Annotated in this window: 197 protein-coding genes and 13 pseudogenes (1 of these 210 cut by a window edge); 131 read left to right on the forward strand and 79 right to left on the reverse strand. The window is 70.2% G+C overall.

The annotated features are described in order from the left end of the window. Positions 1-7 precede the first annotated feature (7 nt). A complete protein-coding gene (locus ACFYZZ_RS02825) occupies positions 8-862 on the forward strand; it encodes an NAD(P)H-binding protein (RefSeq protein ID WP_389170659.1) in 855 nt (284 codons plus the stop codon). Here the strand turns inward: ACFYZZ_RS02825 and ACFYZZ_RS02830 are convergent. Beyond that, on the reverse strand, positions 849-2,306 hold the full coding sequence (locus ACFYZZ_RS02830; protein WP_389170661.1) for an MFS transporter: 1,458 nt from the start codon (positions 2,304-2,306) through the stop codon (positions 849-851). The two genes, ACFYZZ_RS02825 and ACFYZZ_RS02830, sit on opposite strands and share 14 nt — an antisense overlap. A 91-nt stretch (positions 2,307-2,397) precedes the next feature. Here ACFYZZ_RS02830 and ACFYZZ_RS02835 point away from each other — a divergent pair, with 91 nt between their 5' ends. Continuing rightward, positions 2,398-2,799: a winged helix-turn-helix transcriptional regulator gene (locus ACFYZZ_RS02835; RefSeq protein ID WP_386576291.1), complete on the forward strand. Its 402-nt coding sequence runs from the start codon at positions 2,398-2,400 to the stop codon at positions 2,797-2,799. Between the two features lie 11 nt (positions 2,800-2,810). On the opposite strand, the gene ACFYZZ_RS02840 is transcribed toward ACFYZZ_RS02835, so the two are convergent. From ACFYZZ_RS02840 to ACFYZZ_RS02870, 7 genes are all read right to left on the reverse strand, one after another. Then, positions 2,811-3,233, reverse strand: a complete 423-nt coding sequence (locus tag ACFYZZ_RS02840; RefSeq protein ID WP_389170664.1) for an acyl-CoA thioesterase — start codon at positions 3,231-3,233, stop codon at positions 2,811-2,813. A 53-nt stretch (positions 3,234-3,286) separates the two neighbouring features. Next, entirely contained in the window at positions 3,287-3,910 is a 624-nt protein-coding gene (locus ACFYZZ_RS02845; protein ID WP_389170667.1) for a hypothetical protein, read from the reverse strand. 287 nt (positions 3,911-4,197) lie between these two features. Next, a complete protein-coding gene (locus tag ACFYZZ_RS02850) occupies positions 4,198-4,797 on the reverse strand; it encodes a histidine phosphatase family protein (protein WP_389170670.1) in 600 nt (199 codons plus the stop codon). An 88-nt stretch (positions 4,798-4,885) separates the two neighbouring features. Beyond that, positions 4,886-5,428 (reverse strand): DUF4232 domain-containing protein, encoded by a 543-nt coding sequence (locus ACFYZZ_RS02855; protein ID WP_389170672.1) that lies wholly within the window; start codon positions 5,426-5,428, stop codon positions 4,886-4,888. A 32-nt stretch (positions 5,429-5,460) separates the two neighbouring features. Next, positions 5,461-7,122, reverse strand: a complete 1,662-nt coding sequence (locus ACFYZZ_RS02860; protein ID WP_389170675.1) for a trypsin-like serine peptidase — start codon at positions 7,120-7,122, stop codon at positions 5,461-5,463. 461 nt (positions 7,123-7,583) lie between these two features. Continuing rightward, positions 7,584-8,015, reverse strand: coding sequence for an SRPBCC family protein (locus tag ACFYZZ_RS02865; protein WP_389170677.1), 432 nt, complete (start codon positions 8,013-8,015; stop codon positions 7,584-7,586). A 74-nt stretch (positions 8,016-8,089) separates the two neighbouring features. Further along, positions 8,090-9,298, reverse strand: a complete 1,209-nt coding sequence (locus ACFYZZ_RS02870) for a pyridoxal phosphate-dependent aminotransferase (RefSeq protein ID WP_389170680.1) — start codon at positions 9,296-9,298, stop codon at positions 8,090-8,092. Positions 9,299-9,379: 81 nt separating this feature from the next. On the opposite strand from ACFYZZ_RS02870, the gene ACFYZZ_RS02875 reads away from it, so the two are divergent. Continuing rightward, positions 9,380-10,009 (forward strand): winged helix-turn-helix transcriptional regulator, encoded by a 630-nt coding sequence (locus ACFYZZ_RS02875; protein ID WP_389170683.1) that lies wholly within the window; start codon positions 9,380-9,382, stop codon positions 10,007-10,009. An 848-nt stretch (positions 10,010-10,857) separates the two neighbouring features. Here ACFYZZ_RS02875 and ACFYZZ_RS02880 read toward each other — a convergent pair. Genes ACFYZZ_RS02880 through ACFYZZ_RS02890 form a run of 3 tightly spaced genes read right to left on the reverse strand, consistent with a single transcriptional unit; the run spans position 10,858 to position 14,459 of the window. After that, positions 10,858-11,667, reverse strand: a complete 810-nt coding sequence (locus ACFYZZ_RS02880) for a hypothetical protein (RefSeq protein ID WP_389170686.1) — start codon at positions 11,665-11,667, stop codon at positions 10,858-10,860. After that, a complete protein-coding gene (locus ACFYZZ_RS02885) occupies positions 11,667-12,935 on the reverse strand; it encodes a VWA domain-containing protein (RefSeq protein ID WP_389170687.1) in 1,269 nt (422 codons plus the stop codon). The genes ACFYZZ_RS02880 and ACFYZZ_RS02885 overlap by 1 nt, the downstream gene beginning before the upstream one ends. Before the next feature lie 9 nt (positions 12,936-12,944). Beyond that, on the reverse strand, positions 12,945-14,459 hold the full coding sequence (locus ACFYZZ_RS02890; RefSeq protein ID WP_389170690.1) for an IucA/IucC family protein: 1,515 nt from the start codon (positions 14,457-14,459) through the stop codon (positions 12,945-12,947). An 86-nt stretch (positions 14,460-14,545) separates the two neighbouring features. Between ACFYZZ_RS02890 and ACFYZZ_RS02895 the strand changes: the two genes are divergently transcribed. Next, positions 14,546-16,072, forward strand: coding sequence for an IucA/IucC family protein (locus ACFYZZ_RS02895; protein ID WP_389170692.1), 1,527 nt, complete (start codon positions 14,546-14,548; stop codon positions 16,070-16,072). 63 nt (positions 16,073-16,135) lie between these two features. On the opposite strand, the gene ACFYZZ_RS02900 is transcribed toward ACFYZZ_RS02895, so the two are convergent. After that, positions 16,136-17,350, reverse strand: coding sequence for an FAD-dependent monooxygenase (locus ACFYZZ_RS02900; protein ID WP_389170695.1), 1,215 nt, complete (start codon positions 17,348-17,350; stop codon positions 16,136-16,138). Between the two features lie 860 nt (positions 17,351-18,210). Here ACFYZZ_RS02900 and ACFYZZ_RS02905 point away from each other — a divergent pair. The 15 genes from ACFYZZ_RS02905 (at position 18,211) to ACFYZZ_RS02975 (ending at position 34,132) form a co-directional block, all read left to right on the forward strand. Further along, positions 18,211-18,588 (forward strand): hypothetical protein, encoded by a 378-nt coding sequence (locus ACFYZZ_RS02905; RefSeq protein WP_389170698.1) that lies wholly within the window; start codon positions 18,211-18,213, stop codon positions 18,586-18,588. Between the two features lie 456 nt (positions 18,589-19,044). Beyond that, the gene (locus ACFYZZ_RS02910; RefSeq protein WP_389170700.1) at positions 19,045-19,503 is read left to right on the forward strand and encodes an acyl carrier protein; all 459 of its coding nucleotides are present in this window, start codon (positions 19,045-19,047) and stop codon (positions 19,501-19,503) included. A 174-nt stretch (positions 19,504-19,677) separates the two neighbouring features. Beyond that, a complete protein-coding gene (locus ACFYZZ_RS02915; RefSeq protein ID WP_389170703.1) occupies positions 19,678-20,199 on the forward strand; it encodes a hypothetical protein in 522 nt (173 codons plus the stop codon). Between the two features lie 150 nt (positions 20,200-20,349). Beyond that, on the forward strand, positions 20,350-21,267 hold the full coding sequence (locus tag ACFYZZ_RS02920) for a 3-oxoacyl-ACP synthase (RefSeq protein WP_389170706.1): 918 nt from the start codon (positions 20,350-20,352) through the stop codon (positions 21,265-21,267). Between the two features lie 457 nt (positions 21,268-21,724). Beyond that, the gene (locus tag ACFYZZ_RS02925; protein WP_389170712.1) at positions 21,725-22,960 is read left to right on the forward strand and encodes an acyl-CoA dehydrogenase family protein; all 1,236 of its coding nucleotides are present in this window, start codon (positions 21,725-21,727) and stop codon (positions 22,958-22,960) included. A 110-nt stretch (positions 22,961-23,070) separates the two neighbouring features. After that, a complete protein-coding gene (locus ACFYZZ_RS02930; RefSeq protein WP_389170715.1) occupies positions 23,071-24,366 on the forward strand; it encodes a lysine N(6)-hydroxylase/L-ornithine N(5)-oxygenase family protein in 1,296 nt (431 codons plus the stop codon). A gap of 3 nt (positions 24,367-24,369) precedes the next feature. After that, positions 24,370-25,446, forward strand: coding sequence for an NAD(P)/FAD-dependent oxidoreductase (locus tag ACFYZZ_RS02935; RefSeq protein WP_389170718.1), 1,077 nt, complete (start codon positions 24,370-24,372; stop codon positions 25,444-25,446). Continuing rightward, on the forward strand, positions 25,443-27,458 hold the full coding sequence (locus ACFYZZ_RS02940) for a class I tRNA ligase family protein (RefSeq protein WP_389170721.1): 2,016 nt from the start codon (positions 25,443-25,445) through the stop codon (positions 27,456-27,458). The genes ACFYZZ_RS02935 and ACFYZZ_RS02940 overlap by 4 nt, the downstream gene beginning before the upstream one ends. Continuing rightward, complete coding sequence (locus ACFYZZ_RS02945; protein ID WP_389170724.1) at positions 27,455-28,993, forward strand: AMP-binding protein; 1,539 nt, start codon at positions 27,455-27,457, stop codon at positions 28,991-28,993. The genes ACFYZZ_RS02940 and ACFYZZ_RS02945 overlap by 4 nt, the downstream gene beginning before the upstream one ends. Then, positions 28,983-29,243 (forward strand): phosphopantetheine-binding protein, encoded by a 261-nt coding sequence (locus ACFYZZ_RS02950; RefSeq protein ID WP_389170727.1) that lies wholly within the window; start codon positions 28,983-28,985, stop codon positions 29,241-29,243. Before ACFYZZ_RS02945 ends, ACFYZZ_RS02950 begins: the two co-directional genes overlap by 11 nt. A 1-nt stretch (position 29,244) precedes the next feature. Further along, complete coding sequence (locus tag ACFYZZ_RS02955; RefSeq protein WP_389170730.1) at positions 29,245-29,859, forward strand: GNAT family N-acetyltransferase; 615 nt, start codon at positions 29,245-29,247, stop codon at positions 29,857-29,859. Beyond that, positions 29,856-30,914 (forward strand): C45 family autoproteolytic acyltransferase/hydolase, encoded by a 1,059-nt coding sequence (locus ACFYZZ_RS02960; protein WP_389170733.1) that lies wholly within the window; start codon positions 29,856-29,858, stop codon positions 30,912-30,914. Before ACFYZZ_RS02955 ends, ACFYZZ_RS02960 begins: the two co-directional genes overlap by 4 nt. A 79-nt stretch (positions 30,915-30,993) precedes the next feature. Then, positions 30,994-31,950: a thiamine pyrophosphate-dependent dehydrogenase E1 component subunit alpha gene (locus ACFYZZ_RS02965; protein WP_389170735.1), complete on the forward strand. Its 957-nt coding sequence runs from the start codon at positions 30,994-30,996 to the stop codon at positions 31,948-31,950. Positions 31,951-31,953: 3 nt separating this feature from the next. Beyond that, positions 31,954-32,961: an alpha-ketoacid dehydrogenase subunit beta gene (locus ACFYZZ_RS02970; RefSeq protein WP_389170738.1), complete on the forward strand. Its 1,008-nt coding sequence runs from the start codon at positions 31,954-31,956 to the stop codon at positions 32,959-32,961. Further along, positions 32,954-34,132 (forward strand): 2-oxo acid dehydrogenase subunit E2, encoded by a 1,179-nt coding sequence (locus ACFYZZ_RS02975; RefSeq protein WP_389170741.1) that lies wholly within the window; start codon positions 32,954-32,956, stop codon positions 34,130-34,132. Before ACFYZZ_RS02970 ends, ACFYZZ_RS02975 begins: the two co-directional genes overlap by 8 nt. A 147-nt stretch (positions 34,133-34,279) precedes the next feature. On the opposite strand, the gene ACFYZZ_RS02980 is transcribed toward ACFYZZ_RS02975, so the two are convergent. Further along, on the reverse strand, positions 34,280-34,411 hold the full coding sequence (locus ACFYZZ_RS02980) for a hypothetical protein (protein ID WP_389170744.1): 132 nt from the start codon (positions 34,409-34,411) through the stop codon (positions 34,280-34,282). A gap of 228 nt (positions 34,412-34,639) precedes the next feature. Here ACFYZZ_RS02980 and ACFYZZ_RS02985 point away from each other — a divergent pair, with 228 nt between their 5' ends. From ACFYZZ_RS02985 to ACFYZZ_RS03025, 9 genes are all read left to right on the forward strand, one after another. Further along, the gene (locus ACFYZZ_RS02985) at positions 34,640-36,439 is read left to right on the forward strand and encodes a flavin-containing monooxygenase (RefSeq protein WP_389170746.1); all 1,800 of its coding nucleotides are present in this window, start codon (positions 34,640-34,642) and stop codon (positions 36,437-36,439) included. Positions 36,440-36,697: 258 nt separating this feature from the next. After that, positions 36,698-43,336 carry an amino acid adenylation domain-containing protein gene (locus ACFYZZ_RS02990; protein ID WP_389170750.1) on the forward strand — a complete coding sequence of 2,213 codons (6,639 nt, stop codon included), beginning with the start codon at positions 36,698-36,700 and terminating at the stop codon, positions 43,334-43,336. Between the two features lie 158 nt (positions 43,337-43,494). Further along, positions 43,495-44,802, forward strand: a complete 1,308-nt coding sequence (locus ACFYZZ_RS02995) for an MFS transporter (protein WP_389170753.1) — start codon at positions 43,495-43,497, stop codon at positions 44,800-44,802. 19 nt (positions 44,803-44,821) lie between these two features. After that, positions 44,822-48,607: an amino acid adenylation domain-containing protein gene (locus ACFYZZ_RS03000; RefSeq protein WP_389170756.1), complete on the forward strand. Its 3,786-nt coding sequence runs from the start codon at positions 44,822-44,824 to the stop codon at positions 48,605-48,607. Between the two features lie 46 nt (positions 48,608-48,653). After that, entirely contained in the window at positions 48,654-49,709 is a 1,056-nt protein-coding gene (locus ACFYZZ_RS03005) for a TauD/TfdA family dioxygenase (RefSeq protein WP_389170759.1), read from the forward strand. Positions 49,710-49,957: 248 nt separating this feature from the next. After that, positions 49,958-50,176, forward strand: coding sequence for an MbtH family protein (locus tag ACFYZZ_RS03010; protein WP_389170762.1), 219 nt, complete (start codon positions 49,958-49,960; stop codon positions 50,174-50,176). Between the two features lie 342 nt (positions 50,177-50,518). Then, positions 50,519-51,478 (forward strand): fatty acid desaturase family protein, encoded by a 960-nt coding sequence (locus ACFYZZ_RS03015; protein WP_389170765.1) that lies wholly within the window; start codon positions 50,519-50,521, stop codon positions 51,476-51,478. 45 nt (positions 51,479-51,523) lie between these two features. Continuing rightward, on the forward strand, positions 51,524-54,856 hold the full coding sequence (locus ACFYZZ_RS03020) for an amino acid adenylation domain-containing protein (RefSeq protein WP_389170768.1): 3,333 nt from the start codon (positions 51,524-51,526) through the stop codon (positions 54,854-54,856). Positions 54,857-54,913: 57 nt separating this feature from the next. Further along, positions 54,914-55,066: an SDR family oxidoreductase gene (locus ACFYZZ_RS03025; protein WP_389171980.1), complete on the forward strand. Its 153-nt coding sequence runs from the start codon at positions 54,914-54,916 to the stop codon at positions 55,064-55,066. A 547-nt stretch (positions 55,067-55,613) separates the two neighbouring features. Here ACFYZZ_RS03025 and ACFYZZ_RS03030 read toward each other — a convergent pair. Beyond that, positions 55,614-55,866 (reverse strand): annotated as a pseudogene (locus ACFYZZ_RS03030) (transposase family protein); the annotation flags it as partial. 5 nt (positions 55,867-55,871) lie between these two features. Continuing rightward, positions 55,872-56,915 carry a MupA/Atu3671 family FMN-dependent luciferase-like monooxygenase gene (locus ACFYZZ_RS03035; RefSeq protein WP_389170771.1) on the reverse strand — a complete coding sequence of 348 codons (1,044 nt, stop codon included), beginning with the start codon at positions 56,913-56,915 and terminating at the stop codon, positions 55,872-55,874. A 222-nt stretch (positions 56,916-57,137) separates the two neighbouring features. Here ACFYZZ_RS03035 and ACFYZZ_RS03040 point away from each other — a divergent pair, with 222 nt between their 5' ends. From ACFYZZ_RS03040 to ACFYZZ_RS03080, 9 genes and pseudogenes are all read left to right on the forward strand, one after another. Beyond that, positions 57,138-57,365 carry an MbtH family protein gene (locus ACFYZZ_RS03040; RefSeq protein ID WP_389170774.1) on the forward strand — a complete coding sequence of 76 codons (228 nt, stop codon included), beginning with the start codon at positions 57,138-57,140 and terminating at the stop codon, positions 57,363-57,365. After that, entirely contained in the window at positions 57,362-57,619 is a 258-nt protein-coding gene (locus tag ACFYZZ_RS03045) for a phosphopantetheine-binding protein (RefSeq protein WP_365847105.1), read from the forward strand. Before ACFYZZ_RS03040 ends, ACFYZZ_RS03045 begins: the two co-directional genes overlap by 4 nt. 494 nt (positions 57,620-58,113) lie before the next feature. Then, on the forward strand, positions 58,114-59,520 hold the full coding sequence (locus tag ACFYZZ_RS03050) for an acyltransferase domain-containing protein (protein ID WP_389170778.1): 1,407 nt from the start codon (positions 58,114-58,116) through the stop codon (positions 59,518-59,520). Between the two features lie 5 nt (positions 59,521-59,525). After that, positions 59,526-62,879, forward strand: a complete 3,354-nt coding sequence (locus ACFYZZ_RS03055) for an amino acid adenylation domain-containing protein (protein WP_389170781.1) — start codon at positions 59,526-59,528, stop codon at positions 62,877-62,879. Beyond that, positions 62,872-65,430: a type I polyketide synthase gene (locus ACFYZZ_RS03060; RefSeq protein WP_389170784.1), complete on the forward strand. Its 2,559-nt coding sequence runs from the start codon at positions 62,872-62,874 to the stop codon at positions 65,428-65,430. Before ACFYZZ_RS03055 ends, ACFYZZ_RS03060 begins: the two co-directional genes overlap by 8 nt. Before the next feature lie 22 nt (positions 65,431-65,452). Then, entirely contained in the window at positions 65,453-68,701 is a 3,249-nt protein-coding gene (locus ACFYZZ_RS03065; protein WP_389170787.1) for an aminotransferase class III-fold pyridoxal phosphate-dependent enzyme, read from the forward strand. 54 nt (positions 68,702-68,755) lie between these two features. After that, positions 68,756-70,468: a carbamoyltransferase N-terminal domain-containing protein gene (locus ACFYZZ_RS03070; protein ID WP_389170790.1), complete on the forward strand. Its 1,713-nt coding sequence runs from the start codon at positions 68,756-68,758 to the stop codon at positions 70,466-70,468. A 288-nt stretch (positions 70,469-70,756) separates the two neighbouring features. Continuing rightward, a pseudogene (locus ACFYZZ_RS03075) lies at positions 70,757-71,120 on the forward strand (transposase family protein); the annotation flags it as partial. Positions 71,121-71,409: 289 nt separating this feature from the next. Continuing rightward, positions 71,410-71,625: pseudogene (locus ACFYZZ_RS03080) on the forward strand (IS5/IS1182 family transposase); the annotation flags it as partial. Between the two features lie 80 nt (positions 71,626-71,705). Here the strand turns inward: ACFYZZ_RS03080 and ACFYZZ_RS03085 are convergent. Next, positions 71,706-74,879 (reverse strand): condensation domain-containing protein, encoded by a 3,174-nt coding sequence (locus ACFYZZ_RS03085; protein WP_389170793.1) that lies wholly within the window; start codon positions 74,877-74,879, stop codon positions 71,706-71,708. Between the two features lie 697 nt (positions 74,880-75,576). Here ACFYZZ_RS03085 and ACFYZZ_RS03090 point away from each other — a divergent pair. The 4 genes from ACFYZZ_RS03090 (at position 75,577) to ACFYZZ_RS03105 (ending at position 81,093) form a co-directional block, all read left to right on the forward strand. Beyond that, positions 75,577-76,245 (forward strand): LmbU family transcriptional regulator, encoded by a 669-nt coding sequence (locus ACFYZZ_RS03090; protein WP_389170796.1) that lies wholly within the window; start codon positions 75,577-75,579, stop codon positions 76,243-76,245. A 337-nt stretch (positions 76,246-76,582) separates the two neighbouring features. Further along, positions 76,583-77,290: a thioesterase II family protein gene (locus ACFYZZ_RS03095; protein ID WP_389170799.1), complete on the forward strand. Its 708-nt coding sequence runs from the start codon at positions 76,583-76,585 to the stop codon at positions 77,288-77,290. Then, a complete protein-coding gene (locus ACFYZZ_RS03100) occupies positions 77,287-78,135 on the forward strand; it encodes a mycofactocin-coupled SDR family oxidoreductase (RefSeq protein ID WP_389170802.1) in 849 nt (282 codons plus the stop codon). The genes ACFYZZ_RS03095 and ACFYZZ_RS03100 overlap by 4 nt, the downstream gene beginning before the upstream one ends. A 60-nt stretch (positions 78,136-78,195) precedes the next feature. Beyond that, positions 78,196-81,093, forward strand: coding sequence for an amino acid adenylation domain-containing protein (locus ACFYZZ_RS03105; RefSeq protein WP_389170805.1), 2,898 nt, complete (start codon positions 78,196-78,198; stop codon positions 81,091-81,093). A gap of 320 nt (positions 81,094-81,413) precedes the next feature. Here the strand turns inward: ACFYZZ_RS03105 and ACFYZZ_RS03110 are convergent, their stop codons facing one another. After that, entirely contained in the window at positions 81,414-81,662 is a 249-nt protein-coding gene (locus ACFYZZ_RS03110; protein ID WP_389170807.1) for an acyl carrier protein, read from the reverse strand. A gap of 396 nt (positions 81,663-82,058) precedes the next feature. On the opposite strand from ACFYZZ_RS03110, the gene ACFYZZ_RS03115 reads away from it, so the two are divergent. Further along, positions 82,059-82,832, forward strand: coding sequence for a thioesterase II family protein (locus ACFYZZ_RS03115; protein ID WP_389170810.1), 774 nt, complete (start codon positions 82,059-82,061; stop codon positions 82,830-82,832). Positions 82,833-82,834: 2 nt separating this feature from the next. On the opposite strand, the gene ACFYZZ_RS03120 is transcribed toward ACFYZZ_RS03115, so the two are convergent. The 13 genes from ACFYZZ_RS03120 to ACFYZZ_RS03180 all read right to left on the reverse strand — a co-directional run bounded on the left by ACFYZZ_RS03120 (position 82,835) and on the right by ACFYZZ_RS03180 (position 95,874). Next, the gene (locus ACFYZZ_RS03120; RefSeq protein ID WP_389170813.1) at positions 82,835-83,563 is read right to left on the reverse strand and encodes a 4'-phosphopantetheinyl transferase family protein; all 729 of its coding nucleotides are present in this window, start codon (positions 83,561-83,563) and stop codon (positions 82,835-82,837) included. 456 nt (positions 83,564-84,019) lie between these two features. Further along, positions 84,020-84,340, reverse strand: coding sequence for a ferredoxin (gene fdxA, locus ACFYZZ_RS03125; RefSeq protein ID WP_389170816.1), 321 nt, complete (start codon positions 84,338-84,340; stop codon positions 84,020-84,022). Between the two features lie 48 nt (positions 84,341-84,388). After that, positions 84,389-85,546, reverse strand: coding sequence for a flavodoxin-dependent (E)-4-hydroxy-3-methylbut-2-enyl-diphosphate synthase (ispG, locus tag ACFYZZ_RS03130; protein ID WP_389170819.1), 1,158 nt, complete (start codon positions 85,544-85,546; stop codon positions 84,389-84,391). A 75-nt stretch (positions 85,547-85,621) separates the two neighbouring features. After that, positions 85,622-87,361, reverse strand: a complete 1,740-nt coding sequence (locus tag ACFYZZ_RS03135) for a 1-deoxy-D-xylulose-5-phosphate synthase (RefSeq protein ID WP_389171983.1) — start codon at positions 87,359-87,361, stop codon at positions 85,622-85,624. 65 nt (positions 87,362-87,426) lie between these two features. Beyond that, the gene (gene ispH, locus ACFYZZ_RS03140) at positions 87,427-88,446 is read right to left on the reverse strand and encodes a 4-hydroxy-3-methylbut-2-enyl diphosphate reductase (protein ID WP_389170822.1); all 1,020 of its coding nucleotides are present in this window, start codon (positions 88,444-88,446) and stop codon (positions 87,427-87,429) included. A 61-nt stretch (positions 88,447-88,507) separates the two neighbouring features. Next, entirely contained in the window at positions 88,508-88,801 is a 294-nt protein-coding gene (locus ACFYZZ_RS03145; RefSeq protein WP_389170825.1) for a DUF6059 family protein, read from the reverse strand. Continuing rightward, on the reverse strand, positions 88,801-90,363 hold the full coding sequence (locus ACFYZZ_RS03150; protein ID WP_389170828.1) for a tryptophan halogenase family protein: 1,563 nt from the start codon (positions 90,361-90,363) through the stop codon (positions 88,801-88,803). Before ACFYZZ_RS03150 ends, ACFYZZ_RS03145 begins: the two co-directional genes overlap by 1 nt. 40 nt (positions 90,364-90,403) lie before the next feature. Continuing rightward, a complete protein-coding gene (locus ACFYZZ_RS03155; RefSeq protein WP_389170831.1) occupies positions 90,404-91,120 on the reverse strand; it encodes a tryptophan 2,3-dioxygenase family protein in 717 nt (238 codons plus the stop codon). A 44-nt stretch (positions 91,121-91,164) separates the two neighbouring features. After that, a complete protein-coding gene (locus ACFYZZ_RS03160) occupies positions 91,165-92,016 on the reverse strand; it encodes an alpha/beta fold hydrolase (protein WP_389170834.1) in 852 nt (283 codons plus the stop codon). Between the two features lie 27 nt (positions 92,017-92,043). Continuing rightward, positions 92,044-93,252, reverse strand: a complete 1,209-nt coding sequence (locus tag ACFYZZ_RS03165; RefSeq protein WP_389170837.1) for a cytochrome P450 — start codon at positions 93,250-93,252, stop codon at positions 92,044-92,046. A 143-nt stretch (positions 93,253-93,395) separates the two neighbouring features. Further along, positions 93,396-93,887 (reverse strand): flavin reductase family protein, encoded by a 492-nt coding sequence (locus tag ACFYZZ_RS03170; RefSeq protein ID WP_389170840.1) that lies wholly within the window; start codon positions 93,885-93,887, stop codon positions 93,396-93,398. 181 nt (positions 93,888-94,068) lie between these two features. Then, complete coding sequence (locus ACFYZZ_RS03175) at positions 94,069-94,344, reverse strand: acyl carrier protein (protein WP_389170843.1); 276 nt, start codon at positions 94,342-94,344, stop codon at positions 94,069-94,071. Positions 94,345-94,347: 3 nt separating this feature from the next. Continuing rightward, positions 94,348-95,874, reverse strand: coding sequence for a class I adenylate-forming enzyme family protein (locus tag ACFYZZ_RS03180; protein WP_389170846.1), 1,527 nt, complete (start codon positions 95,872-95,874; stop codon positions 94,348-94,350). 710 nt (positions 95,875-96,584) lie between these two features. Here ACFYZZ_RS03180 and ACFYZZ_RS03185 point away from each other — a divergent pair. The 8 genes from ACFYZZ_RS03185 to ACFYZZ_RS03220 all read left to right on the forward strand — a co-directional run bounded on the left by ACFYZZ_RS03185 (position 96,585) and on the right by ACFYZZ_RS03220 (position 104,959). Next, entirely contained in the window at positions 96,585-97,775 is a 1,191-nt protein-coding gene (locus ACFYZZ_RS03185) for a cytochrome P450 (RefSeq protein ID WP_389170850.1), read from the forward strand. 121 nt (positions 97,776-97,896) lie between these two features. Next, positions 97,897-98,685, forward strand: a complete 789-nt coding sequence (locus ACFYZZ_RS03190; protein WP_389170853.1) for a fumarylacetoacetate hydrolase family protein — start codon at positions 97,897-97,899, stop codon at positions 98,683-98,685. Positions 98,686-98,699: 14 nt separating this feature from the next. Next, positions 98,700-99,707 (forward strand): polyprenyl synthetase family protein, encoded by a 1,008-nt coding sequence (locus tag ACFYZZ_RS03195; protein ID WP_389170856.1) that lies wholly within the window; start codon positions 98,700-98,702, stop codon positions 99,705-99,707. A 1-nt stretch (position 99,708) separates the two neighbouring features. After that, positions 99,709-100,695 carry a UbiA family prenyltransferase gene (locus ACFYZZ_RS03200; RefSeq protein ID WP_389170859.1) on the forward strand — a complete coding sequence of 329 codons (987 nt, stop codon included), beginning with the start codon at positions 99,709-99,711 and terminating at the stop codon, positions 100,693-100,695. 41 nt (positions 100,696-100,736) lie between these two features. Further along, on the forward strand, positions 100,737-102,449 hold the full coding sequence (locus tag ACFYZZ_RS03205) for a prenyltransferase/squalene oxidase repeat-containing protein (RefSeq protein ID WP_389170862.1): 1,713 nt from the start codon (positions 100,737-100,739) through the stop codon (positions 102,447-102,449). Further along, on the forward strand, positions 102,449-103,735 hold the full coding sequence (locus tag ACFYZZ_RS03210; protein ID WP_389170864.1) for an FAD-dependent oxidoreductase: 1,287 nt from the start codon (positions 102,449-102,451) through the stop codon (positions 103,733-103,735). Before ACFYZZ_RS03205 ends, ACFYZZ_RS03210 begins: the two co-directional genes overlap by 1 nt. Positions 103,736-103,808: 73 nt before the next feature. Further along, positions 103,809-104,675 (forward strand): TauD/TfdA dioxygenase family protein, encoded by an 867-nt coding sequence (locus ACFYZZ_RS03215; protein ID WP_389170867.1) that lies wholly within the window; start codon positions 103,809-103,811, stop codon positions 104,673-104,675. Beyond that, positions 104,672-104,959 carry a response regulator transcription factor gene (locus tag ACFYZZ_RS03220; RefSeq protein WP_389171986.1) on the forward strand — a complete coding sequence of 96 codons (288 nt, stop codon included), beginning with the start codon at positions 104,672-104,674 and terminating at the stop codon, positions 104,957-104,959. Before ACFYZZ_RS03215 ends, ACFYZZ_RS03220 begins: the two co-directional genes overlap by 4 nt. A gap of 92 nt (positions 104,960-105,051) precedes the next feature. Here ACFYZZ_RS03220 and ACFYZZ_RS03225 read toward each other — a convergent pair whose 3' ends face one another. Continuing rightward, positions 105,052-106,311, reverse strand: coding sequence for a cation:proton antiporter (locus ACFYZZ_RS03225; RefSeq protein ID WP_389170869.1), 1,260 nt, complete (start codon positions 106,309-106,311; stop codon positions 105,052-105,054). A gap of 387 nt (positions 106,312-106,698) precedes the next feature. Further along, positions 106,699-107,286, reverse strand: coding sequence for a TetR/AcrR family transcriptional regulator (locus ACFYZZ_RS03230; protein ID WP_389170871.1), 588 nt, complete (start codon positions 107,284-107,286; stop codon positions 106,699-106,701). A 125-nt stretch (positions 107,287-107,411) separates the two neighbouring features. Here ACFYZZ_RS03230 and ACFYZZ_RS03235 point away from each other — a divergent pair, with 125 nt between their 5' ends. The 5 genes from ACFYZZ_RS03235 to ACFYZZ_RS03255 all read left to right on the forward strand — a co-directional run bounded on the left by ACFYZZ_RS03235 (position 107,412) and on the right by ACFYZZ_RS03255 (position 112,458). Then, entirely contained in the window at positions 107,412-108,614 is a 1,203-nt protein-coding gene (locus tag ACFYZZ_RS03235; protein ID WP_389170874.1) for a cytochrome P450, read from the forward strand. Positions 108,615-108,659: 45 nt separating this feature from the next. Next, the gene (locus ACFYZZ_RS03240) at positions 108,660-109,553 is read left to right on the forward strand and encodes an SAM-dependent methyltransferase (protein WP_389170877.1); all 894 of its coding nucleotides are present in this window, start codon (positions 108,660-108,662) and stop codon (positions 109,551-109,553) included. Between the two features lie 84 nt (positions 109,554-109,637). Further along, complete coding sequence (locus ACFYZZ_RS03245; protein WP_389170879.1) at positions 109,638-110,444, forward strand: class I SAM-dependent methyltransferase; 807 nt, start codon at positions 109,638-109,640, stop codon at positions 110,442-110,444. Positions 110,445-110,593: 149 nt separating this feature from the next. Next, complete coding sequence (locus ACFYZZ_RS03250) at positions 110,594-111,583, forward strand: NAD-dependent epimerase/dehydratase family protein (RefSeq protein ID WP_389170882.1); 990 nt, start codon at positions 110,594-110,596, stop codon at positions 111,581-111,583. A gap of 23 nt (positions 111,584-111,606) precedes the next feature. Beyond that, on the forward strand, positions 111,607-112,458 hold the full coding sequence (locus ACFYZZ_RS03255) for an SAM-dependent methyltransferase (protein ID WP_389170884.1): 852 nt from the start codon (positions 111,607-111,609) through the stop codon (positions 112,456-112,458). A 79-nt stretch (positions 112,459-112,537) separates the two neighbouring features. Here ACFYZZ_RS03255 and ACFYZZ_RS03260 read toward each other — a convergent pair whose 3' ends face one another. The 5 genes from ACFYZZ_RS03260 to ACFYZZ_RS03280 form a co-directional block, all read right to left on the reverse strand. Beyond that, positions 112,538-113,611, reverse strand: coding sequence for an alpha/beta hydrolase family protein (locus tag ACFYZZ_RS03260; RefSeq protein WP_389170887.1), 1,074 nt, complete (start codon positions 113,609-113,611; stop codon positions 112,538-112,540). A 142-nt stretch (positions 113,612-113,753) separates the two neighbouring features. Then, positions 113,754-114,446 carry a Clp protease N-terminal domain-containing protein gene (locus tag ACFYZZ_RS03265; RefSeq protein ID WP_389170889.1) on the reverse strand — a complete coding sequence of 231 codons (693 nt, stop codon included), beginning with the start codon at positions 114,444-114,446 and terminating at the stop codon, positions 113,754-113,756. Positions 114,447-114,466: 20 nt separating this feature from the next. Further along, positions 114,467-115,267, reverse strand: a complete 801-nt coding sequence (locus tag ACFYZZ_RS03270; RefSeq protein WP_389170892.1) for a hypothetical protein — start codon at positions 115,265-115,267, stop codon at positions 114,467-114,469. 4 nt (positions 115,268-115,271) lie between these two features. Continuing rightward, positions 115,272-116,564: a VWA-like domain-containing protein gene (locus ACFYZZ_RS03275; RefSeq protein ID WP_389170895.1), complete on the reverse strand. Its 1,293-nt coding sequence runs from the start codon at positions 116,562-116,564 to the stop codon at positions 115,272-115,274. 34 nt (positions 116,565-116,598) lie between these two features. After that, positions 116,599-117,687, reverse strand: coding sequence for a sigma 54-interacting transcriptional regulator (locus ACFYZZ_RS03280; RefSeq protein ID WP_389170898.1), 1,089 nt, complete (start codon positions 117,685-117,687; stop codon positions 116,599-116,601). A gap of 332 nt (positions 117,688-118,019) precedes the next feature. Between ACFYZZ_RS03280 and ACFYZZ_RS03285 the strand changes: the two genes are divergently transcribed. From ACFYZZ_RS03285 to ACFYZZ_RS03295, 3 genes are all read left to right on the forward strand, one after another. After that, a complete protein-coding gene (locus ACFYZZ_RS03285; protein WP_389170901.1) occupies positions 118,020-118,934 on the forward strand; it encodes a HipA family kinase in 915 nt (304 codons plus the stop codon). Further along, positions 118,931-119,209: a SelT/SelW/SelH family protein gene (locus tag ACFYZZ_RS03290; protein ID WP_389170903.1), complete on the forward strand. Its 279-nt coding sequence runs from the start codon at positions 118,931-118,933 to the stop codon at positions 119,207-119,209. The genes ACFYZZ_RS03285 and ACFYZZ_RS03290 overlap by 4 nt, the downstream gene beginning before the upstream one ends. Positions 119,210-119,348: 139 nt before the next feature. Next, the gene (locus ACFYZZ_RS03295; RefSeq protein ID WP_389170905.1) at positions 119,349-122,921 is read left to right on the forward strand and encodes an AAA family ATPase; all 3,573 of its coding nucleotides are present in this window, start codon (positions 119,349-119,351) and stop codon (positions 122,919-122,921) included. A gap of 40 nt (positions 122,922-122,961) precedes the next feature. Here the strand turns inward: ACFYZZ_RS03295 and aceB are convergent, their stop codons facing one another. Together aceB and ACFYZZ_RS03305 are read right to left on the reverse strand one after the other, a co-directional pair. Then, complete coding sequence (gene aceB, locus ACFYZZ_RS03300; RefSeq protein ID WP_389170907.1) at positions 122,962-124,587, reverse strand: malate synthase A; 1,626 nt, start codon at positions 124,585-124,587, stop codon at positions 122,962-122,964. Between the two features lie 184 nt (positions 124,588-124,771). Then, on the reverse strand, positions 124,772-125,380 hold the full coding sequence (locus ACFYZZ_RS03305) for an NTP transferase domain-containing protein (RefSeq protein ID WP_389170910.1): 609 nt from the start codon (positions 125,378-125,380) through the stop codon (positions 124,772-124,774). A 130-nt stretch (positions 125,381-125,510) separates the two neighbouring features. Between ACFYZZ_RS03305 and ACFYZZ_RS03310 the strand changes: the two genes are divergently transcribed. Further along, positions 125,511-125,843, forward strand: a complete 333-nt coding sequence (locus ACFYZZ_RS03310; protein ID WP_389170914.1) for a DUF5955 family protein — start codon at positions 125,511-125,513, stop codon at positions 125,841-125,843. 59 nt (positions 125,844-125,902) lie between these two features. Here the strand turns inward: ACFYZZ_RS03310 and ACFYZZ_RS03315 are convergent, their stop codons facing one another. Then, positions 125,903-126,697, reverse strand: coding sequence for an IclR family transcriptional regulator (locus ACFYZZ_RS03315; RefSeq protein WP_389170917.1), 795 nt, complete (start codon positions 126,695-126,697; stop codon positions 125,903-125,905). 274 nt (positions 126,698-126,971) lie between these two features. Here ACFYZZ_RS03315 and allB point away from each other — a divergent pair, with 274 nt between their 5' ends. From allB to ACFYZZ_RS03340, 5 genes are all read left to right on the forward strand, one after another. After that, complete coding sequence (allB, locus tag ACFYZZ_RS03320) at positions 126,972-128,309, forward strand: allantoinase AllB (protein WP_389170920.1); 1,338 nt, start codon at positions 126,972-126,974, stop codon at positions 128,307-128,309. 53 nt (positions 128,310-128,362) lie between these two features. Next, entirely contained in the window at positions 128,363-129,493 is a 1,131-nt protein-coding gene (gene alc / locus ACFYZZ_RS03325; protein ID WP_389170922.1) for an allantoicase, read from the forward strand. 371 nt (positions 129,494-129,864) lie between these two features. Beyond that, complete coding sequence (locus tag ACFYZZ_RS03330; protein WP_389170925.1) at positions 129,865-130,695, forward strand: AIM24 family protein; 831 nt, start codon at positions 129,865-129,867, stop codon at positions 130,693-130,695. Positions 130,696-130,769: 74 nt separating this feature from the next. After that, positions 130,770-131,402 carry a dihydrofolate reductase family protein gene (locus tag ACFYZZ_RS03335; protein ID WP_389170928.1) on the forward strand — a complete coding sequence of 211 codons (633 nt, stop codon included), beginning with the start codon at positions 130,770-130,772 and terminating at the stop codon, positions 131,400-131,402. A 104-nt stretch (positions 131,403-131,506) separates the two neighbouring features. Then, on the forward strand, positions 131,507-131,899 hold the full coding sequence (locus ACFYZZ_RS03340) for a ribonuclease domain-containing protein (protein WP_386576261.1): 393 nt from the start codon (positions 131,507-131,509) through the stop codon (positions 131,897-131,899). A 55-nt stretch (positions 131,900-131,954) separates the two neighbouring features. Here ACFYZZ_RS03340 and ACFYZZ_RS03345 read toward each other — a convergent pair whose 3' ends face one another. After that, a complete protein-coding gene (locus ACFYZZ_RS03345; protein ID WP_389170932.1) occupies positions 131,955-132,155 on the reverse strand; it encodes a hypothetical protein in 201 nt (66 codons plus the stop codon). A 179-nt stretch (positions 132,156-132,334) separates the two neighbouring features. Between ACFYZZ_RS03345 and ACFYZZ_RS03350 the strand changes: the two genes are divergently transcribed. The 3 genes from ACFYZZ_RS03350 to ACFYZZ_RS03360 all read left to right on the forward strand — a co-directional run bounded on the left by ACFYZZ_RS03350 (position 132,335) and on the right by ACFYZZ_RS03360 (position 135,609). Further along, positions 132,335-133,597: a sensor histidine kinase gene (locus tag ACFYZZ_RS03350; protein WP_389170935.1), complete on the forward strand. Its 1,263-nt coding sequence runs from the start codon at positions 132,335-132,337 to the stop codon at positions 133,595-133,597. Positions 133,598-133,668: 71 nt separating this feature from the next. Continuing rightward, the gene (locus ACFYZZ_RS03355; RefSeq protein WP_389170938.1) at positions 133,669-134,346 is read left to right on the forward strand and encodes a response regulator; all 678 of its coding nucleotides are present in this window, start codon (positions 133,669-133,671) and stop codon (positions 134,344-134,346) included. Positions 134,347-134,418: 72 nt separating this feature from the next. Beyond that, positions 134,419-135,609: a cytochrome P450 gene (locus ACFYZZ_RS03360; RefSeq protein WP_389170941.1), complete on the forward strand. Its 1,191-nt coding sequence runs from the start codon at positions 134,419-134,421 to the stop codon at positions 135,607-135,609. Between the two features lie 11 nt (positions 135,610-135,620). Here the strand turns inward: ACFYZZ_RS03360 and ACFYZZ_RS03365 are convergent, their stop codons facing one another. Continuing rightward, the gene (locus ACFYZZ_RS03365; RefSeq protein ID WP_389170944.1) at positions 135,621-136,643 is read right to left on the reverse strand and encodes a Gfo/Idh/MocA family oxidoreductase; all 1,023 of its coding nucleotides are present in this window, start codon (positions 136,641-136,643) and stop codon (positions 135,621-135,623) included. Between the two features lie 138 nt (positions 136,644-136,781). Between ACFYZZ_RS03365 and ACFYZZ_RS03370 the strand changes: the two genes are divergently transcribed. The 8 genes from ACFYZZ_RS03370 to ACFYZZ_RS03405 all read left to right on the forward strand — a co-directional run bounded on the left by ACFYZZ_RS03370 (position 136,782) and on the right by ACFYZZ_RS03405 (position 147,222). Continuing rightward, positions 136,782-137,519: a GntR family transcriptional regulator gene (locus ACFYZZ_RS03370; RefSeq protein WP_389171989.1), complete on the forward strand. Its 738-nt coding sequence runs from the start codon at positions 136,782-136,784 to the stop codon at positions 137,517-137,519. A 164-nt stretch (positions 137,520-137,683) separates the two neighbouring features. Further along, positions 137,684-138,688, forward strand: a complete 1,005-nt coding sequence (locus ACFYZZ_RS03375; protein ID WP_389170947.1) for a sugar ABC transporter substrate-binding protein — start codon at positions 137,684-137,686, stop codon at positions 138,686-138,688. Continuing rightward, complete coding sequence (locus ACFYZZ_RS03380; protein ID WP_389170950.1) at positions 138,685-139,725, forward strand: ABC transporter permease; 1,041 nt, start codon at positions 138,685-138,687, stop codon at positions 139,723-139,725. Before ACFYZZ_RS03375 ends, ACFYZZ_RS03380 begins: the two co-directional genes overlap by 4 nt. After that, positions 139,722-140,492 carry an ATP-binding cassette domain-containing protein gene (locus ACFYZZ_RS03385; RefSeq protein ID WP_389170953.1) on the forward strand — a complete coding sequence of 257 codons (771 nt, stop codon included), beginning with the start codon at positions 139,722-139,724 and terminating at the stop codon, positions 140,490-140,492. The genes ACFYZZ_RS03380 and ACFYZZ_RS03385 overlap by 4 nt, the downstream gene beginning before the upstream one ends. Before the next feature lie 141 nt (positions 140,493-140,633). Further along, a complete protein-coding gene (locus ACFYZZ_RS03390; RefSeq protein WP_389170956.1) occupies positions 140,634-141,779 on the forward strand; it encodes an ROK family glucokinase in 1,146 nt (381 codons plus the stop codon). Beyond that, entirely contained in the window at positions 141,776-142,357 is a 582-nt protein-coding gene (locus tag ACFYZZ_RS03395) for a sugar kinase (protein ID WP_386576251.1), read from the forward strand. Before ACFYZZ_RS03390 ends, ACFYZZ_RS03395 begins: the two co-directional genes overlap by 4 nt. A gap of 96 nt (positions 142,358-142,453) precedes the next feature. Then, entirely contained in the window at positions 142,454-145,300 is a 2,847-nt protein-coding gene (locus ACFYZZ_RS03400) for a DEAD/DEAH box helicase (protein WP_389170960.1), read from the forward strand. After that, the gene (locus tag ACFYZZ_RS03405; RefSeq protein WP_389170963.1) at positions 145,297-147,222 is read left to right on the forward strand and encodes an SWIM zinc finger family protein; all 1,926 of its coding nucleotides are present in this window, start codon (positions 145,297-145,299) and stop codon (positions 147,220-147,222) included. The genes ACFYZZ_RS03400 and ACFYZZ_RS03405 overlap by 4 nt, the downstream gene beginning before the upstream one ends. Before the next feature lie 118 nt (positions 147,223-147,340). On the opposite strand, the gene ACFYZZ_RS03410 is transcribed toward ACFYZZ_RS03405, so the two are convergent. Beyond that, positions 147,341-148,438: a TauD/TfdA family dioxygenase gene (locus tag ACFYZZ_RS03410; RefSeq protein WP_389170966.1), complete on the reverse strand. Its 1,098-nt coding sequence runs from the start codon at positions 148,436-148,438 to the stop codon at positions 147,341-147,343. A gap of 161 nt (positions 148,439-148,599) precedes the next feature. Between ACFYZZ_RS03410 and ACFYZZ_RS03415 the strand changes: the two genes are divergently transcribed. The 9 genes from ACFYZZ_RS03415 (at position 148,600) to ACFYZZ_RS03455 (ending at position 158,145) form a co-directional block, all read left to right on the forward strand. After that, positions 148,600-149,622 (forward strand): AraC family transcriptional regulator, encoded by a 1,023-nt coding sequence (locus ACFYZZ_RS03415; RefSeq protein ID WP_389170969.1) that lies wholly within the window; start codon positions 148,600-148,602, stop codon positions 149,620-149,622. Positions 149,623-149,926: 304 nt separating this feature from the next. Next, entirely contained in the window at positions 149,927-150,985 is a 1,059-nt protein-coding gene (locus tag ACFYZZ_RS03420; RefSeq protein ID WP_389170971.1) for a 3-keto-5-aminohexanoate cleavage protein, read from the forward strand. Between the two features lie 45 nt (positions 150,986-151,030). Next, positions 151,031-152,005, forward strand: a complete 975-nt coding sequence (locus ACFYZZ_RS03425) for a quinone oxidoreductase family protein (RefSeq protein ID WP_389170974.1) — start codon at positions 151,031-151,033, stop codon at positions 152,003-152,005. 40 nt (positions 152,006-152,045) lie between these two features. After that, on the forward strand, positions 152,046-152,945 hold the full coding sequence (locus tag ACFYZZ_RS03430) for a TauD/TfdA dioxygenase family protein (protein ID WP_389170977.1): 900 nt from the start codon (positions 152,046-152,048) through the stop codon (positions 152,943-152,945). Positions 152,946-153,038: 93 nt separating this feature from the next. Further along, positions 153,039-154,325 (forward strand): MFS transporter, encoded by a 1,287-nt coding sequence (locus tag ACFYZZ_RS03435; protein ID WP_389170980.1) that lies wholly within the window; start codon positions 153,039-153,041, stop codon positions 154,323-154,325. Next, on the forward strand, positions 154,322-154,933 hold the full coding sequence (locus ACFYZZ_RS03440) for an RBBP9/YdeN family alpha/beta hydrolase (RefSeq protein WP_389170983.1): 612 nt from the start codon (positions 154,322-154,324) through the stop codon (positions 154,931-154,933). The genes ACFYZZ_RS03435 and ACFYZZ_RS03440 overlap by 4 nt, the downstream gene beginning before the upstream one ends. Before the next feature lie 84 nt (positions 154,934-155,017). Further along, positions 155,018-155,383, forward strand: a complete 366-nt coding sequence (locus tag ACFYZZ_RS03445) for a hypothetical protein (RefSeq protein ID WP_389170986.1) — start codon at positions 155,018-155,020, stop codon at positions 155,381-155,383. A gap of 181 nt (positions 155,384-155,564) precedes the next feature. After that, on the forward strand, positions 155,565-156,050 hold the full coding sequence (locus ACFYZZ_RS03450) for a GNAT family N-acetyltransferase (protein WP_389170989.1): 486 nt from the start codon (positions 155,565-155,567) through the stop codon (positions 156,048-156,050). Positions 156,051-156,225: 175 nt separating this feature from the next. Beyond that, complete coding sequence (locus ACFYZZ_RS03455) at positions 156,226-158,145, forward strand: ABC transporter ATP-binding protein (protein ID WP_389170992.1); 1,920 nt, start codon at positions 156,226-156,228, stop codon at positions 158,143-158,145. Between the two features lie 262 nt (positions 158,146-158,407). Here ACFYZZ_RS03455 and ACFYZZ_RS03460 read toward each other — a convergent pair whose 3' ends face one another. After that, positions 158,408-159,316, reverse strand: coding sequence for an NADP-dependent oxidoreductase (locus ACFYZZ_RS03460; RefSeq protein ID WP_389170995.1), 909 nt, complete (start codon positions 159,314-159,316; stop codon positions 158,408-158,410). A gap of 156 nt (positions 159,317-159,472) precedes the next feature. Between ACFYZZ_RS03460 and ACFYZZ_RS03465 the strand changes: the two genes are divergently transcribed. Further along, positions 159,473-160,081 (forward strand): TetR/AcrR family transcriptional regulator, encoded by a 609-nt coding sequence (locus tag ACFYZZ_RS03465; protein WP_389170998.1) that lies wholly within the window; start codon positions 159,473-159,475, stop codon positions 160,079-160,081. Between the two features lie 139 nt (positions 160,082-160,220). Here ACFYZZ_RS03465 and ACFYZZ_RS03470 read toward each other — a convergent pair whose 3' ends face one another. Next, positions 160,221-160,604 (reverse strand): winged helix-turn-helix transcriptional regulator, encoded by a 384-nt coding sequence (locus ACFYZZ_RS03470; RefSeq protein WP_389171001.1) that lies wholly within the window; start codon positions 160,602-160,604, stop codon positions 160,221-160,223. 194 nt (positions 160,605-160,798) lie between these two features. Between ACFYZZ_RS03470 and ACFYZZ_RS03475 the strand changes: the two genes are divergently transcribed. After that, on the forward strand, positions 160,799-161,287 hold the full coding sequence (locus ACFYZZ_RS03475; protein WP_389171003.1) for a luciferase family protein: 489 nt from the start codon (positions 160,799-160,801) through the stop codon (positions 161,285-161,287). Here ACFYZZ_RS03475 and ACFYZZ_RS03480 read toward each other — a convergent pair. The 9 genes from ACFYZZ_RS03480 to ACFYZZ_RS03520 form a co-directional block, all read right to left on the reverse strand. After that, the gene (locus tag ACFYZZ_RS03480) at positions 161,223-162,074 is read right to left on the reverse strand and encodes an ABC transporter ATP-binding protein (protein WP_389171992.1); all 852 of its coding nucleotides are present in this window, start codon (positions 162,072-162,074) and stop codon (positions 161,223-161,225) included. The genes ACFYZZ_RS03475 and ACFYZZ_RS03480 overlap by 65 nt on opposite strands. A 57-nt stretch (positions 162,075-162,131) precedes the next feature. Next, positions 162,132-163,238 (reverse strand): ABC transporter substrate-binding protein, encoded by a 1,107-nt coding sequence (locus ACFYZZ_RS03485; protein WP_389171006.1) that lies wholly within the window; start codon positions 163,236-163,238, stop codon positions 162,132-162,134. A 471-nt stretch (positions 163,239-163,709) separates the two neighbouring features. Continuing rightward, positions 163,710-164,168, reverse strand: a complete 459-nt coding sequence (locus tag ACFYZZ_RS03490; RefSeq protein WP_389171009.1) for an RrF2 family transcriptional regulator — start codon at positions 164,166-164,168, stop codon at positions 163,710-163,712. A 91-nt stretch (positions 164,169-164,259) separates the two neighbouring features. After that, positions 164,260-165,159 (reverse strand): TauD/TfdA dioxygenase family protein, encoded by a 900-nt coding sequence (locus tag ACFYZZ_RS03495; RefSeq protein ID WP_389171012.1) that lies wholly within the window; start codon positions 165,157-165,159, stop codon positions 164,260-164,262. Between the two features lie 56 nt (positions 165,160-165,215). After that, on the reverse strand, positions 165,216-165,584 hold the full coding sequence (locus ACFYZZ_RS03500) for a 4Fe-4S dicluster domain-containing protein (protein ID WP_389171014.1): 369 nt from the start codon (positions 165,582-165,584) through the stop codon (positions 165,216-165,218). Then, positions 165,581-165,796, reverse strand: coding sequence for a hypothetical protein (locus ACFYZZ_RS03505; RefSeq protein ID WP_389171016.1), 216 nt, complete (start codon positions 165,794-165,796; stop codon positions 165,581-165,583). Before ACFYZZ_RS03505 ends, ACFYZZ_RS03500 begins: the two co-directional genes overlap by 4 nt. Before the next feature lie 414 nt (positions 165,797-166,210). Then, positions 166,211-167,440 carry an acyl-CoA dehydrogenase family protein gene (locus ACFYZZ_RS03510; RefSeq protein ID WP_389171019.1) on the reverse strand — a complete coding sequence of 410 codons (1,230 nt, stop codon included), beginning with the start codon at positions 167,438-167,440 and terminating at the stop codon, positions 166,211-166,213. Between the two features lie 13 nt (positions 167,441-167,453). Next, complete coding sequence (locus ACFYZZ_RS03515; RefSeq protein WP_389171021.1) at positions 167,454-168,038, reverse strand: winged helix-turn-helix domain-containing protein; 585 nt, start codon at positions 168,036-168,038, stop codon at positions 167,454-167,456. Between the two features lie 289 nt (positions 168,039-168,327). Continuing rightward, the gene (locus tag ACFYZZ_RS03520) at positions 168,328-169,362 is read right to left on the reverse strand and encodes an amino acid ABC transporter permease (RefSeq protein WP_389171024.1); all 1,035 of its coding nucleotides are present in this window, start codon (positions 169,360-169,362) and stop codon (positions 168,328-168,330) included. A 702-nt stretch (positions 169,363-170,064) separates the two neighbouring features. On the opposite strand from ACFYZZ_RS03520, the gene ACFYZZ_RS03525 reads away from it, so the two are divergent. The 7 genes from ACFYZZ_RS03525 (at position 170,065) to ssuE (ending at position 176,200) form a co-directional block, all read left to right on the forward strand. Further along, complete coding sequence (locus tag ACFYZZ_RS03525) at positions 170,065-171,216, forward strand: LLM class flavin-dependent oxidoreductase (RefSeq protein ID WP_389171026.1); 1,152 nt, start codon at positions 170,065-170,067, stop codon at positions 171,214-171,216. Continuing rightward, on the forward strand, positions 171,213-171,728 hold the full coding sequence (locus ACFYZZ_RS03530; protein ID WP_389171028.1) for a GNAT family N-acetyltransferase: 516 nt from the start codon (positions 171,213-171,215) through the stop codon (positions 171,726-171,728). The genes ACFYZZ_RS03525 and ACFYZZ_RS03530 overlap by 4 nt, the downstream gene beginning before the upstream one ends. After that, on the forward strand, positions 171,725-172,681 hold the full coding sequence (locus tag ACFYZZ_RS03535) for an ABC transporter substrate-binding protein (protein ID WP_389171031.1): 957 nt from the start codon (positions 171,725-171,727) through the stop codon (positions 172,679-172,681). The genes ACFYZZ_RS03530 and ACFYZZ_RS03535 overlap by 4 nt, the downstream gene beginning before the upstream one ends. 21 nt (positions 172,682-172,702) lie before the next feature. Continuing rightward, entirely contained in the window at positions 172,703-173,731 is a 1,029-nt protein-coding gene (locus tag ACFYZZ_RS03540) for an amino acid ABC transporter permease (protein ID WP_389171034.1), read from the forward strand. Positions 173,732-173,781: 50 nt separating this feature from the next. Continuing rightward, the gene (locus tag ACFYZZ_RS03545; RefSeq protein WP_389171994.1) at positions 173,782-174,534 is read left to right on the forward strand and encodes an amino acid ABC transporter ATP-binding protein; all 753 of its coding nucleotides are present in this window, start codon (positions 173,782-173,784) and stop codon (positions 174,532-174,534) included. Positions 174,535-174,573: 39 nt separating this feature from the next. After that, positions 174,574-175,557: an ABC transporter substrate-binding protein gene (locus tag ACFYZZ_RS03550; RefSeq protein WP_389171037.1), complete on the forward strand. Its 984-nt coding sequence runs from the start codon at positions 174,574-174,576 to the stop codon at positions 175,555-175,557. 76 nt (positions 175,558-175,633) lie between these two features. Next, entirely contained in the window at positions 175,634-176,200 is a 567-nt protein-coding gene (gene ssuE / locus ACFYZZ_RS03555; protein ID WP_389171038.1) for an NADPH-dependent FMN reductase, read from the forward strand. A gap of 203 nt (positions 176,201-176,403) precedes the next feature. Here ssuE and ACFYZZ_RS03560 read toward each other — a convergent pair whose 3' ends face one another. From ACFYZZ_RS03560 to ACFYZZ_RS03585, 6 genes are read right to left on the reverse strand one after another with little or no spacing between them, the layout of a single operon-like run. Then, positions 176,404-179,151 carry a fumarate reductase/succinate dehydrogenase flavoprotein subunit gene (locus tag ACFYZZ_RS03560; RefSeq protein ID WP_389171041.1) on the reverse strand — a complete coding sequence of 916 codons (2,748 nt, stop codon included), beginning with the start codon at positions 179,149-179,151 and terminating at the stop codon, positions 176,404-176,406. An 11-nt stretch (positions 179,152-179,162) separates the two neighbouring features. After that, on the reverse strand, positions 179,163-179,963 hold the full coding sequence (locus ACFYZZ_RS03565; protein ID WP_389171043.1) for an ABC transporter ATP-binding protein: 801 nt from the start codon (positions 179,961-179,963) through the stop codon (positions 179,163-179,165). Continuing rightward, on the reverse strand, positions 179,947-180,828 hold the full coding sequence (locus ACFYZZ_RS03570; RefSeq protein WP_389171046.1) for an ABC transporter permease: 882 nt from the start codon (positions 180,826-180,828) through the stop codon (positions 179,947-179,949). Before ACFYZZ_RS03570 ends, ACFYZZ_RS03565 begins: the two co-directional genes overlap by 17 nt. Then, positions 180,825-182,171 carry an ABC transporter substrate-binding protein gene (locus tag ACFYZZ_RS03575; RefSeq protein ID WP_389171048.1) on the reverse strand — a complete coding sequence of 449 codons (1,347 nt, stop codon included), beginning with the start codon at positions 182,169-182,171 and terminating at the stop codon, positions 180,825-180,827. Before ACFYZZ_RS03575 ends, ACFYZZ_RS03570 begins: the two co-directional genes overlap by 4 nt. Positions 182,172-182,186: 15 nt before the next feature. After that, complete coding sequence (locus tag ACFYZZ_RS03580; RefSeq protein ID WP_389171051.1) at positions 182,187-182,414, reverse strand: ferredoxin family protein; 228 nt, start codon at positions 182,412-182,414, stop codon at positions 182,187-182,189. A 47-nt stretch (positions 182,415-182,461) separates the two neighbouring features. Then, positions 182,462-183,253, reverse strand: coding sequence for a GntR family transcriptional regulator (locus tag ACFYZZ_RS03585; protein WP_389171052.1), 792 nt, complete (start codon positions 183,251-183,253; stop codon positions 182,462-182,464). A gap of 261 nt (positions 183,254-183,514) precedes the next feature. On the opposite strand from ACFYZZ_RS03585, the pseudogene ACFYZZ_RS03590 reads away from it, so the two are divergent. From ACFYZZ_RS03590 to ACFYZZ_RS03625, 8 genes and pseudogenes are all read left to right on the forward strand, one after another. Beyond that, positions 183,515-184,060: pseudogene (locus ACFYZZ_RS03590) on the forward strand (glutathione S-transferase C-terminal domain-containing protein); the annotation flags it as partial. A gap of 106 nt (positions 184,061-184,166) precedes the next feature. After that, positions 184,167-184,274, forward strand: coding sequence for a putative leader peptide (locus ACFYZZ_RS03595; protein ID WP_389171996.1), 108 nt, complete (start codon positions 184,167-184,169; stop codon positions 184,272-184,274). A 75-nt stretch (positions 184,275-184,349) separates the two neighbouring features. Then, positions 184,350-185,552: an LLM class flavin-dependent oxidoreductase gene (locus ACFYZZ_RS03600; RefSeq protein WP_389171055.1), complete on the forward strand. Its 1,203-nt coding sequence runs from the start codon at positions 184,350-184,352 to the stop codon at positions 185,550-185,552. Between the two features lie 17 nt (positions 185,553-185,569). Then, positions 185,570-186,997 (forward strand): NtaA/DmoA family FMN-dependent monooxygenase, encoded by a 1,428-nt coding sequence (locus ACFYZZ_RS03605; RefSeq protein WP_389171058.1) that lies wholly within the window; start codon positions 185,570-185,572, stop codon positions 186,995-186,997. Further along, positions 186,994-188,127 (forward strand): LLM class flavin-dependent oxidoreductase, encoded by a 1,134-nt coding sequence (locus tag ACFYZZ_RS03610; protein ID WP_389171061.1) that lies wholly within the window; start codon positions 186,994-186,996, stop codon positions 188,125-188,127. The genes ACFYZZ_RS03605 and ACFYZZ_RS03610 overlap by 4 nt, the downstream gene beginning before the upstream one ends. Before the next feature lie 16 nt (positions 188,128-188,143). Next, positions 188,144-189,271 (forward strand): LLM class flavin-dependent oxidoreductase, encoded by a 1,128-nt coding sequence (locus ACFYZZ_RS03615; RefSeq protein WP_389171064.1) that lies wholly within the window; start codon positions 188,144-188,146, stop codon positions 189,269-189,271. A 158-nt stretch (positions 189,272-189,429) separates the two neighbouring features. Beyond that, positions 189,430-189,711, forward strand: a complete 282-nt coding sequence (locus ACFYZZ_RS03620; RefSeq protein WP_389171066.1) for a hypothetical protein — start codon at positions 189,430-189,432, stop codon at positions 189,709-189,711. Positions 189,712-189,860: 149 nt separating this feature from the next. Continuing rightward, positions 189,861-190,088, forward strand: coding sequence for an AIPR family protein (locus tag ACFYZZ_RS03625; protein WP_389171069.1), 228 nt, complete (start codon positions 189,861-189,863; stop codon positions 190,086-190,088). A 183-nt stretch (positions 190,089-190,271) separates the two neighbouring features. Here ACFYZZ_RS03625 and ACFYZZ_RS03630 read toward each other — a convergent pair whose 3' ends face one another. Then, positions 190,272-191,030: an SDR family oxidoreductase gene (locus ACFYZZ_RS03630; RefSeq protein WP_389171072.1), complete on the reverse strand. Its 759-nt coding sequence runs from the start codon at positions 191,028-191,030 to the stop codon at positions 190,272-190,274. A gap of 260 nt (positions 191,031-191,290) precedes the next feature. Here ACFYZZ_RS03630 and ACFYZZ_RS03635 point away from each other — a divergent pair, with 260 nt between their 5' ends. Then, a complete protein-coding gene (locus tag ACFYZZ_RS03635; protein WP_389171075.1) occupies positions 191,291-191,752 on the forward strand; it encodes a hypothetical protein in 462 nt (153 codons plus the stop codon). Here ACFYZZ_RS03635 and ACFYZZ_RS03640 read toward each other — a convergent pair. Together ACFYZZ_RS03640 and ACFYZZ_RS03645 are read right to left on the reverse strand one after the other, a co-directional pair. Further along, complete coding sequence (locus ACFYZZ_RS03640) at positions 191,742-192,569, reverse strand: alpha/beta fold hydrolase (RefSeq protein ID WP_389171078.1); 828 nt, start codon at positions 192,567-192,569, stop codon at positions 191,742-191,744. The genes ACFYZZ_RS03635 and ACFYZZ_RS03640 overlap by 11 nt on opposite strands. Positions 192,570-193,202: 633 nt before the next feature. After that, positions 193,203-193,319 (reverse strand): annotated as a pseudogene (locus ACFYZZ_RS03645) (nitrile hydratase subunit alpha); the annotation flags it as partial. Between the two features lie 70 nt (positions 193,320-193,389). On the opposite strand from ACFYZZ_RS03645, the gene ACFYZZ_RS03650 reads away from it, so the two are divergent. The 3 genes and pseudogenes from ACFYZZ_RS03650 to ACFYZZ_RS03660 form a co-directional block, all read left to right on the forward strand. Beyond that, positions 193,390-194,319: an NAD(P)H-binding protein gene (locus tag ACFYZZ_RS03650; RefSeq protein WP_389171081.1), complete on the forward strand. Its 930-nt coding sequence runs from the start codon at positions 193,390-193,392 to the stop codon at positions 194,317-194,319. Between the two features lie 94 nt (positions 194,320-194,413). Beyond that, on the forward strand, positions 194,414-195,217 hold the full coding sequence (locus tag ACFYZZ_RS03655) for a transposase (RefSeq protein ID WP_389171084.1): 804 nt from the start codon (positions 194,414-194,416) through the stop codon (positions 195,215-195,217). 32 nt (positions 195,218-195,249) lie between these two features. Beyond that, a pseudogene (locus ACFYZZ_RS03660) lies at positions 195,250-195,351 on the forward strand (3-oxoadipate enol-lactone hydrolase); the annotation flags it as partial. Positions 195,352-195,872: 521 nt separating this feature from the next. Here the strand turns inward: ACFYZZ_RS03660 and ACFYZZ_RS03665 are convergent. Continuing rightward, the gene (locus ACFYZZ_RS03665; RefSeq protein ID WP_389171086.1) at positions 195,873-197,252 is read right to left on the reverse strand and encodes a YibE/F family protein; all 1,380 of its coding nucleotides are present in this window, start codon (positions 197,250-197,252) and stop codon (positions 195,873-195,875) included. Between the two features lie 643 nt (positions 197,253-197,895). Between ACFYZZ_RS03665 and ACFYZZ_RS03670 the strand changes: the two are divergent. Continuing rightward, positions 197,896-198,609 (forward strand): annotated as a pseudogene (locus ACFYZZ_RS03670) (putative Ig domain-containing protein); the annotation flags it as partial. 203 nt (positions 198,610-198,812) lie between these two features. Here ACFYZZ_RS03670 and rpsN read toward each other — a convergent pair. Together rpsN and rpmB are read right to left on the reverse strand one after the other, a co-directional pair. Next, positions 198,813-199,118, reverse strand: a complete 306-nt coding sequence (gene rpsN / locus ACFYZZ_RS03675) for a 30S ribosomal protein S14 (RefSeq protein ID WP_389171089.1) — start codon at positions 199,116-199,118, stop codon at positions 198,813-198,815. Beyond that, positions 199,118-199,354 carry a 50S ribosomal protein L28 gene (gene rpmB, locus ACFYZZ_RS03680; protein WP_389171093.1) on the reverse strand — a complete coding sequence of 79 codons (237 nt, stop codon included), beginning with the start codon at positions 199,352-199,354 and terminating at the stop codon, positions 199,118-199,120. The genes rpsN and rpmB overlap by 1 nt, the downstream gene beginning before the upstream one ends. Before the next feature lie 83 nt (positions 199,355-199,437). On the opposite strand from rpmB, the gene rpmG reads away from it, so the two are divergent. The 4 genes from rpmG to rpsR are packed head-to-tail and all read left to right on the forward strand — an operon-like array spanning position 199,438 to position 201,303. Next, complete coding sequence (gene rpmG, locus ACFYZZ_RS03685) at positions 199,438-199,602, forward strand: 50S ribosomal protein L33 (RefSeq protein ID WP_014150502.1); 165 nt, start codon at positions 199,438-199,440, stop codon at positions 199,600-199,602. A gap of 5 nt (positions 199,603-199,607) precedes the next feature. Then, positions 199,608-199,865, forward strand: coding sequence for a type B 50S ribosomal protein L31 (locus ACFYZZ_RS03690; RefSeq protein ID WP_389171098.1), 258 nt, complete (start codon positions 199,608-199,610; stop codon positions 199,863-199,865). Beyond that, on the forward strand, positions 199,862-201,040 hold the full coding sequence (locus tag ACFYZZ_RS03695) for a CobW family GTP-binding protein (protein WP_389171101.1): 1,179 nt from the start codon (positions 199,862-199,864) through the stop codon (positions 201,038-201,040). The genes ACFYZZ_RS03690 and ACFYZZ_RS03695 overlap by 4 nt, the downstream gene beginning before the upstream one ends. 20 nt (positions 201,041-201,060) lie before the next feature. After that, entirely contained in the window at positions 201,061-201,303 is a 243-nt protein-coding gene (gene rpsR, locus ACFYZZ_RS03700) for a 30S ribosomal protein S18 (RefSeq protein WP_389171104.1), read from the forward strand. An 85-nt stretch (positions 201,304-201,388) separates the two neighbouring features. Here the strand turns inward: rpsR and infA are convergent, their stop codons facing one another. Together infA and ACFYZZ_RS03710 are read right to left on the reverse strand one after the other, a co-directional pair. Further along, complete coding sequence (infA, locus tag ACFYZZ_RS03705; RefSeq protein WP_389171106.1) at positions 201,389-201,613, reverse strand: translation initiation factor IF-1; 225 nt, start codon at positions 201,611-201,613, stop codon at positions 201,389-201,391. 257 nt (positions 201,614-201,870) lie between these two features. Further along, positions 201,871-202,002, reverse strand: a pseudogene (locus tag ACFYZZ_RS03710) (peptidase S8); the annotation flags it as partial. Positions 202,003-202,526: 524 nt separating this feature from the next. Here ACFYZZ_RS03710 and ACFYZZ_RS03715 point away from each other — a divergent pair. The 4 genes and pseudogenes from ACFYZZ_RS03715 to ACFYZZ_RS03730 all read left to right on the forward strand — a co-directional run bounded on the left by ACFYZZ_RS03715 (position 202,527) and on the right by ACFYZZ_RS03730 (position 204,973). After that, a complete protein-coding gene (locus ACFYZZ_RS03715; RefSeq protein WP_389171108.1) occupies positions 202,527-203,051 on the forward strand; it encodes a peptidylprolyl isomerase in 525 nt (174 codons plus the stop codon). A 212-nt stretch (positions 203,052-203,263) separates the two neighbouring features. Then, positions 203,264-203,587 (forward strand): annotated as a pseudogene (locus ACFYZZ_RS03720) (transporter); the annotation flags it as partial. 311 nt (positions 203,588-203,898) lie between these two features. Then, positions 203,899-204,303 carry a PaaI family thioesterase gene (locus tag ACFYZZ_RS03725; RefSeq protein ID WP_389171111.1) on the forward strand — a complete coding sequence of 135 codons (405 nt, stop codon included), beginning with the start codon at positions 203,899-203,901 and terminating at the stop codon, positions 204,301-204,303. Beyond that, a complete protein-coding gene (locus ACFYZZ_RS03730; RefSeq protein WP_389171113.1) occupies positions 204,296-204,973 on the forward strand; it encodes a TetR/AcrR family transcriptional regulator in 678 nt (225 codons plus the stop codon). Before ACFYZZ_RS03725 ends, ACFYZZ_RS03730 begins: the two co-directional genes overlap by 8 nt. 25 nt (positions 204,974-204,998) lie before the next feature. Here the strand turns inward: ACFYZZ_RS03730 and ACFYZZ_RS03735 are convergent, their stop codons facing one another. Next, the gene (locus ACFYZZ_RS03735; protein WP_389171116.1) at positions 204,999-205,190 is read right to left on the reverse strand and encodes a Tn3 family transposase; all 192 of its coding nucleotides are present in this window, start codon (positions 205,188-205,190) and stop codon (positions 204,999-205,001) included. 218 nt (positions 205,191-205,408) lie between these two features. Between ACFYZZ_RS03735 and ACFYZZ_RS03740 the strand changes: the two genes are divergently transcribed. Next, on the forward strand, positions 205,409-205,546 hold the full coding sequence (locus tag ACFYZZ_RS03740; RefSeq protein ID WP_389171118.1) for a hypothetical protein: 138 nt from the start codon (positions 205,409-205,411) through the stop codon (positions 205,544-205,546). A gap of 268 nt (positions 205,547-205,814) precedes the next feature. Here ACFYZZ_RS03740 and ACFYZZ_RS03745 read toward each other — a convergent pair whose 3' ends face one another. After that, positions 205,815-206,843 carry an aldo/keto reductase gene (locus ACFYZZ_RS03745; protein ID WP_361233873.1) on the reverse strand — a complete coding sequence of 343 codons (1,029 nt, stop codon included), beginning with the start codon at positions 206,841-206,843 and terminating at the stop codon, positions 205,815-205,817. Positions 206,844-206,949: 106 nt separating this feature from the next. Here ACFYZZ_RS03745 and ACFYZZ_RS03750 point away from each other — a divergent pair, with 106 nt between their 5' ends. Beyond that, positions 206,950-207,888 (forward strand): AraC family transcriptional regulator, encoded by a 939-nt coding sequence (locus tag ACFYZZ_RS03750; protein ID WP_389171121.1) that lies wholly within the window; start codon positions 206,950-206,952, stop codon positions 207,886-207,888. Positions 207,889-208,152: 264 nt separating this feature from the next. Here the strand turns inward: ACFYZZ_RS03750 and ACFYZZ_RS03755 are convergent, their stop codons facing one another. Next, positions 208,153-208,395 carry a hypothetical protein gene (locus ACFYZZ_RS03755; protein WP_389171124.1) on the reverse strand — a complete coding sequence of 81 codons (243 nt, stop codon included), beginning with the start codon at positions 208,393-208,395 and terminating at the stop codon, positions 208,153-208,155. Here ACFYZZ_RS03755 and ACFYZZ_RS03760 point away from each other — a divergent pair. From ACFYZZ_RS03760 to ACFYZZ_RS03775, 4 genes and pseudogenes are all read left to right on the forward strand, one after another. Beyond that, positions 208,386-208,841 (forward strand): GNAT family N-acetyltransferase, encoded by a 456-nt coding sequence (locus tag ACFYZZ_RS03760; RefSeq protein WP_389171127.1) that lies wholly within the window; start codon positions 208,386-208,388, stop codon positions 208,839-208,841. The genes ACFYZZ_RS03755 and ACFYZZ_RS03760 overlap by 10 nt on opposite strands. Before the next feature lie 70 nt (positions 208,842-208,911). After that, positions 208,912-209,046 (forward strand): annotated as a pseudogene (locus ACFYZZ_RS03765) (dihydrofolate reductase); the annotation flags it as partial. A 576-nt stretch (positions 209,047-209,622) separates the two neighbouring features. Next, positions 209,623-211,194, forward strand: coding sequence for a protein kinase (locus tag ACFYZZ_RS03770; protein ID WP_389171130.1), 1,572 nt, complete (start codon positions 209,623-209,625; stop codon positions 211,192-211,194). Positions 211,195-211,375: 181 nt separating this feature from the next. Continuing rightward, positions 211,376-212,560 (forward strand): ROK family protein, encoded by a 1,185-nt coding sequence (locus ACFYZZ_RS03775; RefSeq protein WP_389171132.1) that lies wholly within the window; start codon positions 211,376-211,378, stop codon positions 212,558-212,560. Between the two features lie 52 nt (positions 212,561-212,612). Here the strand turns inward: ACFYZZ_RS03775 and ACFYZZ_RS03780 are convergent, their stop codons facing one another. The 3 genes from ACFYZZ_RS03780 to ACFYZZ_RS03790 are packed head-to-tail and all read right to left on the reverse strand — an operon-like array spanning position 212,613 to position 214,677. Further along, a complete protein-coding gene (locus ACFYZZ_RS03780) occupies positions 212,613-213,047 on the reverse strand; it encodes a septal ring lytic transglycosylase RlpA family protein (RefSeq protein WP_389171134.1) in 435 nt (144 codons plus the stop codon). 45 nt (positions 213,048-213,092) lie between these two features. Further along, entirely contained in the window at positions 213,093-213,947 is an 855-nt protein-coding gene (locus ACFYZZ_RS03785; RefSeq protein WP_389171135.1) for a glycoside hydrolase family protein, read from the reverse strand. Between the two features lie 10 nt (positions 213,948-213,957). Next, the gene (locus ACFYZZ_RS03790; protein WP_389171137.1) at positions 213,958-214,677 is read right to left on the reverse strand and encodes a chitinase; all 720 of its coding nucleotides are present in this window, start codon (positions 214,675-214,677) and stop codon (positions 213,958-213,960) included. Between the two features lie 234 nt (positions 214,678-214,911). On the opposite strand from ACFYZZ_RS03790, the gene ACFYZZ_RS03795 reads away from it, so the two are divergent. Together ACFYZZ_RS03795 and ACFYZZ_RS03800 are read left to right on the forward strand one after the other, a co-directional pair. Further along, positions 214,912-215,364 (forward strand): DUF6924 domain-containing protein, encoded by a 453-nt coding sequence (locus ACFYZZ_RS03795; protein ID WP_389171139.1) that lies wholly within the window; start codon positions 214,912-214,914, stop codon positions 215,362-215,364. A gap of 127 nt (positions 215,365-215,491) precedes the next feature. Then, positions 215,492-215,890 carry a CAP domain-containing protein gene (locus ACFYZZ_RS03800; RefSeq protein ID WP_389171141.1) on the forward strand — a complete coding sequence of 133 codons (399 nt, stop codon included), beginning with the start codon at positions 215,492-215,494 and terminating at the stop codon, positions 215,888-215,890. Positions 215,891-215,970: 80 nt separating this feature from the next. Here ACFYZZ_RS03800 and ACFYZZ_RS03805 read toward each other — a convergent pair whose 3' ends face one another. From ACFYZZ_RS03805 to ACFYZZ_RS03815, 3 genes are all read right to left on the reverse strand, one after another. Next, positions 215,971-216,792, reverse strand: a complete 822-nt coding sequence (locus tag ACFYZZ_RS03805; RefSeq protein WP_389171143.1) for a thaumatin family protein — start codon at positions 216,790-216,792, stop codon at positions 215,971-215,973. Between the two features lie 46 nt (positions 216,793-216,838). After that, positions 216,839-218,041, reverse strand: coding sequence for a beta-1,3-glucanase family protein (locus ACFYZZ_RS03810; protein WP_389171145.1), 1,203 nt, complete (start codon positions 218,039-218,041; stop codon positions 216,839-216,841). Positions 218,042-218,164: 123 nt separating this feature from the next. Then, positions 218,165-219,604, reverse strand: a complete 1,440-nt coding sequence (locus ACFYZZ_RS03815; protein WP_389171148.1) for a sulfatase — start codon at positions 219,602-219,604, stop codon at positions 218,165-218,167. A 453-nt stretch (positions 219,605-220,057) separates the two neighbouring features. On the opposite strand from ACFYZZ_RS03815, the gene ACFYZZ_RS03820 reads away from it, so the two are divergent. The 5 genes from ACFYZZ_RS03820 to ACFYZZ_RS03840 all read left to right on the forward strand — a co-directional run bounded on the left by ACFYZZ_RS03820 (position 220,058) and on the right by ACFYZZ_RS03840 (position 224,470). Then, positions 220,058-220,735, forward strand: a complete 678-nt coding sequence (locus ACFYZZ_RS03820) for a helix-turn-helix domain-containing protein (protein ID WP_389171151.1) — start codon at positions 220,058-220,060, stop codon at positions 220,733-220,735. A 49-nt stretch (positions 220,736-220,784) separates the two neighbouring features. Further along, positions 220,785-221,501 (forward strand): response regulator transcription factor, encoded by a 717-nt coding sequence (locus ACFYZZ_RS03825; RefSeq protein ID WP_389171153.1) that lies wholly within the window; start codon positions 220,785-220,787, stop codon positions 221,499-221,501. Beyond that, positions 221,498-222,997, forward strand: a complete 1,500-nt coding sequence (locus tag ACFYZZ_RS03830) for a sensor histidine kinase (RefSeq protein WP_389171156.1) — start codon at positions 221,498-221,500, stop codon at positions 222,995-222,997. Before ACFYZZ_RS03825 ends, ACFYZZ_RS03830 begins: the two co-directional genes overlap by 4 nt. A gap of 355 nt (positions 222,998-223,352) precedes the next feature. Further along, entirely contained in the window at positions 223,353-223,610 is a 258-nt protein-coding gene (locus tag ACFYZZ_RS03835) for a winged helix-turn-helix domain-containing protein (RefSeq protein WP_389171998.1), read from the forward strand. Next, positions 223,610-224,470, forward strand: a complete 861-nt coding sequence (locus ACFYZZ_RS03840) for a polymorphic toxin-type HINT domain-containing protein (RefSeq protein WP_389172000.1) — start codon at positions 223,610-223,612, stop codon at positions 224,468-224,470. Before ACFYZZ_RS03835 ends, ACFYZZ_RS03840 begins: the two co-directional genes overlap by 1 nt. 89 nt (positions 224,471-224,559) lie before the next feature. Here ACFYZZ_RS03840 and ACFYZZ_RS03845 read toward each other — a convergent pair whose 3' ends face one another. Both ACFYZZ_RS03845 and ACFYZZ_RS03850 read right to left on the reverse strand, forming a co-directional pair. Further along, positions 224,560-224,784 carry a hypothetical protein gene (locus ACFYZZ_RS03845; protein ID WP_389171159.1) on the reverse strand — a complete coding sequence of 75 codons (225 nt, stop codon included), beginning with the start codon at positions 224,782-224,784 and terminating at the stop codon, positions 224,560-224,562. A gap of 396 nt (positions 224,785-225,180) precedes the next feature. Continuing rightward, entirely contained in the window at positions 225,181-225,480 is a 300-nt protein-coding gene (locus ACFYZZ_RS03850) for a hypothetical protein (protein WP_389172063.1), read from the reverse strand. Between ACFYZZ_RS03850 and ACFYZZ_RS03855 the strand changes: the two are divergent. The 4 genes and pseudogenes from ACFYZZ_RS03855 to ACFYZZ_RS03870 form a co-directional block, all read left to right on the forward strand. After that, positions 225,443-225,925: pseudogene (locus ACFYZZ_RS03855) on the forward strand (GNAT family N-acetyltransferase); the annotation flags it as partial. The gene ACFYZZ_RS03850 and the pseudogene ACFYZZ_RS03855 sit on opposite strands and share 38 nt — an antisense overlap. A 178-nt stretch (positions 225,926-226,103) precedes the next feature. Beyond that, a pseudogene (locus ACFYZZ_RS03860) lies at positions 226,104-226,274 on the forward strand (sigma-70 family RNA polymerase sigma factor); the annotation flags it as partial. A gap of 791 nt (positions 226,275-227,065) precedes the next feature. After that, positions 227,066-227,386: a MerR family transcriptional regulator gene (locus tag ACFYZZ_RS03865; protein WP_145880717.1), complete on the forward strand. Its 321-nt coding sequence runs from the start codon at positions 227,066-227,068 to the stop codon at positions 227,384-227,386. A gap of 229 nt (positions 227,387-227,615) precedes the next feature. After that, a pseudogene (locus ACFYZZ_RS03870) lies at positions 227,616-227,840 on the forward strand (PP2C family protein-serine/threonine phosphatase); it runs 950 nt beyond the window's last position.

The raw sequence follows: 227,840 nt of genomic DNA on the forward strand, positions 1-227,840 counted from the left end.
GGACCTCATGATTCTGGTGACGGGTGCCACGGGCACCATCGGAAGTGACGTGGTACGACAGCTCGCGGCGGGCGGCGAGAAGGTGCGTGCGCTGACCCGCGACCCGGCGAGGGCCCGGGTGCCCGCCGGGGTGGAGGTGGTGCGCGGGGACTACCTCGAACCCGGCTCCCTGGACGGTGCGACGGCGGGGGTGACGGCCGTGTTCCTCCTCCGCCCCCCGGGTCCGGAGGAGGGACACGACCTGGCGCTGGTCGCTGCGGCACGGGCGGCGGGGGTGCGCAGGCTGGTGAAGCTCTCCGCCATCGGAACCGGCGATCCCGAGGTCGGCCCGGCCGGGCTGTGGCACGTTGCGGGAGAACGGGCGGTGCGGGAGAGCGGGACCGAGTGGACGGTCCTGCGGCCCTCGTCGTTCGCGTCCAACACGCTCAGCTGGGCGCAGGCGGTCGGGCGGGGCGAGCCGGTGCCGAACATGACCGGCGACGGGGAGTCGGGAGTGATCGACCCGCGGGACGTGGCCGAGGCTGCGGTGCGGGCGTTGCTCGACGACCGGCACGCGGGGCGGACGTACACGCTGACCGGGCCCGAGGCGATCAGCGTTCCCGGCCAGGCCGCCGTACTCGCCTCCGTCCTCGGCCGCCCGGTCGCCACCCGGGACCTCTCGCCGCACGAGACACGCGAACATCTGCTCACCGCCTGGGGTTTCGACGAGGCGCAGGCAGCAGGCGTCCTGACCGGCACTGCCTTCGTCCGCGGCGGGGGCAACGCGGTCGTCACCGAGGATGTGCCGCGGATACTGGGCAGGCCGGCCAGGACGTACCGGGAGTGGGCGCAGGACCACAAGGGGGCGTTCAGCAGGGAGTGACGGGGGAGTCGGCGCTCGGGCGCAGCACCCCCGCCGCCAGTGCCAGCGCCGCCACCGCGAATCCCGTAGCCACGCGGAACGCCAGCCGGTATCCCTCCGCCGTGGCCGGGATCAGCTCCGCGCCCTGGCCGAGCAGGGTGTCGGTGCGGCTCGCGGCCAGCGTGGTCAGGGCCGCCAGACCCAGCGAACCACCCACCACCTGCGTGGTGTTGAACAGCCCGGACGCCAGTCCCGCGTCCTCGTCCCGGGTCCCGGACATCGCAAGACCGGTCAGCGCGGGCATCGCCGCCGCGAACCCGGCGGACAGCAACAGCAGCGGCGGCAGTACGTCGACGGCGTACGAGCCGTCGGCGGGGGCACGGCCCAGCAGGGCCATTCCGGCGGTGATCAGCACCAGCCCGGCCAGCAGCACCCGGTGGCCGCCGAAACGGGCCACGGTCCGGGCCGACAGACCCAGCATCAGCAGGCCGATGGCGACCGGGGCCGGAAGGAAGGAGGTTCCGGTCGCCAACTCGCCGTAGCCGAGGACGCGTTGCAGATACAGCGCGCCGATGAACTGGAAGCCGTACATGGTGCCGATCATCAGCACCTGGACCGCGTTCGCGCCGGTCAGCAGACGGGAGCGGAACAGGCGCAGGCGCAGGAGGGGGCGGGTCGCCCGGGCCTGGCGCACGGTGAACGCCGTGAACAGGGCGAGCGCCAGGACCGCCAGGAGCAGGGTGGCGGTCAGGGAGCGGGTTCCGGCGCCGACGATGACGTACACCGTGAGCATCAGCGCACCCGTGACCAGCCCGGCCCCCGGATAGTCGGCACCCCTGCCGAGTCCGGCGCCGCGGTCGGGGGCGAGGACGCGCACGGCCGCCAGCGAGGCGGCCGCGCCGATCGGCAGGTTGATCAGGAAGATCCAGTGCCAGTTCAGGGCCTGGGTGAGGGCGCCGCCGAGAAAGGTGCCGAGCGCCCCGCCCGCCGCGCCGACCGCGCTGAACACCGCGATGGCACGCGCCTGTTCCCGCGGCTCCGGGAAGAGGGCGACCAGCATGCCCAGGACCACGGCCGAGGCCATCGCCCCGCCGACGCCCTGCAGCGCCCGGGCCACGATCAGCACGCCCTGCCCGGTCGCCGTCCCGCACAGCACCGAGGCCGCGGTGAACACGGCGAGCCCCGAGGTGAACATCCGCTTGCGGCCCACCAGGTCACCCATTCGGCCCACCAGCAGAAGCAGTCCGCCGAAGGCGATCAGGTACGCGTTGACGACCCAGGCGAGGCCCGGACCGCTGAAACCCAGGTCGCTCTGGATGGCGGGCATCGCCACGGTGACGATGTTGCCGTCCAGGATCGTCATCAGCGTGCCCGCGCACAGAACTGCGAGGGACGTCCAGCGGGAGTACGTTCGTGAAGGTGCCACCGTTGCCGGTGACGGGCTGTTCTCGATCGCGGCTGACATGGCTCCCCGTTCTTCATGTGCACCTTGGTGCACGACTTGTAACGGGGTACATCGTGGGTGACCATGGAGGCCGACGTAAGGAGGCAGTCCGATGTCCCAGAGGAACACCGGTGTTACCGTCCAGGCGGTGAACGCGCAGGCGTGCCCCGTCCGCGAAGTTCTTGACAGGGTGGCCGGCAAGTGGAGCGTGCAGATCCTCGTCGCCGCCGCCCAGGGGCCCATCCGCTTCACGGAGTTGGAGCGCGGTATCGAGGGAATCAGCCGCCGCATGCTCACACTGACCCTGCGCAACCTGGAGCGCGACGGCCTGGTGACCCGCACCGTGCATCCGACGGTGCCGCCGAAGGTGGAGTACGAACTCACCCCGGTCGCCCTTGAGCTGCACGAGACGCTGCAGCGGCTGACCGGCTGGGCCGAGGACAACAGGGTGTACATCGCCGAGGCGCGGGCCGCCTACGACGCCGAGCACCAGCCGGAGTTGCTCGACGCGTAGGCCCTGGGCGGCTAGAGACCGAAGAGGCTCAGGTCCGCGGCCAGCTCCTTGAACACCGCGTCGGGGTCGGCGATCAGCCTGCGCTCCTTGAGGTCCAGCAGGCCGCCCACCGCGATGATTTCGGCCGCCACCGTGCCGTCCGTCTTGCGGACCTCCTGCCGGATCCGGAAGGTCTTGCCGCCGCTCCACTCGAACTCGCAGGTCACGTCCACCTCGTCACCGGCGAGCAGCTCGCGTTTGTAGCGAATCGTCGTCTCCAGCGCCACCGGGCCGACGCCCCGGCCGACGAGCCCTGCCTGGGTGATCCCGGCGGCCTGGAGCAGCGACCAGCGGGCGTGCTCCGCGTAGTTGATGTACACCGCCTGGTTGAGGTGCCCCTGCACATCGGTCTCGTAGCCGCGGACGGTCACACGGACGGAAAACGGTTCGGCCACTGGCTTGCCCTTCGCGCGTTCGAATCTACGGTCGACCGATCTTGGCACGCCGCTCACACCCGGCGCGGGGAGGCCAGCAGATAGCGCACCCGCGTACGTGGCTCGGTGTACTCGCCGGCCTGCCAGCCCGTCCGCTCCAGCGTGGCCGCGCACGCCCGCAGCATCTCCTCGTCCGGCGCGTACACGGCGACCGCCTCCGGCTGCGGCGTCGCCCGCACCCGGTAGCCCTCGCCGTCCGGCCCCGCCGGCCGGTGCCCGGCCGCCTCCAGGGCGAGCGCGGCGGCCCGCACCAGATGCGTCCGCTCCCAGCCGCAGGGGCGGTCCGCCGCACCGCCCGGGTTGGTCATCCGACGCAGCTCCAGCAGCCCCTGCCAGGCGCTGTGGACCTCCCGCACCCGGGCCGCACCGGACGCGGGCGCCTCCTCCTCACCGCCGACGCGCGCCGCGAAGACACCAGCGGAGGGTATGGGCTCCTCCGGGGCGGCCTCGGGCACTTCCTCGCGTATGCGGTGGCCCGCGGGGGTGAGGAAGTGATCGTGCGGCGGACGCGGGTGCCGGAAGGCGAGCCCCCGCTTCACCAGCGCCGCCAGCTGCGCCTCCGTCCCGCGCAGCCGCCCGGTGACCGCGTCGGCACCCTCGATCACCCGCCGCTGCGCAGCGGTCGGCGGTCGCGTCACGGTGTCCTCCCTCCGGTGCGTCAGCATCCTGGAACCGCCAGGTGAGCGGCCCATTCGAAGCGTACGACCGGGGTCTGACAATGGGCTGGGGCTGGGGCTGGGGCTGGGGCTGGTCCGGGTCCGCGTGGGTCGGTACGTGGGACCGGGACGGATGAGGGGTGGGGCTGGTCCGGGCCTGTGGGCGGGTCGGTGTGTGCGCCGGGAGCGAGGACGGGTGGGGCCGGTCGGGTCGGTGCGTGCGACCGGGACGGATGACGGGTGGGGCCGGTCCTGGGTCGGCGGGTGGATCAGTCGTGCGGGCGTACGTTCCAGCCCGCCACCACCGGACGCCCGTGTTCCGTGCCGAGGCGGCACAGTGTGCCTGTCGCCAGTTGGAAGAGGGCCCCGTGCTGGGGGCGCAGGCCGAGGCGGCGGGCGGTGAGGACGCGCAGGAAGTGGCCGTGGGCGACCAGGACGACGGCCCCGTCGGTGTCGGCGAGCGCGGCGTCCACCTTGCCCAGCATCCGGTCGGCGCGCTCCCCGACCTGCTCCACACTCTCCCCGGGGTGCTCGGGCGGGCCCGGCGCGACGCCGTCCGTGAACAGGAACCAGCCGGGGCGGGTGCGCTGGATCTCCACGGTGGTGATGCCCTCGTACCCGCCGTAGTCCCATTCGCGCAGGTCGGCGTCGACCCGGGCGTCGTGGATGCCGATCAGTTCGGCGGTCTCCCGGGCCCGCTGCAGGGGGCTGACGAAGGCGGCACCGATGCGCTGCGAGCGGATCAGCGGCACCAACTGCTGCGCCTCCTCGCGCCCGTGCTCGGTGAGGGGTACGTCGGTCCAGCCGGTGTGCCGTCCGGACCGCGACCACTCGGTCTCACCGTGCCGGACGAGAAAGAGGTCACCCACGTCAGCGCCCTTCCCGCTCGCTTCCCAGCACCGTGTCACACGCCCGTGGCGACCCGCAGGACGGACTGGGCCAGACGGGCCGCCGCGCTCAGTTCCCCGGCGGCGCGTGGTGCGGTGGCGCCAGGGACAGGGTCTCGCCGCAGGCGTCGATCACGGTGGTCTTCCGGTGCCGGTCCAGGACCGGGACGACGGTGCGGTCGGAGTCGTGGGGAGCCCAGAGCACCGCCTCGCCCTGCCGCACGCACCAGTCGCCGGCACCCTTCGTGCCGCGGGGCGTGTAGTGCACGTCGACGGTGACCGTCGCCTTCGCGGTCAGCGGGATGGAGGCGGGGTGCCCGTGCCCGGCGCCGTCGATGCTCTCCGCCTTCCCGTTGTGGATCTCGATGCCCGGGTAGCCGTTGAACGCACAGGTGTCCGGGCCCTTGTTGACGGCCGTCAGCCGCGCCTCGCCCCGGCTGCCGCCCTTCTCCTTGCCGAGCAGGACCAGCGTCCACTTCAGGGACGAGGTCCGGCAGTTGCTCAGTTTTGCGTCGTCGTGCGTTTCGATGGTGGTGGTCGTGCCGCAGGCCGTCAGGGCCAGTCCGGCCGTGAGGACGGCCAGGCCGCCGGTCAGACGAGTCGTGGCTCGCATGGTTCCCCCTGAACCTCTGGGTGGGTGAGTGGTCAAGTGCCGGGGTAGACCAGCGTGTTCTCCGTGCCGAGAGCCTTGGCGCCGGTGTCGGCGTACAGGGTCGTCTCGCCGTCGGACCAGCGGACGATCAGGTCGTCACCGGTGCGGTTGGCGGTGTAGTCGCCCGCCGTCATGACCAGGTCGTGCTTCCACAGGGCGTTCGGGCCGCGCAGGCGCGACTCGGGGCCCAGTCCCGCGGCCGAGGTGCCCGCATAGGTGTCGAGTTCACCGTCCGCCCAGCGTACGAGAACGTCCCAGGTGGCCTTGCCGCTGAAGTTCCCGCTGGTGAGCAGAGTGGCGTTCCTCCAGGTGCCGTTCGGTGCCAGCAGGCGCTTCTCGGTGCCGAAGCCGCCGGCGCCGACGGAGGTGTAGAGGGTCAGTTCGCCGTCGGTCCAGCGGACCAGCAGATCGCCTGCGCGCGTGCCGCGGTGGAACCGCCCGGCCGAGATCTGGGCGGCGTTCTTCCAGACCGAGCCGGGCTTCGCCAGCCGGACCTCCCGGCCCAGGCCCGAGGAGCTGACGTCCGGGTAGAGGGTGACCTCCCCGTCGGACCAGCGCACCAGCAGGTCGGACAGAGCGCTGCCCGCGAAGTCCCCGCCGGTGATCGTCCGGGCGTGCGTCCAGGTGGAGTTGGCCGGCCGCAGCCGCTTCTCGGGCCGGAACCCGCCCTTGCCGTCACCGGGATACAGCGTGGTCCCGCCGTCCGACCAGACCACGACCAGGTCGCTGCGGTGATCGCCCGTGTAGTCACCGGAGGCGGTCAGCCTGGCGCGCTGCCACCGGCGCGCTCCGCCCGGGAGCTTGGCCTCGATCCCCTTGTACGGGGGCAGGTCGGACGGCGGGTCCTGCCCCGCGACGGCGTGGGCGAGGAGGTTGGCGGCGTCGGCGCCGAACGCCGGGGCGTAGCTGATGTAGTCGACGTTCGCGTCGTTGCCGCCGCCGTTGTAGCCACCGAGGTTGCCGATGACGTGACCGCTGGTGGCGTCGTCCTTGTAGTCGGTGATCCAGGGGCTGCCGGAGACACCGCCGTAGTAGCCGCCGCAGGTCATGGACATCTGCCGGTACCCGGGGAGTTGCTTCGTCGGCACCGTGCACTTGACGGCGCGTCCGGCGCCGTTGTGCGCGTGCGACGGGTACCCGACCACCGTGACGCCCCGGTGCGTGTAGCCGGACGGCCGGGTGAAGGTCAGCCCGCCGCCCACGGCGTCCTGGAGCTGCTTGCCCTGCTGGTTCGCCGAGACGCGGGCGAATGCGGTGTCCAGGTCGGACCAGGGCTTCTTGGTGGTCGTCGAGCCGTGGTCGGGGACGTAGCGCGGGTCGATGTAGATGTGCTGGATGTGGAAGATGCCGTAGGGCTGCCGGTCGGGGCCCGCTCCCTTGACGAACTTGGGGACGAAGATGTAGTCGCTCTTCATGCTCAGCCCGCAGTGGGCCGCGGTGAGCACGATGTTCTTCGACGCGGTGGCGATCACACTGCCGGTGCAGTGCCAGGCGGTGCCGCTCGGTCCGCCGGAGCCGAAGAACGTGCCCACGAGCCGGGTCCCTCCGAACGTGGTGCCCGTGGGCCGGGCTGCCGCCGCCGCACCGGGCCTGCCGGACGCGGACGGCGCCGACCGGACCGACCGGACCTCGTCCAGCGGCCGGGCGCCCGCCATGCGCCCTGCGGTCCAGAACCGGGCGGCTTCCTGGGCTTCTTTTCCTGAGTCCGTTTTTCCTGTGTCCGCTCCTGTGTCCGCCTTCCCGGGCGGGGTCGGAGACGGCGGGGTCGGAGACGGTGGGGTCGCAGACGGTGAAGGCGATGCGGCCTGCGCGGCGGCCGGAGCCGCGAGTGCGAGTATCGCCACGGACAGGACGCTGACGACCGTCCTGCCCCTTCGGTACGACGACAAGTAGGTTCCCCCTGGTTCACGAAAGCCGGACCAGGGGGACGAGTGGTCGCCGCTGCGACGCTGGTCAGGCGTACGCACGCGGACGGCTTCGCCGCGAACTTCGGTGGATCCCCCCGGTCGTGCCGCCGCCGGATGACGACGGGAACCAGGCGATCTTCGCATACAACAGTGCGAAGCCCCCTGTCGGTGATCACCGACAGGGGGCAGCAGCCTGGGACTGCCTCAGCTCACCGTCTCTGTTCCGCGTACTCCTTGAACTGCTCCAGATCGCTGCGGACGAGCCGCTCGATCGCGGTCGCCTGGGCAAAGCCCTTCGGCCCGCCGAACGTGGCCCGGACGGTGTCGGGGTCGTACTCCAGCCGGGCCTGGACCCGGGTGTGGCCCCGGTCGATCTGCTGCAGCGAGAAGGAACCTCTCAGCTCCGGGGAGCCCGTGGTGCGCCACTCCATCACGCGTTCCCCCTTACGGTCGGACAGCTCGGCGTCGAGCTCCCGGGTCCCGCCGCCCGCCTCGACGTTCAGATGCGTACGGCCTCCTCCCTCCGTATGGGCGTCGCGCACGCCGGCCACGAAGCGTGAGTAGTCCTCCACCCGGTGGAGGCTGTCCCAGGCCCTGTCGATCGTCACCCCGACATCTACGTGCTCTTCCAGGGTGCTCATGGCTCACCTCCAGGGTTGGATCATGCCCCGTACCTTCTGCTTCCAGTGTGCGCCCGGCACGGGATCGCGCACCGTCACTGCCGGTAGCCGCTCAGGAACCGTCCGATCCGCCCGATCGCCGCCTCCAGGTCCTCCGCGTGGGGCAGGGTGAGGATGCGGAAGTGATCGGGGCTCGGCCAGTTGAAGCCGGTGCCCTGGACCACCTGGATCTTCTCCCGCAGCAGCAGGTCCAGGACGAACTTCTCGTCGTCGTGGATCTTGTGGACCTTCGGGTCCAGGCGCGGGAAGGCGTACAGCGCGCCCTTCGGCTTCACGCAGGACACGCCCGGGATCTCGTTGAGCTTCTCCCAGGCCACGTTCCGCTGCTCGTACAACCGCCCGCCCGGAGCGGCGAGTTCGCGGATGGACTGGCGGCCGCCGAGCGCGGCCTGGATGGCGTACTGGGCGGGCGCGTTGGCGCACAGACGCATGGAGGCCAGCATGGTCAGGCCCTCCAGGTAGTCCTTCGCGTGCTGCCTGGGGCCCGTCACCACCAGCCAGCCGGAGCGGAAACCCGCCACCCGGTACGTCTTCGACAGACCGCAGAAGGTGAGGACGACCAGGTCGGGGGCGAGGGCGGCGGCCGAGTGGTGGACGGCGTCGTCGTAGAGGATCTGGTCGTAGATCTCGTCGGCGAAGACCATCAGGCCGTGCCGGCGGGCCAGGTCGAGGATGCCCTCCACGACCTCCTTCGGGTACACCGCGCCCGTCGGGTTGTTCGGGTTGATGATGACCACGGCCTTGGTGCGGTCGGTGATCTTCGACGCCATGTCGGCCAGATCCGGGTTCCAGTCGGCCTGCTCGTCGCACAGGTAGTGGACCGCCTTGCCGCCGGCCAGGGTTGTCACCGCCGTCCAGAGCGGGAAGTCCGGCGCGGGGATGAGGATCTCGTCGCCGTCCTCGACCAGCGCCTGTACAGCCATGGACACCAGCTCCGAGACGCCGTTGCCCAGGAACACGTCGTCGACGCCGACCTCCAGGCCGAGGGTCTGGTAGCGCTGGGCGACCGCCCGGCGGGCCGAGAGGATGCCGCGCGAGTCCGTGTAGCCGTGCGCCTGGGGCAGCATCCGGATCATGTCCTGGAGGATCTCCTCCGGCGCCTCGAACCCGAACGCCGCGGGGTTGCCGGTGTTCAGGCGCAGCACGCTGTGGCCCGCCTTCTCCAGCGCGTTGGCGTGCTCTATCACCGGGCCGCGGATCTCGTAACAGACCTCGCTGAGCTTGTTCGACTGCCGGAACTCCATGCGCCCCTCCGGAAACTCGTGTTGCTTGGTTTTACCAAGTAGGAGCTTGGAAAGTCCAACGACATGTCTAGACTGCGGGTCATGTCACCTCGCCGAAGCTACGACCAGTACTGCTCCGCAGCCCGCGCGCTCGACCTCGTCGGCGACCGCTGGACCCTGCTGATCGTCCGGGAACTGCTCGCCGGCCCCCGCCGCTACACGGACCTGCACGCGGACCTGCCCGGCGTGAGCACGGACGTACTCGCCTCACGGCTGAAGGACATGGAACGCGACGGGCTCACCAGCCGACGGCGACTCCCGCCACCGGGTGCGGCGTACGTGTACGAACTCACCCTCCGTGGAAGACAGTTGCTGCCTGTCCTGCAGGCGCTCGGGGAGTGGGGGCAGGGCGAGCTGGGAGACCGGCGGCCGACGGACGCCGTGCGCGCCCACTGGTTCGCGCTGCCCCTGCTGCGGGCCCTTGAAGGCGAAGAGGCTCTCGTCGAAGTCCGCCTGGACGAGGGAGACTTCCATCTGCGCGTCGGCGCCGAGGAGGGGCCGGTGTACGGCGACGGGCCCGCGCCCCGCGAGGCGGACGCGCGGCTTCAGCTGGACGCCGAGACCTGCGCGGCCGTCGCCGGAGGCGAGTTGAGGCTGCTGGACGCCGTCCGGGCCGGCCGGGTGACGGTGACCGGCGAGGGCACGCTGGCCAAGGCCCTGCGGGAGGCGTGAAACGGGGCTGCCGGCTTGGGCCGAGGGCACGGGTCGGCGGCGCACGGGTCGGCGGCGTGGGGGCCGGCAGCCAGCTGCGCTCCGGCAGTCGGCGGCGCTCCGGCAGCTGGCCGCGCTGTGGCGGCGCGCCTCCCTCGGGTAGTTGGCTGCGTTCTGGCGGCTGGTCATCCTCGGGCAGCTGGCTGCGTTCTGGCGGTTGGTTGCGTTCCGGTGGTCGGTGGCGCTCTGGCAGCTTGCTGCGCTGTGGCGGCTGGCCGTCCTCGGGTAGTTGGCTGCGCTCGGGCGGTTGGTTGCGCTCCGGCAGCGCGCCACCCTCTGCAGCGCGCCACCTTCGAGCAGCTCGCTGCACTCTGGGAGCCGACTGCACTCTGGGAGCCGACTGCGCTCGGGCGGTCGGCCGCGCTCGGGCGGTCGGCCGCGTTCCGGCATTCGGCGCGGTTCCGGCAGGTCGCCACCCGCTGGCAGCGCGCCACCTTCCAGCAGCTCGCTGCGCTCTGGGAGCTGGCCTCGCTCTGGCAGTCCGCCACCCTGCGGCAGTCCGCCACCTTCCGGCAGCCGGCCGTGCTCCGGCAGTCCGCCACCCTCCGGCAGTCCGCCACCCTCCGGCAGTCCGCCACCCTCCGGCAGTCCGCCACCCTCCGGCAGTCGGCCGCCCTCCGGCAGTCAGCCGCCCTCCGGCAGTCCGCCGCCCTCCGGCAGTCCGCCGTGCGACGGCGGGTCGGGCGGCGGGCGCGCGTGCGCCGTGCCGTCGGCTGCCCCCGGGCCGCGGCTCTTCGGCCGACCGAGTCGGGCGGGCGGCTGGGAAAGCTGAAGGCCCGCCGACAGGCGAGCCTTCAGCTACGTCACCGTCAGACGCTCGGCGGCACCCGGGACGGTCGTCCCGAGCCGCGGGTGAGGGCGTATCCGCCGATGCCCGCGAGCGCGGCGAGCAGCCCGCCCACCGCGGTCCACACCCAGCGGTCGGACCACCAGCCGGAGGACCAGCCGTCGTCGGGCTCGAGGCTCGACAGGACGGCTGCCTTCGAGTCGTCCTCCTTCGCCTGGGACTTGACGGCCACGCCCGGCACGAGCGGCTCGGCCAGCGAGCCGTCCACGGCCGCCGCGCCGCCGATGTCCTTGGAGTCGACGCGCACCTCGGCGCTCACCGGCTGACCCAGGTCGGAGGACCCGAGGTTCACCACGGTCAGCCGGACGTAGTACGTGCCCGGCAGCGGGTCGTTGGCCCATGCCTCCGACCAGGCGCGCACCGTGCGCAGCACACAGGCCAGCTCGACCGAGGACGCCCCCTGCGCGGCGGTGCGGGTCGCCGCACCGTACTGGCAGGACTGGCGGCGCCGCAGACCGTCGTACACGTCGATCTGCCAGGTCTGCGCCCCGTGCGTCTCGGGCAGCTTCACGGTCGCCTTGACGGTCGGGCGCTGCCCGGCGTCCGCGGGGAACGACCAGTACAGGTAGTCGCCGGTGGAAGCGGACGCGGTGGCCTGCTGCCCCTGCTCGATCTCGGTCGCCGTACGGAACGACGTACCCGCCTGGGTGGGCGCCTTGCCGTCGTCCGTGGGACTCGACGAAGACGCTGTCGGGGAGGAGTCGGCGGCCGCAGGTCCGGCGGCCAGCCCCAGCGCCAGCAGCGCGGCGCTCAGTACTCGCGTGATACGCATCAGTTCGTCCTCCAGACCGCGACCCGCCAGCGCGACAGCCAGCCCCACAGCAGACCGGCGATGAACCCGGCCAGTACCAGCGCGCCGAGCAGCCACCAGCCGCGCCCGAGGCCGAAGGAGGCCACGTCGCTCGCCTTGCTCGGACCGTCCACGACGTCGACGGTCAGCTCCAGCGGCAGACCCGGGGAGGTCTTGACGCCCGCGGCGGCCGAGAAGGAGTTGGTGACCTGGAGGCACACGGTCTCGGCGGTGTCGGTGGCGGTGTCGTCGTCGCTCTCCGGCTTCGGATAGCGCAGACCGGTCGAGATCACGTCCGTACGGCCGGTGCCCGCGGCCTCACCGCGCACGATCTCCCGGTCGTGTACGGTCACCGCCCGCAGCAGCACCCCGTAGTTCGGGTCGACGGCCCGGTCGTCCGCCACGCTCACCGAGGCGCGCAGCTCCTGGCCGGGGTTGACGTCCACCTTGTACCAGCGCTGCTGACCGAACTCCGCACGGTCGGTGTACAGCCCGGACTTGAGCGACGGCGCCTTCGCGCACTCGTTCGCGCCCTCGGTCGCCACCGGCGTCACCACCGGATCGGCGGCCCGGTCGACCAACTGCCCGACCCGGTCGCTGAGTTCTTCCTTGTGCCGCACATCGGTGTACGTGCCGCCGGTCGCGTCCGCGATGCAGCTGAGCTGGTCGCGGGTCTTGGCGTCCGGCACCAGGCCGAGGGTGTCGATGGTCAGCCCGATGCCCTTGGCGGCGATCTCGCGCGCCACCTCGCACGGGTCGAGCGGCTGGCAGGTGTCCTCGCCGTCGCTGATCAGGACGATACGGCGGGTGCCGTCACCGCCGTCGAGGTCGGCGGCCGCCTTCTGCAGCGCGGGGCCGATCGGCGTCCATCCGGTCGGCGCCAGCGTGGCCACCGCGGTCTTCGCCTCGGTCCGGTCCAGCGGCCCGACCGGGTAGAGCTGCGCGGTGTCCTTGCAGCCGGTTATGCGGTCGTTGCCGCGGTAGTTGGCGCCCAGCGTGCGGATGCCGAGCTGGACCTCCTTCGGCGTCGCGTCGAGCACCTCGTTGAACGCCTGCTTCGCGGCGGACATCCGGGAGCCGCCGTCGATGTCCCGCGTCCGCATGGAACCGCTGACGTCCAGTACGAGTTCGACCTTCGGAGCGGCCTGTTCCGTCTCGTCGGCCACAGCCGTGGACGGGACGGCGAGCCCGGCCGTCAGGGCGGCGAGCAGAGCGCAGACGCCTGCCGCCAGCCGTTGTCTTCTGATCATCGGCGGATCCTATTGATCAGAGGCGCCGGGCTCCAAAACGAGCGGGTTCGGCAGCGAGGTCCACTGGTCGCCCGGGGTGTCCGGGGACAGCCGCATCAGCGTCAACGCCTTCGTGGGCAACGGGCCTTCGCGCAGGGCCGCCAGGTCGGGGGTCCGGGGCAGGTCCGGCAGGGCGGCCGCCAGAGCCGCGCCCAGGGCGGACCCCGAGCCCGCCGTGCCGGCGAGCGCGCCCGCCACCAGCGAGCCGAACAGCTTACGGCGCAGGGTCGTCACGTCGTCCGTGATCAGCCGGCCCGTCAGCGGCGGCGCGGCGATGCCGTGATCGGCCAGACGGGCCGGACTGATCCGGATGTCGGCGAGGTCGCGGTAGATGAGACGGAGCGGCGAGTTGTCGGCGCCGAGGACCACAAGCAGATTCTGCCCGTGGGCCTCCAGCGCCACCCCGAGGTCCAACAGGCGCAGACCCACCGTGAGGGCCAGGCGGGCGAACTCGGCCAGCCAGGCCGGGCAGTCCGGAAGGGCGGTGGTGGGCAGCGCCGCCACCGGTACCACCCGCTCGCCCGGGCCCGCATACATCTCCGGCGACTCCCGCAGCAGCGCGGCCAGATCGGGAGAGTGGGCCGTCGCCGCGCCCAGGGTGCGGGTCATGTGCAGCAGCCCGTCCGTGCGCGCGGCGACATCCGTGGCGAGGGCCGACAGGACCGCGGCCGCCCCGACGGAGTACGTGGAGATGTCCCGCACCGAGGAGGTCAGCCGGGCGCTCAGCGCGGTCTTCACATGCGGGCCGCCGGGCAGCGCGAGCGTGCGCAGGGACATCAGCGGATGCGCGGGACGCCAGCAGTCGTACGACCGCTTGAGCACATGGGCCGCCTGCCAGGGGTGCACCGGCAGCAACAGGCGCTCCCCGTCCCGCAGTTCCTCCGGCCAGTCCCCGGACACCAGGCACTCGGCGGCCGGTACGGCGATCGTGCCGAGACCGACCACCGGCCGGTGCTCCGGACCGTACGCCAGCTGGTCCGCCACCGAGAAACCCGGCCGGGAACGGCAGTTGGGGTGGAACGGATGCCCGTCCACCACCCGCTGCTCCCACTCCCAGTCCCGCTCGGGCCACTCCTTCGGATGATCCGCACCGGCCCGGGACAGCGCCAACGAGGCCACACTGTGCCCGAGCTCCACCGCGAAGCCCGCAGCGTGCGGCACTGCGAGGTCGCTCATCAGGCGCGCCGGATCGTCGTACCGCTCCCGGTCCAGACGGACGGCGGTGACGTACGCGCCGGTCGCGTACGGGTCCGCGTGCGGGCCGTGCAGGGTCCGCCCGTCGGCCAGCCGCAGAGCCAGACTGTGCGCCCCTCGGACCCGCCCGGTGACCCACGGCAGCGGCTCATGCGCGAGCCCCCGCCACAGCCGCGTCAGCACCGCCGCCCGGGCACCCGGCAGCTCGGCCCTGTACCGAGGCAGGACGCCGGGCCGGACGACGGCCAGCTCCTCGGCGACGTCGGCCTCGGCGGTGGGGGAGAGATACACGGGGGCTCCTCGGGTACGGGCAGCTCAGGGCACGATTGTCGTGGACGGCATTCATACTGATCGCTCGGGCCCAGGACGAAGAACGAATGGATCGCGTGGACCTCAAGCCTCCCGCCGACACCGTCGGACACCGCGCCGACGCCTACGCGGCCGCCCCCCTGCTCAACTGCCTGCTGCGAGAGATCGCCGAGCCGTACCCGGCCTCCGGGCCACGTCCGGTCTTCCGGCTGCCCGGCACCGGCCGGCTGCTGCGGGTGCGGCCGGGGCGGCGGCCCGCCGACCCCGAGGTCCAGGCGGCCGGGGACTGGCACCGGCTCGGCCACTCCGAACTGGTCAAACTCGTCGCCGAGGAGCTGCGCCGGCACACCGGGCTGTCCAACGGCGACCTGCCCACCGAGATGATCGACAGCCGGGACGCGGTCGCCGCCCTGCTCACCGCCCGCGCCAGGGCGACGGCGCCCGAGGATCCGTACCTGCGCTCCGAGCAGTCCCTGATCACCGGCCACCCCTACCACCCGGCTCCCAAGGCGCGCGGCGGCGGCCCGGTGGCGGCGTGGCTGCCGTACGCCCCCGAGGCCCACGCGCGCTTCCCGCTGGTGCTGCTCGGTGTCCGCGAGGACCAGGTGGCCGAGGAGGGCGACACCCGCGCCCTGGACGCCCTCGGCACGGCCCCGCCCGGCTACCGGCTGCTGCCCGCCCACCCCTGGCAGCTCGACCTCGTCGCGCGTGACCTCGCCCCGGCCTTCGCCGACGGCCGCCTGGTCCGGCTCGGTACCACCGCCTTCGACGCCTGGCCCACGGCGGCGATCCGTACGGTGTACGAGCCCCGGCGCGACCTGTTCCTGAAGTTCAGCCTCGACGTGCGCATCACCAACGACATCCGTCGGCTCTGGCGCCACGACCTGCTGAAACTGCGCCGCACCGACTCGGCAGCCACCGCCGCCTTCGCCGCCATGGGCCCGCCCGCGGCCTGGCTGAGCGACTGCGGGTACCGCACCGCCGCCTTCGCCTTCGAGGAACTGGCCGTGCTGGTGCGGGACGGGCTGTGCGGCCACCTGCTGCCGGGTACCACCCCGCTGCTCGCGGCCGGGCTCGCCGAGGGCTTCGAGTGCAGCCCGCTGGCCGCCACGGCCGATCCGGACACCTGGTGGGAGGCGTACCTGAGGCAGGTGGTCCCGCCCGCCCTCACGGCGTTCGACGCCCACGGGGTCGTGATCGAGGCGCATCTGCAGAACACCCTGGTCGGCGTGGATGCGGCCGGCACGCCGGTGCAGGCGCTGTTCCGGGACGCCGAGGGTGCCAAGGTCGTGCCGGAAGTGCCCCGGGCCGCGGGCTGGGAGCGGCTCGTCTACTGCCTGGTCGTCAACCACCTCAGCGAGATCGCCGCCGCCCTCGCCGAACACCACCCCGGCCTCGACCCCTGGCCCGCCGCCCGCCGCGAACTCGCCCGCCACGACCTGCCCGAGATCCCGGCCCTGCTCACCTCACCGACCCTGCCAGGCAAGACCAACCTGCTGCTGCGCTGGACAGCCGCGGACGGCGCGGACGCCCGCTACCTGCCGCTGCCGAACCCGCTGGCCGAAAGGGGCTGGGGGCCAGGGGCTAGGGGCTAGGGGCTAGGTAAGTCTGTCCGGCGGGTCCTGTCGGAGACGCGGGACACCGCCTCGGGACACCTCCTAGCCCTTCAGCTCCCGCCCCCCGAACGCCCCCGTCCCGTCCGCCTGCTTCCACCAGGTCTCCAGGCCCGTCTGGTCGAGCGTCCGCCAGCTCGGGGTCTCCTGGACCAGGGCCCGACCGAGCCGTCGCCCCAGGTCGACCATGACCCGGCCGGAGGGCGCGCGTTCGGCGTCGTACGCGGCCAGGGCCTCGGGCCAGGTGGTCGTCGACGTCAGGGCCGACTCCAGGACTGTGGCGTCCTGCAGCGCCTTGACGGCACCCGCGCCGGTGTGCGGTCGTGCCACCGCGGCCGCGTCGCCCATGAGCAGGGCACGGCCCACCGCGTAGCGGGGCGCCGTGAAGTCGTACATGGGCTGCAGGAACAGCTCGTCGTGGGTCGTCTCCCGTACCAGGTCGCCCCAGTAGGGAGGCAGCAAATCGGCGGCGACGTACGCCAGATGGGCGCGCAGTCCGTCGCCCGCCGTGCCCGGAGGCAGGCTCGTGGGGGTCTCCATGCCCTGGTCGAGGCCGGGCGGCGGGGCCGTGTACAGGACCCAGTTGACCCGGTGGCCGCCGGCCGTGCCGTCCGGGATCCGGTACACGATGAGATGGCCGCCCTCGAAGACGACGTACGCGCACTCGTCCTCGGCCCACAGCTCCGGGTCGCGCAGCCGGGCCGACGGGTAGGCGCCGCGCCAGGCGAGGTATCCGGCGTACCCGGGGCGGACGTCGGCGTACACGGCCGCGCGCACCGTGGAGCGGTAGCCGTCCGCGCCGATCACCACGTCGTATCGTTCGGTGCGCCCGCTCGTGTGCACCTCGGCGCCGTCCGGTGTCACCTCGACCGCTTCGACGGCCGAGCCGGGCCGGAAGTCCGCCGTCCCGGGCACCCGGCGGCGCAGCTCGTGCCAGAGCGGGCCCCAGGTGTAGGTGCGGAACGGGAAGGGCATCACGGCGATCACGCGGCCCAGCGGGCCGTTCGCCGCCGCGTCGTCGCGGACGTACCAGCGGCGGCGGACCATTCGCACCCACGGCATCGAGGCGTCGAGATGGCCGGCCGCCTCCAGTTCCGCGTAGCGGGCGTTGTGCACGGCGAGTCCGACCCCGCGGTCGGCCAGGCGACCCGACGCGCGCTCGTACACCGTGACCGTCTCGGTCCCGCCCCGCCCCAGCGCGAGCGCCGCCGCGCAGCCCGCGATGCTCCCGCCCACGACCGCGACCCTGCCACCACGCATACGGCGTCCCCTTCGTCGTCCGCGACGCCGGTCCGGTGCGCCGGTCCGGTGCGCCGCGCGGGACCATGCTGCCAGCCCGGCGATCACACGGCCCTGGAATCCACGCCGACGGCTGGATCCCGCCCTGCCTCACCCTGGCCGGTGTGCTGCGCGATGTGACTGCCGTTCGCTATGTGACCCCCCTGAGGTCCGGCGGCTCCGTGCCCGGAGTCGTCGAGGCCGACGACCTCGGTACGTACGTCGTGAAGTTGGAGCTGAGATGCAAACAGCCCAGCCTGTCATGATCATTCGAGGGCACGGCCATCAGGTCACGATGGCTGGAGCAGGGCTCGAGCAGCTCATGCTGGAGCTGAGCGATCTCCAAGCCTGGGCGCGCGGCATGGACCAGCTGCTTCGGAAGGGCAGAGCCGGCAGCCGAGCCGTACTTCGCTGACGAGTACAAGGTGTGGGCCTGACGCCGTCCGCGTATCAGGCTGCCCCTCGAAGTCGACGTGTTCCCGATGACGCATCATATGGAGTGCGTGGCAATTCTGGAGCCGGTTGGCCAAGGGGGCCTGAGCTGCGGTTTCGTGCGTGCGCATTATGTGCGGTGTGGGCGGCACGGGCGATATCTTGACGCCTAAATGACGCTCGTGACGCTCGTTCTGATGGGGTGTCAGGCGAGTTGGGGGCACTGGTCAGGTCGCGTGCAGCGGTGGGCGCTTGAGCTCCGCGGCCCTCTGCAAGCCGCCGCTCGGCGGGGACCGTCGGCGGTAGCGGCGCGCCCGAACGCCGGCCACCATCCGAGGCCAACCACCTGACGTCACCGATGTCACCGACGGCGGGTGGGACGCCGTACCAGACGTCGGCTGCGTCCCAGCTTGGGCGGCCGCGACGGGTGCGGCGAGGCCAGGATCAGTGCCCGCTCCTGGTATGTCGCCCCGCAGGCCAGCCGGATCAGCGTGGCCTGCCGCACGCTGGTTCGGGTGCGCGTCAGCCGCGCGGACGGGCGTGAGCCGGTGCGGCTGGGCAATGTGTGCTGGCCGGCCGGGTATCGGATGAGCCGATGCTGCAAGCAACCATGGGATGCACGGCGGCCGGCGCAGTTCGCCGAGCCGGGTCCGCTGATCGCGGGCGCGAAGGCGGTGGGCGATCCGATCGCGGTGCTCCCGACGCTCTACCGCCTGGTGTGGACCGGGCGGTTGCACACGGACTTGTCCGTCCGACTGGATGCACTGTCGGTGGTGAGCTGCGGATGAAGGTGCTGCGTGTGGGCGACCGGGTGCGTCGACGGCGGCTGCCGGCAGGGCGCGGGCTCGACGGGGTGCGGGTGCGCCTGGCCGCGTCCGCACCGGTTCCGGCCCGCGTGTCATGGCCGCGCTGCGTAACCTCGCCATCGGGGCGCTTCACCTGCACGGACGCGACGACACCGCCGAAGCCACCCGCCGGGCAGCACGACGGGCAGAACACCCGTTCCCCATCCTCGGACTCACATCATGATGTTGGAACGGCCGTGCTTGCGGACCACTGCATGCGGAGCGGGCCGGGAATGGTCTGCGCGGTGTTGTCTCGCCGGCGAGACAGGCGCAGCCTGGGGAGGGCCTGCGAGGGTATGCGCGTGCCGCGGCGAAGTGGTGTCGGCCGCCGTTCGGATGTCGAGTGTCGGATTGTTTGCACAGGAGAATCATGGCGAACCCAGTTCGAGGATCAGGGAGATGGCCGATGAGTCGCGGCAGAGAGGCGGCGGGCAGGTGACGATCGGCAACGGCGACGGCCTCCTGGCCGTCCGCGGCTATCTCGACGGGCTGATCCGGGCGCGACTGACCAGCCCGTTCAGCTGCGACGTCCCGTTGGTCTCGCTCGGGTTCGACTCGCTCGCGGCCATCGAGCTGTGGAGCCGGCTGCGGACCGACCTCGGTGTGGACGTCCCGGCCGGCGAGCTGCTGGACCTCACCCTGGATGGCCTGACGGCGCGGGTACAGGCGGAAGGTGGGTCTGTCGCCGCGTTCGCTGCCGGACCGGTTGCCGGCGGACCCGCCGGGGCAGACCTCGACGACGCCTCTCCGGAGGCGGCCGCGCAGCTGCTGGCGACCCTCGACGACCTGGACGACGCGGGGATGGAGCGCCTGGCGGCCGGACTCGGACCCGGATCCGAGACAACGCCCGCGGACTGAGCTCGGCCTCCCCGACACGGGCAGTCCATCGTTCGTGCCGGCCGACGACCTGTGCGGTGATCAAGGCTCTACTGGTGAATCTCATGATCGCCGACACGCGCTGCGAGGGGAGTCCGCAAAGCCGAGGACGCGATTCCCGTTCCTGCTCTTCTCCCTCCCGGCCGGTGTCGTCGCTTGCCGCTGCTGGCCTCGATCCCGCTGGCCACGCTGCCCGGATTGCACCTCACCTTCGCGCAGCCTCTGATCGTGAAGCGGGAGATCGCCGACGGTTTCGGATTCGTCGTCAAGCACCCGATTCTGCGCAATGTGGTGTGCTCCATCAGCACGTTCAACTTCTTCGGCTCGATGATCGGCGGGCTGGCGGCCGGACGCCTGTCGAACCGGATCGGCAGCGCGCGGATCATCTGGGTCTTGGGCTCGTCCTCGGCATTCCGACCTTCGCGCTGCCGATGGCGTCGCCGGGCTGGGGCGTGCTGCTGTTCGTGGGCGGCACCTTCTTCTTGCTCAGGGTTCGTCTTCAACGTCGCGCAGGTCACCTGTCGTCAGTCGATCACGCCGCCGGAGCTGCTGGGCCGGGTGAACCACCTGGGGCTGGATGCCGGTCGGCGTGGTCGTCGGCGGCATGCTGGGCACGGCGGTGGGGTCCGTGAGACGCTACGGGTCTCGGTGATCGGTTGCTGGTGTGCGGGGTTGTAGGTGTTCTTCTCGCCGCTGCGCAGGATGCGGGACCTGGACATGATCGCGGAGGCCCGGTCGGTCGAATCGGCGGCTGGTGCCGGGCCCGAGGCCGAGCCAGCCACCGCCGTAACTTGACCGACCAAATACACATCCCGTTGTGGAGCCTCGATGAGTTCCTCCTCTGTCTTCCTGAGCGGACCGCAGTACGTGCTGGGGGAGATCGCGTCGCACCATACCGAGACTCCGGATCTGAAGGCGCGGGCCGGTGAACTAGGGCTGCCGTATGCCCCGGAGGTCTGGGGTTGGGGCCATGTGCACCGGAGCCACAAGTCGCTGGAGGACCTGGCGGTCGAGGCGGGCAGGGCGACTCTCCGAGCCGCCGGCGTCGACCCCTCCTCCGTCGACGCACTGGTGCTGTGCTGCACCAGTTTTCCAGGGGGTCCGGACAGCCACGGCAGTTTCGTGCGGACCATCTCGGAGGGGTTGGGAACCTGTGAGACCGACTTCCTCGGCATCACGCTCGACCGATGCACGAACCTGCTGGCGGGCCTGCGAGTCGCCGAGGCCTTCGTAGCTGCCGGAATCCATCGGCGGGTCCTGGTCATCACCACCGACAGAGTCACTGTCGAGGCGGAAAGACTGGCCAGCTTCGCCCTGTTCAGCGATGGCGCGGCCGGTGTGCTGGTGTCGGACACCGACGGGGAGTACGAGATCGTCGCAAGTGCCGCAGCGCACGAGATGAAGGACCTGGACTGGTCGAACCAGATCAGTCCGGACCTCTCCCGCCGCGTGAACACGCAGCTGATGAAACGTGCATCCATGGGAATCGACCAGGTCGACATCCTCATGCACACCAATATCTTCGAAGCCATCATCGTCATGAAAGAGCTTCAGGCGGGATTTGCCGCAGCGCAGTTGTATACAGACAACATCGCACGGGTAGGCCACTGTTTCGCCGCCGACCCGATCATCAACCTGACGGACCTCGCAGCAGCCGGTCGCCTTCGCGACAACGGCCACTACCTGCTGGCCGCCTCGGTTCCTGGAGTACGGTACGGGGTTCTGCTCCGCAAGCAGACGCGTTAGCACTCGAACCGGCATCATCGGAATGGTCGGCGGGGGCGTTGTCTCGCTGGCGAGACAGGCGTCGGCCGACACACGTCGCAGCAGGCTCATGGCGAAAACGGCTGGCGGAGCGCGAATCCTGCGGTCGTACGGTATCCGACACCAGACGATCATCAGGTTCCGTGCCTTCTTGCCGAATCCCCGCCACGAGGTGATCAACCGACATCGGTGAAGTGAAGATGCGCCTGGTGATCCACGATTTCGCCGTCAGTCATGCCCGTGAGTCCACGACCATCGTCGTTTCCTGATGGGAGGAGGCCCGTCACGGCGCCGACATCGGCGTGGTGCCGCGAGAGGGCGGCGAATCTGGCGGGGCTAAGCCTCGGTCGCGTACGTTTCATCGAGCATCGCCTGATCAATTGCCGCCGGGCTCGCGGCCGTCTCGACCGATGCTGACCTGCGGATCTGAAAGGGCGACATGACTTACGCGCTGCTCAGTGGTCTCGATGAGGACATACTGGCGTTGCCGTTCTACGAGGAGCAGCACCGCACGTTGGCCGTGGGGCTCGCCGACTGGTGCGCCGGCCATTCCGGCCTGTGGTCACGTCCTTTGGAGCAGACCCCGGAGAAGGCCGGCAGGGAGATCCTGAGCGCGCTCGGCTCCGCCGGATGGCTGGGATTCCTCGATCCCGCGAACGGGTCCGCCGCCGGTGACCACCGCTCAATCTGTCTGGCCAGGGAGATCCTTGCGTACGCCGACGATCTGGCGGACTTCGCCTTCTCCATCCAAGCGCTGTCGGCGACCCCGATCGTCCAATACGGAAACAGTGAGCAGCAGCTGGAGTATCTGCCGCGAATGGCGTCGGGCGAGGTGACGGGATCGTTCGCGATCTCGGAGGAGGAGGCCGGCTCCGACATCTCGGCAGTCGGTCTGACTGCCGACCGAGTGTCAGACGGCTATCTGTTGAACGGCCGAAAGGCCTGGATCGCCAATGCCGGCATCGCGGATTTGCACTGCGTGATCGCGCGAACGGGTGGGGGACCCGGTGCGCTGGGGCTCACGGCGTTTCTGGTGCCGGCGCGCACGCCTGGAGTCCGGGTGCTGGAGGAGGTGCGGTTGGTTGCTCCGCGCTCGTTCGGACACCTGGCCTTCGAAGACTGCCTGGTCCCCGAATCGAGCGTACTCGGACGCCCCGGACAGGGGTTCGTGGTCGCGACGGACCTGCTGCAGCGATTCCGGATGACGGTGGGGGCGGCCGCGGTGGGGTTTGCGCGGCGCGCTTTCGACTCGGCAGTCCAGCGGGCCCGTGAGCGGCGGATCCACGGCGGAAAGCTGATGGACCTTCAGCTTGTGAAGGGTGCGCTTGCCGACATGGAAATGAAGCTGAACTACTCTGCGATGTTGGTCGCGCGGGCTGCGTGGGAGCTCGACCACGGGAACCCCGGCTACGCGAAGCACTCGAGTATCGCCAAGTTGGCCGCCACCGAGGCCGCACAGGAGATCGTCGACGCTGCCGTCCAGATCCACGGGGCAGCCGGCCTGGTTGCCGACAGCGTCCCCGAGCGCTTGTACCGGCAGGTCAGGTCCCTGAGGATCTACGAGGGAGCATCCGAGGTCCAGAAGCTGATCATCGCGGACGCGCTGGGACGACGGCCGCACGCGGGCCGATCCCGAGCAGCATCCGGACGCAGTGCAAGTCGAGTGGAGCGCTGACTTGTCCTCCCCTGTCGTAGCAATGACACGGGCAGATCCGTACCCATACATCCTGGCTCACCCTGGCTGCCGGGTACGGAAAGACATTTGATGCATACACGGGGAGAGCCATGAGTGACCAACAGCACTACGAGTGTGTCGGCGTCGGCGTCGGCCCTGCGAACCTGAGTCTTGCATCTCTGTTGCACGGTTGTCCGGGGCTGCCGAACCTCTTCCTTGAGAAGCGTGAGGTGTTCAGTTGGCATGATGGACAGCAGATCCCCGATGCGACCCTCCAGGTGTCCATTTTCAAGGATCTGGTGAGTCTGTCGGACCCGACCAGTCCCTTTTCGTTCCTGTCCTACCTGAAGGACAAAGGGCGGATCTACCACTTCATCAATGCTCAGTTCAGCGCGGTGCCGCGGCAGGAGTTCCGCAACTACCTGGAATGGGCCAGCCGGCGCAATCAGAACGTGGTGTTCGGCGAGGAGGTCGTGTCCGTCGACTTCGACGGCGTATTCGTCCTGCGTACCAACCGGCGCACCGTCACGGCGAACAACGTGTCAATTGGCATCGGCAGCAATGCCTGGGTGCCGGCGGAAGCCCGTGACCACCTCGGCCCCACTCAGTTCCACGTCAGCGAATTCGTGCCTCTCAGCCGCGACTTGGCGGGAAAGAGAGTCTGCGTGGTCGGCGGCGGCCAGTCGGGCGCCGAGGCGTTCCTCGACCTCATCTCGCGTCCGTCCACTGAGCGACCGCGCCGGGTCTCGTGGGTGTCACGCCGCCGCAACTTCTACCCCATCGACGACTCGCCCTTCACCAACGACTTCTACATGCCCGGCTACTCGGACTACTTCGCCAGGCTGGACCAGGGGACGCGCGAATCGTTCAACCGGGAGCACGTCCTCACCAGTGACGGCATCTCCGAGGGCACACTCCGCGAGATCTATCAGCGCATCTATGCCGAGCGGTTCATCCACGGCAACACCGACCTGGTCTCGCTGTACCCGAACCGGAACGTGATCGCGGTCGCCGCCTCCGACAACGCGTGGTCGTTGAAGCTGTCCAACAGCAACCATCCGGCGGTCCTCGGGCAGGTCGACGCCGACGTAGTGGTCTGGGCGACCGGATTCCGCACCACCGCGCCCGACTTCCTCGCGCCGATCGCGGACCGACTTGAGCGCGAGGGCGACGAGTACCGCATCGACAGTGATTTCGCCGTGAGATGGGACGGTCCTTCGAACCGAAGCATCTTCCTCCAGAACGCGGCTCTGCGACAGCGCGGACTGGCGGACAAGAACCTGAGCCTGCTTGCCTGGCGGAGCCAGCGGATCATCGACCGCGTTCGATGTGTGCGCAGCGACGATACGGTCCCTTCGTTCATCGAATGGTCGGCGAAGCTCAGCCCGGACGAGAGCGTGGGATGAGCCATGACGCATGTCGACTTCGCAGTTGTTGGTGGCGGAATCATCGGGTGCACGATCGCACGGGAACTGGTGCTACGGGCTCCGCACGCTTCCGTGTTGGTGCTCGAACAAGATGCCGTCGGGTCCGGAGCCAGTCGCCGGTCGGCCGGTCTGCACTTCCCTCGTGGCGCGACGGAGCGTGTACGCCGCATGACCGGCTACAGCCAGGCCTACTACAGGGCCCTGCTCGGCGCTGATCCGGCGTTGCCCATTCATCCGGTTCCCATGCTGGTGGTGTCCGACCGTGCGACCGTGGACCAGGTGGAGACGGCCTATCTTGACGAGGCCGGACTGTCCCGCGTGGACGCGCTGCCAGAGTGGCTGCCACCACTTTCGGACGAGACGGCGGCTTGGACGGGCGAGGGCTGCCAGTACGCCGATGTCGGGGCGCTGACCCGAGCATTGGCCCGGTCTCTGCGGCCACGGACGAGTTTCAGGGAAGGGGTCATTGTCGATTCCCTGGACCGGGTCGGGAGCGGCTACGAACTCGGGCTCGGCACAGGAGAGCGCGTCACAGCCGACTCGGTCGTGCTCGCACCCGGCCCGTGGCTGGCCGCACCAGCCTGGCGGGAACGGCTCACCCCCTTGGGCGCCAGGGTGAAGAAGGTCGTCGCGCTGCACATCGAACAGCCGCCCGCGGCCGAGGACGGAGTCGTCGTTTTCCACGACGAGGACGCCTTCCTGCTCCCGCTGCACGAGCAGAGGCGCTGGCTCTTCAGCTACACCAGTCAGGTCTGGGACGTCGACCCCGACCGGCTCACCGGCAGCGTCTCCGCGTCGGACCTCGCCGAGGCCCGCGAGGTGCTGATCCGCCGCGCCCCCCGCCTGGCCGACTCCGCCCGCAGCGGACGGGTGTTCTGCGATGCGTACAGCGCAGATCGGGAGCCGCTGGTACGCGCTCTGGACGAGGAGGGCCGACTGGTGTTCGCGGGTGCCGCCAACGGCTCCGGCTACAGGCTCGCACCCGCCATCGCCGCAGAGACAGCGCACCTGCTCCGTAGAGCCGTTGAGAACGTTTCCGACCATGGGGGCCAGCAATGAACGTGAGCGTCTTCTCCGCTGAGGAACTGCACCAGGCATTCGGCATCGAGATGAGCTCCGTGGAGAAGATGAGTGCCGGAGCCGGCTGGGGCCGGGTCCCTCCGGGTGTCACCTCCGATCCACACCAGCACGACGAGATCGAGATGTTCGTCGTCGTCGCCGGAACCGGATGGGTGGCTTTCGACGGTCGGCGTATCCGGGTGGAGCCGGGAACGGTGTGCCAGTTCGAGCCCTTCGAGACACACGTCGTCGAGAACGACGGAGACGTCGACCTGGTCTTCTTCGACCTGTACTGGCGCGACCCGGTGCGCGCCGCCCAGGCCGCAGCGGCAGGCGGTACGCGCCGCCGGTTCCACGAGAGGCCGGTCTTCGTCTTCTCGACCCCGCCCACTCCGAACGGCGACCTCCACCTCGGTCACCTGTCCGGTCCCTACCTGGGAGCTGACGCCTACGTCCGGTTCCAACGCATGCAGGGCACTGAGGTATGGCACCTGACCGGGAGCGACGACTTCCAGAGCTACGTGGTCGACCGCGCCCGCCGTGAGGAGCGCGAACCGGCGCGTACCGCCGAGCACTACAGTGCCGAGATCGCCGCGACGCTCCGTCTGATGGACATCGAGGTCGACCAGTACACAGCGACCAACGAGGACCCCGGCTACCGGGACGGTCTCCGCAGATACTTCTCGAAGCTGGTCGACTCGGGGGCGGTTGCCGTCCAGCAGACGGCTGCCCTGGTGGACGACGAGACGGACGCCTACCTCTACGAGGTGGACGTCTCGGGCGGTTGTCCCGGATGCGGGGGCGGCACCAGCGGCAACATCTGCGAAGAGTGCGGCGAACCGAACGTCTGCGTCGACCTGGTCAACCCGCGCAGCAGCCGGTCGGAGGCGCCGCCGAAGCAGCAACCTGTCTCACGCTTCGTTCTGCCCCTCCACGAGTTCGGCAGCGAGGTCGCCGATCACCACCGTCTCGGTCGGGTCCCGGCCCGACTCCGCGAACTGGCGGACCGGGTGTTCGCGCGTACCAGGCTCGACATACCCATGACCCACCCTTCGGACTGGGGCGTCGCGCCCGCGGATACGACAGTGGACGGGCAGGTGATCTGGGTCTGGCCTGAGATGTCCTACGGCTTTCTCCACGGCATCGAGGCCCTCGGCGGGCGTCTGGGCCGTGACTGGCAAGCCGTGACTCCCGAGCAGGACTGGAAGTTCGTCCACTTCTTCGGCTACGACAACAGCTTCTACCATGCCGTGCTCTACCCGGCTCTCTACCGGTTGGCGTACCCGCAGTGGAATCCCGATATCGATTACCACGTCAATGAGTTCTACCTGTTGGAGGGCGGCAAGTTCTCCACCAGCAGGCGCCATGCCATCTGGGGCAAGCAGATCCTGCGACCGGAGACCGTGGACGCGGTGCGCTACTACCTGTCGCTCACGCGTCCGGAGCGGCGACGGACGAACTTCGAACTCGAGGCATACACGGAGACCGTCCAGCGGGTCCTGGTGGACGGCTGGCAGGGTTGGCTGAACGACCTGGGCGCACGGGTCGCCGGGCAGTACGGCGGTATCGCCCCCGACGCCGGTGTCTGGACTCCTGAGCACACGGCGTTCCTCAACCGCCTGGGAATACGGCTCGCCGCTGTCGCCGACAGCTTCGGGCAGGACGGATTCTCGCTGAACCGTGCGGCCGCTGAATTGGACGGGATCGTCGTCGACACTCGGCGGTTCGCTGAAGCAGAGGCACGGACCGCGCTGATCGCCGGTTGGAAGGACGAGGCCCGAACGGCCATCGCGCTGGAACTGGCCGCGGCACAACTGTTGGCCCGCGCGGCCACGCCGATCATGCCTCGATTCGCCGCCCGACTCGCCAAGGCGCTGGGGACGACCGACCTCTCGTCCTGGCCTTCCCAGGTCGAGCTGGTCGCGCCCGGCACCCTGATCGGCCTCGAACAACAGTCCTACTTCGAGGCCCTGCCGTCGGACTGGTCGCTCGCCGAGGGAGCCACAGCATGACGGACTCTGTGATCAACCGCTTGGTGGCGGGGCCGCCGGCTCCCGGCCACCGGATCTCCTTCGTCCGGCTCGGCAGTATCAGGACGCTGGACCTGACCGAACTGTACGAACAGTCAGGCCATGTCGCCGCCTACCTTCGGAGCCTCGGTGTCGAGTCCGGGGACCGCATCGGAATCCTGGCGGCCAACAGCCTGGAATGGGTTCTGTTGGACCTTGCCGCGCTGCGGCTCAAGGTTGTGGTCGCGGGTTTCGAGCCAGGCAAGTTCACCGATGCCGGAGAGCTGGTGGCACGCTACGGGCTCACGGTTCTGTTCACCGACCAGGACGTGCCGGCGGACGCGCCGGCGGCTGTCCGAACTTTCACTGAAGTCGCCGAGGCTGCGAGGCAGGCATGGCCGGAGCCGCCCGGACCCGTCGTGTACGAGCCCGAGGAGGTGACGACGATCAAGTTCACCTCCGGCAGCACCGGTGCGCCGAAGGGACTCGGGGCCACGGTCGGCAGTATCGACGCGTCGATGCGGGCTGTACAGGAGATCTTCGAACACCGGGGCGGCGACGACCTCTTCGTCTTCCTTCCGCTGTCGCTGCTGCAGCAGCGGTACTGGCTCTACTCCGCCTTCTGCTTCGGCCACGATGCGACTGTCACCACGTACGAGGCGGCCTTCGCCGCACTGGGAACGGCCCGGCCGACTGTGGTGATGGGCGTGCCGGCGTTCTTCGAGGCCGCCAGGCAGCAGATCAGCCAGGATGCCGCTCGCGCGGACGGCGTCGCGCCGGAGGCGGCTCGCCGCGCGGCCGCGCGGCGGCTGTTCGGCGATCGGATCCGCTACCTGTGGACGGGATCGGCGCCGGCGGACAGGGAGGTGCTGCGCTACCTCACCGACGCGGGCCTTCCCATCTATGAGGGCTACGGGCTGAACGAGACGTGCATCGTAAGCAAGAACCATCCCGGTGCCCACAGGGAGGGCAGCGTGGGGAGGGTGCTGCGGGGGAAGGAGGTGCTGTTCGACGAGGACGGCGTGATCCTGGTACGAAGCGAGCATCCGGTGAACCAGCGCTACGAGTTCGCCGAGCCCGGTGACTCCGAGCGGATGTTCGTCGCAGACGGGGTGGTGCGCACCGGCGACCTCGGTTACGTGGACGAGGACGGCTTCCTGTTCATCCGGGGGCGCGCCGACGACGTCATCGTGCTCGGGAACGGCAAGAAGGTGATCGTCCGGCCGATCGAGGAGCACATGCGGACGAGTCCGGCGATCGAGGAGTGTGTGGTGTTCTGCCCCGCGCAGACGTCCCTGGTGGCGGTGGTCTCGCCTTCCTCCGACACGGCCGACCTCGAGGCGATCGCCGAACAACTGGCCCGCACCAACGCCTCGTTCGGCCGTGATGAACAGATCCGCAAGGTCGTGGTCGCGAGCCCGCGGCCCAGTATCGCCAACGGAATGCTCACTTCGCAGTTCAAGCCGAAACGACAGGCCATTTTCGCTGCCTTCCAGTCGCAGATCACGAACAACCAGGACGGTATCCATGCCCAGTGACGTCGAGACCATCGCACGGGAAAACCTGTCGGCCGCGCTCCAGCCGGCCGCGGATCCGCACGAGATCGAACTCAACCTCGAGTTGACCGACTACGGCTTGACCTCGTTGCAGAAGGTCCTGTTCCTGACTCGGCTCTGCGAGGACCTCGCGGTCGACCTCGCGCATCTGACCGAGCGAGACGTCGCAGAGATGCGCACGCTCCACGATGTTGTCGACACACTGTCACGCTACGCCGGAAAGGCTTCTTAGAGTGAGTTGGGCAGAACTGGCCGCGGCCACGCTGGAGAATGACCACGTGAGGCTGCGTCCGATCAGTCCCGAGGACCGCGAGTCGATCCACGACATCGCGATGGACCCGGTGATCTGGCGCTACTTCGTGAGCATGGTCGAGACGGAGGAGGACTTCGACGCCTTTTTCCAGGGCATGGTCGCCGACCACGCGGCAGGCAGGCGTGTGGTCTTCCACATCACCGACAAGACGACGGGGCGATGCGCGGGGAGTATGAGCTTCGGCAACCTCTCCGAGGCGGACTCGCGCCTGGAGATCGGCTGGTCCTGGTTGGGCGTCGACTTCCAGGGCCGCGGCATCAACCGCTGGGCCAAGTACCTCTTGCTTGAGCACGCCTTCGAGAACCTGGGCGCCGAGCGCGTGGAGTTCAAGACGGACCAGCTCAACGCGCAGGCCCGAGCGGGCCTGCGCAACATAGGCGCCCTGGAGGAGGGCGTCCTTCGCAGCTTCAACCCGATGCCGGGCGGCAGGCGCCGGGACGCTGTCTACTACAGCGTGTTGCGCGGTGAGTGGTCGTGGCTCAAGGACGAGCTGGCCACCAACGCGAAGGTGACTCGTCAGGGCATGGCGGTGTGACCGGCGGAGCGGGCGTCGCCCATCTGCATCTCTGCGGCGATCCATATGAGGTCGGCCGACAACACGGGGCAGCTCTCGCCGGTCCGCTGCGCGGCTTCGTCGACGACTCGCTCTGCCGCCTCAACCTGCTGCTGGACGAACCGGTCACGACGGCCGGGCTCGAACCGGTGCTGTCGGCGTTCGACAAGGTGATCACGGCAGAGCTGCCGCGGCTGGCCGAGGAGATCACCGGACTCGCCGACGGGATCGGAATCCACCGCGACCAGGCGCTGCTGCTGCAACTGCGCCGGGAGATCCTGGGCTACCGGAAGATCCCGGCGCGAGGCGACTGCACCACCTACGCCAGGGCCGGTTCCCACCCGGTCCTGGCCCAGACGGTGGACCTCAACGGCGACCTGGACGATCAGATCAGTGTCCTCGACGTCCGACTCACAGGTTCCCCGCGCCGGGCCCTGGTGCTCAGTTTCGCGGGCCTGCTCGGCTATCTCGGGGTCAACAGCGACGGCCTGGCCGTGGGCCTCAACTTGGTCCTCGGCGGCGACTGGAAACCCGGAGTCCCGCCGTACCTGGCCATTCGCCACGTGTTGGACTCCGCTGCCACCGTCGATGAGGCGGTCGAGTGCCTCCGCGGTCTCCCGTTGGCCAGCTCACGGTCGTTCATGCTCTGCGACGCGGGCAAAGCGGTCTGGGTGGAGGCTCTGGACGGCGGGTTCCGGTGCTTCGAAGCCCAACAGGCCGAGCACACCAACCACTTCCTCCACCCCGAGTTCGAACCCTTCGACGAGATCAACGTCTTCGCGCGGAACTCCTCACGCCGAAGGTTGGAGGCGTGCCGCGCCGGTCTCGCCGCGATGGCACCGGCCGCAGGGGTGGAGGAGCATTTCGCTTTGCTCTCGGTCCCTCCCATCCGAGTTGTCGGAACCGGTGACATCCGGTACGAGCGCACCGTCGCTGCTGCCGTCGCATTGCCGGGGAGCGGTCAGTTGTACATCAGGCCGGGTGATCCCGCCACATCTGTCACCAGGGAGTTCACCTTTGCGGACCCGGACTGCTGAATGATCCTCGGCCGTTGTGCGAACGCACCTGACTCATGCGACTTCATCTTGATCTTTTCGAACTCCGACGGGCGGGAACATGAACGTGCTCGATGACGAGAACGGGCGATCCGTCGTCCTTGTGAACCACGATGATCAGCTCACGACAGTGATCGACGTCGACGACCTCTCCAGCCTGCTGATGATCAGGCACTTCGAGCAGACCGTCCTGGACCTGTTCGCCCGCGGGCTGCTGAACGGCACCACGCACACCTGCCTCGGCCAGGAGTACGTACCGGTGGCCCTGGGGCCGCTGCTGGACCCGGACGACTTCGTGTTCAGCAACCACCGCGGCCACGGGCACTACCTGGCCCGCTTCGACGACCCCGAGGGCCTACTGGCCGAGATGACCGGCCGCGAGGGCGCCGTCTGTTCGGGCGTCGGCGGCAGCCAGCACATCTTCCGGGGCACCTACCTGTCCACCGGGGTGCAGGGCGAGAGCCTGCCGGTGGCCGTGGGCACGGCCTTGTGGTTCCAGCGGACCGGCCGGCCCGGGATCGCCGTGGCCTACATCGGCGACGGCACCTGGGGCGAGGGCGCCGTTTACGAGGCGTTGAACCTGGCCGCGCTGTGGCGGCTGCCGCTGCTGGTGGTCGTGGAGAACAACGGCATCGCGCAGACCACGCCGACCGCGCGCGCCATGGCCGGCGACATCGCCGGGCGGGCCGCGGCGTTCGGAATCGCCCATGAGTCCGTGACCGGCAGCGACGTCGCCGCGATCCGTGCGCGCCTGGCACCGGTGGTCGAACGGACGCGCACCGGCGACGGGCCGGCCGTCGTGGAGTTCGCGACCCACCGCCTCGGCCCGCACAGCAAGGGCGACGACACGCGCTCCGCCGCCGAGGTCGCCGCCGAGCGGGAGCACGACTGGCACGACGCCTATCGGCGCCTGGACCCCGACCTGTTCGCCAAGGTCGAGGACGAGCAGCGGACGCGGATCGCCGAGGCCGTGGACCGGGTCCTGGCCCGTCCGGCCTCGGTGTGGGAGAGGGGCTGAGCCGTGGAGCGTGTCGCTGAGAACCTGAACCGGGCTCTGCACGCGGCCTTCGCCGCCGACCCCGACCTGTTCCTGCTGGGGGAGGACGTCGCCGATCCGTACGGCGGCGCCTTCAAGATCACCAAAGGGCTGTCGTCGGGCTACCCCGACCGGGTCCTGAGCACGCCCATCAGCGAGCAGTCGCTGGTGGGCGTGGCCAACGGGCTGGCGCTGTCCGGCGGGCGCGCCATCGTCGAGATCATGTTCGGCGACTTCGCCACCTTGGCCTTCGACCAGATCGTCAACTTCGCGGCCAAATCGGTCGCGATGTACGGCCGCCGCGTCGAGGTCCCGGTGATCGTGCGCTGTCCCACCGGCGGGCGGCGCGGGTACGGCCCGACCCACAGCCAGAGCCTGCAGAAGCACTTCATCGGCGTGCCGCACCTGTCGGTGCACGAGATCTCGCCGTTCCACGACAGTACGGCGCTGCTGGCCGGACTGCTCGCCGATGGCGAGCCGGCCGTCCTGTTCGAGGACAAGGTGCTCTACACGCAGCCGATGCACGAGCCGGGGACGGACGGGCCGTTCGTCGCCGATTTCCCGTTCGGAGCCGACGGCCCGGCGCGGCTGCGGGCGTCGGACGGCGACGACGCGGCCGACTGCGTGATCATCGTGCCCGGCGGCGTATCCCGGCGGGCGCTGGCGGCGGCCGGGACGCTGTTCGCCGAGCACGAGATCACCTGCGAGGTGATCGTTCCGACCCGGCTGTACCCGTTCGACGTGGAGCCACTGCTGCCCGCCCTGGCCGGCGCCGAGGTCGTGTGCCTGGTCGAGGACTGCGCCGCCGGCGGCACCTGGGGCTCGGAGGTCGCCGCGCGCGTCCATCAGCGGCTGTGGGGCCGGCTGCGGCGCCCGGTCGTGCTGTGCAGCGCCGAGGCCGAGGTGATCCCGACCGCCGCACACCTGGAACAGACCGTGCTCCCCCAAGCTTCTGACATCCACCGCGCCATCTGGGAGGCGTTGCATGCGTGAACTGCTGCTGCCGAAGTTCAACAACAACGACGAGGGCTGTGTCCTGGTCGGCTGGACGGTCGACGACGGCGCCGCGGTGTCCGCGGACGCGGTCGTCGCCGAGGTCGAGACCGCCAAGGCCCTGGAGGAACTCGTCGCGGACGCGGACGGCGTCCTGCACCGGCTCGTCGAGGCCGGAGCGCACTGCGAGTTCGGGCGGCCCGTGGGGCTGCTGTTCGACAGCCGCCAGGAACGGGACGACTACCTGGCGGCCGCCGAAGTGACCACCGCAGCCGAGGGTGAGGGCGAGGGCGAGGACCACGATGGCGGCCCGGACCCGATCCTCAGCGACGCCGCGCGCACCCTCGCCCAGGATCACGGCATCCGGACCGAGCAACTGCGCACGCTCGGCAAGCGGGTGGTGAAGGCCTCCGACGTCCAGCGGCTCATCGACCAGGGGGCGGCGTCCGTGGCGGCTGGGGCGTCCGTGGCGGCTGGGGCGTCCGCGGCGTCCGCGGACGCCGTCGTCGTCAGCCTCAGTCCGCGCCAGCGAGCGGTGGCCGCGGTCGTCAGCGAGGCGCACCGCACCATCCCGGCCGCCTTCGCCGCGATCGCGGTCGACCTGACAGCGTTCCGCGCCACCCGCGACGGCGCCCCATACGGCCTGGTCGAGCTCCTGGTCAAGGCCATTGCCGCTCGCCACGCCGACTTCCCGCTGTTCTTCGCCACGTCCGGTGCGGACCACACCCTCACCCTCGCGTCGGCCGCCAACGTCGGGGTCACCGTCGACGTCGGGACCGGGCTGTTCATCCCGGTGCTCAAGGACGCCGCCCGCCGTCCGATCGCCGACCTGGCCGACGACCTCATGGACTTCCGAGTCAGCGCCCTGCGGCAGAACTTCCGCGAGGACGCGTTCGCCGACGAGGCCATCACCCTCTCGCTGCACAACGATCCGGACATCATCCTGGCCGCGCCGATCGTCCATCCGGGCCGCACCTGCGTCGTGACCTTGTGCGCCGAGCGGAGCGAAGTCGCGCTGACCGAGGACGGTATGCCGTTCGCCCGGCCGGTCACCACGGTCGCGGCCACCTACGACCACCGCTATCTCAACGGCCGCGACGCGGTCCGCTTCCTCACCGCGGTGAAGCAGGACCTGGAGACCGCCGACGCCATCGCCCGGCTCGCGGGCTGACGGGAGGACGACGAAGCCACTGCCGCCCTACGACGCCCCTGTGGACCTCCGCGCGCTGCGCGCCGCCTACCAAGCAGCCGACGACCCGGCGTCGGCCGGTCCACGGATCGGGATCGCGGCCGGCTACACCGCAGACCCGAACCTGCCCTACCTCGCCGCGGCGCTCGCCGGGACGCTCGGCGACCGTATCCCGGCCACCACCGCCCCGGCGGCCGGCGCCAGCACCCAGTCCCCGATCGCGGACAACCCGGCCTCGGGGATGGCAGACTCAACCAGCAACGCAGCTCCGGTTCAGTCGATTTGGCGTGAGAACCCTCGTCCTACCGGAGCTCCGCCCTGCTCAGCGCGCCGACACGCGGCCCGCCACCCACCTCGAACCGACCTTGAAACGGCCGTGGGTCTGTCTCGCCGGCGAGACAGACCCACGGGCCTCGTCGAGTACCGACCGCGACACATTCCAGGTGCTGGCCGGGCGGTCGGAGAAATGCATTCGGAGGAGAGACTTTCATGTCCAGGTACAAGGTGTCGGAGCATATGGCGAAGGTCGCCGCCGAGCGGGCCAAGAGACTGCGGCCGGACGGCATCGACCAATACCTGACCCTCAGTGGCGGGTTCGCGCACATGGACGAGGACCCCTTCACCGATCGCATCGAGCGGGAGCCGTACCGCGACCACGTCACGGTCGCGGTCATCGGCGGGGGGTTCGCCGGCCTGATGACGGGCGCCCACCTGAAGGAGGCGGGGGTCTCCGATGTCAGGATCGTCGACACCGGCGGCGACTTCGGCGGAACCTGGTACTGGAACAGGTACCCGGGCGCCCAGTGCGACATCGCGTCCATGATCTACCTGCCGTTGCTGGAGGAGACCGGCTACGTGCCCACCGAGTGGTACGTGCGCGGCCCGGAGATCCTGGAGCACTGCCAACGCATCGGCAAGCAGTACGGGTTGTACGAGAACGCGCTCTTCCACACCCGGGTCACCGGCTTGGACTGGGACGAGTCCGCCCAACTGTGGACGGTGCGGACCGACCGCGGTGACGAGTTCACCGCCCAGTTCGTGATCCTGGGGCTCGGCCACCTGTCCGTGCCGAAGCTCCCCGGCATCCCGGGCATCGAGACCTTCGCGGGCCACACCTTCCACGCGAGCCGATGGGACTACGCCTACACCGGCGACCCGGTCGGCGGACCGCTGGGCAACCTGCGGGACAAGCGGGTGGCGATCATCGGCACCGGCGCCACCGCGGTGCAGTGCGTCCCTCACCTGGCCACCGCATGCCGGGAACTGTTCGTGTTCCAGCGCACGCCTTCCGTCATCGAGGTCCGCAACAACCGGCCGATCGACCCGGAGTGGTTCGCGCAGATAGCCACGCCTGGATGGCAGCAGCGCTGGCTGGACAACTACGCGGCCAACATGACGTCGGCCGAGCAGCCGGCCGAGGATCTGATCAACGACGGCTGGACCGCCATGGCCAGGATGTGGCGCAACGCCGATGAGCACTCACAGCCGGACTCGGACACGTCCGAGGAGATTCGCGGCGCGTACTACGCGGACATCGAGAAGATGGGCCGGCTCCACGCCCGGGTGGAGGAGACGGTCAAGGACGCACGGACCGCGGAACTCCTCAAGCCCTGGTACTGGCTTCCGTGCAAGCGCATGACCTTCCACGACGAGTATCTGGACGCCTACAACGAGCCGACGGTCCGTCTCGTCGACACGGACGGCAAGGGGGTCGAGCGGATCACGCCGCGAGGTGTCGTGGTGGACGGCACCGAGTATGAGGTGGACTGCATCATCTACGCGTCGGGGTTCGAGGTCGGCACCGCGCCCACCCGGCGCGCCGGATTCGACCCCGTCGGCAGGGACGGCAGGCTCCTGTCGGAGCACTGGACCGACGGCATGCGCACGATGCACGGACTCCATGTGCACGGGTTCCCGAACGCGTTCCTCGTTCAGTCGCTCACGGGCGGGACGCGGTTCTCCAACCTCTCGCACAACCTGTCCGAGGCGGCCAAGACCGTCGCCGCCGTCGTCGCGCACGCGGTCACCACGGGGGCCGACGTCGTCGAACTCACCCGACAGGCGGAGGACGCCTGGATGAGCAACGTGGGAGTCGATCCGGAGTGGCGCACGTTCCTGGGCACGGAATGCACCCCCGGCTACTCCAACAACGAGGGAATGGATCTCGGTCCGCATTCCCTTTGGGATGAACACGAGTTCCCCGATGGCCTGGGATTCTTCCGGCATCTTCAGGAATGGCGGGGCAGCGGGGAGTTCGACGGCCTGGAATTCCACCGTTCGGACACGTGAATCCGCTTGCCCCGTCTCGCCGGCGAGACAGTCCTCCCGGGCTCCGTCGAGTGATGCCCGGAACTCATTCACCCTGGCGAGTGCCGCCTGCTAGCCTCGCGAAGTCGATACAACTCCGTTTTCCCATTGCCAATTAATTCTGCCGACATAACGGCTCCCGATCCCGCTGCGGCCCGACGCCTGGCCGGTGATTTCGGCGCCTGAGCCATCGGCTGCGGATCGCGACTGGTAGCGGTCGGAAACAGCGAGGTAGCCTGCATGATTCCGTTGTCGTTTGCGCAGCAGCGGTTGTGGATCACCGGTCAGTTGGCGGGGCCGAGCGCGGCGTACAACATGCCGTTGGTGCTGCGTCTGTCCGGGACGCTGGACCGGCAGGCGTTGGCCGCGGCGCTGGCCGACGTGGTGGGCCGGCACGAGAGCCTGCGCACCGTCTTCCCCGTCATCGACGGCGAACCCGTCCAGCAGATCCTGCCCGCCGACGCGGTCACGCTGCCCCTGGCCTGGACGGACACCGACGACGAGCAGGTGACCGACCTCGCGGTCCGGGCCGCCGGACACGTCTTCGACCTCGCCACCGAGATCCCGCTGCGCGCACACGGCTTCACCACCGGACCCGACGAACACGTACTGGTGCTGCTGGTCCACCACATCGCCTGCGACGGCTGGTCGGTCGGGCCCCTCGGCAAGGACCTCGCCACCGCCTACGCGGCACGGATCGCCGGGACGGCCCCGGCCTGGACCGAACTGCCCGTCCAGTACGCCGACTACGCCCTGTGGCAGCGCGACCTGCTCGGCTCCGAGAACGACCCCACCAGCACGGCCGCCCGCCAGTCCGCCTTCTGGCGCGACGCACTGGCCGCACTCCCCGTGGAACTGGACCTGCCCTTCGACCGGCCCCGCCCCGCGACGGCCGCCCAGCGCGGCGCCCAGGTACCCGTCACCATCGACGCGGAAGTCCACACCCGCATCACGGAGCTGGCCCGAGCGACCGGCGTGACACCGTTCATGGTCGTCCAGGCCGCCCTCGCCGTCCTGCTGTCCCGCCTCACCGGCGGCACCGACATCCCGCTCGGCACACCGGTCGCCGGACGCACCGAAGAAGCCCTGCACGACCTGATCGGCTTCTTCCTCAACACCCTCGTCCTGCGCACCGACGTCTCCGGCGACCCCACCTTCACCCAACTCCTGACCCGGGTACGGGAAACAGATCTCGCCGCCTTCGAGAACCAGGACCTCCCCTTCGAACGCCTGGTGGAGCTCATCGCTCCGCCCCGCACCGCGGCACGCCACCCCCTCTTCCAGGTCATGCTGTCCTTCGACACCAACACCGAAGCCGCCTTCGACCTCCCCGGACTCAAGAGCAGCGAATTCGAGATCCCTGGACCCGAAACAGCCAAATTCGACCTCAACTTCGAGTTCGAGGAGCGGTTCGGTCCGGAGGGACAGCCGACCGGCATCAAGGGGATTCTCGAGTACGCCACCGACCTGTTCGACCACCACACGGTCCAGGCATGGGCCGACCGGCTCAACCACCTGCTCGGAGAACTGACCTCCGACCCCGACCAGCCCATCGACCTGGCGGACCACCAGACGCAGACCCGCGGGTTCCGCAGCGAACTCGGCGAGGTCGAGGCGGTACTCGCGGGGTATCCCGGCATCGCCGAGGCCACGATCGTCGCCCGCGAGGACATCCCGGGCGACGAGCGTCTGGTCGGCTACGTGGTGCCCGACCCCGGCCTCGACCCGGAAGTCACCGTACGGCTGCCCGCGATCCTGCGCGAGCACGCTGCCGGGCTGCTGCCCGCGCACGTGGTGCCGGCCGCGGTCGTGGTCCTGGACCGGCTGCCGTTGACCTCCAACGGCAAGCTGGACCACGAGGCCCTGCCCGCACCGGACCATGCCGTCGTGGCCGCCCGCCGAGCTCCGACGACCGTCCAGGAAGAGATCCTGTGCGCCGCGTTCGCCAAGGTGCTGAACCTGGAGCTGTCCACCGTCGGCATCGACGACAACTTCTTCCTTCTCGGCGGCCACTCCCTGCTCGCGACCCGGCTGGTCGCCCGCATCCGCGCCCTGCTCGGGGTCGAACTCGGCATCCGTACGCTGTTCGAAGCCCCCAACATCGCCGCCCTGGCCAAGGCGCTGGCCGGGGCGGGCCCCTCGCGTCCGGCGCTGGTGACCGCGGATCGTCCGGAGCCGCTGCCATTGTCGTCCGCGCAGCAGCGGTTGTGGTTCCTGCACGAGTTGGAGGGACCGAGCGCCACCTACAACATCCCGGCGGTCATCAGGCTTTCCGGTGCGATCGACACCGGTGCGCTGGACGCGGCGTTGCGGGATGTCCTCGGGCGCCACGAGGTGCTGCGCACGCTCTTCCCGTCGGTCGAGGGACGGCCGTACCAGCGGGTGGTGCCGGTCGAGGAGCTCGGCGAGGTGCTCACCGTGGTACCGGCATCCCTGGTCGGGCCGTCCGGCCTGACCGCGTCGATCAGCGAGGCGGAGCGCCACTGTTTCGACCTCTCGGCCGAAGTGCCCTTCCGGGCCTGGCTGTTCGAAGCCGGTGCGGACGAACACGTGCTGGCGCTGCTCGTGCACCACATCGCCGGTGACGGCTGGTCGCTGGTGCCGCTGGCCCGGGACCTCTCGGTGGCGTACACAGCGCGCCTGGCCGACCAGGAACCCGGATGGGCGCCGCTACCGGTCCAGTACGCGGACTACACGCTCTGGCAGCGTGAACTGCTCGGCGAGGCGCAGGACCCCGAGAGCCTGCTGAGCGAGCAACTGGCCTACTGGCGCCGCGCACTGTCCGACATACCGGAGGAACTGCCGCTGCCCGTCGACCGTGCCCGCCCCGCGGTGGCCACGCATCAGGGCGGGAGCGTGACGCTGGAGATCCCCGCGCTGCTGCACGCCCGGGTCACCGAACTGGCCCGGGACGAAGGCGCGACGGTCTTCATGGTGCTCCAGGCCACGTTGGCCGTGCTGCTCTCCCGGCTCGGCGCCGGCCAGGACATCGTGATCGGAACCCCGACGGCCGGGCGCACCGACACCGCGCTCGACGACCTCGTCGGGTTCTTCGTCAACACCCTCGTCCTGCGCACGGACGTGTCCGGCGGTCCGTCCTTCGGCGAACTGCTCGCCCGGGTGCGGGAGCAGGCGCTCGACGCGTTGGCGCACCAGGACGTACCGTTCGAGCGCCTGGTCGAGGAGCTGGCCCCGGCCCGCTCCATGGCCCGCCATCCGCTGTTCCAGGTCGCGCTCGCGCTCCAGAACAACGCCGATCCCGTGCTCCAACTGCCCGGTCTGCGCACGAGCGTCCTGCCCGACGAGGACACCCCGGCGAAGTTCGACCTCTCCTTCGACCTGCGCGAACGCTTCGACGAGCACGGCCGGCCCGCCGGAATGACCGGCGAGGTCTTCTACGCCGTCGACCTGTTCGACCATGCAAGCATCGAGCAGCTCGCCGAACGCTTCACCCGTGTCCTCGACACCCTGACCACCGGCCCGGACCAGCGGGTCGACCAGGTCCCGGTGCTCTCGGCCGCGGAGCAGGAGAAGGTGCTGCACACCTGGAACGACACCTCCCGCTCCGTCCCGCCCACGACCCTGCCGGCCCTCTTCCAGGACCAGGCCGCCCGCACCCCCGAGGCCACCGCGGTCGTCTTCGACGGCACCACCTTGACCTACGGCGAGCTCAATATCCGCGCCAACCGGCTCGCGCACCACCTGATCGAGCACGGGGTCGGCCCCGAGGACATCGTGGGCATGGCACTGCCACGGTCGATCGACCTCGTCGTGGCGATGCTCGGCGTACTCAAGGCGGGCGCGGCATATCTCCCGATCGACACCGAATACCCGGAGGAACGGGTCCGGTTCATGATCGAGGACGCGAAGCCGTCGTACGTGGTGACGCTCCAGGCCACCGCGGCACGGCTGCCGGCCGACGCACCCCTTCTGGTCCTGGACGACGCTGCCACCCAGGAAGAGCTGACCGCACACCCGGCCTGGAGTCACGACCCGACCGACATCGAGCGCACCGGCCCGCTGACCCCCGCCCATCCTGCCTACGTCATCTACACCTCCGGCTCCACCGGAACTCCCAAGGGCGTGGCGGTACCGCACCACAGCATCACCAACTTCATCACCGTTCACCGTGAGTCGGTCTTCGCCTGCGCCGCCGATCCGTCGGACAGTCGCCCGCTGCGGGTCGCGCTGACCACCTCCATATCCTTCGACGCGGTGTGGGACCAGCTGTCGTGCCTGCTGGAGGGGCACGAGCTGCACGTCGTGAGCGCGGAGGTGCTCTCCGACATCGGCCTCCTCGCGACCTGGCTGGACGCACACGACGTCGACTTCCTGGAGCTGACTCCCACGCACATGGCCGCCGCTGTGTCGGAAGGCCTGTTCGACAACGGCCGCCGTACTCCGGCACTGCTCGTGGTCGGTGGCGAGGCCGTGCCCGACTCGCTCTGGGAGTGGCTCGGATCGCTGGGTGAGGGCACCCGCAGCTTCAGCTTCTACGGGCCCACGGAGTGCACGGTCTACCAGGTCTTCGCCGAGCCGCGATCCACACCGCGGCCGATACTCGGCGGACCCACCTTCAACATGCGGGTGTTCGTGCTCGACGACGGCCTGGAACCGGTGGCCCCCGGTGTGACGGGCGAGTTGTACGTGACGGGTGCCGGTCTGGCGCGTGGCTACCTGAACCGTCCCGCACTGACCGCGGAGCGGTTCGTGGCGTGCCCGTTCGGTGCGCCCGGCGAGCGGATGTACCGGACCGGGGACCTGGCGCGGTGGCGGGCGGACGGGGCCCTCGAGTTCGTCGGCCGGGCCGACGACCAGGTGAAGATCCGGGGGTTCCGGATCGAGATCGGGGAGGTCGAGGCGGTGCTGGCCCGGTATCCCGGTATCGCCCGGGCCGTGGCGGTGGTCCGCGAGGACATCCCTGGTGACAAGCGTCTGGTCGGTTATGTGGTATCCGCCCCGGGCCAATCCCCGGAACAGATCGCGCAGTTGCCCGGCCTGTTGCGCCGGCATGCCGCGGGGCCGCTTCCGGATTACATGGTGCCGGCCGCGGTCGTGGTCCTGGACCGGCTGCCGTTGACCGCCAACGGCAAGCTGGACCGCAAGGCCCTGCCCGAACCGGACTACGCGGTCGCCTCGACTCACCGCGCTCCGACGAACGTGCGGGAGGAGATGCTGTGTGCGGCGTTCGCCGAGGTGCTGGGTCTGCCCGGTGTCGGCGTCGACGACCACTTCTTCGAACTCGGCGGGCACTCCCTGCTCGCGACCCGGCTGGTCGCCCGCATCCGCGCCCTGCTCGGGATGGAGATCACCATCCGCGCGTTGTTCGAGGCCCCCACTGTCGCCGCCCTGGCCGGTGCGCTGGTCGAGGCGGGACCCTCCCGTCCGGCACTGGTGGCCGGGGTTCGTCCAAAGGCGCTGCCGTTGTCGTTTGCGCAGCAGCGGTTGTGGATCATCGGTCAGTTGGCGGGGCCGAGCGCGGCGTACAACCTGCCGTTGGTGCTGCGTCTGTCCGGGACGCTGGACCGGCAGGCGTTGGCCGCGGCGCTGGCCGACGTGGTGGGCCGGCACGAGAGCCTGCGCACCGTCTTCCCCGTCATCGACGGCGAACCCGTCCAGCAGATCCTGCCCGCCGACGCGGTCACGCTGCCCCTGGCCTGGACGGACACCGACGACGAGCAGGTGACCGACCTCGCGGTCCAGGCCGCCGGACACGTCTTCGACCTCGCCACCGAGATCCCGCTGCGCGCACACGGCTTCACCACCGGACCCGACGAACACGTACTGGTGCTGCTGGTCCACCACATCGCCTGCGACGGCTGGTCGGTCGGCCCCCTCGGCAAGGACCTCGCCACCGCCTACGCGGCACGGATCGCCGGGACGGCCCCGGCCTGGACCGAACTGCCCGTCCAGTACGCCGACTACGCCCTGTGGCAGCGCGACCTGCTCGGCTCCGAGAACGACCCCACCAGCACCGTCGCCCGCCAGTCCGCCTTCTGGCGCGACGCACTGGCCGCACTCCCCGTCGAACTGGACCTGCCCTTCGACCGGCCACGCCCCGCGACGGCCGCCCAGCGCGGCGCCCAGGTCCCCGTCACCATCGACGCCGAAGTCCACACCCGCATCACGGAGCTGGCCCGACAGACCGGCGTGACACCGTTCATGGTCGTCCAGGCCGCCCTCGCCGTCCTGCTGTCCCGACTCACCGGCGGCACCGACATCCCACTCGGCACACCGGTCGCCGGACGCACCGAAGAAGCCCTGCACGACCTGATCGGCTTCTTCCTCAACACCCTCGTCCTGCGCACCGACGTCTCCGGCGACCCCACCTTCACCCAACTCCTGACCCGGGTACGGGAAACAGATCTCGCCGCCTTCGAGAACCAGGACCTCCCCCTCGAACGCCTGGTGGAGCTCATCGCTCCGCCCCGCACCGCGGCACGCCACCCCCTCTTCCAGGTCATGCTGTCCTTCGACACCAACACCGAAGCCGCCTTCGACCTCCCCGGACTCGACATCGGCGAGTTCGAGATCCCCGGACACGAAACCCCCAAGTTCGACCTGAATTTCCTGCTGCGGGGGTCGTACGAGCCGGACGGGCGGCCGACCGGGATCACGGGGATCATCGCGTACGCCACCGACCTGTTCGACCACGGCACGGTCCAGGCATGGGCCGACCGGCTCAGCCGGCTGCTCGCGGAGCTGACCTCCGACCCCGACCAGCCCATCGGTAAGGTCGAAGTCCCGGAACCGGCTCAACGGAACGCGAAACCGGGCCGGTTGGAGACCCGACCGGGGCTCGGCCCCGGAAGGCGGCGGGTGCTGACCCGTCCCGGTCTCCCGCCGCAGCAGCCGCTCGGCGGAGCCGCACGTGACTGAGTGCCCGGGGGAAGTCCAGGCACGCCCCCGCACCGCCCGGCACGTCCTCGATCACCCGTGCGGCGAATTCGACCCGATAGGAAGACTGCGATGACCCAACGCACCGAGACCCTGCGTTCCCGGCTGGGAGCCGAGATCCGTGAGGCGGTGTGGCGCTCATGAGCGAGGACGCCAAGAGCGCCGGGAAGAAGCCGACTTCGCTCTTCCGCCAGCGGAACTTCGCGCTGTTGTGGACCGGTCAGTCGGCCTCGCTCTTCGGTTCCCAGATCACCTACGTCGCGATGCCGCTGACCGCGGTCCTGCTGCTCCACGCGACGCCGATGGAAGCCGGCGTGCTCGTCGCCCTCGAGACGCTGCCGTTCCTGCTCTTCGGCCTCTTCGTCGGCGTGATGCTGGACCGCCGGGCGCGCCGTTCCGTGATGATCGTCGCCGATGTCGTGCGTGCCGCGGCCCTCGCCTGGATCCCCGTCGCGCACGGGCTCGACGTGCTGAACATCGGTCAGCTTTTCGTCGTGGTCTTCGTCGTCGGCGTGATGACCGTGTTCTTCGACCTCGCCCACCAGTCCTACACACCCGGTCTGATCGGCCGGGACCGGCTCGGCGAGGCGAACGCGAAGCTGGAACTGTCGGACTCGATGGCGCAGGTCGTCGGGCCGGGCGCGGCGGGCCTGCTGATCAGCGCGCTCAGCGCCCCGGTGGCGATCGCGGTGGATGCGGCGAGCTACGCCCTGTCCTTCTTCACGGTGGCGGGACTGCCGGCCGACGAGGCGCCGAAGCCTCAGCCCGGGGCGGAGACCCTCTCGGTGCGGGCCTCGATCCGTGAGGGATTCGCCGCGATCGTGCGGCACCCGCTGCTGCGCTGGTTCACCACGGCCGCGCTGATCATCAACCTGTTCTCCGGCGCCCTGATGTCGGTGTTCTTCCTCTATCTGCTCCGGGTGCTCGACATGGGCTCGAAGCAGGTCGGCCTGATCGTCGCGGTCGGCAGCGTCGGCGCCCTGGTCGGCGTCCTCCTGGTCGGCCCACTGACCGGACGGTTCGGCGTCGGCCCGACACTGATCCTGACGATGGCGCTGCCCGGGCTGGGATATCTCGTCCTCGCGGCCGTACACGGCCACTCACTGGCGGCGATAGCCGTCGTCGCGGTCTCCTCCTTCGTCGTCCAGTTCAGCGTTCCCGTCTTCAACGTGACGGTGATCAGCTTCCGGCAGGTCTCCACCCCGGACGAGCTGCTCGGGCGGGTGAACGCCACGGCCCGTACCTGCGCCTTGGGTGCGTACTCGCTCGGCTCGCTGCTCGGCGGTGCGCTCGCCTCCGGAACCGGTCTGCGGACGGCGATCGTGCTGGCCGCGAGCGGGACGTTCCTGGCCTCCCTGGCCCTGCTGTTCTCGCCCGTGCGCACGGTACGCCGCCTTGAGGCGCCCGCCACCGATTCCGACCCGGCCCCCGCTCCGGAGCCCGCATGACCATTCAGGAGCAGACATCATGACGAGCATTGAGACCTGGCAGGAGGAGGGCTATCAGCTCTCCCCGCAACAGCTCGCCCGGTTGGGCGAGGCCCGGAGCACGGCGGTGCGCACCGTCCGCACCGCCACACGGATACCGGGGCCGGACCTGGAGGCCCGGATCGCGACGGCGGTCGCGACGCACGAGAGCCTGCGTACGCGGTACACCGAGTTCGCGGGGCTGCCCACGCTCGTCCAGGTCGTGGATCCGGTGGGCCCGGTCGCCATCGAGCCGTCGGGAACGGATCGCACCGTGTTCCGTGCCGGCGCGCTGACCGTCGAGCACGAACTCGGTCCGGACGGCACGCGGCTGGTTCTCACCCTGCCGCGGCTGAGCGTCGACGACGCTTCCTGGACCCTGCTTGTCGGCCTGCTGCTGGAGGACGCGGTCGCCGCGGCCGGGGAGACGGTGCTGCAGTACGCCGATGTCGCCGCCTGGCTCGGCGAAGTGCTGGACGAGTCGGCGCAGCCGCCGGTGGCCGACGAGGCGGCGCGGCAGTCGTCGAAGCCGTCCTTGGCGCTGCCCTTCCTCACTCCCGTCGCCCTCCGGGACGCGGCCGCCGAGCCGGTGAGCGCCTCGGCCGTCGTCGAGGGGCCGGCTCTGGAACGGCTGGACGAACTCACCGGACGGTGCGGCGTGAGCGAGGCGGCGGTGCTGCTGGCTCTCTGGCGCTCGCTGTACGGCCGGTACTGCCGCGACGCCGACGACCATGTGCTGGTGCTGGCCGACGGCCGGTCCACGGAAGGCCTGGAGAACGTGCTCGGCCTGTTGGAGCGTCCGGTACCGGTGCGGCTGGAGATCGGCGCGGACACCCCGGTCGCCGACGCGCTCCAGGCGTCGCAGGACGCGCTCCGCTCCGTAGCGGCGATCGAGAACCAGATCGACCCGGGGACCGCGGCCTCCGCACACCATGCGGCGGACGGCTGCCCGCTCTCGTACCGGCACCGTCTGGACCGGTGGGCCGAGGAACTCTCGGCCGGTGCGTCCGTCCACGAAGCTCCTGGTGCGCTGCACCTCGACTGCGTGCGCGGGTCGCGGAGCCTCAGCCTGACCTTCGTCGGCGGCGCGGGCCGCGTCGCCCAGGCCGACTTGGACCTCGTCGCGGAGGCGTTCGGACATCAGCTGACCGATCTGCTGTCCGGTGGCACGGAGCGCGCCGTCGGCGGCCTGCGCCTCACCGCGCCGAACGCGCCGAACGCCGAGGCCGGGCCCCGTGCGTCGTACGCCTCGGTGCTCGACCGCTTCCTCGCGCAGGCGGAGCGCACGCCCGCGCAGCCCGCGCTGCGCTGCGGCGAGACCGTCGTGTCCTACCGGGACGCGGCGCAGGGCGCGGACGCGGTGGCGCACCTGCTGCGCGAGCACGGCGTGCGGGCCGGGCAGCGGGTCGCGCTGTTCGTTCCTGCCTCGGCGGAAACGGTTGTCGCGATGCTCGGCGTCTGGCTCGCCGGCGCGGCGTTCGTCCCCCTCGACCCCACGTGGCCGCAGCAGCGGATCGAGACGATCCTGCGGGAGGCCCACCCCGCGCTGCTGCTCACCCCCGATCCGAAGGCCGATCACCAGGCCTCCGTCCGCACCGTGTGCACGGCCGACGCGGTCGTCGACCCGGGGCGCGCGGTGACTTCCGGCACGGCGGCCACGGGCGCCGCTTATGTGATCTTCACGTCGGGCACCTCGGGGCTTCCCAAGGGCGTCGTCATCGGGCACGAGCAGCTGTCGCACTACGCCTCGGCGATCGGCGAGACGCTCGCCCTGTCCGAGGGCGCCGAGTTCGCGGCGGTCTCCACCCTCGCCGCCGACCTGGCCTACACGGCGGTCTTCCCGACCCTGGCCGGCGGTGGCTGCGTCCAGCTCATCCCCACCGAGACCGCCACGAGCCCCGCGGCTCTCACCGAGTGGTTCCGGGGGAACCCCGCGGCCGCGATGAAGCTGGTCCCCTCGCACCTCTCGGCGCTGCTGGCCGAGGCTGCCGATCCGCTCGCGCTTCTGCCGAGCGAGGTGCTCGTGCTCGGCGGCGAACTGCTGCCGCGTCCGTTGTACGAGCGGCTGCGAGAGATCGCGCCGTCCTTGCGTTTGTACAACCACTACGGCCCGACCGAGTCGACGGTGGGCGCCGCATGCCTCCCGCTGGACGCCTCGATCGATGAACGCTGTTCCTCGATCCCGGTGGGCTCCGGCCTGGGGGCGAACGTCCTGACGGTGGTCGACGCGGGGGGTGCCGCGCTGCCGCCCTGGTGCCCCGGTGAGGTGCTGATCAGCGGGCCCGGCGTGGGCCTCGGCTACCTCGCGCGGTTGCGCGAAGGCGGGTCGGGCTTCGGTACGGCGGACACCGCGGACGCCCACCGGACCGGTGACCTCGGCCGCCTGGTGCCCGGCAACGGCATCGAGATCCTCGGCCGGATCGACGACCAGGTGAAGCTGCGCGGGTACCGCGTACAGCTCGGCGAGATCGAGACGCTGCTGGCGGATCGGCCCGGCGTCGGCGCCGCGGCGGTCGTGGCGCGCGCGGACGCCGACGGACTCGTCACGCACCTGGACGCCTACCTCACCGCCGCCGGGGGAGTGGACATCTCCGTCGAGGACGTGCGGGCAGCCGTGGTTCTGCACCTCCCGGCCGCCCTCGTGCCGACCGGGTGGCAGGTGCTGGAGCGGTTCCCGCTGACCCGCAACGGCAAGCTCGACCGCCGCGCCCTCGCACCGATCGCGCCGCCGAAGGCCCGGGCCGGCCGGCCGCGAGACTCGGTGGAACAGCGTCTGCTGGCGATCTGGTCCTCGATCCTCGACCAGGACATCTCCTCCCCCGACGCGGACTTCTTCGAGTTCGGGGGACAGTCGCTGCGTGCGATCAAGCTCATGGCCCAGATCAACAACGCCTTCGGCCTGCGCCTGCCGATGTCCGCGGTGTTCAGCGCCCCGACCGTCGCGGCGATGGCGGAGCTGGTGCGCAGGAGCGACGTCCAGGACTCCAACCTGGTCCCGCTGCGCGCCGCCCGCGGACCGAAAGAGCAGGCCCCGGTCTTCTGCGTCCACCCCGGCGGCGGCAACACGCTCAGCTACTGGGAGCTGGCCCGGCTGATACCGGCGGACCGGTCGGTCTACGGCATCGAGGCCTGGGGTCTGCACGGCAGGCCGCCGCAGGACGATTTCGCCGCCATGGCCGAGGAGTACGCGGCGAACATCGCGGCCGTCGGCGATGCCGCTCCCGTGATCATCGGCTGGTGCTTCGGCGGCATCATGGCCTACGCCACGGCCCAGGCGCTGCGCCGTTCCGGGCGCGAGGTGGCGCAGCTGATCATCGTCAACTGCGGCGTCCCCGGTGACGCGGAGAGCGCCCTGGCGCGGCAGCCCGCCGACTATCTCCTGCGCCGCTTCGCCTTCCACTACCAGCTGGACCTGCCGGAGGGGCCGCTCGGTCATCTCGGTCATCAGGAACTGCTCAAGGCCCTGCAGGACGTCGGGCGGCTGCCTCCCGACTCCGGTGAGGCGGAGCTGCGGAACCTGCTGGACGTCTACATGACCAACATGACTGCTCTGGACCGCTACTTCGTGCAGGAGCAGGCCGAACTCGGCCGAGCCGACTACCCGGTGCTGCTGGTGCGCGCCGAGCCGGCCGACGAGCCGCAGGACCCGGACCGTACGTGGGGCTGGGGATCGGTGGTCGGGCCTGAACTCGGCTTCGCCTCGGTGGCAACGACCCACCACGGCATCATGCGACAGCCCGCGGTGGAGGAACTCGCCGAGCTGATCCAACGGGAGATCGACGCATGACACAGAGCACGGCCGGGTTCACCGCCGAGGAAATGAGGACCAGGACATGAACGAAGCGACTTCCAGGACACCGGGACCGCGCTCCCTTCTGGGCGCGACTCGGCGGCAGGTGCGGATACCCGGCGGAGATTCGGTGAATATCGGCTTCCTGCCGGAGTCACCGACGACCCCCGTCCTCATCACGCCGGCCGGTCCCGGCGTCGACCTGCCCGGCTGGCTGCGCGTGAACCGGGAAGAACTGGAAGCACGGCTGCTGCGGCACGGCGCGGTCCTGCTCCGGGGGTTCCACGCCGGTTCGGTGGAGAAGTTCGAACAGGCCGCCTCCGCGATCTGCGGCACCCTCTTCCCTGAATACGGGGACCTTCCGCGAGAGGGCGAGTCGGCCCGCGTATACAAGTCGACGCCGTATCCGGAAGACCTCTCGATCCTGTTCCACAACGAGAGTTCGCATCTGCCGCAGTGGCCGATGCGGCAGTTCTTCTCGTGCATCGTGGCCCCGCAGTCCGGTGGTCAGACGCCGATCGTCGACTGCCGGATGGTCATCGCCCGGATGCGTCCGGAGCTGGCCGAGCTCTTCGCCACCAAGAAGCTCCGTTATGTCCGCAACTTCATCGAAGGCGTCGACGTCAGCTGGTCGCGCTTCTTCGGCACCGACGATCCCGCCGAGGTCGAGCGCAAGTGCGCCGCGGAGGGGACGAGCTTCGAGTGGACGCCGGACGGAGGCCTGCGGACCTCGCGTCAGGCCGAGGCGGTGCTGCGCCACCCGACGACCGGCGAGGCCGTGTTCTTCAACCAGCTGGCGCTGCACCACCCGTCGTCGCTGGACCCGGAAACGCGCTCCTCGCTGCTGGAGATCTGCGGCGATCAGGGGATGCCGCGCAACGTCTTCTGGGGCGACGGCACTGTCATCGACGACGCCCTGGTGGATGAGGTCCGTGACCTGATGGACCGGGAATCGGTCGCCTTCTCCTGGCAGGAGGGTGACATCCTCGTCATCGACAACATGCTGGTCGCGCACTCACGCAGTCCCTTCACGGGGCCGCGGAAGATCGTGGTGGCGCTCGGCGACATGACCGGCGAGGCCGTGCCTGCCATGAGCTGAGCTCGGTTCGAGCTCTGGGCGCAGACCACCTGGGTGGCGCGGCAGGCAGCAGTTCGCCGCGCCGCCATCGCCGCCTGCCTTTTTCCGGCGAGGATCAGGAATAGCGATATCCCATTACATCGACGCCGGTGTCTCGCTGGCGAGACACGCCCCCATGCGAGGCCAATTATTCAGCTGCCGCAACGGTGACGGCTGGTTATCGTCACTGTTACGCTGACGGCCGTTTGATCGATTCTTCAGGAGAATCCGTGCCAAATCCGTTCGACGATGAAGAAGGCGCATGCCTGGTTCTGGTGAACGATGAGAACCAGCATTCGCTGTGGCCCGCCTTCAGCGCGGTACCGGCCGGCTGGAAGGTGGTGTACGGCCAGGAAACGCGCAAGAACTGCCTTGAATACGTCTCCGCGCACTGGACGGACATGAGGCCGGCCAGCCTGATCAGGGCGATGGGCGATGAACCGCGGTAGAGAGGTATCGACGGCAATTTCCTGGAAATCGGCGGCAATTCCGTTGTCGCCATCCGTCTCGGGTAGATCCTGAGCGAAAAACTTGGAATACCCCGCACTGTCCGCATCATCTTCAAGACCCACAGCCGCGGGACGTATCCCGGCGCCCCGCCGCGTTGCCCCGCCTTGCCACGCAAGCGGAGTGCTCGACACTTCTTCATCCACCCGCCCTCCCTCCGCCGTCTTTCGGGGGCCGAAGGGCGCCACTTCCAAACTTCGTGCCTCATCCACACGAAGTCGCTGATGCCTGCCCGACTGCCGCAGCGATCTCGCGGGAGGCTGCCACAGGGGAAGGTGCCAAAAATGACTTCCGACGCAAGCACGGCGTCGCCACAGGGCCTGTTCCGACGGGCCAAGGTGAACGCCGTCGACGAGCGGACGTTCATCTTCAAACTCTTTGTCGCGTACGCCCTTTGGGCGCTCGGCGTGGCGCTCGCGCTGTTGACCGGGCTGTGGCCGCTGCGGGTGCTGGGTGTCATATTGATCGGCGCGATGTACGCACACTGGCTGGAACTGCAACACCAGTGCCTGCACCACTCGGCATTCCGGCGCGCCCGCCTGCACCGGATCGCCGGCGTCCCGCTGGGCGTGCCCATGCTGGTCTCGTACAGCCATTACCGCGTCCTGCATCTGCAGCACCACCGCTATCTGGGCACCGACCAGGACTCGGAGTTCTTCGGCTTCGACTCGCGTCAGCCTGTCACCTGGGGGGCGCTGGTCCGCGAGGCCCTGGCCTTCGGCCGGCTGGGTGGCGCAGTCGCGGACGTCGTGCGCGCCTGGACCGGTTCCTGGACCTACGACTCCGGCCAGATAGCACCGGCCCGCAAGCGTGAAGTGGTCGCCGAATACCGGCTGTTCATCCTGCCGATCCTCGCGGCCGTCGCGCTCACCGTGCTCGGTCAGGGCGAACTGGTGCTGTGGATGTGGCTGTTGCCCTTGCTGGTCGCGGTGCCCCTGCACTTCCTCGTCGAACTGCCCGAGCACATCATGTGCGACAACTCCAGCACCGACGTGCTGACCAACACGCGCTCCATCACGGGCAGTTGGTTCAGCACCTGGTACACCAACGGCAACAACCTGCACATCGAGCACCACGCGGCCATGGTCGTCCCGATCAACCAGCTCCGCGAGCGCCACGACCTGACGCTGTCGTACGCGAAGCACACCTCCCCCAGCTATCCGCAGTTCTTCCGTGCCATCGCCAAGGAGGCCGCCGCCAACGGCCGGACGGCCCGTGCACAGGCCGGCGCCCGTGCCGAATAGCACAAGTCGGGCATGTATGGGACGCACTCACGAAGGTAGGACGGCATGAGCGACACCTCGGAGCGGCTGCGCGAGCAGTCCCCCGCCCAGAACGCCCTGCACACGCGGCGGCTCGAGGAGCCCACCGCGGCGGCACCGGGCGGGATCACCGGACGCCCGGCGGGCGCGGGCGCCCCCTTGTCCTTCGCGCAGCAGCGCCTGTGGTTCCTGGACCAGCTCGGCCCCGGGAACGCGGCGTACAACATGCCGTACGCGCTGCGGCTGTCGGGTCCGGTGGACCTGGACGCGGCGGTGCGGGCCTTCCGGGCCCTGGTGCGGCGGCACGAGACCCTGCGGACCACCTTCCCGTCGGTCGACGGCGAGCCGACGCAGACCATCGCCCCGGCGGACACCCACGTCTGGGAGCCCCGGGTCGTCGACCTGCGCGGCGCGGACGACGCCGAGGAGCAGCTACGGCGGCTCGCAGCGCAGGACGCGCGGGCGCCGTTCGACCTCGGCCGGGGTCCGCTGCTGAGGGTGGCGCTGGTGGCGCTCACCGAGCGGGAAACCGTCGCGCTGATCAACCTGCACCGCATCGTCGCCGACGACCGGTCGATGACGGTGCTGACGGACGAGTTCTGCCGTCTGCACGACGCCTTCCGCACGGGCGGCGCCGATCCGCTGCCGCCGCTCGCCGTCCAGTACGCCGACTACGCCCACTGGCAGCGCGAGCAGTTCACGGGCGGTGCAGCGAACCGGGTGGCGCACGGCCTGGCGCACTGGCGTGAGCGGTTCAGCGGCGAGCTGCCCAGTCTGCGGGTGCCGACCGACCGTACCCGACCGACCGTGCAGACGTACGCGGGCCGGACCCGGTCCTTCACCCTGTCCGCCGAGCTGACCGCCGGGCTGCGGGAGCTGGGCGGCGCCGCGGACGCCACCCTGTTCATGACGCTGCTCGCCGGATACGCGGCCCTGCTGCACCGCTACTCGGGCCAGGACGACATCGTGGTGGGCACGTCGGTGGCCGGCCGTCACCGGCCGGAGACCGAACCGCTCGTCGGCCTCCTGGCGAACACCCTGGCCCTGCGCACGGACCTGGCGGGCGACCCGACGTTCCGCGAGCTGCTCGCGCGTACCCGGCAGGCGTGCATCGCGGACTTCGCCCATCAGGACGTTCCCTTCGCGCGCGTGGTCGAGGAGGTGCAGCCGGACCGCGATCTCAGCCGCGCCCCGCTGTTCCAGACGATGCTGTCGCTGCACAATGCCCCCCGGTCCACGCCTGACCCTGCGGGGCTGCGCGTCAGCCCGTTCAGCGGCGAGGGCCCCACCACGGCGCTGTACGACCTGAGCCTGCACGTCGTCGACGAGGGCGACCGGTTGCGCTGCGACTGGGAGTTCAACGTCGACCTGTTCGCCGACGCCACCATCGAGCGGATGGCCGCCCACTTCGAACGGCTGCTGCTCGGCGCCGTGGCGGACTCCGATCTGCCGCTGTCCCTGCTGCCACTGCTCACGGAGCCGGAGCGGGCCGAGCTCCTGAACCGGGACAACACGATCTCCGTCGAGGTCGCCCCCGACACGTGTGTGCACCACCTGTTCGAGGAGCACGTCCGCGCCACCCCCGACGCCGTGGCGGTGGTGGACGGCGAGGACCGCGTCAGCTACCGCGAACTCGACCGGCGGGCCGGGATCATCGCCGCCCGGCTGCGCGCGCTCGGCGTCGGCCCGGAGTCCCGAGTGGGGCTCTGCGCGCCGCGCTGCCCCGACTCGGTGGCGGCACTGCTCGGCGTCCTCAAGGCGGGCGGCGCGTACGTGCCGCTCGATCCGGCCCACCCGGTGGACCGCCTGCACTACGTGCTCTCGGACGCCTCCGTACGCCTGCTCCTGACCCGCCACGACGTGGTGGCCTCGGTACCCGGGCTCACCGAAGGGGTGAGCGTCGGCTACGTCGACGACTGGCTCGCCGAGGGCGCCGGTGCGGCGCAGGACGAGCCGGCCGCCGTCCCGCCGGTGGGGCACGCCGAACCGAACGCGGACAACCTGGCGTTCCTCGTGTACACCTCGGGCTCGACCGGCCGGGCCAAGGGCGTGATGATCACCCATGGTGCCCTGATGAGCGCCTTCCGCTCCTGGGAGCGGGTCTACGGCCTGGGCACGGTGGTGCGCCGGCATCTCCAGGCCGCGAACATCGCCTTCGACGTGTTCACCGGCGACATGGTCCGCGCGCTGTGCTCCGGCGGCACGCTGGTGCTCTGCCACCGTGAAGCGCTGCTGGATCCGGCACGGCTGTACACACTGCTCCAGCGGGAGCGGATCGACTTCGCCGACCTCGTCCCGGTCGTCATCCGCCGGCTCAGCGCCTATGTGGCCGAGCAGGGGCGGATGCTGGACAACTTCAGGGTGCTGGCCGTCGGCGCGGACATCTGGTTCATGCAGGATTACTGGAACCTGGCGAAGCTGTGTCCTCCCCGCACCCGTCTGGTCAACTCGTACGGCATCACCGAATCGACCGTGGACAGCGGCCTGTTCGAGACTCCGATGCCCGAGCGCGGTGACGAGGAGCCGGTGCCGATCGGACGCCCGCTGCCCAACACCCAGTTCTACGTGCTCGACAACCGGCTCCAGCCGGTGCCCTTCGGAGTGAACGGCACCCTCTACGTCGGCGGCCTGGCCCTGGCCCGCGGCTACGTGGGGCGCCCCGAGCTCACCGCCGAGCGGTTCCTCGCCCACCCCTTCTCGGACACGCCGGGAGCCCGGCTGTACAACACCGGCGACCTGGCGCGGATCCTTCCCACGGGTGACGTGGAGGTGCTGGGCCGGGTGGACCGGCAGGTCAAGCTGCGCGGCTTCCGGATCGAGCTGGAGGAGGTCGAGTCCGTACTCGGCCAGCACCCGGACGCCCAGGACGCCGCCGTGATCATCCGGGAGGACGCCCTGGGTGAGCGGCGCCTGGCCGGCTATGTCGAGCCGCGAGCGGGACGCAGCCCCGACCCGGTTGCTCTTCTGCAGTACCTGCGCACCCAACTGCCCTACTACATGGTGCCGTCCACCATCACCCTGCTCGAACGGATGCCGCTGAACGCGAACGGCAAGCACGACCGCAAGGCTCTGCCCGCTCCGGCTCCCGTGGCGGACTCGGTCGAGCGGCCTGCCGCCGGGTTCGCCACCGCCACGCAGGAGCGCGTGGCGCGGATCTGGTCAGAGGCGCTGGGGGCCGACGTGGTCACCGCCGAGGACGACTTCTTCCAGCTCGGCGGAGACAGCCTGCTGGCGCTGCGGATCCTGCTCGCACTGCGCCGAGCTTTCGGCGTGGACCTGCCACTGATCACCCTGTTCGCGGCGACGACGGTGGAGGAGCTGGCCCGCCGCGTCGACCTCGCCGCGTCGACACCCGCTTGATCCGGGGCTCCTCCCGGGGCCTCCCGGCCCCGGACGGGAGCACCGCAGGCGGTCCTGCTGACGGGCGGGACCGGCTTCCTCGGCGCCCATCTCCTCGACGGACTCCTGCACCGCACCCCGGTCGCGGTCCACTGCCTCGTACGGCTGCCGCAGCCCGACACCTGCCGGACAGTGAGGGAGGCCGGTGATCTGGGAGAGCCCCAACTCTGACTCGTCCCACAGCGTTTCGCCGAGCTCGCCGACCGGCTCGACGCCTTCCACCACAGCCGCGCGTGGCTCAGCTTCCCGCTGCCGTACGAGATGCTGCGCGCCACTGACGTCGCCGAAACGGTCCGCCGAGCGCCGCCGGCGTTCCAGCACGTCCTTGACGAAGACGTGCCGGCCCTCGTCCAGCAGCTCGGGGCGACGTGTGCTGATCCCTGCGGTAGGCCGGTGGTATGCGGTAGGCGCAGGGTGGCGGACTCACCGCCGATCCCGCCCACCGGGCTGAAGCCGCCGAGCTGGTCCCGCATACCTGCCCCGTCTGCCAGGGCGAGTTCACCGCCAACCCCCGCATCCGGCAGGCATACTGCTCCACCGCCTGCCGCCGGGACGCCGAACGACTCCGCAACCACGAAGCCGACGAGGCCAGAGCCCTCCGCCTCGGAGAGGCACCACCGCTCCGGCCCACACCTCGCAGTGGATCACGCCAGAGCACACCGGAACGCGATCCGCTGGAACCTACCGCCACCAGGAACTGCCCACACTGTCAGCAGCCGCGTGCGACGCCGCGCTCGACCGGCGCCCGTGTCGCGGACAGCGCCTGGTTGACGGTTTGCCGGGTCGGCGTGAGCTCACGACCCGGTGGACGTCTGAGGGGGTGTCGTCACCCACGAACCGGCGCCGATGTAGGCCCGGTCGGCGAGGATCGGGACGCCCTGGCGCTCACTCCCGCTCGGCGCGGGTCGGCCCCGGCGCGGGCACGGTGGATCCGCACCCCGGCCGGGCGAACGCGGCGGCATGGGAAGGATCAGGGTCAGATCGGGCGCTGGTCGGGCGCGTCGGCGCCGCACGCGTCCTGCAGTCGCTTGAGATAGGTCAAGCCGGTCATGACCTCGTCCGTCGGCAGTCCGAAGTCGATGAGACACGCGATCTCGTCCACGCCGAGTTCCGCGAGCCGCGCCACGACCTGCTCGCCCTTGTCGACCGAGCCGAGCAGGCCGACGTTGTCGAAGTAGTGCTCGAAGGCCCGCTCGACGAGCATGTCGATCTCGTCCGGCTCCAGGTCTCCGGTGCTGAGGTCCGACGCCAGGATGAGCCCGAGTGAGCTGCGCATGTAGTTGCTCAGCGACGGCCGGACCAGCTCTCGGACCCTGTCGGTGTCCTCGCCGAGGTACGTGTGCACCATCACCGCGACGTGGCCCGGCCAGCCGGCGTCGGCCGCGGCCTTCCGGTACTCGGCGATGTTGTGCGCCAGTTGTTCGGGACTCTGGCCGAGCAGGTGGGTGAGGAGGCCGGCTCCGATCCGGCCGGCGCTCCGGAAGGTCTCGACGTCGCCGACACTGGCGACCCAGATCGGCAGGTCGGTCTGGACCGGCGGCGGGAACGACCGCACCTTCACCGGGTTCCCCGCGCCGTCGGTGACCTCGATCGCCTCGCCGCGCCACAGGGCACGCACCTGCTCGATCCGCTCGTACATCTCCGTCCGGCGGTTCGTGTAGGCGGCCGGATTCAGGGCGAAGTCGACGGCGTGCCAGCCGGAGGCGAAGGACACCCCGACTCGGCCCCGGGAGATGTTGTCCACGACAGACCACTCCTCGGCGATCCGCAGCGCATGGTGCAACGGTGCCACGACGCTGCCCGCCCGGATCTTGACACGCTCCGTCGTCGCGGCGATCGCCGCACTGGTCACCGAGGGGTTCGGATAGGTCCCACCGAAGGGGTGGAAATGGCGTTCCGGGGTCCACACCGCCGCCAAGCCGTTCTCGTCGGCGAAGCGGGCGCCTTCGAGCAACAACCGGTACCGGTCGGCCTCGGCGCCTCCGCTGTCGTTGGCGAAATAGAAGAGGCTGAGATCCATCGTGCGTTCTCCCCAGCGGATACGGGTTCGGAGTCGGGGTGTGTGGCGAATATCGATGCATTAAATGCGCCCGTTCCTGATTCATAGCACCCTCGTTCTTCGCGGGCACACTCACCGCGGACCGCAGTGGAAAACGGCCGACGGAGTGTTGTCTCGCCGGCGAGACATGCGCACGATGGACACGTCCTTCGGGAAATCAGGTTTCGTTCACACAGGAGAGCCGTGGCCAATCCGTTCGAAGACGAGGAAGGCCTTCATCTGGTCCTGGTCAACGGCGAGGAGCAGTACTCGCTGTGGCCGGCGTCCCATGCCGTGCCCGCCGGCTGGTCGGTCGCGCACGACGCGGACACGCGGGCGAACTGTCTTGAATACGTGTCCGCACACTGGTCGGACATGCGGCCTGCCAGCCTGCGAGAGCTGACCGATGAGGTGCGAGAGGTGGTCAAGTGACGGTCGACAGCGGGTTCCGTAACCCCATGGACGAGCTGGTGGTCGGCAAGGTGCGGGAGCTTCTGGGGAATCCTGACATCGGCGTCGGCGACGACTTCCTGGCCGTCGGCGGCAACTCCATCATCGCCGTCCGCCTCGGCCAGGCCCTCCGCCAGGAGCTCGGGATATCCCGGATCACGGGCGTCATCCTCAAGAACCCATTGCTCAGCGACCTCAGCGACGTGCTGAGCGAACTGGTCGGCGAGGCGTCCTGACCATGTCGTGACGGTCCGTGGATCCCGCCGCTACCCCGGTGACCGGGCTCTGTGGTTCGATTCCTCGTGCCAGGTAAGTCGCATCAGCGTCAGGAGGCTGAGACAGAAAGCCTGTCTCGCCGGCAAGACATCGAGCCGATGTCACCTTGCGGTGGACGGTGTCCCGGCCCATATGTTCGTGGTTCGGTGATAGCGCCCTCGGTCAACGGCGCTTCGACCTCTTCTGGAAATCGGCGTCATCCCATTCCAGCCTGTTGGATGTCGTCGCGGGCTCACGTGGCTGACTTTTTCCAGACTTGATAGATCGGTTGGAGTTCCTTCGTGCCCGGAATGCCGTACAACAATGTTCAGGTCATGTCGAATTCAGACGGTGATCCCTCGACCGGAGGTCATTCCCGAACGGTCGCCGCATCGTCGGCGCAGCGACGGATGTATTTCTCCTGGATCCTGCGACCAGATGACACCCGGCCGGTGCTGCGGCGCAGGGGGACCTCGTGACGGCGGCCGGAACCCGGCCGCGGATCGGGTTCCTGTTCCCAGGACAGAGCTCTGAGTACGTCGGCATGGGCGTCGAGCTCCATCGCGAGCACCCGTTGTTCCGCGCGGGCATCGACCGGCACGCCGATCAGTTCCGCCGGCTCACCGGCGTCGGTCCGCTCGACGTGTTCGCCGACCCGGCCGCCCAGACTCGGGCCGAGCTGCTCCAGCCCGCGGTCTTTCTGCTGCAGGTCGCGTTGGCGGAGTTCTGGACCTCGTGCGGGGTGCGGCCGGACGCGGTGGTCGGCCACAGTCTCGGCGAATACGCGGCCGCCTGTGTGGCGGGGGTGTTCGGCGTCGAGGAAGGGCTCGAACTCGTCAGCGCCCGCGGCCGGGCCTTCGCGGCCGTGCCCGGCGCCGGCCGGATGGTCGCCGTGGGCGGTCCCGACCCGGCGGAGCTGGAACGCCTGGTCGCGGCACACGGCGGCGCGGCGTCGGTGGCCGCGTACAACGCCCCTGAGCGGATCGTCGTCTCCGGGACCGACACGGCGATGGGGGAGTTGGCCGCCGCGTTCGAGCGGCGAGGCTGGCTGACGATCCCGCTGGAGACCACCCACGCCTTCCACTCGACGCTGGTCGCCCCGGCCGTCCCGGCGCTGGTCGCGGCGGCGGGCCGGATCCGGCACCGGACCCCGGCCGTGCCGCTGGCCCTGAACCTCACCGGCGGTTGGGCCGCGGACGGGGAGCTCGGCGCGGAGTACTGGGGCCGGCAGCTCACCTCACCGGTCAGGTTCGCGGCGGGAGTTCGGGCGCTGATGGACGGCGGCGGCACGGTCTTCCTGGAGGTGGGGCCCGGACGAACGCTGACCACGGCCGGCCGGGCGCAGAGCGACGGGAGTGAGCTCTGGCTGGCGGGGTTGTCGCCTCGGACACCGGATTCGGTGACGGTCTTGGAGCACCTGACCCGGTTGGAGGAGGCGGGGATTCCGGTCGACTGGGTGAGGTACCACGCGCCGTTCCGTGCGATGGGGCGGACGGTCGGTGATCGGCCGGGAGCGGATCGGCCGACTCCGGCGCCGTCCACCGAGCTGCCGTTCCGGATCGAGCGGATCGTGATCCACGAGTCGGCGAGCGCTGCGGGGTCCGGAGTCGCGGTGGTCCGGCACCGGGTGGGTGAGACGGCGCGAGAGGTCGTCGACGTCTCGGTCGTCGACGACGCCGGCCGGCCGGTCGTCGAGGTCTTCGGGCTCGAGCTCGGGGCGGGGACCGGTGAGGAGGCGGGCGGGCCGGACCAGCTCTCGCCTGAGGAGGCGGAGCGGCTGTTGGCCTCGCTCGACACGCTGACCGAGGACCAGTTGCACGCCCTCCTGCCTCTGTGGACCGGCCCAGATGCTTCCACCCCCGTCGGATCGACCGAGGAGTGACACTCATGACTGACTACGACCTCCGGAAGAAGCTGGAGGCAGCGCTTCGGGCACGGGCCGGACAGTCGCGCACCGAGCATCCGCTCTCGTACGCGCAGAGCTCGATGTTGATGCTGCATCAGATGGACCCGGACAGCGCGTCCTACAACGTCGCCCTCACCGCCCGGTTCACCGGCGGATTCGACGCCGCCGCGTTCCACGGCGCGCTGCAGTCGCTCGTCGGGCGGCACGCGGCGCTGCGCACCACCTTCAGCCGGGTGGGCACCGACGACCGGGACGGCACCGCCGGCCGTCAGACCGTCCACGGCTGGCTCGAACCCGACTTCGCCGAACTGGATGCTCGTCAGTGGACCGAAGGAGAACTTCGCGGGGCGGTGCGAGTCGCCTACCGCGAGCCGTTCGACCTCGTGACCGGGCCTCCCCTTCGAGCGCGGGCATACCTGGTGGCGCCTGGAGAAGCGGTCGTTCTGCTGGCCGCCCACCATGTGGTGTGCGACTTCTGGTCGCTCGGCACCATGCTGGCCGAACTCGAGCAGCTCTACGTCGCCGAGACCGAACGGCGCCCGGCGCGGCTGCCCGGGCGCAACAATCCGTACAGCGACTTCGTCGCGTATCAGCGTGAGCTGATCGCTGACGAACGGGGCGGTCGGGCCCGCTCCTACTGGCACGCCCAGCTCTCCGGTGACCTGGAACTGGCCGAATGGCCCCGGTTCGATCTGGACCCGGCGGACGCCGATGGCGGCGGTTCGCTCATGTTCCCCATCCCCGCAGAACTCGCCGCCGACGTGTTCGCGCTGGCCAAGGCGGAAGCGGTCACGCCCTACGTCGTCCTTCTGACGGCCTTTCAGGTCCTCGTCGGCCGCTATACCGGCCGGCGTGACGTGCTCGTCGGGAGCCCGTTCGCCGGCCGCACCGACCCGGCGCTGGCCGAATGCGTCGGGAACTTCGTCAACTCCGTCGTGCTGCGTGCGGACCTGAGCGACGCGGTCTCGTTCCGCGAGCAGCTCGGCCGGACCCGCCGCACCGTCGCCAAGGCGTTCGAGCACCAGGACTATCCGTTCGAGCTGCTCGTCAGCGAGCTGGCGCCGCGCCGGGTGGACGGTCGCAATCCGATCTTCCAGGCGATGTTCATCTATCAGAAGTCCAGTCGGCATCCGGCCCACGCCGCCCTCCACGCGGCCGAGGAGGGCGCGGCCCCGGTCGCCTGGGCCGGACTGTCCGCGGCGCCGTTCCCGCTGGCCAAGCAGGACGACCAGCTCGAGCTCACGCTTGAGGTCGTCCACGACGGCGACCGGCTCGTCGGACTGCTCAAGTACCGCAAGTCCGTCTTCTCCGCGGCCGCGGCCGGCCGTGCCGCCGAGCACTACGCGACGCTGTTGCGGGCCGCGGTCGCCGGCCCTGACCGCAGTGTGACGGATCTGCCGATCCTGACCGAGGCCGGGCACGGCGTCGACCGGCACCCCGTGCCGGTGTCCGTCGCGTCGGACGACAGCTTGGCGGCCCGCTTCCGGCAGGCCGCGGAGCAGCACGCCGATCGAACGGCAGTGCGCTGCGATGGAGACGAGCTCACGTATGCCGAGCTCGACGAGCTGGCCGGGCGCTGGACGGCCCGGCTGCGGGCCGAGGGCGTCGGGCCGGGCAGCCGGGTCGCCCTCCTGCTCGAGCCCTCCCTCGACACGGTGGCCGCGATCGTCGCGGTCCAGCGGGCCCAGGCGGCCTACGTGGTCCTGGACCCGTCCGATCCCGCGGCATGGTGCCGGACGGTGCTCGACGACAGCGGAGCGCGCGTGGTGCTCACCCAGCCGGACCTGGCCGGTCTGCTGGACGGTGCCGCGGTGCCGGTCCTGGTCATGCCGGAGACCGAGCTGCCGCCGGCCGGCGAGCCCGGCGATCTGCCGCGAGCCGGCGACGTGGCCCACACCGTCTACACCTCCGGCTCGACCGGGACGCCCCAGGGGTTCGACGTCGAGCACGGCAACGTCCTGACGCTGCTGGAGTCGATGCGTGCGCACGTCGTCATTGACGAGACCGCGGTCGGGGCGTTCTTCCACCCGGCCGGTTCCGATCTGTCGCTGTGGGGCACCTTGCTGGCCGGGGCGTGCCTGGTCGTCGTGCCGTCGGGGGCGGCCCGATCGCCTGACCTCCTCCACACGCTGCTCGTCGAGGAACGGGTCACCCACATGGTCCAGACCCCCTCCGCCCTGCACGGCCTGTCCGCCGTGGTCCGGCGGACGGGGGCCCAGGGTCTGGCGCTCAGGCACGTCTTCTCGTGGGGCGAGCCTCTGCCCGCGCCGCTCGCCCGGACCGTCCGCGAGTGGTGCGGGACGCTGTGGAACATGTACGGCCCGGCCGAGACCACGGTCTGGGTTACCGCGCAGCCCGTCGGGCCCGAAGACTGCGCAGGAACCAGCGTGCCGGTCGGACTCCCGCTGGCGAACGCCCGGGTTCACGTCCTCGACGAGCACGGGCAGCCCGTGCCGCCGGAGTTCACCGGCGAACTGCACATCGGCGGACAGTGCGTCAGCCGGGGTTACGTCAACCAGTCGCAGCTGACGAAGGAACGCTTCCTCGACAGCCCGCTCGAGCCGCAGGGCCGGCTGTACCGCACCGGCGATCTGGCGCGGGTCAACGCCCGGGGACAACTGGAAATCCTGGGACGTGTCGACAACCGGGTGACGATCAGCGGGTTCCGGGTCGAGCTGGAAGGCGTGGAAGCCCAGCTGAACAAGGTGCCCGGTGTCAGAAGGTCGACGGCGTTGGTCGTCGGCGCGGGCGTCGACGACAGCCGCCTCGTCGCCTGCGTGATTCCCGAGCCGGGGTGGAACTTGACGGAAGGTGCCCTGAGAGCGGAGTTGCGTTCCACGCTGCCGCCTTACATGGTGCCCACCGCGATCGGGTTCTTCGACGCGTTCCCACTCGACGCCGGTCAGAAGGTCGACCGCGCGCGACTGGCCGAGCAGTTCGCGAGCGTGGCCGCTCGAACCGGCGCCGCCGTGGCGCCGAGCGACCGCGAGCGCCGGGTGACGGCCGTCTGGCAGCAGGTGCTGCAGCGCCAGGACATCGGCCGAGAGGACAACTTCTTCGATCTCGGCGGCAACTCCATGCTGCTGCTGCAAGCCTACGAACTGCTCGCCGGCGACGCCGCGGACCCGCCGTTGAAGGGGTCCGAGCTGTTCCGTTATCCGACCGTGGCCAGTCTGGCCGCGCGCCTCGGCCGGGCCGATGCCGCGCCCGCCAACATCGGCGGAGGCGGGGGCCGCGACCGGGATCGGACATCGAGCCGACGCATCCGACTGGCGGACGACACGGTCCGCGACGCGCGCCTGCGGGCCCGGGAACGGGGAGGGAGGAATGCCTGACGCCGACGAGACCGACGTGACGATCCGGTCGAACGACGTGGCCGTGATCGGGATGTGCGGCCGGTTTCCCGGCGCCCCCGACGTGGACGCGTTCTGGAGCCGGCTGCGGGCCGGGGACGAGCTGCTGACCACCTACACCGACGACGAACTCCTCGCGGCCGATGTGCCCGAGCGGGTACTCCGCGATCCGCGTTACGTCCGGCGAGCGGCCGTCCTGCCCGACGCCTTCGACTTCGACCCCGAGTTCTTCGGCTATACCCGGCGCGAGGCGAAGCTGATCGATCCTCAGCAGCGGATCATGCTGGAGGTCGCGTGGGAACTGCTCGACACCATCGGCTACTCCGGCGGGGCCGACGGTCAGGCGGTCGGGGTGTTCGCCGGCGCGGCGATGAACACGTACCTGACGAACGTCGTGGCCCGGTCCTGCGACCTGCTGACCTACGACGGCATCGAGCTCATGGTCGCCAACGACAAGGACTATCTGACCACGCGGATCTCCTACAAGCTGGGCCTGAAGGGGCCGAGCGTCGCCGTGCAGACCGCCTGTTCGACATCGCTGGTCGCAGTGCACGTGGCCGCGCAGAGCCTGATCGCGGGGGAATGCGACATCGCGCTGGCCGGCGGCGTCTCGGTGATCGCCAACGCGTATCCGGGCTATGTGTACCGCGAGGGGATGATGTTCTCCCCGGACGGCCGGTGCCGTCCCTTCGACGCGGACGCCGACGGCACCACGTTCGGCGACGGCGTCGGCCTGGTGGCCCTGAAGCGGCTGGCCGAGGCGATCGAGGACGGCGACCGGATCCTGGCCGTGCTGAAGGGATCGGCGGTCAACAACGACGGGTCCGACAAGATCGGCTACACCGCCCCGAGCGTCGAAGGGCAGCGGGCGGTGATCGGCGAGGCGCACGCGGTCGCCGGGGTGGACAGCGACACCATCACGTACGTCGAGGCGCACGGGACCGCGACCGCCCTGGGCGACCCCATCGAGTTCGCCGCTCTCAGCGAAGCCTTCGTCGCCGGCGGCGCCCAGCCCGGGCAGTGCGCGTTGGGCTCGGTCAAGGCGAATGTCGGGCACCTGGCCGCCGCCGCCGGGATCACCGGGTTCATCAAGACGGTGCTGGCCCTGCGGCACCGGGAGATCCCCGGCCACCCGACCTTCACCCGGCCCAACCCGGAGATCGAGCTGGCCGGCAGCCCGTTCCACATCAATACTCTGCCGATGGCATGGCAGCCGGGCCCGACCCCGCGGCGGGCCGCGGTCAGCTCGTTCGCCATCGGCGGCACCAACGCGCACGTCGTGCTGGAGGAGGCGCCACCGCTGCCCGCGCGGCCGACGCCGGACGCCGGTCCCCGGCTGCTCGCGGTGAGCGCCAAGAGCGACCGGGCGCTGCGCGAGCTGGCGGGCCGGCTGGCCGACGTGCTGGCGCGGCCGGACGCCCCCGACCTCGCCGACGCCGACTACACGCTGCGGGCCGGTCGGCGCGGGTTCGCGCATCGCCGCGCGGTCGTCGCGGACGACCACGCCACCGCCGTGGCCGGACTGCGGGCGATCGCCGCGGGGGCCGCGGCGGCGCCGACGGCGGAGGCCGCCCCGGCCGTGTCGTTCCTGTTCGGCGAGGTCCCGGTCGAGGATTTCCGGGTGCTGGCCGAGCGAGTGCCGGCCGTGGCCGACATCGCGCAGCGGTCCATCGACAGCGCCCTGATCAGCGCGCAGAGTCCGCCGGCCGCGCGGGTGACCGCCGCACTGGCGCTCGCGACGCTGTGGGCCGAATCCGGCGCGCGGCCCGACGCGGTCGGCGGCGCCGGAGCCGGTGAAGTCCTCGCGGCCTGCTTCAGCGGGGTCCTAGACGAGACCGAGGCGCTGGCCCTGCTGTCCTGGCGGGCCGGGCTGCTCGACGGCCCGCCGGAGGTGCGGCCGCGGGTCCCGCGCGTCCCGATCCTGTCGGCCGTCGTGGGCGGCGAGCTGCCGGAGTCGCGAGCCCTCGACCCGCTGCACTGGACTCGGGACGTGTGGGAGGGCGGCCGGCTGGCCGAGGCCTTCGGGGGCCGCACTGCGGACGGGGCGACGGTGGTCGTCATCGGAACCCCGGCCGAACCGCTGCCGGGGGACATCGGCCCGGACGGCGGCCTCGAGTCGTCGCCGGTGGCGCGGCTGCTCCACGACGCGGCCCGACTGTGGACCGCGGGTGTGCCGGTGGACTGGTCGGACTGGTCCGGCCAGGAGCCCCACCGGGTCCCGCTGCCGGCACATCCGCTGTATCGCACCAGGCTGCGGCTGGACGAACCGGACCAGGCGCCGCCGGCGGCCCCCGCCGGCCCGCCGCGCGGCGAGGAGCTGAAGCGGCTGCTGGCGAAGCTGTGGACCGAGGTGCTGCGCACCGAGGTCGACCGCTACGACCAGAGCATCTTCGACATCAACGACGACTCGGTGCTCGCCGTGCGGCTCGCCCGCCGGATCGGGACGGAGCTCGGCGTCTCCCTGCCGACGATCGATCTGCTGAAGAACCCGACGATCGACCGCCTGGCGGCGCACCTGGCCCGGGTCGGCTGACGTGAACCACGAGGAGAACACCGTGGAGCCACTGCTCCCAGAGGTCGTCGCGATGGTCGGCGGCTATTTCGACATCCGGCCGGACGCGCTGGATCCGGATGTCTCGTTCACCGAACTCGGTGCGGACTCGATGGCGCTGCTCGGCATGCTGCGGCTGGTCGAGGAACGCTTCGGCTGCAAGGTCTCGCTCCGGCAGCTGTTCGGCGACATCCAGACGCCTGCCGCGCTGGCGGCGCACCTGGCGGCGAACGCGTCGGCCAGGACGCCGCCGGAGGCCGCGGCGACCCCGGCCACCGGTGCTGTGATCGCCGCGGCCGTCGACGTGCCGCAGACCCTCGCACCCGCGCCCGTGGCGCCGGTTTCGGCCGACACCGTGGCGGCGCCCGGAGCCACGACGGCAGTCGAGCGGCTGATCACCGAACAGCTCGCCGTCATGCGAAGCCAGCTCGAACTCCTGGCGGGCAGTACCGCCTCGGGCGCCGGACCGGTCGTCGTCGAACCGGCGCCCGCAGCCCGTCCGGCAGGGCGACCGGCCTCATCCCGCCCGGCCGCCCCGCTCGCACCCGGTGCGCGCGGCGGAGCCGGCCTCGTGGAGTCGGAGCAGCGTGCCCGTTATCTCAAGGTCCTGGCCGAGCGGTTCGGCAGCAGGACGAAGGGCTCGAAGGAGTTCGCCCAGCGGTTCCGCCCGCTGATCGCCGACAGCCGCTCGTCCATCGGCTTCCGGCCGACGACCAAGGAGATGCTGTACCCGATCGTCGCCGAACGCGGGCAAGGCGCGCGGCTGTGGGACATCGACGGCAACGAGTACGTCGACCTCACCCTGGGTTGGGGCGTCCACCTCCTCGGGCACAACCCGCCCGCCGTCATGGCGGCACTGCGCGAGCGGCTGGACCTCGGCTTCGTCATCGCCTCGCGCACCGAGGTGGTCGAGGAGGTCGCCGCCGGCCTGATCGAACTCACCGGCATGGAGCGGGTCGCCTTCCTGAACACCGGCACCGAAGCGGTCATGACCGCCCTGCGCATCGCCCGGACCGCGACCGGCCGCGACGACGTCGTGGTCTTCTCCACCGCCTACCACGGTCACGCGGACAGCGTGCTCGCCGCGGCCTCCTCCGAGAACGGCGTGCGGACCACCCGGCCGATCACCTCGGGCATCCCGGCGCGCGCGGTGGAGAACGTGCACGTGCTCGAATTCGGCACCGACGAGGCCCTGGAGTTCATCGACAAGCACGGTCCGCGGCTCGCCGCGGTGATGACCGAGCCGGTGACCCTCCGCACCCCCGGAGTGCAGAACCCCGAGTTCCTGCGCCGGGTTCGGGAGATCACCCAGCGGCACGGCACGAAGCTGATCTTCGACGAGATGGTGACCGGTTTCCGCTGCCACCCGGCCGGTGTCCAGGGGCTCTACGGCATCGAGGCCGACCTGGCCACGTACGGCAAGATCATCGGCGGCGGCATGCCGATCGGCGTGATCGCCGGCCGGGGCGGGATCATGGACACGATCGACGGCGGCGTGTGGGACTTCGGCGACGACTCCCGCCCGACCGCGGAGTCCACCTTCTTCGCCGGCACGTTCAGTCAGCATCCGATGACCATGGTGGCGGCCCGGGCGGTTCTGGACCACCTTCGCGGCGAGGGGCCGGCCCTGCAGCGGGACCTCGATCGCAAGACCGAGGTGTTCGTCGACCGGCTGAACGCCGACTTCCGCGAGCTCGACGTGCCGATCGAGGTCCGCCGGTTCTCCTCGCTCTTCCGGTTCGAGCACGAACAGAACATGGACCCGCTCTACTTCAACCTGCTCGACCGCGGCGTGTTCGTCTGGGAGCTGCGCAACTTCTTCCTGTCCACGGCGCACGAGCAGGCCGACCTCGACCACATCCGGGCAGCGGTCCGCGACTCGATCACCGAACTGCGGGAGCACGGTGTGCTCGGCCCCGGCCGGGCGGCCCCGGCCGGGGCCGTGGTGTCGCCGCCCGCGCCACGCAGCACCCTCGCGCAGCGGCAGCAGGCGGCACTGGACGAGGGCGGCGTGCCGGCGTATCAGATGTCCGTCGGCTTCTGGCTGGACGGTCGGCTGGACCGGGACGCGCTACGCGGCGCCGTGCAGGGCCTGGTCGCGCGGCACGAGACCTTGCGGACCACGCTCGCTGCCGACGGCGTGACGCTCGTCGTGCATCCTGCTGCGGAGACAGTGCTGGACGAGGTTCTGACCGAACACGTCTGCCCGGATGACGACGACCTCGACCGCTTCCGGCAGTCCTGGGCCGAGCAGCGGCTCGACCTCGCGGCCGGGCCGGTGTTCCGCGCCGCGATCGTGCGGACCGCTCCGGAGCGGCATCTGCTGCTGATCTCCGGGGCGCACGCCGCGGTGGACGGCTGGTCGTTCAGCGTCCTGGTCGACGACCTCGTCGCGCTGTACAACGCCGGCTGTCAGGATGTCAGGCCCCTGCTGCCGCCCGCGGCGCAGTTCCGGGACTATGTCGCGTGGCACGAGCGGGTCGTCGGCGGCCCGGACACCGCCGAGCACCGGGACTACTGGCGCACTCTGCTCCAGGGCGCGGCGGCTCCGGAACTGCCCGAGTCCGGAACGTCCGGGCCCTTCCCGTACAGGGCGGTGCGGCACACCGTCCGGCTCGACTCCGAGTTCTGTGACCGGATGCGCGACACCGCCCGAGAGCAGGGCGCGACGGTGTTCGCCTACCTGGTCGCGGCCTGGGGCGCCGTGCTGCACCAGGTGACGGGGCAGGACGACATCGTCGTCCCGGTCCTGGCCGCCCGCCGCCCGCCGGAGCTGGACCATGTGGTCGGGTACTGCTCGAACCTGCTGCCGCTGCGTCTGCGACGGACGGTGGATGTCCTGGCCGCGGACTACGTGGCCGACGTCATGGAACACCTCGTGACCGGGCTCGAGACCCAGGACCACCCGTTCGCCGACCTGATCGTGGAACTCGCGCCCGGAACCGGCTTGCGCGCCGACCTGCTCGCGACGTCCATCTCGTTCTACCGCCGCGTGGCGGCGCCCCCGATGGACGGGCTCACGGTGTCGGATGCCGAACCGCTGCCGATCACTCACACCGGCCACCCCCTGGCGCTGAACATCATCGAGGGCGCGGACGGCTTCCGGTGCGACTTCGAGATCGCGAGGGACGTCGTCGCCCCCGACCTCGCCGCCGACGTCGCGCGCCGCTACCAGAACCTGCTCGCCGGCCTGGTCGCGCACGGCGAGCGCCCACTGGCCCAGCTGGACCGGCCCGACCATGACGACCTCTGAGCACCACCTCGGACACGACCACATCAGCCTCGGACATACGGGAGCCGAAAGACCATGATCACGGCAGGCCTGAAACTCACGCAGAGCGGCGGCATCGCGATCCTCGACGAGGACCGTCTGGTGTTCAACGTCGAGATGCAGAAGATCGCCAACGGCGCCCGGTACAGCAATGTCGACGAACTCGACGACCTGGTCGGCGTCATGGACAAGTTCGGCCTCAAGGTCGGCGACGTCGGCACATGGGCGTTGGACGGCTGGGACGGCGCCGCCAACGGCCACGTCAAGGTGCTCGCCGGCGGGATCCAGACCGAGGTCCTGGTCGCCCCCTACCGGGAGACCGACCTGGTGCCCGACCCGGCGCTGCCGGGCCACCGCGGCCGGATCGTGATCGGCGGTCAGGCGCTGGACTACGACAGCTACGTCCACGTCGCCGGCCACCTGGCCTCGGCCTACTGCACCAGCCCGTTCGCGCGCCGCGGCGAGCCGTCGATGGTGCTGGTCTGGGACGGCGGCTGCTTCCCGCGGCTGTACTGCGTGGACGCCGACGGCCGGATCGAGGCCGGCGGCGAGGCGTTCCCGCTCATCGGCCACACCTACGCGATGACCTCGCAGTACTGGGGCCCGTTCAAGCGGCAGAACAAGTCGAAGAACGTCGACGACCTCTCCGTGGCCGGGAAGATGATGGCGTACATCGCCCTGGGCACCTCGCGGGAGCAGATCGAGCAGGTCTTCCGCGAGGAGTTCTTCGAGTTCTTCGACGCCGACTCGCCGCGGGTGCGGGAGTACCGGCGGGCCATCATCGGGTGCGGCAGCACCGGTGAGCCGTCGCACGCCTACGTGCACCAGTTCCTCTCCGCCGTGCAGGCCCGCACCGCCGCGCTCGGGTTCTCCGACGAGGACGTGCTGGCCAGCGTCCACACGTTCCTCGAGGAACTGCTGATCGACCGGGTGACCAAGAAGATCCAGGCGTGGAAGGGCGGCGGCGCCTGGAACCTGTGCTTCGCCGGCGGCTGCGCGCTGAACATCAAGTGGAACAGCGCCCTGCGCTCTCACCCGACGATCAAGGCCATGTGGGTGCCGCCGTTCCCGGACGACTCCGGCGTCGCCATAGGCACGGCCTGCCTGGCCGCGGCCGGCGGCTCCGGGCTCCGGCCGATCCAGTGGGGCACCCGGCTGGGCCCGGCTCTCGAACCGACGCCGGACGTGCCGCGCGGCTGGAGCACGTCGCCCTGCACGCCGGAGGAACTGGCCCATATCCTGCACACCACAGGCCAGCCCGCGGTCGTGCTCGACGGCCGTGCTGAACTGGGACCCCGCGCGCTCGGCGGACGCAGCATCATCGCATCGGCGGTCGAGGCGTCGATGAAGAGGCTCCTGAACGACGTGAAGAGCCGGGAGCATTACCGGCCGGTCGCGCCCATCTGCCTGGAAGAGCATGCCCCGACCGTCTTCGACCCGGGCACGCCGGACCCGTACATGCTGTTCGAACACTTGGTCCGTCCCGAGTGGATCGACCGCGTCCCGGCCGTCATGCACCTGGACGGCACCGCACGGCTGCAGACCGTCAACGCGTCCGACGACCCGAACCTGCACGCCATCCTGCGCGAGTACTACAAGTGCAGCGGCATCCCGGTCCTGTGCAACACGAGCGCGAACTACAACGGCCGCAGCTTCTTCCCCGACGTCGCGTCGGCGATCGAGTGGGGCCAGCTCGACCTGGTGTGGAGCGAGGGCGTCCTGTACCGGCGGGAAGACTCGGCGTTCTGAGAGGCTCCATCCGATACTTCGCTCCACTGCCCAGCGCCTTTCGAGAACGTGAAAGCCGCGGTGATGAGGATTCGTGAAATCGGCCAGAGCCGCTCCTCCCGCCATTTCGTTGGGTCTTGAAGGAAGTGGGGGAGGGCGGGGAGCGTTGTGCGAGGGCCCGGCGGCCGCAGGCCGCCGGGCCCTGATGATCGGTAACGGTGCGACGGGATCGTTCAGGGAGTCCGTCTCAGCGGGATGACGTAGGGGCCGGTGGGCATCGATGGGCGTGCGGCCTCGGGGGTGGCCAGCACCGCCCACGCCTACATCGCTGCGGTGATCGGCCTGCTCGCCGACCGCGCGCCCGGCCTGCTGCGCGTGCTCCGTGAAGCCGACCCCGACTACGTCCTGCTCGACGGCACGCTCGCAGAGTGCGACCGGGTCGGCGACAGCCGGGCCGACTACTCCCACAAGCACCGCCGGCACGGAGTGAATGTGCAGGTGGTGACCGGTCCGGCCGGGCAGTTGTGGTGGATCTCGCTTGCCCGTCCAGGCCGTTCGCACGACCTGACGGCGGCCCGAGCCCACCGGATCATCCGCATCTGTGAGCGCCAGGGCGCCCCGATCCTCGCCGACCGGGCCTACATCGGCGCCTGTTCGTGGGTGACGACGCCGGAAATCAAGGATATCGGTGCGCAGTTCAGCCCGATCCGCACGGCCGTTTCAAGATCGGTTCGAGGTGGGCGGAGCTCGTTGCCGGTTGAGTCTGCCACCCCCGAGGCCGGGTTGTCCGCGATCGGGGACTGGGTGTCGTCGGCGGCGGCAGGGCCGCCCGTCGAGGTCGGCTGCGAGATGTTGTCGGGTCTGCCGGCCAGGCTGGGTGAGGTGGGCGACGGGCGCCGTGACCAGGGGCGGCCGTATCCGGTGGCGGCGGTGCTGGCGCTGGCCGCCGGGGCGGTGGTGGCCTGGCCCGCGTCAAGGAAGGACGCAAGACCGAGCCGACCCCATCCATCACGGACACCCACAGCGTGAAGACCTCCAGCAACGCGCCCCTGACCAGCCAGGGAACGGATGCCGCGAAGGAGATCGTGGGCAGGAAGCGGGGCATCATCACCGACACGATCGGGCTGCTCCTCGCCGTGACTGTCACCGCCGCCGGCCTGTCGGAAAACGCCGTCGGACGAAATGACACCCACCTGGCGAGGGACCTACTAAGGCCTAAACGACAAACTGCCCACTGAGTACGAACGCGTCGCCACCGTCATGAGTCCGCTCTCCTGCCCAGCACGGGCCGGGGCGCGCTGACCTCGGCACTGAGCTGAGCGGCGAGCTCCCTGAGCGACCGCATTTCGAAGAACGCCCGCAGCCGCAGCTCACAGCCCATGACGGTGCGCACCCGACCGATGACGATCATGGCGAGCAGCGAATCTCCGCCGAGATCGAAGAAGTTGTCGTCAACGCCCGCCTGTGAAATGCCGATCACCTCGGCCACGATCTGGCACAGCTGCCGTTCACGGGGGTCGGCGGGCCCCGAGACGCTTCGGACGGTGTCCGACACGGTGCTCGACGGATCGCCCCCCGACAGTGTCTTGCGGTCCAACCTCCCGTCGGGAGTGGTCGGAAGAGCGGCGAGAACCTGCACCCGGTCGGGCAACAGCGCGGAGGGGAGCCTGCCGCGCAGGAACTCCCGGACGGTGGCGGGCGTCAGCGCGTCCTGGCCTTCGTCGCCCGGCACGACGTACGCCACCAGTTCGGCCATGCGGGTGCCGGCCTGGGTCGCCACGACCGCGGCGTGGGCGATGGCGGGGTGCCCGAGCAGCACGCCCTCCACTTCCGCCGGCTCTATGCGCAGGCCGCGGATCTTCACCTGGTCATCGAGGCGCCCCCGCAGTTCCAACTGCCCGTCGGGACGCAGCCGACCCCTGTCGCCGGTGCGGTACATGCGCCGTCCGGGGACATGACTGAAGGGGTCGGCCACGAATCGCTCGCTGGTGTGCGCCGGCTGTCCCGCATACCCCTGGGCCACGCCGAGTCCACCGATGCAGATCTCACCGAAGAACATGGGCGGCAGCAACTGCAACTGGTCGTCGACGACGTAGATCCGTGACGTGCCGGCCGCGCGCCCGGCCACCGGCTTCGGGTGTTCGCGAATCTCCGCCCTGGCCGACTCGACGGTGCACTCGTTGAGGCCGTAAGCGTGGAACGCGAGCAGCCCGGGTTGGTCGTGCAGGCGCTGCCACAGCCGGTCGGACGGTCTTTCGCCACCGATCACCACGATCTTCGGCGGGTGCGGGAGCGTCAGGAGGCCGTCGTCGACCAGCATTTCCAGCCAGCCACTCGCGCAGTCGAGTACATCGATCGCCGTCTCGGGATCCGATCCACGGGCGAGGAGCTGATACGGGTCCGTTCGCTCCTCTTCGTCGATCAGCAGCAGCCGGTGCCCGAAGGCGATCATGCCGAGACAGTGGTTGACGAACACGCCGGAGGTCAGGGAACTCAGCGCACCGACATTCACCTGACGGCCTTCGGGCAACCGTGCGTACACCGGCGCCAGTTGGGTGGTGGCGAGCGCGAGAAGGCTCGCCTGATCGATGACCACACCCCTCGGCTGTCCTGTGGAACCCGGTGTGAAGACCACGTAGGCCGGAGCGGCGGCCGGGCGACGCGCGAAGCCGCCGCCGGCCGGATCGTCTCCGGAGGTCTTCTCCGCGTCCGCCAGGAGGGCGGCCGCCGAGACGGCCTCCACCTCGGCGAACGCCTTGTCCGCAATGACGAGAGCGATGCCCGCCTCTTTGAGGAGCAGGCGGCGGCGGAACTCGGGCTGTTGCGGATCCAGCAGCAGGAAGGCGCCGCCCGCGCACCAGGTGGCGAGCATCGCGACGATCAGATCGCTGCGCCTGTCCAGGCAGATCCCCACCACGGTGCCGGTCCGCACGCCGCGAGCCTCAAGGCCCGCGGCCATCGTCCGCGCCCGGCCGGCCAGTTCGGCGAAGGTGAGCCGCGCGCCGTCCGCGACGACTGCCTCCCGTTCGGGCACGGTGGCCGCGGTCAGTTCGAAAAGGTCCCACGCGGACGTTGGTTCCGAGGGAGTACGGCCGCCCTCCGGTTCACCGCTCGCGCCGAGCGCCAGCGTTTCCGTCAGTGCGGCCTGGTCGAGCAGCGAGATGCTGCCGAGCGCGACGTCGGGTTGCCGGCTGAGTGAGCCCAGCAGGTCGCCGTAGGCCTTGGCGAACCGCTGCATGGCTGCCTCGGAGAACCGCTGGCGGTTGAATTCGACGTTGAGTGATACTTCGCCTGCCAGCCGCTGTACGTCCAGCGACAGGTCGAACTGAAGCCCCGACAATTCCGCAGGTTCCGGCAGGAGCGTCACCTGGAGATCTTCGAGTGCCCATACGTCGCTCAGGTCGAGCATGCCATAGGTGATGGCAGCCTGGAACAGGGGGTTGCGGTCGGCGTCACGCTCGGGAGCCAGTGCGCCCACCACCACCTCGAACGGAACGTCCTGGTAGTCCAGTGCGTCGTGAACCGTTTCGCTCACGAGACCGAGAAGCTGATCGAAGGTCAGTGCCGAATCCACCTGGCAGCGCAGTGCCACCGTATTGGAGAAGAATCCGATCGTTCCGAAAAGTTCTGGGCTCGGTCGGCCGAGCGTCTGCGTTCCGACCGATATGTCGCTCGTTCCCGCCCAACGCTGCAGCAGAACGAAGTATACGGACAGCAGGCCGGCGAACGGGGTCACCGAGCGAGCCCGGCAGAACTCTTCGAATTCTGCCACCACATTCTGCGGGACGGCGATCGGCAACCTCGATCCGATCATTCTGCCCGGGCTGTCCTCTGCGTCCTCGGGCATCGACGCCGGCTGAATACCTGCCAGCTGGCCACGCCAGTAATCCAGGGAGGCCTCATCCACCTTGGAGGCGTTCTCCGTCAGGCAGAAGTCGGCGTACTGTGCGGCCGGCACCGCGAATTCAGGCGCGTGCGGGTCTGCGTAGGCGAGACCGAGTTCTTCGGCGAACACCTTCCCGGAAATTTCGTCCGTGATGATGTGGTGGAACGCGAAGACCACCAGGTGGAGGCTCGGCGATATCCGTATCACCGACGTTCGCCAGAGCGGGCCCGACGAAATATCGAACGGGAGGTCGACGACCCTCCTGGCCTCGGCGTCTGCCCACGCTCGGCGCTCGTCCTGCGAGTCGCCCTCGGCCTCCACGAGGTCGATCAGGACTGGCTGCGTGGCGTCGCCGTCCTCGTCGTGCACCAATTGGAAGACTTCGCCGCCGCGCTCCAGGAATGTGGTTCGAAGTGCCTCGTGCCTGCTGCGCAGCACCTGAAGCGCTTGCTCCAGCCGGTCTATCGAGAGATCTCCATCGACGGTAAGAACCGGCCTCCAGACGTCAGACGAGTTGTTCGGTCGCATCACCGAGGAGAAGTACATCCTGCGCTGCGGTGATGAGGCGGGAACCATACGCGAATGACGCTTGCCCGTGAGACTGTCACCCTCAAGATCCGGCATATCCAGCCCATGTGTGTGACGTATTCGGGGCACGGAAGCCCTCCCCTATCGATCGGCCGTTCCTTCGGGAACACCTTATGTTCAGGCTCGATCAACGCAATCGTTCGAGCGTGTGTCAGACGGTCTCACTCGCTCCGCATTAGAAGCCCGTCGCCGCGAGAAGAACGTGGACCCAAACATGACGCCTCTCCGGGGTCATATCCAGCCCTGGCTGGGGTAGTTCGCTCCGCTCACGTGTCTCGCCGGCGAGACACCGCCAGGACGCAGACGCACTCTCGTACCGATCGGCCGGGAACATGGCGAGGGATTTGGCTTAAAGAAGACCTCTTATCGGTGAACGGCTCCTCGACCCTCGTGAGCTCTCGCGCTCGTGTCGGTCGTGAGCGAGTAGCGATATGCGAGTGCGGCCGGCAGTCGACCCGTCCCCGTGCCCTAGCGGGCGGCCCGCGTATCGCGCACAATTACGCCCTGGATGACGCCCGACTGTTACGGTTGGCCAATACATGCGAAAGCATCAACCAACGGGGGATCGTTGCGCACTGCTACCCTAACAAAGAGGACAAACGAGACAACTGCGCGGAATGTTGCAACGGCAAGCACTGCGGGACAGCTGCTGAGTATGGGCGTGCAGTTCCACAAGTCCGGCTTGTCGTTCACATCCAGGCAGAGCCTCAATATGTGGGAGCAAGTCGGGACCGGACTGCTCTCTTTCGCTGACTCTTCTACCTGGTGGATCGCCGACTGGCTGGTTTATGGTGAATCCGAGTTCCAGGACCGTTACTACGAAGCCATCAAGCGGACGTCGCTCAGCTACCAGACGCTTCGTAACTACACGTGGGTCGCACGCAAGTTCCCGCTGGCCCGCAGGCGGCAGAATCTGAGCTTCAGTCATCACCTCGAAGTGGTGGCGCTCGATCAGCCGGAACAGGACTACTGGCTGAGGAAAGCGGAAGCGATGGGCTGGAGCAGGAACAAGCTTCGCGGGGAGGTTCGTAGCAGCCTCCGCGCCAGGCAGGGCGAGGTGACCGAGTCCGAGAGTCGCGCTGAGCTGGACAAAGTCGGTCCCGCCGGGGCCAGTTCGGCTTCGGAGCGGGTCGAACCCGCCGCGACCGGATCCGGCTCGGGTCCGGACCGGCGCGATGCCGACCCCTCGCCCGAAGCGGGCCTGCTGCACATTGAACTCCCGGCCGAAATCCTGGCACAGATCCGGACCGCTGCCAGGAAGGAAGGCGCGCCGGTCGAGACCTGGGCGATGGAGATACTGCGGCGGGCTGCCGGCGGGTCCTGAGGCGAGGGTGCCGTCGCATGTCGGGAGACCTCCTGGGTGCCTTCCCGATGTGCGGTGGCCGCCGGTACCGTCCCGAAAGCGAGCCGCGACGAATGTTGTCACTCGCCGTTGGCCAGCTCCAGGTAAATGCCTTCGGTCTCCTCGAATGGATTCGCCGCGAAATATCCTGAGGAACGAACCTGGCGCCCGGTGCAGAGTGCGCTTGTTCCGCCGGCGGGACAAGGTTTTCACCGGCAACACGAACCAGGATTCCTCATTTGTCTGGACGTGTTTAACCGGTGTCCATGATGATGAACGCGCTGTCGGGCGAATGGCATTCCAAGTATGAGGATGATAAATGACCTTGTCATTGTTGTGCGTACCCTTCGCCGGGAGCGGCGCCGGCTTCTACAGGGCCTGGCCGAACGACGGTGAGCAGGATCTTCGGATCGTTCCGTTGCAGATGCCGGGCCGGGAGGAGCGTTTCCTGGAGGACCCGTACAAGGACGCCGCGGAGGCGGCCAAGGATCTTGCCGGGGCCGCGCTCCGCCTGGTCGGCGGGGCGGAGCGGGTGATGCTCTTCGGGCACAGTCTCGGCGCCGTTCTCGCCTATGAGACGGCTCGTGAACTCCAGGCGCAGGGCTTCACCGCGCTGGAGCACCTCTTCGTGAGCGGGTCCCCCGGTCCCCGGAGCGGTCGCACCGGGCGGACCGCGGAGCTCGACGACGACACCTTCGTGGAGCGGGTCGCGGAGCTCGCCGGGTACCGGCATGCGGCACTTGACGACCCCGAGCTGCGGGAGGTGCTGCTTCCGTTGCTACGGGCGGACGTAGCCCTGCACGAGGACTACCGACCCGTTTCGGACGAGCCGTTGACGCTGCCTGTCACCGCCCTGCGCGGGACGGACGACGCCCTGGTGAGCCGGGCGCGGTGCGCGACCTGGGAGACGGCGACCACCGGGCCGTTCGAGCTGAAGGAACTCGCGGGCGGACACATGTACTTGACCGACAGGGAACAGGAATTGCTCGCTGTCATCGGCGCCGTGGCGCGAGGCGCCCGCACATGACGCGCGACAGGAAGAGCGCTGCAGGTGCGGCCCTGGAGGGCAGGACCGCGGTGATCACCGGCGCGGGCCGTGGCCTGGGACGCGCCTGTGCGCTGCGGTTCGCGGAGGAGGGAGCCGACCTCGTTCTGCTCGACGTGGGCGAGGACATCGAGGGCGTCCCCTACCCCCTGTCGACGAGCGGTCAGCTCTCGCACACCGCCAAGCTCTGCGAGGAGCGTGGCGCGGCAGTGCTGGCGGAGTCCGTCGACGTACGCGGCAGTGTCACGCCGGCCGTCGAGAAGGCGCTCGACCGCTTCGGCCGTATCGATGTCCTCGTCAACAACGCGGGCATCGCCGCCCCTTCGGGAAAGGCCGTCCACGAGATCACCGAGGACGAGTGGCGTCTGATGATCGACGTCGACCTCTCCGGCGCGTGGCGCATGATCAAAGCCGTGGCGCCGACGATGATCGCGCAGCGGCGAGGCAGCGTCATCAACGTCTCATCCACCGCCGGCCTGGTCGGCTACCGGCACTTCGCGGGGTATGTCGCCGCCAAGCACGGGCTGATAGGGCTGACCAAGGCCGCGGCTCTCGACTACGGGCCGCACCAGGTCCGGGTCAACGCCCTCTGCCCGGGCTCCGTCGCGGACGACCCGACGGTCGACGGCCGGATGCTGTCCGAGATCGCTCGCTCCCTGGACGTGGCCGTGGAAGACCACGAGAGGGTCTTCGTCCAGGCGCAGCCGATGAACTCGCTCATCGCTCCCTCCGACATCGCCGGCGCCGCCCTCTGGCTCGCAGGTGACGACTCCCCTCAAGTGACCGGCAGCGTACTGACCGTCGACGGGGGCTTCACCGCACGCTGATCAGCGTCGGCCGACCGTGTTCCCCGCACCCTTCTTGGCGCACCGACAGGAGTTCCCCCCATGGCGACAGCCCACTGGTCCGTGCCGTTCCAGTGTCACGAGCAGGCCGCCATGTGCCACAGCCTGACGGTCAGGTGCCCGCAGTCCCCCAGTAGCAGTGAGCTTCGGCGACGGTTGGAACAGGTCGGCGAACTCGCCGAAGGCGTGTTGTGGGAACGGCGCACCCGGGAGCGCTCGACGGCACCGGCGGCGCAGCAGTACGCGGAACAGGAAGCCCGCCGGCCGCTGCGCGCCACCTCCGGTCCGCGGCTGCGCATCACGCTCGTGCGGCATACGGACGACGTCGCCGATCTGGTGCTGGTCGCCGCCCGTGACGCCCTGTCCCGGGCGGCACTGAGCGACTTGGCCGGGTTCCTCACCGGCGGTTCCCTGCCCCGGGCAGGCCGGCATGGCACCGCGCCTGAAACGAGCGGGGCGGGGGCCGCCCCGCTCGCGGGGCCGGAGTGGGGTCTCGGTGACCTCGCGCGCCGCGGTTTCGTCGGCGCGGCCCGATTCTCCACGACGGCCTGCGAAAACCCGTTGGACCAGAAGCTGTTGACCGCCGCGACCGCCATCGTCCTGGCCCGGTACGACGCCGAGGAGACACCGCGGATCGCCCTGCTCGACCCCGACGCGACAGGACCGCACGCGCTGTCCACGCATGTCCTCAAGTCCGACGAGACCATGTCCGTCGCCGGTTTCCTCGCCGGTGTGCCCGAGACACCGGAGCCGGCCGGCGAACCGGTGACAGAACTCGGGGGTGGCCTCGCGATTCCTGTGGGCATGGTCTTCGGCGAGTGGGAGGACGCGCGGCAGTACTACCCCTGCCTCGCACCCGTCTTCCCCCTCACGATCCAGGCCGAGCAGCGCCCGGACCGGTCCTGGAGCGGCACCTGCTGGTACGACGAGGGCGTGATCGATCCGCGGATCGCGCGCGCTTTCGCCGAGCAAGTGGCCTATGTCGCACAGTGGTTGGCGGATCTGGGCGAGTCCGGGGAAGAACTGCCGCTGTCGGCCACCCCCCTGATGTCTGCCGAACACGCCGCGGACATCGTCCGGCGGGGAGCGACTCCTCCGGTCGCCGCGACCCCGACGGCCGGTTCGACCGTCCATGGGCGCTTCGAGGACCTGGTACGCCGCCGTCCGGACGCGATCGCCGTCACGGACGGCACCCGCACTCTGACCTATCGCCAGCTCGATGAGCAGGCCGAACTCATGGCCGAGGGGCTGCGCTTCTCGGGGGCGGTGCCGGGGAGCATGGTCGGCGTGTGCCTGGAGCGCGACGCGACCCTCGTCGTCACCTTGCTCGCGATACTCAAGTCCGGCTGCGCCTACGTACCCATGGACGTCAAGTATCCGCACGAGCGCCTGCGTTACACGGTCGGCAGCGCCGGGGTGCGCGTCGTTGTCGCCGCGGCCGACGTGTTCCCGGTCGTCGAGGGTGTTCGGTCCGTGCCCCCCGAGGAGCTGCTCCGGCTCGGCGAGCGGAGCGTCTCCCGCGGCCGGACCACACCCTGCGACGAGAACGACCCCGCCTACATCATCTACACGTCCGGATCGACGGGGCGGCCCAAGGGCGTCGTCGTCCCGCACCGCAACGTGCTGGCCCTGGTCGAGGGCACGGCCGAGGACTTCGGGCTCGGCGCGGACGACGTCTGGACGATGTTCCACTCCAGCGCGTTCGACTTCTCCGTCTGGGAGATCTGGGGCTGTCTGCTGACCGGCGGGCAACTCGTGGTGGTGCCCTTCTGGATCACGCGGGACACGGGGGAGTTCCACGCACTGCTCGCCGAACGACGCGTCACCGTGCTCAACCAGACGCCCTCCGCCTTCCTGCCCCTCATCGCACAGGACCGGGAATCGCCCGCCGAGCTCGCGGTGCGCCTGGTGATCTTCGGCGGCGAGCCGCTGGACGCCCGTGAGCTGCTGCCCTGGTTCGCCCGCCACCCGCAGGCGGAGTGCCGTCTGGTCAACATGTTCGGGATCACGGAGACCACCGTGCACGTGACGGCGCAGACCGTGACGCCTCAGGCGGCTCTGCAGGGGAGCCGGTCGGTGGGCCCGGCGCTCCCCGGCTGGTCGGTGTCCGTACGTGGACCGCGAGGAGAGGTTCTGCCGGTGGGAGCGGCGGGCGAGATCTGGGTCGGCGGGGCTGGAGTCGCCCGTCACTACCAGGGTCAGCCGGAGCTCACGGCGCGACGTTTCGTCATCGACCCGGTGACCGGTGAGCGGATCTACCGCAGTGGCGACAAGGGCCGCATGAGGCCCGACGGGTCCCTGGAACACCTGGGCAGGATCGACAGCCAGGTGAAGATCCGCGGGTACCGGATCGAGCTGGACGAGATCCGCAACGTTCTGCTCGGAGCACCGTCGGTCTCCGGGGCGACCGTCGTCGTCCACCACGATGAGAGTGGCGATCGAGCAGTCGACCGGCTGGATGCCTACGTAGTGCTCAAGAAGGACGCGACAGTGGCCATGGTTGCGGAGCATGCCAGGCAGCTTCTGCCCGACTACATGGTCCCGGCGACGGTCACAGAGCTCGATGCCATCCCCTTGACGATCAACGGGAAGGTCGACGTCGCACAGCTCCCCGCACCGACTGCCGCTCGGCCGGCCGTGGCGGAGTCCCCGGATCCCGTCGAGACCGGGTCCGCCGACCGGCTGGAGCACGACTTGCTGGACATCTGGAGCCGGCACCTGGGTACGCAGGTGGGCCCTGAGGACAACTTCTTCGCGCTGGGCGGCAACTCGCTGCTGGTCGTCCGCGTACTGGCCGAGGTCAAGGAGCTCGGTGTACCGAAGATCGCCGTGCGGGAGTTCTACCAGAACTCCTTCGCACGACAGTTCATCCAGCTGGCCAGGGGGCGGATCACTCTCGCTTCCGACGCCCCGGCTGCCACTGGTGGCGCGCGGAGCTGACCTCGTCGCAGGGACGGGACCGGTGCTCACTTGACGACGTGCTGTGCAGCCTGTCGTGCCTGGTTCGCCCCGCGTGCTGGGTGCGACGGATCGGCTCGGATGGTGCGCGGCAGGGACAGCGTCGATGGCAGCCCCGACCGTGAATCCGTACGTCGGATGTTCGGGACTGCGACTCGCCATGACGGTGCCTCTGTGTCGGCAAGGCCAGCGTTTGGCTTCCCGGGGTGCCTTTCCTTCGGTCCCAGCATGGGCGCGTGCACCAACAGGTATGAATCGACAGGGGAATCGGGCCCTTGCGCGTCGGCAGCGTGATCCTCACATCAGTTAGCCCAACGGTCACATTCCGTGCCGCCCCGTGAGGGGCGATTTGTCGGCAGTCGACAAGGACTGAGTGCTGGATTATTGAAGAATATTCGGGCGGCGCGAGATATTGCGAGTTCTTCGCTCAAAATATGCCTGAGGCGGACGACGATGATGGAATTGCCGCCGACATCCATGAAGTTGGCGTCGATGCTGATATTTGTGTTGCCCATAAGGGTCCGCATGCTGTCGACCACCAACGCGTCCATGGGGTTGCAGCTCCAGTGCGTGGACACATCAGCCAAGACAGTTCTCGCGAGTGTCCTCGATGTGCGCCACCGTCCAGCCGGTCGGTGCTTCACTGAACGCAAGCAGCGATTTTTGGGCTCGCATGGGGCTTGTCTCGCTGGCGAGACGTGTGGTTGAAACCTAGTGCACATCCACATCCAGGTCAGCAACTTGAACGCCTCCCCCGAGCCGTCTCAATGAGGGGCGGTCTGACGGGGGACCTGCGTTACCTTCTATGGGGTGCCGTCAAGGGTGACTCCCCTGTGAATCGAACTTTTTCATGAGGTGAGGGACGTAATGTCTGGTTGTGTTGTCAGGGCGGGGATGCGGCCGGATGGAGAATGCTGTTCTTCAGGCGAACGAAAGGGCAGGCGGCGATGAGCGCGCAGGCCGTGCGGGCCGACGTGTGGCTCCGCCGCTACCGCGAGGCCCGCCCCGGGGCGGTCAGCCTCCTGTGCTTCCCGCATGCAGGTGGTGCGGCCAACTTCTACCTCCCGTTCTTCCGGCAGCTCTCGCCCATGGTCGAGACAATTGCCGTCCAGTACCCGGGCCGCCACGACAGGTTCGCCGAACCGCCGGCCCGTTCGATCAGCGAACTGGCAGACGGGGTGGTCGCGGCGCTGGGTGACCGGGAGGAAGGCCGGTCCGGTCCGCTGGTGCTGTTCGGACACAGTCTGGGTGCCGTGGTCGCCTTCGAGGTTGCCCGGCGCCTGGAGCGCGGGCCGCTCGCCGGGCCGACCGCTCTGATCGTCTCCGCGTGCCGCGCACCGTCCCGACTGCGTCCCCGCTCCATCCACCTGCGCGACGACGCCGGGGTACTGGCGGAGCTGCAGCGGCTGGGCGGCACCGCGGGAGATCTGCTGGGGAACGAGGAACTGATGCGGATGTTCCTGCCCACCGTGCGTGCGGACTACGCGGCCCTGGCCGCGTACACGGAGCTGGAACCGGTGACGCAGCCTCTTGCCTGCCCGATCATGGCGATGGCCGGTGACTGCGATCCCGTCGTACCGGTCGACGACGCCTTGGCCTGGGCACAGTTCACCACCGGCGGTTTCACGTCCGAAATCTTCCCCGGCGGCCATTTCTACCTGACCTCATGCGTGGACCAGGCCACCGAGTCCATCCTCCGAATGGTGAAGACGCACGCCTGAACTCACCGGACGGAAAACATGGGGGGCCGCGTCACCGGAAGGGCCCGATGCAGACGGATCTCGTACGGCGCCGGGGAGCCGACCGCGACGGCGGCCGCCTGGCCGGGTCCCACCGAGAGGTCGGAGAGGTGCCACCCCGCGACGTCGCCGCGGATGTCGTCCGCCGCAGGGCTACGGCCGAGGACGGTCCCCAGGCCCTTGAGGTAGGCCTCCTTGTGCACCCACAGACGGGCGAAGACCGCCGCCCGGTGCTCCGGAAGCGCAGCCGCCACCTCCTCGCGTTCTGCCGGATGGAGCACCCTCGCGAGCTGCTCCGCAGTCCCGAGCTTCGGCACGGGCTCCGTGTCGACGCCGATCGGGGTCGGCGCGACGCCGATCAGCACCAGATCCCGACTGTGGGACAGCGAGAACTCCAGCCGTGCAGAAGTGAGGACGGGCCGTCCGTGCGGCTCGTCGCAGCACGGGCAGGCGGCCCGGACGAAGCGGAGTGCGGCGGGCGCCTCGCCGGTCAGTGCGGACAGGATCGTGCGGAGCGCGGCGTGTGCGAAGCCGTAGAGGACGCGGTCCCTGTCCTGGACGAAGGCGTTCATGCGCTGCCGCTCCCGCTCGTCCAGCGCGGTCAGGTCCAGCGTGGTGGACGAGGCCACCGTCGGAGCAGGCAGTGCCCATACCCGCACTTCGCCCCGGTCCTGAGCTCTGGCGTCACCGCGGAAAGTCGCTGCCGTCTCCATGGCGGTTATGTTCAGTGGAGCCCCGGTACGGAACCTGCCAACCTGCACGAGGGGATCAGCCACCCGAGCCGTGGACGGCAGCCAGCATCCCGCCGGCCTCTGGAGTGAGCGGGACGGAGCCCCGGGGCAACTGGTCGTGGCAGCTCGGTCTGGCCCGAGTGGGCGGGACGGGCTGTCGACCGTGACGCTCGTTTGACGCTCTGGGCGCACTCACGCTGCGCGGCGAGCCGAGAAAGCTGCTCTGACCTGGTCTTTTCCGTGACTTGCTCAGGCCGACATCTTTCCGACGACGCATCATGTGGAGTGCATGGCGATTTCTGATGGCGTCTCAGGTGTGCTGCGTCGCTGGTCAGGCCCGCCGTTGGCCGGCAAGAACGGCGGTTGTGGTCGCCGTTGACGAGGCTGTGGCCCGTGAATGGTCCGGATCACGGCAGTACCGAGGGCCCCTTCCGGGCATCAGGCCGCCCGGAGGGGCTGTCCCGCGATGAAGGGGTGGTCGCGCTCGATCAGTCCCTGGTCGGCCGCGCCGCCGGGTGAGCCGAGCTCGTCGAAGAACTCGGCATTCGCCGTTTGGTACTCCTTCCACTCAGCCGGGGTGTCGTCCTCGTAGTAGATGGCCTCCACCGGGCAGACCGGCTCACAGGCGCCGCAGTCGACGCACTCCTCCGGGTGGATGTACATGGACCGCCGGCCCTCGTAGATGCAGTCCACGGGGCATTCTTCGACGCAGGCCTTGTCCTTCACGTCGACGCAGGGATGAGCAATGACGTACGTCATGGTGGGTGCTCGTTTCCTCACTGTGCACAGGGCTACTGGAACGGCCGGTCAGCCGGCGGCGGACACGCTCGGGGCGCCGGGTTCGACGCCGTCGGCCTGCATCTGTTCGGCGATCTTGAAGGCCTCCTCGATCAGGGTCTCGACGATCTTGGACTCGGGGACGGTCCTGATGACCTCGCCCTTGACGAAGATCTGGCCCTTGCCGTTGCCGGAGGCGACGCCGAGGTCGGCCTCGCGGGCCTCGCCCGGACCGTTGACGACGCAACCCATGACGGCGACGCGCAGCGGGACCTCCATGCCCTCCAGGCCGGCAGTGACCTCTTCGGCCAGCTTGTAGACGTCGACCTGGGCGCGGCCGCAGGACGGGCAGGAGACGATCTCCAGCCCGCGTTGGCGTAGGCCGAGCGACTCCAGGATCTGGGTGCCGACCTTGATCTCCTCGGCCGGCGGGGCGGAGAGGGAGACGCGGATGGTGTCGCCGATGCCTTCCGCGAGCAGGGCGCCGAAGGCGACGGCCGACTTGATGGTGCCCTGGAAGGCCGGGCCGGCCTCGGTGACGCCGAGGTGCAGCGGGTAGTCGCAGGCGGCGGCCAGCCGGCGGTAGGCATTGATCATCACGACCGGGTCGTTGTGCTTGACGGAGATCTTGATGTCGCGGAAGTCGTGCTCCTCGAACAGCGAGCACTCCCAGAGCGCGGACTCGACCAGCGCCTCGGGGGTGGCCTTGCCGTACTTCTCCAGCAGGCGCCTGTCGAGCGAGCCGGCGTTGACGCCGATCCGGATGGGCACACCGGCGTCCTTGGCAGCCTTGGCGATCTCCTTGACCTTGTCGTCGAACTGCTTGATGTTGCCGGGGTTGACGCGGACGGCGGCGCAGCCGGCGTCGATCGCCGCGAAGACGTACCGGGGCTGGAAGTGGATGTCCGCGATGACCGGGATCTGCGACTTCTTCGCGATGACCGCCAGCGCGTCGGCGTCGTCCTGCGAGGGGACGGCGACCCGGACGATCTGGCAGCCGGAGGCAGTCAGCTGGGCGATCTGCCGGAGGGTGGCGCCGATGTCCGAGGTCACCGTGGTGGTCATGGACTGCACGGAGACGGGCGCGTCGCCACCGACCGGCACGTTGCCGACCATGATCTGGCGGGAGAACCGGCGCTGGGCCAGCGGCTTGAGCGGGACGGTCGGTATCCCTAGCCCTATCGGCATGACACCTTGCTCCTCACTGTTCTCGAACTGTTCTCGAACGATCGGAAACGGCGCTCAGCCGCGCGGCTTCCCAGGTCACAGAAGCTCGGTCAGGGCGCCGGCGATGCCCTGCCCGGACAGTCCGCACCGCGCCAGGATCTCGGCCCGCGAGCCGTGTTCCAGGAACTCCTGCGGCAGGCCGAAGGTGCGGACGGGCCTCGCCGCTCCCGCGTCGGCCAGCACCTGGGCGATCGCCTGCCCGGCGCCACCGACCCGGCCGCTGTCCTCCACGGTGGCGACCAGCCTGTGGCGCAGCCCGAGCTCGACCACGGCGGGCGGGACGGGCTTGACCCAGCGGGGGTCGACGACGGTGACCCCGAAGCCGTGTCCGGCCAGCCGGTCGGCGGCCTCCAGGCATGCGCCGGCCATGGCGCCCACGGCGACGAGGAGGACGTCCGCTCGCGTGCCGCGCCGCAGGATGTCCACGCCGCCGGTGCTCTCGGCCGCTGGGATGGCGGCACCGGTGGCGCCCTTGGGGAAGCGCACGGCGGTGGGCCCGTCCTGCACGGAGACCGCTTCCCGCAGGGCTCGCCGCAGGGTGGCGGCGTCACGCGGCGCGGCCACCCGCAGACCGGGAACGAGCTGGAGCAGTGACAGGTCCCACATCCCATGGTGGGACGGGCCGTCGTCGCCGGTCACGCCCGCGCGGTCCAGGACGAAGGTCACCCCGGCCCGGTGCAGGGCGGTGTCGAGCAGGAGCTGGTCGAAGGCCCGGTTGAGGAAGGTCGCGTACAGCGCCACCACCGGATGCAGGCCGCCGAGGGCCAGGCCCGCCGCCGCGGTCACCGCATGCTGCTCAGCGATGCCCACGTCGATGGTCCGGTCCGGGTACCGCCGGGCGAACTCACTCAGCCCGGTCGGGTCGAGCATCGCCGCAGTGATCGCCACGATGTCCGGCCGGGTCGCACCGAGTTCGGCCAGCGTCTCGCCGAAGACCGACGTCCACGAGGGCGAGCGGTCCCCGCCGGTGCCGGGCGCGGGCCGGGCACGGACGGCGTGGAACCGGTCCACCTCGTCCCGCTCGGCCGGGGCGTGGCCGCGGCCCTTCTCGGTGGCGCAGTGGACGACTACGGGCCGGCCGAGGGCGGCCGCCCGGCGCAGTGCCTCCTCGAGCGCGGCGATGTCGTGTCCGTCGACCGGCCCCAGATAGGCCAGCCCGAGTCGCTCGAACAGGGCCTGCGGCGCCTCGGGGCCGCGCAGGGCCGCGAGATGGCCGGCCAGCGCACCGACGGTGGGCGCGTAGGACCGGGCGTTGTCGTTGAGTACGACGATCACCGGCCGGTCCGGTGCCGCAGCGATGTTGTTGAGGGCCTCCCAGGCCATACCGCCGGTCAGCGCGCCGTCGCCGATCACCGCCACGACGCGGTCCGTGACGCCGCGCAGGCGATGGGCCCGGGCCAGCCCGTCCGCCCAGGACAGCGCGGTCGAGGCGTGCGAGTTCTCGATGACGTCGTGCTCGGACTCCCGTCGGGACGGGTAGCCGGAGAGGCCGCCCGCCTGCCGGAGGGTGGCGAAGTCTCCGGCGCGGCCGGTGAGGATCTTGTGGACGTAGGTCTGGTGCCCGGTGTCCCAGAGGATCCGGTCGTTCGGGGAGTCGAACACCCGGTGCAGCGCGATCGAGAGCTCGACGACCCCGAGGTTGGGGCCAAGGTGCCCACCGGTCCGGGTGACCGTCTCCACCATGAACCGCCTTGTTGCCGCGGCCAGTTGACGCGCCTCATCGAGGGGCAGGGCACGCAGGCCGGCCGGTCCGCCGAGCTCCTCCAGCAGCGGCACGGCGTGTCCCTCCGTCTCCGCCGCGGGCTGGGAGCCTGCCGTGTGGGCATGTGCGATGGTCGACATCAGCGCACCTCGTCGGCCAGCAGAGTGCGCGGTACCCGGCCGGTGACCGGATCGGCCAGCCGCCCCGGCATGGCGAAGACGACGTCCTCCAGGGCGCCCTGCTGGACCTCCACATCGCCGTAGCCGAGCGCGGCCAGCCGGTCGACCAGCTCGCCGACCAGGATTTCCGGGGCGCTGGCCCCCGAGCTGATCCCGATCCTCGACACCCCCTCCAGCCACCGCTCGTCCAGGTGCGTGACGTCCGGGACCAGGTGCGCGGCGCACCCGTGCCCCCGGGCCACCTCCACCATGCGCAGCGAGTTGCTGGAGTTGCGGGAGCCGACGACCAGAACCAGGTCGTTGTGACCGGCCAGCTCCTTGATCGCGTTCTGCCGGTTGCGGCTGGCGTAGCAGATGTCGTCGTCGTGCGGGCCGACGATGTCCGTGAACCGCCGGTGCAGCGCCTCGACGACGCGTGTGGTCTCGTCGAACGACAGGGTGGTCTGGGTGAGGTAGGCCGCCGGCGTGTCGTCGGCCAGGTCGAGCCGACTCACGTCCTCGGCCGTCTCGACCACGATGGTGCGCTCGGGAGCCTCGCCCAGGACCCCTTCGACTTCCTCGTGGCCCGCATGGCCGACCAGCAGGATGATCCGGCCGTCGCGGGCGAAGCGCAGTGCCTCCTGGTGCACCTTGGCGACGAGCGGGCAGGTGGCGTCGACCACCTGCAGGTGCCGCCGGTCGGCCCGGGCCCGGACGGCGGGCGAGACCCCGTGCGCCGAGAACACGCAGACGGCGCCCTCGGGTACCTCGTCCTCGCTGTCGACGAAGCGCGCGCCCCGCTTCTGGAGTTCTGAGACGATGTAGTGGTTGTGGACGATCTCCTTGCGCACGTAGACCGGCGCGCCATACAGGTCGAGGGTCCGTTCAACGATGCCGATGGCGCGGCGCACGCCCGCGCAGAAACCTCTCGGCTGGGCGAGCGCAACCCGTTTGCCGGTAGGGGCTCCGGGAGGTGCTGTCGCGTGGGGATGACTCATCATCAGGTCCGTTCTCTCCAAAGGCAACGGGTACGCCGGCGGGCACCGGGGGCCGACGGGGCGGTCAGGGCAGCCGGTCGGCGTGGCCGGATCGCGGGGCTCCCGGACCGTCGGAGGTGAGCTCGCTCCACAGAGCCTGTTCCGCCGGTGAGGGCGGCAGGTGGGGGACGAGGCGCTCCGGATGTCCCAGTCCGGGGGCGTGGCCGGAGCGGGGGGAGCGCTGCGGTGGGCAGGGCTCCCCCTCCATGAACCACTCGAACGGCGGGGTCAGGCCGTAGAACATGCCTAAGGCCACCAGCCCCGGCTGCTGCAGCCAGCTCCAGAATCTCGCCGCCCAGCGGCCTCTACGACCCCCCATCAGGGCGAGGTCCGGTCCGCAGCGGCGTGCGCCAGATAGGCGTACTGGCTGGGCAGCCGGTCGACCAGGATGTCCGCCTGCCGGCGCACTCGGTCGAACTCCTTGACCACCTCGGTGTCGTCGAGCTTCCCGAGCACCGGCAGCGACCGGGTCGGCAGTCCGCCGAGCCCGAGGAGCATGGCGGTGTACGAGTAGGGCTCGAAGCCGTGGAAGTAGGGGTAGACCGAGTCCTCGTCGGGCAGCTTGGTGCGCCACTGCTCGATGCGCTCCGCGAGGCCGTCGGGCAGCTGCCGGCTCTTGGCGTCCCGCCAGTACTGGTTGTCGTTGCGCGCGGCGGCGTAGTAGTGCAGGACGAGAAACTCGCGGACACCGTCCATGACACGTCCGACCTGCCGGTTGTACGCCTCGCGGAGCGGCTCGTCGTCCCGCCCGCCGGGGAGGTGCCGGACCAGCTGCTCGATGCCGTTCTGGATGAAGAAGATGCCGGTCGACTCCAGCGGCTCGACGAATCCGCTGGAGAGGCCGATCGCCACACAGTTCTTCACCCAGGACTGGGCACTGCGCCCGATCCTCATCCGGATGTGGTTGGCCGGCAGGTCCCCGGACGCCGGGCCGACGAACTCCCGCAGGGTCCGCTCGGCCTCCTCCGGCGAGCAGTAGTCGCTGGCGTAGACGTAGCCGGTGCCCAGCCGGTCGAGCAGCGGGATCGTCCAGATCCAGCCGGCGTCCTGGGCGGTGGCCGTGGTGCACGGGCGCATGCCCCGCGCCGCCACGTCCACCGGCACCCGCAGGGCCACCGCACTGTCGTTGGGCAGGCTGTCCTGGTACGAGAGGAACGGCACGCCCAGTGCCTGGTTGAGCAGCAGACCGCGGAATCCGGTGCAGTCGACGAACAGATCGCCGACGAGCTCCCCGTGCTCCTTGGTGAGGACGTTCTTGATGGAGCCGTCGTCGTCGAGGCGTACGTCGAGGACGTCGTCCAGGACGTGCCGGACCCCGCGCTTGGTCGCGTACCCGGTGAGGTACCGGGCCAGCAGGGTGGCATCGAAATGGTAGGCGTAGGGGAACTGGGTGGCCTGGGCGGGCGGCGTCGCTCGGTGGAGATCCCCCTCGCCGGTCAGGAGGTCCGTCTCGAAGAGGGTCCCGTCCAGGTACTTGGGTGAGCACTTGGCGTCGCACAGCGCGGCCAGCACGGAGGCGTCGCGGTCGTACCGGTCACTCGGGCGCAGCTGCAGCCACCAGTCGGCGAGCGAGTAGCCCTGCACGCCCCGTGGCCGTTCGAACGGGTGGTAGAAGTAGTGCCCCTTCTCCCGCCAGTTCTCGAATCGGATGGCGAGCTTGTACGAGGCGTGGCACTCCGGCATCCACTCGTGCTCGGCCAGCCCGAGAAACCGGAAGAAGTGCCGGACCGTGCTGAACGTGGCCTCGCCCACGCCGATCGTCGAGACCTTCTTCGACTCGACGAGTGTCACGTCGATCTGTTCGCCGAGGGCGGCCTTGAGATAGCTGGCAGTCATCCATCCCGCGGTACCGCCACCGACGATTACCACACTGGAGATCATTTGGTCCTCACCTTGGTTTTCCGTGGACGACGGGGGAGCCTCAGCCCGCGCTTCGGGCGAGCTCGGACGGGTGCAACTCACCGCGGTGGTACCGGAGTTCGGGGAAGGGCAGGGTGATCCGGCGGAGTAGGTAGTCGATCCCGCTGCTGCCGCCCGTGCCCTGCTCCCCGCCCACCATCCGCGACATCAGGCCGAGATGGGCGACCTTCCACCGCAGCAGTCCGTCACCGACGTCGAGCAGTGCCTCGGCGACCCGGTGCAGTCCGCCGGCCTCGGGTCCCAGTCGGCACACATGCGCCACCGAGAGGCCGGAGCGTGCCACGGCGGCCACGAAGGCCTCGTAGAGCGCGCCATCGCGCCGGTCATTGCCGATCAGCCGGGCAAGCACGCCGAACTGCTCGGACTGGGCCCCGCTCGCGGTACCGAGAAGGGGACGGAACTCGACGAAGTGCCGCAGCGGCAGGCGTTCCAGCACCAGGACCTGCTCGTGCAGCACCCGGAGCAGGTCGCCCGCCCGCCGCAGCAGCTCCACGCTCAGTTCGAGGCCCGCCGCACCGGACCCGGACGCGAGCGTGTCCACCACGGCCTCGAGATCGGCGGCCAGCTGCTTGAGCCACAGCTCGCAGGACTGGTGCGCGACGATGAAGAAGTGCTCGGCCAGTACCACCGCGCGGTCGGCCGTGCCCGACGAACGCGGCTGCTGGAGCGAGAGCAGGGTGTCCACCTGCAGGTACTCCGAGTAGGTCAAGTCGGTCATGAGTCACTCCAGCTGCAGTACTCGGTCGATGACACTGCTTCGGCTCAGGCCGCCCCGGTGAGCACCTGGTGAAGGAGGCGGGTGAACGGCTCGGGCTCGCCCTGGAAGCCGGTGTGGTCACCGGGGAAGTCCACGAGTGTGGTGCCGAGTTCCCCGGCGAGGGCAGCGGCGGAGCGGTGGGAGAGCTGTCCTTCGGAGGCGGTGCCGCCCGCCACCACGATGCGGCCGGACGCGGCCCGCAATGCCGGCAGGTCGGGGCGGTAGAAGGCGGTGGGGCGGAGGATGTGCAGGAAGAACCGGTCCAGGATGGCCCGTACGTCGTCCGGCGGGGTGAACGACTCCAGGTCGGTCACCTCGTGCCGCCCGCCGCCGGGGGGCCGGGAGAAACGCTCGACGCCGGTCAGCGCGGCGTACATCTTCAGCCCCTCGTTGCGGCCCTCGCCGACATAGGCGGCGCACACCTTCTCCAGCGCGGCGTGCAACTGTTCGCTTTCCGGCAGCAGTTCGATCAGCGGCGCCTCGTGGGCGACCAGGGCGCGAACCTGCTCGGGGTACCGGGTGAGCAGCGAGAGCGCGACGGAGGCTCCGCCGCTGTTGCCGAAGACGTACGCCGGCTCGCTGCCCAGCGCCGCGAGCAGGTGGTGGACGTCGTCCGCCAGCAGGTCGAGTGTCACCTCCGCGTCCGGGTCCTCGGCGGTGCTGCGCAGGATGCCGCGGGGGTCGTACGTGACGACGGTGAAGTGCTCGGCGAGGAGCGGGGTGATGGTCGCGAACCCCCTGCTGCCCATGGGCGCGCCGACCAGCACGAGCAGGGGGCCCGTTCCGCTGGTCTCGTAGTGGAGACGCGCACCTGGTACGTCCAGCGTGTGTTCGGTCGGGCCGGCAGTCGTCGCCATGTCCGGTGCATCCTTTCTCTCTGGTTCTCAGGCCCAGCGCAGGTGGAGTGGGAGGTACTTGGGGCCGAAGATGCCCCGTGCGTCGTGGAACTCGACGTCCGGACCTGCCGAGAACGCGCTCCAGCGGTCGAGCATCAGCTCCAGGGCGATCCGGGTCTCCAGCCGAGCCAGCGGAGCCCCCAGACAGAAGTGGATCCCGTGCCCGAAGCTCAGGTGGGGGTTGGGGTTGCGACGGAAGTCGAAGCGGTCCGGGTCAGGGAACGCCCGTTCGTCCCGGTTGGCCGAGGACAGCCAGGTGACGATGATCTCGCCCGCCGGAACGGCGCGTCCGCCGATCTCGACCTCCCGGGTGGTCCGCCGGGTCATCGGGGCCAGCGGTGCGCGGTAGCGGAGCGCCTCCTCGATCGCGACGGGGAGCAGGCTCTTGTCGGCGCGCAGAGCCGCGACGGCTTCGGGGTGCTCGCTCAGGCACAGCACGGAGTTGCCGAGCAGCACGGTCGTGGTGATGTGGCCGGCGAGCAGCAGCAGGCTGACGAAGCCGACCATCTCCTCGTCTGCCAGGCGCTGGCCGTCCACCTCCGCCGTCGCGAGGGCGCTGATCAGATCCTGCTTCGGCCGGGCCCGGCGGGAGCGGATGTGCTCCAGACAGTACGGGTTCATCTCGCGCATGACGGCCGCCATGGACTGGATGCGCTGCTCGTTCGGGATCAGACCGCCGCCCCCGCCGTTCGGCGACACGAGAGCCTCGGCCCACCGCCGGAAGGTGGCGCGGTCCTCCGCCGGGATGCCCAGGAGCTCGGTGATGACGATGACCGGCAGCGGGTACGCCAGGTCCGAGATCAACTCGATCCGGTCCGCGCCCTTCACCGCGTCCAGCAGCTCACCGGTGATCTCGGTGATGCGGGGCTCGAGCTGGGCCACCACCCGCGCAGTGAACGCCTTGCCGACGAGGGCGCGCAGCTTGCGGTGGTCGGGCGGGTCCTTCCGGATGAGGTTGCCCCGGGAGAAGAGGTCGACGTCCTCCTGGGAGGGGGTGAGATCGCTGAAGTCGGAGGAGAAGGCGGTCTGGTCGGCCAGGATCTGCACCGCGTCCGCGTACCGGAAGACATGCCAGACGCCGGCCCGCTCGTCATGGCTGACGGGGTCCTCCTCCCTCATCCGCCGGAACCACGCCAGGGTCGTCCCGGCGTCGCCGGACAGGTCGGCCAGTCCTGGGCCACGCCCGGTTGCGGTCATCGCGGCATCCCCCTCGGGTCGGTCAGCACTCTGGTCGGTGGTCGGTGGTCGGTGGTCGGTGGTCGGTGGTCGGTGGTCAGTGGTCGGTGCTCGGCGTCGGGCGGCGGACACCCACGGTCGGGTTCCGGCGCGGTGACGTCCTGCTACGGGGTGCGGCCCGGGTCGGATCCCGTCCGGCCCGCGGGGCCGGCCGGCCAGACCGAGAACTGCCGCATCCCGTAGAGCAACGGCACGTCCGGCTGGAGCTCCACGCCCTCCACCTCGCCGAGGACGACCGTGTGGTCGCCGACGGCGTACAGCCCGGTGACGGCGCACTCCGCGACGGCGAGGGCGTCCTCGTACAGCCACGGCAGCCCCGCCGTGCCCGTCGGCCGCCAGCGGACATGGGCGAAGCGGTCCGCCACGGGGGAGGAGAAGACCTCCGCGGTGGCACGTGCCCGCGCGTGCAGCAGGTTGACCGCGAACCACTCCTGCGTCCGGATCAGCTCCAGGGTGCTGCCGCGGGTCTTCAGACAGACGAGCAGGGTCGGGGGGTCGAGGGCGACGCTGCTGAGCGAGGAACAGGTGACGCCGCGCGGTGCCCCGTCCCGGCCGGTGCCCGTCACGACCGCCACACCGGTGGGGAACGAGCTCATCAACGACCGGAAGTCGTCTCCGCCGACGTGACGCCGCTCCTCGTTCGGTGGTCGGGGACCGGCGACAGCGCTGTGAACGGGTTCCACGAGAAATCCTCTGCTGGTGTCTGGCAGGCGCCGGCCGCCGTGGCGGCGGCCCGGTACGTCGTGCCGTGAATTCCCGGGCCGGACCATCCGGACGTCATTTCCGTGCGGTGCCGTCCGGCTTGTGCGTGGTCATGGATCCGGCGAGCGAGAGCAGTGAACTGAATGCGGAGGGGGGATTGTCCGGGTCCCACTCGGGGTGGAAATCGCTTTCAATCCGGTCGAGCAGGTGAACCAGCGTGAGCGAGTCGACGCCGAGATTCAGGAACGAGGCGTCGCGGTCGATCGGCTCGCCGCCCGGGTGCTCGTCCCAGACTTCCACCAGGATTGCTTCGAGACGGGTGATGACGTGTTCCAGCTCGGCGTTTCCCATCATTCATTCCTTCTGTTCCGGTGGGGCGGTCCCGGCCGAATCCCCGGCCGCCGTGGCGCGCAGCGTGCGCCGGTCGATCTTTCCGGCTGCATTGCGCGGTAGCTCCGGAACGACCCGGAATTCGTCCGGGCGCTTGTACCGGGCGAGGTGCCGGCGCGTCAGGTCCCGCAGGGCGTCCAGCAGCCCTGTGTCCTTTCCGGACGTCACCAGGTAGGCGACGGGAAGTTCGCCCCACTCGTCGCTCGGAACTCCCACCACGCATGCCTCGCGCACGGCCGGGTGGGCCAGAAGCACCCGCTCGACCTCGGCCGGGTAGACCTTCTGGCCACCGCGGAGGACGACGTCCTTCACCCGCCCGGTGAGATGGATGTATCCCTGCTCGTCGACCGTGCCGAGATCACCGGTGCGCACCCAGCCGTCGCACAGGGCCTCGGCGGTGGCCTCGGGGTCCTTCCAGTAGCTGCGCATGGCGGCGGGGCTGCGCACCCACAGTTCGCCGATCCGCCCGGTGGGGGAGGGGTGTTCCTTGTCGCCGAGGCTGCGGAACACCGTGCCCATGGTGGCCCGGCCGATGGACGCGGCCGGGCCCCGGGCTTCCTCCGACGTGAAGTCGTGGTCGGCGGGCGGAAGGGTCGCCACGGGGCCGCCCGCCTCCGTCAGGCCGTACAGCTGGCGGAAGCCGCAGCCCAACGCCGCATGCGCGTCGAGGAGCAACTGCCGCGGCATCGGGGCCGCCCCGTAGATCACCTCCCGCAGGCTGTCCGTCCCGGTGGGGGAGAGCTCGCGGGCCCTCAGCAGGAACCGGAGCATGTCCGGGACCAGGAACAGATGGGTCACCCGGTGCCGGCGGATCGTGGCGAGGCACTCCTGCGGGCTGAACATGCGCATGAGCACCACGGTCGCCCCGGCGGCGAGGCGGATGAGCGGGATGACCATCGCCCCGTGGAACAGCGGCCCGCAGTGCAGGAAGACCTCGTCCGGCTCCGGCTGTACGTCGGCCAGGTAGCCCAGGGCCACCGACCGCAGCGAGTGGTGGTCGACGCAGACACCCTTGGGCCGGCCGGTCGTGGCGGAGGTCTGCAGGATGAACATCAGGGTGTCGTCGGGTATGTCACCCGGCGGCAGCGCGGGATCGCAGGCGACGGCCTGCCGGTACTCCTCGCTGTCGTAGTCCAGCACGGGAAGGCCCGGGAAGGGAGCCGTGGTGCCTGGCAGACCCGCCTCCCCGATGATCGCCGACACCTCGAACCGCTCGACGGCAGCGGTCACTTCCTCGGCCACGGCCCCGTAATGGAGAGGAACCGCGGTCGCCCCGATCTTTCCCAGGGCGAAATAGGTCTCCAGCACCTCAAGTCGGTTGTGCGAGACCACCGCGACCCGGTGGCCGCGTTCGATGCCCAGCTCCAGCAGGGCCGTGGCCAGGCTGTCGGTCCGCCGGTCCAGCTCTGAGTAGGTGGTGTGCCGGTCACCGTCGCGGATGGCGATCCGCTCGCCGTGCCGCTGTCGGCCTCGCTCCAGAAGCTGAGCCATCCAGGACATGAACGGACGCCCCCCGTCTTGGTCTTCGTGATCGTTGATCAGCAACAGCACTCTGCCGGGGCGGTCGTGGTGCCAACAACCCTGATTTTGCGGGGGTACCCGCCCGGGGAATCGTCTGCTACTCTCCCGGGCCTTCCGGACGCCGAGGGGACCCCACCGGGCACCGGACCATGACCTGTCCGGAAAGTATCGGCCACCCTGGGCCGGCGGACCGGTCGCGCACCCGGCGTGTCAGCCGGACCTTCGGCCCGAAAGCGCTCCCGGAAGCCTGACGGATGAAGAGCGGATTCACAGGCCGGACGTAGATTTACGCCTCCCCGATGGCCGAATACCTCCCATACCCTGGGTCGTTAAAGCGAGGGTGATCAGGGGGGAGGGTGTTACGCTTGACAAAGCGCGCCACCGCAGTGCGAGGATATCTGGCCAACCGGCTCTGCCACCTTGCAACGGTGTCGACCGACGAACACGCAATACGGGGGATTTGAAGTGGCGTCTGGTATTCCAAGACCGGGTTCCGGTTTCCTGTGGTCATGAGTGCTGCCCCGTGGGCAGCCCGGTGCTGATCCGGCTTCGGCCTTCCGTCATATCTCTGACACGCATCCATCAATAGTCCCTGTCTGCCTGTGCCGCGCGGTGTCCGATGCCGTGGGCTGCTTCGGTGCGCGCTCCGCCGTGAACGCGCGCAGATCGGAATTCCATCCATGGATCACGTCGCCGATTACCCCAGTGCCGCCGACCACGCGGGGGAACTCCCGCCGGGCCTCGACCGGTTACGTCGTGAGGACCCCGTCTCCCGGGTCCGCCTCCCGGACGGCAGGACCGCCTGGCTGGTGACCCGCTACGAGGACGTGCGCACGGTGCTCTCCGGCGCGGGCTTCACCCGGGACCTGCCGGCGCCCGCCGCCGGTCCGGCCGCGGGCGGGAGCCCCATGCGCACGGTGAACATGGACGGCCGTCCGCACCTCGAACTGCGCGGCCTGGTCTCCAAGGCTTTCACCGTCCGGCAGATCGACGGCATGCGCCCGCGCATCCAGGAGTTGACGGACCGTCTGCTGGACGACTTGGAGCGGGAAGGCCCACCCGCCGACCTGGTGCGCCATGTCGCCGCGCCGCTGCCGGCCGTCGTCATCTGCGAGCTGATGGGATTCCCGGCGGCCGACCACGACAGGCTCAGCCGCTGGTGCGACCGGATCACCGCGGTGGGCGCCGGCGGCCTCGATCAGTCGGCCTGGCGGGAACTCGGCATGTATGTGGGCGTCATGGCCGAGCACAAGCGCGCGGACCTGAAGCAGGGCGGCCGGCCGGACGCGGACGTGCTGACCACCCTGGTCCACGCCCACGACGAGGAGGGCCGGCTGAGTTTCGAGGAACTCGTCTCCCTGACCATCGTCATCCTCGCGGGCGGCCTGGAGACGACACAGACCGCGATCAGTGCCGGAGTGCTCACCCTCCTCAGTCATCCGGAGGAGCCGGCCAGGCTGCGGGAGGACCCCGCCCTCCTGGGCCCGGCGGTCGAGGAGATCCTCCGCCGCCAGCCGGTCATCGAACTCAACCGGATCCAGATGGCGACCGAGGACGTCCGGCTGTCCGGGCAGCTCGTGCGCGCGGGCGAGCTGGTGCAGATCTCCGTCAACGCCGCCAACCGCGACGAGGAAGTCTTCCCCGACGGCGCGCGGTTCGACGTCACGCGGCAGCCGAACCCGCATCTCGCGTTCGGACACGGCGCGCACCACTGCCTCGGCGCCGCCCTCGCGCGGCTCGAACTGCAGACGGTGTTCTCGACGATCCTCCAGCGTCTTCCTGACCTGCGCCTGGCGGTGCCGGCCGAGAGCCTGCGCTGGCGCGGCGGTCACGTCACCTTGGGGCTTCTGGAGCTGCCCGTCGCCTGGTGAGGACCCGCCCGGTTCCACGAGAGGCCCTGCCTCGACCGACACGGCCAGGAAGGACCCGTACATGTTCATCTGTCGATATATCGATAAGGATGCCGAGGTTGGTCGGCCCCGATACGGACGGTTGGAGCAGCGCGGTGACGACGGCACCGTCGTCCCCGTCGTGCACGACCGGGCGGACGGCCGCTGGGTGGACGGCCCCGGCCGGGCACGTCCGCTCGGCGAGGTGATCCTGCTGCCACCGGCCGAGCCGAGCAAGATCGCCTGTGTCGCGCTCAACCGCGCACCGGACGGTCACACGGAGGCCGGTGACCGGCGGCGCACGGGCGCCGCCTCCTGCGCGGTCGTCCTCAAACCGCCGTCCTCGCTGGCCGGTTCCGGGGAGACCGTGCGCCACCCGGGACCCGAGTGGGAGCTGAAGTACGAGGCCGAGCTGGCGGTCGTGATCGGCATGCGCTGCACCCGGGTCCCGCCGCAGGAGGCGGCACGGGTCGTGGCGGGGTACACCTGCGCGAACGACCTCACGGCATACGTGAAGCCGACCGCGGACGGCTCCGCGGGCTCCGGGCGTGCGGGCTTCCCGCCCGTCTGGGCCAAGCATTTCGACGGCTTCACGCCGCTCGGCCCCTGGCTCGCCACGGACCTCGACCCGGCGGACGCCGAGATCACCTGCACCGTCGACGGCGTGACCGTGGAGCGCGCCGGCACCCGCGACCTCCTCACCCCTGTGCACGAGGTGATCGCCGCGGTCAGCGAGCACATGACGCTGCTGCCCGGCGATGTGATCCTCACCGGAACTCCCGCGGCCTCGGGCCCGCTGCCGGTCGGCAGCCGGGTCGAGGTGGCGATCTCGGACATCGGCACCCTCACCACGAACATCGGCATACCGGGAGAAAGGCAGTACGAGCGATGACGATCGTCAACAATGTGACGAGGGAAGCGGACCGGTCGGGCCTCGCCTCGTTCCTGGCCGGCGCCGACTCGTTGCAGCGCGACCTGCTCGCCCTCTGGGACGGCCGCCTCGACCAACTCGGCAGGATCGCGGAGCACGCTCTGGTCCCGGCCGGGAAGCTGCTCCGCCCCCTCCTGGTCCTCGAATCGGCACGATGTGTCGGCGGCTCCGCGGACGGGCTGGCCGAGCTGGCCCTCGCCACCGAGTACCTGCACGTCGCCACCCTGATCCACGACGACATCATCGACGAGGACGACATGCGCCGCGGGCGCCCCTCCGTACAGGCGGCGTTCGGCGTGCCCGCCGCCATCGTGGCCGGCGACGGGCTGCTCCTGGAGACCTTCGCCACCCTGACCGGATCCCGGCCGACCGGTGTCTCGGACGCCGCCATCGTGGCCGCGACCTCGGTGATGGCCTCGGCCGGGGTGGGGCTGTGCCGCGGGCAGCTGCTGGAGTCCGAGTTCGTGGGCGACCTGGACTGCACCGTGGAGCAGTATCTGACGGTGGCCCGGCTGAAGACCGGGGCGCTCTTCGAGGCGGCCTGCCGGATGGGGGCGATCCTCGGCACCGACCGGCAGGACTGGATCGACGCCCTCGGTGAGTACGGCGTGAAGCTGGGCACCGCCTTCCAGATCCGGGACGACCTTCTGTCCTTCGACGACACCCCGGCGCTCATCGGCAAGCCGCAGGAGAGTGACCTGCAGAACCGCCGGCCGACCCTGCCGATCCTGCTGGCCTACGAGCGGGCCGGGGACGACGAACGCAAGCAGCTGGAGCAGGTGTTCCGCGGCGAGGTCCCCGCCGACGAGTGCTTCGCCGTGGTCCGCACGATCGTCGAGACCACGGGCGGCCGGGACGCGGCCGTACAGGTCGCCGCGCAACTGATCGCCGACGCGACGGGCAGCCTCACACGGTTGCCGGCGGGCGAGAGCACCGACACGCTCGCCGAGATCGCCGGTTACGCGTCGCGACGCGCCTTCTGACATGGCCGGCATCCGTCTGGTCCGGACGCTCGACGCGCACCTGCGCACCTGGCGGCCGTACACGATCTGGTACCCCGGCCTGGTCGGGCTCGCGGGTGCGGTCCTGGCCGCCGAGCCGCACGTGAACGGGCGGCTGTTCGCCGCCTGGTTCGTCCCCACGGCGATCTGGACGGCCGCCCACTACCTCGGCGACTACCTCGACCGGGACCTCGACGCCATCAGCAAGCCACAGCGGCCCATCCCCTCGGGGCGGATGCGGCCCGAGACGGCGCTCGCCTGCGGCGCTCTCCTGGCCGCTGCGGCGTGCGTCGCCGCGCTGGTCTGCAACTGGCGGACGATCCTGCTTCTGGCCGTCGGCATCAGCGGCTCGCTCGCCTACAACGGCCTCTTCAAAGCGCGCGGCCTGTGGGGCAACGTCGTCCGCGGCGCCCTCACCGGCGCGGCCTTCGCCTTCGGCACGATGATGGCCGTACCGTTCCCGCCGGCCGAACTGCTGCCGTTCGTCGTGGTGTTCTGGGCGCACGACGCCGCCTCGAACCTCGTCGGCACTCTGCGCGACGTCGCCGGTGACCGCGAGGGCGGCTACGCCACGTTCGCCGTGCGTCACGGACTGCGGACGGCCAGGCGGACGGCCGCCGCCCTGTACGGCCTGGCCGTCGCGACGGCGGTGATCGGGGTCCTGGCGGTACCGGGGGACCGTGCGGCCTACGTTCTCGTGGTGCTGCTTGCCGCCGCGGTCGGCTGCGGCGCCTTCCGGCTGGTCCTTGGTCCGGAGCCCACGGTCACCCCGCGCGTGGCCCTTCGAGCGCACGAGGTGCTCGTCGCCGAACGGCTCGTCCTCGCGGACGCCCTGCTGGTACCGCGGCTCGGGCCGGCCGCGGCGCTCGGGATCCTCGGCCCGCTGCTCGTCCTCACCATCGGCGTCCAGCGCACGATGCGCTCCGGACACGAGTTCCCGCGGGAGGACCGGCCGCAGCCCGCCCACTGAACCGACCCCACCCTGGCGAGTGAGAAGGAGGAACACGTCGCGTGTGTTCAACTGTGGACAGCCGTGTCGAGACGTCGATCACGCACGCCGCCGAGACCTTGTTCGCACGGCAGCGTCCCGAGGGCTCCTGGCCCAACCGGCGGCCCACCGCCGTCCTGGGCACGGCCGGCGCCGTGGCCGCCCTGCGTATCGCGGACCCCGAGCGCTCCCGGGATCTGGTCGAGGGCGGGGCCCGGTGGCTGCTGTCCGCCCGGAACCCCGAGGGCGGCTGGGGCGGAGTCGCCGGCGCCCCCACCCAGCTGGTCCCCACCGTGATCGCGGCGGCGGCCCTGCATCTGCTGGACCCGGAGGGACACCGGGAGCCTGTGCGCCGCGCCCTGCGCCTGGTCGACTCGCACGGCGGGCTGCAGGCGCTCACCGACCCCGGTATGGTCCACATGGCCAGGACCTTCCTCGCCCTCGCGGGCCTCGAGGAGCTCAAGGGCTCCCGGCGCATTCCGATGGAGCTGCTCCTGCTGCCCCCTCGGCTCTGGCGCGGCCGGTTGTCCTTCCGGCTGGCCCCGTTCGTCGCGATGGCGTTCATCCAGGCCCGGCACAGTCCGCCGACCGGACTCGGGCGCCTCCTGCACCGCATGGCCCGGCAGGCCGGGCTGGACGCGCTCGCACAGGTGGAGCGTGGTGAGAACGACCGCGGTGGCTACGGCGGGGACAACTGGCTGGTGTCGGTGGTCTGCATCGGCCTCAGCTGCGCCGGGTCCCCGCCCGCACCCCTCGCCGACGCCGTCGACTACCTCCGCTCCAATGTGCAGGCGGACGGCTCCTGGCACATCATGCAGGGCCTCGACCTGATCGGCGGGTCCTACGTGGCCCGCGGTCTCGCGGACGCCGGCTACACCGACGACGAACGCCTGGTGCGGGCACGCCAGTGGCTGCGCGGCTGCCAGCAGGACCAGGCGTTCCCGGTCTTCGACGCGCCGCCCGGGGGCTGGGGCTGGGAAGGGCCCCGTGGCTGGCCGAACTTCCTGGACACCGCCAACGTGCTGTCCGCGCTCGCCGTCGCCGGCGAGGAGGAGGGCGGCGAGCCGCTGCGCCGCGGGCTGCGCTGGCTGGAGTCCCGGCAGGACCGCACGGGGTCGTGGGGGACCTTCGTCCCGGACACCACGCTGCCGAACGACGGCCCCTGCCCCTATGTCACCGCGCAGTCCGTCGAGGTCGCGCTGGACTGCGGCGCCTCCCCGGACGACCCCGGCGTGCGCCGGGCTCTGGACTGGCTGCTCGCCCACCAGCGGCCGGACGGAACCTACGAGGCGCTGTGGTACCGGGGGCTCACCCCGGGGACCGCCATGGCGCTGGCCGCCTTGGGCCGAGCCGGACTCGCCGGCCACCCGGTGGGCCAGCGCGCCCGCGCGGCTCTGCTGCGCGCCCAGCTCGCGGACGGCTCCTGGGGTCCGGGCGAGACAGGAACGCTCGGCGACGACCCCACCCACGGGACCGTCGAGGAAACCGCCTGGGCCCTGCGGGCGCTGCTCGCCTGCGGGGTACCGGCCGACGATCCGCGGATCCGGCGCGCGGCCGACTGGATCCTGGCCGCGCAGCAGCCGGACGGGCTGTGGCCGGCCGGCCAAGTCTGCATGCACATCAGGAACTTCGCTTACTACGTTGACGGCCTGATCGTCAACGGACTCGCCCTGAAGGCACTCGGAAGCTATCGAGCAGCGCTGGCGGCGTGCGGCTACGCGGAACGGGAGGCGTGATGAGCCTGCGGCAGGAGACACCCGGTCCGGTGGATGCGGACATCGTGATCTGCGGTGCCGGGGTCGCCGGTCTGGCAGCGGCCTGCGCGCTCGGCCGGCTCGGGCTCGACGTCCTACTGCTGGAGAAGCAGCGGCGCCAGCCCCCGGTCGCCAAGGGCGAGGTGCTGCAGCCCGGTTCGCTGAACCTCCTGCACGGCTGGGGTGTGCTTCCGGCGCTGGAAGCCAGGCGAGCGGTCCGGCTCGACCGGCTGGTCGCCCGGCGGGCCGACGGATCCGAACTGCTCACCATGGACTTCGGACAGCTCGACACCGAGCGTCCCTGGATGCTGTCCCACGACTACGCGACGATCCTGGAGTGCCTCGGCGAGTCGCTGGGCGGCACCGTGCGCTGGCAGCGTGGCGTCCTGGTCGACGACCTCCTCACCGACCAATACGGCCGGGTCACGGGAGTGCGGACCGCAGGCGCGAGCGGGCGCGAGATCCGTGCGCGGGCCGTGCTGGCCGCCGACGGCAGGTCCTCCCGCCTGCGCCGCCTGTCCGGGATGACCGCGGACCCGGTGGCGTACGGTCACCGGCTCCTGTCCTTCGAACTCTCGGGCAGGCCGCCGGTGGCCGACGAAGTGTCCTCCTACGTCACGGACCGCGGCCTGGTGATGGTCTATCCGCTGCCGGACGACCGGATCCGGGTCTACGTCCAGGTGACGGCCGACGAGCTCAGGAAAGCGGACCGGGAGCGGCTGCGGCAGTGGTGCGACGAACTGCTCACGGACGTCCCCGCACTCGGCCCGCTGGCCACGGTCCTCAGGGACAGCCTCGACAGCAGGCAACTGCTGCCGGTGTTCCAGTTCCGGGCCTCGTCCCTGGTGCGGCCGGGCATCGCACTGATCGGCGAAGCGGCGCACGGCGTCCATCCGCTGGCGGCTCAGGGGATGAACACGGCCATCGGCGACGCCGCCGCACTCGCCTCCCGGCTGGCGGACGTGGACCTCGGTGACCGGACAGCGCTCGACGGGGCACTGCGCGCCTACGAGACGGAACGCCTGGAGCGGATCAAGGACATCCACAGCATGAGCCACAGCGCCGCACGGATCATGACCAGCACCACGCGCGGCGGGCGGATCCTCGGCCGGCGCCTGCTGTGCGGGTCCGCCAGGAGCGGCCGGCTCCGCTATCAGATGACCTACAACATGTCCGGCCTCGGCATGCGCCCGCTCGGCACGCTGGACCGGCTCGTCCAGCTCGGGGTGCTGCCCGACCGCAGACGAGCCCTCGTCGCCACCAGGTGATGCGGTCGCCGATCAGCGAACAGGGATCCACACGGGGCTGGGCCACAGCCCCACTGAGGGAAAGGGCTGAAAGATGTCGGACACACTCAAGACGGCCTTCGACGTACGGCCGTTGACCGCTGCTCTCGGCGCGGAGATCCACGGCCTGCGCCTGCAGGACATCACCGACGACGCGTTCGCCGAACTGCGTCGGCTGCTGCTGAAGTACCTGGTGCTCTTCGTCCCGGACCAGCAGGGATGGTCGCCCGAGTCGCGGATCGCCTTCGGCCGTCGCTTCGGCGAACTGGAGGTGCACCCCTACCTGCCCCACCTCGACGGGCACCCCGAGATCCAGATCATCGACTCGGAGCAGGACGGCAAGATCCCGATCTGGCACACCGACATGACCTACTCGCCGAACCCGCCGATCGGCTCCGTCCTGCAGATCGTCCGCAGCCCCGGTGTGGGGGGCGACACCATGTGGTCGAACCAGTACCGGGCCTATGAGGCCCTGTCCGCCCCGCTGCGGGACATGCTCGACGGACTCACCGCGGTCCACGCCATCCGCATTCCGGGGCTGGAGAGCCGGGCCGAGCACCCCGTCGTACGCGTCCACCCGGAGACCGGCCGCCGGGCGCTGTTCGTCAACCGGGCTCACACCTCGCACATCGCCCAGCTCAGCAGGAACGAGAGCGACGCGCTGCTGCAGTACCTCACCGAGTTCGCCACCTCCCCGCAGTTCACCTGCCGCTACCAGTGGCGGCCCGGCGACGTGGCCATCTGGGACAACCGGGTCACCCAGCACTACGCCGTCGACGACTACGCGGAACGCCGTACGGGCCTGCGTGTCGTGGTGCTCGGTGACACGCCCACCGGGAACGAGCCCCGCTGGGAGCACTACCAGGCCAAGCCGGGCGAGCGCTACGCACCGGCCCGGATGAACGCGAAGGAGTCCTACTGACCCCTTTTTTCCCTACGGATCCGACGGACAGTCCGACCTCATCTGCACGCGAACGCGAGGTGTTGAGTGACATGCTGAGCGCAACCCAAATCCTCACCCCCAGGCAGACCGAAGTGGTCCGGCTGGCGGTTCTCGGCCTGACCGCGAAGGAGACCGCTCGCCGCCTGGGTATCTCGAAGAACACCGTCGACGAGCATTTGCAGGAGGCCCGGCGGCGGGTCGGGGCGGCCAGCAAGTCTCGGCTGATCGGGTGGGCCATCTCGTCCGGGGCCGTCCAGCTCTGACGGCCTGTCCGAGGCGTGATCGACAGGAGGGTGGCGGCCCGGCTGTGCACACCGGGGCCGCCTCATCCCTTCCGATGTCCGCTCCGCCCAGGTCATTCCCGCAGGCCGGCGGGTACGCCGCCGGAGGCCGACTCCCGGGCGGCCTCCGCCTCGACGAGCCGCCGGGGCAGGAGCCACCGCAGCAGGGGCCCGGCCATCGTCGTGGTGACCACCGCCATGATCACCATGAGCGAATACAGCTCGCGGTCGATGATGCCGAGGCTCAGTCCCACGCTCAGAGCGATGAGTTCGGTCAGGCCACGGGTGTTCATCAGGGTGGCCAGCGCTGCGGACTGCCGGGCCGGCATGCCGTTGCCGCGGGCCGCGAGGAACGCCCCGGCGAACTTGCCGCCGATGGCCACCAGGAGGATCAGGCCGAGGTCGCGCAGGCCGCCGAGGCCGATCCCGGACACGTCGACGTTGAGACCGGCGGTGAGGAAGAAGACCGGCATCAGCAGGGTCTGGACCAGGTTCCCGAGCTGGTCGTGGATCTGCGCGCGCAGCTGCGCCGTCTGCTCGCGCGGGATGACGGCACCGAACAGGAAGGCCCCGAAGATGAAGTGCAGGCCCGCCCACTCCGTCGCGGCCGCGGACAGCAGCAGTCCGGTGAGGACGTACGCGAATCCGGCCGGGGCGAGGGCACCGGAGCGCGTCCGCAGGCGTCGCAGCAGCGGCCGTACCACGAACAGCATGCCGAGCAGGTACGGCACGATGAGCAGGATGTGCCACTGGCCCGTCTCGGCCGCGCCGCTGAGCGCGGTCACCCCGGCCAGGACCGACCAGGCCAGGACGTCGTCGATGGAGGCGCAGGCGAGCGCCAGGGTGCCCAGGGTGGTGTGCTCCAGGCCGCGTTCGGTGAGGATCCGGGCCAGCACCGGGAACGCAGTGATCGACATCGAGATGCCCATGAAGAGGATGAACGCGGTGCTGTTCGGGCTGTGGTGCTGGCGCAGGAGGTACAGGCCCAGCGCGGATCCGAGGCCGAACGGAAGCAGGATGGAGCTGAGGGAGACGCTGACGGCAAAGCCACCGGAGCCTTTGGCCTTGGCGACGTCCCACTCCAGGCCGACGGTGAACATGAAGACGGCGACGCCGACCGTGGCCAGGGCGGTGAGCTGCGGCCGGGTGCCGGCCGGGAAGAGGTGGCCGGTGACGACGTCGCCGCAGAGCGTCGGCCCGAGCAGGATGCCGGCCAGGACCTCGCCCATCACCGCCGGCTGGTCGAATCGCCGGGCGAGTGCGCCGAGCAGCCGTGCCAGGAGCACGACGGCCGCGAGTCCTACGAGTAATTCCGTGATGTGCTGGGCTTTCATGGGCCCCCGTTTCCGTCGGACGGGCAGGACACAGGACGTGCTGAAGCGGGAACGCGCCTGGTGGTACGGCGGCCGGTGGCACTGCGGGCGTGAGCACCCGGCGAAGGATCGACGGGAAGAGAACCGCATTCGTGCGCTGGGCCGGGTCCTGGACGTCGGGCACCACTGGGCCGGGCGGGGCGCCGCGGCCGTCTGCCCGGGACGCCTGGGCCGGATGCGCCGCGTAGGGCGGAAACCCGCCCGCGTCAGCACGGAAGTGAGTACCCGGGACGATAGTGGGCGTCTGCCCACTCGTCAATGCCCCCACCACCTGTGTCGTCGCCCGTCCATGCGGTCGCCCTGCCGCGATGGCGCGGCAGGGCGACGGGGGGCGGTGCGGTGATGTGGTTACCGCGCGGCGTCGGCGATGACCGAGGTCACGATCTTGCGGACCTCGCCGGTCTCCGGCGCCTCGCCCCGGCGGCCGGCGAACAGCAGATGGCTGGTCCCGATCAGGGTGAGGGCGATCGTGTCGATGTCTGCGTCGGACGCGATCCGGCCCTTCTTCTGCTCGGCGCCGAGGTACGACGCGATCATGGCGGTGGCCTCGGTCAGGACCGGGACGCCGGAGGAACCGGCCTGGTGCAGCCGGGTGCGCAGCTCGTCGCGTGCGGTGATGAGGCTGACGATCGCCACGGCGACCGACCCGAACAGGTCCGTCAGCGCCTGGGTGAGGTTGTCGGCGACCGTGCTCGTCCCGGCCGCGGCCTGCAGGCTCCGGGTCTGGGTCCGGATCCGGTCGATGCGGTCCGTCACAAGCTCGGCGAGGAACGCGTCGAAGTCGGCGAAATGCCGGTGCAGGACCCCCTTGGCGCAGCCCGCCTCGGTGGTGACCGCCCGGCTGGTCAGTGCGTTGGGTCCGCCCCGGAGCAGGACCCGCTCGGCGGCGTCGAACAGCTGCTGGGACACGTCGCGGATCGCTGTGCCTGTCGGCATCGTGCCTTCCTCCCTTTCCGTGCAGGCCTGACTTCCGTCCCGCGGGGCCGGAGATCTTGACGAGTGGGCATGTGCCCACATAGTGTGGGCACATGCCCACTATACCCCCAGAGTCATCTACGGGTATGCCCGCGGGGTGCCCCCATGCGGCGGCGTCCGGGCGTGACACCTACACGGTCCCCAGGCCGGTCCTCGAGGCATGGCGACAGGCGCCGGTGCGGGAGGTCACCACCGAGTCAGGCCAGAAAGGCTGGCTGGTCACCGGGATGGCCGAGGTCCGGACCGTGTTGTCCGACCCTCGGTTCAGCCGTGCCGAGGCACGGCGGATCGGTGCGGTCGTCGTTCCGTCGGCGGTCCTGGCCAAACCCGGCATCAACGACCTCGACGGACCTGAGCACGCCCGGATGCGCCGCCTGGTGGCCGCAGCGTTCAGTGCCCGCCGGATCCGCGCCCTGCGGCCGCGCATCCAGCAGATCGTCGACGACCTGATCGCACCGCTCGTCGCCGCCGGCCCGTCGGCCGACCTGGTCGCCGGCCTGTGCCGCCCGCTGCCACTCATCGTGATCTTCGAGATTCTCGGAGTCCCTCAGGAGGACCGGGAGCGCTTCAGTGGCTGGGCCGACCGCGTGATGGCCACCACGGCCTACCCGCCCGGGGAGTCGCTGAAGGCGCTCGAGTCGGTGATCTCCTACATGACCGACCTGGTCGCCGCCAAGCGCCGCGCCCCGGACGACAGCCTGCTCCAGGAACTGATCACTGCCCGCGACGAGGAGGACCGGCTGAGCGAGGAGGAACTGGTCCACCTCGGCTGCGGTCTGCTCATGGCCGGCAACGAATCCACCGCGACCGAACTGGGCAAGGGGCTGGCGGCCCTGCTGGACAACCCGGACCAGCTCGCGGCGTTGCGCGCCGACCCCACGCTGGTGCCCGCCGCCGTGGAGGAGGTGCTGCGGTACGCGCCGCTGAGTGCCCGTGAGAACGGCGGCCAGGTGCGCGCCACCACGTGCGACGTCGAACTCGGCGGCGTGGTGATCCCCGCGCAGAGCGTGGTGTTCGCCAGCCTGCCCGGCGCCAACTTCGACCCGGAAGCCTTTCCCGAACCCGAGCGGTTCGACATCGCCCGCGAGGGCGCTGACAGCCACGTCACCTTCGGATACGGCGCGCACCGCTGCCTGGGAGCCCAACTCGCCCGGATGGAACTGGAGGTGGCGTTCCAGAGTGTGCTCGCCGCCTTCCCCGGCCTGCGGCTGGCCGTACCCGCCGAGGAACTGGCCAACGCCCAGGGCCGGTTGATCAGCGGTATGCAGGCACTGCCCGTCACCTGGTGAATCCGCACACGCCCCCTTCGGGCCGACTGTGAAAAGGGATAGCTGATGTCTGATCGGACAACCACCGCCGGCACGTCGGCACAGGCGGGACAGGCCCCGCCGTCGAAGGAGGTCGGCGGCTTCTACGACGGTCTCAGCGGTCTGCTGACCGAGCTGTTCGGTGGGAGCCTGCACGAGGGTTACTGGAAGTCCCCGGACGACCCGGCCACGATGGCAGAGGCCTCCCGCCAGCTCACCGATCTGCTGACGGAGAAGCTTGAGCTGAAGCCGGGGGACCGGGTTCTCGACCTCGGGTGCGGCTCGGGTGCGCCGGCCGTCCGGCTCGCTCGGTCGACGGGCGCGCAGGTCGTCGGCATCACCAACAGCGCCGTGCAGATCGAGGCCGCCGTACGCAACGCCGAGGAGGCGGGGCTGGGTGAGCAGGTGTCGTTCGCGTGTGCGGACGCGACGGTCCTGGACTTCGAGGCGGAGTCGTTCGATGCCGTCCTGATGATCGAGTCGATCTTCCACCTGCCGGACCGGCTCGGCGCGCTGCGCGAGGTGGCCCGCGTGCTCAGGCCAGGGGGCCGGGTGGCCCTGACCGACCTCCTCGACCTGGATCCCGCGCCGGCCCCGATGGAACAGGCGGTCGGCGATCTGGCCGAGCACTCCCGGGAGCACGGACATGCCTCACTGGTGAACAAGCCGATCCGTCTGGAGGAGTATTCCTCGCTCCTGGAGCAGGCCGGTCTCGTACTGGTGGAGGGGGCCGACGTCACCGAGCACACGGTGGCCCCCACGCTCAAGTGCCTGCGGCAGAAGCTCACCGACGACCACGAGGAGCTGGTGGGTAAGTACGGGGGCCAGGTCGTGGGGCAGTACGAGTCCGTCCTTCCGCTCCTGGAGAAGGCGGGCTTCGGCTACGGCGTGGTGGTCGCAGCCGTCCCCGAGCGGCCCTGACGGGCATGCCTTACGACGACGGGACTGGCCCGCATTGTCCACCTCGGGTTGACGAGTGGGCATGTGCCCACCTAGAGTGGGCGCATGCCCACTAACTCGGACAATAAAGTTCACCAGCAGCGACAGGTGGCGTTGTCGTTCGGCGCGGACGCCGAGCGCTACGACCGGGCCCGGCCCCGCTACCCCCAGTCGATGGTGGAGCAGATCGTCGAGAAGAGCTCCGGACGCGAGGTCCTCGACGTCGGCACCGGCACCGGCATCGTCGCCAGGCAGTTCCAGCAGGCCGGCTGCAGTGTGATCGGGGTCGACCCCGACGAGCGGCTGGCCGACGTGGCGCGCCAGTTCGGCCTTGAGGTCGACGTGGCGACGTTCGAGGACTGGGAGCCGGCCGACCGCCGGTTCGACGCGGTCGTGGCCGCCCAGGCCTGGCACTGGGTCGACCCGGTCGAGGGAGCGGCCAAGGCCGCGCGGATCCTGCGACCCGGCGGCCGTCTGGCGGCCTTCTGGAACGTCTTCCAGTTCCCGTCCGAGGTGGCGGACGCGATCGCCGACGTCTGCCAGCGGGTCATGCCCAACGCACCCTTCGATTTCTCGACGATGCTCAAGAACGCCATGGACGGGTACCAGGCGTTCTTCGAGAAGACCTCCGGCGGGATCCGTGAGGCGGGCGGCTTCGGTGAGCCGGAGCAGTGGCGCTTCGACTGGGAGTGGACCTACAGCCGCGAGGCCTGGCTGGACCAGATGCCCACGCTGGGCGCCTTCACCCGGCTCCCGGCGGACAAGATGGCGGAGGTGCTGGAGGGCGCCGGGGCCGCGATCGACGCCCTGGGCGGCAGCTTCACGATGAACTACGCGACGGTGGCGGTCACCGCGGCACGCACCGGCGCCTGATCCTGCCCGCCCGGTACGTCCGACGCCGGAGGGACGTCGGTGGCGGAGCCGGATCCCGCGACCACCCCCCGGTATCCCGTCGGGTGGTCGCGTCCTCGCATTCCCACGCCGTGGACCTTGGCATGTGTCGGACTACGTGAAAGGGCGTCATGAGAGTACTGGTGCTGGGTGGAACGCACTTCGTGGGACGCAGCATCGTCGACGCCGCGCTGGCGCGCGGTGACGAGGTCAGCACCCTCAACCGGGGCAGCCGTCCGGCCGGTGAGGACGTCGAGTCGCTGATCGCCGACCGGACCGATCCGCAGGCGCTGAGTCACGCGGTCGGCGCTCGGAAATGGGACGTGGTGATCGACACCTGGACGGGCGCCCCCCGGGTCCTGAGCGACTCCTGCGCGCTGCTCACGGACCGGGCCGGGCACTACGCGTACGTCTCCAGCTGGGTGGTGTACCGGCCGCCGGTGCCGCGCGGGGCCGACGAGAGCGCGGCGACGATCGACGGCGATCCGGACGACGAGGCCGACGGCTTCTATCCCGTCGCCAAGCGCGGCTGTGAACTCGCCGTCCAGCGCGCCTTCGGCGACTGCGCGCTGATCACCCGCCCCGGGCCGATGCTGGGCCCGTACGAGGATGTCGGCTCGATGACCTGGTGGCTGCGCCGCATCCACCGCGGCGGGCAGGTCCTGGCACCCGGTCGTGCGGACGACCCGTTCCAATACGTCGACGTCCGCGACCACGCGCCCTGGCTGCTGGATGCCGCGGAGCGTGGCCTCGGTGGCGCGTACAACACCGTGTGCGCCCGCGGGCGTTGCACGATGGGCGAGTTGCTGGAGACGATGCGTGAGGTGACCGGTTCCGACGCGGAGCTGGTCTGGGTCTCCGACGACGACCTCCTGGCCGCAGGTGTCCGTCCCTACCTCGACATTCCGCTGTGGCTCCCCGCAGCCATGCGGGGCGGTATCAACGACGTCGACGTCTCGGCCGCCCACGGCGCCGGGCTCGACACCAGCCGCCCGCTCCGGGACACCCTGGCCGACAGCTGGTCCTGGCTGGAGCGGGAGGGCGAGCCCCCGTGGCAGGGCGCCACCGCCAGGGGGCTGGACCCGGCCGTCGAGCAGCGCGTACTCGACCAGACCGGCTGAACGCCGTCCAAGGAGGAGGGGAAATGACAAGCGGTGCGGGGGCGCAGGCGGGGCGTCTGTCTCAGCAGGAGGCGGAGGACGGCTTCTACAACGACACCAGCGAGTTTCTCGCCGAACTGTCGGGTGGAAGCCTGCACATGGGCTACTGGGAGTCCCCCTCGGACTCTGCGACGATGGCCGAGGCGTCCCGGCGGCTCACCGGGCTCATGGCGGAGCGGATCAGGACCGGCCCGGGGGAGCGGGTCCTCGACATCGGCTGTGGGACGGGCGCTCCGGCGATCCAGCTCGCGCAGTCGACGGGCGCCGAGGTCGTCGGGATCACCAACAGTCCGGTCCAGGCCCGGCTGGCCGCGGAGAAGGCCGGGGAAGCGGGAGTCGCCGACCGGGTGAGCTTCCGGTGCGAGGACGCGGGGAATCTCGGTTTCCCGCCGCAGTCGTTCGACGCGGTCTGGCTGGTCGAGTCCATCATGGCCATGCCGGACCGGCTCGCCGTGCTCCAGCAGGCGGCAGCCGTTCTCAAGCCCGGCGGGCGCCTCGCCCTCACCGACTTCCTGGAGCGGACCGCGCCACCCGCCGGCGCGGAGCAGGCCGACACGCCGCAGTACGCCGTGCTGCTCGGCAAACTGATATCGCTTCAGGACTATCCGCTCCTTCTTGAGAAGGCCGGCCTGGTTCCCGTCGAGCTGACCGACGTCAGCGACCGGACGGTGGCCCGGACCCTGGGCTGCATGCGGCAGCGGCTGGAGGACGACCGCGAGTCGCTCACACAGCGGTTCGGTGCTCACGTCGTGGACCAGTTCGACAACATCGTCCTGCGCCTGCAGGCAGCCGGATTCGGTTACGGCGTCGTCGTCGCCGACCGGCCCGGCCGGTAGGCACAGCAGGGCACCACAGCGAGTCGGCCCGCATCCGCCCCTCTCGGGCGGATGCGGGCCGACTGGTGTGTGCAGTCCGCTACGGCTGCACGAACCCGACCTCGGGGAAGGCCGGAGAGGGCTCGTCGAGCAGCGTGCTGTGAACACCGCGCAGCTGCAGGTCGAGGAAGGCGCCGACATAGGTGCGGGTGATCTCGGTGGCGCGCTCACCCGAGATGGTCCCGAACATGGCGGGGGCCAGGACGGGCGGGATCACCTTGGTCAGATCGAAGTGCTCGTACAGCCAGTGGGCGTCGGTGAAGGACATATGGCCGGCGGTGGGCTCACTGAGCCAGCGCTTCCAGCCCGCGAAACTGTTCCAGCGGTCCGCCCAGTTGGCCGCCGGCGTTCCTCCGGCCGTGGGCCACTGGGCACCCATCAGCAGCACCGGCTTCGCCAGCGGTTGCGCGGGCGGCGGCGTGAGGAATGTGCCCTCCATGTTGACGGCGGCGGTGATACGCGGGTCCTCGCTCGCGGTCTCGACGGCGCTCGCACCACCGACGGCATGGCCGACGACGGCGATCCGGGAACAGTCGACCCGGAATCCGGAGCGAGGACCGGTCAGCCGGTCGAGGAGGAAACCGATGTCCTTCACCCGGCTGCGCACGACATCGGCGCTGCCCTGCGTGGTGCAGTTCAGGCACGGCTCCAGCCGGCCCCCGGGGAACTCGACGACCGCTTCATAGGTGTGGTCCAGTGCGGCCACCAGGTAGCCCTTGGAAGCGAGGTCCTCGGCCAGCGACGTCAGGGAGAAACGGCTCATACCGAAACCGGGGGACAGGACGACGAGCGGGCGCCGTCCGGGCAGCGGGACGGCGTCAATGGTCGCGTGGGTGCGAACGGTGCTGAGCGCGTCCGTGCCGAAGGCTGCCTGGGACAACTCCGGGGACATGAACGGAGCCTCGCGGTCCGAGGGGTGCAGCGCCGGGTACCAGACGGTGGCCATCAGCTCCCGGTAGTTGACGTCCGCCTTCCACGGGTCGGGGCGTGACGTGTCCTTCAGATAGAGCGACCTGGTGCCGACCGGATGGGGGCCTGTCGGTGCGGGCAGTTCGGGGCCGGTGGCGGCGGTCTGCAGGGATGGCCGGGCAGGGGCCGCGGACGCGGACGGCATGCCCGTCACCATGAGCAGTCCGAGGAGCGCGACTAACGGGGCGACAAGGCGTATGAATCGTTGCGACATGGGCCCCACGCTACAAGGAAATGGGCGATTGCCCACCTCGTTTTTCGAAGCAATGTACGATTTCTTGACCGATTCAGCGAGGCCCGAGCCGCCGATCACCCGGAGCGAAGCCTGCCTCGGTCAGGACGTCGGCGGCCACTCCGCGGCCGACCTGGGCCAGGCCGATCAGCAGGTCGTCGCAGTCGATGAGGTCGGAGCCGTTCTGCTCGGATCGCGCCTCCGCGATGGCGATGGCCTTGCGGGAGTAGGGGGTCCACGCGATTCGCTCGGCTGCCTGGGAGGCGCCCATGTTCAGTCGGGCTCCGACGGACCGGTGGACCGTTTCCGGCGAGACACCGGCGGCCTGCAGGAGCCGGGTGGCGCTGTTGTCCTCCGCGGTCAGCCCCCAGAGAAGGTGCTCGGTGCCGATGCAGTGGTTGCGGTGCTGCACCGCCGCCTGCTTGACGTGGGTCATCGCCTGGCGGAGGTCGTCGGTCGTCGTCTCGGGGCTGTAGCGCCTGTGTGGGGTGTGGAAGCGCTGCTGGGCCGCCTGCCGGGTCACGCCCAGGGCAGTGCCGATGTCCGTCCACGAGTTGCCGTGCATCCGGCAGTGCTCGACGTAGTGCTCGACCAAGTCGTGCGCCAAGGCCTCCAGTTGACCTGAGAGTTGGGCGGCGGCTGTCAGCAGGGCGAGCCAGTCGGGCTGTTCTGGTCCGCCGGGGCGGTGTGCGGTGTCGCATCTCCGGTCGACTTCCGCGATGAGATCGTCCAGGTCTGGAAGAGTCATGAGGCAAGTACGCCTTGTCATCAGGCGCCGCAATCGTCCCCGCCGCGCAGTGCGCGCAGGGTTTCGGCCAGTTCCACGGTGATGCCGCTCTCGCGCTGTGCCACCGCCTCCTGAGGGGTCAGACCGGCGCCGATCCAGGACGCGGCCTCCTCGAACGGGATGCCTGCCTCCCACCACGCGCGGGCGACGACCATCGGTCTCATGCCCCGCTGGATGAAGCGGCTGGCCTCCGCGGGCCGCAGTCCCAGGTCCTTCCAGGCCCGCGCGGTCGTGGCGTGGATGTTGTGCGCCGCCCAGGCGACCGCCTCGTCGTCCACCCATTCCTGGTTCAGGTAGCTGTACATGGTGATATCGGTGGCGGCGCCTGCCCTGCTGATGAAGCGCTCGGTCTCCTTCTGGGCCTGGCTGGCGTCGAATCCCATCAGGTCGAGGATCACGTCACCCGACCCGGCCTTGGGCGTCTCGGGCGTCGCGGGTCTCGGCTTACGGCCGCGGCTCACGTCGTACGCCTGTTCCGGCGTGTAGCCCTGCGCCTTGTACGCGATGGCGGCCTCAAGACCCAGTGTGAACTCGTGCCAGCCGATCGCTTCCGTCGCGGTGATTCCCGCCTCCCGCCATCGGGCGACCTCGCCCGGGGGGACCTGGGCCGTCGCCCATTGAGCCGCGGTGAGCGCGTCCGCCACTCCGGCAGCGCGCCATGCCGCGGCCTGCGGTGCCGTGATGCGCCAGTCCCACCACGCGCGGCCTTCGGCGGGGGAGAGGCCCACCGCCGCGTAGGCGGCCGGATCGAATGCGTCGGACGGTTCCATGGCTGGTGTCATCGGACTACTTTCGGCTCTGGTCACTGATCAGTACGGTCGTCGCCCAGTCGGGGGGCAGCCCTGCCGGGTCCAGCAGGCCGACCACGACCCGGGTCCGTGGCGGCGGTGCGTCCGGCCACGGGGTGTGTCCGTCGGTGAGCACCACGATGAGGTCGGGTGCGGGTTTCAGGGCCGCCGCCGCCGCGATGCCGACACGGATGTCGCTGCCGCCACCGCCGCCGAGCCGCAGGTCCGAGATCCGGTGCAGGCTCTGCGCCCGGTACACCCGCGCGTCCACGGACATGACCGTGATCCGGTCACGGCCGATGCCGACAGCCCTGAGCACACCGCTGACCTCGGCCAGCGACTGACCCAGCATGCTGTCACTCATGGAGCCGGACGTGTCGATGACCACCGCGACCACCGGCAGCGCCTGGTGCAGGCCGGGAAGGACCACATCGGGCAGGCTCCCGGCGCGCCGCGACGGCTTGCGATAGGTGTAGTCGACGCGCCCGGCGGTGTCGGCGATGCCGCGGCGGATCTGCGCCGCCAACTGCCGGCGCCAGTTGACGGTGGGCTCCAGAACCTCGTCGGCCCAGCGTCGCCAGCCGCCGGGGACGTCTTCCCGAGTGCGCTGGTGATCGCGAATGCGCCGGGCCGTGTCCAGCGCGGTGAGCTGGGCCGTAGTCCGTGACACCCCGGGCCAGTCGCAGTTCCAGGGGCGCGGCCGGCCGTCGCACCCGGTGCCGCAGTCGCCCGCCGACAGCCGCGCCTCGATCGGTTCGGTGCGCTCGCGGAGCAAGGACCAGTACCGCTCGGCGAGCCCGTTGTCGGGCAGACCGAGAGCACCTGGCATGGCCGCGTCCGCGGGCAGCTCCAACCCGGCCATGAGGAGGTCGTCGTTGATCTCGGCGTCGGTGGCGACATTCCATACCTGCTGTTCCGGCGTGCGGCCGGTGAGCGGGAAGAGGCCGGTCTCGGCGCCTTCCACCAGCTCCGGCCGGGCGCCGGCGGTCGGGAACTGGGCGGCGTGTCCGCGCAGCACGTGCGTGAGCTGATGCAGCAGCCAGAATCCTATCTGCGGCACGCTCTGCCGTCCGATTTCGGCTGGGCTGATGTGGATGTGCCAGCCGACGTCGGCGGGGAACCTGCGTAGCGCCGCGCCGTCGTCGGTGTCCTCGGTGTCCGGCACGACGACCGGGTCGAGTGTCATCAGCGCGCGGGCCAGATAGGGCACCCGGTGCGCCGCCCACACCCGCGCGGCCGCCCACTTCTGCCGCAGCTCCGGCGGAAGGGCGTCGAGATGCAGACCGGACATCTGTGTCAGCCTCGTGTGGTCGCAGCCGCGGGCGTCAGGGGATCAGTCCCGCGGCACGCAGGATGGGGGTCAGTTCCAGCAGCGCGGCGGGTATCTGTGCGCCGGCCGGGCGCTTGCCCGCCAGTGTGCGTGCGGCAAGCGTTGCCACGTCCGGCGCCATGCGTGCGGCCTTGGCGATCACCTTCCAGCCTGCTTCCCACAGGTCCCTGTCGTCCGCCGCGACGGCCACCGCCGCGATCGAGGTGAGTACCGCGAACATGCGGTCGCTCCGGGAAGGCAGTTCGAAGGAGTCCGGGTCGGCGAGGACAGCCGACGGATCGGGCAGATCGAGTTGCTCCAACCAGGACAGGAACTCAAGCGCGGCTCCCTCGCCGACCGCGCCGGTGATCAGGACTGCCAGCACGTCGGTCTCGGCCCGGGCGGCTTCCCATGCGGCCAAGAGCCTGGCGGAGGCCTCCCACGAGCGAGGACTCGGCCATCCCTGCCCGGCCGCGGCGCCCTTGGGCATCTGGAACACCAGGGCGGGGCGCGCGCGGAGGAAGGCGGACACCGTGGCACGCGCGGCGATCAGTTGTTGCGCGGTGGCGGGACGCTCGAAAGCGGACAGCGGCGGCCGCGGGAACCCGACCGCCAGGCCCTGGGCGATCTGTTCCGGGTTCACCGGCCAGTTGAGGTGCACCAGTCGGTTGGCGAGCGGCGGGGCCAGTTCCCACCCGTCGGCTGCCTCTTCGGGCGGGTTGGCCGCGGCCACCACGCATACCTGCGGGGGAAGCTGGATGTCACCGACCACGCGTTCCAGGACCACGCGCAGCATGGCCGCCTGCACCGCCGGCGGAGCGGTGGTCAGCTCATCGAGGAAGAGCAGGCCGTGCCCCGCGGCGGACAGCCGCCCGGCCCACGCGGGTGGCGCGAGGCGTACGGTGCCGTCGGAGATGACGGGGAGCCCGGCGAAGTCGCTGGGCTCGCGGATGGAGCCGATGACCACTTCGATCGGTCGGCCCAACGACTCGGCCAGGGCCGCCACGGCCGAGGTCTTGCCCGTGCCAGGGCTACCCCACAGCAGTGTGGGAACGCCCGCCGAAACCGCCACGGAGAGAGCCTCGACCACCACCTTGCTGTCCAACTTGGTCCCCGAATCGAGTCTGTTGACGTGTGCTGCCCCGTACACGACGGCGTACGGGGCGCTGCTGTTGCCTCAACAACGTAGTGGGCGCTCGCCCACTCGTCAACGGTACCTCTCCGGTTGTCACGCTTGGTTACTATGCTCACCTCATGCCGGAGGCCGGAAGCAAGGGCCGCATCCCATCGACGGACTGCCGGGGAGACAGGGGGACGAGCATGCCAGTCGAAATTCCCCGGATTCTCCCCCAGGGCTGATCGGGGACGATTCTCGGATCGCGCCATGTTGAAGCTGGTCGTGGAATATAAGGCAAATGAATTGTGGGGCCTTGGAAGATGCTGAGAGAGGTCACTGCTAACCGCTATCTTGCACCCCTCCGCTCCGGCGGCTCCGTGCCCGGAGTCGTCGAGGCCGACGACCTCGGTACGTATGTCGTGAAGTTCACCGGCTCGGCACAGGGTCACAAGGCGCTGGTCGCCGAGGTGATCGTCGGTGAACTCGCCCGCGCGCTCGGCCTGCGCTTCCCCGAACTGGTCCTCGTCCACTTCGACCCGGCCGTCGCCGCCGACGAGCCGCACCAGGAGGTGCGCGATCTGCACGACGCCAGCGCGGGCGTCAACCTGGGGATGGACTACCTGTCGGGGGCGAAGGACTTCACCCCGGAGATCGCGAAGACTTTCCCGGTGGACCCTCTGGAGGCCGGCCGGATCGTCTGGCTCGACGCCCTGACCGTCAACGTGGACCGTACGGTGCACAGCTCCAACCTGATGGTCTGGCCGACGTTCGGCACCGCGCCCGCGCGCCTGTGGCTCATCGACCACGGCGCCGCCCTCGTCTTCCACCACCGCTGGGACACCACGACCCCGGGCAAGAAGTACGACTTCCGCCACCACGCCCTCGGCCACTACGGCCCCGACGTTCGGGCCGCCGACGCCGAACTGGCCCCCCGCGTGACCGAGGAGCTGCTGCGGGCCGTCGTCGCCGAGGTGCCGGACCCCTGGCTGGCCGAGGACGCCGGGTTCGCCACGCCCGACGACGTCCGGGCCGCCTATGTCGACTACCTCCTCGCGCGCGTACGGCTGTCCCAGGAGTGGCTGCCCACCGACTTCCCGAGCCGTGAGGAACTCGCGGCCGAGGAGGCCGCCCGCGCGGCGAAGACCCAGCAGGGCCGCCCGGCCTGGCTCAAGCGGGTCCCCGACCTGCACGGCAAGCCGGGGGCGGAACAGGATTGGTCGGTGCACCTCGGATGACCCACCGCGTCCAGATCGAGTACTGCACCCAGTGCCGCTGGCTGCCGCGTGCGGCCTGGCTGGCGCAGGAGCTGCTCACCACCTTCGAGACCGAGCTGACCGAGCTGTCGCTCAAGCCCGGCACCGGGGGCGTCTTCGTCGTCCGCGTGAACGACGAGGTCGTCTGGGACCGCCGCGAACAGGGCTTCCCGGAGCCCACGGCGGTCAAGCGCCTCGTCCGCGACCTGGTGGCCCCGGGGAAGCCGCTGGGCCACTCGGACAGGGCCGCCGAGTGACATTGGGCCCAGTGACATTGGTTCGGCCGGGGAGCGGCATATCGGCCTGTCCGGCGACCGGTTCGTCTCCCCGTCCGGCGACCGGCTCATCGGCCCGTCCAGCGCGCGGCCTATCGGCTCGACCGGCGACCGGCGTCCGGTGAAGGGCAACCGGAGGACGAGCCTCGACCTCACGTCGCTGCTTCTCGGACTGGTCTTCGGCGTCGGCACCAACCTCCTCACCGCGGACCCGGACGGCTGGTGGGGACCGCTGCGCGCAGTGAACCGCTACGCCCTCGTATGGCTTCCGGTCGGCGTCACGGCCGTGGTCGCCTGGGAACTCGGGCTGCGGTGGCGGGAGCGGCGCCGGGTGCCCTGGACGCGGGACGACAGCCCGTACCCCGGTCTGGAGGCCTTCGCCGAGGACCGTGCGGACGTCTTCTTCGGCCGCGAGGACGAGATCCGGGACGCGGTGCGTGCGCTGACCGCCGCCCGCTCGGCCGCGCAGCGCGTGCTCACCGTGGTCGGTCCGTCCGGCTGCGGCAAGTCCTCCTTCGTCGCGGCGGGCGTCCTGCCGGAACTCAGGCGCCGCCGCTGGGCGGTCCTCGGGCCGCTCCGACTCGGGTCCAGCCCCTTCCTCGCTCTGGCGCAGGCCCTGACACCGCGCGCGGCGCAACGACAGGACGACACGGTCGTACGCCTCGCGCGCGAGTTGCGCCAAGAGGCTGCGGACGGAGGCGTCCTGACGGTGTGTCTGGCCGCGCTGCGAGCGGCGCAGGGGCACCGGGCGCGGATCGTCCTCGCGATCGACCAGTTCGAGGACATCGTCCGCATGACCTCGCCCGCCGAACGCGAGCTGTTTCTGGGGGCGTTACGGGCGCTGGTGCACGCACACCCGCAGCTGCACCTCGTCCTCACCCTGCCGTCCGCCTTCCTGCACGACCCCGCGCCGGTGCGGTACGACGACCTCCTGCGCACCCGGTTCCCGCTCGGGACGCTCACCTCGCGGCAGACGAGGGCCGTCATCGCGGGACCCGCGCGGGCCGCGGGCGCGGACATCGCCGAGGGCGTGGTGGACGACCTGGTGGTCGAGGCCACCGAGGGCGACGCCCTGCCCCTGCTCGGCCAGTTGCTGCGCGACCTGTACGAGGCGGCGGGCCCGGACCACGTCATCGGGCGGGAGCTGCTGACGCGTACCGGCCCGCTGTCCCAGGCCATCGCCCGGTACGCGGAAGGTACCTACGCGCGGCTCGTCGCCGAACATCCCGAAGAGCTGCTGGAGTCGGTGCTCCTGAGGTTCGTCGCCTGGGACGAACGGGGCTTTGCCCGGCAGTCCGTGCGCCGCCCCTCCCTGGACGCGGCAGGGCTGGCGGTCGTCGAGGACCTGCGCCAGGCCCGACTCGTCACGGACGTCGACGAGGGCGAGGCCTTCGACCTCGTCCACGAGGCGCTGCTGCGCCACTGGCCGCGCCTGCACGAGCTGACGGAACGTCACCGGGACGTACTGCGCCGCAGCACGGACCTCGAACGCCGGGCCGCGGCCTGGCTGGCGAACGACCGGTCGGCGGACGACCTGCTGCACGGGCAGCGGCTCGCCCAGGCGCGGGAACTGGCCGGGTCGCACGGCGTCTCCGCGGCGCTCGCCGAGCTGGTCGCCGCCTCCCGGGCGAGGGAGGAGGCCACGGCCGAGGAGCGCGCCGACGATCTCGCCGAGCGGGCACAGCAGGCCTACGCACTGCGTGGGGAACGGCAGTTGGCGCTGGCACTGACGGCTGCTGCCGTACGCGAGTACACGGCGACCGAGAAGGTGGCTCTCACGCTGTGGGGGATCGGGCACGGCCCGGTGGTCGACAGCCTCGGACTCGGGCACGCGGGGACGGTGCTCGCGCTCGGCTGGGACCCGGGCAGCGGGCAGCTGCGGACGATAGGGGCGGAGGGCGACCTGTGCACCTGGACGGCTCGCGGTGACCTGGTCGGCCAGGAGTCTTTGGGGCCGGGGGAGTTGCGCGGGGCCGGCATCGGCGGGGACGCCTACTGGGTGGACACCCGCGAGATGCTCGCCGTAAGACGCTTCGACGCTCCCGAGTTCTGGTCCGCCACGGGCGCGGCCGGTCCCTTCGGGGACCGGGCGCTCGGGCTGTCACCGGACGGCTGGCGCGCCGCCGCCCAACTGGCCAACAGGGGTGTCGACATCATCGACTTCACGCCTGTGCCGCAGGGACGGCTCGAGCAGGTGCGTCACTCCTACGAGGCGCCGCCGACCAAGGCGCTGGCGTGGTCGCCCGACTGCTCCCTCCTCGCGCTGTTCTCCTGGAACGAACTGCAGGTCGTACGGCTGCCGGACGGCGACCCGGCCTGGCGGATCGTCAGGGGGGACGACGAACTCCCCCGCACCACCTCGTGGTTCGCCTGGGCCCCGGACGGCCGGCGAGCCGCGGAGGCGTCCGGCCGGACCCTGCGGATCAGGGCCGCCGAGGACGGCACCGTCCTGGACGAGTGGGACACCGGGGTGGAAGCGGGCGGTGTCTTCTGGTCGCCCGACGGAGAGATGGTGGCCGTGGCGGTGTCCGACGCCGGCCGGGGAGCGAGCGCGGCGATCACGGTGTGGCGGGTCGCCGACCACATGCTGCTGCGCCGCCTGCGTACCCCCTGGGGCGCCGAGGAGATCGCCTGGCGCGCCGACAGCACCTGCTTCGCCTGGCGGTCGTCGTTCAGCGGCGTGTGGATCGGTGATCACGGCTCGTGGCGGCCCCGGCCGCTGCCGGGCGGCATGCTGCGCAGCGTTTCTACGGAAGCGGGGCGGGTGGCCGTCACGGTGCAGGGCGGCGATTCCGTCCATGTGACGGAGCCCGGCACCGGCGCCGGAGTGCGGAAGCTCGTCACGGCTCGTGATCCGAAGCCGGTGCTGCTCGCCTGGCAGCCGGGGGCGGACCGGCTGGCGGTCTCCTTCGCCGGCGGCCGGGTGGAGATCGTGGACCCCGCCTCGGGCCGCTGTACCGCCGCGATGTCCACGGAGTACGACATGGTGGGCCGCGTCCTGTGGTCCCCGGACGGTTCGCTCCTCGCCACGGTCAGCAATGACTTCGTGACGGCCACCCATCGCATCGAGGTCTGGGATCCCCTGACCGGGAGCCGTGTCGCCCGGACCGAGGACATCGAGCGCGGGACCAGAGTGCTTGCCTGGGGCCCCGACGGCCGGAACCTGGTGACCGCGGAGAGAGAGGGCCCCGTGGTCGTCCGGGACGCGTCGACCGGCCGTCGGCTGCTCGACATCCCCGTGGGCGAGGGGGCCACCGCCGGCGCGGCCTGCTGGTCGCCCGACGGACGTCGGCTCGCCTTCCTCGACGGGGAGTCGGCCGTACGGATCTGCGGTGCCGACGACGGCGCACCCCTGGTGCGCTCCGCCGCCACCTACGGGAAGGCCGCCGTACTCCTGTGGTCCCCGGACGGCCGTCTGCTCGCGACCGCGGGGGACGGGTGGGTCGCCTTCTGGCGGGCGGAGACGGGGGAGTGCCGGGCGGTGTCCCGGCTGGAGTGCCGGGTGCCGCTGGACGCGCACTGGTCGGGTGACGGCCGCTCGTTCGCCGTCGTCGGCGAGGACCACCGCCGCTACACCTGGTCGTTGCCCGACGGCACGGACACCCGGCACTGCGAAGCGCTCCTGCAGCGGTCGGCGGACGAGCTGCGCGCGCTGACCGCCGAGGAGCGCCGACGGTACGGGCTGTCCACGTGAACGCCCCCGGCGCCGGGTGGTGCCGGGGGCGTGGGCGGGGTCAGCCGCGCAGCTGCTCGTATGCCGGCAGGGTGAGGAAGTCGGCGTAGTTGTCGTCGAGGGACACCTGGAGCAGCAGGTCGTGGGCCTGCTGCCAGTGGCCGGCCGCGAAGGCCTCCTCGCCGATCTCCTTGCGGATGGAGTCCAGTTCCTCGGCGGCGACCTTGCGGGCCAGCTCCGGGGTGGCCCTGTCGCCGTTCTCGAACTCGACGCCCGCGTTGATCCACTGCCAGATCTGGGAGCGGGAGATCTCGGCGGTGGCCGCGTCCTCCATCAGGTTGAAGATGGCGACCGCGCCGAGGCCGCGCAGCCAGGCCTCGATGTAACGGATGCCGACCTGGACGGCGTTGACGAGCCCGTTGTAGGTCGGCTTCGCGGCCAGCGAGTCGATCGCGATGAGGTCGGCCGCCTCGACGTGGACGTCCTCGCGCAGGCGGTCCTTCTGGTTCGGCTTGTCGCCGAGGACCCGGTCGAAGGACTCCATGGCGATCGGGACCAGGTCCGGGTGGGCGACCCAGGAGCCGTCGAAGCCGTCGTTCGCCTCACGGTCCTTGTCGGCGCGGACCTTCTCGAAGGCCACCTTGTTGACCTCGGCGTCCTTGCGGGAGGGGATGAAGGCCGCCATGCCGCCGATGGCGTGCGCACCGCGCTTGTGGCAGGTGCGGACGAGGAGTTCGGTGTACGCCCGCATGAACGGAGCGGTCATCGTGACGGCGTTGCGGTCCGGCAGGACGAACTTCGGCCCGCCGTCCCGGAAGTTCTTCACGATGGAGAACAGGTAGTCCCAGCGGCCGGCGTTCAGCCCGGAGGCGTGGTCGCGCAGTTCGTAGAGGATCTCCTCCATCTCGTACGCCGCCGTGATCGTCTCGATCAGGACGGTGGCGCGGATGGTGCCCTGCGGGATGCCGAGGTAGTCCTGCGCGAAGACGAACACCTCGTTCCACAGCCGGGCCTCGAGGTGCGACTCGGTCTTGGGCAGGTAGAAGTACGGGCCCTTGCCGAGGTCCAGCAGACGCTGGGCGTTGTGGAAGAAGTACAGGCCGAAGTCGACGAAGGCGCCGGGGACCGGCTTGCCGTCGGTGTCGACGAGGTGGCGCTCGTTCAGGTGCCAGCCGCGCGGGCGCATGACGACGGTCGCCAGCTCCTCGTTCGGGCGCAGGGCGTACGACTTGCCGGTGCGCTCGTCCGTGAAGTCGATGGTGCGGGTGTAGGCGTCGCTCAGGTTGACCTGGCCGAGGACCACGTTCTCCCAGGTGGGCGCAGAGGCGTCCTCAAAGTCGGCGAGCCAGATCCGCGCGCCCGAGTTGAGCGCGTTGATGGTCATCTTGCGGTCGGTGGGGCCGGTGATCTCGACGCGCCGGTCGTTCAGTGCGGCTGGGGCCGGGGCGACCCGCCAGGAGTCGTCCGCGCGCACGGCGGCCGTCTCCGGGAGGAAGTCGAGCGTGGAGGTGCGGGCGATCTCGGCGCGGCGCTCCGCACGGCGGGCGAGGAGTTCGTCACGGCGCGGGGTGAACCGCTGGTGCAGCTCCGCCACGAAGGCGAGCGCCGCGTCGGTGAGGACCTCCTCCTGCCGGGGCAGGGGCTCGGCGTCGACGATGGCCAGCGGGGACGGCGCTGGTGCGGACATGAGCTGTCACTTCCTTCAGCGGTGGCACCGGGTGCCAAGTGGCACGAATAGGACAGTGAGCGCCCACTGTGCGGTCGGACGCTTCTGAGCAGTGGATAGTAGTTTCCTCATTGTGGAACTTCAATGGTTTGTTGATGTCGAGATTCTCTGAGTCGAGGAAAGGTGGCGCTCGGTGCCACCCCGTTCACTCAAGGTGGCTCAGGTCGGCTTCCGTGTCGATGTCGTACGGCTCGGCCACGTCCGCGCACTCCACGAGACGGACCGCCGAGACGTGTTCCTTCAGGTAGGCGCGCGCACCGCGGTCGCCGGTGGCGGTCGCCGCGATGCCCGCCCAGTGGGCCGCGCCGAAGAGCACCGGATGCCCGCGTACGCCGTCGTAGGCGGCCGAGACCAGCGAGGTGTCGCCCTCGTACGCGCCGAGTACCCGGGCCACCGCGTCCGGCCCGATCCCCGGCTGGTCGACCAGGCTCACCAGGGCCGCGCGCACGCCCGTACCGGCGAGCGAGGCGAGTCCGGCGCGCAGGGAGGAGCCCATGCCCTCGGCCCAGTCGGGGTTGTCGACCAGCACGCAGCCGCTCAGCTCGGCCCGCTCCCGGACGTCGTCCGCCCGTGCGCCGAGGACGATATGGATCCGGTCGCATCCGGCCGCCCGCAGCACCCCGACCGCGTGTTCGACCAGGGGGCGCCCCCGGTGCTCCAGCAGCGCCTTGGGCCGCCCGCCGAGCCGTCTGCCGCCCCCGGCCGCGAGCAGCAGCCCGGCGATCTCCTCACGATGGTCCCGCTTGTCCGTCATGCGTCCTGCATACCTGACGCGGGCTGCGGCAGGCGGTTTCCTTGGGCTGAATTTCGGTCCGCGCTGTGGCGCCGCGGGACGGCGTGGCGTTTACTGACCCGCGCATGACGGCGTGCCAGGGGGGAGGGCTGTGTTGCGGAGCTTGGGGCAGAGGCCAGTGACCGGCAGCGACGAGGATCCGAGAGTGGCGGAACTGCGGACCGCGGTGTCCCGGCTGCGCCGCGAACTCGCCACGCTCCCGTCCGAGTTCCCCGACCGGGGCATAGCCGAGGACGAGCTGGCCACCCTGGCCGCGATGGCCGCCGGCGGCATGCCGGAGATACCGCGCCTGCGCAGGTCCCTGTTACTGATCGCCGGCGCGATCGGCTCGGTCAGCGCGCTGGCCCGCGGGCTGACGGGGGTGCGGGACGCGGTGGACCTGTTCGGTGAGCCGCCGCGGCCGCGCGACCGGCAGGGCGGCTGAACCGGCCCACCGTCAAGCCACGTTGACAATTTCCCTCGACGCCGACGCGTCACCCTCTCTCAGGCGCCCGAACTCGCCAGCGCCTGAGAAAGCTCCACGGCGATCCCCTGCAGTACCGGCACGATGTTCTCGGTCGCCGCCTCCGTGACCCGCCCCGCAGGCCCGGAGATGGAGATCGCGGCCGCCGTGGGGGAGTCCGGCACGGACACCGCGAGGCACCGCACACCGATCTCCTGCTCGTTGTCGTCCACGGCGTACCCGAGCCGCCGCACGTCCTCCAGTGCGGCCAGGAACCCGTCCGCCGTGGTGATGGTCTTCTCCGTCGCGGCCGGCATGCCCGTACGGGAGAGAAGCGCGCGCACCTCGTCGTCCGGCACGTTCGCCAGCAGCGCCTTGCCCACGCCGGTCGAGTGCGGCAGGACCCGCCGCCCCACCTCGGTGAACATCCGCATCGAGTGCTTCGACGGCACCTGTGCCACGTACACGATCTCGTCGCCGTCCAGCAGCGCCATGTTCGCCGTCTCACCGGTCTCCTCGACCAGCCTGGCGAGGTACGGCCGCGCCCAGGTGCCGAGCAACCGGGACGCGGACTCGCCGAGCCGGATCAGCCGCGGGCCGAGCGCGTACCGCCGGTTCGGCTGCTGGCGTACGTAGCCACAGGCCACCAGCGTGCGCATGAGGCGGTGGATGGTGGGCAGCGGCAGCCCGCTGGTGGCGGACAGCTCGCTGAGGCCGACCTCGCCGCCCGCGTCCGCCATCCGCTCGAGCAGATCGAAGGCACGCTCCAGTGACTGGACCCCGCCGCTGGCGGAGGACTTGGCGGCGTCGTTGGTGCTGGCGCTGGACGTCGGCACGGCACGTTCCTTTCGGGACTGGCAGGAAGGGCAGAAGCCTACCCGGCAGTCGGTTGACGCCCTGCTCGTACGTAGCTACGTTCTGCTTGCTGGAATTCTAATTCCGCTTTGTGGAAACGTCCAGAGTGGGCACTCGTGGGGTGCTGTCCAGAAGCGTGCCTCTTGACGGCGGGGTGGCGGGAGTGAAGACTCCTTCAACAGAACGTTGAATTCCGTTACGTGGGTGTAAATCCCGTTTCTCGGAAGTAAAACGGCGGCAGAGAGAGGGGTTCGGGTGTCCGACGCTGAACTGGTGCTGCGCTCGACGCGCGTCATCACTCCGGAAGGGACGCGGGCCGCCACGGTCACCGTGTCCGCAGGCAGGATCACGGCCGTACTGCCGTACGACGCCGAGGTCCCGGCCACGGCACGCCTGGAGGACTTCGGCGACCACGTCCTGCTGCCCGGCCTGGTCGACACCCACGTGCACGTCAACGACCCGGGCCGCACCGAGTGGGAGGGCTTCTGGACCGCCACGCGCGCGGCGGCGGCCGGTGGCATCACCACGCTCGTCGACATGCCCCTCAACTCCCTCCCGCCGACCACCACGGTCGAGAACCTGCGGGTGAAGCAGAAGGTCGCCGTCGACAAGGCGCACATCGACGTCGGCTTCTGGGGTGGCGCCCTGCCCGACAACGTCAAGGACCTGCGCCCGCTGCACGACGCCGGGGTCTTCGGCTTCAAGGCGTTCCTGTCGCCATCGGGCGTGGACGAGTTCCCGCACCTCGACCAGGAGCAGTTGGCCCAGTCCCTGGCGGAGATCGCCGGTTTCGACGGCCTGCTGATCGTGCACGCGGAGGACCCGCACCACCTCGCCGCCGCCCCGCAGCAGGGCGGCCCCAAGTACGCCGACTTCCTCGCCTCCCGGCCGCGTGACGCCGAGGACACGGCCATCGCGAACCTCGTCGCGCAGGCCAGGCGGCTGGGCGCGCGCGTCCACATCCTGCACCTGTCCTCCAGCGACGCGCTGCCGCTGATCGCCGCCGCCCGGGCGGAGGGCGTGCGGGTCACGGTCGAGACCTGCCCGCACTACCTGACGCTCACGGCCGAGGAAGTCCCCGACGGCGCCAGCGAGTTCAAGTGCTGCCCGCCCATCCGCGAGTCCGCCAACCAGGACCTGCTCTGGCAGGCGCTGGCCGACGGCACCATCGACTGCGTCGTCACCGACCACTCTCCCTCGACGGCCGACCTGAAGACCGACGACTTCGCCACCGCCTGGGGCGGCATCTCCGGCCTCCAGCTGAGCCTGTCGGCCGTGTGGACCGAGGCCCGACGGCGCGGCCACGGCCTGGAGGACGTGGTTCGCTGGATGTCCACGCGAACGGCCGCCCTGGTCGGCCTGCGCGACAAGGGCGCCATCGAGGCCGGCCGCGACGCCGACTTCGCCGTCCTCGCCCCCGACGAGACCTTCACCGTCGACCCGGCCGGCCTCCAGCACCGCAACCGGGTCACCGCGTACGCCGGCAAGACCCTGTACGGCGTCGTGAAGTCCACCTGGCTGCGCGGCGAGCGCATCGTCGCGGACGGCGAGTTCACCGAGCCGAAGGGCCGACTGCTGTCCCGCCCCCAGTGAGCCACCCTCCGCACCCGCATCCCGCCGACTCCCGAAAGGAACCCCTGATCACCGTGACGGCGCAGCAACATTCGAGTTGGGCCAGCTTCACCGGCGACGCGAACCCCTACGGAGGAGGCGACCCGTACGCGGACTACCGGACCGCCGACTTCCCCTTCACCCAGTACGCCAACCTCGCCGACCGGCAGCTCGGTGCCGCAGTCATCGCCGCCAACGACGAGTTCTTCGCCCAGCGGGAGAACCTGCTGCTGCCCGAGGCGGCCGAGTTCGACCCCGAGCACTTCGGCCACAAGGGCAAGATCATGGACGGCTGGGAGACCCGCCGCCGGCGCGGCGCCTCCGCCGAGTACCCCTGGCCCACGGCCGAGGACCACGACTGGGCGCTGGTCCGCCTCGGCGCGCCGGGTGTCGTGCGCGGCATAGTCGTCGACACGGCCCACTTCCGCGGCAACTACCCGCAGGCGGTGTCGGTCGAGGGCGCCTCGGTGCCCGGCTCCCCGTCACCCGAGGAGCTGCTGTCCGACGACGTGAAGTGGACGACGCTGGTCCCGCGCACGGCGGTGGGCGGCCACGCCGCGAACGGCTTCGCCGTGTCCGTCGAAGAGCGCTTCACCCACCTGCGCGTCAACCAGCACCCCGACGGCGGCATCGCGCGCCTGCGCGTGTACGGCGAGGTCGTACCCGACCCCGAGTGGCTGGCGGTCCTGGGCACCTTCGACGTGGTCGCGCTGGAGAACGGCGGTCAGGTCGAGGACGCCTCCAACCTCTTCTACTCGCCGGCCACCAACACCATCCAGCCGGGCCGGTCCCGCAAGATGGACGACGGCTGGGAGACGCGGCGCCGCCGGGACCAGGGCAACGACTGGATCCGCTACCGGCTGGCCGCCCAGTCCCAGATCCGCGCGATCGAGATCGACACCGCCTACCTGAAGGGCAACAGCGCCGGCTGGGCGTCGGTCTCCGTCAAGGACGGCGAGAACGGCGACTGGACCGAGATCCTCCCGCGCACCCGCCTCCAGCCCGACACCAACCACCGCTTCGTACTCCCGCAGCCGGCCGTCGGCACGCACGCGCGCGTGGACATCTTCCCCGACGGCGGCATCTCCCGCCTGCGGCTGTACGGCACCCTGACGGAGGCGGGCGCGACGGCCCTGTCGACGCGCCACCAGGAGCTGGGCGGCTGATCCGCCTTCACGCGCGCGTGGAGCGCACCGGCCGGGACAGCACCGGTGCGCTCCACGTGTCCTCAGGCTGAGTCGTGGCTTCGCCACTTGGCCGACCGAGTCGGGTGGGCGGGTGGTAAACGGGGGTCCGGGGGCGGAGCCCCCAGGGGCGAGCCAACACGCACCTGTATCTCCGGATGACCGAACCGCCGGAGGCGTCCCGCTCCCGCGTGCGCCTTCGTCTGGCCCACCAGCGCCGCCTTGCCGTTCAGAGTTCCGTGAGCTGTCATGCCTCCATCCCAGCGGCCATGAGGTCCGTCCGCCGGCGGCGAACGGACACCGAATCCGGCCACCGCCGGAACTCTTCGCTCCATGTCCCGCGTTGTCCCCGCGTGACCCTTCAGCAAGAGATCGTCGGCAACGCCATGCAGATGGCGGTCGTCAACCTGCACCCCGGCCAGACCGTGTACTGCGAGGCGGGGAAGTTCCTGTTCAAGACGACGAACGTGACCATGGAGACCCGCCTGTCCGGCCCGTCGGCAGGCGGCAACGGCAACGGCAACGGTGGTCAGCAGAGCGGCTCGGGCGGCGGCATGGGCGGCATGCTGCGCCAGGCCATGGGCACCGCCATGCAGGTCGGCCAGCGCATGCTGGCCGGCGAGTCGCTGGCGTTCCAGTACTTCACCGCCCAGGGCGGCGAGGGCACGGTCGGCTTCGCGGGCGTGCTGCCCGGTGAGATGCGCGCCCTGGAGCTGGACGGCACGCGCGCGTGGTTCGCCGAGAAGGACGCCTTCGTGGCCGCCGAGTCCAGCGTCCAGTTCGGCATAGCCTTCCAGGGCGGCCGTACGGGCATGAGCGGCGGCGAGGGCTTCATCCTGGAGAAGTTCACCGGGCACGGCACGGTGATCATCGCGGGCGCGGGCAACTTCATCGACCTGAACCCGGCGGACTTCGGCGGCCGGATCGAGGTGGACACCGGCTGTGTCGTCGCCTTCGAGGAGGGCATCCAGTACGGCGTCCAGCGCGTCGGCGGCCTCAACCGCCAGGGCATCATGAACGCCGTCTTCGGCGGCGAGGGCCTGTCCCTGGCCACCCTGGAGGGCAACGGAAGGGTGATCCTGCAGTCCCTCACCATCGAGAGCCTTGCGGGCGCCCTGAAGAAGGCCCAGGGCGGCGACAAGCAGGGCCCGACCGGCGGACTGTTCTCGACGCACACGGGCTGAACCGATGAGTTGCGGGTGTGTGCGGGGTCTGAGGTGATGACAGCAGATCCCGCACCAGGAAGAAGGCACCCGCCATGGGCAAGCTCGTCTCCACCATCTTCGTCACCCTCGACGGCGTCTACCAGGCGCCGGGCGGCCCCCAGGAGGACACCAGCGGCGGCTTCGACCAGGGCGGCTGGAGCTTTCCGTACGGCGACGACGACTTCGGCCGGTTCGTCACCGAGGTCTTCGACCGCGTGGGCGCCTTTCTGCTCGGCCGCCGTACGTACGACATCTTCGCCTCCTACTGGCCGAAGATGACCGACCCGGCCGACCCGATCGCCACGAAGCTGAACGCCCTCCCGAAGTACGTCGTCTCGTCCACGCTGACGGCACCGCAGTGGTCCGGCACCACCGTGATCGGCGGCGACCTCGCCAAGGAGGTCGCGGCCCTGAAGGAGCGCACGGACGGCGAGCTGCAGATCCATGGCAGCGGCGCCCTGGTCCGCTCCCTGCTGGACCTGCGGCTCATCGACACCCTGCACGTGCTGACCTTCCCGGTCGTCCTCGGCGCCGGCCGCCGGCTGTTCACGGAGGGCGCGGTCCCCACCCGCTTCCGGCACACCGGGGGCCGCGTCACCGGCGCGGGCGTCTCCATGCAGTCGTACGACCTGCTGGGTGCCCCGGAGTACGGCTCCTACGCCCTCCCCGAGGACGCCCAGGCCTGAGGCCGAGCCCGGAGGTTAACTTCCCGAAAACTCATCGGACTTGACGGGAAAATCTTCAACCTTGTCGTTGACATGCCAACGTCTACGCGCGTCATCATGGAGCCATGAGATTCCCCCCACGCGCAACTCGCATCGGCGCTGCAGCCGCCCTCCTGTCCGCCCTCCTCGTGGGCGGTACCGTCTCCGCCACCACGGCGGACGCCGCTGCCTCCGTCGGCAGCATCTGCTACAGCGACCTGCCGTCGCAGGCGTACGACACCCTGGACCTCATCGACCAGGGCGGTCCCTTCCCGTACTCGCAGGACGGCACCGTCTTCTCGAACCGTGAAGGCGTCCTGCCCAAGCAGTCGTCCGGCTACTACCACGAGTACACGGTGAAGACCCCCGGCTCCTCCACCCGCGGTGCCCGGCGCATCGTCACCGGTGAGGAGTACCAGGAGGACTACTACACCTCGGACCACTACGCCACGTTCGACCTGATCGACTTCGGCTGCTGAGCCGGACGGTCCGGTCCTGGGGAACGGTGCGCCCGGCCGGGGGTCCGGTCCGCGCTCAGCCGGACTTCTGGCTGTCCGCGACGGCGAACAGCGCGAACGCGAGCAGCAGGAGCGCCACGCTCGCGTAGACCTCGTAGCCGTCGAGGAAGCCGATCTTCTGCACGAGACCCACGTGCCAGTGGGTGAACTCGTGCACCAGGCCCATGACGCCCTGCATCAGGGCGATGAATCCGAGAAATTCCAGCACCTGTTTCATGGCACGACTCTCGCCCCGCGGCTTCCCCCCATGCATCGGCCGCGGGGCGAGGCACGTCTGGCGGAGGAACGACGTCCCGCCCGGGCGGGACCACCTAAAGTTCACGGCGATGCGACTTTGGTCGGCGATCGCGGCACGGGGGCAGTTGCTCCAGCCGATCCTGCGTAGATTTGCCGACCGTGAGTAAAGACGAACCGGCGCGGGCGCCGCAGGAGTTCGCGGGCCGCCGGTGGCTGTTCCCGTCCGCCCTGATGCACGAGCTGGACCCGGACGCCGGGGCCGCGGGCCGACGGCCGCGGCGCACCGCGCGCGACTGGGTCGTCGACTTCTCGTGCTTCCTGCTGGCCGTCGTCCTCGGCCTGGCGGCCGCCGAGGCCCTGCCTCAGGAATCCGGACTGCCGCACTCCCTCGCCGTGCTCGACCAGGTGCTGGGCGCCCTCGCCTGCGGGGCGCTCTGGCTGCGCCGCCGGTGGCCGGTCGGGCTCGCGATCGCGATGATCCCGGTCGGGTTCCTGTCCAACACCGCGGGCGGCGCCGGGATGGTCGTCATCTTCACCCTCGCGGTGCATCGGCCCTTCCGCCACATCGCCTGGATCGGCGGCATCGAACTCGCCCTGCTCCCGCTCTTCTACTGGCTGCGCCCCGACCCCGAACTGCCCTACATCGCCGTCGTCGCGTTCACCTTGCTGCTCACCCTCTCCCTCATCGGCTGGGGCAAGTTCGTCCGCTCCAAGCGGCAGCTCATGCTGAGCCTGCGCGACCGGGCCCGGCGCGCGGAGACCGAGGCGCGGCTGCGCGCCGAGCAGGCGCAGCGGCTCGCCCGCGAGGCCATCGCCCGCGAGATGCACGACGTGCTGGCGCACCGGCTCACCCTGCTCAGCGTGCACGCCGGCGCCCTGGAGTTCCGTCCGGACGCGCCCCGGGACGAGATAGCGCGCGCGGCCGGGGTCATCCGGGAGAGCGCCCACGAGGCGTTGCAGGACCTCAGGGAGATCATCGGCGTGCTGCGGGCGGGGGAGTCCGACGACGCGGCCGGGAGCCGCCCGCAGCCCACGCTGGCCGCGCTGGACGCCCTGGTCGCCGAGTGCCGCGAGGCGGGCATGAAGGTCACCCTCGACCAGCGCGTCACCGACCCGGCCGCCGTCCCCGCCTCGGTCGGCCGCACCGCCTACCGCATCGCCCAGGAGGCCCTGACCAACGCCCGCAAGCACGCCCCCGGCACCGACGTCACCGTCCAGGTCACCGGCGCACCCGGGGCCGGCCTGACGATCACGGTGCGCAACCCCGCCCCCGAATCCGACGTCCCGCCGGTCCCCGGCTCCGGACAGGGCCTGATCGGCCTGACCGAACGCGCCACGCTGGCCGGCGGCAGCCTGGAGCACGGGGCGACGGCGGACGGGGGGTTCGAGGTGCGGGGGTGGCTGCCGTGGGGCGGGGACTGAGCCGCGGCGGGGCGGCCGCCGTTGGCCGGGACATGCCCACCGCCCCGCGTCCCCGTGATTACGTAACCCCCATGACTGCGACTCCGATCAGGCTTCTCCTCGTCGACGACGACCCCCTGGTGCGCGCCGGACTCGCGCTGATGATGGGCGGGTCCGGGGACATCGAGATCGTCGGGGAGGCCGCCGACGGCGACCAGGTCGAGGACGCGGTCCAGCGGACCCGGCCGGACGTCGTGCTCATGGACATCCGGATGCCGTCGGTGGACGGGCTCACGGCCACCCGGAGCCTGCGGGAACGGGCGGACGCACCCGAGGTCGTGGTGCTCACCACCTTCCACGCCGACGAGCAGGTGCTGCACGCCCTGCGCGCGGGCGCCGCCGGGTTCGTGCTCAAGGACACCCCGCCCGCCGCGATCGTCGACGCGGTGCGCCGGGTCGCGGCCGGGGAGCCGGTGCTGTCGCCCGCCGTCACCCGCCAGTTGATGCGGCACGCGGCCGGCACCGCCGCCGACTCCCGGCAGGAACGCGCGCGGGAGCGGCTCACCGCGCTGGGCGACCGCGAGCGGGAGGTCGCCGTCGCCGTCGGCCGGGGCCTGGCCAACGCCCAGATCGCCGCCGAACTCTTCATGAGCGTGGCCACCGTCAAGACCCACGTCTCGCGCATCCTGGCCAAGCTCGGCCTCAACAACCGGGTCCAGATCGCCCTGCTGGCCTACGACGCGGGACTTCTCGACGAGGACGGGCACTAAGCGGGCACCCCGCGCGTTGTCCCTGCACCGGGAGGTGCCCGGGCGGCCTCGGGGGAGTCCGGAAGAGGAGCGATGGACAGGCAACACGTGGTTGATCTGGGGGAGTTCGGGGACGCCTTCCGCCGGGATCCGCACCCGGTGTACGAACGCCTGCGCGAGCAGGGCCCCGTGCACCGCGTCCGGCTGCCGGGCGCGGACGAAGGGTACGAGGCCTGGCTGGTGGTGGGGTACGAAGAGGCGCGGGCGGCCCTCACCGACTCCCGGCTGGCCAAGGACGGTTCCAAGATCGGCACGACCTTCCTCGACGAGGACTTGATCGGCAAGCACCTGCTGGCCACCGACCCGCCTCAGCACACCCGCCTGCGCGCCCTGGTCACCCGCGCGTTCACGATGCGCCGGGTGGAGCGGCTGCGCCCGCGGATCCAGCAGATCACCGACGACCTGCTGGACGAGATGATGCCGCGCGGCCACGCCGACCTCATCGACGCGCTCGCCTTCCCGCTGCCCATCACCGTCATCTGCGAACTCCTCGGCGTCCCGGACATGGACCGCGCGGAGTTCCGAAAGATGTCCACCGAGGTGGTCGCGCCGACCAACGGGGACACGGAGGAGGAGGCGACCGTCCGCCTCGGCGAGTACCTCACCGAGCTGATCGAGGACAAGCGGTCCGCCGGGCCGACCGACGACCTGCTCAGCGACCTGATCCGCACCACCGCCGAGGACGGCGACCGGCTCTCCCCGGGGGAACTGCGCGGCATGGCCTTCCTGCTGCTCATCGCCGGCCACGAGACCACCGTCAACCTCATCGGCAACGGCGTCCTCGCCCTGCTCACCCACCCCGACCAACTCGCCGCCCTGCGCGCCGACATGAGCCTCCTGGACGGCGCCGTCGAGGAGATGCTGCGCTACGAGGGCCCGGTACAGAGCGCCACGTTCCGGTACGCCGCCGAGCGCCTGGAGATCGCCGGCACGGTGATCGAGCAGGGCGAGCACGTGATCGTCGGCCTCACCGCCGCCCAGCGCGACGGCGACCGCTACAGCGACCCGCACCGCTTCGACATCCGCCGCGACACCCGCGGCCACCTCGCCTTCGGCCACGGCATCCACCACTGCCTGGGCGCGCCCCTGGCCCGCCTGGAGGGCCGCACCGCCATCGGCACCCTTCTTGAGCGCGCGCCCGCACTCGCGCTCGACGGCTCCCCCGGCGAGTGGCTGCCGGGCCTGCTGATGAGAGGGATGCGCACCCTGCCGGTGCGCTGGTGAGCGAAGCGGCTTCAGCCGTACGACGGCTGCGCCCGGTCCTGGATCTCCGCCAGCCGCACCGGGCGGCGCTCCCGCCGGGACACCTCGCAGGCCTCGGCGATCCGCAGCGCCTGCAGGGCCTCGCGGCCGTCGCACGGGTTGGGCCGCTGACCGTGCAGCACGTCGACGAAGGCGCACAGCTCGGCCTCGTACGCGGGCCCGAACCGCTCCAGGAAGCCGGCCCACGGCTTGTCCGCGGGCGGCGGCCCGGTCGGCTCGGTGGACGCGACCGGCGTACGGTCGTCCAGGCCCACCACGACCGTGTCCCGCTCCCCGGCCAGTTCCATACGGACGTCGTAGCCGGCGCCGTTGAGCCGGGTCGCCGTCGCCGTGGCCAGCGTGCCGTCGTCCAGCGTGAGCAGGGCCGCGCCGGTGTCGACGTCACCGGCCTCGCGGAACATCGCGGGGCCGGCGTCCGACCCCGTCGCGTAGACATCCACGACCTCACGGCCCGTCACCCAGCGCAGCACGTCGAAGTCGTGGATCAGCGTGTCCCGGAACAGCCCGCCGGACAGCGGCAACCACTCCGGCGGGGGAGGGGACTGGTCGGAGGTCATCGCGCGTACGGTGTGCAGCCGCCCGAGCCGTCCCGAGCGCACCGCCTCCCGGGCGCCCGCGTACCCCGCGTCGAAGCGCCGCTGGAAGCCCATCTGCAGCACCGTGCCGGCCGTCTCGACCTCGGCGAGCGCGGCCAGCGTGCCCGGCAGGTCGAGGGCGATCGGCTTCTCGCAGAAGACCGGCAGGCCCGAGCGGGCTGCCCGGCCGATCAGGTCGGCGTGCGCTGCCGTGGCCGTGGTGATCACCACCGCGTCCACGCCCCACTTGAAGATCTCGTCCACCCCCGGCGCCGCCGTCTCGCCCAGGCGCTGCGCCAGCACCTGGGCCCGCGCCGGGTCCGCGTCCGTCAGGATCAGCGATCCGACCTCACGGTGGCGGCTCAGCGTGTTCGCATGAATGGTGCCGATGCGGCCCGTACCGATGACCCCGATGCGCATGGAAACAAAGTGAGGGCGGACCCCGTACGCTGTCAATGCGAATGTCCGAACAACTGGACAATCTGTCTACACAACTTCCCGTCAACCGAGCACGGGGCTACGCTCGGGCCCGTGCCGAAACCAGATGTGGACCCGACCGTGTCGCTCGACCTCCGCGTGGACCGTAGTTCGCCGGTGCCGTTGTACTTCCAGCTCTCCCAGCAGCTGGAGGCCGCCATCGAGCACGGCAGCCTCACGCCCGGCAGCCTCCTGGGCAACGAGATCGAGCTGGCCGCCCGGCTCGGCCTGTCCCGGCCCACGGTCCGCCAGGCCATCCAGTCCCTCGTCGACAAGGGACTGCTGGTCCGCCGCCGGGGCGTGGGCACCCAGGTCGTGCACAGCCAGGTCAAGCGCCCCCTGGAGCTGAGCAGCCTCTACGACGACCTGGAGGCGGCCGGCCAGCGGCCCGCGACCAAGGTCCTGGTCAACACCGTCGTCCCCGCCTCCGCCGAGGTCGCCGCCGCGCTCGCCGTCGCCGAGGGCAGCGACGTCCACCGCATCGAACGCCTGCGCCTCGCCCACGGCGAACCGATGGCCTATCTGGTCAACTTCCTGCCGCCCGGCCTGCTCGACCTGGACACCGACCAGCTGGAGGCCACCGGCCTGTACCGGCTGATGCGCTCAGCCGGGATCACCCTGCACAGCGCCCGCCAGTCCATCGGCGCCCGCGGCGCCACGGCCGCCGAGGCCGAGCGGCTCGCCGAGGCGGAGGGCGCCCCGCTGCTCACCATGCAGCGCACCACCTTCGACGACACCGGACGCGCGGTCGAGTTCGGCGACCACACCTACCGCCCCACCCGTTACTCCTTCGAGTTCCAGCTGCTCGTACGGCCCTGAGCGCCCGCCGGTCATTCGTCGCAATGTCCGGACAATGCGACGGGCAGGCGCTCCCCGGTCGGGTCAGCAGTGTTCCCCGTGTTCGATACTGGAGTGTTTGGGGCCGCTGAGGTCATCACCGGCCCCTTGCGTACGTACGGACACGGCAAGAAGGGCACGGCCTCGTGGCACGGTTTCGGACCTGGGTAGGCATAGCGCTGGCAGGGGCACTCTCCGTGTCCCTGGCGGGGTGCAGCAGCACCGGCGGCAAGCGGGCCGAGGACGCCCGCAAGGCCGCCGCCGCCCAGGGCAGGGCGGCGGTGAACACCCCCCGCTGGACCTTCGCGATGATCACCCACTCGGGGGACGGCGACACCTTCTGGGACATCGTGCAGAGCGGCGCCAAGCAGGCCGCCGTCAAGGACAACATCAACTTCCTGTACTCGCACGACGACGAGGCCCAGCAGCAGGCCCAGCTGCTGGACGCGGCGGTCGACAAGAAGGTCGACGGCATCATCGTCACCCTCGCCAAGCCCGACGCCCTCAAGGCCGCCGTGGCCCGCGCCGAGAAGGCCGGCATCCCGGTGATCACGGTGAACTCCGGCTCCGAGGAGTCCAAGTCCTTCGGCGCCCTCACCCACATCGGCCAGGACGAGACCATCGCCGGCCAGGCCGTCGGCGAGGAGCTGAACAAGCGCGGCCGGAAGAACGCCCTGTGCATCCTGCACGAGCAGGGCAACGTCGGTCACGAGCAGCGCTGCGACGGCGTCGCGAAGACCTTCCACGGCAAGGTCGAGAAGCTCTACGTCAACGGCACCAACATGCCCGACGTGCAGTCCGCGATCGGGGCCAAGCTCCAGGCGGACAAGTCCGTCGACTCCGTCGTCACCCTCGGTGCCCCCTACGCCGACACCGCCGTGAAGGCGAAGGCCGACGCGGGCAGCAAGGCCGAGGTCGACACCTTCGACCTCAACGCCAAGGTCGCCGCCGAACTGAAGGACGGCACCCTCGGCTTCGCCGTGGACCAGCAGCCGTACCTCCAGGGCTACCAGGCCGTCGACCTGCTGTGGCTGTACAAGTACAACGGCGACGTCCTCGGCGGCGGTCAGCCCGTCCTCACCGGCCCGCAGATCATCACCAAGGACCAGGCGGCCGCCCTCGCGGAGTACACCGAGCGGGGCACCCGATGACCGCCACCCTGGAACGCACGGCCGACGAAAGGGTTCTGCAGACCTCGCCGCTGCGAAAGCTGCTCTCCCGCCCCGAACTGGGCTCGATGGTCGGCGCGCTCGCCGTCTTCGCCGTCTTCGCGTTCGCCGCCGACGGGTTCCTGCGCGCCGCCAGCCTCAGCACGGTCCTGTACGCCTCCTCGACCATCGGCATCATGGCCGTACCCGTGGCCCTGCTGATGATCGGCGGCGAGTTCGACCTGTCGGCGGGCGTCCTGGTGACGTCCTCCGCGCTGGTCTCCTCGATGTTCAGCTATCAGATGACGGCGAACACCTGGGTCGGCGTAGGCGTCTCCCTCCTGGTCACGCTCGCCACCGGCGCCTTCAACGGCTTCGTGCTCACCCGCACCAAGCTGCCCAGCTTCATCGTCACCCTGGGCACCTTCCTGATGCTGACCGGCATGAACCTCGGCTTCACCAAGCTGATCGACGACACGGTCTCCACCAAGACCATCGCCGACATGGAGGGCTTCCCGAGCGCCCGCGCCGTCTTCGCCTCGACCCTCACCCTCGGCGGCGTCGACTTCAAGGTCACCATCCTGTGGTGGCTCGGCCTGGTCGCCCTCGCCTCCTGGATCCTGCTGCGCACCCGCGCCGGCAACTGGATCTTCGCGGTCGGCGGCAACCAGGACGCGGCCCGCGCGGTCGGCGTCCCGGTCGCCAGGACCAAGATCGGCCTCTACATGGGCGTCGCGTTCGGCGCCTGGATCTCCGGCCAGCACCTGCTCTTCTCCTTCGACGCCGTCCAGTCCGGCGAGGGCGTCGGCAACGAGCTGATCTACATCATCGCGGCCGTCATCGGCGGCTGCCTGATCACCGGCGGCTACGGCAGCGCGATCGGCTCCGCCGTGGGCGCCCTCCTCTTCGGCATGACGAGCAAGGGCATCGTCTTCGCCGAGTGGAACCCCGACTGGTTCAAGTTCTTCCTCGGAGCGATGCTGCTCCTCGCGACCCTGCTGAACGCCTGGGTCCGCAAGCGCGCGGAGGCCGACAAGTGACTCTCGTCCAGCTGGCCGGCGTCAGCAAGCACTACGGCACCGTCCGTGCCCTCGAAGGCGTCTCGCTGGAGGTCAACCCCGGCGAGATCACCTGCGTCCTCGGCGACAACGGAGCCGGCAAGTCCACCCTCATCAAGATCATCGCTGGCCTGCACCGGCACGACGGCGGCACGCTGAGCATCGAGGGCGAGGAGACGACCCTCTCCTCCCCGCGCGAGGCCCTCGACCGCGGCATCGCCACGGTCTACCAGGACCTGGCGGTCGTCCCCCTCATGCCGGTGTGGCGCAACTTCTTCCTCGGCTCCGAGCCCCGCAAGGGCAAGGGACCCTTCAAGCGCCTGGACATCGACTTCATGCGCGAGACGACCCGAGCCGAACTCCTCCGCATGGGCATCGACCTCCGCGACGTCGACCAGCCCATCGGTACTCTGTCGGGCGGCGAGCGCCAGTGTGTCGCCATCGCGAGGGCGGTCCATTTCGGTGCGAAGGTCCTGGTCCTCGACGAACCGACGGCGGCACTGGGCGTGAAGCAGTCGGGCGTGGTCCTCAAATATGTGGCAGCGGCACGCGACGAGGGCCTGGGTGTTGTCTTGATCACCCACAACCCGCATCACGCGTACCTGGTGGGCGACCGCTTCGTACTGCTGCGGCGCGGCATGATGGTGGGCAACTACACACGGGACGAGATCACCCTGGACGAGCTGACCCAGCAGATGGCAGGTGGAGCCGACCTGGACGCTCTACGCCACGAACTGCAGCGTACTTAAGGGGCGCGGGGCTGTGTCGATTTGCGGCTCCGCCGCGGGGCGCGAGCAACCAAAACGGACCCGCACCCGGCAAGGATCGCGCACCCCCTCCCCCTGCCCCGCGCAGCACTCAGCGTGAGCGTGCGGCAGAATCGACCAACGATGAGCACCTACCGCGACCTCACCGCCCCCATCGGCTCCCGCCGAGCCCCGGTCCTCCGTACCGTCGGCACACGAGAGCGCAGGTCCCACCTGACCGCACCCCGTGTGCCGACGGTGGGCATCGACATCGGCGGCACCAAGGTCATGGCGGGCGTGGTGGACGCGGACGGCAACATCCTGGAGAAACTCCGCGCGGAGACCCCGGACAAGTCCAAGAGCCCCAAGGTCGTCGAGGACACCATCGTCGAACTGGTCCTGGACCTGTCCGACCGCCACGACGTGCACGCGGTCGGCATCGGCGCCGCCGGCTGGGTCGACGCCGACCGCAACCGCGTCCTGTTCGCGCCCCACCTGTCCTGGCGCAACGAGCCGCTGCGGGACCGCCTCGCCGGCCGCCTCTCCGTCCCGGTTCTCGTGGACAATGACGCCAACACCGCCGCCTGGGCGGAGTGGCGCTTCGGCGCCGGCCGTGGCGAGGACCACCTGGTCATGATCACGCTCGGCACCGGCATCGGCGGCGCCATCCTGGAGGACGGCCAGGTCAAGCGCGGCAAGTACGGCGTCGCGGGTGAGTTCGGCCATATGCAGGTCGTGCCCGGCGGCCACCGCTGCCCGTGCGGCAACCGCGGCTGCTGGGAGCAGTACAGCTCCGGCAACGCGCTCGTCCGCGAGGCCAAGGAGCTGGCCGCGGCGGACTCCCCGGTGGCCTACGGGATCATCGAGCACGTCAAGGGCAACATCGACGACATCACCGGCCCGATGATCACCGAGCTGGCCCGCGAAGGCGACGCCATGTGCGTCGAGCTGCTCCAGGACATCGGCCAGTGGCTCGGCGTCGGCATCGCCAACCTCGCCGCCGCCCTCGACCCGTCCTGCTTCGTGATCGGCGGAGGCGTCAGCGCCGCCGACGACCTGCTCATCGGCCCGGCCCGGGACGCCTTCAAGCGCCACCTCACCGGCCGCGGCTACCGCCCCGAGGCCCGCATCACCCGCGCCCAGCTCGGCCCCGAGGCCGGCATGGTCGGCGCCGCCGACCTGGCCCGGCTGGTCGCCCGGCGGTTCCGGCGGGCCAAGCGGCGCCGGGTGGAGCGGTACGAGCGCTACGAACGGTACGCCCAGGCCCGCCGCGACCGGGACACCGCATGATCGCCTCGCTGCCCCATCAGGCCGCGCCCCCGGACGAACCGCGCAGGCCCGCCGAGGACCCGCGGCACAAGGCCAAGCGCAGGGCGCTGACCCTGCTGATCATCGGGCTGCTCATCGGCGTCCCGGCGGGCTACCTGGTGATCTCCGCCAACCAGAGCCGCAACAGCGGCAAGGACAAGGAGGCGAAGTACTCGGCGACCGGCCTCACCCCGGGCTGGCCGTCGAAGGTGCAGCGCCGCCTCTACCAGGTGGCGGTCCCGCACCCCGCCGACTACATCGCCTACTACGAGACCAACAACTGGAAGACCAGCCGCCTGTACGTGCAGTTCCGCACCAACAGCGCCGGCCTGGACAGCTTCCTGGGAGCCATGGGCGTACGCCGGGACCAGCTGAAGAAGGACCACATCACCATCGGCTCCCGCGACCAGAAGGTCTCCGGCTGGAACTTCACCGGCCCCGGCCCCTGGTCGGGTCTCACCCACAAGCAGAAGAACCCCGCGCCCACCCAGGACGTGGTCGTCAACATGTCCGACCCGAACTATCCGATGGTGTACGTCGTCTCCCGCACGGTCCCGTAGCAGGGGCCCCGGCCGGCCGCCGGAGCCGATTGTCAGACCCCGCCCGTAGAGTCGAGGACGTCTGATCCGACATGCGGACGGGAGGTGGCAGGACGGATGAGCGCAGGCACGGCTGCGGTGGCCGAGCGCACGGGAGGTTCCCGGGAATCCGGGGACCTCGTTCCGGTGCGCCTCGCGTCCGTCTACCTGCCCGCGCCCCTCCCGCGTGAGGGCCGCGTCGCCTTCTGGGACCCCGACGGCGGCCCGCTGCCCACCGACGGCGACACCGACGAGCTGACCGTCGTACGACGCCATGGCGCGAGCGTGCGCCGCAGGCAGGTGCCCGCGCTGACCCTGCCGCTCGCCGAGGCCCTGCCGCTGCTGGTCCGGGCCCGCCGCGACCCGGCCGCCCACCCGGCCACGGCCTGCTGGGGAGCCGCCGCCCTGCACGCGCTGCGGCTGGTCGCCCGCGGCCGCCTGCTGCCCGGCCTGACCCCGAGCGGCCACGACGCCTGGCGGGCCGGCCCGCTGGAACCCGACGACATCGCCCACCTGCGCGCGGTGGCCGCGGCCCTGCCCCCGGAGGGCCACGCCGTGCCGCTGCCGGATGCCGGACCGCTCCGGCTGCCCGAGCCCGAGGCCCTGATCCGCTCCTTCCTGGACGCGGTCGCCGACACCCTGCCCCGTACCCCGGCCGCCCCCCACACGGCCGGCCGCCCCTTCGCCGCCCGCGAGGCCCAGGCACTGCCCGCCGCCCACGACTGGGCGGCGGAGGTCGCCGCCGGCATGGACGCGGGCGTACGGATCTCGCTGCGCCTGGATCTGTCCGCGTACGACGTCTTCGACGCCGGTGCCGTCGAGGGCGCCCGTGCGGCCGGCGCGGCGATCGTCCAGGTGCACAGCCTCGCCGACCCGACCCTGATGGCCGACGCGGCGGCCCTGTGGGCGGGGGAGGCGGACGCGGCCTTCGGGCCACGCGCGCGCGTGGACGCCGCCCTCGCCGTGCGCCGCGCGGCCCGCGTGTGGCCGCCCCTGGACCGGCTCGCCGAGCAGGAGACCCCCGACGTCCTCGCGCTGTCCGAGGAGGAGCTGGGCGAGCTGCTGGGCGTGGCGGCCGCCCGGCTCGCCGCCGCCGGGGTCGCCGTGCACTGGCCCCGGGACCTCGCCCGCGACCTCACCGCCGCCGCCGTGGTCCGGCCCGCGCCCGGCTCGGCGACCGACGGCACCGGGTTCTTCGAGAGCGCGGACCTGCTCCAGTTCCGCTGGCAGCTGGCGCTCGGCGGGGATCCGCTCAGCGAGGCCGAGATGGACGCGCTCGCCGAGGCCCACCGGCCGGTCGTACGGCTCCGGGACCGCTGGGTGCTGGTCGACCCGGCCCTGGTCCGCAAGGCCCGCAGACGCGAACTGGGCCTGCTCGACCCGGTGGACGCGCTGTCCGTCGCGCTCACCGGCACCGCCGACGTCGACGGCGAGACCGTCGAGGCCGTCCCCGTCGGCGCACTGGCCACCCTGCGCGACCGCCTCACCGCAGGCCTCGGACCGGCAAAGCCGCCCGCCGGGCTCGCCGCCACCCTCCGCGACTACCAGCTCCGCGGCCTGGCCTGGCTCGACCTCATGACCTCCCTCGGGCTCGGCGGCTGCCTCGCCGACGACATGGGCCTCGGCAAGACCATCACGCTCATCGCCCTGCACCTGAAGCGGGCCCGCACCGAGCCGACCCTCGTGATCTGTCCCGCGTCCCTGCTGGGCAACTGGCAGCGGGAGATCACCCGGTTCGCGCCCGGCGTCCCCGTCCGCCGCTTCCACGGCCCGGACCGCACCCTGGAGGGCCTCGACGGCGGCTTCGTCCTCACCACCTACGGCACGATGCGCTCCACGGCGGCCCAACTCGCCGGGCAGCCCTGGGGCATGGTCGTCGCCGACGAGGCCCAGCACGTGAAGAACCCGTACTCCGCGACCGCCAAGGCGCTGCGCACCATCCCGGCCCCCGCCCGCGTGGCCCTCACCGGCACCCCCGTGGAGAACAACCTCTCCGAACTGTGGGCCCTGCTCGACTGGACGACCCCCCGCCTCCTCGGCCCCCTCAAGTCCTTCCGTGCCCGGCACGCGCGCGCGGTGGAGAACGGCGAGGACCAGCAGGCGGTGGACCGCCTGGCCCGCCTGGTGCGTCCCTTCCTCCTGCGCCGCAAGAAGTCGGACCCCGGCATCGTCCCCGAGCTGCCGCCCAAGACCGAGACGGACCACCCGGTACCGCTCACCCGGGAACAGGCCTCGCTGTACGAGGCAGTGGTGCGCGAGTCGATGCTGGCCATCGAGACCTCGCAGGGAATCGCCCGCCGGGGCCTGGTCCTGAAGCTGCTCGGCGCCCTGAAGCAGATCTGCGACCACCCGGCCCTGTACCTGAAAGAAGACGCGCACCCCGCCGGCCTGCCGGCCCGCTCCGGCAAACTCGCCCTCCTGGACGAGCTGTTGGACACCGTGCTCGCCGAGGACGGCTCCGTACTGGTCTTCACGCAGTACGTCGGCATGGCCCGCCTCATCACCGCCCACCTGTCCGCCCGCGCGGTCCCCGTGGACCTCCTGCACGGAGGTACCCCGGTGCCCGAGCGTGAGCGCATGGTCGACCGTTTCCAGGGCGGCGAGACCCCCGTCCTCGTCCTCTCCCTCAAGGCCGCCGGCACGGGCCTGAACCTCACCCGCGCCGGCCACGTCGTCCACTTCGACCGCTGGTGGAACCCGGCCGTCGAGGAACAGGCAACCGACCGCGCCTACCGCATCGGCCAGACCCAGCCCGTCCAGGTCCACCGCCTGGTCACGGAGGGCACGGTCGAGGACCGCATCGCCGAGATGCTGGAGTCCAAGCGCGCCCTGGCCGACGCGATCCTCGGCTCTGGTGAGTCGGCCCTGACCGAACTCACGGACCGCGAGCTGTCCGACCTGGTCTCCCTGCGGAGGTCCTCATGACGACCGGGGAACAGCGCCCCGGTGACGCGGCCCGCCGGGCCCTGCGGGCGGCACGGGAGCGGGCGGAGGCCGAGCGGGAGAAAGCCGAGGAGGCTGCGGAGGCGAAGCGGCCGGAGCACCCGACCGAGCGGGCCGCCACTGTGCGACCGAGGCCGGCGGACGCCGCGCGAGCCGCCCTCCGGTCGGCTGTGCCCGCCCGGCGGGATGCGGATGCGGCGACGGCCGAGCGGGGCGACTCAGCCGGGCCCGGCGACACGGACGAGACCAGGGCCACAGGTGGGGCTGCTGGTGGCTCGGCGGCCAGGGAAGCTCTCCGGGCCGCGCGTCGGGAGGCGTTGCGTGCCGAGGCGGAGGCGGCAGGGTCCCGGCGGGGGAGGCGTACGTCTGCGCGGCCCGTCGGCTCCCCACCAGCGTCCGCACGCACCGGCGCCGAATCCCGGACCACCGCCCGCGTCCAAGCCGCCCACGACATGCGCCAGTTCCTGGCGAACGCCTTCCGTATGCCGTCCGTTGCTGACCCGGCCGACACAGCCGACCCGGCGGACACGGCCGAGGCGACGGACGACTACACCGCGACGGACACCACCGCCCGCGAAGCCGACCGCACCGAACTCCGCCCCCCGGCCCCGGCACCCCCGCAGATCCCCGCCACCATGGCCACCCCCCACCGCGACACCGAACTCCGCCGTACGTTCCCCCCGTTCCCGCCCCGGGAGGGCTCCTCGGCGGACTCCGCGTTCGCCGAGACCTGGTGGGGGAACGCCTGGGTCGACGCGCTCGAGCAGGGTGCGCTGGACGTCAAGCGGCTGGGCCGCGGCCGGGGTTACGCGGACCAGGGCCATGTGGACGCAATCACCGTGACGCCGGGCCTGGTGCTGGCGTACGTGCGCGGGAGCCGTCCGCGCCCCTACCGGGTGCAGGTGCGGCTGCGCACGTTGGAGGACGCGGACTGGGAGCGGTTCCTGGACGCGGCCGCCGACCGGCCCGGGCACATCGCGGCGCTGCTGGACAAGGAGTTGCCCCAGTCCCTCGCCGACTGCGGTGCGCCCCTGCTGCCCGGCCCCCGCGACCTCGCCCCGCAGTGCAGCTGCCCCGACTCCGGCCACCCCTGCAAGCACGCGGCCGCCCTCTGCTACCAGACGGCACGCCTGCTCGACGCCGACCCCTTCGTGCTGCTCCTGCTGCGCGGCCGGGGTGAGAAGGGCCTCCTCGACGCGCTGTCCCGCCGCAGCGCCGCCCGCGCGGCCCGCGCCGCCCAGGAGGGATCACCGAGGTCCCTGCCCGGTGTGCGTGCGGCCGAGGCCCTCGCTCCGCGTCAACTCCCGCCGCTGCCCATGCCGTTGCCCGTGCCGCCGCACCCCGAGCAGCCCCCGGTCTACCCGGCGGCGCCCGGCGGACCCGACCCGTTCGCGTTGGACCAGCTGGCGACCGATGCCGCCGCCCGTGCGCACGCGCTGCTCGCCACCGGGCATGACCCGGTCGGCGAACTGACCCTGTGGCAGGACGCCGTACGCCTGGCCGCCGCCCGCCCCGGTTCCGGCCTGACCGCCACCACCCGCACCCTGTACGCCACGCTCGCCGCGGCCACCGACCGCACCACGGCCGACCTGGCCCGCGCGGTCGCCGCCTGGCGGCAGGGCGGGCCGGAGGGCCTGGCCGTCCTGGAGGAGCCGTGGGATCCGCCGGCCGGCCGCTTCGACCGGGCCCGCCCGCTGCTGCTCGCCGCCGACCTCCCTGCGTTCCGCCCCTGGCGCAACCGCCTCACCCACCCCCGCGGCCATGTCCAGCTCCGCCTGGGCCGCGACGGCCTCTGGTACGCCTACGAGTCGGAGCCGGGTGAGGACGACTGGTGGCCCCGCGGCACACCCGACCTGGACCCGGTCGGCGCCCTCACGGGCCTGGGCACACCGGACGACCTCTGAGCACACGACCGGGCGAGGAGCGACACGAGGGCCGGTCATGGCGACCAGCCGCTCGGCCGTGACGGTGGCGTTCTCGATCCGCCCCGCTCGGTCATGACCGCGGTGTCCTCGATCCGTCTCAGCGGGTGCGCGGCGTCGGACAGCCGCAGCCGGGGCGCGCCGTGCGCAGGCTCCGGGGGCGGATGACGTCGTGCGGGGTGACCCCGGCGCGTGCCACGGGGCGGGGGAGCGGTCCGGCTGCCCGTTCCTCCGGGGCGGCGTCCCCGTGGCGGGCCAGCCACAGGCGCAGCAGGTGGCGTTTGTGCTCCGGGGCGTCGGAATCCTCGTACGCCGAGCGGGCGTGCAGCACCACGTGGTTGTCGAGCAGCAGCAGATCACCGGGCTGGAGATCCAGATCGAGCCGGACGCCGGGCGAGGCGGCCGTCGCGTCGATGAGGTCGTACAGCTCCCGGTCGGCGGCCGCAGCGCCGCCGCGGGCAACGCGTGCGCCGTTGTCCAAGCGGGCGCGGTCGTAGCGCATGCTGGGTCTGTCGCCGTGCCGGGTGACGAGCGGGGAGGCCAGGTACGGCTTGTCACCGGGCGCCCGCTCCTCCCGACGGTCGAAGAGATGGTCGCGGTACAGGCGCCCGGCGAGGTCCGGCCGGGTGTCGAGCACCGCGTTGTGCACGGCGGCCGCACTGGCCAGCAGCGTGCGGCCGCCCGAGCGGGCCTGCAGCAGGCACATCAGGCCGAGCAGGTCGGACTCGGCGGTGTGGAACGGCAGTGCCGCGCGGGTCAGGTGCGCGGGCGGGGTCGGGCCGTCCGGCGCCGGGCCGGCGTCCCGGATGTGGCAGAGGGTGCGGCCGCCGACGGTCTGCGGGACGGGCCTGCCGAGGTACTGGCCGATCCCGCGCAGCACGGTGCTCGCTTCCGCCTCGCCGAGCAGATCCGCAGGGATGCTCCTGAGCAGGACGAAGCCCGGCCCCTCGGCCAGTGCCGCCGCGGCGCGCCCGAGCGTGGCGGCGAGTGTGGGCAGCGGGAAGTCGGCGACGGTCATCCGCAACAAGGTGGCGCCGCGCCCGCGGGCGGTGTGCACGGCCGTACGCAGCTCCTCACGGTGGTCGAGGGTCAGCCGCAGCACCCAGTCGTCACGGCCCGCCACCTCGGGGCCGTACCACAGCGCCGGGCCCGTGAAGGGCCCGGTCGGCTCCGATGTCGTGTCCGGGGTTCCGGCCATGGTCGCCTCCGCGAGATCGGGTGAGCCGAGCAGTTCTTTCCGGCGCCGCGCCGCCGCACGGGCCGCGTTGACGGAGACGCTATGCAGTACTCCCCCCTCATGCTTGACGTACAGGGACGAGAAACTTAACTTCTGGGGACCTTCGCCCCTGGAGCGTGCCCATGAGGCCCCTTGCCCGCACCGCCGCGCTGAACGGTTACGTCGAGCTGAGCCGTTCCCTCGGCCTCGATCCGCGTGCGCTCATGAAGAGCGTCGGTCTGGACACCGCGGACCTGGCCGTGCAGGACCGGTGGATCTCAGGCACGGCGGTGGTCAGGCTGCTGGAGCTGTCGGCCGCCGCTTCCGGACGGGAGGACTTCGGACTGCTCCTGGCCGACCTGCGACGCTTCTCCAACCTCGGCCCCATCAGCCTGCTCGTCCGTGAAGAGCCCGACGTGCGCAGCGCCCTGGCACTGCTGATCCGCCATCAGCACACGTACAACGAGGTCCTGCACGCCCGGCTCTCGGAAGGCAACGGGGTGGCCACGCTCAAGGTGGACGTCCGGCTCGGGGAGCCGCAGCCGGCCCGGCAGGGCACGGAGCTCGCCGTGGGCGCGTTCCACCGCGTGCTGTGCGGGTTCCTCGGCCCGCACTGGCGCCCGTCGTCGGTCTGCTTCGCCCACCGGGCGCCGCGGGACACCGCGGGCCACCGTCGCCTGTTCGGGTCCGCGGTGGAGTTCGACCGCGACTTCAACGGCATCGTCTTCTACGCCGAGGACCTGGACGCCCCCAACGCCATGGCCGACGCCCAGCTGCGCAGCTACACCCGGCGGTACTTCGAGCCCGTCGCGGCCCCCAGGGAGGCATCCGAGGTGGACCGGGTGCGCGACCTGATCGAGGCGCTGCTGCCGACCGGGCGCTGCTCCATCGAGCAGATCGCACGCAGCCTCGGCGTCGACCGGCGCACCGTCCACCGTCATCTGGCCCGCTCCGGGGAGACCTTCTCCTCCCTGCTCCATTCGACCCGCACCGCCCTCGCGGAGCGGTTCGTCGCCAATCCCAGCCGTTCCCTGACCGAGGTCTCCACGCTCCTGGGGTTTTCGTCGCTGAGCGCGTTCTCCCGCTGGTTCCACGAGCAGTTCGGCACCAGTCCGCGGGAGTGGCGCACGAGCCGGGGCGGCTCGGCGACGCACGGCAGAAGCTGAGTCCGCGGGACGCACACGGGCGGTAGGGCCGCCGCGCCCGCAGGTGTGTCCCCGATTGGCAAATCACCTGTCACCACAGGCAAAGCGGGTGGGTGCCGTCCGCCCTACGGTTGCACCACCGCGCGGCGGTCGGCCTCCGGAGGGAGCACGCTGCCACTCCCCTGAGGGTGCTTCCTCCGGACCGGCCCGCACCCATCTGGGCCAGGTGCCGCTCACCGGCCCGGACGTCCGCCGGCGCAGGCCCTGTCGTCGCGTCCGCCGCCTGCTCCGTGACGCGATCACCTTTTCGACAAGGAGAAGCTCCGTGCACTTCCACGACGACTCCCTCTTCCCGGAGAACCAGGAAAAGCTGGTGATCCAGGCCGCGCCGTACGGCCCCGAATGGCTTCCCGGGGACGCGGACGACCTGCCACTGACCATGGACGAGCACGTACAGGCGGCTGTCGACTGCTACAACGCCGGCGCGACGGTGCTCCACATCCATGTGCGCGAGCTGGACGGCAAGGGCTCCAAGCGCATGTCCATGTTCAACGAACTGCTCGGGCGGCTGCGCGAGGCCGTCCCGGACATGGTGCTCCAGATCGGTGGTTCGATCTCCTTCGCCCCCGAGGGCGAGGGCGGCGACGCCAAGTGGCTCGCCTACGACACCCGCCACCTGCTGGCCGATCTCACCCCGGCGCCGGACCAGGTGACGATCGCAATCAACACCAGCCAGATGAACATCGTCGAGATCATGAACGACGACGACCTGGAGGGCACGTCGATCGCGAAGCCGGACTACTACCGGGCCTACCGCGACATGGTGGTCGAGGCCGGTCCGGAGTTCTACCTGGAGCACCTCAAGCGCCTGCACGCGAACGGCATTCAGCCCCACTTCCAACTCGCCCACCTGGCCCAGCTGGAGACCGTGGAGCGGCTGATCCGCTCCGGCGTCCACACCGGGCCGCTGATCCTCAACTACGTGGCCATCGGCGGCGGTTTCGCCGGCCGGCACCCTGCCGACCTGGTCGAGTTCATCCGCCGCGTACCGGACGGCGCCGTTCTCACCATCGAGAGCTCCATGCGCGCCGTGGCCCCGATGAACGCCGTGGCCATCGCTCTCGGCCAGCACGTGCGCGTCGGCAACGAGGACAACCTCTGGCGCGCCAAGGGCGAGCGGATCTCCTCCGTGGCCCAGGTCGAGCAGATGGTGCGGATCTCCGAGGCGCTCGGCCGCGAGATCGCCACCGGAGCGGACGCCAAGCGGATCTACCAGCTGGGCGAGTACTACGCGGACGCCGACGAGACCCTCGCCCGGCTCGGCATGGTGCCCAACCGCCGCCCGGGACAGCGCGGCTTCATGCTGCGCGACGTCCAGGCCTGACACCCGGCCCCGTCCCCACCCTCACGAACCCTCCGGGAGCTCTCCGTGGCACACGCCGTCCGCTTCTACGAAACCGGTGGCCCTGACGTCCTCACCTGGGAGGAGGTGTCCGTCGGCGACCCCGGACCGGGCCAGGTGCGCATCCGGCACGAAGCCGTCGGCCTCAATTTCGCCGACACGTATTTCCGCACCGGTCTCTACCCGGTGCGGCTGCCCGACGGCATCGGTGTCGAGGCCGCCGGCGTGGTGGAGGCGGTCGGCGAGGGCGTCACGCACGTCACCGCGGGGGACCGGGTGACGTACACCGGAAGCCCTCTCGGTGCCTACAGCACCGAGCGGGTCATGGACGCCTCGCACCTGATCAGGCTGCCCCAGGGGATCAGCTGCGAGACGGCGGCCGCGATGACCATGCGCGGCCTGACAGCGGCCTACCTGCTGCGCAGGATCCACCCGCTGGGGGAGGGGGACACGGTGCTGCTGCACGCCGCCGCGGGCGGCGTGGGCCTGATCGTCTCCCAGTGGGCCGCACTGCTCGGCATCCGTGTGATCGGAACGGTCTCCAGCGAGGAGAAGGCGGAGATCGCCCGCGCACACGGATGCGAGCACGTCATCCGCTACCGGCACGAGGACGTGGCCGAGCGGGTGCGGGAACTGACCGACGGCGCCGGTGTACCACTGGTGCTCGACAGCGTCGGCAAGGACACCTTCGCGGGCTCGCTGGCCTCGCTGGCACGCCGTGGCCTGCTCGTCTGCTTCGGCACCGCCTCCGGTCCCGTACCGCCGATCGACGCCATGCAACTCGCCGTCCGGGGCTCGCTGTTCGTCACCCGGCCCGCCCTCGCCGACTACATCGCCGATCCCGCCGAACGCGGTGCCCTGGCCTCAGAACTGTTCGATCACGTCTCCTCGGGGCGCATCGCCATCGAGATCAACCAGCGCTACGAGCTGGAGGACGCCGTCCAGGCCCATCGCGACCTGGAGGCCGGGCGGACCGTCGGGTCCTCCGTCTTCGTCCTGTGAGCCCGGCACCCTCGACCCACCTCCCCTGGAGTGAGCACCCATGCCCGACACCCTGCCGTCTTCGGTGCGCTCCGGCGCACGGCGCACCTCGATCCAGGCCGAACCGCTGACCTGCACCATCGGCGCGGAACTCACCGGTGTGAACCTCGCGGAGGCGGCCCGCGACGACGACCTCTTCGCCGAGATCAAGAACCTGCTGCTGCGGTACAAGGTCCTCTTCCTGCGCGACCAGGACATCTCCCGTGCCGACCATGTCGCGTTCGCCTCGCGCTTCGGCCCGCTGGAGGACCACCCCGTCGCCGGCAGCGACCCCGACCACCCCGGACTGGTCCGGATCTACAAGGACCTGAACAGCCCCCCGGAGCACTACGAGAACGCCCTGCACACGGACGGCACCTGGCGGACGAACCCGGCGATGGGCGCCGTACTGCGCTGCGTCGAATCGCCCCCGGTCGGCGGCGACACGATCTGGGTCAACATGGCCGAGGCCCACCGACGGCTCCCCGAGCACATCAAGAGCCGGATCGAGGGGCTGCGCGCCCGGCACAGCATCGAGGCCACCTTCGGTGCCGTCATGCCCGAGGACCGGCGCCACGCGCTGAAGGAGCGGTTCCCGGACGCCGAGCACCCGGTCGTGCGCACGCATCCCGAGACGGGCGAGAAGATCCTCTTCGTCAACGCGTTCGCGACGCACTTCGTCAACTACCACACGCCCGAGAACGTGCGTTTCGGCCAGGACTACGCGCCGGGCGCGAGCCACCTCCTGACCTATCTGATCAGCCAGGCCGCGATCCCCGAGTACCAGGTGCGCTGGCGCTGGACTCCCAACAGCGTGGCCATCTGGGACAACCGCTCCACCCAGCACTACGCCGTCCAGGACTACTGGCCCGCCGTCCGCAAGATGGAGCGCGCCGGAATCGTGGGCGACAGACCGTTCTGACCTGCCACTTCCCGAGCAGTCGAGGTGATGACAATGGAGTTTCACACCACTGCGCAGTCCACGGCCAGGGCCGCGTCCGCGGTGGAATGGCCCGTGCCCAGACGCTATGCCTGGGCGGTCTTCGCACTGAGCTTCGGCCTGTTGCTGTCCGACTACATGTCCCGCCAGGTTCTCAACGCCGTCTTCCCGATGCTGAAGGCCGAATGGCTGCTGTCCGACGCCTCCTTGGGGTCCCTCAGCGGCATCGTGGCCCTTGCGGTCGGGGTGCTCACCTTCCCCATGTCCCTCATGGCCGACCGGTGGGGAAGGGTACGGAGTCTGCTGGTCGCGGCCACGATGTGGAGTCTGGCCACCCTGGGGTGCGCCGTGTCGGCGAACTACGGCGAGATGTTCGCCGGCCGGCTCTTCGTCGGCATCGGCGAGGCGGCGTACGGCAGTGTGGGGATCGCCGTGGTCCTCAGCATCTTCCCGGTCGCCCTGCGGGCCACCCTCTCCGGTGCCTTCATCGCGGGCGGCGCCTTCGGCTCGGTGCTCGGCGTCGCCGTCGGCGGCGCCGTGGCCCAGGCGGCCGGCTGGCGCTGGGCGTTCGCCGCGATGGGGATCTTCGGCCTGGTGCTCGCCGCGGTGTACGGCGCCGTGGTCAAGGAGAGCCGACTGGCACCGCGCGGCCGGCCCACCGGCGGCGAGGACGGCGCTCCGGCGCGCGGAGACCTGCGCGCCCACCTGCCCCGCCTGTTCTCCTCCGTCGCCGTCATCAGCGCCTACGTCGGCAGCGGACTGCAACTGTTCATCGCAGGTGCGCTCCTGTCCTGGCTGCCCAGCTTCTTCAACCGCTACTACGACATGGCACCGGCCAAGGCCGGCGGGGTCGCCGGCGGCTTCGCGATGATCATCGGCATCGGGATGATCATCGGGGGCGTCGTCTCCGACCGCATCAGCTCCGCCGCCCCGATCCGCAAGTGGGCCGTCGCCGCCGGCTGCAGCGTCGGCTCGCTCCTCCTGCTGACCCTTGCCTTCCAACTGCCCACAGGGCCAGCGCAGTTGCTGGCCCTGGCCGCCGGATCGCTGCTGTCGGCCGGCTCCGCCGGACCGGCGGCCGCCATGGTCGCGAACCTGACCCCGGCCGCCGTCGCCGCGACCGCGTTCGCCACCCTCACCCTGGCCAACAGCCTGCTCGGACTGGCCCCGGGGCCCGCGGTCACGGGCGCGCTCGCGGACCGCCTCGGCCTGCTGGGCGCCCTGCGCATCGTGCCCCTCGTCGCGGTCGTGGCCACGGTGGCCTTCCTGGTCGGCAGGCACTGGTACGAACGCGACCTCCTCCGCCTCGACGCCCCCGCCACGAAGGCGGAGCCCAAGCACCCGTCGGAGATTGCCTCATGAGCCCCACGGCGGAACCCACCGTGGTCATCGTCCCCGGTCTGCGCGACCATGTCGCGGACCACTGGCAGACCCGGCTGGCCGAACGGCTCGCCGAGGCCGGCCGTGCCGTCCGCACGGTTCCCCCGGCGGAGGGGAACCGGCTCGCTCTGGACGTCCAGGTCGGCAACCTGGCCGCGACGCTGGCACCGCTGGACGGTCCGGTCCTGCTGGTCGCCCACAGCGCCGGAGTCATCACCACCGTCCACTGGGCCCGGCGCCACCGCGCCGACGTACGCGGCGCGCTGCTCGCCACGCCACCGGACTTCGAGGCACCGCTGCCGGACGGATACCCCACCCCGGCCGAACTCGCGGACAACGGCTGGACCCCCGTGCCCCGGGCGCCGCTGCCCTTCCCCAGCCTCGTGGCCGCCAGCGCCGACGACCCGCTCGGCGCACCTGAGCGCATCGCCGGGCTGGCTCGCAGCTGGGGCAGCCGCCTCGTGGAGCTGGGCGCGGTCGGCCACCTCAACCCGGCCTCGGGACACGGCGAGTGGCCCCTGGCCGAGGAACTGATCCAGCTCGCGGCGCCCCGGTGTCCACAGCGGCTCGGTGTCCGGCCTCCTGGGTGACCTCCGGCGCAGAAGCCGGGTCTGCACCCGGCGGCCGACCCCGACCTCGGCGCCGTGCGCTCGGTCCTGCAGACGGAGTCGGCGATGTCATCGAACACCTGGCGGTGGGTGCACGACCGGCTCGCCCCCGGCGTGTGGCTGCAGTCGATCTGCGGCGGAACCGACGTCTGCTCCGCGCTCGCGGGCGGCTCCCCTCTCCTCCCGGTGCGTGCGGGCCGCATGGCCGGCTACTTCGGTACTTACCCGGGCGTGTGGCGGGAGGGTGACTGGATGACCATCGAATCGGACCTGTCGGTGGTCGTGTCCGGCCGTTCCGACTCCACGCTCAATCGCCTGGTGGTGGGGCTGGGGTCGGCCGACATCTATGCGGTGGTCGAGCAAACCGCCTCCGGGAGCGGATCACAGCGGCCGTCAGGCAGCAGCTGTCCCCACGCCATGTCCCCGACCTGATCGTGCGAGTGCCCGCGCTATCAGGGCCTAAGGGTCCGAGAGGGTCCGCCCTGTACGTGATAGCTGCGTCATAGCGGGTGATACGGCGAGGCCCGCCAGAAGCCGTTCCGACGGGGACAACGCCTGCCCGAGCAGCCGACCCGCCGCAGGAAGGCACTCCCCGGTGCGAAATACTCTCCCGATGAGTTCACGCACTTCCCCGATCAGCCAGCCGATCACGGTACGGAGGGCAGTCGCGCGGGATGCCAAACGGCTCACGCGGCTCGTGCGTGGCTCACGCGCCTACGCGGGTAAGTACGCAGCCGCAGTGGCGGGCTACCGGGTCGGTCCTGATTACATCGAAGCCCACCGCGCCTTCGTAGCCGTCGGCGCCGACGAGCATGGGGGCCGGGTCCTCGGGTTCTACTCGCTCGTCCTCGCTCCACCGGAGCTCGACCTGCTGTTCGTCGCCGACGAAGCGCAAGGACGTGGTATTGGACGGCTGCTCGTCGCGCACATGCAGTCCGAGGCCCGTGCCGCCGGGCTCGACCGTGTCAAGGTCGTGTCGCATCTTCCCGCCGAGGACTTCTACCACCGCGTCGGTGCAGTGCGGACCGGAACCGCGCTCGCGAACCCGCCCGCCGTGCCGTGGGACCGTCCCACATTCGAGTTTCGCATTCCTTACTGACAGCACTCCGCTGCTTGCTGCGGCCAACGTGACCCTCTGGTACTCGACCGGCACGGCAGTTGTGCCGGCGTGCTTTCCGGCAGCGGTGTCCGGTTCTCGCCGGTCCGCGGTAAATGCCTGGACTGAGGACCTATCCCGACGGGACACTTCCGACTTCAGAACCTCCGGGAGTGTGATGGGGACAACAGATACGCGAGGGCCGATGCCGGGCAGGAGTGCGGTCGTTCTCGCGCTGCGCCGCTACGGCCGGGAACTGCTGCGACTACGACGGCTGGCCCTGCCCGCGCTGCTGCTGCCGGCCGCGGGCAACATCGGCATCCGCTACGTCGCCCCCCTCCTGATCGCCAAACTGGCAGGACAGGCCGCCGACGACGGCGGCCTCACCCTCAGTAAGGCGCTGCCGTACGTGCTGGGGTTCGGCGTGACACTGCTGCTCGCCGAGGCCGTGTGGCGGGTCGGGCAGCACTGCCTGAACCGCGTGGACGCCCTCGGCATGGAACACCTGTACGTGAGCGGCATGGACGAACTCCTCGCCCAGGACGCGGCATTCTTCCACGACAACTTCGCCGGCTCCCTGACCAAACGGGTGCTGAGCTTCGGCAAGCGCTTCGAGGACTTCGTCGACACGGTGACGTACCGGATCGTGGGCAGTCTCGTCCCCCTGGTGTTCGGTGCCGTGGTGCTGTGGAGCTACGAACCGATGCTCGTCGCCGGCCTTCTCGTGATGATCGTGCTGACCGTGGTGGCCGCGACGCCTCTGATCCGTCGCCGGCAGAGGCTCGTCAATGACCGTGAGGCGGCGATCGCCCGGGTCTCCGGCCACGTTGCCGACAGCCTCGTGAACATGGAGACCATCCGGGCGTTCGCGGCCGAGGGGCGGGAGGCCGACGAACACCGCAGCCGTGTCGCGGATTCCCGGCGCCTGACGCTGAGGTCGTGGGACTACGGCAATCTGCGCGTCGACACCCTGATCGCCCCCATGTCCGTGCTGACCAATGTGCTGGGTCTGTTGGTCGCCATCGCCTTCGGTGGATCGGGCCAGGGAGTGGAGGAGGTCGTCGTCGCTTTCACCTACTACTCCAACGCGACCCAGATCATGTTCGAGTTCAACCAGATCTACCGGCGTCTGGAAAGCTCGATGACCGAGGCCGCGCAGTTCACCGAGCTGCTGTTGGATCCGCCCACCGTGCTCGACCCGACGGAACCCGAACCGCTCGCACCGCAGGACACCGGCATCCGCTTCGAGGCGGTGACCTTCGCTCACGCGGGCGCGAAGCCGATTTTCCAGGGACTCGACCTGGACGTGCCCGCAGGCGCACGTATCGGTCTGGTCGGCAGGTCCGGCGGCGGCAAGACCACACTCACCCGGCTCCTGCTGCGGATGTCGGACATCGACGACGGACGCATCCTGATCGGCGGGCAGGACATCAGCCGGCTGCGCCAGACCGACCTGCGCTCACTGATCGCCTACGTCCCGCAGGAACCCGCCATGTTCCACCGCAGCCTGCGGGACAACATCGCCTTCGCCCGGCCCAGCGCCACCGACGAGGAGATCCACGCCGCGGCCGCGGCCGCGCACGTCACGGAGTTCGCCGACCAACTCCCCTTCGGCTTCGGCACTCTGGTGGGGGAGCGGGGAGTGAAACTCTCGGGCGGCCAGCGCCAGCGTGTCGCGCTCGCCAGGGCCATCCTGCGCGACGCCCCGATCCTGCTGCTCGACGAGGCGACCAGCGCGCTGGACTCGGAGAGCGAACTCCTCGTCCAGGACGCCCTGTGGCGCTTGATGGACGGACGTACGGCCCTCGTGGTCGCCCACCGTCTGAGCACCGTCGCCGGCATGGACCGTCTCGTCGTCCTCGACCGCGGAAGCGTCGTCGAGCAGGGCACCCACGAGGAGCTGCTCGCGGCGAACGGTGCCTACGCCAAGCTGTGGCAGCACCAGTCGGGCGGCTTCCTCGGCGAGAGCACCGAGCCGGCCCTCGGACGTCCGGTCCCAGGAGCCGGTCCCAGCGGGCTGCCCGGACCGGCCGACCCGGCGCCGGACGGGGACCGCAGGACGTCGTCGCACGCTCGTACGGGCACCGGGTCCACGTGACCGAGCGGTCACGGACATCCTCGCCTGCCGGCGGCGTCATGCTGATACGTCCGTCGACTGAGGCAAACCGCGAAGGCGGACTTCCACCCCGCCATCCCCTGGGGCCCGCCTCGGCTGTCGAGCCTTCCTCGGGCAGTCGGCAGTACCGTCGTCTCAACCGTGGCGGCGACCGGCAGGCCAACGCCGCCCTGATGACGAGCCGTAGGCAGCCGCAGCCCTGGAGCCGCCTCGTCGGGGACGTCCGCGAGGCGGCGGTCCGGGATCAGGGCAGGAGGACGACCTTGCCCTGGTTGCGGCCGGCCTCGATGTCCGCGTGGGCCTGGGCGGCCTCGGCGAGGGGATAGGCGCGCCAGACGGGGACGTCGAGCTTGCCGGCGGCGATCAGGTCGGCCAGCTGCGGCAGGGCCTGCGGAAAGCGGTCCTTGGGGTCCATGCCGGTGAACCGCACGCCGTGCTCGGCGAACGACGGGTCGGCGATGGTGATGACCTTCCCCGCGTCGCCGACCAGGGAGACCGACTCGCCCAGCACGCCCGCGCCGGAGGCATCGAAGACGAAGTCCACACCGGCCGGGGCCGCGGCCTTGACCCGCCCGGCCCAGCCTTCGCCGTACCTGACGGCGGTGGCGCCCAGAGCGCTGATGCGCTCGGTGTCCTGCTCGGCGACGGTGCCGATCACGGTGACGCCCCGGGCGACCGCGAGCTGCACCGCGATGGCACCGACACTGCCGCCCGCACCGTGGATCAGCAGCGTCTGCCCCGCCTGCGCCCCGAGGTGCTTCAGCGCCCGGTAGGCGGCCTCGCCGACCGTGATCATGCCCGCGGCGGTCTCGAACGACAGGGCCTTCGGCTTGGCGAAGGGCGTCTGCAGCAGCGCGTACTCGCTGTAGCCGCCGACCGAGGCCACACCGAAGACCTCGTCGCCGACCGCGAAGCCCGCACCCTCGCCGGCCTTGTCGACTACGCCGGCGACGTCCCAGCCGGGCACGTGGGGGAAGGTCACCGGGAAGGCGCCCCCCATGATGCCCGCGCGGATCCGCAGGTCGATCGGGTTCACCGCGGCGGCCCGCACGCGGATACGGACCTGTCCCGGGCCCGGCTCCGGCGCGGGGATCTGCGATACGGAGAGGACCTCCGGCCCGCCGTACTCGGAGAAGGTGATCGCAGTAGACATCAGGAACTCCCTGGGAAAGGAAACCGCACACACCCTGAATCATTCAGAGCGTGTGATTGCCCTTCTGGTGTATCACACAAGACGTATGATTGGTGAGGTACTCGAAGCTGTGGCACTCATCACACATTACGTATGATTCATGGGTAGGATGGCCGTATGCCTTCCACGCCCGTCCACCGCCGCCAACCGGCGTTGAGCAACCCCCGCGTCCAGCGCACCCGCGCCCGCATCCTGACCGTCGCGCGTGAGCTGCTGCCCGAGGTCGGGCCGACAGGACTGACGTACGCCCTGCTGGCCGAGCGGGCCGACGTCACCCGCCAGACCGTCTACCGACACTGGCCCAACCGCGCCGCTCTGCTCTTCGACCTCATCCTCGAAGGCCCCGACCTCGGCGATTACCCCGAGCCGGGCAGCGACGTGCGCGTCGTGGCCACCGCCTGGCTGAAAAGCCTGCGCAACGGCATCAGCGACCCCGCCATCCGCACTGCCGTCCTCGCCGTCACCGCTCAGGCCGACCACGACCCCGACAGCGCCCAGGCTCTCGTCCGCATCGGCGCGGACCGCCACGCGGCCCTGAACAGACTGCTGGAACCCTCCGGCGTCCAGATCAACAACGACGAATACACGATGCTCTACGGACCCGTCCTGGCCCGGCTCTTCCTCGACCGCGGCCAGGTCACCGACACCTTCATCGACGTCGTCGTCACCCAGTGGCTCACCACCCTGGAACACACGGGCGCCCTGCCGTCCCACACCTCGGCCTGACCCGCAACTGGCCGCGGGCCGAAGCGACCAGGACTTGTCCGGATGGGGGCCCCTTGTGCGGCCACGAACCCACTCCCGCCATCCCCGCAGCCGCACCAGGCACAGGCCGGTTGGGCGGCCAACCACGGAAAGCTCCTCCTCAGCCCTGCGCCCAGGCTTCTTCCTCCGCGCGAGCCGTGTCATACGCCAGACGGGCGGTGGTGACCTGGGACAGGTGAGCGTCGGACCAGCCGGCGATGGCGTCGAAGACAGGGACGAGGGTGCGGCCCAGCTCACTGATGGCGTACTCGACCCTCGGCGGGATCTCGGCATGGTAGGTGCGAGTGACCAGGCCGTCCCGTTCCAGCTGGCGCAGGCGCTGGGTGAGCACCTTCGGTGTGATCGTCGGCAGGAGACGCTGCAGCTCGTTGAAACGCGAGCGTCCGTGGTGTTCAAGGGCCCACAGGATCGGGGTGGTCCAGCGGCTGAACACCAGCTCCACCACCGGGTTGATCGGGCACGCCTGCTGCGCCGGTCCGGTCACGGCATCTTTCCTTCCGCTCTAGCCCGTACTCCCCGTACTCAGCGGCTGGGCGCTTTCCTCAAGGAAACCACTATCCACAGGATACTAGCGTGGTGGTGTCAGCGAGCGGGCCGGCAGTGAGCCGGACCGCTCGGCGGTCAGCCGGCTGCCCGTCGTACCGACGGGTCGTCCGCACCACCGAAAGAGGCACCACCATGACGTTCCCCGCGCTGCCCGAGCGTGCGGGTGACCGGCCCGAGACCGGGCCCGAGGTCCCGCACCTGCAGTTCACCCAGCCCAGCCCGCCGCAGATCAGGGAGGAGCTGCGGCAGTGGATGGCCACCTCGCTTCCCGGCACCGTCTCGGGCCGCAGCGAGATCTCCGTCCCCAGCACCTGGGCGGTGTTCCTGAGCGATGCCGCCCCCGCACGCGGTGCCCGGCTGTTCCTGCCGCGCGGAAACGCGGAGTTCGTGCACCTGCACGCCGACGGCAGCCTGCACCTGGCTCTGGACCCGGCCGACCACGCCGCGTTCCTGGCCTCCGGATGGGGCGAGAAGCACCCGCTCTACGACCGTGGCGCCAATGTCGTCATGTTCTACGCCCCGCGCGACGAGGCCGAACTGGAGGTGGCCAAGAAGGTCATCGCCGCTTCCTACCGGTACGCCACCGGCCACGCGCCGACCGCCGGCCCCGCCGCGGTCTGACCGCTCTCCCCACCCAGCGCCGGGACGTCGGCGCAGGTGACCGGCATGACCGACGCATCCCTGCCGAGGGCTGCGTCGAAGCACCCGGCAGGCCCTCGTACGGCATCGACGCCGTCACCTCACCCACACCGCACCAGCCCAGCCTGCGGCTCCGCCCTGCCCATTTCCCGTGCCCAGGTCGGCCGGCAACTAGCACCGAGAGTCCGGTCTCAGTCCAGATGCGGGTCAGTTCGTCGTGCAGGACGTCACGGGTGATCGCGTCCAGGGCGGCGAACGGCTCGTCCATCAGCAGCAGCCGGCTGTCCTGGGCCAGCGCACGGGCCAGCGCGACGCGCTGCCGCATACCGCCGGACAGTTCGTGCACCCGCTTGCCGTACGCGCCCTGCAGCCGTACGAGTTCCAGCAGCCGCTCCGCCTCCTGCCGGCGCTCCGGCCCCGCGACCCCGCGCAGTTTCAGCGCGAGTTCGATGTTCTTGCCCGCGGTCAGCCAGGGGAACAGTGCGTGTTCCTGGAACATCAGGGCGGGTCGGCCGTCCGTATCGATCGAGCCGGTGGACGGCCGGTCCAGCCCCGCGACCAGGTTGAGCAGGGTGGACTTGCCGCAGCCCGAGGCTCCCAGGAGGGTGACGAACTCGCCCGGTGCGACATCGAGCGTGATGTCGTCCAGTACGAGCTGCTGTCCGCCGGGCGTGCCCGGGGCGTGGAAGGACTTCGAGACGTGCTCGATCCGGGCGGCGTGCGTCACCGCCGCGGCGTCCTCGGCAGCCTCGGTGATCGTGGCAGCCACGGTGATCGTGGCAGCCACGGTCGTCACCTCCTGGGAACTCGTCGGATCCGGTTGCCGTTACCGGGCGCCGAGACCGGCGTCACTGACCTCGCCCTTGCCCTGGGCCTTGAGGACCTTGTTGAGCAGGGTGAGGTCGTAGATGCCCTTCAGATTGGGCTTGTCCAGGAGACCGGCCTTGACCGCGTGCTCTGCCTCGGTGTTCAGGGTGGAGGCCAGCGGGTCGTCGAGGAAGGTGATGGACTTCCAGGCCGGGTCGATGACATCGGCGGGCAGCGCCTTGCCCGACAGCTTCTCCAGCGCCGCGTTGGCGGACGCCTTCGCCTTCTCCGGGTTGGCGTTGATCCACGCGTTGGTCTTCACCGAGCCGCGCAGCACGGCCTCGACGACGTCCGGGTGCTCCTTGAAGAACTTCTGCGACACGACGATGTTCGTGATCACGAACTTCTTGTCGGGCCACAGCGACGACTCGTCCAGCAGCACCTTGCCGCCCTCGGCGACGAGCTTGGACGCGGTCGGCTCCGGCACCCAGGCGCCGTCGATCGAGCCCGACTTGTAGGCGTCCGGGGTGATCTTGTTGTCCGTACGGACGACCGAGACGTCGCCCTTGCCGCTCTGAGCGTCGACCTTCCAGCCCTTCTCCGCAAGCCAGTTGAGGAACGCGACGTCCTGGGTGTTGCCGAGCTGCGGCGTGGCGATCTTCTTGCCCTTGACGTCGTCCAGGGACTTGATCTTCTTCGGGTTGACGACCAGCTTCACGCCGCCGGAGGCGGAACCGCCGATGATGCGCAGGTTCTTGCCGTTCGACTTGGTGTAGCCGTTGATGGCGGGGGAGGGGCCGATCCAGCCGATGTCGATGGAGCCGGCGTTCAGCGCCTCGATCTCGGAGGGGCCGGCGTTGAAGGTGGAGGGCTTGATCGTGGTGCCGCCGAGCTCCTTCTGGAACAGGCCCTCCTGGAGGCCGACCAGAGCGGTGGCGTGCGTGAGGTTGGGGAAGTAGCCGATCTTCACTTCGTCGGTGGAGAGCTTTTTGGCGCCTGCCGGGACCGCGGCCTGCTTGCCGTCGTCGGTGGCCTTGGAGCCGTAGCTGCAGGCGGTGAGCAGAAGGGGGAGTGCGGCTACGGCGGCGATGGTGCGCAGGGTGGTGAGCGGTCTTGCGGCAGACACGGCGGTGTCCTTTCAGGGGATGAGTGAGCAGGGAGATACGAAGATCCGAGGTGACTGCTTGTCGGCATGCACCGACACTCCACTCGTCGGCCGTCGGCGGCAGGCACGCCGTCGCGGGCTGAGAAATGGAACGTGGGGGACGCGGTCAGCCGGGGGTGTCCGAAACGCCGAACCGAGGCGGGACGGGCGGGAAAGCAGCGCTCGTTGGGAGGGAGGAGGCTCTGTGGCGTCAGAGGGGCCGACAGATGGCGCTGGAGGTATGGCCGAGGTCGATGTGCCGGCGCGAGGTCAGAAGAGGCAGCGACTGGGCTGTGCGGTCGAGCGTTCCCATGGCCACCCCCATAGATTCCTAGTTTTCCTACCTGGTTGCTAGGGATCGTGGCAGAAGGTGGCGCCGCCCCCAAGGGGTAGTTCACATGATGGACGTCGCCATCTCGCCTTTTGGGATCGGTGGGTGATTGGCCCAGCGTGTCAGGGGTTTACCCAAGCACCCGGGGCGTCGGTCAACGCGGAAACGTCGGCGGGCAGTTGGGCCGTTGCGACGTCGGCGAGCGACACGCCCTCGAGGATCTCGCGCACGTTGGACCGCAGCGCGATCCACAGGGGGAGCAGCGACTCGGCGGGGCCGGTGTAGGCCAGTTCCGGGGGGCGGACGCCGCGCACCGAGACCAGCGGTCCGTCCACAGTGCGGATGACGTCGGCGATGCTGATGGACTCGGCGGGCCTGGCCAGTCGGTAGCCTCCGTTGCCGCCGCGCTGGCTGAGCACGAGGCCGCCCCGGCGCATGTCGTTCAGGATGCTTTCGAGGAATTTGTGCGGAATGTCCTGGGCGGCGGCAATGGCCTCGGCTTTCAGTGGCCCGTCATCCCGTGACTCGGCGAGCTGCAGCGCGGCACGTACCGCGTAGTCCGCCCTGGCTGAGATCCGCATGTGCGCATTATCCCGTACGGCTTCGGTCGGTGTGCGTTGCGGGCGGGGCCGATGGGCAGGGGCGGGTGTCCCTGCCCGGCGGCCCCGGAGCTCAGGCTGCGGCGGGCGTGTAGTGGGCGGCTTCGTCGCCCTCGATGACGTGGCTGAGGGTGCCGTCGACACCGGCGGGGATGTCGCCCGCGACGGTCACCCGGTGCAGCAGGCGCGGCAGGTCGCCGTAGTCGTCGGGGGCGTAGTGCTGGGTGATGCGGTTGTCGAACAGGACGAGGTCGCCCGGTGTCCAGGTCACCCGCACGATGTTCTCCGGGCGGGTGACGTACGACTGGAAGATGCGCAGCAGGTCGCGGGAGTCGGACGGACCGAGGCCGACGATGCTCTGGGCGAAGCCGCCGATGAACAGCCCGCGCTCCCCGGTCTCGGGGTGGACGCGGACGACGGGGTGGGCGGTGCGGTACTTCCGGGAGACGAACCGCCTGCGGTGCTCGGCTGCCTGCTCGTTCTTCGGGGCGGCGTAGTCGTAGTCGTTGGTGTGTACGGCCCAGAGCTTGTCGGCGAGCTCGCGCAGCGGTTCGGGCAGGTCGCGGTAGGCGGCGGCCGAGTTCGCGATGAGGGTGTTGCCGCCGTAGGGCGGGATCACGATGCAGCGCAGCGTGGATGCCTTCGGGGGCGTACGGACGAAGGTGACGTCGGTGTGCCAGTGGTTGGCGCGGATGCCCTCGTCGCCGTCGACGGGCAGGATGTGGGGCTGGCCGTCGACGGAGGGGACGGTGGGGTGCGCGGTGGTGAGTTCGCCGAAGAGGGAGGCGAAGCGGAGCTGGCCGGCGTCGTCGAGGTTCTGGTCGCGGAAGACCAGCGCCTTGTGTTCCAGGAGCGCGGAGTTGATCTCGGTGACGACGGCGGGGTCGAGGTCGGTGGAGAGGTCCACGCCGAGGATCTCGGCGCCGATACGGCCGCCGATCCTGCGGATGTCGAAGCCGATGCTGGTGCTCATGTGCGGGTGTTCCTATCAGGAGGTGATCAGCGCAGAGGTGATCGGTCGGGAGGTCGTCAGGAGGTGATGGGCAGGGACGGTCCCTTGGACCCCGGTGGTCCGAGGGGAGGGCCGACGGCCCGTAGTGCGCCGGGTGTGCGGCCTCGTCCCCAGCCGATGTGCCGGCGGTAACTGCCGAGCAGGCCGGTACGGTCCAGGTGCTCCTCGTCGCGGGCGGTGGAGCCGTCGGGCAGCGGGCGGGTCACGGGCGCGACATACAGTGCGTCGGCCGGGCAGTTGGCCTCGCACTGGAAGCAGGTCTGGCAGTCGTCGCGGCGGGCGAGCACGGGTATGCCGTCCTCGCCGCGGTCTAATACGTTGGTCGGGCAGACCTTGATGCACTTGTCGCAGGTGATGCAGCGTTCCGCCGAGACCAGTTCGATCATGAGGCCACCTTCAGGGGTGCGGCTGGTGTCGCTGGTGCCGACGGGGCGGTGGTCAGGGGTTCGGTGCGGGTCCACACGCGGTCGAGGCCGCCCGTGACGATGTGGTGGTGCTGTCCGGGGTCCTGCGCGGGGAAGTCGAGCCGCTTGGCCATGCCTCGGGTCTCCGTGCGCGCCAGCGCCGAGGCGTACATCCAGCGGGCGTGCGCCGCCATCGCCGCCGCCTGCCGGGCCCGTACGGTGTCTCCGCCGCCGGCGTGCAGGGAGGCGCGAGTCTTCCCACACGCTGTCGAGCACCTCCAGCGAGGCAGTGAGCCGGTCGCCGTGGCGCATGTAGTTCTTCTCGTACGGCAGCACCTCGCCCTGAACCGCGGCGATGACGTCCCGGAAGCCGTAGGCGGAGCCCGGGGTGCCGGTGGGCCGGAGCCCGGCTCCGCCCGCGGCCACCAGGCGCCTCGTACCGGCGCGGACGCCGAGTGAGCGGGCATGGCGGGCCGCGCCCCGGCCGGCCCAGGTGCCGGAGGAGATGGCCCAGGCGGCGTTGTGGCTGCCGCCACCGGTGAAGCCGCCGCAGATCAGCTCACGGGTCGCCGCGTCCCCGGCCGCATACAGTCCGGGAACGGTCAAGGTCAGACAGGCAGGACGAACGGAGGGTGCGCTCCGTTGAGGAAATAGTCCCCGACATCGCGGAGCCGGTGGGCGACGGGCTCGTACAGGGTGTGGGTCCGGGCATTGCGCCAGAAGCGGTCGAAGCCCAGCCGCGAGGACGCGGAGCGGGCGCCGATGATGTCGAGGGCGCGGGCGGTGGACTCCTGCGCAGCCCTGGAGGCGGCGGCTTCGGCCATGGCTACGAGGACGGAGATCTCCGCGTACTCGTCGTAGGTGATGTCTTCGCCGTGTACGAGGCCGTCGTGCACGGCTGCCTCTGCTTGATCGGTGAGCGCGGACGCGGCGCGGGTGAGGACGGTGAGTTCTCCGTAGGCGGTGAGCACCTGCGGGTCCTGGGGGGAGCCGACCGGCCAGTCCGGGTGCCAGGGTGAGTGGCCCGCCCTGCTGTAGTCACGGGCCTCGGCGAGCACTCCCTCGGCCATGCCGAGGCGGAGTTGGACGGAGAGGAGACGCCCGACCGGCGATGCCAGAGCAGCCAGGGGCGACAGGACATCCTCGTCCGCGGACAGGGAGCCGAGTACGTCGTCGGCGGCGACCGGTACACCGTCGAACTCCACGCTCCCGCCGGCCGCGAGCCGCTGGCCGAAAGTGTCGGCGTCGCCGTCGATCCCCACCCCGTGATGGGCGGGATCGACGACGACGGCGAGTGGTTCGCCGGTGTCGGCCCGTACGGCCCGCACGGCGAGGCGGTCGGCGACCAGGACCCCGGTTGTGTAGCTCTGCCGACCGTCGAGCACGAAGCCGGCGGCTGTCCTGGCCAGCGTCAGAGGTGGTTCCTGGCGGGCGAAACCACCGCCCCAGCACCATTGCTCCGCCGCGGACTGCCGCTCGACCTGAGCGGCGAGAGAGGGCTCGGTGAAGAACCGGGCGCTCCACGACAGGAAGTAGTGACAGCCGAGCAGTTGACCGATCGCACCGTCGGCGGCGGCGATCTCCCGGACGACCGCGTAGGCCGTGGGCCAGTCCGCGCCGCCTCCCCCGAGCTCTGCCGGTATGAGGAGCGTCAGCAGCCCCGACTCGCGCAGCCGGGACACCTCATCGAACGGGGCCTTGCCCGCCTGCTCCCTGGCCACCGCGTCCGTGGCCAGGTCGTCCGCCGTCTCGCGGGCCACGCGCAGCCAGTGCGCACGGCCGGGCCCGGTCCGGTCGGAATCCGAGGCGGGGCCGGACGGCGCAGTGGCAACGCCCATGGTGGTGGTCTCCTCAAGGTCGGCGGCAGGATGCGGTGTTGGGGCTCTCTTGGCTGGGGCTCTCTTGCTGGTCGGGCACGTACTTGTAGCCCACGCGTCGTACGGTGACGATCCGGTGCCGGTGAGTCGTGCCGAGCTTGCGGCGCAGGCGCGCGATGTGGACGTCCACGGTGCGGCCGTCGCCGATGTGGTCGTAGCCCCAGATGCCGGCCATCAGCTGCTCACGCGAATGCACCTGGTGGGGATGGTGCACGAGATGTGCCAGCAGCCCGAACTCCAGGTAGGTGAGGTCGAGTTCGCGTCCATCCACCTCGGCGACGTGTCGCGCGGCATCGATGCGGATGACACTGCCTCCCGTCTGCTGCACGGGAGGTGAGTCCGTGTAGGCGACCGGTCGGATCTCCGGCCGTGGCACGTTCTCGGCGAAGAGCTGGGCGGGGTCGGTGCCCTCGGGGATGAGCACGAGGTAGCCGACGACTGGTGTGGAAGCGTGTTCCTCGGAGCCGCTCTGCGTGGTGTCGCCGACGAGGCGGAGATGGCGCAGGTCGGGAAGTGGCGCATTCGATGGAGTGGCCTGGGCTGGAAGTGCCGTGGTCATGGCGGTCGTCCTTCAGAAGTGCGTCGGGCCGTCAGGTGCAGCGGGTGGGTCTGCCTGATCGCCGGGGATGAGAGAAGGAACGGAGTGGCACGCGCGATGTGTGAGCCGCGTGCGCTACACGCGACAGCAGGCGGCGCTGACGACGTGACCAAAGTCGACATGCCGACGACGAACGAGTCGCTGCTGCGTGTGGGACATGTGCATCATCCTGCGCACCCGTTGGGCGGGCCGTCAATGCTTTCCTAGTAAATCGATAGGAAATGTAGGGAACGCAACACCGTGGGTGGGCTCACCGGCCACCGTCGGCCGCCGGGCGGGCGTCGGGCGCGGTCGCCCTGGCCAGCTGGGCACGAAGCGCGGCCACACGGACCCTGAGCCTTTGCAGAGGCGTGGGCGGCAGCGTGCGGGAGGAGCCGCGCGCGTAGTGGCGCTCGACGTAGAACTGCCCCGCGCTGAGCACGGTCGTGACGGCGATGTACCAGAGGGTGGCCACCATCAGCAGCGGGATGACCTGGTAGGTCTGGTTGTAGACCAGCTGCACCGAGTACAGCAGGTCGTGCACGGCCAGCACGCTGACGATGCTGGTGCCCTTCAGGGTGCCGATCAGCATGTTCCCCGCGGTCGGGACGATGGAGCGCATCGCCTGCGGGATGACGATCCGGCGCAGGGTGCGCCGCCTGCCGATGCCGAGAGCCTGGGCGGCCTCCGTCTGGCCGGAGTCGACGGAGAGGATGCCGCCGCGCACCACCTCGGCGGCGTAGGCGGCTTCGTGCAGGGTCAGGCCGATGACGGCGGTGAGGGTGGGGCCGAGCAGGTTGACCGTCTTGACGGTGACGAGCTGGGGCCCGAAGGGGATGCCGAGGCCGAGCGTCGGGTAGAGGGCGCCAATGTTGAACCAGAACAGCAGCTGCACCAGCAGCGGGGTGGACCGGAAGATCCACACGTATCCCCAACTCAGGGTGCGGAGCACTGGGTTGGTGGACAGCCGCATCACGGCCAGCGGGGTGCCGAGCAGGAAGCCGAGCACCATGACCACGCCGGTCAGCCACAGGGTGAGCAGCAGCCCGTCGAGTACGGCGGCGGTGGTGAAGTACCGGCCGACCACGTCCCATTGGAAGGCGCGGTTGCGTACGACGGAGTTGACCACCATCGCGAAGACCAGCAGCGCCGCCGTAGCCGTCAGCCAGCGGCCGACGTGCCGACGAGGCACGATGTGCGGCAGCTCGTCGCCGGGGCCTTGGCTGCTGGAGCCTTTGAGGTGGCTTGGGTGCGGGACGGCTGCGGAGACGCGGGAAGAAACGGTGATTTCGGACGGCGAGACCATCGGGAGGTTCTCCAGGGGAGGGAGGCGCGGGCGTCGGTGACCACCCGGCGGCGCGCGTTCGTGGATGCCGCGCCGACACAGCGCGGGTACGGGGCAATGGCTGGGTTTCGACGTCATCGCGTTCGCCGCGTCCCTCAACGCGGCCGGTACGGCCGCCGCAGCGCGGCGGAGCCGGTCCGTCCTCGATCGTATGGGCGCACCGTGCGCATGTGTCAACCACGCACAGGAACTGCTGGGCGCCGGTCCGGCATCCGGGCCGTGGTTGACGAGAAGCGAGATGTACTGCTCAATTAATCGCATGAATGCCGAGCAGCGCCTGGTCACCCGTGACCACATCGACTTCGGTCGGGTGTGGTCCGCCGCGTGTTGCGCCTGACGCGGCAGCGGGCCGTCCGACCGGCCCATTCCCTCCCTCGGTGACCCCGTCGCGGGCCGAGTTCCTCCCTTCGCGGCACCGTCGTACGCAATCGCTGAACACGCGCTGAACCCGCGTACGGACGGTCCTGCGAGACCTGACAGACGCTGCCGCCGCCCGACCTCGCCCGAGGCGCACGCCCCGGCGTCATCACACCTGCTCACCACCTGGTTTCCAGCACCCTGAAGCGCCGTCACACCCGGCCGCACCCAGGGCTGCTCCGCCGCGCCCGGCTACTGCCCACGGAGCGGCACGGCCCCAGAGGACTTGAGGAAAGGCCATCTCCCATGCCCGTGGAGTTCCTTGGCATCGCCGCCACCAACGACGGCTCAGAGACCACCCCGCGTTCCGGCGCCGCCTTCGACAAGGAGTACACGCTCCGGCTCGCCCGGGCGCACGAGGACCACGGCTGGGACCGCGTGCTGTTCGCCTACGGCTCCGGGTCTCCGGACCCCGCTCCGGCTGCCGCCTACATCGCGAGCAGGCTGGACCGCCTCCAGATCCTCCTCGCTCATCGGCCCAACGTCTCGTACCCGACCTTCGCCGCCAAGACCTTCGCCACCCTCGACCAGATCAGCGAGGGCCGGCTGACCGTGCACTTCATCACCGGCGGCAACGACCACGAACAGGGCCGTGAGGGCGACACCCTCACCAAGGACGAGCGCTACGCCCGCACCCGCGAGTACATCCGGATCGTCAAGAAGATCTGGACCACCCACGAGCCCTTCGACCACGAGGGCGAGCACTATCGCTTCCACGACTTCGTCAGCGATGTCTTCCCGGTCCAACAGCCCCGCCCGGACGTGTCGTTCGGCGGCTCGTCGCCCGCCGCGTACGCCGCCGGGGGCGCCGAGGCCGACATCTACTGCCTGTGGGGCGAGCCCCTGGCCAAGACCGCCGAACAGATCGAGGCTGTGAAGGCCGCCGCGAAGGCCGCGGGCCGCACCGAGCTGCCCCGCATCCAGGTGGCGTTCCGCCCGATCATCGCCCCGACGGAGGAGCTGGCCTGGGAGAAGGCCCACCGCACGGTCGGTGCGATCAAGTCCCGCAAGGAGAAGGGCGAGGCGATCACCAAGCGCCACAACGGGCATGCCGCGCCGCAGGCTGCAACACCTCAAAACGTCGGCTCACAGCGGCTCATCGCCATCGCCGAGGCGGGGGACCGCTACGACCGCGCCCTGTGGACCCCGACGGCCGCCGCCACCGGAGGCGCGGGCAACTCCAACGCCCTGGTCGGCACCCCGGAGACGGTCGCCCAGGCACTGTTGGACTACTACGACCTCGGCGTCGACATCCTCTCCGCCCGCGGCTACGACCTGCTGGGCGACGCGATCGACTTCGGCCGGTACGTGATCCCGATCGTCCGCGAGGAGGTCGCCAAGCGCGACGCCGAGCGGGCGGCCCGCGGCACGCAGAACCTGGCGGCGGTGAACGGATGACGTCCGCCTCCGAACTGACGATTACTCAGGTCTTCGTCGCCGACCCGAGAGTGAAGCCCCTGCTGCGCGAACTCGGTGACGAGTACGCACGACGCTACGGCAAGGACGCTCACGCCGAACTGGCCCGCTATCCGGACGAGGAGTTCACCACGCCGCACGGCGGCGTACTGCTCCTGCTCCTCGACCGTGGCGAGGCGGTCGCGGGCGGCGCGTTCCGCCGGTACGACGAGACGACAGCCGAGCTGAAGCGGATCTGGACGCACTCCGCCCACCGGAGGCGCGGTCTGGCCCGACGCGTCGTCGCCGAGCTGGAGCGCGAGGCGAGCGCCCGCGGCTACCGGCGGATCTACCTGACCACCGGTCCGCGCCAGCCCGAGGCTCGCGGCCTGTACCTGACGACCGGCTACATCCCGCTGTTCGACACCGAGGCCGACCCGGAAACCATCGGGCCCCTGCCGTTCGAAAAGCACCTGCCGGCCGCACCACACCGAGGAAAGGCAGCCGACCTGTGAGCGTCCGTGGCATCGGAACCCGCCTGCGCATCGCCGCCGCCATCGCCCTGCTGCCCGTACTGGCGCTGACCGCCTGTGGCTCCGGCGACACCTCCGGAACCATACCGGCGGGCGCTCAGGCATCCCCCGCGCCGACCGACGATCCGGTCGCCTCCGTACACAAGGTGGACTCCGTCGCAGCCCTGCTGCCCGCAGACGTCCGCAAGGCGGGCACGCTGCGGGTCGGCAGCTCGATCGGATTCCCGCCCGGGGCGTACTACCCCAACGGGCAGGACAAGCCGCCCGCGGGCCAGGACATAGACCTCGCCGACGCGGTGGCCAAGGTCCTCGGCGTGAAGCTGGAGCGCCAGGACGCCTCCTTCGAGACGATCCTGCCCGCCCTCGGCAGCGGCAAGTACGACGTCGGCACCGGAAACTTCGGGGTCACGAGCGAGCGCCTGAAGACCATCGACTTCGTCACCTATATCAACGACGGCCAGGGCTTCGCGGTGAAGACGGGTGGCACTGCGCTCAAGACGAAGGTCACCGACCTCACCCAGCTGTGCGGGCTGACCATCGGCACCGGGGCCGGCACCACCTTCGAGGCGACCCTCACCGCGCAGAAGGGGGTGTGTGCCAAGGCGGGCAAGAAACCGTACGACGTCAAGGTCTACTCGGAGAACGGGGCGACGCTCACCGCGCTCCAGCAGGGCCGCATCGACGTGATCATGTCGACCATCAACGGCCTGCGCTACCAGGCCGCACAACCCGCCGCGCAGACCACCTTCCTCGGCGACTACCACCGCCTCGACGTCGGCTTCGCCTTCAAGAAGGGCTCCCCGCTCACCAAGGCGTTCCAGTCCGCCGTCAACGAGCTGATCAAGAACGGCGCCTACGCCCGAATCCTCAAGAAGTGGGGCACCTCCGCCTCCGCGATCGAGACGTCGCGGATCAACCCGCCCGAACACACGTAACGAGTAAGCAGGAACACCACGATGGGACTCACCACCGATTCCGCCTCCGCGCCACCCGGCGCGGCCTCCCCGGGCACCGGCCCCGAAACACGGTCCGCCCCGGACGACCCGGCCTCGCTCAAGGTCGTCCCCGCCCGCCACTACGCCCGCTGGGTTGCGGCCGTGGCCGTGGTCGTGCTGGTCGCCCAGTTCGCGCACGGGCTGGTCACCAACCCGGTCTGGGAGTGGGGCGTCTTCCGCGACTACGTCCTGTCCGAGACGATCGTCCAGGCGGTTGGGGTGACCCTCCAGCTCACCGCGTACGCCACTGTGCTGGGCTTCCTCCTCGGCACCGTCCTGGCGTTCATGCGGTTGTCGCGCAGCCCGGTACTGCAGACCGTCGCCTGGACCTACATCTGGATCTTCCGGTCCATCCCGATGATCGTCCAGCTGGTGTTCTGGTTCAACCTGAGCGCGCTGTACAGGGAGTTGGGCGTCGGCATCCCCTTCGGTCCGGTGTTCTGGTCCGTCGACAGCAACAGCCTCATCGGCAGCATCGGTGCCGCCGTCATCGGACTGACGCTGCACCAGGCCGCCTACGCCGCGGAGATCGTCCGCGGCGGCGTCATCGCCGTAGACCACGGGCAGCTGGAGGCCGCCGCCGCGCTGGGCATTCCACGGCTGCGCCAGATTCGCCGGATCGTGCTGCCGCAGGCCATGCGCGCCATCCTGCCGACGGCCGGCAACGAGATCATCGGCCTGCTCAAGGGCACCTCGGTGGTCTACGTGATGTCCATCGGTGAGCTGTTCTACCAGGTGCAGGTGATCTACGGCCGCAACGGCCGGGTGATCCCGCTGCTTCTGGTCGCCACCGCCTGGTACGTGGTGCTGACCTCCCTGCTGTCGGTCGCCCAGTACTACGTGGAGCGGCACTTCGCCCGGGGCGCCAACCGCACCCCGCCGCCCACCCCCGTCCAGCGCGCCCGCCGCTTCGTCCGCGACCTGCGTGCCGCGGCGGCACAGCGTCACCAGCCCGTCGTACCCCTGAAGCCCTTGGGAGACAGCCGATGAGCGACGTGACGGTGACCGTCAAGGACGTGAAGTCGACGGTCGACGACGTGATGGTGGACGTCCACGGCGTCCACAAAAGCTTCGGTCCGCTGGAAGTGCTGCGCGGCGTCGACCTCCAGGTCCGCGCCGGCGAAGTCACCGTCATCCTCGGCCCGTCCGGCTCCGGAAAGTCCACGCTGTTGCGCACCATCAACCACCTGGAGAAGGTCAACCGCGGCTGGATCAGCATCGACGGCGAACTCATCGGCTACCGCCGCTCGGGCGCCAAGCTGCACGAGCTGAAGGAGAAGGACGTTCTGAAACAGCGCACCCACATCGGGTTCGTCTTCCAGAACTTCAACCTCTTCCCGCACCTGACCGTGCTGGACAACCTCATCGAGGCTCCCGTCTCCGCGCTGCGCCGACCGCGCAAGGAAGCGGAGGAGAGGGCCCGTCGGCTCCTCGACCGGGTCGGTCTCGCCGACAAGGCGGGGGCCTACCCCCGGCAGCTGTCCGGTGGTCAGCAGCAGCGCGTCGCCATCGCCCGCGCGCTCGCCCTCGAACCGAAGGTGCTGCTGTTCGACGAGCCCACCTCTGCGCTCGACCCGGAGCTGGTCGGCGAAGTCCTCGACGTCATCAAGGACCTGGCCCGCACCGGAACCACCATGATCGTCGTGACCCACGAGATCGGCTTCGCCCGCGAGGTCGCCGACACCGTGGTGTTCATGGACGGCGGTGTCGTCGTGGAACAGGGCCCGCCCGCGGCCGTACTGGACGACCCGCAGCACGAGCGCACCCGCGCCTTCCTCTCCAAGGTCCTCTGACCGCCCCTCACCCCTTTCGCCCTCGCAAGGAGCACGACCATGTCCACCTCGTTCACCCGCCGCACCTCCGCAGCCGCGCTGGGACTGACCGCCGCCCTCGTCCTCGCCGCGTGCAGCAACCCCTCCGACGGCGGCACGACCGAGGTCGCGGCCACCAAGGGCGCCGCTACGAAGATCAACCTGAGCCCTGATCAGCACCGCATCACCACCGGCAAGGTCGACTCCATAGCCGCCGAGGTCCCGGAGACGATCCGCAAGAGAGGCACCCTGGAGATCGTGGGTTCGTCCGGCTCCGCGGCTCCGCTGACCTTCTACGCCACCGACAACAAGACCGTCATCGGCGTCGAACCCGACATCGCCTACCTGGTCGCCGACGTACTCGGCCTCAAGCCGCACATCAACACCGTCTCCTGGGAGAACATCTTCGTCGGCCTCGACAGCGCCAAGTACGACGTCGGCTTCAGCAACATCACCGACACCGAGGAGCGCAAGGAGAAGTACGACTTCGCCAGCTACCGCCAGGACAACCTCGGCTTCGAGGCCAAGAAGGGCAGCGGTCTGAAGGTCACCGGGCCCAAGGACGTGGCGGGCAAGACGGTCGCCGTGAGCAGCGGCACCAACCAGGAGAAGCTGCTGATCGAGTGGAGCAAGGAGGACGTGAAGGCCGGCCTGAAGCCGGTGAACATCAAGTACTACCAGAACGACAGCGACACCTACCTCGCCCTCCAGTCCGGCCGGATCGACCTCTACCTCGGCCCCAACCCGACCGCCGCCTACCACGCGGCCACCACCGGGAAGACCGAGGTCGTCGGCACGTACTCCGGCGCCGGCGCCACCCTGCAGGGCCTCATCGCGGCCACCACCAAGAAGGACAGCGGCCTGGTCAAGCCGCTCGCCGACGCACTCAGCCATGTCATCGAGAACGGCACGTACGCCAAGGTGCTGAAGCGCTGGGGCCTGTCCAACGAGGCCGTGACCAAGTCCGAGATCAATCCTCCCGGCCTGCCGAAGACCAACAAGTAGCCGTTGCTGGGTGTGGGGCCGCAGTACGCGGCCCCACACCCCGACGAAGAAATCTCACGCCTCTGAAGGGTCCGCCATGGCCACCGTCCTGTCTGTCTCCGGAAGTCCCTCCGCCACCTCTCGTACCGCACGGCTGCTGCGCCACCTGGACGCGCGGCTCACGGCCCAGGGACACCAAGTGATCCCCCTGGACGTCCGCACCATCCCCGCCGACGCGCTCCTCGGCGCCGACTTCCGGCACCCGGCGATCGCCGAGGCGACCGCCCTGTTCGACCGCGCCGACGGCGTCGTGATCGGCACGCCCGTCTACAAGGCCGCCTACTCCGGGCTGCTGAAGTCCCTGCTGGACCTGCTGCCGCAGTACGCCCTGTCCGGCAAGACCGTCCTTCCGCTGGCGACCGGCGGGACCACGGCACACGTCCTGGCGATCGACTACGCCCTGCGCCCGGTGCTCAGTTCCATGGGCGCCGCGCACATCGTCCAGGGCTGGTTCACGCTCGACAAGGACATTGCGGTGGGCGAGGACGGCACCCTGACCGTCGCGCCGGGCCCGGCCGAGGCCCTCGCCCAGGTCGTCGACCAGTTCTCCAACGCCCTCGGCAGCCGTACGGCCCTGCCGGCGGCCGCCGGACGAGCAGCTTGACCGCGACCGCCGACCACAAGCGAAAGGCGTGAACCTCTACGAGCCTCACGTGTCCGGTCGCGCGCGGAAACGCGACGAGCTGTGCGGACTCTCCGCTGCTGGTCGTCCGGCTGCAAACGGCGGCCGGTGCCCGCATCGGCCGGAGACGTCGTCCCGGTGTCCGGAGGCGCACAGCCCGGCTCTTTGTCCGTCGCCAGGACGCATCACAGTGCCCGCGCCGCATAGGCCCTGACGTCCGCGTCCGAGTCCGCCGTCGCGGTGGTCAGGGCTGCTCGGGCGTCCTCGGTGGCACGGTGCCGGGTCAGGGCCAGTACCGCGGCCTTGCGGACGTCGGCGTTGGGGTCGGCGACGGCTTTGGCGAGTGCGGGGACGGCCACGTCGGGGTCCGCGGCGGACAGGGCGGTGGCGGCGCCGGCCCGCACCTGCCAGGCCGGGTCGGACAGGGCTGACTCGGCATGTACGGCCAGAAGGGTCGGACAGCCGGTCGTGCCCAGGGCCTCGTAGGCGGCCCCGCGCACCAGGGCGTCGGGATCGTCGACCAGTTCGGCAAGGGTCGAGCGGACTACGTCCGAGTCCGGACCCGGAGCCATGCCGGCCAGGGCCTTGGCGATCGTGACGCGGACCTCGCGTGACGGCTCGGTGGCTGCCGCGCCCGCGACCTCTGCGGTGGCGTCGACCGACACGAGCGCTCGCACGGCCGCGATACGGACGGCGATGTCGGAGTCCGACAGCAAGACCACGAACAGGTCGACGTCACCGACGCGCAGGCCGCGCAGGACGTCCAGTGCGGCGGCACGGACGACGGGATCGGCATCGGAGAGGGCGGCGAAGAGGCCGTCACGCAGGGCCGGTTCGGGGGCCAGGGTCTCGACCAGTTCGCGCAGCGAGGCAGCCGCGGCGGCGCGGACGCCGGCGTCGGTGTCGGCGAGCGCCGCGGCCAGGGCCGGTCCGGTTCCCAGTGGCACGGTCTCCGTCAGGACGGCGACGGCCGTGCTGCGGACAGCGGGCTCCGGGTCGGTCAAGTAGGGGATGAGAACCGGGAGTTCGGGCTCGTTCTCCGCAAGGGCGAGGAGTTCGAGCAGGCGCGGTGTGGCCGCCGCCCCCGCGTCGGTATCGGGGCGGGCGGTTGTACCGGTCACGGCGGGCTCCTGCCGCATCGTCACCGGGGCCACCTCCCGGGACCCTGCGGTCGCCACCTTCTCCGGGTGGACCTCGCCGAGGTGCCGGGAGGGGCCGCCGGCCGGGGTGAAACCGTCGACCGGAACCAGATAGGGCGCCACGGGACGGGCCGTGAACTCCATTGCACCGGAAGGGGATTTACGCAGATCCAGATGGTGGAACCAGGACGTGTCGTCACGGTACGGGTGGTCGAGACGGTCGTGGTAGAGGCCCCAGCGGGATTCCGTGCGGGCCAGGGAAGCCCGCGCGGCCATCTCCGCGCAGTCGCGGATGAACGTGACCTCCGCGCAGCGCATCAGCTCGTGCGGGGAGCGCGCGCCCATCGCGGCGATGTCGGCACGCATCCGCTCGAACGCCTCCAGGGCCAGCGACAGCCGGGCGCCGGACTTCGGTGGAGCCACGTAGTCGTTCACGAAGCGGCGCAGCTTGTACTCGACCTGGGGCTGCGGCGGGCCGTCGGGGTTGCGCAGCGGACGGTAGATCAGCTCGTGCGCCTCGCGCAGTTGGCCGGAGGGAAGGTCCCCTTCGTACGGCGGGTACTGTGCGGCGTCCGCGCCCGCCAGCTCGCCGAAGACGAACGCGCCGATCATGTAGTTGTGCGGCACACAGGCCAGGTCGCCGGCCGCGTACAGGCGGGGGACGGTCGTGCGGGCGTGGTCGTCGACCCGCACACCCGAGGCCGAGTGGCCGCCGCACAGGCCGATCTCCGAGATGTGCATCTCGACGTCGTGGGTTCGGTAGTCGTGGCCGCGGCCCGCGTGGAAGGTGCCGCGGGTCGGGCGCTCGGTGGAGTGCAGGATCGACTCCAGGGCCGTGACCGACTCCTCCGGGAGATGGCTCAGCTTCAGGTAGACAGGGCCCCGGTCGCTCGCCACCTCCGCCGCGAACTCCGCCATCATCTGACCCGACCAGTAGTCGGAGTCGACGAAGCGTTCCCCGTGCCGGTTGACCTGGTAGCCACCGAAAGGATTGGCGACGTAGGCGCAGGCCGGCCCGTTGTAGTCCTTGATCAGCGGGTTGATCTGGAAGCACTCGATACCGGTCAGTTCGGCACCGGCGTGGTAGGCCATCGCATAGCCGTCACCCGCGTTGGTCGGGTTCTCGTACGTGCCGTACAGATAGCCGGACGCGGGCAGGCCGAGCCGTCCGCAGGGGCCGGTCGCCAGGATCACCGCGCCCGCGCGGACGACGACGAACGCACCCGTGCGCGTGTGGAAGCCCGCCGCCCCCACGGCCTGCCCCCGAACCGTCAGCACGCGCACCGGCATCACCCGGTTCTCGATCCGGATCCGCTCGCGCATCTCGCGCCGCCGCAGCTGCCGGTACAGGACCTTCTTCACGTCCTTGCCCTCGGGCATGGGCAGCACGTACGAGCCGGAGCGGTGGACCTGGCGGACCGCGTACTCGCCGTGCTCGTCCTTCTCGAACTTGACCCCGTACGACTCCAGTCGCCGCACCATGGCGAAGCCGCGGGTGGCGGTCTGGCGGACGGTGGTCTGGTCCACGATGCCGTCGTTGGCGCGGGTGATCTCGGCGACGTAGTCGTCGGGTTCGGCACGGCCGGGGATGACCGCGTTGTTGACGCCGTCCATGCCCATGGCGAGCGCGCCGGAGTGGCGGACGTGCGCTTTCTCCAGCAACAGGACGTCCGCACCGTGCTCGGCGGCGGTCAGCGCCGCCATGGTGCCGGCCGTGCCGCCGCCGATGACGAGGACGTCGCAGGTCAGCTCCTCGGCGTCGGTGAGGGCCGGGATTTCCAGGGGGGTGTCCACCAGGGTGCCTTTCAAGAACCGAGTGACGTGAGGATGCCGCGCCGCAGGGCGATGCGCGCCGGATCGTCGTGGGCGGCGCGCTCGCGCGGGCGCGGTACGTCCCGTACGGCTGCGAGCCGGCCCGCGCCCAGCACGGCCACGCGGTCGCCGAGGAACAGGGCCTCGTCCACGTCGTGGGTGACGAAGACGACGGTCGCGCCCGTGCCGTGCAGCACCTCCACCAGCAGGTCCTGCATTCCGGACCGGGTCTGGGCGTCCAGAGCACCGAACGGTTCGTCCATCAGGACGGTGCGCGGGCGGCCGGCGAGGGCACGGGCCAACTGCGCGCGCTGACGCTGCCCGCCGGAGACGCGGTGGGGCAACTGGCGGGCGTGCTCGGCGAGGCCGACCCGGGCCAGCCATGCCTCGGCCTGCGTGCGGCGTTCGGCGCGCGGCAGGCCGCGGATGGCCAGCGGGAGTTCGACGTTGGCGCGCAGGGTGCGCCAGGGCAGGAGGGCGTCCTCCTGGAAGACCAGGGCTCGCTCGACGGACGGGCTGGTCAGCAGGTGTTCGTCCTCGGTGAGCTGCCCGGCGAGCGGGGGCAGGAGGCCGGCCAGGGCGCGCAGGAGGGTCGACTTGCCACAGCCGGAGGGGCCGACGACGGTGAGGATCTCGCCGGGCGCGATGTCCAGATCGACTTCGGCCAGGGCGAGGGAGCCGGGACGGCCGAGATCGGCGGCGCGGAGGGTGAGCCGTGCGCCGCCCACGGGCGCGGTCCTCCTCACAGCGGCGGCACCGACGGTGGCCGTCGTCGTCTCAGACGAGGTGCTCATCGCGCGTCTCCTCGGCCTCGGATGCGGGGGATGAGGTGCGTACGGCTGAGGGCTCCGGCCGTGGACCCGTTGCCCTGGGAACCCGGGGCCGGGCGCCGGGGGCGTACGAGGTGCGCGGCAGCCAGCGGGTGAGACGGCGGCCCAGTAGCTCGACAGCGGTGGAGGTGAGCCAGCCGAGCACGCCGATCGTGACCATGCCGACGAACACGCCGGGGTAGTCGAGCACCGTGTAGTCCTGCCAGGTGCGGTAGCCGACCCCGTACTGACCGGAGATCATCTCGGCGGAGATCAGACAGATCCACGCGACGCCGACGCCGACCGAAAGGCCGCCGAAGATGCCGGGCAGCGCGCCCGGCAGGACGACCGAGCGGAGGATCCGCCACCGGCCGCCGCCCATGGTGCGCACCGCCTCCTCCCATACGGGGGCCAGCGCGCGCACCGCGTGCCGGGTGGAGACCAGGACCGGGAAGAACGCGGCGGTGAAGGTGATGAAGACGATGCCCTGTTCGTCGGAAGGCAGGAGGAGGATCGCCACAGGGACCAGGGCGATCGCCGGGATGGGGCGGACCACCTCCAGCAGCGGGCCCAGCAGGTCCTCGGCGAGACGGGAGCGGGCCACCAGCACACCCCCGGCCACGCCCAGCATGGCGGCGAGCAGGAAACCGGTGAGAATCCGGGTGAGGCTGTCGGTGAGGTCCGTCCAGTAGTCGGGTCCCGACAAACGGCCGGCGAAGGCGCGGACCACGTCGGTGACCGTCGGGAACTGCGAGAAGCGCAGCCAGAGGTCGACGTGCAGCGTGGTCAGCACCTGCCACAGGCCGAGGGCGACGGCCAGGGACAGCCCGCGCAGCGCGTACCGGGTCACGACGCCCGCTCCAGCGCCTCGGCATACGTGATGACGCGTGCGCCGACGTGACCGTCGACGTACGCCTGCGCGGTCGCCGGTGCGACGAAGGGCAGCAGCTTGGCGCCGTCGGCCACCCAGACCGCCTTGTCGGCGAACCACAGGGTACCGGTGGTGGCGTCGGGCACGTAGCCGGCGCGGATGCCGTCGGCGTGCTTCGCCACGTAGGCCAGCAGTTCGACGGGCGACGTGAAGGTGCGGGTCTTCCGGGTGCCCTTCGGCCACACCTCGCTCGCGGCGGGCGGGGGCGTTGCGGCGAGCCGCCTCGCGTACCCGGCCTCGCCGAGTGCCTTCTTCGCGTACTGGTCGTCGACGAAGGAGTCCACGTCCACGTCGCCGGTCAGCTTGGCGGACTTCAGGATCGACACGTCCTGCTTCAGGGCGGAGACGAGCTGGGGCTTGAGAGCCGGGCCGAAGGTGGAGATGCCGTGGGCGCCGTTGTAGAGGTAGACGACTTCGGCGGGCAGTCCCGTGGCCTGAGCGACCTTCTCGGTGGCGGTGACGGGGTGTTCGTTCAGGTAGTCGGTGGCCCGCTCCTGGGCCTTCAGGAACGCCTCCAGCACGGCCGGGCGCGTCTTCGCGAAGTCTTCGCGGGCGGTGACACCGTGGAACGTGGGCAGGTTCAGCTGCGCTCCGTCGTACAGCGCCTTCGCCCTGCCCTGGAAGGCGAGCAGGCCGGGCCACGCGACGAACTGGGACAGCGCGTCCGTGCTGCCCGCCGCCAGGGCCGAAGCACCCACCGCGGGCTGCTGGTTGAGCTTCTCGATGCCCTTGCCGGGGTCGATGCCGGCGCGCTGCAGGGCCCGTACGAGCGTGCCGTCGGCGGCGGAACCGACGCTGGTGGAGACCCTCTTGCCCGCCAGGTCCCGCAGGGAGGCGAGCTTGGAATCCGGGGCGGTGACGATGGTGTTGAGGCCGCCGCGCAGGTTGTATCCGGTGACGGAGACGAGGTGGGTGGGGCGGCCGAGCTGCTTGCCTCGGGCCGCGTTGATCAGGAGCGGGAAATCGCCCATCGAGCCGATATCGATCTTCCCGGCGGTCATCTGGGCGGTGATGGGGGCACCCGTCGCATAGTCCTGCCAGGCGACCTTGTAGGTGTGACCGTCATGGAGGGAGTCGAGCTCCTGCTCGAAGTAGCCGAGGGAGCGCAGCAGGGTCCCGGCGGTGACGGTGTTGATGGTCTTGGACTGGTAGCCGACGGTGACGGTGACCGTGGAGCGGCTGCCGGCCTCGGCGTCACCGCCGCAGGCGCCGAGCGGGAGCAGCAGGACCACTGCCGATACTGCGACTGCGGTGCGTTTCATGGGTGTTCGGGCCTCTCAACGGAGCAGATAGGGCATGTCGACCGTGACGGCTCCGGTGGGACAGCGGGCCGCGCACGGGCCGCAGTACCAGCACTCGTCGACGTGCATGTACGCCTTGCCGCTGTCGGCGTCGATGGCGAGGGAGTCCAGCGGGCACATGTCCACGCAGAGCGTGCAGCCGTCGATGCACTTCGACTCGTCGATGGTCACGGGCACGTCGGCCCGCTGGGGCGCCAAGGGCATGGCTGTCTCCAGGAAGGTTGTCTCTGAAGGTTGTCTCTTCGGGGGCGTCAGACGGAGCGGTGCAGCAAGCCGCTCATCGCGATGCGGTCGCCACGGAAGCGGATGAACTCGAGGTCGACGGGCCGGCCGTCGGCAAGATGCGTGAGACGTTCCAGCATCAGGACGGCCGCGCCCTGCGGGGCCTGCAGCACGGCGGCGGAGTGGGCGTCCGCGTTGACCGCCTCCAGAGTGATCTCGGCGTGGCCGAGAGGCAGACCGCAGGTCGCCTCCAGCAGGCGGAAGACGTCGGTGTTCTCCAGGTCCGCGGCGAGGAGCGCGGTGCCGATGTCCAGGGGGATGTAGGTGAGGTCGAGGGACAGAGGGAGGCCGTTCAGACGGCGCAGGCGCTCGATGTAGAGGACGTCGGTGCCCGAGGGCACGCGGAGTCTTTCGGCGACGGGGGCAGGGGCCGGGACGGGCCCCATCGTGCGGACCTCGTTGGTGACCCGGCCGTGTTCGCGGAGGGTTTCCGCAAGGCCCAGCAGGCGGTCGAGGCCGTGAGGGTACTTCCGGGCCACGACCAGGGTGCCGACACCGGGCTGGCGCTCGACGAGACCCTCGGTGCGCAGCAGGCCGAGGGCCTGGCGGACGGTGTTGCGGGAGGCGCGGTAGTCGGTGGCGAGGGTCGACTCGTGGGGGAGCGCGCCGTTGGGGAAGGCGCCGGTGAGGAGTTGGCGGCGGAGCAGGTCGGCGAGTTGCCTGGCCCGGTCGGCGCGCAGCCTGCGCCGGCTGCGGTGGGCGGCGACCGTGGTCGCGGCGCCTTGGCCGGCGTGGTCTCGGATGCGGTCGGTGGGCGGCATGGCTCGAAACCGTACCTATCCGATCGGAATAGTGGTGTTGCTGGATTGTTGCGCCACCTGACGCCCTGCCGGATGCGTTGCTGAACTGGGTATTCGCCAGACGGATGGGAGCATCTGCCAGTCTCTGCCGGCTGTCTCTCCTCCTGACCTCCCGCCGCCACCTCGATCTCCTGCGCGTCTGCAGCGCGGCGAACGCTCCTCGCTGAACCAGCGGTGCCCACCGGCACCCGTCCCGTCGCATACGGGTACACCTCAACGCTGCCGCACGGCGCCGGGGCGGAGATCGAGGCCGTCGAGCACCTCTGCGAGTACCGCATCAACGCAGCCGCACAGCACGCCGGACAGGCGGACACCGATGCCGGGGAGTGTCAGACCGCCCTGACATCCCTGCTCCGCGCCCTGGGTTCACCGGAGGGGCGGCTCGCCTTTCAGGACTTCATCCTCGGCGACGAAATGACGGCCGCCGACGTGCAGTTGTGGGTGACCCTGGTGCGGATCGACACCGTGCACCGACTGCACCTGGACGCCGCCGCGGTGCACCGCATCGCCGCGCATCCGCACCTGTGGGCCTGCGCACGACGACGCGCCGCCCACCCCGCCTTCGGCCGACACCTCGACCTGGACGGCATCACCCGCAGGCACCATGCCCACTGCCGAGGACTGGAGGCCGCAGGGGCGGCCGTGCAGATCCTGGACTGGGCGGTGCACATCGCGGACGGTGCCGCCGCTCAGCCCTGCCAGGAGCCTCTGGACGGTTTCATGGAACCGCAACACGCTCTCCACCTTCCTCCGTCCGGCTCCGTCTAACCTGCGACGACATGGGGCCTGCCATGCCGGAGCGCGGCGAGCCCCGATCCGAGCAGGACAAACAGCTGGAAGAGTGGAGGTGACGGTGTTGCCCGCCGTTTCCCGCGTGCTCGTCCCGGCTGCCGGGGTTCTCGTCGCGCGCGGCTGCGTCCGCTTGTACTCCCGGCCTCACATCGATCTGCAACGGGTGGCCGGCGCCCTCTGTCGTTCCTGACCTGTTCCCCGCCACCGAGTCCTTCTGCACGAGGACTGGTGATCACATACGGTCGACCAGGAAGGCGCCCTTCTCGTGTCCGCACATCCCCCTCTTCACCTTGCCGTGGCGCTGGACGGCACCGGCTGGCACCCGGCCGCATGGCGTGAGCCGGGCGCCCGGCCCCACGACCTGTTCACTGCCGGTTACTGGGCCGATCTCGTGACCGAGGCCGAACGCGGCCTGCTCGACTTCGTGACGTTCGAGGACGCGCTCGGCCCGCAGTCCTCGCACCTCACGGAGCCGGACGGGCGCACCGACCAGGTGCGGGGCCGGTTGGACGCCGTGCTGGTCGCCGCGCGGGTCGCCCCGCTGACCCGGCACATCGGTCTGGTGCCGACCGTGGTCGCCACCCACACCGAGCCGTTCCACATCTCGAAGGCGATCGCCACCCTGGACTACGTCAGCACCGGTCGCGCGGGCCTGCGCGTCCAGGTGACGGCACGGCAGCACGAGGCCGCGCACTTCGGCCGCCGTACCTTCCCGTCTCTCCGCGCCGAGGACCGGGACACCCCGGCCGGCCGGAACCTGATCGCCGAACTCTTCGAGGAGGCCGCCGACCACATCGAGGTGGTGCGCCGTCTGTGGGACAGCTGGGAGGACGACGCGGAGATCCGCGATGTCGCCACCGGGCGCTTCATCGACCGTGACAAGCTGCACTACATCGACTTCGAGGGCAGGCACTTCAGCGTCAGAGGGCCCTCGATCACCCCTCGGCCCCCGCAGGGCCAGCCCGTCGTCAGCGCGCTCGCGCACCAGAGCGTGCCGTACCAACTGGTGGGCCGTTCGGCCGACATCGGTTACGTCACCCCGCACGACAGCGACCAGGCCCGCACCGTCGTCGCCGAGATCCGTGCCGCCCAGGCCGCCGCGGGGCGGGCGGAGGAGCCACTGCACATCTTCGGTGACCTGGTGGTGTTCCTCGACGACGATCGCGCGGCGGCGGAGGACCGCAAGGCCCATCTGGACGGCCTCGCGGGCCATGCCTACACCAGCGACGCCGAGGTGTTCACGGGTACGCCCGGACAACTGGCGGACCTGCTGCTGGAGCGGCGCCGGGCCGGCCTGAGCGGCTTCCGGCTGCGCCCCGGAGTGATCGGCCACGACCTGGAGCAGATCACACGGGGCCTTGTGCCCGAACTCCAACGCCGAGGCGCTTTCCGCCGCGCCTACGAGGCGGACACCCTACGCGGGCTGCTCGGGCTCACTCGCCCCGCCAACCGCTACGCCGCCGTCTGAGGGGGAGTCGTACCACCATGAGCAAGCCGACCACCGGCACGCCGGCCTCGAGCAAGGCGACTTCGGGCAGGACCCTGAAGCAGATCCATCTCGCGGCCCATTTCCCCGGCGTCAACAACACCACCGTGTGGAGTGACCCGCGGGCGGGCAGCCACATCGAGTTCAGCTCGTTCGCGCACTTCGCACGGACCGCCGAACGAGCCAAGTTCGACTTCCTGTTCCTCGCCGAGGGACTGCGGCTGCGCGAACAGGGCGGCCAGATCTACGACCTGGACGTGGTGGGGCGCCCCGACACCTTCACCGTTCTGTCCGCGCTCGCCGCCGTCACCGAACGGCTCGGCCTGACCGGCACCATCAACTCCACCTTCAACGAGCCGTACGAGGTGGCCCGCCAGTTCGCCAGCCTGGACCACCTGTCGGGCGGACGCGCCGCCTGGAACGTGGTCACCTCGTGGGACGCCTTCACCGGCGAGAACTTCCGGCGCGGCGGCTTCCTCCCCCAGGATCAGCGCTACTCCAGGGCCAAGGAGTTCCTGGCCACCGCCACCGAGTTGTTCGATTCCTGGCACGGCGACGAAATCGTCGCTGATCAGCAGTCCGGCATCTTCCTCAAGGACGCGCAGGCCGGAGCCTTCGTCCATCAAGGACAGCACGTCGACATCGCCGGCCAGTTCAACGTCCCGCGCAGCCCGCAGGGCCGCCCGGTGATCTTCCAGGCAGGCGACTCCGACGAGGGCCGCGAGTTCGCCGCCGCCGGCGCCGACGCCATCTTCAGTCGGCACAGCACCCTGGAGGCGGGCCGGGCCTTCTACACCGACGTCAAGGGACGCCTGGCCCGCCACGGCCGAACCCACGACCAACTGCTGATCCTCCCCGCGGCGACCTTCGTACTCGGCGACACCGACGCCGAGGCGCAGGAACTGGCGCATGAGGTACGACGTCAGCAGGTCAGCGGCCAGACGGCGATCAAGTACCTGGAACATGTCTGGAACCGGGACCTGTCCGCCTACGACCCGGACGGCCCGCTCCCCGACATCGACCCGGCCCCCGGCGAGAACACCATCGCCCGCGGCCGGGCCAGCGTCCGGATGTTCCGCGACCCGCTCGCCGTCGCCCGGCAGTGGCGCGAGCGCGCCGCCGCGGAGAACCTGTCGATCCGCGAGCTGGTCATCGAGACCACCGGCCGCCAGTCGTTCATCGGCTCCCCGGCCACCGTCGCCGAGACGATCAACCACTTCGTCCAGGCGGACGCCGCCGACGGCTTCATCCTGGTGCCGCACATCACCCCAGGCGGCCTGGACGAGTTCGCCGACACCGTCGTTCCGCTGCTCCACGAACGCGGCGTGTTCCGCCACGACTACACGGGCACCACGCTCCGCGACCACCTCGGCCTGGCACACCCCGACGCCCGCGCGGAGACGGAGACCCGACGGGCGGCGTCGTGAAGTTCCTGGCCATCACCCTCATCGTGCACGCCCCGGATCCGGTGACCGGTATCCAGAAGACGACCAACGAGCGCTTCCGCGAGGTGATCGACAACGCGCTGCTGGCCGAGGAACTCGGATTCGACGGCTTCGGTGTCGGCGAACGCCACGAGCGGCCCTTCATCTCCTCCTCGCCACCGGTCGTACTCAGCCACATCGCCGCGCTGACCTCCCGGATCCGGCTGTTCACCGCCGTCACCACCCTCAGCCTGCTCGACCCGGTACGCGCGTACGAGGACTACGCCACCCTGGACCACCTGTCCGCGGGCCGTCTCGACCTGATCATCGGCAAGGGCAACGGCACCGCCCAGCGCGAGCTGTTCCACGTCACACCCGAGGACCAGTGGCACCGCAACGCCGAGACCTACGAGCTGTTCCGCCGCATCTGGCGGCAGGACAAGGTGAGCGCCTCCCCCCGCTTCCGCCCCGAGCTGACGGACGCCGAGGTCTGGCCCAGACCGCTCCAGCAACCCATCCGGGTCTGGCACGGCAGCGCGACCAGCCGGGAATCGGTCGACCTCGCCGCCCGCTACGGAGATCCGCTGTTCTCGGCCAACGTCACCCACCCGATCGAGCCGTACGCCGAACTGATCCGCCACTACCGGGAGCGCTGGGAGCACTACGGCCACGACCCGGCTCAGGCCGTCGTCGGAGCAGGGACGGCCGGCTACTACGCGGCCCGCACCTCGCAGGAAGCGATCGCCGCCTACCGGCCGGTCTTCGAGGGCCATCTCGCGTTCCAGAAGCAGCTCGGAGTCGAGCCGGTGTTCGCCACGCTGGAGGACTTCGTCGAACGCAGCTCGGCGCTGATCGGCAGCCCGCAGCAGGTGATCGACAAGGTGCACCGCTACCACGAGCAGTTCGGACACAGCGTGCTCCATCTGCACGCCGACGCAGGCGGCCTCACTCAAGCCCAGCACCGCGCCTCACTCGAACTCTTCCAGTCCGACATCGCCCCCGTTCTACGACGCGACATCCCCGACCCGCCGTTCCCCTGGACTCCGGTCACCGCCGAGCCCGAGCCCGGTCCCGAACCTGAGCCCGAGTCCGTATCCGCGCCCGCACCGGCACCCGCGCCCACCGACCGCTGAGGAGCACCACCCGACCATGTCCGGCATCCCTCTCGGGGTCCTCGACCTCGTCCCGATCGCGTCCGGCTCCACCGCCGCAGAGGCGCTGCGCAACACCATCGACCTCGCCCGGCAGACCGAGCGGTTCGGCTACACCCGCTACTGGTTCGCCGAGCACCACCTCAACCCGGGCGTGGCCGGGACCTCTCCCGCCGTTGTGCTGGCCCTGACCGCCTCCGCGACCTCCACGATCAGGATCGGCGCCGGTGCCGTACAGCTCGGTCACCGCACCGCCCTGTCCACCGTCGAGGAGTTCGGGCTGATCGACGCCCTGCACCCCGGGCGACTCGACCTGGGCCTCGGCCGCTCGGGCGGACGTCCCCCTGGACAGACGGCAGGGCCCCGGCCGACCACGACCCCCGTCGTCGACGGGCGTGCCCCCAATGGGCTGAAGATCCCGCCACGTTTCTCCTTCGAGCACCTGATCGGTTCGCCCCGTTTCCTGCTCCAGCAGCAGCTCCTGCACCAGCCGGGCGCCGGCCCCCAGGACTACGGCGAGCAGGTCGACGACATCCTCGCGCTCCTGCGCGGCGACTACCGCTCCCCGGACGGGGTCGACGCACACGCCATCCCCGGCGAGGGCGCCGCGGTGCAGGTATGGATCCTCGGCAGCAGCGGCGGACAGAGCGCCGTCGTCGCGGGCCGCAACGGCCTGCGTTTCGCGGCCAATTACCACGTCAGCCCGGCCACCGTACTGGAAGCAGCCGAGGGCTACCGCGCCGCCTTCCAGCCGTCCGACCACCTCGACAAGCCCTACGTCAGCGTCTCCGCCGACGTCGTCGTCGCCGAGGACGACGAGACCGCCCGCGAACTGGCCACCGGCTACGGCCCGTGGGTCCGCAGCATCCGCACCGCCGAGGGCGCCATCCCCTTCCCGACCCCGGAGCAGGCCCGCGCCCACACCTGGACCGATGCGGACCGGGCCCTGGTCGCCGACCGTGTCGACACCCAGTTCGTCGGCTCCCCGGGGCACGTCGCCGACCAACTCGAACAACTGCAGGAGGCCACCGGCGCCGACGAGTTGATCATCACCACCATCACCCACGACCACGCCGACCGGGTGCGCTCCTACCAACTCCTCGCAGAGGAGTGGCACCGCCGATGAGCAGGTCGTGGCCCGGCTCCTGATGCCGAGTGGCCGGCTCGCCGACTCTCGCCGGCCCCGGCGCTCAGTCTTTGCTGGATCGTAGTGGTGCGGGTTCGGCCGGTCCGCTTGCTCGGCTTCTGGTGGTTTCCCCGGCAGGTGGAGATTGGGGGTCTCGCGTGGCGTCGGTGCAGAGCAATGATCAGCGGCTACTGGAGCGCATCTTGGAGGACCAGCATCGTAAGCTCGCGCCGGACAAGAGCCGGGACGACTTCTTCACGTTCTTCGCCGCGGACAAGGCTCTGCAGGACTGGGACCTGGACAACGACGAGATCATGGACGGCATAGTCGACGGTGCGCACGACTGCGGAATTGACGGTATCTGGACGTTCGTGGACGGACGCCAAACGGCTGGAGCGTACGCGCCGCTTCTTGCACATCCTCGAGGAACTGGCGTCTAAAGGCCAAGGGCGACCGGCTCAGGCGGGAACTTGCGAAGATCACGTCCGGTACGCGGGCCGACTTGGAGTACCTCAACGCTGCTGACCTGCGCGAGCGGACTGCCCGGGGAGCCAAAGCCGTCGCACAGCTGGCGTTCACCGAAACACCGATGAGCACGTCACTCGCCGAGGGATACGTATGTCTGGCGCGGCTGGACGAGTACTACCGCTTCATCACGTCCGACAACGAGGCACTGCGCCTGGAGTTGTTCGAGTCGAACGTAGGCGACTACGCGGGATCCACCGCCGTCAACAACGCCATCGGTGAGACCCTGAGATCCGGTACCGGCGAGGACTTCTGGTTGTTCAACAACGGTGTGGTCACAGCCACTCGTTGATGGCTGCGACGAGGACGGTCGCTTACTCGTCGCCCACGACGTGCGGAGGGTAGTCATTCCCGGCGCCGGCCACTGAGTGGCCGACGAGGCCCCCAGGAAGTAGGCGCGGCACTGATGACGTTGTCGGTCCCGTCCCGCGATCAAGTCCGGAGCACACAAATCCGGGCCACCGCGATGCGCGGCTCAGCCGACGAGCTGCTGGCCTCCGTCGATGTCGTAGGTCGCACCGGTGAGCGCGGTGTTGGTCATGATGTGCACGGCGAGCGCCGCCACGTCCTCTGGTACGACTACGCGGCCGATCGGCAGCGTGGCGCGCAGTTCCTCGCGGCGGGCGTCGAGTGCGTCGCCGAGCAGCCGGGCCGACAACGGCGTGTCCACGAAGCCGGCGGCGATCAGGTTCACCCGGACCGGTGCGAGCTCGAGTGCGAGACTGGCCGTGAACGCGGGCGTCGCGGCGGTGACAGCGGGGGCGACACCGAGGGCGGCCCGGATCCGGCGGGCTCCCGTGCCGCTCATGAGCAGCAGTGTGCCGCCCGGCCGTACGGTGCCGGCGCAGTGGCGTGCGACCTCGAGGGCGAGCACCATGTGGTCGCTGATGGCCCGGCGCGCCTGGGCGGCGTCCATGTCCAGGAGGCGGCCGTAGGACGGGCCGCCCGCGGTGACCATCACGTGGTCGATCGGCCCTGGCAGCTGCTGGAAGAACCGTTCGAGTTGCTCCAAGTCATGGGCGTCGAAGGCGGCGGTGCTGAGGGCGTCGGCCTCCTTGGCGGCGGTGTGCAGGCGTTCGGGGTCCCGTCCGGTGAGGATCACGTCGGCGCCCTGGAGCCGGGCGAGCCGTGCGGTCGCCAGCCCGATGCCCGCGCTCCCGCCGATGACGACGAGGGTCTGCCCGTGCAGGGCCTGGTCGCGGGATCCGTAACCCGCAGTCGGCTCAACCGTCATGATTCCTCCCGCGCTGTGGTCTTGCCTACGTTGTCCTGAGGACTGATCCAGCACCTCGTCGAGCTGCCGCAGGAACCAGGCGGTGATCCTCTGCGGGCAGCCCCGCCGGACCGGGCCGGCACCTCCTCACCGTTCGACGGGTTGCGACAGAGCGTGCTCGACCTGCCGGGTGCGCTCGTCGGCGAGGACTTCGACCCGGTCGTTCGCCAGTGCCTCCATGGTCTGCTTCGTCGGCGAGGGGCTGGCCCCCGCTCGTGAGGGTGACTCCACCGGTTGCGCAACCTGCGCGCCGACCCGCAGTTCTTCAGGGGGTCTCACCGCCGTTCGTCAGCCGTCTTCTGGCCAAGGACCCCGCACAGCGGTCGACCGGTGGCGGGGTATGGGACGCCCTCAAAGAGATCAACGACCGTCACTCCGAAGAGCCGCAGCCCAGCAGCGGCTTGGACCTCTCCGGTGAGGTGGTCGTCAGCCATGCTGAAGCCGCCGACGGCGCGGCCATCCTCCTGCGCATCGCAATCGACCACGGTCAGGATGCGGGGATACGAGGCGATCGTGACCGGCAAAGGATCCGGCACCGCGATGTCGGGGCGCAGGGTGAGGCCGCTGTGCAGGAACTGCTCGATGTCGGCCGGCCCGAGTCCGAGGGCGCGGACGTTCCTTCGTCGTCCTGGGCGAAGGCGAGCAAGAACTTGCGGCTGGCAGGGTGGGCTTCTACTTGTTGAGGAATTCCAGCAGGTCCCGGTTGAACCTCTCCTTGTCGCCCGGCACCATCGCGATGCCGTGGGAGCTGCCCTCGTACACCTTCAGCTCGGCGTTCGGGATGATCTGGGCGGACTTGCGGCCGGTGGCGTCGATGGGCACGACCTGGTCGTCGTCGCCGTGCACCACCAGGGTGGGGATGTCGAATTTCTTCAGGTCCTCGGTGAAGTCGGTGTAGCCGAAGGCGTCCACGCATCGCACGCCGCCTTCGATGGTCTGCGCCATCGCCATGTACCAGAAGGCGTCCTTGTTGCCCTGGGTGACTTTGTTGCCGGGACGGTTGGCGGAGAAGAAGCCCTCCGCGGTGTCCTTCCAGAACTGGGAATGCTCGGCGAGGATGCCGTTCTTGAGTGCGTCGAACACCTTTTCCGGCACGCCCTCGGGATTTTTGTCAGACTTGATCATCACCGGCGGGATGGCGGACAGCAACACCGCCGAGCGCAGCCGCCCGGTGCCGTGTCGGCCGATGTAGCGCGCGAGCTCGCCGCCGCCCATGGAGTGCGCAACCAGGGTGACGTCTCGCAGGTCGAGGTGGGTGAGCAGGTCGTTGAGGTCGTCGGCGAAGGTGTCGAAGTCGTAGCCGTCCCAGACGGGCGTGGAGCGTCCGTGTCCGCGACGGTCGTGCGCGATTCCGCGGTATCCGGCGTCGACGACGGCCTTGAGCTGGTCCTGCCAGGCGTCGCCATTGAGCGGCCAGCCGTGGATGAACACCACGGGACGCCCCTGGCCCCAGTCCTTGTAGAAGATTTCGACACCGTCGCGGGTGGTGCAGATGGGCATCTGGCCTCCGTTGGCGCAGCTCCGGCCGTACGTGGGCAGGCCGGGCGGAAGAGAGGGATGTTCTGGCATCCGCTTGCCAGCGGAACGCCTGCCCGCACCGGGCGCAAGCGTCGACCGCCAGATGGCCTACGTGACGGTGTGGTGCTGGCCCTTCGATCGAGCCGATGCTCGCCGAGCACAACGATCGCTGCCTGGGGATGAGGCTCTGCGGCGTACGGGATCGCGGAGCAGAAAGTGGACGGTTTCCGGGCCAGCCCTTCGCGCGTCCCGGACTCGTGGTGATCCTGACATCGCTGCCGCTGCCGCTGCCGCTGCCGCCGCCGCCGCCTCCGCCGCCTCCGCCTCCGCCTCCGCGGCCGCGGCCGCGGCCGCGGCCGCCGAGCTGAGCGAGGCCCTCGTGCTCGACGGTGAGCTCGTCGGACCGCACGAGGGGTGGCTGCATTCGGTGAGCGCAGCGCCGTCCAGGCCACGACGGAACGTCCTGCCTGCCTGATCGTTTTCATCGTTTGTGGCCACCGCGGTCCAACTCGGTCCAGCGCACGACGTTGGCGTTGCGTTCGGCCATGGCCCTGATGACGGGCAGGCGGCCGTGTTGGTGAGCCAGTAGGTGTGCAGCCAGCCGGGGAAGACGTCGATGGCGGCGGTGCCGTCCTGGAGCAGGCGCCGCCGGTAGTCGGGGTCTGTCCACGCCCTGGCGACGACCTTGGCCCCGTTGAGCGGGCCCACGTTGGTCTCGTACCGGCGGATGATGATGGCACAACCTCGGCGAGGCTGGCCGCCTCCGGTTGCGCCGCGGAGGTACACACCCCAGTCTGCTCCTATGGACGGCACCCCGGAAGCCAGTGCGCTGCCCATACTGGTGACGGGCGCGGCGGGCAGTGTCGGTGCCGTCGGACGATCTGTGGTCGAGGGGCTGAGGCAACGGGGCCTGCGCGTCCGCGCCATGGTGCATCGCGAGGACGAGCGAGCGCAGGCGCTGCGCGCGACGGGAGCCGAGGTCGTCGTCGGAGACCTGACGCGCGCGGTCGACGTCGCCGACGCCCTGGCCGGTTGTGGACGTATGTACTTCGGCATGGGCGTGTCGGCACAGTATCTCGAGGCTGCCGTGACGGCAGCGGCCGTCGCCCGCGCGTACGGACGCCTGGAAGTGTTCGTGAACATGTCGCAGCTCACTGTCTCGGAGATGGATCTCACCAGCACCTCCGAGTCCGTGCAGCAGCGGCAGCACTGGATGGTGGAGCAGGTCCTCGGCTGGTCAGGCCTGCCCGTCGTCCAGATCAGGCCCACCGTGTTCATGGAGAACCCGCTGTTCCGTGTCGGCTTCTCCTCGATCGCGAAGAACGGAAACATCAGACTGCCCTTCGGCCGGGCGAAAACCTCCCCTGTGACGGCTCGGGACGTCGCCGCGGTTGTTGAGGAGATCTTGGCCGATCCGGACCCGCACATCGGCCGAATCTACGAGCTGACCGGCCCGCGCTCGGAGGACACCGCGGCCATGGCGGCAGAGCTTTCCGCAGCTCTGGGACGACCGGTCGGGTACACCGACGTCCCGCTGCAGGAATGGATCAACGACGATCTCAGACCGCTGGGGCTGCCGGACCATGCCTTTCAGCACATCTCCACCATGGCTCGTCTTCACGCCGAGAATCGATACGACCGCAAGACGGACGGTGTCGAGCAGGTCACCGGGCGGCCTCCGTCGGGGGTGGCCGATTACGTCCGTGACAACTCCAGCCTATTCAACCTCTGAATCCGGGTCCTCGTGGTGCGGTGTACGCACTCTCCGACAGGACGGCCTGGCCGCCGTGGGCGCGTCCAGCGCAACGTCGAAGACCATGCGGTGGATGGACCGAGCGGATCGCCGCCGACGCGGCAAATCGGATCCACTCGATGCCCAGAACGCGGCGCGCGCCGTACTGAGCGGACGTGCCTGTGCACGGGCCAAAGCAGGCGACGGGCCGGTGCAGATCGCCAGGATGTACAAACTCACGAAGGCGTCGGCCGTCAAAGCCCGCACTCAAACCATCCACCAGCCCAAGGCCGTCCTCGTCACCGCCGATCCTGCCTTGCGGGAAGAGCTGGCCGGACTGGGCAATGCCGAACTCTTCCGTACCTGCGCGCGGTTCACCGACGCGAGCAGCCGCGTGGAGGCAGGCGAGGAGTCGGTGCTGCAGGCCACCCGGATCACGCTGGGCCTGCTGGCATCCCGGATCGGCCAGCTCTCCGAGCAGATCCGCGAGGTGGACGCCCGTCTGACGTGGCTCGTGGAACGTCATGCCCCGCAGCTGCTCGAGGTGGTGGGGGTCGGCCCGGACACAGCGGTCACGTTGCTGATCACGGTGGGGGACAACCCGGAAGGCTGGACAGCGAGGCGTCCTTCGCCGCGCTGTGGTGTGAGCCCGGTCGAGCGTTCCTCGGGACGTCGGCAATTCCGTCGCCTCAACCGCGGCCGCGACCGTCAGGCCAATGCCGCGCTCCATCGCATCGTGTTCACCCGCCTGCGGGTCGACCCGCGCACCCAGGACTACTACGAGCGCCGGATCAAGGAGGGCAAGACCCGGCGCGAAATCGTCCGCTGCCTCAAAGGCTATGCGGCCCGGGAGGTCTTCCACCTGGTCAAACAGCTACGGCCAGCACCCCGCTCATAGGGGCTGTCGTGACAGATGAGAGGGTCAGACGCGTGAGTGAGACACCGTCGAACACCCTGCAATACCGATTTGACGGGCCAGAAGAGGCTCCCGTCCTGATCTTGGGTCCCTCCCTAGGTACCACATGGCACATGTCGTAGAAGCCGTCCAGGGCCGTCCACCCAGTCCTATGTGGACATATGTCCAGTTTCGGGATCCTGCACCGGAGCGTGTCCACGGGGTTTGTGATTCGCGCGTGACACCTGACAGCACGACGAAGCCCCGCCGGTCTGGTCCGGAGGGGCTGCCGGCTCGCCGCTCTCGAGGACGCGGAGGAGTGAGGCGGCGACGACACGGGCTGTGATGCCGATCGGCAGCACACTGCAGGGGAATTCCCTGCGACGCACAAGGTCGTAGCCCTTTGATCTCGACATGCCGAACACCTGGGCGATGTCCTGGACGCTCGCGGTACCCCTCCAGGCGGCGCGGATGCGCTCGGGGCTGAACGCCTCGTGCTGCAATTCGCTGTTTTGGCTCGGCATTCCTGCCGGCAGTGCCTTTCGGGTTTGGTCGTTTCTGGGGCGGAGAGGAGCGGGGGAGACGTGGTGAACTGCCATTGATTCGAGGGCGGAGACCGGAGAAGTGCAGTTGTGGGCGCACCTTGCGGAGTTCGTTCTTAACGCTTCCGCCGACGTCCGCCCCGGCTGGCAGGTGCTCGGCCAGTAGCCGGCGTGCCCGCTGTGGCCGTGTCCGTCTGCGGAGCGGGCCGGTCTGCCGAGACGACCAGGGCGGCGAGGAGCGTGGTGACCGGGACTGAGGCGACCAGGCCGATCGACCCGACCAGCGTGCGCACGATCTCTGCGGCCACCAGCTCGCTGTTGGCGACCGTGGCAACGCCGCTCTGCGCGATGGAGAAGAGGAGCAACAGGGGCAGCGCGGCGCCGGCGTAGGCGAGGACGAGGGTGTTGACCACGGAGGCGATGTGGTCGCGGCCGATGCGGATGCCTGCCCGGTACAGGCCGCGCCAGCCCATCGAGGGGTTGGCTTCGTGCAGCTCCCAGACGGCGGACGTCTGGGTCACGGTCACGTCGTCGAGGACGCCGAGAGAGCCGATGATGACGCCGGCGAGCAGCAGGCCGCTCATGTCGAGCTTCGGGTAGAGGCCGTGGATCAGGCCGGTTTGGTCGTCGGTGTTGCCGGTGAGCGCGGCCCAGTCGATGAACTGTGAGCCGAGGATGCCGATCAGCGCCAGTGAGGCCAACGTGCCGAGTACCGCCACCGACGTGCGGGCGGACAGGCCGTGGCACATGTAGAGGGCGATCAGCATGATCGCGCTCGACCCGATCACGGCCACGAGCAGCGGGTTGGAGCCCTGGAGGATCGCGGGCAGGATGAAGAAGTTGAGCACCATGAAGCTGATGGCCAGCGCCACGAGTGCCATCACGCCGCGCAGTCGGCCCACCACCACGACGGCGAGGGCGAAGATCCCGGCCAGCAGGCCCATGGGAAAGCGGCGGTTGACGTCGGTGACCGAGTACTGCAGGTCCTTGGGTGCGGAGGGTTCGTAGGCGGTGACGACCTTCTCGCCCTGGTGCAGCTGTCGCGCCTGGTCGGGCTGCACGATCTCGGTGAAGGTGCGTCCCTTGTCCTTGCCGGTGTCGACGCGGATCGTGGCCTTGTGGCAGGTGCCGTTCGCCTCTTGTTGCGCCGAGTTGCCCTCGGCTGTGGAGGTGTCGCCGGTGGGGGTCTCGCCGGAGGCGTTCACCGACTTGCAGCTCACCTCGACGACTTTGGTGACCGTCGCCTGCTGGGTCTGCTGGTCGAAGCCGACACCCGTGCGCTTGTGTGGCGGGGCTCCTCCCGGCCACAGCACGACGAGTCCCACCACGACGGCGGCGGTGAAGGGGATCAGGATCGCCGCGATGACCTTGCGCAGGTGCTGGGAGACCGGCGCCGCGGGCCCGTGGTTGTGACTGTGGGCGTGGGTGTGCGCGTGTCCGTGACCGCCGGCTCCCGCTTCGGGGCCGTGACCGGAGCCATGTCCGGCGCCGGTCACTCCTGCGTGCCCGTGGCCTACCGCCTGAGAGGGGAGGCGGCCTGCGCCGGGATCGGGTCCGTAGCCGGGGTGAGGTATCGACTCAGGAGGATTCCCGTACCCATAGTCGTGGCCGTACTCGCTCGCACGACCACCTCTGGGTCGGGGCGGGTCGCCGACCCGGTTCCAGTCTCCGGCACTCTGCCGGTCAGCGGTTCCCATGCCGTCTCCCTCGCGGTTGTCCGTGCCCCCTCCGGAGCCGGTCCTGCGCGGCGGCTCTGAGGAAGAGTACGGGAACGGTTGTGCCGTGGTCTCAGCCCGAGCATCGTCAGAAGATCGAGCGTGCTTCTCCCTATGTCTGGATCATGAACCTCTTCACCGGCCGCGTTTTCCGCACCGCCCCCGGTATGTGCCGCGAAACTCCCGTTGCCATTGGCGCGAAGGGGCGTGTTCGGGCCGTAGGTCCTTTCGCACCCGAGGCTGGAGAGCCCTTGCGGTGCGTTCCAAACGCAGGTGGCCATGGGCGGCGCGGCGGTGCGCGGCCGGCTGACGTCATTTGGCTCGTCGAGGGTGTCGTAGGAGCTGGGCGACGGTGAAGGGAGCGCTTGCGGTTGCCATGCGGTCCCGGAGGGGACTTCAGGCTGACCAGCAGGATGAGCCCCACGTCACCAACCCCGGCAGCCAGTCCACCACCACCGGAAGCTCGGTCAGCCTGCAGATCAAGGCCACGGACAGTGCGGGCGCGGCCCTCACCTACAGCGCTACCGGGCTGCCGACCGGTCTGTCCATCAACAGCTCCTCCGGCCTGATCTCCGGTACGGCGTCCACCGCGGGCACCTACCAGGTCACGGTCACCGCGAAGGACTCCACCGGCGCCTCCGGCTCGACCTCCTTCACCTGGACCGTCGGCTCCGGCGGGGGCGGCTGCACCTCCTCCCAGTTGCTGGCCAACCCGGGCTTCGAGTCGGGCAGCACCGGCTGGACCGCCACCAGCGGTGTGATCGTCAACGACTCCGGTGAGGCGGCCCACGGCGGCTCGTACTACGCCTGGCTCGACGGCTATGGCTCCTCGCACACCGACACGCTGTCCCAGTCGGTGACGATCCTGGCCGGCTGCAAGGCCACGCTGACCTTCTACCTGCACATCGACACCTCGGAGACCACCACCAGCACCGCGTACGACAAGCTGACCGTGACCGCCGGTTCGACCACCCTGGCGACCTACTCGAACCTCAACCACAACTCCGGGTATGCGCAGAAGACCTTCGACTTGTCGTCCTTCGCGGGCTCGACGGGCACCCTGAAGTTCAACGGCGTGGAGGACTCCTCCCTCCAGACCAGCTTCGTCGTGGACGACACCGCCCTGACGACCAGCTGATCTTCGGGTACAGCCCCGGACCCGCACGCGGAACCCGTCCGCGTGCGGGGTACGCCGTACCCACCTGGTCGCTGCAGAACGCCACAAGCCGGTGCCGCCGTTCGCCGCCCGCCATTCAGAGCGGTGGAAGGCGTGTTCGAAACCGGGTACAGATTCGGGCTGCGTTGCTGACACGCCCCGTTGTGAGCCCCTGGCGTGCCGGGTCACCAACTGCTGTTGGTCACGCCAGGGAGCTCGCCCGCGTGAGCCATCTCGCGAACCCGGATACGGGACAAGCCGAAGGCGCGCAGGTAGCCGCGGGGGCGGCCGTCCACGCAGTCGCGGTTGCGCAGGCGGGTGGCGCTGGCGTCGCGGGGCTGTCGGCGTAGTTCCCGCTGGGCGGCGGCGCGTTCCTCGTCGGAGCTTCCGGGAAACGCGATGATCGCCTTCAACGCGGCGCGGCGCGCGGCGTAGCGGGCCACGACGAGGCGCCGCTGTTCATTCTTCGCGATCTTGCTCTTCTTCGCCATCAGACCTTCCCTCCCCGGGCGCGGATGCGGGCCACCGCGGCCTCGATGCCGATCGTGTCGACCGTCTTGATGCCCTTGGCGGAGAGGGTGAGCCGGACGTGGCGGCCTTCGCTCGGCAGCCAGTAGCGCTTGCTCTGGATGTTGGGGTCGAAGCGGCGCTTGCTGCGCCGGTGCGAGCGGGAGATGTGGTGCCCGAAGCCGGGCTGTCGGTCGGTGAGTTGGCAGTGGGCGGACATGGCTGTGTTCCTCCTTGGGGGTGGATGCAGCAGCACACTAGCGCTTGATGAAAATGAAAACCAATCCCATGTATGATCTGTCCATGGCCCGTAACGAACTGCGCCCGATCATCAAGCTGAGGTCCACCGCCGGTACCGGCTACACCTACGTGACCCGCAAGAACCGTCGTAACAACCCCGACCGGCTCACCCTGCGCAAGTACGACCCGGTCGCAGGCCGCCACGTCGACTTCCGTGAGGAGCGCTGAGAGCCGTGAAGCCCGGAATCCACCCCGAGTACCGCCCGGTCGTCTTCCGTGACCGGGCCGCCGACTACGCCTTCCTCACCCGGTCGACAGCCATCAGCGACAAGACCGTCGAGTGGGAGGACGGCAACACCTACCCGGTTATCGACGTCGAGATCTCCTCGGCGAGCCACCCCTTCTACACCGGCACCCAGCGCGTCCTGGACACCGCGGGGCGGGTCGAGCGCTTCGAGCGGCGGTACGGGCGCGGACGGAGCAAGCAGTGATCGGGGGTCAGGCGCGGCTGCCGGTGGCGATCGTCGGCGGGTTGCACGCCGACGCCCGCCGGGCCGCCGTAGAGGACATCCTGCGTACGGTCCCCGGCTCGGTCGCGCTGCACCACGACTTGACGTCCGCCGTCGACAGCGCGGTGCACCGCACGGTACGCGATGCCAGCGGTCTGCTGGGCAGTGGTGACGCACCCCTGGTGAACGACTGCGCCTGCTGCGCGCTGCGCGAGGACCTCGTCCCCGAACTGCTGCGGCTCGCGGGGGAGGGACGGTACCGGCTGGCCGTCGTGGAACTGTGGGACTCCGTCGAGCCGCAGGCCATGGCCGCAGTCATCGCCGCCGCGGGCGCACCGCTGGCCCTGACCGGTGTCGCCACCGCCGTCGACCCGGCACTCGTCCTGCCGTACCTGTCCAACGGCGACGACCTGACCGATGCCGGCCTCGCCGCGGCTCCGACCGACCAGCGCACCATCTCCGACACCTTCGCGCGGCAACTGGAATACCCCACGGTCATCGCCCTCGTGGAGGACGGTCCCCGCAAGGACGGCGGGCAGGTCGCCGACGACACCGACCACGCGCTGCTCGCCCAGCTCACGCCAGGCGCACGAAAGGTACGTGTGGAGAGCGACGGCGCCCTGGGGGCAGCTCTGTCGGCAGGCTTCGACGTGGCAGCGGCCGCCGCCCGCATGCATCCCGCGTGCGCGCTGCTGCCGCAGGAGTGCGACGAGCACGGCGTGAGCACCTTCGTCTGGCGGCACGAACGACCCTTCCACCCGCAGCGCCTCTATGCGGCGCTGGAGGACCTGACGTGCGCGGCCGCCCGCAGCCGGGGACGGTTCTGGCTGGCGGACCGCCCCGACACACTGCTGTCCTGGGACGCCGCCGGCGGCGCGCTGTGCGTGGAGTCGGTCGGCCCCTGGCTGGCCGCACTGCCCGACGCCGCCTGGGAGATGGTGCCCCCCGAGCGGCGCATCGCCGCCTCCGTGGACTGGCACCCCGAACACGGCGACCGCTGCCAGTACCTCACCTTCACCTCACCCGGCCTGGACCGTGACGGCCTGTCGGCCCTGCTCGACTCGTGCCTGCTCACCGACGACGAGTACGCGGCGGGCAGGGACTGCTGGAAACAACTCCCGCACGCCTTCGATGACTTGCTCGACCCCGTGACCTGAAAGAGAGGACCGACCTCACCATGCCCCGTCCCACAAGCACCCGGCGGCAGGCCGCCAAGCGACAGCGCACCAACCCGCTGGACGCCGCCGACATCACCTATATCGACTACAAGGACACTGATTTGCTGCGGAAGTTCATCTCCGACCGCGGGAAGATCCGCAGCCGTCGGGTGACCCACGTGACGCGTCAGCAGCAGCGGCAGATAGCGCAGGCCATCAAGAACGCACGAGAGATGGCGCTCCTTCCCTACAGCTCCCGATAGAGCCATGGCCACCCGCCGGAGGCAGCAGAACCACCACGGCTTCTGATTGTCATACTGGCGGTCTCGAAGACGCCGGCAGCTTCTGCTACGCCCTGTACCGGTAGCGGATCCGGCCGCGGGTGAGGTCGTAGGGGCTGAGTTCCACGAGCACCCGGTCGTACGGCAGGATCTTGATGCGGTTCTTCCGGATCTTCCCGCTGATGTGGGCGAGCACCGTGTGCCCGTTCTGTAGCTCCACCATGAAGGTGGCATTGCGCAGGCACTCGATGACGGTGCCCTCGGCTTCTACGCCCCCTGCTGCTTTGGTCATGGTCTCTCACTTCATTCGTTCTGCGACGGTGTATTCGGCCTCGCTCGGTGCGGTGTGATCGAGCGTCAGTGGTGGACGAGCTCCAGGGTGCTGGCCGCGCGCCGGGCGCCGATGCTCTCGAACAGGGCCGTAGCCGCCAGGCACGGTATGGAGCGTGTGGTCTTCGGCCGGCTGGGGGCTGAGACGAGGCAAGGGCTGGGCTGGTGCCGCGGTAGTGCGGCGCGAGCCCAGCCCTTGCTGGTCGGAGAGTGCTGCCGTCAGAAGGCGCCGGTGCCGTTGGGTGTGCCGAGGCCGGTCGGGCCGTCGTATCCCGGACGTGCGGTGCACAGGTAACTGCCGCCGCAGGAGCCATTGCTGCCTGAGGTGACGTCGTTGAGTGCCGACGCCCAGGCCGACCCCGAACGCCTTGGAACCGACTTCGTAGTGATGGCGGCACCCCGGTGAGATCACCTCATGCGCACGGCAGCGTTCGGTGGGGGCGTCTGCGTGGACTGGGGAGGCTGCTCGACCGGGTTCGGGGAGCATCCGTCGTGCACCGGGTGGACGCCCTGATCGGCCAGCCGACGCTGTGCCGCATCCGAACGAAGTGGCCTGCGGCCGCGGGCCGCGGGCTGGGAGGCGGATGTGGCTTGCGGACGGGTACTCGCCCGCCGGGCCGCACTTTAGACTGCGACCGCTCCGAAATCTGGCGATCTTTTGGAGGGTGTGCAGGATGAACCGAGCTCTCATGACCGCATTGGCGGCAGCAGCGTTGGTCGTGTCCGGGGGCAGCACCACCGCCTCCGCTTCCGATAGCCCGCCGCGAACCACGCACGGTCCTTGCCAGTACACCCAGACCCCGGACGAGCCGGCGGCGCGGCCGGTTCCCCTGCCGCCCGACCCGCGGCACACCCCCAGTCACGGCACGGTCGATATGGCTGTCCCGACCAGCCAGGGCCCGCTCCCGCTGCGCCTGGATCGGGCGAAGGCGCCGTGCACGGTCCAGAGCTTCCTGCACCTGGCGCGGCACCGGTTCTACGACCGTACGGTGTGCCATCGGCTGACGGCGTACCCGACGCTGAAGGTCCTGCAGTGCGGCGACCCGACTGGCACTGGCGAGGGTGGGCCGGGGTACGAGTACAAGGACGAGCTGCCGGTGGACCTGCCTCCGGCACCGAGCGATCCGACCGGCGTCCGTCGCCTTTACGGGCGCGGTTTGCTGGCGATGGCCAACGCCGGGCCGGACACGAACGGTTCGCAGTTCTTCGTCGTCTACGGCGACTCCGCGCTGCGACCGAACTACACGGTGTTCGGCACGGTCGGTACCGCCGGCCTGGAGACGCTCGACAAGATCGCTGCTGGCGGCATCGAGCCAACTACGCAGGACCCGGCCCCTGTCGACGGCACGCCCGTGCTGCGGACCGAGCTGCTCAGCGTCCGGGCGTCCTGCCGGCCCTGATGAACTGTGGTGCGGTCACGTGGGGCCAGCCATGTGCCTGGTCTCACGGTGATGTGACGTAGCCGTTGCCAACGCAGCTTCCTGGGACGGTGGGACGCCGGGGGCGGTGGCCGGACGTAGCGTCTCACACCAACTTCACAGGCCCGAAGCCCCTCGCGGAAACAATCCCCGGCCCGCCCGGCGTTGAGGATCTTCGAGCCGAGGAGGGGGAGGTGTCGAGCCTGAAACTGTTCCACACGACGACGAGTGGCGCGACCGAGGTCGCGCCACGTCTTGCTGAGACCGAGGCAGATGTGCAGGGTCTGGTCGAGACACACATGGAGACGCTACTGGGCGTACGGTTTCTGGCGAGCGAGTACAGCACTGGACCTGTCCACGGGGGCAGGACCGATTCGCTCGGCCTGGACGAGAACGGATCACCCGTCGTCGTGGAGTACAAGCGCGGCCTCGATGCCGGTGTCATCAACCAGGGGCTGTTTTACCTGAGCTGGCACGTTGACCACAGGGCGGAGTTCGAGCACCTGGTCCGAGGCCGGGCGGTGCGCCGGGTCGAGGGCGTCGCGCCGGATGTTGCCGGAGGAGACGCGCAGGATGGCGCAGGCCCGTGATCAGATGCCACCGCCCAGCGCGCTCCCCGGCGAGCCGGTGTTCCAGCCGAAATGGGATGGTTCTCCAGACACTTGAAGTTGTCTCATCCGAATGACAGCTCGGCGTCTCTCAGCACGCCTCCGATCGGCACCGGAAGGCTGCACAGCCCTGCAGCCTCGCGCCACAGGCGTGGACGCGAACCGTGACGCCCACATAACATGTCACCGTTAACTTAACGGCGACAACCTGAGGGGCCGCGATGACCATCACCGCGCAAGACGTCTACACCTTGGCGCCGTTCGCCAGGACGCTCGGGATACGCTTCGGAGCCCTCAAGGCCGACGCCGTCACCGCGCAACTCGCCTACACGCCCGAGCAGTCCACCATCGGCGCCGCGATGCACGGCGGGGCACTGATGGGGCTGGCCGATGTAGCCGGCGCCGTGTGCGCCACGCTGAACGGGACCGCCGACACCGCCCCCGCGACCATGGAATCCACCACCCACTTCCTGCGGCCCGTACACGGCACCGGCGCCTTCGCGACCTCCCGCCCGCTGCACGTCGGCAAGTCAACGGTCGCCGTGGAAATCGACATCAGGGATGACAAGGACCGGCTCTGCGTCCGCGTCACTCAGCTCGTCGCCCTCCGTCGGCGCCATGACTAAGGGACCCGGCCAGACCACGGCCGACGCCCGCGCCAGCACAACCGAAGGCCGTCGGCGCAGTCGCGCCAAGCGAGGCCACGGCGGCCGACTGAGGGACGAGCTCATCGAAGCAGCCGGCACGCTGCTCGACAACGCCGGCGAGGACGGCGTGACCATCCGTGCGGTGGCACAGGCTGTCGGGGTCAGCACCCCCTCGGTATATCTGCACTTCGACAACCGACTGGAACTGCTGCACACCGTGTGCCTCGGGGTCTGGGACGAGCTCGGCCGACGGATGCTGAGCATCAGCGCCCAGACCACCGACCCGTTCACCGAACTCCACCAGCGCAGTGTCGCCTACATCAGGTTCGGGCTCGACCATCCCCTGCGCTACCGCCTGGTCGCGACCGGACCCGCGACAGCCGCCACTGAGCAGGTCGCCGACGCCTGCTTCCGATTCCTGCGGGAAACGGTGCAGCGATGCGCCGACGCCGGCGTGCTCCACGGCGATGTGACGGCGCTGACCCGGGCCATCTGCGCGTGCCTGCACGGTGCCGTCTCGCTGCTGATCCTCCAGCCGACCTCGAAATGGCCCGACGACATCCCCCAGTACGCAGACGATGCCGCCACCCTCGCCTGCCAGGGCGCCGCCGCCCTCTCACGCGCGCACCATGGCCGCTACGAAACGTGAACTGTCTGCCCTGGGCAACGCTCCGCTACGCCTCGCTGGCGTTCTCATCGGCCGACGCTTGGCGCAGCGGTCGGCGGCCGGCTTGCGCGGGGCAGAAAAAGGGCTGGTCCTCCATGCCCTTGCGGTAGTGCTGGCGCAGTTCGCCGCGCTGTCCGAAGAAGATCCGCCGGGCCAGGCGGTGGCGGGCCTCGGCGAGGTTGAACTGCTTGCCGATCATGCGCCGGTTTTGAAGTGGCTTCGCGGCCCTCGCCACCGCTCGCGGCATGAGTGTCCGCGCCTACCTCGCGGAACTGGCTGTCGAGGAGGAGAACCAGGCCAAACTGTCCACGGCCACGGACGCCTTCCGCTCGTCTGCCCGGCCTGCCACGCCAAGGAGCAGCCAGCCACCTAGTGCCGTGACCGGTATGGCTCGCCGGGTCGGAGCGGAGGAACGCGGTGTTCATTGAGATCGTCTTTGCCGGTCTGCCCATCGACCGGGATGAGGTCGTGGAAGCGCTGGACGCCGCGTTCGGCCCCGATGGCGAAATCACGGGTACGAGCCAGGAAGCAGTGCTGCGGCGGGCCTACTCGTGACGACCGACACCTCGGCGGGCACCGATCTTGATCGTTGATCTCGACCTAACGGAGACGCGGCGGAACTGTCACCGTGAAACGCTGGCAAGCGTCACCGGAAGCGCGGCTCGACTGTCACCACTTCCTCGCCGCCGGATAGCCCGTGATCTGGGCAGTTCCGGAAGCACCCCACTGACGGTCAGACCGCGCTTAATAGTGACGCTTTCGCTGTGCCTCACACCAGCCGGGGGCGACACAGGCACAGGCAGGGCTCCGGCCGGAGCCGACGTCATGCCGCCGCGCGCTCGCCGGCCGGTCGGCGGCGCAGTTCGGGGCGCTGGAGGGCTGGCGGCTGGTAGGCCATGTCGAGCGTGCCGGTGTCGGTGCCGGGCGGCACGATCGCGTCGATTCGGTCCAGCACGTCGTCGGTGAGGGTGACATCGACGCCCGCGAGCAGGTCGTCCAGGTGTTCCATGGTCCGCGGTCCGAGGAGGGCGGACGTCACGCCCGGGTGGGCGAGCACGAAGCCCATCGCGAGATGCGTGAGCGGCAGGCCGGCCTCCTCGGCCAGCGGGATGAGCTGTTCGACCACGTCGAGCCGACGGTCGTCCGTGAGGTGCCGGAAGCCGTACCTCGACCGGTGCGTCGCGGCCTCCTGGCCCTTGCGGTACCGCCCCGTCAGCAGACCGCCGCCGAGGGGCGACCAGACCAGGGTGCCCATGCCGAACTCCTGTGCCGCCGGGAGCACCTCGCGCTCGATTCCCCGGTTCAGGATCGAGTAGACCGGCTGCTCGGTGCGCGGCCGGGCCAGCCCGCGCCGCTCGGCGACCCAGTGCGCCCGGACGATGTCGGAGGCCGGCAGGGCCGACGTGCCGAAGGTGCGGATCTTTCCGGCCCGCTGCAGATCGGTGAGGGCCGCGAGGGTCTCCTCGATGTCCGTGTCTGGGTCCGGGCGGTGGATCTGGTAGATGTCCACGTAGTCGGTGTCGAGGCGGCGCAGCGAGTCCTCCAGCGCGCGCACCAGCCAGCGCCGGGACGCGCCCTGGTGGTTCGGCTCGTCGCTCATCGGGTTCCGGGCCTTGGTCGCGAGCACGACGTCGGCCCGTCGTCCCTTCAGCGCCCGGCCGACGATCTCCTCCGACTCGCCGTGCGCGTACATATCGGCGGTGTCGACGAGATTGATGCCGGCGTCGAGCGCCCGGTGGATGATGCGGACGCAGTCGTCGTGGTCGGGGTTGCCGAGGGCGCCGAACATCATCGCGCCGAGGGCGTAGGGGCTGACCTTGATCCCGGTCCGGCCGAGGCTGCGGTAGCGCATGGTGTCTCCTTCAGATCGTCCTGCTGTGTCGCTGACACCAGCCTGTCTGTCGTTCGCCGGACTATGAATACTTGTGCATCCCAATTTCTTGCGCGAGAGTACGGACGTGGATCCCGACCGACTCTCCGAGGCACTCGACCTGGTCGAGGTGCGCAGCGTGCTGACCGGCGGCGTCGCGGCCCGCGGCGGGTGGTGGGCCCGCGGCCCGCTGGCCGATCCGGTCAAGTTCTTCGCGATGGTGAGCGGGCGCGCCCGGCTCACCACCGACGGCGTCGTCGAACCGATCGACCTCGTGGCGGGTGACGTGGCCATCCTCACCGGGCGCTCGTGGGTGGCCTTCGAGGCCGGCGCGGCGCCGCGCCACGAGATCCAGCCGGAGTCGGACTTCTCCACCGCCCGCTTCGCGGGCTCGGACCCTGCCGTCGACGACGTCGTGATCGGCGGGTGCGTCAGCGTGAACGAGGCCGGGCGGACGCTCCTGCTGGAGTCGCTTCCACCGGTGGCCCACATCCGGTCCTCCGCCACCGGAGACGGGGACCGGCTGCTCGCCGTCCTGCTGCGGCTCTTCGACGAGGCGACCGGCGACCGGCTCGGCTCGGCCTTCGCGATCCGGCAGTACGGCCAACTGCTCCTGCTGGAGGTGCTGCGCTGTTACGTCGACCAGACCCTCCTGCCCTCCGGCTGGTTGCGCCTGCTCGTCGACGAGCGCCTGCGCCCCGCCGTCGACCTGCTCCACGGCCGCCCCGAACACGCATGGGGGCTGCAGGAGTTGGCGCGCGCCGCCGCGATGTCCCGGACCACATTCGCGGAGCGGTTCCGCGAGGCCGCCGGTGTACCGCCGCTCACCTACCTGGGCCGGTGGCGCATGTTGCTGGCCCAGCGCGCGCTGCGGAACGGCGACGCCCGCGTCGCGGCGCTCGCCGCCGAGCTGGGCTACGGCTCGGAGAGCGCGTTCAGCACGGCGTTCAAGCGCGTTGTCGGGGAGTCGCCGCAGCGCTACCGGACGCGCGTGCGCCAGGAGGCCGTTCCGATCGCGGGCCGGTGACGGAGATCAGCCCTGAGCGGAGCCGGCACGCCTCGGGTACCTATCCGGGCTCAGGAGAACTCGCGGATGTCGCACAGTGGGCCGGAGTCCGGCCCCGCCTGCTCAGTCCTGACGACGAGGAGTTCGTCGCCCAGACGGCCACCACCCGCCCGACCAAGCTGGGCCGGTCACCGGGACGTCCTGGCGGCAGAGCGCCGTGAACGCGCCCGGGTCCGCAGCAAGAAGGGCATCCGCTGGGGCGGGCGAGCGCGAATCGCGGCCCGATCACTCACTGACGTTCAAGGTCGCACAGTCCGCGACGCCCAGCTCGGACAGCACTGACCGAAGCCGCTCCAGGGCCGCAGCAGGGTCTGAGCCCTCCGCGATTTCGAGGTCCAGATGGCAGCGACCTATGCCGCTGACCGCGCCGGTGACCTCGCCGTCGAGTTCGAACGCCGCCTCCAGAGCCTCCTCGACCTCGTCACGATCGACCGGCAGCCCCGCGAACCTACGACGATGTGGCCACACGGTCCTGCGCCGACTCTCGCCCGTGGCGGCCCGTCCAACCAGGCTCGGATCACCTCTTCTTCGCTGCGACCGGACCGTCGGACGAGGCAGTGTGCTTCTCCGTTGTCGAGCTGGAGTCGCAGGAGCTGGCCGGCGAGGCCCTACTCTGGGGCATCGACACACACAACCGGACGGCTCACACCGGGATCGCCCTGCGCCCCGCATTCCGCGGCCGCGGGCTCAGCGTCGATGTCCTGCACACGCTGTGCGAGTACGGATTCGCCGTACGCGGACTACAGTGCCTGCAGATCGAGACCCTCACCGACAACACCCCGATGCTCTCGGCGGCAACCAGAGTCGGGTTCACACGCGAGGGAACACTGCGGCTCTCCGCCTGGGTGTACGGCGCATACGCAGACGAAGCCATCCTCGGCCTCCTCGCGAACGAATGGACGCCCCGGAGATGAACAGCAGGAGCCCGACCTCCCGAGAGAGACGCGAACAAAGAGCGCAAGGCTCAACTTTGACGAAGCCCTGAGGGTCTACCCGGTGCTGGTCGGCGGTGGCATCTCGTTCTTTCTTCCCCGGCGCGAGCGCCGGGTGGATCTCGAACTCGTCGAGACCCGCACGTTCGGATCGAGAGTCGTCCACCTGCGCCACCGCGTGGTGCGCCGGCTGCCTCGAGCCGAAGGCATGGAGCCGGGCCGCGGTGATGTTGGGGGCGGAGGTCGGCCCGGCGATCCTCGCATTAATCCGCGCGACAGGGCATTTAATCCTCCCTTCGGACCTTGCTGCCGCTCTCCTCATGGTTCTAGCGTCTGGCAAAGGCTCACGGCAGAGCAAACGAGTTCCGAGTGGATCGAACCAGTAACCGCAATTCGGGATCGAGCGGCGGGACGCCGGCCGTGTCACACCATCCGCACGTAGCGCTTGGCCCGGACGAACCCAGCAAAGGAAGCTCCCATTCCAGCTAAGACAAGATCGGCCTCCTGGGTGAGGATCAGGCCGTTGCGGAGCAACACCCGGTGGGCCGTGGACCGCGTCGGCGCCGTCTCCGGTCCGCGGCCCGCGAGTTCGGGGAGATACAGCGGGCGCCCCACCGGGCAGGCCGGCGTCGCAACCGGCAGATCCCAGCATCAACCTCGGCGGACAAGCGCGCGGATTGCTCCGCGGGCGGCTGGAGCGCTCCCGCGGACACCGCTCCCAAAGGAAACGTGAGAGCGCGTGATATCCGGAGACGGTGACCAGGTGACCACGCGTTCGGAACGGGTGATCGCCGGACGGTATCTGCTTCACGACGTCCTCGGCAGAGGCGGCATGGGCACGGTCTGGCGCGCCCACGACCAACTGCTGGACCGACCGGTCGCCGCCAAGGAACTGCACGTCCTCACCGACGGCGACGAGGACCACCGCGTACGGGTACGGCGTGCCATCCGCGAGGCCCGCGCGGTCGCCCGGGTGCCGCATCCCCATGTGGTGGGAGTCCATGACCTGGTCGAGTCCGAGGACCGGCTGTGGATCGTCATGGAACTCGTCGAAGGGTCCTCGCTGGCGAATCGGACGGCCGAGACCGGACCGCTCACACCGCAGCAGACCGCCGCCGTCGGCCTGCAACTGATCGACGCGCTGGACGCCGTCCACGCGGTCGGGACTCTGCACCGGGACATCAAGCCCGCCAACGTGCTGCTGCGCCGTGACGGCAGCGCCGTCCTCACCGACTTCGGCATCGCGGCCCTGGACGACGGCGAGTTCCTGACGAGCACCGGTCAAGTGGTCGGCTCCGTAGAGTTCATGGCGCCGGAGCGCGTGATGGAAACAGAGGTCGGACCGGCCTCCGACCTGTGGTCACTGGGCGCCACACTCGCCACGGTGTGCTGCGGCGAGTCCCCCTTCCGCAGGCCGGGAGCACCCGCGACGATGCACGCCGTGGCGTACGAGGAACCCAGCCTGTCGGAGCGGCTCGGTCCGCTGCGCCCGGTCGTCGAAGCGCTGCTGCGCAAGTCCCCGGCCGAGCGTCCTTCGACGGCAGCCGTGCGTTCCGCGCTGCGAGGCGTCGTGGCCGGCGAGCCGGACGTCGAGTTCCTGCCGCCGGCGACCGTACTCGCGCTCCGGCCTGCGGCCCCGATGGCCGACGCGAACACGATGGCCGCCAACCCGAAATGGCGCGTCCCGGCCGCGGACACCGTGCCGCCGGGGCGCCACACCACGCCGCTCGAACTCCCACAGCCGCAGCCGCAGGCGCAGGCATCCCGCTCGGCGCGGCCGAAGCGGCTGCGATGGGGGCTGGCCGGAACGGCCATACTGGCGGCGGGCGTTGCGGGCGGTCTCTTCCTCACCGGAACGCTGCCGCTCAAGGATGATCCGAACGCTCCGAACGTTTCGAGCACTCCGAACACTCCGAACACTCCAAAAACGGGGACGGCCCGTCAGGTCGTCGAGTCGACGGCCGGTTGGCAGCCGGTCACCGGCGTGTCCGTCCATCAGGGCGACCGGATCACCGTCCAGTTCGTGTCCGGAGAATGGACGGCCAACTCCCGAAAGCTGCCCATGACCGGGCCGGCCGGTTACGACCCGAAAACCAACCAGCTGCCGGAGGGAACGAAGGCCTGCAAGGTCAAAGTCGGGGCTCCGTTCGGCTCCTTGCTGGCCCGACTCGTGGGTGAGCAGGACTTCCCGATGCACATCGTCGGGCGGAAGCTGACTTTCCGGGCGACCGGCGACGCCCGCCTGCAACTGGGCATGAACGACGCCTCCGGTGCCTGCTCCCAGGACAACAGCGGCACGCTGACCGTGCAGGTGCACGTCACGCCTCAACCCTGACCCGGGCGGCGTCAGCCCCCTCCGGCGCGCGGCAACACCGCATACGCCCAGGTGTCCTCCCTCTGAGTGGCTCCACAGAATTCCCACAAAGACGCCCTCTAGCTTGCGCCACGGGGGACGGACGACTGATCTCCGTCCCCTCACGCAACAGTTGTGCTCAAAGAGGGGGGCGCCTTCCGCCATGCTGACTGAGACGACGACACGGGCCTCCAGCGCGCACGAGGCCCTGGTACTGAGCCTGCTGCGCGAGCACGGTCCGCTCACTCGGGGAGACTTACGGATCCTGAGCGGCCTGTCCCGCACCACGCTCTACGACGCCGTCGGGGCGCTGATGGACAACGGCAGCGTCCTCGCCTCGGTTCCGGAGGCGGCCCGGCGCAAGCGGGGCCGCCCGGCGGAGGTACTGACCGTGAACCCCGGGGCCGGCCGGCTGCTCGGCATCGAGTTCGCGCGACGGGCGGTGCGGGTGGCCGCGATGAACGCGGCGCACGAGATCGTCGGCACCACCGGCGAACCGCACGACCCCGACACCCCGTGGCAGACCCGCATCGACCTCGCGTGGCGACTGGCGGACAAGCTGACGCACGGGACGCTGCGACCGGGCGCCCTGAACGGCATCGGCGTCGGGGTGGTCGGACCGGTCGGCACGCCGGGGCAGGGCCCGCTGTGGGCGCCTCGGCACGACATCGTGGCGGCACGCGTGCGCGAACGCTTCGGCGCACCGGCACTGATCGACAACAACACCCGGCTGGCCACCCTGGCCGAGACGATCTGGGGTGCCGCCGCGGGTGAACAGAACGTGCTGTACCTGCGGTTGTCGCACGGCGTCGGCGGCGGACTCGTGATGGCCGGCACACTGCACCGCGGCGCCCACGGCCGCTCCGGGATGTTCGGCCACATCACCGTGGACCCGGGCGGCGCGCCCTGCGAGTGCGGTGCGATCGGATGCCTGGAGACAGTGGCGTCGATCGGGGCCGTACTCGACGCCTGCCGCACCGCGGGAACCGCGGCAGCGGACCTGCCGGAACTGGTGAGCGCGCTGGAGTCCGGCGACGCGGCCGCGCACGCGGTTCTGGCACGGGTGGGCACGCATGTCGGCAGGGTGCTGGCCGATGTGAGCCATGCCGTCGGACCCGACGTGATCGTCATCGGCGGCGAGCTGGTCGACGCCGGCCGAGCCCTGATGGCACCGATCGAGCACATGCTCGACACGCATGTCGCGCGCTGCTCGTACGGGGTGCCCCGAGTGATTCCAGCCGGACTCGGCGATACCGGCACCGCCCTCGGCGCCCTCGCTCTGCTCCGGCGGCACCCGGATCACGAAGCGCCCGAGCTGCGGGAGGCAACCCGGGCGCTCATGCCGTGACACGGAGACGTCAGCCGCTCCGGCCGCCGGTCACCCCGTCTCTCTCAGAGGGTCACCTCAGCACCTTCTGCCGGACGACGATGTGGCCGGCGTCGGGGTTGAGGCTCCCGCCGAGCCGCCTGAAGGCGCCGTCGGTCAGGTCCAGGCACTTGGGTTCCGCCTTCGTGTGCTTGTACGTGCCGCGGTCGTTGATGCGCACGACCAGGGACTTGCCGTTCGCCACGTTGGTGACCCGCACCCTCGTGCCGAAGGGCAGCTGGGGATTGCGGGTGAGCGAAGTCGCCGCGGTGTTCTTGCTGTTGTCGAAGATGTCGCCGTTGGCGGTGGTGCTGCCGGCGGGTATCGGGCCGTAGTGCGTCGCCCAGCACTTCGGCCTCTGAGCCTGCGCGGAGGCGGCAGCGGCGGAACTCGCCGGAGCCAGGGCGACCATCGCGGTCAGTACGGCCGCACCGGCCGCGATGGAGGCGTGCAGGGTCCGCTTGCTCATGTTCTTTCCCTCGTTTCTCACGATTTCGACTGATTGATCTTGTGTTCAGCCCGCGGAGCGATAGGCGACGCCCACCCGGTTGGCCGTCGCACCGTGGTAAAGGCCGGTGCCGTCGCCGTGGTCGGTGGAGAGGGTGAACCACGCGTAGCGCCGGACGTAGTCCAGGCGCTGGAGCATGGCCGTCGACTTCTTCACGAATGCGGCCTGTTGCGCCTTGGACGGATAGCGCGGGGTGCCGGACGAGAAGTCGATCAGGGCGTATTCGGTGAGCCAGATCGGCTTCTTGTAGCGCTTGTGCACGGCCTCGAGATAGCTGCGCAACTGCCCCGTCGCGCGCTGGGCGTCGAAGTCCGCGCCGTACCAGTGCAGGGGGATGAAGTCGACCTGGTAGTGGCGGGCGGCGGCGCCCTTCATGAACCGGTCCAGCCAGCCGCCGGCGACATCGCCGCCGGTGGCCACGGCGGGGGCGCCGAGCCGCAGACCGGTCGACTGGAGCCGGGGCCACAGGTCGAGTGCCTGCTTCACGGTCATGTGGGCCTGATCCGACCTGTCGGGCTCGTTGAAGCCGAGCAGGTTCTTGCCCTGCTTCTTGGCCAGGCCGAGCTCCTTGTTCGTCACCGAGCCCGCGTCATGGATCATGGGCACGAACTCGACACCGCGCGGCGGCTTGATTCCTCCCTTGCCCGACGACCAGGTGTAGAACCAGCCGGAGTTCGAGTCGGCGAGCGCCTTGGTGACGCCGTCGAACTTCCAGGCGCTGATGCCCTTCTTCTTCGCCGCGGAGGTGGCGGCAACGGAATGGCCGCCGGCCGCGAACGCAGTGGGCGTGGCGCTCTGGCTGCCGGCCACGAGCACCGCCGAGAGCAGGAACGGCAGGGCAAGGACGCGTACCTTCCGCATGACGCCTCCCTCAGCAGCTGAGGTGCGCGCCGGCGCCGACGTGGAGCATCTTGGCGAACTTCTTGTACTTGGCGACCCGGTCCTTCATCTCGGCCGGGTTGCCGCCGTTGCACTCGATGGCGCCGTTGATGCTGCGGATGGTCTCGCCGAAGCCGCCGCTCTTGACCATCGCGTGGTGGGGCGTCATGGTGCCGGGGCCGGACTGGGTCATCCAGTACCAGAGCGCGAGCTTCCAGGTCACGACGGGGTTCGTCGCCGCGAGGTTCGGGTGGTTCAGCAGGTCGATGTGGACCGCGTCGCCGGCCGCCTTGTAGTTGTAGTTCCAGCTGATCTGGAGCGGGCCGCGGCCGTGGTACGCGGACTGGCCGGCCGGGCAGCCGTAGGGCTCTTGCTGGCAGTAGGTCGGCCAGTTGGCCTTGTTCTGCTCGTTGATGTAGATCAGCCCGCTGGTCTCGTGGCTGACGTTCGCGAGGAAGGCCGCGGCCTCACGCTTCTTGGTCTTGGCGTCGCCGGTGTGCGCGAAGGCCGGGAATGCGTTCATCGCCTTGACCAGGCCCTCGTAGGTGTAGAGCTTCTTGTGGTGCGGGAACATCTTGTTGTACTGAGCCTTGCTGACGACGAATCCACCGCTTTGCTCTGCGGCGGACGCCGTGTTGGTGCTCAGATTGACCGCGGAGATCGCTATCAGTGCGGCGGTGAGCCCGGCGTAGACGGCACGTAGCCTTCGCATACGGGAAACTCCTTGGAGTAAAGGCGGGTTGCCCATCGGAACCCGGATACGAAGCTACCTGCCGCCGCCCGGAGAAAGGGCTCAGAAATTGCTTCGGGAACGGCAGTTGTTGCTCGCAGTTGTTGCTCGGGGAGTTCGAGCCCGACAACCGCGTGCGGAACAGACGAGCATATAGTCCGGAGTAGCTGTCGCCATCCTCGCGATCGGGCGCCGGCGTTCTTCTGGAGGGGATTCATGCGACCGGTCATCAACCGTGCAGGACACGACTTCGAGACCGAAGCCCTGGTCATACGCACGGACTACTCGGACGACGAGGCGTGGCGAGCGGTCGTGGCGCTCCTCGATCAGTCCGACGGCGAGTTCGAAGTCCGCCACCATCTGGTGGACGACCGTGCCCATGCGGGAGCGAGCCCGGACGAAATGGCCCTCTCCGCCGTGGCCGCCGACCCGGGACTCGAAGTGGTGCTCCTGGCCGACGCCGCCACGATGACCGGCGATCACAGCCTCCTCGCGGCCTCCACCAGACCCGAGGAGCTGGAAGAGGGCGACGAGGAACTCGGCTGCGAGTTCCGACTGTCGCCCACGCTGGTCAACGATGTGCATGTGAACCTGGCCATCGGACACCTGGACTTCTGGGAGTTCGCGCACAACGCGGTGCGCGCCGAGGACAAGATCCTGCGCTGGTGACGGAGAGCAATAGCGGCCGGTCTTGAAGCAATTTAGGTGCGCTGTACCGGAACGTCGCCGGATAGCTTGAGTTACCGCTCTCGATTCCTGTCTTGATTAGAGAGAACTCTTGTCTATTCACCGGTACTTGGCGACGGCACTTGTGGGCACGATCGCCCCCGCCGCGCTGCTGACCGTGCCCGCCGCACAGCGCCACACGGCGGACATGGCGCAAGACCACTACGTCGGGCACACCGGCTCCAACGGCAGCACCATGGTGGACCGGGTCGAGGCAGCCGGCTACACCGGCTGGAGCTCACTAGCGGAGAACGTCGCGGCCGGTCAGGCCACCGCCGCCGGCGTGGTCAAGGCGTGGATGAAGTCGCCGGGCCACCGGGCGAACATCCTCAACTGCTCGCTCAGGCACATAGGCGTCGGCTACGTGAAGGCGTCCGGCTCGGCGGGTGGCCCGTACTGGACGCAGGACTTCGGCGCGAAGTTCTGGACCCATGCCTCTGAACCGACGTGCCTGAGCCGACGCGTCTGAACCGAATATGAGCCGGCCGCCCCGCGGGAGTATTCGCGGGGCGGCCGACTCGTGGAGCAGGGGGTCATGGGGTCATGGGATCACCAGAACGTCACGACGAAGCCCTTGCACTTGGCGCACTGCCGCATCGTCTTGTTGCCGGTCTCCTGGTCCTGCTTGGACCAGGCGTAGGCCTTGGGGCAGTGCTTCTTGATGGCATCGCTGTAGGCGGAGGTGGCATCCCGGTTCGGGTTCACGCACAGCACGGTCTTCCCGGCGGAGTTGTGCTGCCGGTCGGCCTTCGGGCAGTAACGCAGCAGGTTCTTCCGGCAGCCCTGCTGCGAGCACGAGCCGTTCTTGGTGACCTTCTCGGCTCCCTTGGGCGCGATGGTGATGGGGAGCGAGAAGGCGTTGACGTAGCTGACGTCGTACCAGGGCGCCTTCGTGTCCTTCTTGTCGAAGTTGAACTCGGCGAGGCTGACCGGCTGTTCGCCCGTCTCGCAGCGCTGGGCGAATACTCCGCAGTCGCCGACGGCGCAGTGGAACGTGCTTCCCGACTTGCCCGAACATCCCTGGCGGGCGAAGAACTTGCCGCGCCAGTGGTGGGGGGCCTTGTCCTCCGGGATGGTCACGGTCGCCGACTGCCCGGGCTTGAGCACGGGCAGCGACTTCAGGTCCTTCGAATCTCCGTCGGGCTCGTCCTTGTTGACGGTGCTGCCGATCCACAGCTTCTTCCCGGACCGGTTGACGAACGTCACCGTGTGGGCGCCGGCGGCCGCACTCGCCTCGGGTGCGGCGACGGTGGTAGCGGCAGGCACGGTGCGGGAATCGTCGGCCACGGCGGCATGCGCGGCTCCGGCGGACGCGACTGCCGGCATGAGACACAGCACGGCCGCGAGAAGCAACTCACGTAATCTCTTCACCTGGTACTCCCTCGGTGGTCGCTTGCTGCACGCAAGAGCGGGTGTCTCAGAACGGGGTCAGCGTCAGGTGCATGTGCTGGGGGCTGGGGTCCTCGATGTAGGAGGCCCAGTCGGCGACGTCGTCGAAGGCGAAGCCGTAGGCCTTGCCGTTGCTGGTCGCGGCGTGGATGGCCTTGGCGTAGTGGTTGGTGACGGCGGTGTCGTAGAAGGTGGCCGCGCGGGTGGTGGGCTGCTTGCTGTGGCTCAGCAGCGTCGAGCGGTTGAACGCGGCGCCCAGGGCGGCGGCGACGGGGCCGGTGATCCCGTCGTTGGGGGCGGCGAGCGCCCCGTCGCAGAAGAGCACGTCACGGGTGGAGGGCTTGGCGAAGGCGACCTGCGCGGGGCCGCTGAAGGTGAGCTGCTGGTTCCTGACCCGGCCGGTGAATGTGCCCGCGTTCGTCCTGACGACGAGGTTCTTGTTCTGGTAGGTGTGCCAGACCTTGTCGATGTAGTCGTCGAAGTAGTGCTGGGGGAACCGGCCGGCGTCGAGGCCGTGGCTCGGGGCGATGACGCGCCGGTCGGCTATGACGAGATGCTTGAAGTCCGGGTGGTTCCTCAGGGCGTTGAAGACCTTCACGCGGCCGCCGGCGGGCAGCCGGCCGGTGCTGTGGTTCTTCGCTCCGTTCAGCCCGATCATCATCGGAACGCTGAACATGTCCACCATGGTGGTGTTGCAGTGCATGCCGGACGCGTCGAGGGTGAACTCCACGAAGTCGTGCAGCACGGAGAAGTTGGGGTCGGACTCCACCCAGCCGGCAGGCTGCTGAAGACCGACCTTGCCGTCGGCGCCCCTGACGGCCTTGAACTTCAGCTTGTGGCCGAGGGCCACGTAGATGCGTCCGGACATCTGCGGCAGTCGCAGCTTGGTCGCGCCGTGGGCGGTCAGCGGGATGGAGTAGTCGGCGAAGCCGCCCGCGTGGTTGTCGGAGAGCTTGACGGGGGCCAGGGTGCCCCGCCGGGTGAGCCGTACCTGCCGGTCTCCCTTGCTGCCCACGACGTACAGGTGGACCTTGCCGTTGGCGAACTTGCCGCTGCTGTTGACGACCGTGAGCGGCAGCCCCCCTCGCGCGGCCTCGGCGGCCGGATCGGCGCCGTCGGAGTCGGCGAAGGCGCGCGGGGCGGCGGAGACGATCGCCGATCCGGCTAGGGCACCCGCCATCGAGGCGAGCGCTCTGCGGCGGGTGGGCGGGTGGGCGTCGGACGAGAACATGCGGAAATTCCTCTCCAGTGCTGTGTGTGACGGAACACGCTGGGGAAACGGGCGCGCGCGGACGCCCGCCCACGCGGTGCCCTGGCCGCGGCGGGCGGCCAGGACACCGCGTGGGAAGCCCTGCTACGGGTGTCCGGCGCTCCAGCAGCCGTCGCCGTGGCAGTTCTTCAGCCCGGTCAGCGCGTCGTGCAGCTTCGCCAGGCGGGCCTGGCTCAGCTGTCCGGCGATGTTGTGCAGCTCGTCGGGGTCGGTGCTCAGGTCGTAGTACTCCTTCGCGCCGCTGTCGTACTCGACGTAGGTGTAGGAGTTGGTGCGCATGGCGTGGTAGTTCGGCGGGCTGACGCTCTCGGTGCTGTCGTTGTCCGGGTCGCCATGAGCCGGCTTGGCGTGGCGGTGCTCGATCAGGTTGGCCGTGCGCCAGCCCGCGTCCGAGCCGCCGTCCAGGAGGGGGAGCATGCTGTGCCCGTCCACCTTGGACGACACCGCGGCGCCGCCGATCTTCTCGAAGGTGGGAGCGAAGTCGATGTTCGACACCTGGGCGTGGCTCGTCCGTCCGGCCGCGACACCGGGTCCTGCGATCACCAGCGGCACGCGGACGTCGGTGTCGAAGGCCGTCTGCTTGCCCGCCTTGAGCCGGTACTCACCGAGGTGGAAGCCGTTGTCGGAGCTGAAGACGACGTAGGTGTTGTCGGCGACGTGGGCGCTGGTCAGGCTCTGGCGCAGCTTGCCGAGCATCTTGTCGACCGCCTGGAGCGACTGTGCGCGCTTGCGGAACTTCTTGTCGATCGCGGTCTTCTCGCTCTGGGTCAACGGGTTCTGCCGGGCCAGCCACGGCGGCGCGTTGGTCGGGAGCTTGTCGAAGGCGGGGCCCTGCGGCGCCTTCAGGCCGGGGAAGTCCTTCTTGTCCCGGCGGGCCGGCGTGGACGGACCGTGCGGTGTGAAGAGGGCGACCTCCAGCATGAACGGCTTGTTCGCCGCCGCGGACTTCTTGATGAACGACTGACCCTTCTCGCTCAGGACGTCGGTCAGATAGTCCTTGTTCTTGTCGCCGTGGGGTTCCATCTTGTGGTTGTGGGCGAGCTTGTAGTTGTACTCCGGGTAGCCGTTGCCGACGACGTCCCACTGGCTCCAGCCCTGCGGCACGTACGGCTGCTGGCCGTCGACCGTGGACTTGGGGTCGTAACCGTTGAGGTACTTGCCCATCATCGCGGTGCGGTAGCCCTTGGCCTTCAGGGCGGCGGCGAAGGTGTCCTTCTCCAGGCCGTTGTCGTGGAAGGCCTTGAAGCCGCCGTTGGACCCTGCCGTGTTGCTGAGGACGCCGGTGTTGTGTGGGTACTCACCGGTGAAGATGGACGAACGGGACGGGCAGCAGAGCGAGTTGCTGACCACGAAGTCGCTGAACGACGTGCCCTGTGACCGGAGCTTCTGCACCTCGGGCATGTACTGGAGCAGGTTTGTGGACATGTCGTCGGTGAGTACGAAGACGATGTTCGGTTTGGCCGCTGCCGTGGCCGTGGCCGGCTTCACGGTGGGGGCGGTGGCGTGGGCTGTCGCAGCGCTCATGCCGCTCTGAGCGGCGAACACCATCGCCGCCAAGCCGGCTGTAAGTGTCAGCAATTGACGAGTGCGAATCATGCTGGGAGCGTGGCAGCAGGAATCCGCCCCGGTCAATATCAGATTGCCCCCCGCCGAATTATTCCGTGCTCAGGCCAATTAATCCGGACCAGTCGCCTTGCGGCAGCCTCTGATTCCGCTGCACTCTATACACGGCACCTGCATCGAGAGCCGTAGAACCGGACGAGAGGAAACCGGGCGTTGGAGGTAACCAGCGGGGCGGGGAGCAAAGCATGGAACTCCCTGCACGTGTGGAAGCAAACGTTCAAGAAGGGCGTCCACACGCTCCATGTGCCGCCGTCTTCAGGAATCAAACTGAATGCCCATCTGAGCGGGCTTCTGGAAATTCGCGAAGGTCACGGCACACGGACAGGGAAAGAGGCGTTCCCGCTTCCCGACGACGTGTGCATCATTCCCCCGGGGCTGAGCCGGACGCTGGTCGTGGCACCGACCGGTGACGAGCCCGTGACGATCGCCACCCTCACCCTCCCGGTCGACACGCTGCGCCGGTTCATCACCGAGGAGGACCTGCGGTCACGCGTTCCATATTTGTCGGATCCGCACCCGGTGACGCGGTTCGACCCGCTCCTCGCGGCCATGGTGAAGGCGGTGGCGGCCGCGAGCGAGGTCGGCGCTGACGACCTGTACGCGCAGTCGGCGGCGCAGTTCATCGCCGCCCACCTGCTCGCGCCGCACTCGTCCGGTTCGGGCAGGACAGCCGGTCTGCTGAGCTCAGGGCAGCTCGAGACGATTCTGTCCTATATGCGGTCCAACCTCGAACAACCGGTCTCGGTCGGCGACCTGGCGTCCCTGGTCTCCTTCAGCCGTTTCCACTTCGTACGCTGTTTCAAGGCCACCACCGGATTCACCCCGTACCGCTATCTCACCGAACTCCGGATCGACCTGGCCCGCAAGTATCTCGAGACCGGCGACGACACCATCGCCCGCATAGGACGGCGCTGCGGATTCTCCGGTTCCGAGCACTTCTCGCGGAGCTTCCGCCGCATCGTGGGATGTACGCCGTCGCAGTACCGGACGAGGCGCACCTGCGGTCTCGGGCAGAGCCTGCCCGTGCTTTGATCGGTCTCCTCCGGGCAAGTTCGTTCGACGCGGTGAAACCGAGGTGTGCATGGCAGGCAAGGCCGGGCGGGTCCTGGTGGTCGACGACGACGCGGCGATACGGCGGTCACTGGCACGGGGGCTGAGGCTGAGCGGATTCACGGTGACGGTCGCGGACGGCGGTCACACCGGTCTGGCGGAGGCGCGCGTCGGCCGCCCCGACATCGTCGTCCTGGACGTCAGCATGCCCGATCTCAGCGGCATCGACGTGTGCCGGGCCCTGCGCGACGACGGCGACGACGTACCCGTGCTGATGCTCTCCGCGCTGGACGAGACGGCCGACCGGGTGGCGGGTCTGCAGGCGGGCGGGGACGACTACCTGGTCAAGCCGTTCGCACTCCAGGAGTTGGTCCTGCGGCTGCACGCCCTGCTGCGCCGCCGCCCGCCGGCCGCCACCGCCCCCCTCCGCGTCGGCGGCCTCGTCCTCGACCCGGCCGCCCACCAGGCCGTTCTGGACGACCGGCCACTGCAACTGACCCGGCGCGAGTTCGCGCTGCTGGAGATCCTGGCCCGCAACGCGGGCATCGTGCTCACCCGCGAGCAACTGCTGGACTGGGTCTGGGGATACGACTTCCAGGTCCGCAGTGACGCCGTCGACACCTTCGTCAGCTATCTGCGGCGCAAGCTGGAGGCAGGCGGCCGGCCCCGGATGGTGCACACCGTGCGCGGGGTCGGTTTCGTCCTGCGCGCGGACCGCCAGACCCCGCACGTCGAGGACACGCCGTGAAACTGTCCACCCGTATCGCGCTCGCGGTCGGCGTGAGCGTGCCCGTGCTGGTCCTCGCTTCCGGCTGGCTGCTGCTGCACCTGGTCAGCAGCGACCTGCGCACGCACCAAAACGACCAACTACGCGCCCGCGCGACGGTCGTCGCCCAGAACGCCAAGGCGTATCTGGACGTGGCCGGGACCGACCACCCGCTCCTGAAGCAGGTCCGCCGACGCCGGCTGATCAACTCCGCCCGGGATGTGGGCGTCCGGCTGAAGGGGCCGCAGGGCACGATCTCGGCCGGCCCGCAGCCCGAGCCGAACCCCACGCTGCCCCGCAACGCCCCGACGCCCGTCACCGTGACCTCCGGCGGAAAGGACTGGCTCGTCCTGTCACTGTGCGTCGGTGCCGCGGCGCGAGAGAGCAACACCCCGAATCTGTGGCTGCTGTCACCGGACACGGCCGAGGACGAACTGGCGCTGGTGCGCCAACGGGTACTGACCGGTGCGCTGGTGGCCGCCTCACTGGCCGGTGCCGCCGCCTGGGCCATCGCCGCCCGGGCGGTTCTTCCGCTACGGCGGCTTCAGCGGCGTACCAGTGGACTGGACCCCAGGACCAGCACCGTACGCCTGGAGCACACGCCGACCCGGGTCACCGAGGTGGACGACCTGGCGTACACGGTGCAGACCGTGCTCGCCCGCTACGACGAGCAGGTCGCGCGCACCGGGGAGGCGCTGGCCACCGCCCGCGCGTTCGCCGCGACCGCCTCCCACGAGCTGCGCACCCCGCTGATGAGCATGCGCACCAACCTCGACATCCTCACCGACCACCCCGGCCTCGACCCCGAGGACCGGGCGGAGGTGCTCGGGGACCTCGGGCGCGAACACACCCGGCTGCTCGGGCTGCTGGTGATGCTGAAGGCGCTTGCACAGGGCGACCTGATTGAGGCGGACGCGTTCTCGCCACTGGACCTCGGGGAGCTCGTGGAGGCGTCGGTCTGCGACCTGAGGCGCACCCGCCCCGACGCCGAAGTGTCCGTACGCACCACCGCGGGGGTGCGTGTCGACGGCTGGGAGCAGGGTCTGCGCTCGGCGGTGGACAACCTGCTGACCAACGCCTGGACCCACGGCCGCGCCGAAGACGGAGTCGCCCGCATCGAGGTGACCCTGCGCCCGCCGCTCGGTGGGCGTGAGGCGACCGCGGTGCTCGTGGTGGACGACCACGGCCGCGGCATCCCTCCCGAAAGCCGCGAGGAGATCTTCCAGCGTTTCCACCGCGGCCCCGACAGCCCCGGCTCCGGCCTGGGCCTCACCCTGGTCGCCCAGCAAGCCGCCCTCCACGGCGGCCACATCACCGTGTCGGACCGCCCTGACGGCCGGCCCGGCACACGCTTCGAGCTCCACCTGCCGGCCACGGGCGTCCAGGACATGGAGTACACCCTGCCGCTGCTGCACCGCGACTGGCTGACCCGAACCCCCGAACAGGCCCCGCCGGGCCTGTTCACCAAGCGAACCTAGGTTTACGTTCCGCTAGGGTCGATATCCGCTTTCCTCGCTGTCGAATTATTCCCCGCCAGTGCCAATTAATCCGGCGGCGGTCGCCTTGCGGCTGTCGCCGGCCCGCATTCTGACCTGGCGTCCCTGTCTCCTACCCGTTCGCCATCGCGCTGATGGGCGTGGTGTGCGTGAGCCTGTACGTCGTCTTCAAGCGCCGCACTTGATCGGCACTGTTTCAGCACCTGCCCCGCCGTACGATCGACCGCCCGTCAAGTGTGTGACCTTCGAAAAGGCAAGAACCCCCGGCATGGCGTACACAGCTCAAGAGCAACAAACCGCGTCCCTGGCAGATTTGTCGTTCGAGGCTTTCGGCGTGATGACGGCTCGGCGCGGGGCCGAGCAGGTGCCTCTCGGTCCCCCACGGCACCGGGCCGTGCTGGGACTGCTGCTGATCCGGCTGGGCCAGGTGGTGCCCGCCGATCAGCTCGTCGACGAACTGTGGGGCGACAGCCTCCCCAGACGCCCGCAGGCCACCCTGCAGACGTACCTGTCCCACCTGCGGCGGGTGCTGACGGGGCGGCACGGGCCGATCGCCCCGCTGCGTTACCAGGCCCCCGGGTACGTCGCGACGTGATGCTCGCCCAGGGCCTGCTCCCGCCCGGCGCGGAACCGGCATCCGCCGACGGATCGCAGTTGGGTCTCGAGTGCGCCGGCGACGCCGTCGCGGTCGGGCGGGGAGTGACCTCCCCGGCCGTCGGCGACCGGGTCTACGCCTTCGGACACGGCACACTGGCCTCCCAACCCATCGGCAAGATCAAACCGGGTGACCGGGCGGAGAGCGCCGACCCGAAGGCCGGTAAGCACCGCGGGCCCCGCAAGGTCACCGCTCGCTTGGTCCACCACGACAACGACCTCGTCGATATCACCATCCGCGGCACCGACGGTCATGACGTGACCCTGCACACCACCTCGCATCACCCTTTCTGGGACGACACACTCCACACCTGGGTCCCTGCCGGCAAACTCAAGTCCGGTCACGTCCTCAACACCGAGACCAACCACCACGTTCGCATCGACGCCGTCATCGCCCGCCCTGGCGCCGCGGACATGTACAACCTCACCGTCGACCAACTCCACACGTACTATGTGCTCGCGGGTGACACACCGGTACTCGTTCACAACAGCACATGCACGAAGCCCTCCAACCTTCCCGGGTGGCGGAAGGTGGACATCGATATGGACCATGTCCTTGACCGGCACACTGCAGCAGGGAAGACCTACAACCAGAGCGGGATCAAGACGAAGTATCCGGATTACATGTCGGCGGGGGAGATCGAGGCGACGATCCGAAAGGCTTACAAGTCATCCTCGGTCGCGGGACCTTCGCAGGGCGACCGAGTCTTTCTTCGCGGCTCGGCCAATGGTCTGGAGATCGAGATGTGGGTGAACAAGCAAACCCGCACGATTGAAACCGCCTATCCGGTTTGGAGGTGAGATTGTTGGGATTTGAGGTACGGTGTGACACGGAATCGCTCGATCTCGCCAAGTCGGGCGCCATCTGGGGCAATGTGTGGATTGATCTTTCAGGGCAGCCATTTCCAGAATTGCGCTGGAATGACATGCCAGTCGCGTTCCTGGCTGAACTGCTCGACGCTGTTGCGGATGTCCGTCGGGGCGAGGGTAGGCGGAGAAGGGTCAGGTTCTTTGACGGTCCGTTCTGGATTGACTTGGTCGGTTGGGGCGATGACGTCATCGAAGTTTCGGCCAACGCTCACGGCGCGGATCAGCAAGCGACGGTAAGCGCTCATGGCATGACGCATTCGTTGGCGCTGGTCCGGGCCGATCTAGTCCGTGCGTGCCTGGCGCGCGGCTGGGGCGAACAAGCGGACGTCCGTCGTCTGCAGGCCCAGCATCAGTAGCAGCGATCACCCGAGCGACGTGAGAGCTTCGCTCTAGCAAATCTGAGACCCTGCCTGCGCGTGGTGGGGCCCCAGAGGTGGTTGACGGCAACGTCAGCGGACGGTGGTTGCAGCGGGCGGGGGCTTGTCGGGGCCGTTGCTGTCGTGGAGGGCAGCGCCAAGTGCCCCTATGGCCTGGGTCGAAGTGGACGAGTCCGCGCCGCTAGTATTCGGAAACCATCCCGGGCTCAGTGAGGGCGTGGCTCCAGCCGCCGGGGACGGCGAACAGGTCGAGGATGATCCGCCTCACGAGGCCAGCCTGAAGTCGTCCTTCACAGGCTGGCTTTCGCTGCGGCAGGCCCAGGGGAAGCAGCCGTCGGCCACCCCGTTCTCCAACTCCTCCGCATCGGTTCGGGGGGCCAGTCGCTGCTGGCGGGCGGCCGATTCGGCGGCAGTGACGTGGTGGATCGGGGCCTGGGCGAGTGGTTCCCGGGAGCGGGGCAGGAACGCCTGCCCGAGCAGCCGACCCGCCGCAGGAAGGCACTCCCCGGTGCGAAATACTCTCCCGATGAGTTCACGCACTTCCCCGGCCAGCCAGCCGATCACGATACGGAGGGCAGTCGCGCGGGATGCCAAGCGGCTCACGCGGCTCGTGCGTGGCTCACGCGCCTACGAGGGTAAGTACGCAGCCGCAGTGGCGGGCTACCGGGTCGGTCCTGATTACATCGAAGCCCACCGCGCCTTCGTAGCCGTCGGCGCCGACGAGCATGGGGGCCGGGTCCTCGGGTTCTACTCGCTCGTCCTCGCTCCACCGGAGCTCGACCTGCTGTTCGTCGCCGACGAAGCGCAAGGACGTGGTATTGGACGGCTGCTCGTCGCGCACATGCAGTCCGAGGCCCGTGCCGCCGGGCTCGACCGTGTCAAGGTCGTGTCGCATCTTCCCGCCGAGGACTTCTACCACCGCGTCGGTGCAGTGCGGAGCGGGACCGCGCTCGCGAACCCGCCCGCCGTGCCGTGGGACCGTCCCGAATTCGAGTTTCGCATTCCTTCGGAAAGACGCGCCGTGCCGGTTCGCACGGCACCGGCGGTCCCTCCCGCCGACCCCCTCGCTTCACCTGCCGCACCCTCCCCGAGGCCCCGCCTCTGGGCGCACTCGGCTTGCTGCATCACGCATCCGCGATGCTCGGAACCCCTGTGCCGGTCCGACCGGTACGCCGATCGGGCCCACACTGCGTGCAGACCTGGATGAGCGGGACCGGCAGATCATCCACATGCGGTTCGTGGAGGAACTCGCCCAGGCCCAGATCGGCGAACGCCTCGGCGTCTCCCAGATGCACGTCTCCCGACTGCTGTCCCGCTGCCTCGCCCGCCTGCGCGAGGGCCTGCTCACTGCCGGCTGACAGCCGGCAGTCCGCGCTCCGCTGATGCCCGCCACAGCCGTGGCGGGCATCAGCAGCATCAGGCGCCACGGCCCCGAGGCCAGGGCGGCGAGGCGTCCGGAACGGCCGGGCGACAGGCGGTGACGTCGTCGAGGCGCCGACCAGGCTGGGTCAGCCCACGATCCACTCGGAGACTGCAGCCATGGACTCCAACGGCATCTCAAGGCCCTCATCACCGCCCGCCGAGCCGCACAAGGCACCTGTCTCTTTGATGTCTGCGTGGGCGAGCACTGGGCCGGTCTCACCGAGGACTGCTGTGCTCTAAGAAGGGGACCGCCATTCGAGTGGCCCGCTCCCTGGAGTGCCTGCGGTAGAAGCTCACGTGTACTCCGCAGAGAAAAACTGTCATGGCGGGAGTAGACATTCCGACGTCGCATGGTTAGCGTTACTACGTACCCAGAAGTCGAAGTGGGCACAGCAGACATGAACTGCTGTGCAGGTAGACCAGAAGGACACGGCCCCAGCGGGGCTGTGAGCAGCACCCGCGGTATCCGCGTAATCGAGAGGTAAGGAGCAGAGCGCCATCAGGATCGCCCGGGCGAGGAAGCAGTCCGCCCGGGTACCGCAAGGCCCCGGATTGGAAGGTGGTCCCCGGTCACGCATTCGCGATCCCCGCAGCCCCGCCCTCCCAGGCGGTCCCTGCGGAACAAGAAGGCCGGCGCAGTGCGCCGGTAGATGGTGTTGAAAGCTCGGGGCCCGGGTGCCGGTACTGGCACCCGGGCCCCCCGACGCGTCCCCGAAAGAAGAGGTCTATGCCGCCTGCCGGTTCCCGTCCCGTCGCCCCTCTCGACGATGACGACTACCCCGCCTACACCATGGGCCGGGCCGCCGAGATGCTCGGCACCACACCCGCCTTCCTCCGAGCCCTCGGCGAACACCGCCTGATCGCCCCGCTGCGCTCCGAGGGCGGACATCGCCGCTACTCCCGTTACCAGCTGCGCATCGCCGCCCGCGCCCGCGAACTCGTCGACCAGGGCACCGCCATAGAGGCCGCCTGCCGCATCGTCATCCTCGAAGACCAGCTCGCAGAGGCCCAGCGCATCAACGAGCAACTGCGCGCCGAAGGCGGCTAGCCTCAGGCGACGAGATCAGCCTGATCAGAACACCTGAACCCGAGGCAACCGATGTCCCGCCGGCGGACGAGGCGGCTGGGAATCCCCACCGCCGGTCCACAGCCCAGGCGGGCTCAACGCGTCAACCAGATCCTGACGGAAGAGAAAACCGCGAGCGGGCGCGATTGATGTACTGGGTGAAGACGGGCGAACCCTGGGAAGAAGGAGCGGCAACGGACAGGAGGTTGCCATGGGTGGCGGGGATCTGGAACTGGGGCAGCTTCTGGCCGCCGCGGAGGCGGCACCGCCGGGGGAGTCCGTTGAGGTAGTTGCGAACGACTTGCGCAAACGTTTCGGGGCGGAGGGCGTGTCCTTCCTGTTCATCGATCTCGTGGGCCTTCGGCTGCTGCGCCTGATCACACCAGGCCGATGATGACGGGGGCGCTGCCGAGCGGATCGACCTGGAGGGCAGCGT

Source organism: Streptomyces sp. NPDC001816 (assembly GCF_042892235.1).
GTDB lineage: Bacteria > Actinomycetota > Actinomycetes > Streptomycetales > Streptomycetaceae > Streptomyces.

What these genes read in the sequence shown, in the direction of transcription:
- ACFYZZ_RS02825 (WP_389170659.1), top strand. Translation starts at nt 8, where the DNA reads ATGATTCTGGTGACGGGTGCCACGGGCACCATCGGAAGTGACGTGGTA.
- ACFYZZ_RS02830 (WP_389170661.1), bottom strand. Translation starts at nt 2,306, where the DNA reads ATGTCAGCCGCGATCGAGAACAGCCCGTCACCGGCAACGGTGGCACCT.
- ACFYZZ_RS02835 (WP_386576291.1), top strand. Translation starts at nt 2,398, where the DNA reads ATGTCCCAGAGGAACACCGGTGTTACCGTCCAGGCGGTGAACGCGCAG.
- ACFYZZ_RS02855 (WP_389170672.1), bottom strand. Translation starts at nt 5,428, where the DNA reads ATGCGAGCCACGACTCGTCTGACCGGCGGCCTGGCCGTCCTCACGGCC.
- ACFYZZ_RS02860 (WP_389170675.1), bottom strand. Translation starts at nt 7,122, where the DNA reads ATGGCGGGCGCCCGGCCGCTGGACGAGGTCCGGTCGGTCCGGTCGGCG.
- ACFYZZ_RS02865 (WP_389170677.1), bottom strand. Translation starts at nt 8,015, where the DNA reads ATGAGCACCCTGGAAGAGCACGTAGATGTCGGGGTGACGATCGACAGG.
- ACFYZZ_RS02870 (WP_389170680.1), bottom strand. Translation starts at nt 9,298, where the DNA reads ATGGAGTTCCGGCAGTCGAACAAGCTCAGCGAGGTCTGTTACGAGATC.
- ACFYZZ_RS02875 (WP_389170683.1), top strand. Translation starts at nt 9,380, where the DNA reads ATGTCACCTCGCCGAAGCTACGACCAGTACTGCTCCGCAGCCCGCGCG.
- ACFYZZ_RS02880 (WP_389170686.1), bottom strand. Translation starts at nt 11,667, where the DNA reads ATGCGTATCACGCGAGTACTGAGCGCCGCGCTGCTGGCGCTGGGGCTG.
- ACFYZZ_RS02885 (WP_389170687.1), bottom strand. Translation starts at nt 12,935, where the DNA reads ATGATCAGAAGACAACGGCTGGCGGCAGGCGTCTGCGCTCTGCTCGCC.
- ACFYZZ_RS02895 (WP_389170692.1), top strand. Translation starts at nt 14,546, where the DNA reads ATGGATCGCGTGGACCTCAAGCCTCCCGCCGACACCGTCGGACACCGC.
- ACFYZZ_RS02900 (WP_389170695.1), bottom strand. Translation starts at nt 17,350, where the DNA reads ATGCGTGGTGGCAGGGTCGCGGTCGTGGGCGGGAGCATCGCGGGCTGC.
- ACFYZZ_RS02910 (WP_389170700.1), top strand. Translation starts at nt 19,045, where the DNA reads ATGGCCGATGAGTCGCGGCAGAGAGGCGGCGGGCAGGTGACGATCGGC.
- ACFYZZ_RS02920 (WP_389170706.1), top strand. Translation starts at nt 20,350, where the DNA reads ATGAGTTCCTCCTCTGTCTTCCTGAGCGGACCGCAGTACGTGCTGGGG.
- ACFYZZ_RS02925 (WP_389170712.1), top strand. Translation starts at nt 21,725, where the DNA reads ATGACTTACGCGCTGCTCAGTGGTCTCGATGAGGACATACTGGCGTTG.
- ACFYZZ_RS02930 (WP_389170715.1), top strand. Translation starts at nt 23,071, where the DNA reads ATGAGTGACCAACAGCACTACGAGTGTGTCGGCGTCGGCGTCGGCCCT.
- ACFYZZ_RS02935 (WP_389170718.1), top strand. Translation starts at nt 24,370, where the DNA reads ATGACGCATGTCGACTTCGCAGTTGTTGGTGGCGGAATCATCGGGTGC.
- ACFYZZ_RS02940 (WP_389170721.1), top strand. Translation starts at nt 25,443, where the DNA reads ATGAACGTGAGCGTCTTCTCCGCTGAGGAACTGCACCAGGCATTCGGC.
- ACFYZZ_RS02945 (WP_389170724.1), top strand. Translation starts at nt 27,455, where the DNA reads ATGACGGACTCTGTGATCAACCGCTTGGTGGCGGGGCCGCCGGCTCCC.
- ACFYZZ_RS02950 (WP_389170727.1), top strand. Translation starts at nt 28,983, where the DNA reads ATGCCCAGTGACGTCGAGACCATCGCACGGGAAAACCTGTCGGCCGCG.
- ACFYZZ_RS02965 (WP_389170735.1), top strand. Translation starts at nt 30,994, where the DNA reads ATGAACGTGCTCGATGACGAGAACGGGCGATCCGTCGTCCTTGTGAAC.
- ACFYZZ_RS02975 (WP_389170741.1), top strand. Translation starts at nt 32,954, where the DNA reads ATGCGTGAACTGCTGCTGCCGAAGTTCAACAACAACGACGAGGGCTGT.
- ACFYZZ_RS02985 (WP_389170746.1), top strand. Translation starts at nt 34,640, where the DNA reads ATGTCCAGGTACAAGGTGTCGGAGCATATGGCGAAGGTCGCCGCCGAG.
- ACFYZZ_RS02990 (WP_389170750.1), top strand. Translation starts at nt 36,698, where the DNA reads ATGATTCCGTTGTCGTTTGCGCAGCAGCGGTTGTGGATCACCGGTCAG.
- ACFYZZ_RS02995 (WP_389170753.1), top strand. Translation starts at nt 43,495, where the DNA reads ATGAGCGAGGACGCCAAGAGCGCCGGGAAGAAGCCGACTTCGCTCTTC.
- ACFYZZ_RS03000 (WP_389170756.1), top strand. Translation starts at nt 44,822, where the DNA reads ATGACGAGCATTGAGACCTGGCAGGAGGAGGGCTATCAGCTCTCCCCG.
- ACFYZZ_RS03005 (WP_389170759.1), top strand. Translation starts at nt 48,654, where the DNA reads ATGAACGAAGCGACTTCCAGGACACCGGGACCGCGCTCCCTTCTGGGC.
- ACFYZZ_RS03015 (WP_389170765.1), top strand. Translation starts at nt 50,519, where the DNA reads ATGACTTCCGACGCAAGCACGGCGTCGCCACAGGGCCTGTTCCGACGG.
- ACFYZZ_RS03020 (WP_389170768.1), top strand. Translation starts at nt 51,524, where the DNA reads ATGAGCGACACCTCGGAGCGGCTGCGCGAGCAGTCCCCCGCCCAGAAC.
- ACFYZZ_RS03035 (WP_389170771.1), bottom strand. Translation starts at nt 56,915, where the DNA reads ATGGATCTCAGCCTCTTCTATTTCGCCAACGACAGCGGAGGCGCCGAG.
- ACFYZZ_RS03055 (WP_389170781.1), top strand. Translation starts at nt 59,526, where the DNA reads ATGACTGACTACGACCTCCGGAAGAAGCTGGAGGCAGCGCTTCGGGCA.
- ACFYZZ_RS03060 (WP_389170784.1), top strand. Translation starts at nt 62,872, where the DNA reads ATGCCTGACGCCGACGAGACCGACGTGACGATCCGGTCGAACGACGTG.
- ACFYZZ_RS03070 (WP_389170790.1), top strand. Translation starts at nt 68,756, where the DNA reads ATGATCACGGCAGGCCTGAAACTCACGCAGAGCGGCGGCATCGCGATC.
- ACFYZZ_RS03085 (WP_389170793.1), bottom strand. Translation starts at nt 74,879, where the DNA reads ATGTACTTCTCCTCGGTGATGCGACCGAACAACTCGTCTGACGTCTGG.
- ACFYZZ_RS03090 (WP_389170796.1), top strand. Translation starts at nt 75,577, where the DNA reads ATGGGCGTGCAGTTCCACAAGTCCGGCTTGTCGTTCACATCCAGGCAG.
- ACFYZZ_RS03095 (WP_389170799.1), top strand. Translation starts at nt 76,583, where the DNA reads ATGACCTTGTCATTGTTGTGCGTACCCTTCGCCGGGAGCGGCGCCGGC.
- ACFYZZ_RS03100 (WP_389170802.1), top strand. Translation starts at nt 77,287, where the DNA reads ATGACGCGCGACAGGAAGAGCGCTGCAGGTGCGGCCCTGGAGGGCAGG.
- ACFYZZ_RS03105 (WP_389170805.1), top strand. Translation starts at nt 78,196, where the DNA reads ATGGCGACAGCCCACTGGTCCGTGCCGTTCCAGTGTCACGAGCAGGCC.
- ACFYZZ_RS03110 (WP_389170807.1), bottom strand. Translation starts at nt 81,662, where the DNA reads ATGGACGCGTTGGTGGTCGACAGCATGCGGACCCTTATGGGCAACACA.
- ACFYZZ_RS03115 (WP_389170810.1), top strand. Translation starts at nt 82,059, where the DNA reads ATGAGCGCGCAGGCCGTGCGGGCCGACGTGTGGCTCCGCCGCTACCGC.
- ACFYZZ_RS03120 (WP_389170813.1), bottom strand. Translation starts at nt 83,563, where the DNA reads ATGGAGACGGCAGCGACTTTCCGCGGTGACGCCAGAGCTCAGGACCGG.
- fdxA (WP_389170816.1), bottom strand. Translation starts at nt 84,340, where the DNA reads ATGACGTACGTCATTGCTCATCCCTGCGTCGACGTGAAGGACAAGGCC.
- ispG (WP_389170819.1), bottom strand. Translation starts at nt 85,546, where the DNA reads ATGCCGATAGGGCTAGGGATACCGACCGTCCCGCTCAAGCCGCTGGCC.
- ispH (WP_389170822.1), bottom strand. Translation starts at nt 88,446, where the DNA reads ATGATGAGTCATCCCCACGCGACAGCACCTCCCGGAGCCCCTACCGGC.
- ACFYZZ_RS03145 (WP_389170825.1), bottom strand. Translation starts at nt 88,801, where the DNA reads ATGGGGGGTCGTAGAGGCCGCTGGGCGGCGAGATTCTGGAGCTGGCTG.
- ACFYZZ_RS03150 (WP_389170828.1), bottom strand. Translation starts at nt 90,363, where the DNA reads ATGATCTCCAGTGTGGTAATCGTCGGTGGCGGTACCGCGGGATGGATG.
- ACFYZZ_RS03155 (WP_389170831.1), bottom strand. Translation starts at nt 91,120, where the DNA reads ATGACCGACTTGACCTACTCGGAGTACCTGCAGGTGGACACCCTGCTC.
- ACFYZZ_RS03160 (WP_389170834.1), bottom strand. Translation starts at nt 92,016, where the DNA reads ATGGCGACGACTGCCGGCCCGACCGAACACACGCTGGACGTACCAGGT.
- ACFYZZ_RS03165 (WP_389170837.1), bottom strand. Translation starts at nt 93,252, where the DNA reads ATGACCGCAACCGGGCGTGGCCCAGGACTGGCCGACCTGTCCGGCGAC.
- ACFYZZ_RS03170 (WP_389170840.1), bottom strand. Translation starts at nt 93,887, where the DNA reads ATGAGCTCGTTCCCCACCGGTGTGGCGGTCGTGACGGGCACCGGCCGG.
- ACFYZZ_RS03175 (WP_389170843.1), bottom strand. Translation starts at nt 94,344, where the DNA reads ATGGGAAACGCCGAGCTGGAACACGTCATCACCCGTCTCGAAGCAATC.
- ACFYZZ_RS03180 (WP_389170846.1), bottom strand. Translation starts at nt 95,874, where the DNA reads ATGGCTCAGCTTCTGGAGCGAGGCCGACAGCGGCACGGCGAGCGGATC.
- ACFYZZ_RS03185 (WP_389170850.1), top strand. Translation starts at nt 96,585, where the DNA reads ATGGATCACGTCGCCGATTACCCCAGTGCCGCCGACCACGCGGGGGAA.
- ACFYZZ_RS03200 (WP_389170859.1), top strand. Translation starts at nt 99,709, where the DNA reads ATGGCCGGCATCCGTCTGGTCCGGACGCTCGACGCGCACCTGCGCACC.
- ACFYZZ_RS03210 (WP_389170864.1), top strand. Translation starts at nt 102,449, where the DNA reads ATGAGCCTGCGGCAGGAGACACCCGGTCCGGTGGATGCGGACATCGTG.
- ACFYZZ_RS03215 (WP_389170867.1), top strand. Translation starts at nt 103,809, where the DNA reads ATGTCGGACACACTCAAGACGGCCTTCGACGTACGGCCGTTGACCGCT.
- ACFYZZ_RS03225 (WP_389170869.1), bottom strand. Translation starts at nt 106,311, where the DNA reads ATGAAAGCCCAGCACATCACGGAATTACTCGTAGGACTCGCGGCCGTC.
- ACFYZZ_RS03230 (WP_389170871.1), bottom strand. Translation starts at nt 107,286, where the DNA reads ATGCCGACAGGCACAGCGATCCGCGACGTGTCCCAGCAGCTGTTCGAC.
- ACFYZZ_RS03235 (WP_389170874.1), top strand. Translation starts at nt 107,412, where the DNA reads ATGCCCGCGGGGTGCCCCCATGCGGCGGCGTCCGGGCGTGACACCTAC.
- ACFYZZ_RS03240 (WP_389170877.1), top strand. Translation starts at nt 108,660, where the DNA reads ATGTCTGATCGGACAACCACCGCCGGCACGTCGGCACAGGCGGGACAG.
- ACFYZZ_RS03245 (WP_389170879.1), top strand. Translation starts at nt 109,638, where the DNA reads ATGCCCACTAACTCGGACAATAAAGTTCACCAGCAGCGACAGGTGGCG.
- ACFYZZ_RS03250 (WP_389170882.1), top strand. Translation starts at nt 110,594, where the DNA reads ATGAGAGTACTGGTGCTGGGTGGAACGCACTTCGTGGGACGCAGCATC.
- ACFYZZ_RS03255 (WP_389170884.1), top strand. Translation starts at nt 111,607, where the DNA reads ATGACAAGCGGTGCGGGGGCGCAGGCGGGGCGTCTGTCTCAGCAGGAG.
- ACFYZZ_RS03260 (WP_389170887.1), bottom strand. Translation starts at nt 113,611, where the DNA reads ATGCCGTCCGCGTCCGCGGCCCCTGCCCGGCCATCCCTGCAGACCGCC.
- ACFYZZ_RS03265 (WP_389170889.1), bottom strand. Translation starts at nt 114,446, where the DNA reads ATGACTCTTCCAGACCTGGACGATCTCATCGCGGAAGTCGACCGGAGA.
- ACFYZZ_RS03270 (WP_389170892.1), bottom strand. Translation starts at nt 115,267, where the DNA reads ATGACACCAGCCATGGAACCGTCCGACGCATTCGATCCGGCCGCCTAC.
- ACFYZZ_RS03275 (WP_389170895.1), bottom strand. Translation starts at nt 116,564, where the DNA reads ATGTCCGGTCTGCATCTCGACGCCCTTCCGCCGGAGCTGCGGCAGAAG.
- ACFYZZ_RS03285 (WP_389170901.1), top strand. Translation starts at nt 118,020, where the DNA reads ATGCTGAGAGAGGTCACTGCTAACCGCTATCTTGCACCCCTCCGCTCC.
- ACFYZZ_RS03290 (WP_389170903.1), top strand. Translation starts at nt 118,931, where the DNA reads ATGACCCACCGCGTCCAGATCGAGTACTGCACCCAGTGCCGCTGGCTG.
- aceB (WP_389170907.1), bottom strand. Translation starts at nt 124,587, where the DNA reads ATGTCCGCACCAGCGCCGTCCCCGCTGGCCATCGTCGACGCCGAGCCC.
- ACFYZZ_RS03305 (WP_389170910.1), bottom strand. Translation starts at nt 125,380, where the DNA reads ATGACGGACAAGCGGGACCATCGTGAGGAGATCGCCGGGCTGCTGCTC.
- ACFYZZ_RS03335 (WP_389170928.1), top strand. Translation starts at nt 130,770, where the DNA reads ATGGGCAAGCTCGTCTCCACCATCTTCGTCACCCTCGACGGCGTCTAC.
- ACFYZZ_RS03340 (WP_386576261.1), top strand. Translation starts at nt 131,507, where the DNA reads ATGAGATTCCCCCCACGCGCAACTCGCATCGGCGCTGCAGCCGCCCTC.
- ACFYZZ_RS03345 (WP_389170932.1), bottom strand. Translation starts at nt 132,155, where the DNA reads ATGAAACAGGTGCTGGAATTTCTCGGATTCATCGCCCTGATGCAGGGC.
- ACFYZZ_RS03355 (WP_389170938.1), top strand. Translation starts at nt 133,669, where the DNA reads ATGACTGCGACTCCGATCAGGCTTCTCCTCGTCGACGACGACCCCCTG.
- ACFYZZ_RS03360 (WP_389170941.1), top strand. Translation starts at nt 134,419, where the DNA reads ATGGACAGGCAACACGTGGTTGATCTGGGGGAGTTCGGGGACGCCTTC.
- ACFYZZ_RS03365 (WP_389170944.1), bottom strand. Translation starts at nt 136,643, where the DNA reads ATGCGCATCGGGGTCATCGGTACGGGCCGCATCGGCACCATTCATGCG.
- ACFYZZ_RS03380 (WP_389170950.1), top strand. Translation starts at nt 138,685, where the DNA reads ATGACCGCCACCCTGGAACGCACGGCCGACGAAAGGGTTCTGCAGACC.
- ACFYZZ_RS03390 (WP_389170956.1), top strand. Translation starts at nt 140,634, where the DNA reads ATGAGCACCTACCGCGACCTCACCGCCCCCATCGGCTCCCGCCGAGCC.
- ACFYZZ_RS03395 (WP_386576251.1), top strand. Translation starts at nt 141,776, where the DNA reads ATGATCGCCTCGCTGCCCCATCAGGCCGCGCCCCCGGACGAACCGCGC.
- ACFYZZ_RS03400 (WP_389170960.1), top strand. Translation starts at nt 142,454, where the DNA reads ATGAGCGCAGGCACGGCTGCGGTGGCCGAGCGCACGGGAGGTTCCCGG.
- ACFYZZ_RS03405 (WP_389170963.1), top strand. Translation starts at nt 145,297, where the DNA reads ATGACGACCGGGGAACAGCGCCCCGGTGACGCGGCCCGCCGGGCCCTG.
- ACFYZZ_RS03410 (WP_389170966.1), bottom strand. Translation starts at nt 148,438, where the DNA reads ATGGCCGGAACCCCGGACACGACATCGGAGCCGACCGGGCCCTTCACG.
- ACFYZZ_RS03415 (WP_389170969.1), top strand. Translation starts at nt 148,600, where the DNA reads ATGAGGCCCCTTGCCCGCACCGCCGCGCTGAACGGTTACGTCGAGCTG.
- ACFYZZ_RS03430 (WP_389170977.1), top strand. Translation starts at nt 152,046, where the DNA reads ATGCCCGACACCCTGCCGTCTTCGGTGCGCTCCGGCGCACGGCGCACC.
- ACFYZZ_RS03440 (WP_389170983.1), top strand. Translation starts at nt 154,322, where the DNA reads ATGAGCCCCACGGCGGAACCCACCGTGGTCATCGTCCCCGGTCTGCGC.
- ACFYZZ_RS03445 (WP_389170986.1), top strand. Translation starts at nt 155,018, where the DNA reads ATGTCATCGAACACCTGGCGGTGGGTGCACGACCGGCTCGCCCCCGGC.
- ACFYZZ_RS03450 (WP_389170989.1), top strand. Translation starts at nt 155,565, where the DNA reads ATGAGTTCACGCACTTCCCCGATCAGCCAGCCGATCACGGTACGGAGG.
- ACFYZZ_RS03455 (WP_389170992.1), top strand. Translation starts at nt 156,226, where the DNA reads ATGGGGACAACAGATACGCGAGGGCCGATGCCGGGCAGGAGTGCGGTC.
- ACFYZZ_RS03460 (WP_389170995.1), bottom strand. Translation starts at nt 159,316, where the DNA reads ATGTCTACTGCGATCACCTTCTCCGAGTACGGCGGGCCGGAGGTCCTC.
- ACFYZZ_RS03465 (WP_389170998.1), top strand. Translation starts at nt 159,473, where the DNA reads ATGCCTTCCACGCCCGTCCACCGCCGCCAACCGGCGTTGAGCAACCCC.
- ACFYZZ_RS03475 (WP_389171003.1), top strand. Translation starts at nt 160,799, where the DNA reads ATGACGTTCCCCGCGCTGCCCGAGCGTGCGGGTGACCGGCCCGAGACC.
- ACFYZZ_RS03490 (WP_389171009.1), bottom strand. Translation starts at nt 164,168, where the DNA reads ATGCGGATCTCAGCCAGGGCGGACTACGCGGTACGTGCCGCGCTGCAG.
- ACFYZZ_RS03495 (WP_389171012.1), bottom strand. Translation starts at nt 165,159, where the DNA reads ATGAGCACCAGCATCGGCTTCGACATCCGCAGGATCGGCGGCCGTATC.
- ACFYZZ_RS03500 (WP_389171014.1), bottom strand. Translation starts at nt 165,584, where the DNA reads ATGATCGAACTGGTCTCGGCGGAACGCTGCATCACCTGCGACAAGTGC.
- ACFYZZ_RS03505 (WP_389171016.1), bottom strand. Translation starts at nt 165,796, where the DNA reads ATGGCGGCGCACGCCCGCTGGATGTACGCCTCGGCGCTGGCGCGCACG.
- ACFYZZ_RS03510 (WP_389171019.1), bottom strand. Translation starts at nt 167,440, where the DNA reads ATGGGCGTTGCCACTGCGCCGTCCGGCCCCGCCTCGGATTCCGACCGG.
- ACFYZZ_RS03515 (WP_389171021.1), bottom strand. Translation starts at nt 168,038, where the DNA reads ATGACCACGGCACTTCCAGCCCAGGCCACTCCATCGAATGCGCCACTT.
- ACFYZZ_RS03520 (WP_389171024.1), bottom strand. Translation starts at nt 169,362, where the DNA reads ATGGTCTCGCCGTCCGAAATCACCGTTTCTTCCCGCGTCTCCGCAGCC.
- ACFYZZ_RS03525 (WP_389171026.1), top strand. Translation starts at nt 170,065, where the DNA reads ATGCCCGTGGAGTTCCTTGGCATCGCCGCCACCAACGACGGCTCAGAG.
- ACFYZZ_RS03530 (WP_389171028.1), top strand. Translation starts at nt 171,213, where the DNA reads ATGACGTCCGCCTCCGAACTGACGATTACTCAGGTCTTCGTCGCCGAC.
- ACFYZZ_RS03540 (WP_389171034.1), top strand. Translation starts at nt 172,703, where the DNA reads ATGGGACTCACCACCGATTCCGCCTCCGCGCCACCCGGCGCGGCCTCC.
- ACFYZZ_RS03545 (WP_389171994.1), top strand. Translation starts at nt 173,782, where the DNA reads ATGGTGGACGTCCACGGCGTCCACAAAAGCTTCGGTCCGCTGGAAGTG.
- ACFYZZ_RS03550 (WP_389171037.1), top strand. Translation starts at nt 174,574, where the DNA reads ATGTCCACCTCGTTCACCCGCCGCACCTCCGCAGCCGCGCTGGGACTG.
- ssuE (WP_389171038.1), top strand. Translation starts at nt 175,634, where the DNA reads ATGGCCACCGTCCTGTCTGTCTCCGGAAGTCCCTCCGCCACCTCTCGT.
- ACFYZZ_RS03565 (WP_389171043.1), bottom strand. Translation starts at nt 179,963, where the DNA reads ATGAGCACCTCGTCTGAGACGACGACGGCCACCGTCGGTGCCGCCGCT.
- ACFYZZ_RS03575 (WP_389171048.1), bottom strand. Translation starts at nt 182,171, where the DNA reads ATGAAACGCACCGCAGTCGCAGTATCGGCAGTGGTCCTGCTGCTCCCG.
- ACFYZZ_RS03580 (WP_389171051.1), bottom strand. Translation starts at nt 182,414, where the DNA reads ATGCCCTTGGCGCCCCAGCGGGCCGACGTGCCCGTGACCATCGACGAG.
- ACFYZZ_RS03585 (WP_389171052.1), bottom strand. Translation starts at nt 183,253, where the DNA reads ATGCCGCCCACCGACCGCATCCGAGACCACGCCGGCCAAGGCGCCGCG.
- ACFYZZ_RS03605 (WP_389171058.1), top strand. Translation starts at nt 185,570, where the DNA reads ATGAGCAAGCCGACCACCGGCACGCCGGCCTCGAGCAAGGCGACTTCG.
- ACFYZZ_RS03615 (WP_389171064.1), top strand. Translation starts at nt 188,144, where the DNA reads ATGTCCGGCATCCCTCTCGGGGTCCTCGACCTCGTCCCGATCGCGTCC.
- ACFYZZ_RS03625 (WP_389171069.1), top strand. Translation starts at nt 189,861, where the DNA reads ATGAGCACGTCACTCGCCGAGGGATACGTATGTCTGGCGCGGCTGGAC.
- ACFYZZ_RS03630 (WP_389171072.1), bottom strand. Translation starts at nt 191,030, where the DNA reads ATGACGGTTGAGCCGACTGCGGGTTACGGATCCCGCGACCAGGCCCTG.
- ACFYZZ_RS03640 (WP_389171078.1), bottom strand. Translation starts at nt 192,569, where the DNA reads ATGCCCATCTGCACCACCCGCGACGGTGTCGAAATCTTCTACAAGGAC.
- ACFYZZ_RS03650 (WP_389171081.1), top strand. Translation starts at nt 193,390, where the DNA reads ATGGACGGCACCCCGGAAGCCAGTGCGCTGCCCATACTGGTGACGGGC.
- ACFYZZ_RS03655 (WP_389171084.1), top strand. Translation starts at nt 194,414, where the DNA reads ATGGACCGAGCGGATCGCCGCCGACGCGGCAAATCGGATCCACTCGAT.
- rpsN (WP_389171089.1), bottom strand. Translation starts at nt 199,118, where the DNA reads ATGGCGAAGAAGAGCAAGATCGCGAAGAATGAACAGCGGCGCCTCGTC.
- rpmB (WP_389171093.1), bottom strand. Translation starts at nt 199,354, where the DNA reads ATGTCCGCCCACTGCCAACTCACCGACCGACAGCCCGGCTTCGGGCAC.
- rpmG (WP_014150502.1), top strand. Translation starts at nt 199,438, where the DNA reads ATGGCCCGTAACGAACTGCGCCCGATCATCAAGCTGAGGTCCACCGCC.
- rpsR (WP_389171104.1), top strand. Translation starts at nt 201,061, where the DNA reads ATGCCCCGTCCCACAAGCACCCGGCGGCAGGCCGCCAAGCGACAGCGC.
- infA (WP_389171106.1), bottom strand. Translation starts at nt 201,613, where the DNA reads ATGACCAAAGCAGCAGGGGGCGTAGAAGCCGAGGGCACCGTCATCGAG.
- ACFYZZ_RS03715 (WP_389171108.1), top strand. Translation starts at nt 202,527, where the DNA reads ATGGCTGTCCCGACCAGCCAGGGCCCGCTCCCGCTGCGCCTGGATCGG.
- ACFYZZ_RS03725 (WP_389171111.1), top strand. Translation starts at nt 203,899, where the DNA reads ATGACCATCACCGCGCAAGACGTCTACACCTTGGCGCCGTTCGCCAGG.
- ACFYZZ_RS03730 (WP_389171113.1), top strand. Translation starts at nt 204,296, where the DNA reads ATGACTAAGGGACCCGGCCAGACCACGGCCGACGCCCGCGCCAGCACA.
- ACFYZZ_RS03735 (WP_389171116.1), bottom strand. Translation starts at nt 205,190, where the DNA reads ATGATCGGCAAGCAGTTCAACCTCGCCGAGGCCCGCCACCGCCTGGCC.
- ACFYZZ_RS03745 (WP_361233873.1), bottom strand. Translation starts at nt 206,843, where the DNA reads ATGCGCTACCGCAGCCTCGGCCGGACCGGGATCAAGGTCAGCCCCTAC.
- ACFYZZ_RS03775 (WP_389171132.1), top strand. Translation starts at nt 211,376, where the DNA reads ATGCTGACTGAGACGACGACACGGGCCTCCAGCGCGCACGAGGCCCTG.
- ACFYZZ_RS03780 (WP_389171134.1), bottom strand. Translation starts at nt 213,047, where the DNA reads ATGAGCAAGCGGACCCTGCACGCCTCCATCGCGGCCGGTGCGGCCGTA.
- ACFYZZ_RS03785 (WP_389171135.1), bottom strand. Translation starts at nt 213,947, where the DNA reads ATGCGGAAGGTACGCGTCCTTGCCCTGCCGTTCCTGCTCTCGGCGGTG.
- ACFYZZ_RS03790 (WP_389171137.1), bottom strand. Translation starts at nt 214,677, where the DNA reads ATGCGAAGGCTACGTGCCGTCTACGCCGGGCTCACCGCCGCACTGATA.
- ACFYZZ_RS03795 (WP_389171139.1), top strand. Translation starts at nt 214,912, where the DNA reads ATGCGACCGGTCATCAACCGTGCAGGACACGACTTCGAGACCGAAGCC.
- ACFYZZ_RS03810 (WP_389171145.1), bottom strand. Translation starts at nt 218,041, where the DNA reads ATGTTCTCGTCCGACGCCCACCCGCCCACCCGCCGCAGAGCGCTCGCC.
- ACFYZZ_RS03815 (WP_389171148.1), bottom strand. Translation starts at nt 219,604, where the DNA reads ATGAGCGCTGCGACAGCCCACGCCACCGCCCCCACCGTGAAGCCGGCC.
- ACFYZZ_RS03825 (WP_389171153.1), top strand. Translation starts at nt 220,785, where the DNA reads ATGGCAGGCAAGGCCGGGCGGGTCCTGGTGGTCGACGACGACGCGGCG.
- ACFYZZ_RS03835 (WP_389171998.1), top strand. Translation starts at nt 223,353, where the DNA reads ATGACGGCTCGGCGCGGGGCCGAGCAGGTGCCTCTCGGTCCCCCACGG.
- ACFYZZ_RS03840 (WP_389172000.1), top strand. Translation starts at nt 223,610, where the DNA reads ATGCTCGCCCAGGGCCTGCTCCCGCCCGGCGCGGAACCGGCATCCGCC.
- ACFYZZ_RS03845 (WP_389171159.1), bottom strand. Translation starts at nt 224,784, where the DNA reads ATGAGCGCTTACCGTCGCTTGCTGATCCGCGCCGTGAGCGTTGGCCGA.
- ACFYZZ_RS03865 (WP_145880717.1), top strand. Translation starts at nt 227,066, where the DNA reads ATGCCGCCTGCCGGTTCCCGTCCCGTCGCCCCTCTCGACGATGACGAC.